This window comes from Sphingomonas sp. J315 (genome assembly GCF_024666595.1).
In the GTDB taxonomy this organism is placed as follows: domain Bacteria; phylum Pseudomonadota; class Alphaproteobacteria; order Sphingomonadales; family Sphingomonadaceae; genus Sphingomonas.
This window is the reverse complement of sequence record NZ_CP088296.1, coordinates 225,140-448,455: the sequence shown is the minus strand read 5'-3', so window position 1 is coordinate 448,455 and position 223,316 is coordinate 225,140. Positions and strand designations below refer to the sequence as shown.

The window sequence follows — 223,316 nt, the reverse complement described above, 5'->3', positions numbered from 1 at the left end:
GCCGGGATGCAGCCGGGGGACGACACGGATTTCCTGCTCCACGACCGTTAATCACAAAGGATCTGCGCCTTTCGGAAATGCTGTGTTAATGTCTGCGGTCAGGGGGAAATACTGTAATGCGAGCCGACCCGCAGCGTGTGTCGAGCATTGAAGGGGAGGTGGCCGTCCCGGCGGCCATGCCCGTGCTCGTCCCTGAGCCAGACGAAACGCGCTATTGGGGCACCGTCAAATGGTTCGACGTGACTCGCGGCTTTGGCTTCATCGTCGCGGACGACACCGAGGCAGGCGACATCCTGATCCATTTTTCCGTGCTCCAGCCGCATGGACGCCGCAGCCTGCCGGAAGGCGCGCGGGTCGAATGTTTGGTGGTGCAGCGCGAGCGCGGCCTGCAGGCGCGCGAAATCCTGTCGATTGACCTGACCGATGTGGTCGAGCCGGTGCGGTTGCGCCCCGGCGGGGGCGACCGGATCGACCGGATCAAGCTGATCGAGGAGGCTGGCCCGTTCGAGCCGGTGACGGTGAAATGGTTCAACCGTCTCAAAGGCTATGGGTTTCTGGTGCGCGACGGCGAATCGTCGGATATATTCGTTCATATGGAAACCCTGCGCCGCGCGGAGATTTATGACGTTGAACCCGATCAGCCGCTTCGTGCCCGCATCGTCGATGGCGACAAGGGGCCGCTCGCGGTCGTTGTGGAGCCGGCCTGAAATCGGATTGAACCGGGCGCTGATGCTCGCGCTGGGCGCGGCGCTGTTGTTGCCTGCCTGCACCGCGAGCGAGAGTGAAAAGGCCGGTCAGGCCGAGGCTGCCCGCGCCATCGTCACGATCGAATCGGGCGAGGCAAAGCATGTCTTCAAGGTCGATGTCGCCCGCACGTCGGAGCAGCAGAAACAGGGGCTGATGTTCCGGACGAATATTCCTGCCGATGGCGGGATGCTGTTCGCGCCCTATCCACCCGAAGGCGGCGGTCCGCGAGAAGCGAGCTTCTGGATGAAGGATACGCCGAGTCCGCTCGATATCATCTTCATCCGCGCCGACGGCACGATTGCGACCATCGCGGAGAATACCGTGCCCTTCTCCGAAGACCCGGTGCGGTCGGGCGAGCCGGTCGCGGCGGTGCTGGAGATCAATGGCGGGCGCGCGGCCGAACTGGGGATTTCGCCGGGGGACAAGGTGAAGTGGTAGGCGCGCGCTGCGCATCCCCCGTTGCCCCCGCCGCGCGTGCCGCGTAAAGCGCGGGCCATGGGTATCTTCGCGAACATCTTCACCTGGTGGAACGGCTCCACCTTTGGCACCTGGGTCGGGCTGCGCGGCAAGGATCAGGTTGGCGAGGACGCGCTCGGCAACCTGTATTACCAGGGCGGGGCCGACATGCATGGCCGCCCGCGCCGCTGGGTGATCTACAAGGGGGCCAACGATTCGAGCCGTGTGCCGCCGGAATGGTTCAGCTGGCTCCACCACCAGATCGACGATGTGCCCGATCGGGCGCTGCCCCCGGTGCGCCAGTGGGAGCAGCCCGCTGTGCCGAACATGACCGGCAGCGCGCTCGCCTATCGCCCGCCCGGTGCGATGGAGAAGGGCGGCCAGCGGATCGGTGCGACCGGCGACTACGAAGCCTGGAACCCCGGCGCCTGATGGGCCGGACCCGGACCGTCGCGCTGCTCCTGGTCCCGCTCGCGATTGCCGCGTGCGGCGGAAAGCCGACGGAGAATGCGAGCGACGCGGCGGACATGGTTGAGGTTCAGCCGAAGGCGGGCGGGACTACGGCGGCTGGTGCCGAGGTTGTCGCGGTCGACGCGGCCCCGACTGCGTCGGTCGTCGGCGTGACGCCGATGGGTGAGCGGGTGGCGGTGCTGGGGCTGCTCAACAAGCGCAACGGCGTCGCGCGCGACCTGACGATCAAGCCTGGCCAGGCGGTGCGCGCGGGCGATGTCATCGTGCGGCTGCGCGCGTGCGAAAAGACCGCGCCGTGGGAGACCGACCAGCTGACCGGGGCGTTCGCGCAGGTCGATATCCGCGGGACGGACGGCAAGTTCACCCGCGCCTTTTCAGGCTGGCTGTACAAGGAGCGACCCGCGCTCAACGTGGTGCAGCACCCGATCTATGACGTCTGGGTCAAGAGCTGTGCGATGACCTTCCCCGATACCGGGGGCGAGGTGGTCGGTGGCGGATCGGCGGACGCGCCCAAACGGTCGAGCGCGCCGAAATCGGCGGAGACGGAGGCCGCACCTGCGCCCGCAGCCAGCCCGGCCGAACCTTCGCCCAGCGAATCGGACAAGAGCGACAGGTAACGGTCGCGCGGTATCTCCACCGCACCGAGCGAGGCCAGGTGGTCGGTCATGAACTGGCAGTCGAGCAGGGTGAAGCCGCCGACGCGCAGCCGGGCGACCAGGGCCGCGATCGCGACCTTCGACGCATCGCGCGCGCGGCTGACCATGCTCTCCCCGAAAAAGGCGCGGCCAAGCGCGAGGCCGTAGAGCCCGCCGACGAGGCGGTCGCCGTCCCAGCATTCGACCGAATGCGCAAAGCCGCGGCGGTGAAGCGCAACGAACACCCGTTCGATCGCGGGGTTGATCCAGGTATCGGGCCGGTCAGGTGCGCTCTCGGCGCAGAGCGCGATGACCTGATCGAACGCGGTGTCGGCAGTGATGCGGAAGCGGTCGGCGGAGAGCGTCTTGCGCAGCGAGCGCGTGAGGTGAAAGCCGTCGAGCGGCAGGATCGCGCGCTGGCGCGGTTCGACCCAGAAGACGCTGGGGTCGTCGCGATGCTCGGACATCGGGAACACACCCATCGCATAGGCGCGCAGCACCAGATCGGGGTCGAGGTCGCTGGCACGGGGGGTGGGCCGCGTCACTTGCTGGCCTTGCGCGGCTTGGCGAGGCGCTTTTCGATCGCCTGCCACAGGGTATCGACGGCAATCGCGCCGGGGCTGCGCGGAGCGAAGGCACCGAGTGGGGCGCGGCGTACCGCCATCGCCTCGACCAGGCTGGCCATCGGAATGACCGGCCAGTCGATGTTGCGCTCCAGTGCCTCGGCATGAAGCTTACGGCGACGATCGACCATCGAATGGACCGGCATCAGCGGCACTTTTGCCTTTCCGCCCAGATGCCGCTCGACTTCCTCCAGCGCGCGTTCCGACAGCGGGGAGGGGATGACCGGCACGACGATCAGGTCGGCGGCGCGCATCACCTGTTCGCTGGTCTCGGTCAGGCCGGGCGGGCAGTCGAGGATGACGCGGTCGTAATCGCCGGCGAGCTGGGCGAGCAATTTCGCCAGCCGCTTCTTCTTGTCGAGTTCATGGAACAACAAGTCGAGACCGCGCAACGACGCGTCGGCGCCGAGAAGGTCGAGGCGGTCGATCGCGGTCAGGTGGATCAGCTTTGCCGGCTCGACATCCTTGCTGAACACCGACTGCGCGACCGCCTTGCCGCGCCCGCCACCGAGCAGGAAGGTCGATGCTGCCTGCGGATCGAGGTCCCAGAGCAGGGTGCGGCGTGCCGAGCGGGTCGCGGCGCACCAGGCGAGGTTGACCGCAAGCGATGTTTTGCCGACGCCGCCCTTCAGACTGTACACCGCGATGGTCGCCACGCCCGCTTCCTCCCGCCAAAATCCGCGCCATCTTCCTTGTTCCCGACAGAGATAACAAGATGACGACAGGCGCGATCAATGCAGGTGACGCAATTTATCGGGATTGCGGGTGATGTAGATCGCGACGATCCGGTCGCCCTCGATCTCCAGCGCGGTGGTCTGGATCTCGCCGTCTGCTTCCATCGTGATGAAGCCGGGAAGGCCGTTGACGAAGCCAGCGCGAATGAGCTGTGAGCCATATTTGCGGAACAGCACCGCGAGCGATTTGTGCAGCTTCATCACATGTTTGATGCCCTGCACCAGCCGGATCGCCGCCGCACGCTTGCCGCCGCCGTCGGAATGGATGCTGACATCGTCGGCGAGCATCGCGCCGAGCGCGGTGAGGTCACCGGTGCGGCTTGCGGTGAAGAAGGCGTTGGCGATCTCCAGCCCGCGCTGCTGCTCCACCTTGAACCGGGGACGCGCGGCGCGGACATGGTCGCGGGCGCGCCCCGCGAGCTGGCGACAGGCGGCGGCGTCGCGGTCGAGCGTTCCCGCCACCTCATCGAACGACGCGCCGAACACGTCGTGCAGGAGAAAGGCGGCGCGTTCGAGCGGGGAGAGGCGTTCGAGCGCGAGCATCAGCGGGAGGGTCACATCCTCGTCGGGTGCTTCCTCGACCACCGGATCGGGCAGCCAGGGGCCGATATAGGTTTCGCGCTGGTGGCGCGCCGATTTGAGCCGGTCGAGGCACAATCGGGTGACGGTGCGGCGCAGAAACGCCTCGGGTTCACGTACTGCCGTGCGGTCGGTGCCCATCCAGCGGATGAAGGCGTCCTGCACCGCATCCTCGGCATCGGCGACCGAGCCGAGCATGCGATAGGCGACGCGGATGAGTTTGGGGCGCAGCGGATCGAATGACTCCGCTGCGCCCTGATGCTCGTGCGGCGTCACGCCGCGGCCTTGGCAGCGGCGGGTTCGATCCACAGGTCGAAGCCGACCGCGAGGCGATTCCAGCCGGTGATGATGTTGATCATCAGCGTCAGCTTCACCTGTTCCTCCTCGCTGAACTCCGCGGACAGCGCCTCATAGGCTTCGCGATGGGTGTGGCCTTCGGACAGGCGCGTCAAGGCGTCGGTCCAGCCCAGCGCGGCGCGCTCGCGCGGAGTGTAGCAGGGGGCTTCCTGCCAGGCGGAGAGGAGGTAGATGCGCTGCTCGCTCTCGCCCTTGGCGCGGGCTTCGGCGGTGTGCATGTTGAGGCAGTTGGCGCAGCGGTTGATCTGCGAGGCGCGGATCTTGACCAGTTCGATCAGTGCGGGCTCGAGGCTGGCGGCGATCGCGGTGGAGGCGGCGAACCACGGTTTCATCACGGCGGGCGCTGCGGCGAAGGGGTCGAGTTTGGCGGTCATGGTCATGCTCCTTGTTGGGTTGCATGAGCATGACGAGGCAGCAGCGCCGGGTGTGACATCGACTACAAAAAAGAGCCGGATTTCTCCGGCTCTTTCGTTGAATTCGGAGATGTCGCGATCAGCCCTTGCAGCTGAGCGTGCCCTTGCCCGGGATTTCGACCGTGGCCGATGCCGAGCTGCCGGTCAGCTTCCAGCCGCCGTCGGCGACGAAGGGCTGGCCGGCTTCGGGTGCCTTGAGGTCGGTCGGCGTGCCGCCCTTTTCGGTGCGGAGGCGGACCAGCTTGTCGCCCTGGAAGAACTCGGCGAAGACCAATGCGTTACCGGGCTGGCAGCGCATCGACACGCTCGCCTTGATCGCCGGCGGCAGTTCGACGGGCGCAGCATTGGCGAGCTGCGATTCCATCGGATCGGGCGCACGTTCGCTGATCACTTCGGGTTCGGGATTACAAGCGGACAACGCGAGCAGCGCGACCGCAGCGGCGGGGAGGAGACGCATGTTCATAGCGAGTGATCCCTTTGCGCACGCAACATCGGCGGTCAAGATATAACGGATAACAGTGCCCCAACGCATATTGCGTCGCATCGTTACAATATCATGTTTCATGCGGATTTCACTCGTGAAACTCGTCCAGATCCGGGATTCGACCAAAGGCGATCTTGGTGCCGACGCGATCGGTGCGGCTGCCGTCCATTGGCCCCACCGACACTGCGTGCCGCCCGAATTTCTCGTTGATTCGGTCCATCGCCTTGCTGAGCGACAGCGTCCGGGTTTCGCGCGCCAGCGGGTCGTTGGGGTCGAGCGCGCCGAACAGCGATTCCTGCGCCGCGCCCAGTGGTGCGATTTCCGCCAGGGTCACACCGATCAAGCGGATCGCGAAGCCGCCGGGACGGGTGCGCCCCGCCTCGGCCAGCCGGGGGAAGATCGCGTCGAGCGCGGCGAGGACGGTGAAGCTGTCCTGCGTCGCGGGCAGTTTGATCGAGGTGCGCCAGGTGGATTTGTCGTCTTCGAATTTCGCATGGAGCACCAGCAGGCGGCTGACATATTCCTTGCGCCGCAAGCGGCTGGCGGATTTGAGCGCGAGGCGGCGCGCGGTGAGGCGGACGGGTTCGAGGCCGCGCTTTCGCGGCGACAGAACGTGGCTGTGACCGATGGTCCGGTTCTGGGTCGGCTTTTCGGGCAGGTCGAAGCCGTGGAGGAGATACCAGAGCCGGTCGCCATTGACCCCGCCCCACGCCGACCCGGCGTCGCGCGGGCGGCGTTCGCAGAGCTGGCCGATGTCGAGAATGCCCTGCTGCGCTAGCCGCTTTTCCATCTTCGCGCCGATCCCCGCGATGTCGCGCAGCTTGAGGTCAAACAGGCGGTGGGGGAGCATGTCCTGGGTCAGCACGGTCAGGCCGTCGGGCTTTTGCATGTCGCTGGCGAGCTTGGCGAGCAGCCGGTTGGGCGCGATGCCGACCGAGCTGGTCAGGCATTCGCCGACATTCGCCCTGATCCCCGCCTTGATCCGCCGGGCGAGCGCCATCGCGGTTTCGGCGTCGTTTTCGTTGTCGAGGAGACGGCACGCGACCTCGTCGATCGAGCAGACGGCGGTGACGGGGATGTGCTTCCAGATCTCGGCGACGATCGCCTCGTGAAACTCGACGTACTTCTCGTGCTGGCCGGGGGTGACGATCAGGTCGCGGCACAGCCGCTTCGCCTCCCACACCGGGGTGCCGGTGCGGATGCCGTATTTCTTGGCCTGAACCGATGCGGCGATGGCGACGGTGGTGTCGCTGGCGACCGGGGCGACGATGATCGGCTTCCCGCGCAGATCGGGGTTCAGCTGCTGCTCGACCGCCGCGAAATAGCTGTTGAGATCGAGATAGAGCCAGCGCAGCGGGCGGGGCGGAAGATCGAGGAACGCCGGGTCGGGCATGGCGGAACAATAGCGGAACGCGGGGGCGAAGTCACGCGGTTGCGGGCGGACAGTGCCTGACAGTGTTTGGTGGGGAACCTGACGAAAAGAGGCATGTGTCATGCGCGGGTGAAAGGTGCGCGTGGGGGTGCCGACGAGGCTGCGGGCGAGGGGATGGGAGAGCGGCATGGGGCGTCCCGGCGGTGCGACAAGGGACGGACGAGATATGCCGGATCGGGGATTGTAGGAAAGGGGGGCGAAGCGGGAATGCGGCCGGTTGCCGGACGGCGGCTGTCAGCTGCACCGACCCGCAATTGGTCATCCATCTCCCCTTCCGAGCGATCAGCACCAGCGCTGCGTTGGATCGCGGGTATTTGGGGCGTATAGTGTGAACGATCGGCGCCGCCGATCGCTCAGGAGGCTTCAAAAGCCGTGCTCGTCACCATATTTGCTCCGCTCAATGCGCATTTGCTGGAGATCGCCGGCGTTCAGGACGCGTTGTTCGAGGCGAACTGCAAGCTGCAATCCCGGCCGCCCTACATTGTTCGCCTGGTCACCGAACACGGCACTCCGCTGAAATGCGCGTCCGGCTCCACGGTGCTTCCCGATGCAGGGGTCGAACAGGCGACGGAGCCTAGCGATACTTTGATCGTGATTGGTCCCTTTGGGGTTCCGCGCGCGCCGAACGCCGCGGTCGCGGACTGGTTGCGCAGGCAGGCGCGCACGGCACGGCGTTACGGCTCGACCTGCACCGGGGCGTTCCTGCTCGCCGATGCGGGCCTGCTGTCCGGGCGGCGTGTCACCACGCACTGGCAATATGCCGACCACCTCGCGCTTGCTTACCCCGATATCCATGTCGAACCCGACCGTATCTTCGTCCGCGATGGGCCAGTGTTCAGTTCGGCCGGAGTGACCGCAGCGATCGACCTGGCCTTCTCGCTAATCGAGGAGGATCACGGCCGCGCGCTCGCGCTCTATGCAGCACGCCGACTGGTCGTCTTTCTGAAGCGCCCCGGCGGCCAGTCGCAATTCAGCGACGCGCTGACCGCGCAGAGCGCCGGCACCCGTCCGCTTGACAAGGTGCGATTGCATATTCTCGAAAACCCCCCGCGCGCCGCTGGATCTCGCCGCGCTGGCGACCGTCGCCGGGACCAGCCCGCGGCATCTGTCGCGGCTGTGTCGCGAACAGCTCGGAACGAGTGCCGCCGCCTATGTCGAACTCACCCGGATCGATATCGCGCGGCGGTTGCTCGAGGAGAGCGACGCGCCAATCAAGGCAATCGCCCACGCCGCGGGCTTCGGATCGACGACCACGCTTCGCCGAGCCTTTCTGCGCCGGATCGGCGTCGCGCCGCTCCAATATCGCCTGCGGTTCCAGACCACAGGGCAAGGCGACAAAAGCGCCGCCATTATGTCCTGAACCGCCGCCCCCTCGCCGTTGAAGCGCCAGCCCCATGGCCGCAACTTCGGGGCCGGAGGTCATGCCATGCACGTTCAACGCGCCGAGCAAATTGCAACCCGTCCCACCCCGAAAACGTCGAGGCGAGCCGCATCGGCTGGCCGCAGCGCGAATGCGGCCTATGCGCTGCTCGTCGCGCAATGCCGCGCCCGGGTCGAAAATCTTGCCCCCCGCCAGCGCGACGTGCTCACCGGGCTCGCCGCCGGTCGCAGCAACAAGCAGATCGCGCATACGCTGGGCCTCAGCCCCCGGACGGTCGAACTCTATCGCGCCGGAATGATGACCCGGCTCAATGTACGCACCCTGGCGCAGGCGATGCAGATCGCGTTCGTGGCCGGGCTCGTGCCGCTCGACATGCTGTTGTCTTGAACCGGGTCGGGCGCTTCGCAACGCAGGGAACGCGGCGATGAAATTCTGGAACAGCCGGCGCGCAGCGGTGCCCGTGACGGTGCCGGAGGTGGTGTCGCCACCCCCGGCGTCCGCCGCCGCACTCGCGGTGGCGCAGTGCACGGACGGCGTGATGGTCGCCGACATGCGCATGCGCGGCCAGCCGATCGTGGCGGTGAACTCCGCCTTCACGGCGATCACCGGCTATTCCGCCGAGGAGGCGATCGGCAAGAATTGTCGCTATCTTCAGGGCAGCGACCGGCTTCAGCCCGAGATCGCCGAAATCCGCGACGCGCTGGCCGATGGCCGTCCGTGCGCGGTGACGATCCGCAACTACCGCCGCGACGGTACGATGTTCCGCAGTGCACTGCGCCTGCTTCCGCTGCGCGACGATAGCGGGCAGGTCACCCATTTCGTCGGCCTGATCCGCGACGTGACGCATGAAGCGGGCATCGACCGCCTCACCGGCCTGTTCGACCGCTATGGGCTGCTCGACCGGATCGCCGGGCTGACCGCGTCGGCGACCGGCGCCGTGCTGGTGGTCAAGACCGACATCGTCCGGTTCCACGACGTCAATAACGGCTTCGGCTACGACGTCGGCGATGCGCTCATTCGCTCGGCCGCCGCGCGGCTGGCGACGCTCCCGGCGGCGGCCGTGGCGCGGATCGGCAGCAACAGTTTCGCGCTCGCGTTCGAACTGGACGATCCGCGCCGCGCCGCCGGCGTGGTCGACGACATCGTCGAACTGCTCAAGCCGCGCTTCGTCCTGCCTGGCGCATCGCTCGCGGTCCAGTTCGCCGCCGGTTATACGCTGGGCTCGGCCGGCGCGGAGCCGCGCGCGCTCGTGCGACAGGCCGGTGCGGCGCTCCAGCGGTCAAAGACCACCCCCGGCTACCCGCCCCATGCCTTTGTCGATGCGGACGAGCGCGATGCGCGCAACCGCATCCGGCTGGCCAGCGAATTGCGCATGGCTGCCGCCAATCAGGAGCTGCTGTTTCACTACCAGCCCCAGGTCGATCTCGCCACCGGCGAGCTGGTCGGGGCCGAGGCGCTGCTGCGCTGGAACCACGGCGCCTTCGGACTGCAGCCGCCGGCCCGCTTCATCGGAATCGCGGAGGAAACCGGGGCGATCCTCGACATTGGCGCCTGGGGTCTTCAGATGCTCGCCGCCCATGCCGTGCAGGTCAATCAGTGCCGCCACACCCCGATCCGCTTCTCGCTCAACGTATCGGTGATGGAGTTCATGCAGCGCGACATGGTCGCCGTGGTGCGGCAGGTGCTCGACGCGACCGGGTGTCGCGCGGAGTGGCTCACGCTCGAACTCACCGAGAATCTGATGATCCCCGAACCGGCGAACATCCGCCGCGCGTTCGAAGATCTGCGGCACATGGGAGTCGGCATCTCGATCGACGATTTCGGCACCGGCTACTCCAACCTGCGCTATCTGGAGAGCTTCCCGCTCAGCGAGATCAAGGTCGATCGCAGCTTCGTGCACGACCTCGCGCACAGCGTGGCCAAGCGGGTCATCGTCGAAGGCATCATCAAGCTCGGTGCCGCGCTCGACATCCGCGTCGTCGCCGAGGGGATCGAGACGGAGGCCGAGCGTGCGATCATGCTGGCGCTGGGCTGCTCGGTCGGCCAGGGCTATCTCTTCGCCGCCCCGCTCGACGAACCGGGCTTTCAGCGGCTGCTCGACGAAGGCCTGCTCCTGCGCGAGGCCTGGGATGCGCGGCGACTGCTGACGATGTTGGACAGGGGGTAGGTTCTGCGGGGTTGCCGGTCGTTCAGGCTGCAACCAGGGAATGCAAGCTGATCTCGCCAGACGCAGCGCCGGTCCGGCACAGGCCGCGCGGCAGGTTTCGGGAGTCATTGCGAACCCCGCGAGTGGCCGGATCAGGGGGCACAGCAGACCCGCCCGTTCAACTCCCCAAAACCTCCCGCAATCCCAGCCATGCCGGCAGCTTCGCCGCCAGGCCGGCCGTGTGGAGCGGGCTGGACGAGGGAAGGGCAAGGATCATCCACTTCCCCGCCGCCGTGCCGAGCGCGCGCAGGCCGAGGCGGTGGGCGGTGGTGCCGTTGAAGGCGATGGCGCGCAGATCGGGCAGGGTGGCGGCGAGGGTGGGGAGGTCGTTGGGCTCTGCCGCGGCGATTGCCGCGTCGGTGCTGCCCGGGCGGGTGGCGCTGGCGACCGCGTCCCACAAGCCGATGCGCGCGTCGCGGAGCGCGGCGAGGCGGGCTTCGTAGGACAGGGCGGGGAGGTCTGTGCGGTCGATGACGGCGGCGATCAGGCGCCAGAACTGGTTCTGGGGGTGGGCGTAATATTGCTGGGCGGCAAGGCTGCGGTCGCCGGGGAGGCTGCCGCAGATGAGGACGCGGGTGCGGGAGTCGGCGACGGGCGGGAAGCTTGCCTTGCGGGGTGGAGTTGATTGCGACACGCCGTCGTCCTAGCATTCCCGCATGGCCCGCGCGATTACCCGCTATGCCGACTTCTGGCCCTATTATCTGCGCGAGCATGCCAGGCCGCAGACGCGGGCGTTGCATTATGCCGGGACGGCGCTGACCTTCGTGGCGCTGGCGGCGGGGGTGGCGTGGAGCGCGTGGTGGCTGCTGGCGATCCCGTTGGCGGGGGTACGGCTTTGCGTGGGGCGCGCATTTCGGGGTGGAGAAGAACCGGCCGGCGACCTTTACCTACCCGCTCTGGTCGCTGGGCAGCGATTACCGCATGTTCTTTCTGTGGCTGACCGGGCGACTGGGGCCGCATCTGAAGCAGGCCGGCGTCGCGGCATAGTTTCGCTTGCTTGCCCGGGGCGGGCAGGCGCGGCTAACGAGGGTCTATGGTAGCCAAAGATACGATCGCGCTGATCGGAAACACGCCGCTGGTCCGGCTCAAGGGGCCGAGTGAAGCGGCTGGATGCGACATTTTCGGGAAGTGCGAATTCGCCAATCCCGGTGCGAGCGTGAAGGATCGCGCGGCGCTGTTCATCGTCGAGGATGCCGAAGCGCGCGGGCTGATCGCGCCGGGCGGAACGATTGTCGAGGGGACGGCGGGCAATACCGGGATCGGGCTGGCGCTGGTCGCCAATGCCAAAGGCTACAAGACGATCATCGTCATGCCCGAGACGCAGAGCCGCGAGAAGATGGACACGCTGCGCGCGCTGGGTGCCGAGCTGGTACTGGTGCCGGCCGCGCCTTACTCCAACCCCGGCCATTTCGTGCACACCTCGCGCCGCATCGCCGAGGAGACGCCGAACGCGATATGGGCGAACCAGTTTGACAATATCGCCAATCGCCGCGCGCATATCGTGGGAACTGCAGAAGAGATCTGGACCCAGATGGAGGGTCGGATCGACGGGTTTACCTGCTCGGCGGGGACCGGTGGAACGATCGCGGGCGTCGGGCTGGGCCTCAAGGAAAAGGACGAGAAGGTGCGGATCGCCTTGTCCGACCCGCATGGCGCGGCGCTGTACAGCTATTATGCGACCGGTGAGCTGAAGGCCGAGGGGTCGTCGGTCGCGGAGGGCATCGGTCAGGGGCGGATCACCGCAAACCTGGAGGGCGCGCCGATCGACACGCAGTTCCGCATCTCCGACGAAGAGGGGATGGAGTGGGTCCGCCGACTGCTGGCCGAGGAAGGGCTGTGCCTCGGGCTGTCGTCGGGGATCAACGTCGCGGGCGCGGTGCGGCTGGGGCGCGAGCTGGGGCCGGGCGCGCGGGTCGCGACGATCCTGTGCGATACGGGATTCCGTTACCTTTCAACGCTGTACAACCCGGAATGGCTGCGTGAGAAGGGGTTGGGCGGGGCCTAGGGTCGCGAGCCACTGCACATCCCATTCGACAATAGGCTGTGAAGGCGTTACATTTATGCCACAGCTTATGAAGTCATTACCTTCAGATCCCCAGTCGAGCATGCAGCGGGTCCGCGTCGGACTGACCGGCCTCGCCACCGTGCTGCTGCTGATCGGGGTGGCGAGCGCGATCTTCTCCTCCGCCAAGGAAGAGGCACCCGTCCTGGCCGAAGGGGCACCCAAGCCCGAGGTGGTCGCGAACATGACCGAGGGCATGGTGACCAACAGCGCCACCGCGCCGAAGGACGAGCCGATCGCCGAACTGGGCATTGCTCCGCGTACCGCCGAAAGCCCCGCACCCGATATCGACCCCGCGCGCCCCGAGGGCGAATGAGCGCCCGCCGCCCGGGACTCGCCGCCATCGCGCGGGAAACGACGGGAATCGCCGCCACTGACCGCCATTCATGCCCGATTCCCGGCGCACACCCCGATGTCCCCCCCAAAAACTGCGCGGAACATAAGGTGCTCACTTAACGAATGAAGTGAAAACGACGGTAAGCCGAGGCACGAAGTGGGGCAAATTACCGCGAAATCCCGAGTTCAGGCATTGAAAACCCAAGTCGCTTGCGATAGGCCGGTGACTAACAGGGTAACCTTTATCGTCGGCCATCATGGGTCCGGGGTGCGCGATGGCGTGCACCCGGAGGCGGAAAAGGCATGCCCGGGGAGCAAGGGGCAGAGTGGCACGCAGCGGCTACAGAGGGGTTGGCTTACAGCTGGTGGACGACAAGGGTCGTGTCGCCATCCCCGCCGGGCTGCGTGCGACGCTGGAGAAGAACAGCGGCCACCCGACCGACAGCAAGGACGCCCGCGTCGCGATCCTGTCGACATCCGAAACCGACAAGTGCCTGGTCGCCTATGACGAGCCCTATTTCGACTCGCTGATGGAGCGGCTCGACGCGCGCGCGACCGAGTTTGCGGGCGATCGCGGTCAGGCCGATGCCAATATCTGGCGCGACGGCGTGGGGACGAGCGAGAATATCGCATTCGACCCCTCCGGCCGCTTCGTGCTGCCGGGGATGCTGGGGCACCTCGCGGGGATCCCGAAGGGCAGCTACGCCTTTTTCATGGGGGTCGGCGCGACGATCGAGGTGTGGAACCCGCGCACCCTGCTCGACCATCCGACTATCTCCGAACAGATCAAGGCGGCGTGCCGCTACTGTCTGGAAGAAAAGGGGGTGACGCTGTGACCGCGCCCCTGACCCACGACGCCGTTAACCCTGATCGTCCACATATTCCGGTGATGCTGGCCGAGGTGCTCGACGCCCTCGCCATCCAGCCCGGCGAGCGCCACGTCGATGGGACGTTCGGCGCCGGCGGCTATACGCGCGCGTTCCTCGAGCGGGGCGCCGAGGTGGCCGCCTTCGACCGCGACCCAAGCGCGATCGAAGGCGGTCAAGCCCTTGTGGACGCGAGCGAAAATCGCCTGATCCTGATCCAGTCGCCGTTCTCTGCGATGGACCGCGAGCTGGACGCGCGCGGGCTGTCGCCCGTCGATGGCGTGACGCTGGATATCGGCGTGTCGTCGATGCAGCTCGACCAGGCGGATCGGGGATTCAGCTTTCAATCGGACGGTCCGCTCGACATGCGGATGAGCCAGTCGGGCATGACCGCGGCCGAATTGGTTAACGAAATCAGTGAGTCTGATTTAACCACGATATTGCGGAATTACGGGGAAGAAAAGCAGGCCCGACGTGTGGCACAAGCGATTGTGAAGGCACGGCCCCTTACGCGCACGGGGGACCTGGCAAATGTGGTGCGGCGGGCCCTTGGGTACCGTCCGCATGAGAAGAAGGACCCGGCCACCCGGACCTTCCAGGCGATCCGGATTCACCTCAACCGCGAGCTCGACGAGCTTGAGGAAGGGCTGGCTGCGGCCGAACGGGCATTGAAGCCCGGCGGGCGGCTGGCGGTGGTGACATTCCACAGCCTGGAGGACCGGATGGTCAAGAAATTCCTGCGCGAACGCAGCGGGAGCGAGCCGACCGGATCGCGGCATCGCCCGATGGTCGCGGCGGAACAGGCGCCGAGTTTCGAACCGCCCGCAAAGGCGGTTCGGGCCGGCGAGGACGAGATAGCGGTGAACCCGCGTGCCCGGTCGGCGACGTTGCGCGTCGCGCGACGCACCGCGGCACCGGCATGGAGTTGAGGAGGCGGTTATGGCGATCAAGGCGTTGAGCGGCTTCGGATGGTTCCTGACCGGTGTCGTCGTGGCACCGGCCTGTTATCTGGTGTCGTCGCAGGTCGCGGCCGAACGGTCGAAGGTCGAGGCTGTCGAGCGCGCGATCCTGAAGGCGCACAAGGATATCCGCGGTCTGGAGACAGAGTTCGACACGCGCGCGAACCTGGCCCAGCTCGAGCGCTGGAACGGGGAGGTGATGCGTTACACCGCACCGACCCCCGCCAGTTCCTGGCGAGCGATACCGAACTGGCCGGCCTCCGCCCGATGGAAGGTGACGGCACCGCCGAGCGCTATGCCGCGATGGTCGTGCCGCAGGGTCTGCCCGAAGTCGTTGCGGGTGCGAAGGTGGCGAACGACGCGGTGGCTCCGGTCAAGGCGGTAGTGGCCGAGCGGGCTGCGCCGGCACCCGTCGCAGTCGCCGCCGTCGCCAAACCCAAGCGTGCAGCCGCCCCGGCCCCGGTGGTAGCAAAGGATGCGGCGGTCGCGTCGCTGGACAGCAAATTGCTCAAGGATTCGAGCTTTGGCGACCTGATGCAGGGCGTCCGTGCCGAGGCGCGCAAGTTGCGGTGACGGTCCTCGTCGCCCCTGCACAGCGGATCCGCACGCGCGACGGCAGAGGCGCGTCGCCGATTGCGGTCGCGCATGTGCGGCTGATGATCCTGACCCTCTTGTTCGCCGCGGCGTTTGCGGTGATCGTCGGGCGACTGGCGCTGCTGGCGGTTTTCGCCGAGCCGCAACGCGCGCCGAGCGTCAATGCGATGCTGGTGCCGCTGCGCGGCGACCTGGTCGATCGCAACGGCGCGCCGCTCGCGCGGACGATCGACGCCTGGTCGATCGGCGTGCGCCCGGATCGGGTGATCGGCGACAAGGCGGCGCTGGCGCAGATGCTGGCTGCAACGCTGCCCGGGAAGAGCGCCGGCGAATATGCCAAGCTGCTCAACAGCGGCGCGAAATTCACCTATCTTCAGCGCCGCGCGGTGCCGGAGCTGGTCGCCGCCGTTCACGCGCTGGGTGAGCCGGGGATCGAGTTCGCGCGCGAGCCGCAGCGCCTTTACCCGCAGGCGACGCTGGCTGCGCACGCGCTGGGCTTTGTCGATTTCGACGGCAAGGGCGTGAGCGGAATGGAGCATATCCTGGACCGCCAGCTGACCGATCCGGCGCAACGCGGGCGACCGGTGGCCCTGTCGATCGATCTGCGCGCGCAGGCCGCGCTGGAGAGCGAGCTGGGCGCGGCGATGACGAGTTTCCAGGCGCAGGGCGCGGCTGGGGTGATCCTTGATGTCGCGTCGGGCGAGGTGGTGGCGATGACGTCGCTTCCCACCTTCAACCCGAACAACGTCAAGGGTGCGAACCCGGAGCATTTCCGGAACAATGTGACGCAGAGTGTCTATGAGCTGGGGTCGACCTTCAAGCCGCTGGCGATGGCGTTCGCGATCGAGACCGGCGTCGCGCCGTCGATGTCGAAGCGCTATGATGCCACCGAACCGCTGCAGGTCGGCGGGTTCCGGATCCGCGACGATCACGCGCAGAAGCGCTGGCTCAACATCCCCGAGACGCTGATCCATTCGTCGAACATCGTGACGGCGCGGATCGCCGACGAACTGGGCAAGGACCGGATGGCAGAGATGTTCAGCCGCCTTGGCTTCGACACCAAGGCGCCGATCGAGCTGGGTGGGGTGGCCGGGCCGATCTGGCCGAAATACTGGGCGCGCACGACGGTGATGACCACTGCCTATGGTCATGGCATCGCGGTTACGCCGCTGCATCTGGCCAGCGCCTATGCCGCGATGGTGAATGGTGGGGTATGGCGTCCCGCGACGCTCAAGAAGGTCGAGCCGGGCAAGGCACCGGTGGGTCGCCGGGTGATTTCGGAGGCGACCAGCGCGCGGATGCGCCAGCTGATGCGGCTGATCGTCACCCATGGCACGGGCAGCAAGGCGGATGCGCCCGGCTATCGCGTCGGGGGCAAGACCGGCACCGCCGAAGTGCCGGGACGCGGCGGATATCAGCGCAACAAGAACGTCTCGACGTTCGCGGCGGCTTTCCCGATGGACGCACCGCGCTATGTGGTGCTGGTGATGCTTGATTCGCCGATCGGTAATGCCGAGTCCGCAGGCCAGTCCACTGCAGGGTGGACTGCGGCCCCCGTCGTCAACCGCGTCGTGATGCGCACCGGCGCGATGCTGGGCGTGGTGCCCGACGAGCGCCGCGACGTCGATGTCGCCGATCTCACCCCGCTGCTGTGGAAGGCGGAGGCGAAGAACAAGACCGCGCCCGCCGCGCTCGGCGCGGGGGCGGACGAGTGAAGCTCGCAGACCTGACCGGCGGCGACGAGCAGGACATCGTCACCGGCTTTGCCATCGACCATCGCAAGATCGCCCCTGGCACGGTGTTCGGCGCGTTCCGCGGCACCCGCTTCAACGGCGAGGATTTCATAGCGGAGGCGGTGGCGCGGGGCGCGGTCGCCATCGTCGCCCGGCCCGAGGTGAAGGTGGAAGGCGCGGCGCATATCGCGAGCGACCATCCGCGCACCGAATTCGCGCGGATCGCGGCGCGCTTTTACGCCCCGTTCCCGGAAACATCCGTCGCCGTCACCGGGACCAACGGCAAGACGTCGACCGTCGAGATGGTGCGGCAATTGTGGCGGATGGCGGGGCATCATGCCGCGTCGATCGGGACTTTGGGGGTCACCACGGCGGGGGAGATGGTGTCGACCGGATTGACCACGCCGGATGTCGTCACCTTCCTGTCGAATGTCGCGGGACTTGCCCGCGAAGGCGTGACGCATCTGGCGTTCGAGGCGTCGAGCCACGGCCTGTCGCAATATCGCACCGAAGGACTGCCGGTGCGCGCGGCGGCGTTCACCAATCTGAGCCGCGATCACCTCGACTATCACAAGGACATGGCGGACTATTTTACCGCCAAGCTGCGGCTGTTCGCCGATGTGCTCGATCCCAATGGGACGGCAGTCGTGTGGGCCGACGATCCGCATAGCGAACGGGTGATCGACATCGCCCGGATGCGCGGCAACCGCATCATCACGGTCGGCGAACATGGCGACACGATCCGGCTGGTGTCGCGGGCGCCGACGTTGCTCGACCAGAAGCTGGTGATCGCGTTCGGGGGCGTCGAGCATCGCGTCGGGCTGCCCCTGATCGGCGGATATCAGGCTGCCAATGCGCTGATTGCGGCGGGGCTGGTGATCGCCACCGGGGGCGATCCGGCGCAGACCTTTGCGAACCTGGCGCGGTTGCAGCCGGTGCGGGGGCGACTGGAGCGGGCGGCGATCAGCCGGACCGGGGCTCCGGTCTATGTCGATTATGCGCACACCCCCGACGCGATCGAAGCGGCGATTTCCGCGTTGAAGCCGCATGCGGCGGGACGATTGATCCTCGTCTTCGGCGCAGGCGGCGACCGCGATCCGGGCAAACGCGAACCGATGGGACAGGCGGCGGCTGCGGGCGCGGATCTGGTGATCGTCACCGACGACAACCCGCGCGGCGAGGATGCCGCGTCGATCCGGCATGCGGTGCGAAAGGGCTGTCCGCAGGCGACCGAGATCGGCGACCGGCGTGCAGCCATCGAGGCTGCGATCGCGGCGGCGGGGCCGGAGGATATCGTGCTGATCGCCGGCAAGGGACATGAACAGGGCCAGATCGTGGGCGACATGGTGCTGCCGTTCGACGATGTCAGCGTCGCGCGCGAGGCGGCAGCGTGAGTGCGCCACTCTGGACCTCGGTCGAGATCGCGGCGGCGACGGGCGGGGCGGCGTCTGCCGAGTTCGAGGTCGAGGCGGTCGCGTTCGACAGCCGGGAGGTAGGGCCGGGCGCACTGTTCTTTGCGCTGACGGGGGAAACCACCGACGGGCACAAGTTTCTGGAGCAGGCCTTCGCCAGCGGGGCGGCGGGGGGCCGTCGTGTCGCACGACACGCCGCACCCGCATGTCCTGACCGGCGACACGACCGTCGCGCTCGAAAACCTCGCCCGCGCCAGCCGCAAGCGAATGACTGGCGTTGTGATCGGCGTCACCGGTTCGGTCGGCAAGACCGGGACCAAGGAGGCTCTGTTCGCGTGCCTCGACCGGCCCGATCCGGGGCAGGCGCATCGTTCGGTCAAGAGCTACAACAACCATACCGGCGTGCCGCTGAGCCTTTCGCGGATGCCGCGCGATACGCGGTTCGGCGTGTTCGAGATGGGGATGAACCATGCTGGCGAGCTGCTGGCGCTGACCCATATGGTGCGGCCGCACATCGCGATCGTCACCACAATCGCGCCCGCGCACACCGAATTCTTCGACAGCGAAGAAGCGATTGCCGACGCCAAGGGCGAGATTTTCCAGGGGCTGGTGCCGGGCGGGACGGCGATCGTGCCGTTCGACAGCCCGCATCGCGACCGGCTGATCGCCGCGGCGACGGGCCATGCCGCGCGGATCGTGACCTTTGGCCTGGGCAATGGCGCGGACGTGCGCGCGGTCGAGGTGATGCACGGGCAGCCGGGCGGCACCTTCGTGACCGCGAAGATCGGGACTGAGAAAACGCTGAGCTTTACCCTGTCGCAGCCGGGCGACCATTGGGTCGCCAATGCGATGGCGGTGCTGGCGGCGGTCGATGCGGCGGGTGGCGACCTGGAGCAGGCGGGCCTTGCGCTGGGCGAGATGGGTGGGCTGGCCGGACGCGGCGCGCGGTTCGCGGCCAAGGTCGCAGGCGGCGAGGCGCTGGTGATCGACGAGAGCTACAATGCAAACCCGGCGTCGATGCGCGCGACGCTGGCGGTGCTGGCGGCAACCCCGGCGGCGCGGCGCGTGGCGGTGCTGGGCGAGATGCGCGAACTGGGCGACCAGTCGGACGATTTCCATGCCGATCTTGCAGTGCCGGTGACCGAGGCTGGCGTCGAAGCGGTGCTTCTTGTCGGTGAAGGGATGACGCCGCTCGCACGGGCGCTTGAGGGTCGGGTCGAATTGGTCCATGTGCCCGACGCCGCCACCGCGCGCGCGTCGCTAGAAGCGATGCTGCGGGCCGGGGACGCGGTGCTCATCAAGGGGTCGAACGGGGTCGGGCTGTCGCGGGTCGTCGCGGCGCTGGCCCAAAGGATTTAGGCAGGGGGCCGATGCTGTACGAGATCGCCGAATGGCTGGGTTTTCCGGGACTGCTGAACCTGTTCCGGTACCTGTCGTTCCGCACCGGCGCGTCGGTCGCCACCGCGCTGCTGATCGGCCTGATCATCGGGCCGCGCTTCATCGGTTGGCTGCGTGTCCGTCAGGGCAAGGGACAGCCGATCCGCGCCGACGGGCCGCAGAGCCACCTGGCCAAGCGCGGCACGCCGACGATGGGCGGGCTGATGATCCTGACCAGCCTGACGCTGTCGCTGTTCCTGTGGATGGACCTCAGCAATCCGTACATCTGGGCGTGCATCTTCGTGACGCTCGGGTTCGGGATGATCGGGTTCCTCGACGACTATGACAAGGTGCGCAAAGCAAGCACCGCGGGCGTGTCGGGACGCGTCCGGTTGCTGGGCGAATTCGCGATTGCGGGCGTCGCGGCCTGGGTCATCACGCTGCAGAACGGGACGATGCTGTACGTGCCGTTCTTCAGCCAGTTCAGCGTCGATCTGGGCTATTTCTACATCGTATTCGCCGCGTTCACGATCGTGGCGTTCGGCAATGCCGTCAATCTGACCGATGGGCTGGACGGGCTGGCGACGATGCCGGTGATCATTGCGAGCAGCGCGTTCCTGCTGATCGCATATCTTGTCGGCAACAAGATCTATGCGACCTATCTGGGCATTCCGCATGTGCCGGGGGCCGGCGACCTTGCCATCTTCTGCGGCGCGATCATCGGGGCGGGGCTTGCCTTCCTGTGGTTCAACGCGCCGCCGGCAGCGGTGTTCATGGGTGACACTGGGTCGCTGGCGCTGGGTGGTGCGCTGGGCGCGATTGCGGTGACCACGCATCACGAGCTGGTGCTGGGGATCATCGGCGGGCTGTTCGTGGTCGAGGCGCTGAGCGTCATCATCCAGGTCTTCTGGTACAAGCGCACCGGGCGCCGCGTGTTCAAGATGGCGCCGATCCACCATCATTTCGAGCAGCTCGGCTGGAGCGAGCCGACGGTCGTGATCCGTTTCTGGATCATCGCCTTCGTGCTGGCGCTCGCGGGGCTGGCGACGCTGAAGCTGCGGTGATCGTTTCCGCGGCCTGGCGCGGGAAACGCTTTGCGGTACTCGGGCTGGCGCGGTCGGGGGCGGCGAGCGTGCGCGCGCTGGTCGCGGGCGGGGCGAGCGTACTCGGTTGGGATGACAATGAAGCTGCGCAACAGAGCGTTTGGGAGCAGCTCAAGGTCGACCGGGAGGAGCTGGGCACCGAGCCGGGTTTCACGACGAAGGATTGGGTCAGTTTCCCTGTCGATCTGAAGGGCTTCGAAGCTGTCGTAGTTTCGCCCGGCGTGCCGTTGAATCGACATCCCGTGGCCGCCAAGGCGCGCGAGTCCGGCGTTCCGATCATCGGCGATATCGAACTGTTCGCACAGGCGCGGGGCGAGCTCCCGGCGCACAAGGTGGTCGGGATTACCGGGACCAATGGCAAGTCGACCACCACCGCGCTGATCCACCATATTATCGAGAGCGCGGGCGTTCCGGCGCGGCTGGGCGGGAATATCGGGCTGCCCATTCTCGGGCAGGAGCCGTTGCCGGAGGGGGGCGTCTATGTGCTCGAGCTGTCGAGCTATCAGATCGACCTGACCCAGAGCCTTGATTGCGACGTGGCGGTGTTGCTCAACATCACGCCGGATCATCTCGATCGTTATGACGGGTTCGATGCCTATGCCGCGTCGAAGGCGCGGTTGTTCGAGATGCAGTCCAAGGGCCATGCCGCGATCATCGGGATTGGCGATGAGGCGTCGCAGGCGGTGGCCAAGCAGGTCGCGCGCTCGGGCCGGGCCGAGGACCTGACCAGGATCGCGCCGGGCGTGTGTATGGATCAGTCGCGCTGGCCGTCGCTCCAGGGACCGCACAACGCCCAGAACGCGCTGTGCGCGATCGCGGTATGCCAGGCGCTGGGCGTCGCGCAGGCGCAGATCGATATGGCGCTGGAGACCTTTACCGGCCTGCCGCACCGGATGCAGCGGGTGGGGGTGCGCAACGGCGTGCTGTTCGTCAACGACAGCAAGGCGACCAACGCGGAATCGGCCGCGCCCGCGCTCGCGGCCTATCCGCGCATCCACTGGATAGTGGGCGGCAGGGCCAAGAGCGCCGATCTCGATGCTTGCCGACCGGGTTTCCCCCATATTGTCCGCGCCTATGCTATCGGCGAAGCGACGGAGATGTTTGCGCAAATCCTGAAGGACGTCATGCCGGTCGAGCGATCGGGCACGCTGGCGGAGGCGGTACGCGCTGCGGCGGCGAATGCGGTGGAGGGTGAGGTGGTGTTGCTGTCGCCTGCCTGTGCGTCGTTCGACCAGTTTCGCGACTATGAGGATCGCGGCGACCAGTTCCGCGCCGCGGTGAGGGCATTGGCATGAGCGACGTCATCCGCGCGACGACCAAGCGCAAGCCGCTGCGCGAACGGTTCGAGGATCAGTTGAGCCGGGGGAGCAAGACCCCGCTGGGCCTGTGGTTCTGGGAAATCGACCGCATCCTGTTGCTGCTCGCCTTCCTGCTGATCGGCATCGGGCTGGTCGCGGTGGCGGCGGCGTCGCCGGCGTCGGCGGAGCGCTATTCGGACGCGAGCAAGCAGTTCGCGGCGATGCACTATTTCTGGCGGCAGACGGTGTGGATCTGTCTGTCGATCCCTGTGCTGTTGATCGTGTCGATGTTGCCGGTCGGATTTGCGCGGCGCGGGGCTATTCTGGGCACCGCGATATGCGTGGTGCTGGTCGGCATTGCCGCATTTTTCGGTTCGGAGATCAACGGCGCGCGGCGCTGGATCGGGTTCGGCTTTGCTTCGTTTCAGCCGTCGGAATTCCTGAAGCCGCTCTACATCGTCACCACTGCCTGGCTGTTGTCGATGCGCGCCAAAGACCCGAGCCTGCCGGTGATCCCGGTGACGGGGGTGCTAACCGCAGTGATCGCGGCGTTGCTGATGAAGCAGCCCGATTTCGGCCAGACGGTGATTTTCGGCGCGGTGTGGGTGATTCTGCTGATGCTGTCGGGCATTTCGACCCGCGCGATCGGCGTGCTGGGCGGGGGCGTCGTGGCGGGGGTGGTCGCGGCCTATCTGTTCTACGACACCGCACGCACGCGCATCGACAGCTTCCTGTTCCCCGATCCCGAAAAGGCGGCGGCGGAGCATTACCAGACCGACATGGCGCACGCGGTGCTGACCGGGGGCGGGGCGACCGGCACCGGGCCGGGCGGCGGGACGGTCAAATTCAAGCTGCCCGAGGCGCATACCGATTACATCTTCTCCGTCGTGGGCGAGGAGTTCGGATTGATCGCGTGCATCATCATCGCGCTGATCTACCTCGCCATCGTCGTTCGGGTGCTGATCAAGCTGCTGGACGAGGAGGATGGGTTCCGCCTGCTCGCCTCCGCCGGGCTCGCGGCCCAATTCGGGATTCAGGCGGTGATCAACATGGCCGTGAACACCGGCCTTGCGCCCTCCAAGGGAATGACCTTGCCCTTCATTTCCTATGGCGGATCGTCGATGGTGGCGCTGTCGATCGGGATGGGACTGTTGCTCGCTTTCACGCGACGAAACCCCTATCTCAAGCGCTCAAACTACACGGTGCGGGGTAACAGCAAATGACATCGGGACGGCATTACGTCCTCGCCGCCGGGGGCACCGGTGGACATATGGTTCCCGCCGCTGCACTTGCGGCGGAATTGATGCGGCGTGGTCACAAGGTCGCGCTGCTTTCCGACGAGCGGGGCGTGCGATTCCCGGACCTGTTCGAGGGGATCGAGACGCAGATCGTCCCGGCGTCGCGCTTTGCCGGCGGGCCGCTGGGGTGGTTGCGCGCATTGCGCACCATGGCGAAGGGCCGGGCGCAGGCGCGCAAGCTGTATCGCCAGTTCCGTCCGGCGGCGGTGGTCGCGTTCGGTGGCTATGCGTCGATGCCCGCGCTGTCGGCGGCGTTCGCGATGAAGGTGCCGACCGTCATTCACGAGCAGAATGCCGTGCTGGGCCGGGTCAATCGGCTGGTCGCGGGCAAGGTGGGGGCGATCGCCACCAGCTATGCCGAGGTCGCGCGGCTGAAGCCGGCCTATGCCAAAAGGTCCATCTGACCGGCAATCCGGTGCGCGAGACGGTTCTGGAGCTGCGGTTGCGGCCCTATCCGCCGCTGGAGGAGGATGGCATTTTCCGCGTGCTGGTCACCGGGGGAAGCCAGGGCGCGTCGGTGCTGAGCCAGGTGGTGCCCGACGGCCTTGCGCTGCTGCCGGTCCACTTCCGCCGCCGGATGCAGGTGACGCATCAGGCGCGGGTCGAGGATATCGACGAGGTGCGCCGCAAATATGCCGAGCATGGCATTCCGGCAGAGATCGCGACCTATCTGCCCGACCTGCCCGAGCGGCTCGCCTGGGCGCATATCGTGATCGCGCGTGCGGGGGCGTCGACGATATCGGAGCTGACCGCAGCGGGGCGTCCGGCGATCCTCGTGCCGCTGCCGACCGCGACCGACGATCACCAGACCGCGAACGCGCGCGAGATCAGCGCCGCAGGTGGCGCGCGGACAATTCCGCAGCGGGCGTTCACCGCGCAGGAGCTGGCGAAGCAGATCCAGAAACTGGGGCTGGACCCCGAGGGGCTGGCGCACGCCGCGGCGTGCGCACGCAGCGTCGGTCGCCCCGATGCAGTCCGCGACCTGGCGGACCTTGTGGAATCGATCGACGCCGACTGGGCGTCGGCAGGAATGGGACATGCCGAGCCGGTGAAGATCGCGCAGGGCGGGGAGGCGTTTGCGTGAAGGGTGTCGCCAAGGATATCGGCACGATCCATTTCGTCGGCATCGGCGGGATCGGCATGTCGGGCATTGCCGAGGTGATGCACAATCTGGGCTATAAGGTGCAGGGCAGCGACAGTGCCGAGGGCTATGTCGTCGAGGGGCTGCGCAAGCGTGGCATTGCGATCACCATCGGGCAGAGCGCCGACAATCTGGGCGATGCGGCGGTGGTGGTGACCTCGACCGCGATCAAGCGCGACAATCCGGAAGTGCAGGCCGCCTATGCCGCGCGCATCCCGGTGGTGCGGCGCGCGGAGATGCTGGCCGAGCTGATGCGATTGAAGTCCACCGTCGCGGTGGCGGGGACGCATGGCAAGACGACGACGACGAGCATGATCGCGGCGCTGCTGGATGCGGGCGGGATCGACCCGACCGTGATCAATGGGGGCATCATCAACCAGTACGGCTCCAACGCGCGGCTGGGCGACAGCGAGTGGATGGTGGTCGAGGCCGACGAGAGCGACGGCAGCTTCCTGCGGCTCGACGGCACGATCGCGGTCGTGACCAATATCGATCCCGAGCATCTCGACCACTATGGCAGCTTCGAGCGGGCCAAGGATGCCTATGTCGAGTTCGTCGAGAATGTGCCCTTCTACGGCGCGGCGTTGCTGTGCCTCGACCATCCCGAGGTGCAGGCGATCATTCCGCGTGTGCGCGACCGGCGGATCGTGACCTATGGCTTTGCGGCGTCGGCGGATGTGCGCGGGGTCAATGTGACGCCGCATGCCGGGGGCAACAAGTTCGAGGCGATCATTCGCAGCCGCGACGGCACGACGCGGTCGATCGAGGGGATCGACCTGCCGATGCCGGGCCGCCACAACGTCCAGAACGCGCTCGCCGCGATAGGCGTGGCGCTGGAAATGGGCATCGACGACGCGACGATCCAGAACGGCTTTGCCAAGTTCGGCGGGGTGAAGCGGCGCTTCACCAAGGTCGGCGAGATCGGGTTCGAGGGCAAGCTGCCGGCGATCGTGATCGACGATTATGGCCACCACCCGGTCGAAATCCGCGCGGTGCTGTCGGCGGCGCGGGAGAGCGCGCAGGGGCGGGTGATCGCGGTGGTGCAGCCGCATCGTTACTCGCGGCTCGGCAACCTGATGGATGACTTTGCGCAGGCGTTCAACGACGCCGACATGGTGCTGGTGACCCCGGTCTATGCCGCGGGCGAGGCGCCGGTCGAGGGGGTGAGCGGCGCGGCGCTGGTCGAGCGGACGCTGGCGCGCGGGCACCGGCTGGCGGAAAGCGTGGCCGATGCCGATGCGCTCGCGGCGCGGATCGCCGAGGTCGCGCAGCCGGGCGATCTGATCGTGTGCCTGGGCGCTGGCGACATCACCAAATGGGCCGCGGGCCTCGCCGAAGCGGTCGACGCCAAGCGGAGCGTGGCGGCATGAGCGACTGGTTCACCCTCGCGACCGATATGCAGCGCGAAATCCTGCGCGCGCAGAAGGCGCAGATGGACGCGGCGCAGACGATGCTCGACGCGGGCAAGAAGGTGGCCGCGTTGCAGGAGACCGGGGCGAAGGCGGCCGAGGCGAATATGAAGTTCTGGAAGCAATGGGCCGGGCTGTGGGGGGTGAAGTGAGCGCAGCGCTTCTCCCCAAAGTGCGGGGGAAGCTGACCCCCGAAGCGCCGCTGGCCCCTCTGGTCTGGTTCAAGAGCGGCGGGACGGCGGAGTGGCTGTTCGAGCCGGCGGGTGTCGCGGATTTGTGCGACTTCCTGCGCGATCTCGATCCGGCGGTGCCTGTGATGGCGCTGGGGCTGGGGTCGAACCTGATCGTGCGCGATGGCGGGGTGCCGGGCGTGGTGGTGCGGCTGGGCAAGGCGTTTGCCAAGGTTCAGGCCGAGGGTCAGACGCTGACCTGTGGTGGCGGGGCGAGCGGGATTCTGGTGTCCTCAACCGCGCGCGATGCGGGGATTGCGGGCGTCGAGTTTCTGCGGTCTATCCCCGGCACCGTCGGCGGCTTCGTGCGGATGAATGGCGGCGCTTACGGGCGCGAGACCAAGGACGTGCTGGTCGATTGCGAAGTCGTGCTGCGGTCGGGCGAGCGAGTGACGCTGCCGGTCGCGGCGTTGGGTTACACCTATCGTCACTCCGAACTGCCCGAGGGGGCGATCGTGGTGAGCGCGACCTTTCGTGGTGAGCCGGGCGAGCCGGCGGCGATCCAGGCCGAGATGGACCGCATCGCCGCCGCGCGTGAGGCGTCGCAGCCGCTGCGGAGCAAGACAGGTGGGTCGACCTTCAAGAATCCCGAGGGCGACAAGGCGTGGCGGTTGGTCGATGCGGCGGGCTGTCGTGGCCTCACGCGCGGTGGGGCGCAGGTGAGTGAGAAGCATACCAATTTCCTGATCAACACCGGTGATGCGACCAGCGCGGATATCGAAGGGCTGGGGGATGACGTCCGCGCGCGGGTGAAGGCGGCGAGCGGGGTTGACCTTGAGTGGGAGATTCAGCGTGTCGGCGTGGCGGCCCGGAGAGGGGTGCCCCAATGAAGGCGCAATTTCACGGGACCATGAACGCGTTCGAGCAGCAGATTGTTGAGAACGTTGATCGCCATGGTTGTCACATCAACTGGGTGTTCGATGCCGAAGTGCCTGAGCCGCCCTTCGCCTATTCGATCGGCTTCACTAAGACGCTCGGTGTCCCGGAAGTCATTCTTTTTGGACTCCCGCAGGAAACGTGCGGACCGGCGATCAATGCGCTGCTGCAGATGTGCGCGGCGGGCATGAAATTGGAAGAGGGGCAGATCATTCCCGAATTCTTCGGTGAATATGATTGCACCGTCCGCATGGTCCACGAAAGCTGGCTGACCGAGGAGTATTTCGCCTCGGCGCTCTGGTATCATCGGACTCAGATGGGCCAAGCTCTGAGGCATGTTGCGATGATCGTGTGGCCCGACGAGCATCACCGCTTTCCATGGGATGGTGGTTGCGCCGATTGGGTCCGCACAGACCAACCCGCTTTATACAAATCAAAGGTTTCGTTGTGACCATTACCCCCCTCCACGTCGCAGTCCTGATGGGCGGCTGGTCGGCCGAGCGGCCGGTGTCGCTGATGTCGGGTGCGGGGATTGCTGAGGCGCTGGAGTCGCTTGGCCATCGCGTCACGCGGATCGATATGGATCGCGACGTTGCTGCCAAGCTCGCCGAAGCGAAGCCCGATGTCGTGTTCAACGCGCTGCACGGGACGCCGGGCGAGGACGGGACGGTGCAGGGGATGCTCGACCTGATGGGGCTGCGCTATACCCACTCCGGCATGGTCACGTCGGTGATTGCGATCGACAAGGTGCTGACCAAGCAGGCTTTGGTGCCGCATGGCATTCCGATGCCGGGCGGGCAGATCGTGTCGACCGCGTCGCTCTATGAAGCCGATCCGATGCCGCGGCCTTATGTGCTCAAACCCGTCAATGAGGGGTCGTCGGTCGGCGTGGCGATCGTCACCGCCGAGGGGAATTACGGCAACCCGATCAGCGCCGAGGCCAAGGGGCCGTGGCAGGAGTTTGACGAACTACTCGCCGAGCCGTTCATTCGTGGGCGCGAGCTGACCACGGCGGTGCTGGGCGACAAGGCTTTGCTGGTGACCGAGCTGAAGCCCAAGAGCGGCTTTTACGACTTCGACGCGAAGTACACCGACGGGATGACCGACCATGTCTGTCCGGCGGAAATCCCCGAGGAGATTGCCGAGGCGTGCAAGCAGATCGCGCTCGACGCGCATCGCCTGCTCGGCTGCAAGGGCGCGTCGCGGTCGGACTTCCGCTGGGACGACGAACAGGGGCTGGGCGGGCTGTATCTGCTGGAGGTCAACACCCAGCCGGGGATGACCCCGCTGAGCCTGGTGCCCGAACAGGCCAAGGCGATGGGGATGAGCTATCCGCAGCTGGTGCAGGCGATCGTAGACGAAGCGCTTCGCGAGGAGGCGGGATGAGCCGCAAGCCGACGCCCAAGCGCCCCACGGTCAAGCCCAAGCGCCGCGCGCAAGCGAAGCGCAAGCAGCCGCATCTGCTCGACCGGATGGTCGCGGCGCTGCCGGTGAGCGAGGCGACGCTGCACCGGATCATCGCGTGGAGCATCACCGGCATCGCGGTCGCGTCGCTGATCGGCGTGGCGACGCTGTTCGGCGTGCCCGGCGCGGTCGGCACCGCGCTTGCCGAAGGCGTGGGACAGGCGGGGTTTCGCGTACAGCAGGTCGAGGTGACCGGGATCAAGCGCGCCGACAAGATGACGGTGTACAATTACGCGCTGGACGAGAAGAGCCGCGCGATGCCGCTGGTCGATCTGGACGAGGTACGCGGGCGGCTGATGACGATCGGCTGGGTCGCCGATGCGCGCGTGTCGCGCCGGCTGCCCGATACGCTGGTGGTCGATATCGTCGAGCGCAAGGCGGCGGCGGTGTGGCAGCATCAGGGGCAGTTGATGCTGATCGATGCCGAGGGCGTATTGCTGGAGCCGGTATCGGCAGACGCGATGCCGGATCTGCCGCTGGTCATTGGCGACGGGGCCTATGCGCAGCAGCCGGCGTATCAAAAGCTGCTTGCTGCCGCGCCGGCGCTCAAGCCGCTGGTCAAGGCGGCGACCTGGATTGGCAATCGCCGCTGGGATCTGTCGTTCAACACCGGCGAGCGGCTCGCGTTGCCCGAGGGCGAGGAGGAAGCGGCGAAGGCTTTGGTCAAGTTCGCCGAGCTGGACGGGGCGGATCGACTGCTGGGACGCGGATACCTCCGCTTCGACCTGCGCGATCCGACGCGGCTGGTAGTGCGGATGCCGGGGCAGGTGGTCCGCAAAGAGATTGAATCGGCGGCAGAAACTGCCAGTGTGAATGTGCAGGGGGAATAAGACATGGCCAAGACCGCGCCCGAGGGACTGATTACCGCACTCGATATCGGGTCGTCCAAGGTGTCCGCGCTGATCGCGCAAAAGGGCGATGGCGGCGAGCTCGTCGTGCTCGGCACCGGCCAGCGCGAGAGCCGCGGCGTGCAGCGCGGCTATATCGCCGACATGGCGGCCACCGAGGTCGCGGTGCGCGAGGCAGTCGAACAGGCCGAGCGGATCGCCGGCACCAATATCGAGGATGTCTGGGTCAGCTTCTCCGCCGGGGGGCTGGAGTCCAGCATCCTGCGGCTCGAAGTCGATCTGGGCGGGCATCGCGTCGAACAGTCGGACATTGACGACCTGCTGCGCGCGGGGCGTGAGGCGATCAACCCGGGCGGGCGGATGGTGCTGCACGCGCAGCCGACGCGCTACACGCTGGACGGGCTGGCGGGCGTCAAGCAGCCGCGCGGTCTGCATGCCGAGCGGCTGGGGGTCGATATCCATGTCGTGTCGACCGAGGGGGCACCTGTCCGCAACCTCGACCTGTGCGTCCGCTCGGCGCATCTGGAAGTGCGATCGATCATCGCCGCGCCGGTCGCGACGGGACTTGCCTGTCTGTCCGAGGAGGAGCGCGAGCTGGGCGTGGCGCTGGTCGAGATCGGTGCGGGGGTGACCAATGTCTCGGTCTACAAGGACGGTGTGCTGACCGGCCTGTCGTCGATCCAGCAGGGATCGGCGGACATCACCGACGACATCGCCAGCGCGTTCGGGACGCGGCGCGGACAGGCCGAACGGATGAAATGCTTCTATGGCAGCGCGAACATGACGCCGCGCGACAATCACGACATGATCGACATCGCACCCGCCAGCCTTGAGGAAGAGGGCGAGGGCGCGCGCATCACGCGGGCGCAGCTGATCGCGGTGATCCGCCTGCGGCTCGACCGTCTGATGGCCGAGATTACCAAGGAGCTCGTGCGCCTCAATTTCGAGGAACCGGTGGGGCGGCAGATCGTGCTGACCGGCGGCGGTGCCGAGTTGAAGGGCGTGGCCGATTATGCGCAGCAGGCGCTGGGCCGGTCGGTCCGGGTTGGACGCCCGCGCGGCCTGACCGCTCTGCCCGAGGCACATGCCGGGCCGGCCTTTGCGACGCTGGCAGGGCTGGCGTCGTTCGCTGCCGCCGACCCGGTGGATCTGCGCACGTTGGAGCCGTCGCGCGGCCAATTGGTCGTGCGGAGCAATCCAAAGGCGATGTTGTCGCGGATGATGGCAGCGTTTCGAGCCAATTATTGACATTTCCTGTGGGCGAGCGGCGGATATCGCTGGAACGGCCCACATTCATGGTGCAGAAACAGGGTTACAAACAGGTGTCGCTTCTGGGGTGCGCACCTGAGGAGATACAAAGAAGATGAGCATCGATTTCCTTCCGCCCGACCTGGATGAGCTGACGCCGCGCATCACGGTGATCGGCGTAGGCGGCGCGGGCGGCAACGCCATCGCGAACATGATCCGCGCCGAAGTGCAGGGGGTCGAGTTCCTCGTCGCCAACACCGACGCACAGGCGCTGAAGCAGTCGAGCGCGACGCATCGCATCCAGCTGGGCGCGAAGATCACCCAGGGCCTGGGCGCGGGCAGTCGGCCCGAGATCGGTCGTGCCGCGGCGGAAGAGACGATCGAGCATGTGCAGGAGGCGCTGAAGGGCGCGCATATGTGCTTCATCGCGGCCGGCATGGGCGGCGGCACCGGCACCGGTGCCGCCCCGGTGATCGCCAAGGCTGCGCGCGACATGGGCATCCTGACCGTCGGCGTGGTGACCAAGCCGTTCGCGTTCGAGGGCAAGAAGCGCGCGAATTCGGCGGAAGCGGGCATCGAGGAACTGCAGAAGTTCGTCGATACGCTGATCGTCATTCCAAACCAGAACCTGTTCCTGGTCGCCAATGCCAACACGACGTTCAAGGAAGCGTTCGAGATGGCGGACGAGGTGCTGCAGCAGGGCGTGCGCGGCATCACCGACCTGATGGTCATGCCGGGCCTGATCAACCTCGACTTTGCCGACGTTCGCGCGGTGATGAGCGAGATGGGCAAGGCGATGATGGGCACCGGCGAGGCGAGCGGCGACAGCCGCGCGATCGAGGCGGCGCAGCAGGCGATTGCCAACCCGCTGCTCGACGGCGTGTCGCTCGACGGCGCGAAGGGCGTGATCGTGTCGATCACCGGTGGCGAGGACATGCGCCTGCTCGAGGTCGACGAGGCCGCGAACCATATCCGCGAGCTGGTCGACGACAATGCCAACATCATATGGGGTTCGGCGTTCAACCCCGAGCTGGAGGGCAAGATCCGCGTGTCGGTCGTCGCCACCGGCATAGAGGCGGACGCATCGGCCAAGCCGGCGGCCCCGGCAGCGCCGGAGACCAGCCGCAGCTTCTCGTTCGGCACGGTGCGTCGCCCGATGGGCGCGGCCGCCCCCGCTGTCGAAGAGCCTGTCGCCGCTGCACCGGAGCCGGAGCCCGAGCCCGTTGCCGAAGCGCCTGTGCCGGTGTCATTCGACGATACCGCGCCAGTCGCAGCGGATGAGGACGAACTGACGCTGGAAGCGCCCGATGCGCTGCCCGTGGAGGAATCGGACGAACTGGTGCTCGACTCCGACGCGGTGGTGCCCGAGGAGCCCGTCGAAGCGGCGCCGCGCGAGCCGACGATCCGTCGGCGCTGGCTGACCGGCGGCGACGAGGAAGAGGCCGCAGCGCCTGCGCCGGCCCCGGCCGAAGCGCCCAAGAAGGGCGGCGGCACGCTGTTCGAGCGGATGGCCGCGGCGCGCAACGGTTCGAAGGATGATGACGACAAGGATCCGCTGGACATCCCGCGCTTCCTAAACCGTCAGAACAACCAGTAGTCCGGCCGGGCTCCGCATGGTCGCCATGCGGAGCCCCCGGCATTCTGTCGCGGTTGCGCGTCGGCCCGTCGCCACCCGCCCATGACGACAGCAAGCATTCAGCCCCGGATGGTGTAGGCGGTCGGACCAGCATGACACGCGAAGCCAAACCTTTCCGAATCCCGCTGCTCCTGAGCGCCGCGCTCGCCGCGCTGGCACCTGTGACGGTGCCACACGCGACCGCGCAGGAAGTCGTGCCGCCGCCGACGCCCAATGCCGATCGGCTGGCCGAGCAGATGCGCATCCTTGCCACCGATCCGCGCAACATTCCCGCCCTGCTCGCGGCGGGCGAGCTGAGCGCGCGGCTCAATGATCCGTCGGCGGCGGCCGGCTTTTTCGCCCGCGCGCAGGCGCTGGCTCCCGGTAATCCGCGCGTCGCGGCGGGGCAGGCGATGGTGATGGTGCGATCCGAGCGGCCCGGCGAGGCGCTGCGGCTGTTTGCGCTGGCCGAGCGCGGCGGGGTCGCGATGGAGCCCTATGCCTCCGATCGCGGCCTGGCCTATGACTTGATCGGCGCGCAGGCGCATGCCCAGCGCGAGCATCGGATTGCGATGGCACGCGACGGCGATGACGAGACCGCGCGCCGCTTCGCCTATTCGCTGGGGATCAGCGGGCGGACCGATGAGGCGATGAAGATCCTCGACCCGCTGCTCCGCCGCAGCGACCGCGCGGCGTGGCGCGCGCGCGCCTTCATCCTGGCGATGAACGGCGATGCAGCGGGTGCGGACAGGATTGCTGCGACGATGATGGGCGGGGTGGGCACTGCGCTCGCCCCATTCTTCCGCCGCTTGCCGACGCTGGCTGCGGCGGACAAGGCGTTCGCGGTGCATTTCGGCGAGCTGCGGCGGACCCCGTCGCGGGTTGCCGACGCGGCGAATGCACCGCCCTTGCCATTCATTGCACCCGAACGTGTGGCGTCCGCGCCGCCTCCGCCTGCGGTACCTGCAGCGACTCCGGCTGCACGGCCCGAGCGGCGGCTGAGCGCTCGCGAGCGGCGGGCACAAGAAGCGGCTGCGGCGAAGCAGGCAGCGGCAGATGCCGAAGCGAAGCGGCTGGCCGATGCGCGGGCTGCGCAGGAGGCGGAGACGCGGCGACAGGCCGAGGCAGCCAGGCTGGCCGAGCAGCAGCGGCTGGAGATGGAGCGCGTTGCGGCGGCACAGCGTCAGGCGGAGGCCGCGCGCCTCGCGGAGGCCGAGCGCGCCGCGCAGGCACAGCGCGAGGCCGACGCCCGCGTCGCGCAGGAACGCGCCGCGCGTGAGGCCGAGGCGCGCCGCGCTGCGGAAGCGGCGACGGCGTCGGCTGCGCAGCCCGCTGCCCCGCCCCCCATTGCAGTAGCGCGTGCGCCTGAGGTTGCGCCTGAGCCCGAACCCGCCCCGACGACTCCATCCGAACCCGCCTCGCGTCCCGCCGCGCCGCGTGTCGGAGCCGAGGACAATGTGATCGCGCGGATCATGGCCGGGATCGTCATTCCTGCGTCCGAGCTGGAAGTCGCGCCCTTGCCCGGTCGCGAGCCGACCCCCGCGCCAGCACCCGCACCTGCCCCGGAAGTGGCGCAGCTCAAATCTGAATCGGTCGCCAAGCCGCCCGCCAAGCCAGCCGCGAAGCCTGCGACCGCCAAAACGGACCCCAAGGCAAAACCCAAGCCCAAGGTCGATCCCGCCAAGGCCGAGCCTGTGCGCCATTGGGTGCAGGTCGCAGGCGGGGCGGATGTCAAGGCGCTCCCAAAGGCGTGGAAGGCGGCGGTGGCCGATGCGCCTGCTGAATTCCGGGGCAAGCAGGCATGGACTACGCCGCTGCGCTTCACCAACCGGTTGCTGGCAGGGCCGTTCAAGACACCGGCAGCGGCGCAGGACTTCGTTAACGCGATCCGCAAAAAGGGTGTCGAGGCCTTTGCCTGGACCAGCGAGGCGGGTCAGAAGATCGAGAAGCTTCCGGTAAATTGATCTATGCGAGCGGCATGTCGATTCGCCTGACGTTCGCCGCATGACCCTCGCCCGCTATGCCAGCGACCCGGCCCACAGCCGGGGACGGCTGCACGATGAGGGGCAGGGGACCGCGCGCGGGCCGCGCGATGCGTTTCAGCGTGACCGCGACCGCATCGTCCATTCGATCAGCTTTCGCCGCCTGCGCCACAAGACTCAGGTGTTCATGGCCCCGGATGGCGACCATTTCCGCGTGCGGCTGACGCACAGCCTGGAGGTGGCGCAGATCGGGCGGACGGTGGCGCGGACGCTGGGGCTGAACGAGGATCTGACCGAGGCGCTGTGCCTGGCGCACGATATCGGCCATCCGCCGTTCGGCCATGCCGGGGAGCGGGCGCTGGAAGAGGCGCTGAACGGACAGGGCGGGTTCGACCATAATGGCAATACGCTGCGCGCGTTGATGGTGGTCGATTGCCCCTATCCGGGGTGGGACGGGCTGAACCTGAGCTGGGAGACGCTGGAGGGGCTGGCCAAACACAACGGGCCGGTGGCGGAGCCGGGCTGGGCACTGGCGGCGGCGGATGCGGCGTTTCCGCTGGAACTGGGTCAGCATAGCTCGCTGGAGGCGCAGGTTGCGGCGATCGCCGACGACATCGCCTATGACAATCACGATATCGACGACGGGTTGCGCGCGGGGCTGCTGACGCTCGATCAGCTGCTGGCGGTGCCGCTGGTCGCACGCGGATGGGACGCAGTGCGCGCGCGTTTTCCCGATGCGTCGGAGAAGCGGCTGCTGCGCGAGCTTGTGCGTGCGCAGATCGGGACGATGGTCAATGACCTGCTCGACGAGACGCGGCGGCGGGTCGCAGAGGCGCGGGTCGGGACGGCGCAGGATGTGCGCGATGCCGGGCGGGCGCTGTGTGGCTTTTCCGACGCGATGCGCGAGGAGGAGCGGGCGCTCAAGCGCTTCCTGTACGCCAACCTCTATCACCATCCGCACCAGCTGGCGGCGGCGGAGATGGCGCATGGCGTGATCGCGGGGCTGTATGCGGCCTATGCGGCGGACCCGGCGCTGATGCCCGAGGCGTGGCGCGCGACTTTGCCCGAAGGCGAGCCGTGGCGGAGCCGGCATATCGCCGATTTCATCGCAGGGATGACCGATCGGTACGCGATTTCGCGGTACCGCGAGGTGGTCGGGCCGATCGAACTGCCCGAGGGCTTCTAATTCATCGTCACCCCGGCCTCCGAGCCGGGGTGACGAAGTAGGCTTAGCGCGACGCGGTCTGGACGGTCGGCGCGAGCGGCTTGGCGATGCGGAACGACACCGGGGTGCCGCCGACGCGGCCGGTGACCTGCTTGCCGCGGACGGTCAGCGTGTAGCTCGATCCGCCGGGGAATGCCTTGCCCTCAAGCACGGTGACGTCGCCGTCGCGCTTGCTGGTATAGGTGTAGGTGACGCCGTCACGCTTGAAGGTGCGCTCGCCCGCGAAGGCGGCGACCGGCAGGCTGAGGAGGACGGCGGCGCTGATGAAGGTCTTGATCACGATCTTTCTCCCTTGAGACACAGAAGGGCCAGATCGGCATCCAATATTGTTCTGTTCTTGCCCCCGAAGATATGCTGCGACGCAACAATGCCAAGCGCGAAGGATGCAAGCGCGATTGCGCGGGACGCATCGGGGACGAAATGAGCGACTTGTGCGATAAATTGCGTGGCTGGCACAGATTTGCGACAATGCGGGCGTAGCGATCGATGGTCGCTTTTCGGGATGTTGCCCATGTCGGACACGAGCATTGCCCTTAACCGGTTCGGACTAGGCGGGAGGGCGGATGCGTCCGTACCCGCCGATCCGCGCCGCGGTCTGATCGACCAGATGGCGCGGTACGATGCGCGGCCCGGCGCGGTTGCGGCACTGCCCGCGACGGCGCACGTCGCCGCGCAGCTCGCCGATTACATGGAGCAGCAGCAAGCGGCGCGGCGTGAGATGCGCAAAGGCGACGAGCCGGAAGGCGCTCCCGGCGACGATGCCGTTCAGCGCGCACGCCAATTTGCCCGACAACAGGCCCGAGAGAATTATGTCGCTTTCGCGGGGGCGAGGGCTCAGGTCGCGGTGGCGAGCGACACCCCGCTTGTAGAGCGGCTGGTGCATTTCTGGTCGAACCATTTTGCAGTGTCGGCGGATAAGGTGACGATGATCGGCCTGGCCGGGGCGTTCGAGTTCGACGCGATCCGCCCGCATGTGCTGGGCAAGTTCCGCGACATGCTGCACGCGGTCGAGCGGCATCCGGCGATGTTGCTCTATCTCGATCAGGCGCAATCGGTCGGGCCGGGGAGCATCGCGGGGCAGCTGGCCGCGCGGCGCGGCGGGCCACAGCGGGTGGGCCTCAACGAAAATCTCGCGCGCGAGATATTGGAGCTGCACACGCTGGGCGTGCGGACGGGCTATAGCCAGGTCGATGTAATCGAGTTCGCCCGCGCGATGACCGGGTGGAGCGTCGCGGGAATTACGCGCGGGCCGGCGGCGCGCTTTGCGGGGCTGGAGGGGAAGTCGGGCAGTTTCGTGTTCGCCGAGCGCATCCATGAGCCCGGGACGCGGACGATATTGGGCAAACGTTACGACCAGCAGGGCGAGCGCCAGGCATCGGCGGTGCTCGATGATCTGGCGGTGCATCCGGCGACGGCGAAGCATATCGCGGCCAAATTGGCGCGGCATTTTGCGGGGGACGAGCCGCCGGCTTCGCTGGTCGGCAAGCTGGAAACGGCGTTCCTGAAAACCGGCGGCGATCTGCCAAGCGTTTATCGCGTGCTGATCGAATCGCCAGAGGCGTGGGTCGCGCAACCGGTCAAGTTCCGCACGCCCTGGGAATGGTCGATCGCCGCGATGCGGGCGCTGGGTACACGCGAAATCCCGGGCGAGGCGGTGCTGGGGCTGATGAACCAGCTCGGCCAGCCGGTATGGCGACCGGGTTCGCCCGCCGGGTTCGACGATATCGCGGCGAGCTGGGCCGGGCCGGACGCGGTGATGCGCCGGGTGGAGGCAGCGGAGCGGATGGCGGCGCGGACGCGCGACACGATCGACGCGCGGGCGCGGATGGCGACGCTGTTCCCCGGCGCGCTGAGTGCGACCACGCAGCAGGCTATCGCGCGCGCCGAAAGCGCCTCACAAGGCGTCGCGCTGATGCTCGTCGCCCCCGAATTCATGCGGAGATAAGGCCATGATCAACCGCCGCAATCTTGTCCTCACCGGCGCAGCGGGCGCGCTGTCGCTCGGCTTCGCGCCACGCCTTGCCTTCGCACAGGCGGCGAGCGACCGCCGGTTCGTGTTCATCATCCAGCGGGGCGCGGCGGACGGGCTCGGCACGCTCGCCCCGGTCGGCGACCCGGCCTTTGCCACGCAGCGCGGGGCGTTGGCGCAAGATTTCGCCGATGCGGCAAAGCTGGATGCGATGTTCGCGCTGCACCCGAACCTGAAAAACGTTGCGGAGATGTACGCCGCGAAGGAGGCGCTGTTCGTCCATGCGGTCGCGTCGCCCTATCGCGACCGGTCGCATTTCGATGCGCAGAACGTGCTCGAGACCGGCGGCGCGGCGGCGTATCAGCTCAAGGACGGGTGGATGAACCGGCTGCTCGGCGTGCTGCCCGCCGACGAGCGCAAAGGTATCGCCATCGCCGCGACGATCCCCGTGGCGCTGCGCGGCAGGGTAGAGGTCGCGTCCTATGCGCCGTCGGTGCTGCCCGATGCGTCGGATGACCTGCTGAATCGTGTCGCGATGCTCTATGCCGAGGATCCGCAGTTGCATGCGATCTGGAAACAGGCGACCGCGACCCGCGCGCTGACCGGCGATCTGGCGGCCAATAACGGGCGCAACGCGGCGGCGACCGGCGCGCTCGCGGCGCGGCTGCTGGCGGCGGACAATGGCGCGCGGATCGCGATGATCGAGACGGGCGGGTGGGACACGCATGCGCAACAGCGTGGGCGACTGGGCGTGCAGCTGAACGGGCTGGATCAGATGATCGCCGCGCTCAAGACGGGCCTCGGGCCGCACTGGGCCAAGACGATGGTGCTGGTGGCGACCGAGTTCGGACGGACGGTCAAGGTCAACGGAACGCAGGGGACCGACCACGGCACCGCGTCGGTCGCCTGGCTGCTGGGCGGTGCGGTGCAGGGCGGGCGCGTGGTCGCCGACTGGCCGGGGCTGGGCGACTCGGCGCTGTATGAGGGCCGCGATCTGCGTCCGACCATGGGACTGGACGCGGTGATCGGCAGCGCGGCGGCGTCGCATTTCGGCGTCGATCCGGCGCGCGCGATGCCGGCGCTGTTCCCGGGGCAGAAGAGCGCGCGGGCGATGGACGGGCTGGTGCGGGTCTGACCGCTCAGCCCGGCTTTCGCGCGATGCCGATCAGCGCGGTGGAGTAGATGCCCTCCGGCGGGAGATCGGCGGCGAGGCTGGCTGCTTCCTCGGCGAAGGCGGTGCGCTGATTTTCGTTGAGCATCCGCCACACCGGCGACCAGCCATAAGCGAGCTTGGCGTTGTCGCGGAACCAGTCGACCGGTGGGGCGGGCCAGGCGAACTCGATGCCCTGGACGCGCTGCGGTGACAGCCCAGCCTCGATGAAGGCGCCTTCGAGCAATTCGGGTGAATTGAACAGCCGGTCCATCGGCAGCGGGACCGGCTGGTCCGGAAACATCCGCTGCGCAGCCCTGGCAAAAAGCTGTGCGGGGCCTGCGCCGCCGGCATTCTCCCATACTGCGACGACCGCCGCGCCGCCCGGGCGCAGCACGCGCGCCATTTCGGCAAAACCGGCAACGGGATCGGGGAACATGAACACGCCGAAGATCGAGAAGGCGGCGTCGAAGCTGTCGGAGGGGAAGGCGAGATTCTGGCCGTCCATCACCAGTGCGCGCTCGCCCGGTGCGATCGCGGCGGCGCGCTGGCTGGCAATCTCGACCATGCCCGGCGAGAAGTCGATGCCCACCGCATCCGCACCGTCGCGCAATGCCGAGACCAGCAGCGCGCCCGCACCGGTGGCGACATCGAGCACGCGTGCGCCGCTCGGAAGCGCGGCGAGGTCCCATGCCGCTTGCGCATAGCGACCGGTCATCCGGTCGGCTTCAGCAGCATAGTTGGCGGAAATCGAATCCCAATGTCCGGGATCGTGAATGGCCGGGGGCTTTGAAGACATGCCTCCTTTAATGATACATTATCTCATTAGTCAACGCACTTGCATGCCGGTCGATTTCCCCGCACCCCGGTGGCGATGGGCTATATCTCGCTGTTCCTGCTGGCGTTCGGGGTCAATCTGCTCCCCGCATTCGGGCCGCCGACCTGGTCGATCATCGTGTTGTACGGGATCAATGGCGACCAGCCGCTCTGGGCGCTGGTGCTGATCGGGGCAGCGGGAGCGGCGCTTGGGCGGCTGACGTTGGCGATCGGGGCGCGGCATTTCGGGAAATGGCTGCCGCAGCGGATGCGGGACAATATCGCGGCGGCGCGCACGGCGGTCGAGCGGCGCAAGCATAATGTTGTGCTCGCACTGGCACTGTTCGTGATCTCGCCCCTGCCATCTGCGCAATTGTTCATCGCGGTCGGGCTGGCGCGGGTGCCGCTGCTGGGCTTTACCGCCGCCTTTTTCACCGGGCGGCTGTTCACCTATGCCTTTTATGGCTGGACCGCGCGCAAGGTGCGGCAGACCGACTTTGGCGAGGCGATGTTCGCGCACCTCACCAGCCCGGGCGGCATCGCGTTGCAGGTAGCGATGCTGGGGCTGTTGGTCGCACTGGTGAGCATCGATTGGGGCAAGTGGCTGAAGGTCGATCGCGACGAAATGCGCAAGGACTGAAGCAAGGGCGTCGCGGTCTAAACCAAATCTTTCCCGCCGCGCCTCTTTCCGCAGCGCAGCATCGCCCCCATCTCCGCGCGCATGGCCCGGTCCGATCCGTCCCCTGCAGCGCCTGAGCGCATCGACCGCGCCGGGTTGATCCAGGGGTTGGGAGCCTATGGCATCTGGGGCGTGCTGCCGATCTTCTTCTGGTTCCTGAAGGGGGTTGGTGCGGGCGAAGTGGTCGCGGGCCGCGTATTGTGGTCACTCGGGCTGCTCGCGATCGTGATCCTTGCGCTGGGCCGCACCCCCGCGATCGTCGCGGCGCTGCGCAACCGGCGCGCGATGCTGTTGCTGTCGGCCAGCGCCGCGCTGATCTCGGTCAACTGGCTGGTCTATATCTGGGCGGTGCAGAACGGGCATGTGCTGGAAGGGAGCCTTGGCTATTTCCTCAACCCGTTGATCAATGTGCTGCTGGGCGTGGTGCTGTTGCGCGAGAAGCTCGGTCGGGCGCAGATCGTCGCGGTGGTGCTCGCCGGGATCGGCGTCGCGGTGCTGGCGGTGGGTGCGGGGCAGGGAATCTGGATCAGCCTGACGCTTGCCTTCTCGTTCGGCTTCTACGGGCTGGTGCGGAAGGTCGCGCCGGTCGAGGCGCTCGAGGGGCTGACGCTGGAGACCGCGATCCTCGCGCCGTTTGGCCTCGCCTATCTGTTCTGGCTGTCGACGCATGGTGGGTTGGAGTTCGGAAACGAGGCAGTGGCGACGACGTTGCTGGTGCTGTCGGGCGTGGTGACGGCGGTGCCATTGCTCCTGTTCGCCGGAGCGGCGCGGCGCTTGCCTTATTCTACGCTGGGGCTGCTGCAATATCTCGCGCCGACGATGCAGTTCGTGCTGGCGATCACCTATTTCGGGGAGCGGGTGACGACCGCGCACCTGATCTGTTTCGCGCTGATCTGGACCGGGTTGGCGATCTATGCCGCCGACGGACTGCTGGCTGCGCGGAGACGCCGCGTCATCGCGTGACGAACCGCGTGACCTGCGCTAGAGGGTCCGCCTCCTGAAACCATCGGACCCGCACATGACGCTCTATCCCCGTTTCGCCGCCCATCTCGACGCCGCGCTGGATGCCCTGGTCGCATCCGGCGATCTGCCGGCGGGGCTGGAGCGACGCGCGGTGACGGTGGAGCCGCCGCGCGACGTGACGCATGGTGACCTGGCGACCAACGCCGCGATGGTGCTGGCCAAGCCGGCGGGCACCAATCCGCGAGCGTTGGCGGAGAAGATCGCGGGCGAGTTGAAGAAGCTCGACGACGTGTCCACCGTGTCGGTCGCCGGGCCGGGCTTCATCAACATGAGCCTGACCGACGCGACCTGGCGCGGCGAGCTGGCGGCGATCACGGACGCCGGCGACAGCTATGGCCGGTCGCAGTCGGGCGTGGGCGTGACCGTCAACGTCGAATATGTCTCCGCCAACCCGACCGGGCCGATGCACATGGGCCATTGCCGTGGCGCGGTGGTGGGCGACGCGCTCGCCAGCCTGCTCGAAGCGGTCGGGCACAAGGTGATCCGTGAGTATTATGTCAACGACGCGGGCGGGCAGGTCGATGTCCTCGCGCGCTCGGCGCACCTGCGGTATCGCGAGGCGCTGGGCGAGACGATCGAGATCCCCGAGGGCCTGTATCCGGGCGAGTATCTGAAGCCCGTCGGCGAACGGCTGGCGCGCGAGCATGGCGATGCGTTTGTCGGCAAGGACGAGAGCGCGTGGCTGGCGCTGTTCCGCAAGGAAGCGGTCGCCGACATGCTCGTCATGATCCGCAACGATCTGGCGCTGCTGGGCATCCATCATGACCTGTTCTCCTCCGAGGCGGAGTTGCAGGCGGCGGGGAAGCCCGAAGAGGCCGAGGCATGGCTGCGCGCGCGCGACCTGATCTATGATGGCGTGCTAGAAGCGCCGAAGGGCGAGTTGCCCGACGATTGGGAGCCGGTCGAGCTGCCGCTGTTCCGTTCGACGCAATTCGGTGACGATCAGGATCGCCCGATCAGGAAGTCGAACGGGCAATGGACCTATTTCGGCGCGGACATGGCGTATCACTTCCAGAAGGCGCAGTCGGCCGACCAGCTGATCGACATCTGGGGCGCGGACCATGCCGGCACGGTCAAGCGGATCGTCGCCGCCGTGACCGCGCTGACCGAGGGCAAAACGCGGTTCGACGTCAAGCTGGTGCAGATGGTCCGGCTGATGCGCAACGGTGAAGCGGTCAAGATGGGCAAGCGCACCGGGAATTTCGTGACTTTGGCCGACACGGTGCAGGAAGTGGGCAAGGACGTGGTCCGCTTCACCATGCTGACCCGCAAGGCCGATGCGCAGATGGATTTCGACTTCGCCAAGGTGGTCGAGGCGTCGAAGGACAATCCGGTTTTCTATGTCCAATATGCCCATGCGCGGGTCGCATCGCTGCATCGCCGGGCGGTCGAGGCTGGGCTGGACGTATCAGGTGCGGCCGACCTGTCCCTGCTTGATACACGCGAACTGGGGCTGGTGAAGCTGGCGGCGCAGTATCCGCGGGTCGTGGAGGGCGCTGCGGCGGCGCGTGAACCGCATCGAATCGCCTTCTATCTCTACGACTTGGCGGCGGAGCTGCATTCGCTGTGGAATCTCGGCAACGACGATCCGTCGCGGCGCTTCCTGTTGACCGACCAGCCCGAGCTGACCCGCGCGCGGCTTTTCCTAGCCGACGCAATCGGGCAGGTTATTCGTAACGGCCTCGATATCATGGGGGTCGAGGCGGTTCAGGAGCTGAGCTGAATGAACGCGGGTGAGGACTATAACGACGATCGTCTCCCCTGGCTGGAGACGGCCGATGACGATTATCGCGAGGGACCGTCGTTCCTGCGCATCGTCCTGCTGGTGCTGGTCGGGCTGGCGATCATCGCCGCCGCGATCTTTGGCTGGTGGTGGTATCAGCGCACCGTGACCGGTGAGGGCACCGGCGCGCTGATCAACGCGCAGGAAGGCGATTACAAGATCAGGCCCGACGAGCCGGGCGGGATGAAGGTCGAGGGCGAGGGCGACACCGTCTTCGCGGCCAGCGAGGGCGCGACCACCAACGGATCGGTCGATGTTTCGGCGATGCCCGAGGCACCAGTCGACGGCAAGGCGGCGCCAAAGGCGAGCCCGACGCCGGTCAAGGGCGCGAGCCGCGTGGTGGCACCGGTTCCGAGCGGGTCGGTGCCCAAGGCCGCCGCGCCGACCCAGGCGGCACCCGGGCCGTCAGCGGGTAGCGCGACGATCCAGTTGGGGTCGTTCCCGACCGAGGCGGAGGCCAATGTCGCCTGGGCGCGGCTGTCGAAGCGGTTTTCCTACCTTGCGCCGCTGGGCAAGGGGATCGCTAGGGCGGATGTGAACGGCAAGACCTTCTACCGGCTGCGCGTCAATGCGGGCAGCAACGGGCAGGCGCGCGAACTGTGCGGCAAGCTGAAGGCTGCGGGCGAGGCGTGTTTCCTGGCGGCGGGGTGACCAAATCCCTCCCCTGCGGGGCAGGGGAGGAATTGGGCTGGAAAATCCTGTTCGCCCCTGTTCTAACCGCGCCATGAAGCCCGTGATCTTCGGCCTGTCCGGCCCTGTCCTTACCCCTGACGAAGCCGCGTTTTTCCGCGATGCAGACCCGCTCGGTTACATATTGTTCGGGCGCAATTGCATCGATCGGGCGCAGATGCGCGCGCTGACCGACAGTTTGCGTGAGCTGTCCGGGCGCGACGATGTTCCGATCCTGATTGACCAGGAGGGCGGGCGCGTGGCGCGGATGCAGCCGCCCGAGTGGCCCGCCTTTCCCGCCGGCCCGGCGTTCGATGCGCTGTACGAGGTCGCGCCGTCTTCGGCGATCGAGGCGGCGCGGGCGAATGGGCAGGCACTGGCACTGATGCTGGCCGAAGTCGGGGTGAATGTGAACTGCGCGCCGCTGCTGGACGTGCGCCAGCCGGAGACGACCCCGGCAGTGGGGGGCGGACGTTCGGCAGCGATCCGATGCGCGTCGCGGCGCTGGGACGCGCGATGCTCGACGGGATGGCCAAGGGTGGCGTCGTCGGCGTGGTCAAGCATATGCCCGGCCATGGCCGCGGGGTGGTCGACAGCCATTATGAGCTGCCGGTGGTCGATGCGGACGAGACGGCGCTGGAGAAGGATATCGAACCGTTCCGGACTCTGAATACCGCACCGATGGGCATGACTTGTCACGTCGTGTTCAAGGCATGGGACGCGGACAATCCCGCGACACTCTCGCCGACGGTCATCCGCGAGGTCATCCGGGGGCGGATCGGGTTCGATGGGCTGTTGATGACCGACGATATCGATATGAAAGCGCTGAGCGGCACTGCGGGCGAAAAGGCGGCGCAGGCGATCGCGGCGGGGGTGCGACGTCGCGCTCGATTGCTGGGCGCGGATGGGCGAGATGGAGGAGATTGCCGGACGACTGGGCGACGCGCCGCCAGCGACGCTGGCGCGGCTGGAGCGGGCGATGGCGAGCGTGCGGCCTGAAGCGGCTGAGATCGATGCGTTGATTGCCAAGCGGGAGGCGTTGCTCGCGCTGGCATGACCGATCCCGCGCCCCTCACCATCGACATCGACGGCTGGGAAGGGCCGCTCGACCTGTTGCTGGCGCTCGCGCGGAGCCAGAAGGTAGATCTGCGCCAGCTGTCCATCCTTCAGCTGGTCGATCAGTACCTCACCTATGTGAATGAGGCGCGAGAGCTTCGCCTTGAGCTGGCGGCGGATTATCTCGTGATGGCGGCGTGGCTCGCCTATCTCAAATCGGCATTGCTGCTGCCGCGTGACCCCGAGGTCGAACCGAGTCCGGAAGATATGGCGCTGCGGCTGCAATTGCGGCTGGAACGGCTCAGCGCGATGCGCGAGGCCGGGGCGCGGCTGGTGGCGCGTGACCGAATGGGACGCGACGTGTTCACCCGCGGCGCGCCCGAGGGGCTGCGGACGGTGCGCAAGTCGCGCTGGCAGGCCGAAATCTATGACCTGATTTCCGCTTATGGCCAGATCAGCGCGCGGACGCGACCGGTGATGCACATCGTGGCGGTGCGCCCGGTAATGACGCTGGAGGATGCAATCCATCGCCTGTCCGAATTGATCGGGCAGCGCATCGAGTGGAGCACAATCGAGAGCTTTTTACCCGAGGATGCCAGCGGGAGTTACCGCAAGTCGGCACTCGCCAGTTCGTTCGTCGCGGCGCTGGAACTGGCCAAGCAGGGACGGGTCGAAATTCGCCAGAAATCGGCCTTCGCGCCACTCTATCTGAAGGGCATCGAGGCATGACGCCGCCGGATGAAACGATGCGCGCGGTCGAAGCCGTGCTGTTCGCGTCCGAGCAGCCGTTGACGCTCACCGATTTGCGCGCCCATGTCGGTGAGGAGGCGGATATCGCGGCGGCCCTTTCGGCGCTCGCCGAGACCTATTCCGGGCGCGGGGTCGAACTGGTCGAGCGCGGCGGGCGCTGGCATTTTCAGACCGCGCCGGACCTGGCCAATTTCCTGCGCCGTGACCGGGAGGACAGCCGCAAGCTTTCCCGCGCGGGGATCGAGACACTGGCGATCATTGCCTATCACGAACCAGTCACGCGCGCCGAGATCGAGGCGATCCGCGGCGTCCAGATCAGCAAGGGCACGCTCGACGTGCTGATGGAGGCTGGCTGGATACGTCCGGCTGGACGCCGCGAGGTGCCCGGTCGACCGCTGACCTATGCGACGACTCCCGAGTTCCTCAGTCATTTCGGGCTGGCGAGCCGCCGCGACCTTCCCGGAATTGACGATTTGCGCGCTGCCGGACTGCTCGATCCGGTCGATCTGGCCTTTGAAGCGGCACATTCGGAGGCCGGCGAAGGGGAAGCGGTGGAAACCCGGGATGAAGACGACTAGATAGACCGGGAATCAACGGAGAGTTCCGATGGGTAGCATGAGTCTGATGCACTGGCTGATCGTCGGTGTTCTCGTAATCCTTCTGTTCGGAGGCAGCCGCTTCTCGAACATGATGGGTGACGTCGCCAAGGGCATCAAGCAGTTCAAGAAGGGCATGGCCGACGACGACGAGGCTGCCGCCAAGCCCGCCGAGATCGAGGCGAAGCGTGTCGTCGACCCGCAGCCCCAGACGCAGACCGACGCGCGCCCTGCGCAGGAAGAGCGCTGAGTTTTTCGCCGCGGCCCCGTGCCGCGGCCTTGCGGACCGGCTGATCGATGCTCGATTTCAACGCACCCGAATTTCTGGTGGTGGGCATCGTCGCCCTGCTGGTGATCGGGCCGAAGGACTTGCCAAAAGCGATGCGCTTCGTCGGTCAATGGGTCGGCAAGGCGCGCCGCGTCGCGAGCCAGTTCCGCAGCGGGCTGGACACGATGGTGCGCGAGTCCGAACTGGCCGAGATGGAAAAGAAATGGGCCGAGGAAAATGCGCGGATCATGCGCGAATACCCGCCCGAAAAGATGCTCGCCGGGCCGATGCACAATCCTGACGAGGCCGGCGCGGAGTCGGCCCGATTGGCTGAGGATATGGGCGACGCTGCGCCGGTGTTGACCCCTGCACCCGAGTTCAAGGGGGATCCAGTGGAACCTGTCCCTGATGCCCCGGTGGCCACGCCCGCCCGCAAACCCCGCACGCCGCGCAAGAAGAAGGCGGAGTCGTGAGCGACAGCGACGAACTGGCCAACACCGAAGCGCCCTTGCTCGACCATCTGATCGAGCTGCGTCGCCGATTGCTCTATTGCGTGATGGCGTTGGTCGCGACCTTCATCCTGTGCTTCTATTTTGCCAAGCCGATCTTCGGTTTCCTGGTCCATCCGCTGGCGGCGGCGGGACAGGACAAGCTGATCTTTACCCAGATTTTCGAAGCGTTCATGGTGCAGATCAAGGTCGGATTTTTCGGCGCGCTGATGCTGTCCTTCCCGATCATCGCAAACCAGCTGTGGCAGTTCGTCGCGCCGGGGCTGTACCGCAAGGAAAAGCGCGCGCTGCTGCCGTTCCTGCTGGCGACGCCGGTGCTGTTCGGGTCGGGCGCGGCGCTGGCCTATTATTTCGCAATCCCGGTGGCGCTCAACTTCTTGCTCGGTCTGGAAGGCGATCTGGGCGGCGGGGTGACGCAGGAAGCGCTGCCAGCCGTCGGCAATTATCTCGACTTCGTGATGCAGTTCATCTTCGCGTTCGGCATCTCGTTCCTGCTGCCGGTGCTGCTGATGCTGCTCGAGCGGGCGGGTATCGTCACCTATGAACAGCTCAAATCGGCCTGGCGCTACGCTGTTGTTGCCGCCTTTGCGATCGCCGCTGTGCTGACTCCGCCGGATATCGGATCACAATTGTTGCTCGCGGGGCCGCTGTGCGGGCTCTATTTCCTGTCACTGGTGGCGATCTGGTTCACCCGCAGGCGGCGTGAAAGGAAGCGGCGGCCGAAGCCGCCGCAGGTGAGGGATAGGGTAAGCTTCGGCTTATTTGGCGCCGTCGGCGGTTTTCGCGACCGTTTCGCCTGCGGAGGATACGTCGCGGCCAACGCCTTCGATCGTGTTGCATGCCGACAGGGCGAGGCCGCTCGCGAGCATCGCCAGGGTCAAAATCTTGCGCATCACTCTTCTCCAAATCGCGCTGTTGCGCAGGACTAATGCACGGCGCGCGGGTTCGTTCCGCGTGTGATTCGAACGGGTTGGGTGATGTCGCCGAGACGAATAAGGCCCGAAAGCGTCACCGGGGGGGAGGGGTTGACGCTTCCGGGCCTGTGTCGTGGATAGCGAGAGCGGGGGGCAAAAGGTCACTATCCGAAGTGTAAAACGGCGAACCCGATCCGGGGTTCCGCGCGCTGCACGATTTTTCGAATATTTTTTCAGGTGCGCCCGGTGATGGCTACGGCGAGTTCGAACGCGCCGATCATCGGGTCGTGATGCAGATGTGAGCGGAGCTGCCGCACCAGCCCGCCGATGACGCGACCGTAGCGGTGCTCGTATAGTGCAGCGAATTCGGAGGAGTCGGCGAGCGCAGCCGAACTGATGCGCAGCGTCGCGCTTTCCGGCGTCGCGGGGTCGGTCTGGGTCGAGATGTTGATCTGCGGGCCGGGCGACGCCTGCATCGCCAGCTCGACGATCTCGGTAATCAGGAACGAGATCGCGACTGCCGCGTCCTGTGACACAAGCAGCGGTTCGATATTGAGCAGGATGCCGACGGCATTGCCCTGAGGCGCGGTGGCGCGGATGTTGGACGCAAGCTCGCCGATTACGGCCCGGATCTCGATCCCGCGCGTATCCTCGAACCCGGCATAATGGTGGCGGTGGACGACGGCGAGGGCGTCGACCCGGCGCTGGATCGACGCATATGCCTCCAGCGCGCCCGGTTCGGCGGCGACGCGGGCGTGGAAATTGATGAGGCTGGCGATCACCTGAAGGTTGTTCTTGACCCGGTGATGCACCTCGCGAGTCAGCTTGGTCTGGCGGGAAAGACCTTCCGCCAGGTCGCGCTCGTGCAGTTGCACGGTGCGACTCAGTTCCCGGAACGTGTCGCCCAGCGCGCGGATTTCCTGCGCGGGAATGTCGCTGCCCGCTACGGGGTCGATCACTTCGCCCGGTTGATAGGCGCCGACGGTGGTGCGCAGCCGCCGCAGCGGGCGGATCAGCAGTCGATCGACCACGAACCAGGCGATCGCGGCGGCGAGGAACCACATCAGGAAGGGCGACAGTGCGGCGATGATCGCGGAAGAGGTGACCGGCGCGCTGGGGACCGTCATTTGCAATCCCAGATTCTCGATATCCAGATCGACGACCTGGGTCTCGGTCCGCGCGAGCAGGGTGGGGGCATTGAGTTCGCGCAGGACCAGCGAACGATCCGCGCTGAGCAGTTCCATGCCGAACTCCCCCGTCATACCGGTCGGTGCGGCAGACTTTGCGAGGAAATCGGTGGGGAAAAAGGCACGCGCAACGTGACCCGCAGCGCCCGTCACCTCGATCTGCGCCCCGGTGCCGGGGATCAGGCGAATCGGAACCGTGTCAGAAGCACCACCTGCTGAGGCGACCGAGGGCAGGGGCTGCCCGCAGATCAGTCGTTTCGACGGGTCGAGCACCGCATAACGAATACCCTCCGGCGCTAGAGGTTCGAACAGGCCGGCGAGGCGACCGCAATTGGGTGCTTCGCTGGGTGTTGCCGGGAGCGCGCTGCGCACTTCGCGCAATTCCCACGCAAGCTCGCCGCGAAGCGAGCGTGCGGACTCGCCGATCGCGATGCGCAGACGCGCGCGAACTTCCTGATCGGCGATGCGGGTGGTTTGCAGCGAGGCGAGAAAGGCGATCAGCGCGAGCGGCAACAGCGCACCGCTTAAAATCAGGAAAACCTTGGCACCGGTCGGCATCCGCGCAACCGCCGCCAAGGGGCTGGCGCTGGTGCGGCGCGTAAGCTCATCCCCCTCCATCGGGCCCAAGATTAATCGAGCTTGCGGAGCAGGTCGAGCAGGTCGTCGGGAACATCCTCGCTGGCGGCATCCTGATAGACGCGACGCAATGCATCGCCAATGTTGCGGTCAGCCTGAGGCGCCGCGCCGCTCTTGCGCGACGGCTGGTCTCCGCCTGTCCGCTGCGGTGTTTTACTTTTATCGTCGGCCGAAAACACCTCGTCCCCCTGATTGCCCGGGTCGTGGGCGGATGCACAAAAACTGACGCGGCTGCAAGTCGCGGACTGAACGACGTCATGGTCGTGCAGCGGGGATGAAACCAATCCCAAGCTCGTTTGTTCCACAGGCGATGCGAAATCCGGGGAGGGGCTTCCTTTGGACCAGCAGCCGACTTGTAATGCACCGATACCGCAGCCAAACAGCCGGTATCGCCGAAGGAGAATATGTTCCCATGTCGCTTGGACAGCAGCTCGCGCCTCATCTTCCCTTTTTGCGCCGCTATGGCCGCGCGCTCACCGGCAGCCAGACCGAGGGCGACCGTTATGTCCGCGCGACGCTTGAAGCGATCGTCGCGGCACCGGACGAATTTCCGCGCAGCGTGGACCCGCGGCTCGGCCTGTACCGCACCTTCCAGGCAATCTGGGGTTCGACGCATCCCGACGCCGATCGCGATCCAGGCGATGTCGGCAATCCCACCGAGAATGAGGCGATTGCCCGCGCCCGGCTCGCCCGGCTCGCGCCGCGTTCGCGCCAGGCGCTGCTGCTGACCGCGATGGAGGGATTCACCAGCGAGGACGCTGCCTATCTGCTCGACGAATCCGCCGATTCGGTCGAGGACCTCGTCTCGCAGGCGTTGTCGGAGATCGAGCGCCAGACCCGCGCGCGCGTGCTGATCATCGAGGATGAGCCGCTGATCGCGATGGACCTTGAGACGATCGTCCGCGATCAGGGCCATGACGTCACCGGGGTCGCGGTTACCCGCGACGAGGCGGTCGCGCTGGCGCTGGAGGATCGCCCCGGCCTTGTCCTTGCCGACATTCAGCTGGCCGACGACAGTTCGGGCATCGATGCGGTCAAGGACATCCTCGCACAGTTCAACGTGCCCGTGATCTTCATCACCGCGTTCCCTGAGCGTTTGCTGACCGGGGAGCGCCCCGAGCCGACCTTCCTGATTACCAAGCCGTTCCAGCGTTCGACGGTGAAGGCGGCGATCAGTCAGGCGCTGTTTTTCGACCAGGCGACCGTGCCCGCGAACTGAAAGTTCCATTTCTTACGGACCTAAAACGGTTCTGGGGGGTTGAGAGGGTCATGGCTGACCCAAACGACCCCCCCCATTACGAGACGGATCGTGTCCGCGCCGGGGCGACCCCGCACATGACCCGTTACATCCTCGCCATCTCACTGACGCTGATCGTGGTGATCTATGCAGTGTATCTGCTGATCTGACCCGTGCGGGATGGCAGATGCGGCCGGCACACCTATCTTCAGCGGGCGGTAGAACGCCGCGCCAGATGAACGGACTCCAATGAGCGATACCGAAGATTACACGCAAGTGGAGCATGTTGCGCTCTCCGATCCGGAGTTCAAGAAACAGCTTGCGCTCGTGATCCCGCATTTGCGCGCGTTCGGACGTTCGCTTTCGGGCAGCCGCGACCTTGCCGACGATCTGGTTCAGGAGACGCTGATGAAGGCGTGGGCCGCGCGTCAGCGGTTTCAGGCCGGGACCAATATGCGCGCCTGGACCTTCATCATCCTGCGCAACCTGTATCTCAGCCAGATGCGCCGCGCCCGGTTCAAGGGCGAATGGGACGATCTGGTCGCCGATCGCATCCTGGCGGCGCCGGCCAGCCAGGACCGCCATGTCGAACTGGCCGATATGCAGCGCGCGCTGCTGCACCTGCCTCAGCCGCAGCGCGAGGCGCTGATTCTGGTTGGTGCGGGCGGTTTTGCCTATGAGGAGGCGGCCGAGATCTGCGGCGTCGCGGTCGGCACGATCAAGAGCCGGGTGGCGCGCGGTCGCGTCGCGCTGGAAGCGTTGATGAGCGGCGGCGACCTGCCCTCACGCGCTGACCATGTCAGCGACGGGCGCAGCGCTCTGGACACGATCATGGATGAAGTGGACGAACTGAGCCGGGACTGATCGAACGTTCGCGGCAGTTCGATCACCCGTGACTGTCGCGTCCGCCGGTCTCGCTGCGCATTTCGCACAGCTGGCTCAACAAATCCTGCATCTCATCGGGCAGCCCGTGGTCGCCGACATAGGCGTCGCGCAGCACGAAGCCGATCGCGTCGGTCGTGCGTGGCGCTTCGACCCAGTAGCCGCTATCGCTGCGCCGTTCAGGCGATCGAGGTGCGTGAGAACCCATGCAGTACAGAACGTTTCTTTTTGAAATTTGTTGCTTGACAGATCAGAAATCGTCTGATCGCAAACCGAAACAAAACGGATGAGCGGATCCGATCTCGCGCTCGACAGTGCCATCGCGCGGGCCGCGCGCCACTCGCCCTTCCTCTCCAATCTGATCGAGCGGGAGGCGGAGCTGATGGCCAATATCGCCGTCGCATCCCGCGATCCGCTGGGCTCGGCGCGGGTCAACGATCCCGATATGCCGCTGCCCCGCAGACTGCGGATCGAACGGCGGCGGCTGGCGCTGGCGGCGGCGATCGGCGACATGTCGGGACAACTCGACTTCGTTTCGATCACGCGCAACCTGTCCGATTTCGCCGATTACGCGCTCGACGCAGCGATCGGGGCAGCGATTGTCGAGCGGGTGCCCGGGGGCGAGCCGCGCGGGCTGGCCGGCATCGCGCTGGGCAAACAGGGGAGCCATGAACTCAATTATTCATCCGACATCGACCCCATTCTGATTTTTGACCCCGCCACACTGCCGCACCGCGAGCGCGACGCAGTCGAGGAGGCGGCGGTGCGGATCGGCCGGCGCGTGGTCGAAATCCTGCAGGCGCGCGACGCCGATGGCTATGTGCTGCGGATCGACCTGCGGCTGCGGCCATCGCCCGAGGTCACCCCCATCGTGCTGCCCGCCGAGGCGGCGATCAGCTATTACGAGTCACAGGCACTGCCCTGGGAGCGCGCTGCATTCATCCGTTCGCGTGCGGCTGCGGGCGACTGCGCGCTGGGGCAGGGGTTCCTCGACACGATCCGCCCGTTCGTGTGGCGCCGTGCGGTGGACTTCGGGACGATCCGCGAGATCCGCGGCATCTCGCGCCGCATCCGCGACCATCATGCGCAGGGTCAGGCGTTCGGGCCAGGGTTCGACCTGAAGCGCGGGCGCGGCGGCATCCGTGAGGTGGAGTTCTTCGCGCAGATCCACCAGCTGATCCATGGCGGGCGCGACCCCGCCTTGCGCGCACCGGCGACGCTCGACGCGCTTGCCGCACTGGCGGCGGCGGGGCGGATCGATGCCGAAGAGGCGCGGCAGCTGCGGGAGGCGTATATCCTGTTCCGCACGATCGAGCATCGCGTGCAGATGGTCGATGACCGTCAAACCCACAGTCTGCCGCATGGCGAGGCGCTGGACGGCGTGGCGCGGCTGCACGGGCTCGACGACGGCGGCGACCTGCTCGACCTGCTGCGTCCGCATGTCGAGGCGGTCGGGCGAATCTACGATGCACTCGACAGCGAGGATGGCGGGGCCGGTGCAACGGGGGCTGCGGTGGGCGAGGCGGGGTTGGCCGAGGCGGGGTTCGCCGATCCAGCCGGGGCGACGCGGCTGATCGAGGGGTGGCGCAGCGGGCGTTATGCCGCGCTGCGCAGTCCGCCCGCGCGGGCGGCGATGGAGGCGGCGTTGCCCCCGCTGATCGCGGCAATTGGCCAGTCGCCCGATCCGGGTGCCGCGCTGGCGCGGCTCGATACGATCCTGTCGCGGCTGCCGACCGCGCTCAACCTGTTCCATTTGCTCGAAGCGCGGCCCACGCTGGCGCGGCTGCTCGGGACGATTCTGAGCCATGCGCCGACCTTGGCCGATGCGCTGGCACGGCGGGTGGATCTGCTCGACGGACTGATCGACGCGAGCGCATTGGCCCCGGTCGGACCGGTCGCGGAGTTGGCCAAAGCGATGACACAGCGCGAGGCCGGGGACGATTATCAGCGATTACTCGACCATGTCCGCCAGATTGTCGGCGAGAAAAGATTTGCGCTGGGCGCGCAGATCGTCGCGGGTGCAGGCGACCCGCTTGAGGTCTCCGCAGGCTATGCGCGGGTGGCCGAAGCGGCGCTGGCGGTGCTGGCGCAGGCAACGGTGGAGGAATTCGCGGTTCGCCACGGCCGTGTTCCCGGCAGCGAACTGGTGATCCTCGCGCTCGGCAGATTTGGGGGCGGGGCGCTGACCCATGCCAGCGACCTCGACCTCGTCTTCGTCTTTACCGGCGATCACCTAGGCGAATCCGATGGCGAGAAGCCGCTTGGTGCAGTCACCTATTACAACCGCCTTGCCCAGCGCGTGATCGCGGCGCTGTCGGTCGCGACCGCCGCCGGGGCGCTGTACGAGGTGGATACGCGGCTGCGGCCGTCCGGCGCGCAGGGGCCGCTGGTGGTCTCGCTCGAAGGCTTCGCCCGCTACCAGCGCGAGGAGGCATGGACCTGGGAGCATATGGCCCTCACGCGCGCCCGTGCGGTGTTTGGCTCTCCGACGGGGCGCGGGGCGGTGGTGCAGGTCATCGACCAGGTGCTCCACGGCGATCGTCCAGCTCGCGACATCGCGGCAGAAGCGGCGAAGATGCGCGCCGACATGGCCGCCCACAAGCCGCCAAAGGGGCCGCTTGATGCCAAGCTGCTCCCGGGCGGGCTGGTCGATCTGGAATTCGCGGTTCACACGCTCCAGCTGGTTCGACGCACCGGATTTGCGCCGGGATTGCGCGATGCGGTGGATGCGCTGGTGGCCGATGGATTGCTCCCGGCGACGATTGGTCCGGCGCATGATTTCCTGACCCGCCTGCTGGTGACGATGCGGCTGGTGGCACCCGACGCGCAGCCGCCAGGCGAGGCGACCCGCGCGATGGTAGCGCATGCCGTCGGAGCAGCGGAGTGGAACGAGGTGGTTGCGTCGCTCGACCGGCACCGGCAGGAGGTCGCGACGGCCTGGGCAGGCGTGGCACGGGCGCAAGGGAGCTGACGATGCGTATCGAGGAAGGCGACAAGATTCCCCCCGTCGAGCTGATCGACATCGATGGCAATGGATTTCGTCTGGACGGGATGATCGGGGCACCGCTGGTGCTTTATTTCTACCCCAAGGACGACACGGCGGGCTGTACCCGTGAGGCGCAGGATTTCAGCGCGTTCAAGAACCAGTTCGATGCGCTGGGCGTGCGGCTGCTCGGCGTGTCGCGCGACAACACGATCAAGCACCAGAAGTTCGTCAACAAATACGACCTGACCATCCCGCTGGCGACCGACCCTGACGGCAAGGCGCTGGAGGTGTTCGGTTCGTGGGTCGAAAAGTCGATGTACGGCAAGAAATATATGGGCATCGACCGATCGACCTTCCTGTTCGACGCCGATGGCGCGCTGGTTCGCGCGTGGCGCAAGGTGCGCGTGCCGGGCCATGTGATCGAGGTGCTGGAAGCCGCGAAGGAGCTGAAGGCGGCGTAATGGCGAGCGTGGCAGAGGCGGCGCGCGCGGTCCTGCTGGCCGGTGAGCCGATGGCGAAGGTGGCTGCCGCCCGGCGTGCCGCGCGCGACTGGCGATTGGGGCGGCTGGCATTCGATTTCGACGTCGCGATGCCGGTCGAACCGGCGCGGCCCGCCACGCCTGAATTGCTGCCGCCGAACCGGATGCCAAAGCGCGGCAAGGGGTCGGAGCATGGCCGGATCGCGTTGATCCATGCGCTGGCGCATATCGAGTTCTTCGCGATCGACCTGGCCTTCGACCTGGTCGGGCGGTTTGGCGCGCAGTTCCCGCGCGCATTCACCGACGACTGGATGAGGGTCGGGGCGGATGAGGCGATGCACTTCGCGTTGCTCAGCCGGCGGCTGAAGCAACTGGGCAGCCATTATGGCGCGATGCCCGCGCATGCCGGGCTGTGGGAGGCGGCGACCGATACCGCGGACGATGCTGCGGCACGTCTCGCGGTAGTGCCGATGGTATTGGAGGCGCGGGGACTGGATGTAACTCCCGCGACGATCGAGCGGTTCGAGGCCGCCGGAGACATGCCGACTGCGGCGGTATTGGGCCGGATTTTCCGCGACGAAATCGTCCATGTCGCCGCCGGGACGCGGTGGTTCGAATCGCTTTGCGCAGATCGACGAATCGATTCTGCGGAGGGAATGGCGGGCGCTGATCGATCGTTACTTCCGGGGAACGGTTAAGCCTCCGTTCAACGACTCGGCGCGCGAGTCAGCCGGTTTGACGCGCGACTATTACGAAAGCCTTGCCGTGGAGTGAGCCTTCGGGTTCAACCCAATCCGTCGGATGCGGAGGGGCTGCTTCCAGACGCGATTGTTTAACGAAGGCGTGTGCCGCTCTATTGGCGCGTGTCTGTGGTTGCCGGGGACTCATGGTCAGCACTGCACTCAACGCGAATTTCGTAGCGCGGTTCCGCGATCTCTTCACGACCCGTGATTTCATCTTCCACGATGGCCGCGACCTCAAGCGGTTCAGCGTCGCCGGACGGACCCAGGCGATCCTCGCCGGCGTCGCCGCGATTACCGTTACCTTCTCTGCCTATGGCGTGTCGCAGGCCGCATTCGGCGCGATCATGGCCACTGGTGTTGCGGGAACCCAGGCAACTCCCGAAGCCCGCATGGAAAAGATGCGCGCCGAAATGACCCGGCTCGAGGCCGATGTCGCGGCGATCAAGGAAGCCGCCAAGGTTCACGCGGCGCGCGTCGAGCAGCGCCAGAAAATCATCGCCGGGGTGCTGAGCGGCACGGGTTCGCCCGCCGATGTCGGTGCGCCGATCGCCAATGTGTCGTTCGACGCGGACAGCGACATGGCCAATGAGGTGCTCGCTCCGCTCCGCCAGGTCGAGGCGCGCCAGGCACAGCTCGCCGCCAGGGCCCAGCGCACCGCGCAGATCCGCCTGCACCTGACCCAGCAGCAGCTGCGCAGCATGGGCATTCAGCCCGAACGCTTCGTCGGCGGCGGCATGGGGGGCCCGTTCGAGGCGGCACCCGAGGGCGCTGCAGCCGGTGGCGAAGCCAGCGCCGATGCGCAGTTCCGCTCGCTCTTCCAGACGTGGCAGAAGCTCGACGTGCTCGAACAGTCGGTAATCGCGATCCCGTCGCTCCAGCCGGTTGAGAACATGCGGTTGACCAGTAGCTTCGGTGTCCGGTCAGATCCGTTCCACGGCGCCGCCGCGATGCATGCCGGCATCGACATTCCCGGCCCGGTCGGCACGCCGATCTATGCCACGGCGGATGGCGTGGTCGGCCGCACCGGTCGCTTTGGCGGCTATGGCAATCTGATCACCGTCAATCACGGCAAGGGCATCGAAACCCGTTACGGCCATCTGTCGAAGATCCTTGTCGCGCCGAACACCCGCGTGCGGCGTGGCCAGTTGATCGGCCTGATGGGGTCGACCGGTCGGTCGACCGGCAGCCACCTTCATTACGAAGTGCGCGTCGATGGCAAGGCGCTCAACCCGATGCCGTTCATGCAGAATGCCAGCGTGATCGAGCAGGTCGAGCAGCGCGCGGCGAAGCTTCAGGCGACCGCCGTCGGCGGCAACTGAGCTACACGAGATAACAGGAGAGGGATGGGGCCGCACCGGCACAGCCGGGCGGCCCTTTTCCGTTTAGGTTGCGGCCATCGCCGCGGGCGCCTATCTGCCCTGCATGGCAACTGCGCTTTCCGAAGAAATCAGTCTCACGCCCGCCGCCGCCGCGCGTGTCGCGGCGATTGCAGCGAAGCAGGGCAAGCCCGCAACGCTGCGCTTGTCGGTCGAGGGTGGCGGATGTTCGGGGTTTCAGTACAAGTTCGAGCTCGCCGATGCGCCGGCCGAAGACGATGCGATCGCGCAGACCGATGGCGTAACTCTGCTGGTTGATTCAATCAGTCTGGACCTGGTCCGGGGCGCAAGCGTCGATTACGTCGAATCGCTTGGCGGTGCGGCATTTCGCGTGACCAATCCAGTTGCCGCATCGGGTTGCGGCTGCGGCACCAGCTTCGCCGTCTGATCGCGCTGTGAAGATCGTCAGCTACAATGTGAACGGGATCAAGGCGCGGCTGCCGCGCCTGATCGAATATCTCGGCGAACAGCAGCCGGACGTGGTCTGCCTTCAGGAGTTGAAGTCCGCAGATGAGGGCTTTCCGGAGGCGGATATCCGCGCCGCCGGCTATGGCGCAGTGTGGCACGGGCAAAAGGGCTTCAACGGCGTCGCGATCCTGGCGAAGGGCATCGATCCGGTCGAGCGCAAACGCGGTCTGGCAGGCGAACCCGAGGACGAGCATAGCCGCTATATCGAGGCGGAGGTGAACGGCGTGATCATCGCGTCGATCTACCTGCCCAACGGTAATCCGGTGCCGGGGCCGAAATTCGATTACAAGCTGCGCTGGATCGAACGATTGTCCGGCCATGCGCGCGACCTGCTCGCGGAGGAGCGAGCGGTGGTGCTGGCGGGCGACTATAATGTCATCCCGAACGACGATGATGTCTATTCGGTCAAGGCGATGGCGGACGACGCGCTGATGCAGCCGGAATCTCGCCAGGGCTATCGCGCGCTATTGGCGCAGGGATGGACCGACGCACTGCGCACGCGCTGTCCCGCCGGGCGGGTGTGGACCTTCTGGGATTATCAGGCAGGCGCTTGGCAGCGCGATGCGGGATCCGGATCGATCATTTGCTCCTCAGCCCGATTGCCGCCGATCGCTTTGCCGATGCCGGCGTCGACAAGGAGTATCGCGGCCGCGAAAAGGCCAGCGACCACGCGCCGACCTGGGTACGGTTGCGCGCCTGAAACGATTGCGCATTGTTGGCGCAATTTACCACCCTTCGGTGAGAAATCTCCTGCTCGTTTCATTCGGAACGACCTAAGTGACTGATATTGCTTAGCTCCAGTGTTTGGCATGACTAATGCACTAACACAGCTGCGACACAAGAGCCCAGGCCGGGTCGCAGCCCCAACAGTACCCAGGAGCAATTTCATGTCCATCGCCCTGATCGCCAGTGCCACCGCTTTGTTCGCGGCCGCATCGGCCACCCCCAATTCGACCGCCGCGACGCCGAACGCGCCGGCACCCGCACCCGCCACAGCCCCGGTCGCTGATGAGGATGCGCGCTATTGCGTGCGCTTCCAGATGACCGGCATCAGCCCGCCGCGCCGGGCCTGCAAGACGCGCGAAATGTGGATCGGCACCCAAGGTTACGATCCGCTCGCCCCCAGCAAGTAAGCGTCTCGTCAGACGAATATCTCACTGAAGTTCAAGGGAGATTTGTTATGCGTACCACGATGTTCGCCCTCGCTGCGGGTCTGGTCACCGCCAGCCTGTCCGAACCTGCGCTCGCCGCGCCAACGCCACGGGACACCCCCGCAGCAGCGCCATCGCCCTCCGGCACCGAGGCCGCCGCCGACACCAAGCGCTACTGCGTCAAGTACACGGTCGCCGGTTCGCGGCTGGAGAAGAAGATGTGCAAGACCCGCGCGGAATGGATCCTCGAAGACGAATTCGATCCCCTCGCCCCCCGACGGTAGCGAGGGTGCGGCCCGCAGTGCCCCTAACGCTGCGGGCCGCCTATCCTGGGGCTTTAGCCCAGATTCTTCGCGTAGATTTGGTACACGCGATTGACCTTGCTCTCGATCGTGTCGGCGATGGCATTCATCCCCTGATTATCGTCGAGCACCCAGCCGATCTCCCCTCGGGTCGCGCCGAAATCGACGATCGCGTCGCGACGGATATATTCGATCATCATGAAGGCGAGCTGGCTCGCCATGCGCGATCCCTGCAGCTTCTTGAGGACGCCCATCAGCGGGACGCGCATGCCCCTCGCCTTGCCGCGATGCAGCCACCACAGCAGCTTTGCCCAGCCGAACGGGAAGAGGTTGCCGTTGAGTGGCCCGAGCACCTCGTTGAGGTCGGGGAGGGTGATCATGAACGCCACCGGTTCGCCATCCAGCTCGGCAATTCGGATCAGCTTTTCGAAGACGATCGGCTTCAGCTTTTTTCCGACATCGTCGATTTCCGGCTGGGTGAGGGGGACAAAGCCCCAATTGTCCGACCATGCGTCGTTGAGAATGCTCAGGATCAGCGCGGCTTCCTCAGCGAAGCGCGATTTGTCGACTGTGCGGATGCGGATGCGGTCGCTCTTTTCGCCCATCGCAACGATCCGCTGGACTAAAGGGGGAAAGTCTCCGGTGATATTCAGGTCATAGGTCTTGAGCTGCTTCACAGGTACGAAGCCCGCATCCTCGATATAGTTGCGATAGGCGGGCTTGTGGTGCCCCATCATCACCATCGGGGCGTGGTCATGACCCTGGATCAACAGGCCGGGCTCCTCCCAGATCGACAGCGAGATCGGGCCGACGACGCGGGTCATGCCTTTCTTGCGCAGCCACTCCTGCGCGGTGTTGATCAGCGCGCGCGCGACATTGTCGTCCTCCGACTCGAACAGGCCGAAAAAGCCGGTGCCGGGGCCGAAACCCTGCTCGACGGGCATTTCCAGCGCCAGCCGGTCGATATGCGCGGCGATCCGCCCAACGGGTCGCCCGTCGCGTTCGGCCAGGAATAATTGTGCCTCGGCATGGCTGAACCAGCCATTCTTCTTCGGGTCGATCGCGGCGGCGACTTCGCTGCGCAGCGGCGGTATCCAGTTCGGATCGCCACGGTTGAGGCGGTACGCAAGTTCGATGAAGTCGCGCTTGTCCGCCTTGGTGGTGACCGGGCGGATGGCGAGCGGGGCAATGGCCACGAAATGGCACCTTTCGTTGATTTGCGCCAATTCAGTCACGCCTTGTCGCGCCCAAGTCAACTGGGGGACCGAGTCCCACCGGGGCGGTGTTGAAATGCCACGCAATGGCCACGATCTGATGCCAATGCCGGACGCTATGAATAGTCTCGCCCTTGATGCGGCCGCGCGGGAGCGTGTTGCCGATGCGCCGGTCGCGGCGTCGAAGATCCGCTTGTCCGGCATGGCCGACGACAAGGCGATGCTGCGCGCCGCGTCGGAGCTGACCCGCGATTTGCAGACGCCGAGCGCGCGCATCTATTGGAGCGATTTCCTCGTTTCGGCAGGAGTCGGCTATGCCGCGCTGGCGGGCGCGATCCTTGCCCCGTCGATCGGCTGGGCGCTGGCAAGCGGCGTGCTTGCCGTGCTCGCGCTCTATCGCGCCAGCCTGTTCATTCACGAGATCACGCACCTTAAGCACTCGTTGCTGCCCGGCTTCCGGGTGGGGTGGAACCTGCTGCTCGGCATCCCGATGATGCTGCCGAGCTTCATGTATGAGGGCATTCATACGATCCACCACACGCGCACCCGTTATGGCACGGTGGAGGACCCCGAATATCTGCCGCTCGCGCTGATGAAGCCGTGGACGCTGCCGGTGTTCCTGCTGGTGTCGACGCTGATGCCGGTCGGGCTGCTGCTGCGCTTCGGCGTGCTGGGGCCGCTGTCGCTGCTGTCGTCAAAGCTGCGCCGCGTTGTCGTGGGCCGCTATTCGGGCCTCCAGATCAACCCCAAGTTCGAGCGCAAGGCGCCCGAGGGCGAGTTCGCCCGCCAGTGGCGCTGGCAGGAAATCGGCGCGAGCGTGGTCGCGGTGACGCTGATCGCCACGGTTTCGACCGGCGTGCTGCCGCTCAAGGCGTTCCTCACCTGTATGGTGGTGATCTCGGGCGTCGCGGTGCTCAACCAGGTGCGCACTCTGGTCGCGCATCTGTGGGAGAATGAAGGCGAGCCGCTGACGGTGACCGCGCAATATCTCGACAGCGTCAACGTGCCGGGCGGGTTCCTGCCCTATCTGTGGGCACCGGTTGGGCTGCGCTTCCATGCGCTTCACCATCTGCTGCCGAGCCTGCCCTATCATTCGCTGGGCGAGGCGCACCGGCGGCTGTCGGAGGCGCTGGGGGCCGACTCGACCTACAGGCAAGCGAACTACCCGACGCTGCGCGGCTTGATGGCGCGGCTCGCGGCGAGCACGATGAAGGTACGGGCGCAATAATCGCGTCGTCTGCCCGGGCTTGACCCGGGCCGGGGCATCTTCCCTCAGGCGCGCAAGGCAGCCCGGCCCCGGGTCTAGCCCCGGGGCGACGTTGGGAGGGCTATTCCTCGCTCTTGAGCAGCACCGCCTCGCCGATCATCGCGAACAGCAGGAACGGCGCCCAGGCAGCGAGGAAGGGCGGGTAGGCGCCGAGATTGCCCATCGCCAGCGCGAAATTGTCGGCGACGAAGTAGAGGAAGCCGAGGCCCATCCCCATCACCGCGCGGACGAACAATTTGCCCGATCGCGCGATGCCGAACGCGGCGACGGCGGCGAGCAGCGGCATCAGCACCGCCGAGAGCGGGCCGGACAGTTTGTGCCACAATGACCCTTCGAGCGCCTTGGTCGGGCGGCCGGCGGTCTTGAGGTCGTCGATCGCCTCGCTCAGCGCACCGAACGACATGCTTTCGGCATCGACATTGGCGAGGGTGAACTGGTCGGGGCGCACGCCCTGCCCGACGATCACATCGCCCAGCGGGGTGAGCTTGCCCGTCGCCACATCGAACCGCTCCGCGCCCTGAACCCGCCAGCCATTGCCCTCACGCCGCCCGGCCTTGGCACGGACGAGCGACTTCAGCACGGCCCCGTCGCGCTCATAGACCGTAACGCCGCCCAGGATCGCTGCGTCGCCCCGGCCCTTGATCTGTTGGGCGTGGATCAAATGACTGCCGTTGCGGACCCAGACGTTCGAGCGGTCGCCCCGGTCGATCGGCAGCGGGCCGTATTCGACCTTCTTCCAGGCGGCGAGCGTGGAACTGGCCCGCGCGACGACCCGGTCGTTGAAGCTGAAGGAAATGATCGCGACGCCCAGCCCGGCGATCATCAGCGGCGCAAGCACCTGATGCGCCGACAGGCCCGATGCCTTGAGCGCAATGATCTCGCTATTCTGGTTCATCGTGCTGAACGTGACGATGGTGCCGAGCAGCACCGAAAAGGGCAGGAAGGTCGCGATGATCTGCGGCGCGCGCAGACTGACATAGGTCCAGACCTGGGCATCGCCATTGCCCGGGAAAGCGAGGATGCGGCCGGATTCTGCTGAGCAGATCGAGCGTTTGCAGGATCAGCACCAGCCCGAACAGAAAGGCGAAGGTGTTGATGAGGAACGAGCGCGCCATGTAGAATGACACGGTTTTCGACGGGAAGAAGTCGGTGAGCGCGTGAATCATGCCGTCACCTTCCGCTTGCGGCGCCCGGGCAGGTATTTCGCCACGGCTTTCCAGGTCTTGGCGAAGAATTTCTCAAGCGCGCCGATCGGCTGTCCGCCCGGCACATAGGCGATGGTGTAGTACATCCACAGCACCAGGCCCGCGAAGATCAGGAACGGCCCCCACAAGGCGAGCAGCGGATCGACCAGTCCGAGACTGCCCACTCCCTGCGCATATTCGTTGATCTTGTGATATGTGACGATCATCACGATCGACAGAAAGACCCCCAGCGCCGAGGTCGATCGCTTGGGCGGCACGCCAAGTGCCAGCGCCAGCAGCGGCAGCAGGAACATCGTCGCGACCTCAACCACGCGGAAGTGGAAGGCGGAGCGGCTGGTATCGCGTTCCTCCTCCGACTTGCTGCGGTCGCCGCCGATCTTGGCGAGTTCGGGCAGGGTCAACTCAAGGTTACGCTCGCCGCGTTGCCGGAATTGCTCGAATTTCGGCAGATCGATCGGCAAATCGTGCGCGTCGAAGGTGAGAACGCGCGGAACGTCGAACTTGGGCGACTGGTGGACCAGCGTGCCCTTGGTTAGGCGAAAGATGATGACATCGGGATCATCGGTGCGCAGAAACTGTCCCTTTTCCGCGGTCGCGGAGACGATGTCGCCGCCCGGCGCGCGCGCACTGACGAAGATGCCCGACAGGTCGCGGCCCTCGTTGCGGCTCTCCTCGATCCGCAGCGTCATCCGGTCGCCCATATTGGTGAACTCGCCGACCTTGATCGACGCGCCGAGCGCACCGGTGCGCAACTCGAACCGCAGCCCTTCGTAATTGTAGCGGGCATAGGGCTGGATATAGCCGACGATCGCGAGATTGAGCGCGGCGAGCGCGAAGGCGTACATGAAGGGGACGCGCAGCATCCGCCCATAGCTCATGCCGACAGCGCGCAGCACGTCGAGTTCGGAAGTGGTGGCGAGGCGGCGGAAGGCGAGCAGGATACCGAGCATCAACCCGATCGGAATGCCCAGGCCGAGATATTCGGGCAGCAGATTGGCGAGCATCTGCCACACCACACTGACCGGTCCGCCCTCGCTCGCGACGAAGTCGAACAGCCGCAGCATCCGGTCGAGCACCAGCAGCATCGCAGAGATCAACAGCGTAGAGATCAGCGGAACCGCGATCAGGCGCGCCATGTACCGGTCGAGTGCGGTCATCGAGTGTGGTTCGCGCCTTCAAAACTGACTGACTGCCGGCCGGCCCGGCATGAACACTCCCGCTATATCGAAGGTTGCAGCTAAATCTAGCCTGTGGGCGCGTCGGCAGGTGCCTGCGCGGCTATCGCATCCGCCAGCGCCTGTTCGAGCGCGGCCAGCGTAAACGGCTTGCGCAGTACCGGTCGCCCGGCGAAACGATCCTGGTCCGCTTCGCCGGCATAGCCGGTCACGAACAGCACGCCGACCCCGTCGAGCTGGGGCTGGAGCCCTGCGATCATTTCGGGGCCGGTCTGTCCGGGCATCAGGACATCGGACATGATCAGGTCGAGCGAACGCAGTCCGGCGACGATCTGCGGCGCAGTGAGCGGGTCGGAGCAGGCAATCGGACGATGGCCGAGCTCCTCCAGTGCGGCGAGCGTGGCGGACAGGACGCGCGGGTCATCCTCGACCACCAGAATGTCGAGCGCACGGTGCGGTCCGGCGCGCGGGCCGATCCGCTCCGGCGCGACCTTTTCCTTGGGGGTTGCGGCGTGGCAGGGGAGGAGCATCGTCACCGTCGTCCCTTCGCCGACGACCGACTCGATCCGCACTTCCCCGCCCGACTGGCGCGCGAAACCGAAAATCTGGCTGAGGCCGAGCCCGGTTCCCTTGCCCACCGGTTTGGTGGTGAAAAAGGGTTCAAACACGCGGTCCATGACTTCCCTGGTCATCCCGGTACCCGTGTCGCTCACGGCGATGCTGACATAGTCACCCGGCGCGCATTCTCCGGCAGCATCGCCCTCGAGCGCGACATGGCCCGATGCGATCACCAGCGTCCCGCGCCCGTCCATTGCGTCGCGGGCGTTGACGGCCAGGTTCAACAGCGCATTTTCGAGCTGCACGCGGTCGGCCCAGACGTGCCACTGCGTTCCCGCGCTGCGTGTCTCGATCGTGATGCCGTCGCCCAGGGTGCGATCGAGCAGCACCGACATGCCCTCGATCAACTCGGTCGGCTCGATCGCTTCGGGGGCGAGCGCCTCCGACCGTGCGAAACCGAGCAACTGGCGGGTCAGGGCGGCAGCGCGGCTGGCACCTTCTCCGGCGTTTTCGATATGACGCAGCGCTTCGGTTGCGTCGTCGGGCAAGTTACGTTTGGCGAGCTCGATCCCGCCCAACACGACCGCGAGCATATTATTGAAATCATGCGCGATTCCGCCGGTCAGCTGGCCTACCGCCTCCATCTTCTGCACCTGGCGGAGCTTCTCCTCGGCGGCGGCGCGTTCGCGCGCTTCGGCCTGAAGCCCGGCGGTGGCGGCGGCGACGGCGGCTTCCAGCTCCTCGGATCGGGCGCGCTGCGCTTCGATCTCGGCGGCGGCGGCGGCGCGGTCGCGGATCGCGCGCACGCTGAGCCAGCCAAGGATGATCGCGCCGACCGTCAGCAGCACGCCGAAGATCGCGAGGTTGCGGGTATCCGCCGCCGCGCCCGCAGCGGTCAGCCGCGCTTCTTCCGCGCGGGCGCTGAGCAGCAGCCGTTCGGCGTCGAAGATCGCCCCCGTCTCGCGCGACAGGGCGGCGAGATGGGGCGAGCGCCGCGCTTCGTTGAAATAGGCATAGGCCGCTTCGTTCCGGCCGAAATTGGTGTTCTGGGCGACTTCGGCCAGCTCCGCGCCCCGCGCGGTGAAGGCGTTGCGCAACCGCGTGGCGCGGGCAGTCTGTGCGGCATTGCCGCGGACGCGACGTTCGAGCAGGCCGAGCTGGCCGTCGGCGCGGCGCCATTGGTCGACAAAGTCGCGCCCAACCCGGCGCTCGCCTGCCACGACATAGCGGCCCAAAGTCGCCTCGGCCTGTGCCACGGTCGCGGCGAATCCCTGGGCGAGGACCATTACCTCATAGCTGTCAGACTGTCGCGCGAGCGCCGCCTGGCGCTGGGCGTCGGCGTTGCGCTGGCTGACCACCAGCAGGCCGAGCACGGCGATGCCGAGCAGCGCGATCAGGATCATGAGGCCCGCGCGCCAGTCCAGACTTGTCAGGCGGCGCATAAGCCCGGTGATGCGGCTATCGCTCATGGTCTCACGTCTAGGCGGTGGTCGTGACCAGCGCCAGCGTTCAGGCGATCACCCCGACTGCCTGTCCCGCCGCCTTGAACATGCCCAGCACGCGGTGAATCTGCTCGGGCGTATGTTCGGCGCAGAGCGAGCAGCGCAGCAGGAAGGTGCCGGCCGGCGTCGCGGGAGGACGCGCGAGATTTACGTACAGCCCGTTCTCCAGCAACGTCTGCCACATCGCCGCGCCCTGCACCTGATCGGTCAGGATCACCGCGATGATCGCGCTGTCGGCCTGTTCGGTGCCGAGCTTGAAGCCCATTTCCTTGAGCCCCGCGTGCAGCGTGCGGGCATTGTCCCACAATTGCTCGCGCTTCTTCGTCGCGGTCATCAGCTTGCGGATCGAGGTCGCGGCGGTGGCGACGACACTCGGCGGAAGCGACGCGGTGAAGATGTAGGGGCGGCAGGTGAGGCGAATCGCCTCGAACTTCGGGTGGTTCGACACACAGAAGCCGCCGACGGTGCCGACCGACTTGCTGAAGGTGCCGACGATGAAGTCGACATCGTCCTCGCACCCCAGCGCTTCGTACACGCCGCGGCCATTGGGACCGTAAAAGCCCATCGAATGCGCCTCGTCGGACAGGACCATCGCGCCATGCTTCTTGGCGACGGCGACCATTTCCTTGAGCGGTGCGATGTCGCCGAGCATCGAGTAGACGCCCTCGAGCACCACCAGCTTGCCGGCTTCGACGGGGAGGCGGCCAAGTCGCTTGTCGAGATCCTCGACGCTGTTGTGGCGGAAGCGCACGATTTCGGCGACGCCCTGCTTGCACCCGTCATAGATCGACGCGTGGCTGTCGGCGTCGAGGATGATGTAATCGCCCTTGCCCGCCAGCGTCGAAATCATGCCGAGATTGGCCATGTACCCGGTCGAGAACACGATCGCGCCGGTCGTGCCGTAAAACTCACGCAGCGCCTGTTCGACCTCCATATGGTCGCGGAAGGTGCCGTTGAGCATGCGGCTGCCATTGGTGCCGCTGCCAAACTTTTCGAGCGCTTCCTTGCCCGCCGCGATCACGTCGGGGTCGAAGGTCATGCCCATATAGTTGTAGGTGCCGAGCAGGATCGTGTCCTTGCCCTTGATCACCGCCTCGGTCGGCGACTTCACCTGCTCCATCACCACCGCATAGGGATCGGTGAAGCCGGCATCGAGCAGCGCCTGACGCTCCGCGATGATGGCGTCGAACTTGCTCATCAGGTCGGGCTTGGCACCCGTCATGGGAGCGGGGGCGTCGGAGGTGGCGATTGCGTCGGTCACGTGGGTCAGCCCTTCAGCTTCTGGACCGCGTCGACCAGCTGGCCGACGGTTTCGATCTCCGCCTGCATGTTCATGGTGATGATGATGTCGAACTCGTCCTCGATCGCGGCGACGAAATCCATCACCGTCAGGCTGTCCCATTCGAGATCGCCCGCAAAGGTGGTGGAATCGGTCAGTTCGACGCCCTTCTTGTTGAAGGGTTCGATCTGTGCGGAGACGGTTGCGAAGATGTCGTTACGGTCGCTCATGCGCGGTCCTTAATGATGTGGGCTGGCACTGCCAAGCGATTGCGGCGGAATTGGGGGGAGAGCGGGGCGGTGCCTGACACCCCTTGGAGGGAAAGCTGACGATTTTGATGGGGTGTCATGCGCGGTATCAGGCCGACTGTGCGACGCGATGCGGCAAGGGGGAGGGCCGGGACCATCGGCCGACCCAAGCAGCGAAAATCCAACATTTCAAGGCTGTCCGACTGCCTAGAGCAAACCCTGCGACCGGTACCAGTCGGCGGTCTGCACCAGCCCGTCGAGCGTCTCTATCTGCGGTGCCCATAGCTGCGCCGGGGGGCGGTGGTGCGGGGTTGCGGTCCAGTCGGGGTGGCTGAGATAGGCGGCGCGGTCGGGGGTCAGCTTGGCGTTGGCTTCACGCAGGAAGCGGTCGGCATGGCCGACAAGGTGGAGCAATGCGCGCGGGACGTGGATCGGGATCGGGCGGCTGCCGACCGCGCCGCCGACCAGCCGGGCGAACTCGGCATGGGTGTAGCCTCCGTCCACGCCGTCGTCGCATTCATAAATGTGGCGACCTGTATCGCTTTCCGCCATCGCGACCAGCAGCCGAGCGAGATCGTGGACATGGACCAGTGAGATGCGGCCCGCCGGGGGCAGCACGACGAACCCGAATTTCGCCATGCGGAAGATGTCGCGCATCTCCATGTCGCCCGGGCCATATACGCCGGGCGGGCGGATCATCGTCCAGTCGAGCCCGGACTTGCGCACCTCTTCCTCGGCGCGTTCCTTGGACCGGCCATATTCCGATAGCTGCGGCTCGCGTGCGGAGAGCGAGGATACGTGGACGAAGCGGCGCACGCCCATGGATGCTGCGGCGGCGGCCATGCGCGCGGTGCCGTGGACATTGCCGTTGATGAAGCCGGCGGGGTTGGGGGCGTTGACCACCCCGGCGATGTGGACGACCGCGTCCGCGCCGCTGGCGAGCCGGGCGAGCGCATCCTCGCTGTCGAGATTGCCCGCGATCCAAGTGACGCCTTCCCGCGCCGGTTGCTCGCGGCGGGTGAGCGCGCGGACGCGGTGGCCGCGAGTGAGGGCGTGGTCGACGGTGGCCTTGCCGACGAAACCGGTGGCTCCGGTGAGCGCGAGGACTGCCATCTCTAAAGCCCCTCCCTTTCAAGAGTGGCGGGTTGGGTTGCCCCCGGCAATCCAAGCCCAGTCCGGGGGACTGGGCGACCCGCCACTGGGTTGGGGGTGGGTGCGAGACGCGCAGCGGCTCGCCCGGCGCGAAGCGACGGCCGGGGCATCGAGCCCCGTCCGCCGCTGGACCCACCCTCAGCCCCTCCCTTGAAAGGGAGGGGAAGAAGAACCGGCAGGGTGAGGGTCAGCGTCACAGCAGCACCATATGGTTGCGGTGGACCAAAGCCGAACGCGGGGCGTAGCCGAGGATCTCGCCCTGATCCTCGCTGCGGGTGCCGAGGATCGCCTGCGCTTCGCCCGCATCATATTCGGCGAGGCCGCGCGCGATCGGGCCGTTCGGACCTTCGATCGTGACGAGGTCGCCGCGGAAGAACATGCCGCGCACGCCGGTCACGCCGATCGCGAGCAGGCTGCGCCCCTCCGCCAGCGCGGCGGCGGCGCCCGCGTCGATCGCGATGCTGCCCTTGGCGGTGAGGCGACCCGCCAGCCAGGCTTTCCGGGCGCGGGTGCGTTTTTCGGGGAGGAAGATGGTGTGGCGCGCGTCGGCGGACAGCGGGCGGTCGATCCGGCCGCTGGCGATGGCGAGGCTGACCCCGGCGCTGGCGGCGATCCGCGCCGCCTCGATCTTCGACACCATCCCGCCCGATCCCATGCCGGAGGCGGAGCCGCGATCGGCCATCCCCTCGATCCGCGCGTCGATCTGCGTGACCTGCGCGATATGCTGCGCGCCGGGGAGGGCGGGGTTGCGGTCGTACAGGCCGTCGATGTCGCTGAGCAGGACGACGCCATTGGCATCCGCCGCCTGCGCGACACGCGCTGCCAGCCGGTCATTGTCGCCGAAGCGGATCTCGGCCGTGGCGACGCTGTCATTTTCGTTGATGATCGGCACCACGCCGAGGCTGAGCAACCGCCCGAGCGTCGCGGCGGCGTTGAGGTAGCGGCGGCGATCCTCAAGATCGTCGAGCGTCACCAGCATCTGTGCGGCGGTGAGGCCGTTTGTCGCCAGCATTTCGGCCCAGACCTGGCTGAGCGCGATCTGGCCGGTCGCGGCGGCGGCCTGCGCATCCTCAAGGCTGGCGCGGCCGCCCTTGGGGAGGTTGAGGCGGCGCGCACCGAGCGCGATGGCGCCGGAGGAGACGACCGCGACCTGCTGTCCCGCCCGCACCCGTTCGGCGATGTCGGTAGCGATCCCCGCCAGCCAGTCGCGCCGCACGCCGCCATCGGGATCGACGAGCAGCGCCGATCCGATCTTGACGACGAGACGCGGGCAGCAGGCGGGCGGAAAGAGATGCATCGAGGGCCGCATACAGGCGCGGCGGGTGATGTGGGAAGTGCAGAAGCGATTGTGCCGAATCAATCACGCCTTGCGCCTCTTTGTTATCCCGGGCTTGATCCGGGACCCCGCTTCTTCGACCGGCCAAGGCAGCTGGGCCCCGGGTCAAACCCGGGGTGACGAGAGGGTCAGGGTTGGAAACGCGTTTTCAGCCAGGCGTCGACCACCGGCGTCGCAGGATAGCCGGCCTGCCCCAGCTTCCGGTTGATTTCCATATGGCCGATCAGGCCGCGCCCGGCCATCCGCGTGACCTGGGCCGGGGTACCGGCCTTGCGCAGCGCGGCACCGAGTGCTTCGGACTGGCGCTTGCCGTCTTCGCGATCGACATGGAGGATCAGGAATGCGGGGGCGTTGGGGCCGTCGGCGTGCGCGGTGGGGGACAGCGATTTTTGCCGCGCGGGATCGCTGCCGAAGGCCTGGGCATAGGTGTCCTGCATGATTCCCGGGCCATCGGCCATCTGGGCGGCGACGTCATAGGCCGCGCCGTCGAGCGGGATCACGCCCTTGATGTCGGACAGCGCGAAGCCCGCTGCGCGGGCATAGGCCGGGTCGGTGCCGACCAACGCGACCAGATGCGCGCCGGCGCTGTGGCCCATCAGCACCATGCGCTTCGGGTCGATGCCCAGTTTCGCGGCGTTGGTGCGCAGCCAGGCGAAGGCGGCGGCGACATCGGCGGCCTGATCCTCGACCTTTGCCGCGGGGACGAGGCGATAGTTGACCGAGGCGACGGCATAGCCCTGTCCGAGATAGTGCGTCACCTTGTCCGCGCCGGTCGCATTGCGCTTGTCGCCGCGCTTCCACCCGCCGCCATGGACGAAGATCACGATCGGCGCGGGTCTGGCGCTGTCCTTTGCTGCCCAGAAATCGAGCTTTTGCAGGGCGTCGCGGCCATAGGCATGCTCGACCATGCCGGTTGCGGGAGCCGTGGCACCGCCCGCGGCCATGCGCTCCGCGATCCGCTCACGGAGGCGCTGCGCGTCGGCGGCCTGTGCAGTCAGCAACGCCGCCCCGCCGAGCAATGCGATCAGTCTCAACATCCGCGCCTCCCGTCGATGTTGCGCCGTCATGCCCGGTTGTTGCTGAACTGTAACTGTCCCGGCGTGGTTACTCGCCGCCGAACGTATAGCTGAGCGCCAGCCCGACCGAGGGCTGGCTGCGCGATCCGGCGGCGCGGACATAGGGGGAGCGACCCGCGTCGCCGACCAGATGGTCGTAGCGGGCATAGGCGCTGATCCCGACCCGCTTGCCGAGCTGGCGCAGATAGCCGGCGGCGATGCCCAGCCCCTCGACCCCGCCATCGGGGCGGAACTGCGCCAGACCGGAGGCTGCGCTGTCCGCCGGGGTGATCCCATACCAGGCGCGGTGATAGGTCGCGTCGGCGAGCGTCACGCGCGGACCGATCGAGAACAGCCAGTTGTCGCCATCGCGGGCGATAATGTCGGCGCTCAACTCGCCCACCAAGCCGTCGTGGCCGCTCACCGCCTTGCGCGCCTCGGCACGGACGCGCAGGTTGGGGGCAGGGTAGGTCTGCGCGAAGCCGCCGATCTCGAAGCTGAACCCGACTTCGTGGAGCGGCACGCCGATGTCCGCAGCCTTGCGCTTGCCCTTGAAGCCGAGCGCGGGGCCGAATTCGATTCCGCCCGCGTCGGCGACGACGAACCCGAAACTTTCATCGGGTGCCTCGAAATCGAACGGATCGTCGCCGCGCGCGCGCGAAACGTCGAAAAAGGGGCCGAACGAGAGATCCTTGGCACCGGGCGTCGCGGGCGACACTTGCGGCCCGACATAGATTCGGGTGCGCAGCGGTTCACGCGACGGGGCCTCTTCCTGTGCGAGAACAGGGGACGCGAACAGCAAAGCGGGCAAGGTGACGCGGATCAACATGCCCTCGAAACTATCATTTTGGGTTACCCGCGCCAGCCCCTAGATCGGCGACCACTCCACCACTTCCTCGCCCTCATCGTCGTCGCTGACCCGCGCGTGATCGGGGCCGATCGCCTCAAGCAGCTTGTCGAGCGCCCAGTCGACGCCGATGCCCGCCGCGCCGGAGATCGCGATGACTTCCGCACCGCTGGCTTCTTCGAGCTCGGCGGAGAGGGCGGCAATCAGCTCGTCGTCGAGCATGTCGATCTTGTTCAGCGCGACGATGATCTTCTTGTCGAGCAGCCCCGCGCCGTAGGCGTCCAGCTCGTCGCGGACGATACGGTAGCTGGTGGCGACGTCCTCGTCATTGGCGTCAACGAGGTGGAGCAGCACCTTGCACCGTTCGATATGGCCGAGGAAGCGGTCGCCGATCCCCGCGCCTTCCGCCGCGCCCTCGATCAGCCCGGGGATGTCGGCGATGACGAACTCATTGCCCTTGTGCCGCACCACGCCAAGCTGGGGGGCGGGTGGTGGTGAAGGCATAGGCGCCGACCTTTGCCTGGGCGTTGGTGACGGCGTTGATGAAGGTGGACTTGCCGGCATTGGGCAGGCCGACCAGACCCGCATCGGCGAGCAATTTGAGCCGCAGCCAGACGAACATTTCCTCGCCCGGCCAGCCGGTGCCGTGCTGACGCGGGGTGCGGTTGGTGCTGGTCTTGTAGCTGGCGTTGCCGCGCCCGCCATCGCCGCCCTTCAGGAAGACGATGCGCTGCCCTTCCTCGGTCAGGTCGGCGAGCAGGGTGCGCTCCTCGTCATCGGCGAGGATTTGCGTGCCGATCGGTACCTTGATGACGAGATCGTCGCCACCCGCGCCGGTCTTGTTGCTGCCCGACCCGCCATGGCCGCGCTGGGCGCGGAAATGCTGAGTGTAGCGGAAGTCGATCAGCGTGTTGAGGCCGGGCACTGCTTCGAAGATGATGTCGCCGCCCTTGCCGCCGTCGCCGCCGTCGGGACCGCCATATTCGATATACTTCTCACGCCGGAAGCCGACGGCACCGCCGCCGCCCCAGCCGGATTTGATGTAGATTTTTGCCTGGTCGAGAAAATGCATGACTAGATGTCCTGGCCCCACATCTTGAGAAAGCGGGGGAGCCGATGAGCTGACGCAGCGCGATTTCGCGCGCGGCGCCACGGGGAAGGTCGAGCGATCGGGCGAGCTGTTCGCCGAGCAGCGCGTCGCCCATCGCCATCAGGACGAGGGCGAGCGTGTCCTCACGCAGCGCGGTACCGGTGTCTTCGCCCTCGACCGCAGCGATCTGATCGACAAGACCGTGAATGACTTCGAGGATCGGGTCGAGCGCGTCCTCGTTCCCCGAAAGGATCATCCAGCTTGCCAGCGCGCCTGCGCCGGATTTGTCGAAGGCGTCAAAGGCGAGGTCGACGACCTGCCGGGGCTTGTCCTCCGTCGGTGCCTGTCCGTCGGCGCGCGCTTCCTGAATCAGGCAGACGATGCGCGTGCAGACTGTCTCGGCGAGGCTGCGGGCGAGCGCGCGCTGCAACCCCGCCGCCGACCCGAAATGGTGGAGGAGGTTGGCATGGGTGCGGCCGATGCGCGCGGCAACGGCCTTGAGCGTCACCGCTTGCGGCCCCGCCTCAATCAACAGGGCGCGTGCGGCCTCCAATGCGGCGTCGCGCGATTCCTCAGGGCTGAGGCGTTTGCGTTCGGGGATCGGTGTTATTGACATTTGTGTAAGTAAGAGGTAGCTGTCATCGCAGATGCCTTGGAGCAAAACCATGTCGAACGCAAAGACTCCCGCTGACCTGACCATCACGCCGCGCGACCGCCGTTTCGGGCGCGGGCAGCGGCAGGACCGCTGGTGGCTGGGCGGCGATGTCACCGCGACCGCCTTTTACAACGCGCTGTCGGTCACGTTTCCGAAGGGCGAAGCCTATTTCATCGAGAGCGTGAAGGCGTTCCGCGAGGGAGTGGACGAGAAGCTGGCGCGTGAGATCAAGGCGTTCACCGTGCAGGAAGTTGTGCACAGCCGTGAGCATGTTGCGTTCAACAAGCGCGTGCTGGACCATGGTTATGACATCAGCCGGCTGGAATCGCGGATCGACCAGGTGCTGGAGATCGCGCGGGCGCGGCCCAAGATCGTCCAGCTCGCCGCGACGATGGCGCTGGAGCATTACACCGCGATCCTCGCCTCGGAGCTGATCAGGAACCCGAAGCATCTCGACGGTGCCGATCAGGAGAATGGCGATCTGTGGCGCTGGCATGCACTGGAGGAGATCGAGCACAAGGGTGTCGCATACGACACCTATCTCCACGCGACCAAGGGCATGAGCCGGTGGAAGCGCTGGAAGATCAAATCGCTGACGATGCTGCTCATCACCGGGACCTTCTGGAAGCACCGGATCGAGGGAACGCTGGACCTGATGGCGCAGGACGGCGTCACCGGCTGGCGCGCCAAGGCGATGGTGGCGAAATATCTGCTGGTCTCCCCGGGCATCGTCACGCGGATGATCCCGGCCTGGATCAGCTACTTCCTGCCCGGCTTCCATCCGTGGAATCATGACGATCGCGCGCTGATTCAGAAGGTGGAAAGCGACTATGAGGCCGCGATTCTGCCCAACGGAACCGTGGCCGCATAGCCGCGTATTTAATTACTGAACGGAAAATATCAGAAATTATCCGTTGCGGGGTTGAAACCGCTTTTCCGCCTCCCCAATTGCTGCACCGCAATAAGGGGAAATACGATTATGCGTGTCCTGGCAGGCTTTGTGGCGCTGGCGGCTTTGAGTGCTTGTGGTGGCGGCCAGCCGCCCGCCGCGCCGCCACCGCCCGAAGTGATGGTCGCAACCCCGCTCCAGCGTGAAGTGGTCGACTGGGACGATTACACCGGGCGCTTTGTGGCACCCGAGGATGTCGAGCTGCGCGCGCGGGTCAACGGTGTCATCACCGCAGTGCATTTCCGCGACGGTCAGGATGTTCGCAAGGGCCAGGCGCTCTTCACGATCGACCCGCGCCCCTATCGCGCCCAGCTGATGCAGGCGCAGGCGCAGATCGCCCGCGCCCAGGCCGCGCTCAACAATGCCCGTCAGGTCACGGCGCGCAGCCGCGCGCTCGCACAGGCGCAGGCGGTGAGCGCCGAGGAGCTGGAGGCGAATGTTGCGGCGGAGCGCAGTGCCGCTGCCGATCTGGCCGCTGGCCGCGCGTCGGCGTCGCAGGCGATGCTCAATCTGGGCTTCACCACCGTCCGCGCGCCGTTCAGCGGGCGCATTTCGGATCGCAAGGTGAGCATCGGCGATTTCGTGGCCGAGGGGCAGACGGTGCTGACCCGTGTCGTCTCGCTCAACCCGATCTGGTTCGAATTTGAGGGCGCCGAGGCCTTCTACCTCAAGAATCTGCGTCAGGATCAGCGCGGTGAGCGCGGGTCATCGCGCAACACCGCCAACCCGGTGCAGATCCAGCTCGCCGACGAAAACGAGTACCGCTGGAACGGCCGCATGGCGTTCCTCGACAATGCGGTCGATCCCAATTCGGGGACGATCCGCGCGCATGCCGTGGTGCCCAACCCCACCGGCTTCCTCACACCGGGCATGTTCGGTCGCGCGCGCCTGCTGGGTTCGGGCAGCTATCGTGCGATGCTGGTCCCGGACGAGGCGATCGTGACCGATCAGACCCGTCGCCTGGTCTATGTGCTGAGCAAGGACAACAAGGCGACCCCGCGCGTCGTCGAGGTCGGGGCGAAGGCCGAGGGGCTGCGCATCGTGCGCGACGGGCTTGCGCCCACGGATCGCGTGATCCTGACCGGCGTCGGTCGGCTTCAGCCCGGTGCTCCGGTTACGCCCAAGGTAGGCAAGATCACCCCCGACGCGAGCAAACAAGCTGCGCCGACGCGCCCCATCGATCCGCCGGCTTCGGGCCAGGCGACCGTCCAGTAAGGGGCGCAAGCCATGAAATTCCCGCATTTCTTCATCGAGCGGCCGATCTTTGCGGCGGTGCTGTCGATCCTGATCGTGATCGTCGGCGCCATCGCCTATCCCTCGCTCCCGATCGCGCAATATCCCAATATCGCGCCACCGACGGTGGTCGTCACCGCCGCCTATCCGGGGGCGAGCGCCGAAACCGTCGCGGAAACGGTCGCCGCGCCGATCGAACAGGCGATCAACGGCGTCGATAACATGCTCTACATGACGTCGTCGTCGATCGGAAACGGCCAGACCCAGATCACCGTGGCGTTCAAGCAGGGCACGGATGTCGATAAGGCGCAGGTGCTGGTCCAGAACAAGGTCGCGACCGCCGAGCCGCGCCTGCCCGAGGATGTGCGCCGCATCGGCGTGACGGTGAACAAGAGCTCGCCCGACTTCCTGATGGTCGCGTTCTTCACCTCGCCCGACAACAGCCTCGATATCCAGTATATCTCGAACTACGTCACGCTGCAGGTCCAGGATCGCATCGCGCGTATTCCGGGAGTGGGGCAGGCGCAGGCGTTTGGCGGGCGCGACTACAACATGCGCGTGTGGATCGACCCCGGCCTTGCCGCCGCCCGCGACATGACCGTGGACGAGGTGGTCAATGCGATCCGTGGACAGAACGTCCAGGTCGCCGCCGGCACTGTCGGCGCGCCACCCTATGGCAACGCCAGCCCGGCGTTCGAACTGGGCGTCCAGACCAAGGGCCGACTGACCACGCCGGACGAGTTCGGCGCGATCGTGGTCAAGCGCGACACGATGGGTCGCCTGACGCATCTGCGCGATGTCGCGCGGATCGAGCTTGGCGCACAGGATTACAACTTCAACGGCTATCTCAACGACAAGCGCGCGGTCGGCGTCGGCATCTTCCAGCTGCCCGGCTCGAACGCGCTTGCGACCGCCGATGCGGTGAAGGCCGAGCTGGCGTCGCTGGCGAAGGACTTTCCCCGGGGATGACCTATTCGATCGATTACAACCCGACCGAATATATTGCCGAGTCGATCACCGCGGTCGAGCACACGCTGATCGAGGCACTGGTGCTCGTGGTGCTCGTCGTCATCGTGTTCCTGCAGAGCTGGCGCGCGGCGATCATCCCGATCGTGGCGATCCCGATCTCACTGGTCGGCGCGTTCGCGGTGCTGCTGGCGTTCGGCTATTCGCTCAACACGCTGTCGCTGTTCGGACTGGTCCTCGCGATCGGCATCGTCGTCGACGACGCGATCGTGGTGGTCGAGAATGTCGAGCGATTGATGGAAGAGGAGGGGCTGTCCCCCAAGGAAGCCGCGCACAAGACGATGGACGAGGTGTCGGGCGCGATCATCGCGATCAGCCTGGTGCTGACCGGGGTGTTCATCCCGACCATGTTCATCCCGGGAATCTCCGGCGCTTTCTACCAGCAGTTCGCGATCACCATCGCCTCGGCGACGGTCATCTCGGCCTTCGTCTCGCTGACGCTGTCGCCCGCGCTCTGTGCGCTGGTGCTGAAGCACAAGGGGCATGACACCATCCCCGCACCCGGCTGGCGCGGCTATCCCGCGCGGGCAGGGGCGGCGTTCAACCGTGGGTTCAACCGGCTGTCGGAGAATTACGGCAAGCTGACTGCGCGACTTGTGCGGATGCTGATGGTCGTCGGTGTCGTCTACATGGCGCTGATCCTCGTCGCTGGCTGGCGCTTCACCTCGACCCCGTCGGGCTTCATTCCGCCGCAGGATCAGGGCTATCTGATCGGCGCGGTGATGCTGCCGCCCGGCGCATCGCTCCAGCGCACCGATGCGGTGGTGCAGCAGGCGATCACCGAGGCGCGCAAGCTGCCGGGCGTCAAATATGTCGTCGGCTTTGCCGGTCTCGATGGCGCGAGCTTTTCGACCGCGCCGAACACCGGCGTGCTTTTCTTCGGCCTGGCCCCCCATGCCGAGCGTGAGGCAACCGCAGATCAAATCCAGGGCGCGCTGTATGGCGCGCTGGCCCCGATCAAGGGCGGCGACATCCTCGTCATCGCTCCGCCCCCGGTTCCGGGGATCGGCACCGGCGGCGGGTTCAAGATGATGATCCAGGACCGCGAGGGGCTGGGTTACAACGCGCTCGCGCAGTCCGCCTTCGGCATGATGATGGGCGCGAACCAGCAGGAAAGCGTCACGAATGCCTTCACTTTGTTCAACACCGGCACGCCGCGGCTGACCGCAGATGTCGATCGTGAGCGGGCGGAGCGGATGGGCGTGCCGGTGTCCAACGTCTTCTCGACGCTGGGGGCCTATCTGGGATCGTCCTATGTCAACGATTTCAACTATCTGGGCCGCACCTTCCGCGTGACGGCGCAGGCCGATGCACCCTATCGCGACGATGCCACCGACATTCAGGGTCTCAAGACCCGGTCGGCGTCGGGCGAGATGGTGCCGATGAGTTCGGTGATGACGCTGCGCAACGACAGCGGCCCGTATCGCGTGGTGCGCCACAACCTCTATCCGGCAGCGGAACTGCAGGGCGATTCCAAGCCCGGCTATTCGACCGGCCAGACGCTGGATGCGATGGAGGCACTTGCGGCGCAGACCCTGCCACAGGGGATGAGCTTCGAATGGACCGAGCTGGCGCTGGAACAGAAGTCCGCCGGCAATACCGGCACGATCGCCTTTGGCCTGGCGGTGGTTTTCGTCTTCCTGTTGCTCGCCGCGCTCTATGAGAGCCTGGTGCTGCCGCTGGCGGTGATCCTGATCGTGCCGATGTGTCTGCTCGCCGCGATCCTGGGCGTCAATTTGATGGGGATGGACAATAATATCCTCACGCAAATCGGGCTGGTCGTGCTGATCGGCCTGGCGGCGAAGAATGCGATCCTGATCGTCGAATTCGCCCGTCAGAACGAGGATCAGGGCATGGACATGTTCGAGGCGGCGAAGCACGCGGCGCATCAGCGCATGCGTCCGATCGTGATGACCTCGATCGCCTTCATCCTCGGCGTGCTGCCGCTCGTGATCGCGAGCGGGGCGGCGGCGGAGCTGCGCCAGGCGCTGGGTGTCGCGGTGTTCTTTGGCATGATCGGCGTGACGATCTTTGGCCTGATCTTCACCCCGGCCTTTTACGTCATCAGCCGCAAGTTCGGCATCTGGGCGAGCGCGCAATCGGCACGCTTCCGCTCCAAACCCCATGATCCCGTGACGGAGCCCGCAGCATGAAGCGCCTTTTCATCATAAGCGCGAGCGCGGCGTTGCTGGCGGGCTGCGCGGTCGGCCCGACCTATCAGCGGCCCGAAACGCCACCCACGGCGGCGGCGGCCTTTGTCGATCCCGGCATGACCAAGGTGTCGCCAAGCGCGGTCGAGGGCGAATGGTGGCGGCTGTTCAAGGATCCGGTGCTCGACCGGCTGGTGGTGGAGGCGCTGACCTACAACACCGATATCCGTCAGGCGTCGGCGAACCTGAAGCGGGCGCGCGCGATCCTGTCGGAATCGCGCGGGCAGCGGCTGCCGTCGACCAATGTCGGTGCGGGCTATACCCGGTCACGCACCGGGGCAGAGAGTGCCCAGGGCGCGTTGCCGCCGGGCGTGGACGGGGTCGAGGGCGACTTCTTCCAGGTCGGTCTGGACGCGTCCTATGAGATCGACCTGTTCGGCCGGGTGAGCCGTTCGATCGAGGCGGCGCGGGCGGATGTCGATGCGGCGCAGGCGGCGCTCGACGGTGCGCGCGTGGCGATCGCGGCGGAGACGGCGCGGACCTATGCTGCGGCGTGCGGCTTTGCCGCGCAGGCGGCGGTGGCGCGCGAGACGGTGCAGCTGCAGACTCGCACGCTCGACCTGACCCAGCGGCTGTTCGACGCCGGGCGCGGGACGATCCGCGACGTGGATCAGGCGCGCGTGCTGGCCGAGAATGCCCGCGCACAGGTGCCGGCGTTCGAGGCGGAGCGGCGCGCGGCGCTCTATGCGCTGGCGACGCTGACCGGCAAGCCGCCGGCGGAGCTGGACGGGCAGGCCGATGCCTGCGCCACGCCGCCGGGCGTATCGGCGCTGATCCCGGTCGGTGACGGCCAGGCCTTGCTCGCCCGCCGCCCCGATGTGCGTCAGGCCGAGCGTCAGCTGGCGGCGGATACCGCGCGGGTGGGGGTGGCGACCGCCGCGCTCTATCCGTCGATCACGCTGGGCGGTTCGGTGTCGCTGGGCGCGCAGAATATCGAGGATCTGGGCAAGAGTTCGTCGTTCAACTTCTCGCTCGGGCCGCTGCTCAGCTGGAACTTCCCGAACCTGACCGCCGCGCGTGCGCGCGTGCGTCAGGCTGAGGCGGGGGCGGAGGGTTCGCTCGCCGCGTTTGACGGCACGGTGCTGACCGCATTGCGCGAGGTCGAACAGGCGCTGGCGCGCTATTCGGGCGAGATCGAGCGCAACGTCGCACTCCGCCGCGCCGATGCCTCGGCGACCAACGCCGCGCGGATCGCGATCCTGCGGTTCGAGGCGGGGCGCGACAGCCTGCTCCAGCGGATCGACGCCGAACGCGAACGGGCAGGCGCGCGCGCCGCGCTCGCCCAGTCGAATGCGGCATTGGCCGAGGCGCAGGTTGCGCTGTTCAAGGCGCTCGGCGGGGGCTGGGAAATCGCGCCGAAACCGGTTCGGCGCGAGGCTGCCGCCGTCGATTGAGGTTCAGGGTTTCGGGCGGAGCCGTGTTGCGTAACTGGCTCCGTCCGATCATTTGAGGCAAGGTTCGCTCTCAGGCCCTCCCCTTCAGGGGAGGGGTTGGGCGGCTTACGATCCCATTGCGGTCATTCGGTCGATCACGACGCTACTTAAGGGGGGTGATTGCCGCCCGGATGGCGCTGGGTTCGACGTCGTTACTCCTATCAAAACAGACAGGTTTTCCTTCGGCACGACATTCGTTCGTCACCCTGCCGGTAATCACGACATAGCTGTTTGCGTAAAAAGTAGCCTGCATCTCGAAGAATGCGAACCGCGCCCCTTGGCCAAGCCCAAGGGCAGGATAATTCGGAAACCCGAAACCTGATACGTCAGTAGCCCCGGCCGCCAGCGCCGCTCGCATCGCGTCCATGGAGCGGTCTACGTCGTCGGCCTCCGCCTTGTTGCGGTATAGACGGCAACTGTTCACTTCACACCTCGATAGATAGCCAACAACGCTGACCGTTTGACCGTTTAGTCGATCTATCTGGGGTATCAGTTCCGCAACGGTCATAGTCGTCTTCGACGGCGCACTGCCACAAGCCGCCACAGCGAGTGCCGCAAGTAGTCCAATAACCGGTCGGAAGACTGATGTGATCCGCATTGTCTTAGACTACCATTGTCGATGGCAGCTAACCACCCAATGCCGGACGTTTGTACCTCGTTCGGGCGGATGTGTGGGTGAGGCAAGGGCCGTCGTCCGTGCGTAGTCTCGGTGAGACGCGACGGCCCCACCCCAACCCAGTGGCGGGTCGCCCAGTCTTCCGGACTGGGCTTGGACTGCCGGGGGCAGTCCAAGCCGCCACTCCTGAAGGGGAGGGGCTTTTAGTGCTTCACGCCGCCATTCGGTCGCAGGGATCGGTACAGTCTGAGTCCGACAGGCGCTGCTCGAACTCCACCGTCACATCCTCACCGCCGCGACCGAGCGAGTGGCGGGAGATGGTGCGCCCCGTCGGGCGGAAGCCGAGCTTGCGCAGGACACGGCCCGATGCCGGATTGTCGGCGAAGTGGCTGGCGGTGAGCGTGGGCACGCGCAGCGTGCGGGCGATGTCGATCACCGCGCGGCCGGCCTCGGTCGCATAGCCGCGACCCCAGGCGTCGGGAGCGATCCAATAGCCGAGTTCGACAGTGCCGCGCTCCATCCGGTCGAGCCCGATGCAACCGACGATGCGGCTGGTGGCCTCGTCCAGCGCGCAGATCAGGAACACCGGCAGGTCGCTCGCCTTGCGCTCGATCATCAGAAATTCTTCGGCGTCGCTCACCGCATAGGGCCACGGAGCGCGGCTGAGGTTGCGGACAACCTCATGATGGCCGATCGCGCGCGCCAGTTCGGGCGCATCCTCGATCCAGCCGGGCCGCAGCATCAGTCTTTGCGTTCTTGCGAACATGTCCGCTTACTCCTCTTGCCCGCCATTCCCGCCAAGCATGACGCGGGAAAGACGATCGGGTTTCGAGGGAGCAAAGAAAAAGGGAGACCGGGGTGACCCGTCTCCCTTTTGCGGTCTCCTGATGCGGAGACCCGGGTCACCCTGGCGGGCAACCCGGATGGTTGCCCAGCTTATTCGGCCGCAGCCGCAATCATTTCTACCGAGCAGAATTTGCGACCGAGCTTGCCGTCGTGGAATCGCACGCGGCCGTCGGTAAGCGCAAAGAGGGTATGGTCCTTGCCGATGCCGACATTGACGCCCGGATAATATTTGGTCCCGCGCTGACGCACGAGAATGTTGCCCGCAATGGCGACTTCGCCACCGAACTTCTTCACGCCGAGACGCTTGGACTGCGAGTCGCGACCGTTGCGCGAAGAGCCGCCTGCCTTCTTATGTGCCATTTCGGATTACTCCTTACGCTTCCGCGGCCGCCGGGGCATCGCCCTCGGTCGCCTTGGCCTTCGCGGCCTTCTTCTTGGTCTCCTGCGCACCGATCGCGGTGATCTTCAGGATGGTGTGGTTCTGGCGATGGCCGTTCTTGCGGCGATAGTTGTGCCGACGGCGCTTCTTGAAGACGATGATCTTCTCGCCCTTCTGCTGGGCGACGATCTCGGCCGAAACGGTCAGGCCGTCGGTCGACTTCAGATCCGAACCTTCGCCAGCGAGCAGCACGTCACCCAGGGTGATCGTCGAACCGGCTTCGCCGTCGAGCTTCTCGACGACGATCTTGTCTCCTGCGGCAACGCGATACTGCTTGCCGCCCGTGCGCACGATAGCGAACATGGGCCTCATCTCAATTTCAAAAGCATGTGCCCGCGCAGGACAAGCCCGGCGGGAGGAACGGCGCGGTTATGGGATTCGGGTTAGGAAGTCAACCGTTATGCGGGGCTGTCGCCCCATAGTTTCGGCACCGGCCCGCTCCCCCACCCGGCCACCCGTTCCCGAATATCCTGCCGATGGGCGGCCGGGTGGGGGAGCGGGCCGGTGCCGCAGAACGCGCCAGTGTTCTCAAACAAACCTAATGCCGATGCTCGCGCTTCAACTGATACCGCCCGTCGCTCAACTCGTCGAACAACCCGCTGATCGCGGGATGCTCGACCGGCTCGTCGCTGTCGTCCGCGACCAGGTTCTGCTGGCTGACATAGGCGACGTAGCTCGACTCCGCATTCTCGGCGAGCAGGTGGTAGAAAGGCTGGTCCTTGCGCGGGCGCACATCCTCCGGGATCGCGTCATACCATTCGTCGGTATTGGCAAAGACCGGATCGATGTCGAAAATCACCCCGCGAAAATCGAACAGCCGGTGTCGCACCACATCGCCCAGGTTGAAGCGCGCATGCGCGACCGGAGGGACGGGGACACCGGCAATCGCCAGATCGAGCGGGTCGGAGGCGCGAGTCATGGGTTCAATCTAATGCGCTTTGCGGTCCATACAAGAAGCGTGCGCAAGGCGCTTGCAAGCCCGCGAGCCTTGGTCTAGAGGCCCGCGCTCGACCGGACGGAGCGGCATGTACATGCCCTGCGGACCCCTCGCGGAGAGGTGGCAGAGTGGTCGATCGCGCCGCACTCGAAATGCGGTTTACGGGGAACCGTAACGTGGGTTCGAATCCCACCCTCTCCGCCAGTTACTTCTTGCAGATCAGATGGTTCGCCGAAGGGCGGGCCATCATGCGCGCACAAGAAAAAGGGCCGCGCCATCCCCCGGATGGCGCGGCCCCCTTTGCCCCACGCAACGAACTGGTGTCAGGCGACCGCGCTGACCGCGCCGGCCGCTTCCTCGGGCTCGCGCAGCACATAGCCGCGGCCCCAGACGGTCTCGATGTAATTCTCGCCCTCGCACGCCATGCTGAGCTTCTTGCGCAGCTTGCAGATGAAGACGTCGATGATCTTGAGCTCGGGCTCGTCCATCCCGCCATAAAGGTGGTTGAGGAACATTTCCTTGGTGAGCGTCGTGCCCTTGCGGAGCGAGAGCAGCTCCAGCATCGCATATTCCTTGCCGGTCAGGTGGACGCGGGCACCATCGACCTCGACGGTCTTGGCGTCCAGGTTCACCGCCAGCTTGCCGGTGCGGATGACCGACTGGCTGTGACCCTTGCTGCGGCGCACCACGGCGTGGATGCGGGCGATCAGCTCTTCGCGATGGAAGGGCTTGGTCACGTAATCGTCGGCGCCGAAGCCGAACGAGCGGACCTTGCTGTCCATTTCGTTGATGCCCGAGAGGATCAGGACCGGGGTCTGAACCCGCGCAACGCGCAGCTTCTTCAGCACGTCATAGCCGTGCATGTCGGGAAGGTTCAGGTCGAGCAGGATGATATCGTAATCATACAGCTTGCCCAGATCGAGGCCTTCCTCGCCCAGATCGGTGGTGTAGACGTTGAACCCCTCGGTCGCGAGCATCAGCTCGATGGCCTTGGCGGTCGTCGGTTCGTCTTCGATCAGCAGCACGCGCATCGGCTGATTTCCCCTGTGCCGGTTGGACGCCCCCTGTGACGAACAACGCGACTGATTCATTAACCTAAGCTGGAATGAAGGCAAAAGGTTAATTTTTGGCTAACCGGCCTGAATCCACGAGTCGCGGGGGGGTGGGGCAGGAGTGGTGAACCGTCAGTGTCCAGCCGGACTTGCGGCGAACCCTGTCAAGTCTTGACGCGAATCATATAAACTCAGGTTATAGGCTTCGCCGTTATTTTGCATTTGCACACATAGAATATGCATGATTAATTTCCCGGTTTCTGGCGAAGCCGACACAAAAAATGCGCGCCGGGTCAAAAGGGGGTTGGGTATGAAGTTCAAGACCGCATTGTTCGTGACCGCGTGCAGCCTGGCGGTTCCGGCGTTCGCGCAGGATGCGCCTGCACCCGCGACCGGGGAGGAATCTGGCGAGCGTGAGGTGACGATCACCGGATCGCGCATCGTTCGCGACGGATTTCAGTCGCCGACCCCGCTGACGGTGCTGACCAGCGAAGATATCGACAATACGTCGCCAACCAACAATATCGCCGACTTCGTCAACCAGCAGCCGCAGCTTGCCGGATCGACCAAGCCGGCCAACTCGCGTCTCAACCTGTCCAACGGCTCGGCGGGCATCAACGCGCTCAACCTGCGCAACCTGGGCGAGGGGCGGACGCTGATCCTGTTGAACGGTCGCCGATCGGTCGGTTCGACGATCTTCGGCTGGGTCGATGTCAACAACATCCCGCAGGGACTGGTCGATCGTGTCGAGATCGCAACCGGCGGCGCGTCGGCGGCCTATGGCTCGGACGCGGTCGGCGGCGTGGTCAACTTCGTGCTCAACAAGGAGCTTGATGGGCTGCGCATCAGCGGAGAGACCGGCGTCACCACCTATGGCGACGGGTTCAACTATCAGGGTACCGTCACGGGCGGCACGTCATTCGCCGGCGGCCGTGGGCACGTCATGTTCAACGCGGAAATTTCGCATCAGGACGGCATCTTCGAGATCGATCCGATCGACCGCAAGTGGAACCACACCGGTTATGTGCGGGTCGAAAACCCGGCGTGGAGCGCCAATGCGACCGTGCCGCGCTATATCACTACGCTGCGCAATGTCGGTGCGTCGAACTCGACGCCGGGCGGCCTGATTACCAGCAGCACCGCGCTGCGCGGGCTGTATTTTGGTCAGGGCGGTTCTGTGAACGTGTTTGACTATGGTACCTTCCAATTCCCGGCGCTTGGCGGTGCCTCTGCACCGTCGGTCGTCCAGAACGGATCGTGGCAGGTCAATGATTCTGGTCGCCGTATCGGCCTGATGCCCGAGGATGATCGCTGGGGCGTGTTCGGTCGACTGACCTATGAGGTTACGGACAATGTCGAGGCGTTCTTCGAAGCTTCGTACAATCACCAGAAGGTCTTGTTCAACGCGGGTCCGAACCTGGCGACCGGCATCACCTACAACACCACGGGCTGCACCGTGGTGCCGACGCCCATCACCTGTAACGCATTTGCGCTCCAGACACTGGGCACGGCGCGCCTGACCGGCGTCAACAGCTTTACGCTGGCGACGACTGCGGCTGACCTGCCGTTCCGCGCGATCAATAACGAGCGTGAGGTGATGCGCTTCGTCGGCGGGTTCGAAGGGACGTTCGAGGCGTTCGGCAAGACCGCGCGCTGGGACGTCTATGCGCAATATGGCCGTTCGGACGTGCGTGAGCAGCTGCGCAACATCATGCACAATGCGCGCATGGCCGCCGCCACCGCAGCCGCGTTCGCGCCCGCTGGCAACGCGCGCGGCTATGCGGTCGGGTCGATCCAGTGCCTCATCAACGTCGATGCCAGCACGACCAACGACGATCCCAACTGCGTGCCGCTCAACCGGCTCGGCATTGGCGTCGCGAACCCTGCGGCGATCGCCTATGTGCTCGGCGATCCCTATCGCGACCAGACGCTCGAACAGTTTGTCGCGGGCACGAACTGGTCGTTCACCCCGTTCGCGACCTGGGCTGGCGATGTCAGCATCGCATTCGGTGGTGAATATCGCGAAGAGAAGATCCGCGGCAGTGTGCCGACCGAGTTCCAGCCGGTGATCAGCCCGACGGGCACCACCAGCAACGCCTGGTCGGTCGGAAACTATCTGCCCTTCACCGGTGCCTACAATGTGAAGGAAGCCTATCTCGAGACCGTGGTGCCGCTGGGCTTCGGGCTTGAGTTCAACGGTGCGGTGCGCGGCACCGACTATTCGAACTCGGGCTATGTCACGACGTGGAAGCTGGGCGCGACCTGGCAGCCGATCGAGGACATTCTGTTCCGCGTGACGCGTTCGCGCGACATCCGGGCACCGAACCTCAACGAACTCTATCAGGCGGGTACCGCGAACAGCGATTCGGTTGCCAACCCGGTCTATACGCAGGACGGACTCAACGGTCCGCAGCGCTACAGCTATTCGGGACTGGTGACGGGCAATATCAATCTGCGCCCTGAAGTCGCCAATTCGTGGAACATCGGCGGCGTGCTGTCGCCGCGCTTCCTGCCGGGCTTCAAATTCTCGGTCGATTATTTCCGCATCGACCTGGAAGGCGCGATCGACTCGATCTCGGCTCAGGAAGTCGTCAACCGCTGCTATGCCGACGGCAATCAGGATTTCTGCGCCGCGATCACGACCGATCCGGTGCGGTCGACGCCGACCGCACCCTATCTGCTGATCCGGACTCAGCCGTTCAACTATGTGCGCCGCCTGGTGCGTGGCGTCGATTTCGACGCGGCCTATCGCATCCCGATGGGCGAAAGCGCGATCACCCTGCGCGGTATCGCGACCCGCTACATCGAAAATCTGGCGGTCACCGGCATCGCCGGATCGGCTCCGGTCAACACGGTGGGCGCGAATGGCGGTCAGGCGAGCACGCCGACGTGGATCTTCCGCGGCAGCGTCGCCTACACCACGCCGACCTTCTCCGCGACCTTGACCGGCCGTGGGGTCAGTTCGGGCAGATACGCCGCGAGCGGCATCGAGTGCACTTCGGGCTGCCCGCTCTCGACCACCAATTTCCCTACCTATAACAACAACCGCGTGTCGGGCCTGTTCTATGCCGACCTCAACCTGACCCAGAAGGTCCAGGTGGGCAGCTCCGAGGCGGAGTTCTTCTTCAACGTCACGAACCTGTTCAACCGCTGGCCGTTGCTGGTGCCGGAAACGGGCAATGCGTCGAACACGACCTATTCGGACATGTTGGGCCGCCAGTTCCGCGTCGGCTTCCGCTACAAGCTCTGACGTCACCTGACCCAAGCAAGGGGCCGGTCCGCAGCGATGCGGGCCGGCCCTTTGCATTGGGGCGCGATCAAACCCGTGTGCAGAGGTTACGGAAGCGCTGCGATAGAAACTCAATCACCAGCTCGACCCGCGCCGGGCGCAGGGAACTGGGCGGGGTGAGCAGATGAAGCGCAATGTTCATCGGCGACCAGTCGCCGAGGATCTCGACCAGCCGCCCGTCCGCCAGTTCGCGGTCGATGATGAAGTCGGGCAGCCGAGCGATGCCCAGCCCGGCGAGCAGTGCGGGGGTCATCGCGTCGCCATTGTCGGTGATCAGTGGCCCGGTCGGGCGTACCGCCGCTTCCTCGCCATCCGCCTTGCGGAAATGCCACGCGCCGATCGCGTTCGCGTAGAGGAAGCAGGCGTGATGCGCGAGGTCGGCCGGATGCTGCGGCGTGCCATGCTGCGCGAGATAGGCGGGGGCGGCGACCACGCGTGCCTTGACCGGTGACAGGCGGCGTGCGCGCAGCGAGCTGTCGGGCAGGTCGGCGATGCGTAGCGCGATGTCGAATCCGTCGGCGACGATGTCGACCCGCGCGTCGGACAGGCGCAGGTCGATCTGGATACCGGGATGTGCGACCAGCAGGTCGGCGATGGCGTCGGCGACGAAGCGGATGCCGAAGGTGATCGGCGCTGCGATGCGGACCATGCCCGACGGCGCGCGCGCGGCGTCGAGCGCGGCCTCCTCCGCCGCTTGTGCTTCGGCCAGGATGCGTCCGGCGCGTTCGGCGAGCGCGGTGCCGCTGTCGGTCAGCGTCAGGCGGCGCGAGGTGCGGTGGAACAGCGCGGTGCCGAGATGCGCCTCCAGCCGGGCAATCGCCTTGGACACGGTGGCTTTGCTCACCCCGATCGCGGTCGCCGCGCCGCTGAACGAGCGATGCTCGACCACGCAGGCGAAGATCGCCCAGGCTTCGAAATCGGGCAGGCGCATTGGCAACTCCTGTGCGCGTTGTTCCTCTGCTTTCGCAGGGGACTGAATGCATAAAATACAAAACGATCCGTTTCAAACGTTTCCATTTACGACTCTCTCGTCATGCCTATCTTGGCCCTCAAGCAAGGAGGTTCTCATGATCGAGAAGCGTTCGTTCGACAGTTTGGGCCATGCCGATCACGGGTGGCTCAACGCGCGGCATCATTTCAGCTTCGCCAATTACTATGACCCCGCCCGCATGGGATGGGGTGCGATCCGGGTCTGGAATGACGACGAGATCGGCCCGAATAGTGGCTTTCCGCCACACCCCCACAAGGACATGGAAATCATCACCTATGTCCGCACCGGCGCGATCACCCATCAGGATTCGATGGGCAACCAGGGCAAGACCGGCGCGGGCGACGTTCAGGTGATGAGCGCGGGAACCGGCGTGCGTCACGCGGAATATAATCTGGAGCCGGTCACGACGACGCTGTTCCAGATCTGGATCATGCCGCGCGAAGCGGGCGGTGCGCCGAGCTGGGGCGCGAAGCCGTTCCCCAAGGGCGAGCGGTCCGGCAAGTTCGTGACTCTGGCGAGCGGCTATGCGGAGGACACTGACGCGCTGCCGATCCGCGCCGATGCCCGCGTCCTGGGTGCGACGATCAAGGCCGGTGAGAGCGTGACGCATATCGTGGGTGAGGGGCGGCACGCCTATCTCGTCCCGGCGGTCGGCAAGATCGAGATCGACCCCGGCCCGGAGGCCGGGGCAGGCGCGCAGACGTTCAACGCCCGCGACGGCGCCGCGCTGAGTGGTGGGCAAACCGTCACGATTATCGCGATCGAGGACGCCGAAATCGTCCTGGTCGATTCCGACTAGACAGACCCCCGGAGCGGTCCGCAACCTCCCCCTCCCAAGGCGGGCCGCTCCACCCCTTTTCATCGCTATCCAAGGAGACACGCCGTGACCAAGGTTCTGGTGCTCTATTACTCGTCCTACGGCCATATCGAGGCAATGGCCGAAGCCGTTGCCGAAGGCGCGCGTTCGACCGGCGCGACCGTCGATATCCGCCGTGTCCCCGAAACCGCGCCGGAAGCCGTGGTCGCTGCCGCCGGGTTCAAGACCGACAGCGCGCATCCACTGATCGACGGCCCCGACGCGCTCAAGGAGTATGACGCGATCATCGTCGGGTCGCCGACCCGCTTTGGCCGCATGGCGAGCCAGATGGCGAGCTTCTGGGACACCGCCGGCGGCGTGTGGTATCAGGGCGCGCTGCATGGCAAGGTGGGCGGTGCCTTCACCTCCTCGGCCACCCAGCATGGCGGCAACGAGACGACCTTGTTCAGCATCATCACCAATCTGCTGCACTTCGGCCTGACCATCGTCGGCCTCGATTATGGCCATGCCGACCAGATGAAGATCGACGAAGTGCTGGGCGGCGCGCCCTATGGCGCGACCACCGTGGCGGGCGGCGACGGCAGCCGCATGCCGAGCGAGATCGATCTGGCGGGCGCACGCTATCAGGGCAAGCGCATCGCCGAAGTCGCGGCAAAGCTGGCCGCCTGACATGACGCGCGCCGTACAACCCGCCCTGTTCGTGTCGCACGGCTCGCCGATGATCATGTTCGAACCCAGTCCGGCGCGAGATTTCCTTGCCGGGCTGGCATCGCAGGTCGCACGGCCCGACGCGATCCTGATGATCTCCGCGCATCACGATATGGCGGAGGCGGTGGTGACGTCGGGCGGCGACCTGCCGACGATCCACGATTTCGGCGGCTTTCCGCAGAAATTATTCGACCTGCGCTACCCGGCAAAGGGCGATCCGGCGCTGGCCGAAGCGGTCGCGCAGATGGTTGCCGATGCCGGGCATCCTGTGTTCCTCGACCCCGCGCGCGGGCTGGACCATGGAGCTTGGGTGCCGCTGATGTTGGCCTGGCCCGACGCCGACATCCCAGTCGTGCAACTGTCGATCAGCAGCGCGCATCCGCCCGAATGGCACCACCGCATTGGTCAGGCGATCGCGCCGCTGCGCGAACGCAATGTGCTGATCATCGGGTCCGGCAGCCTCACCCATAATCTTCGTGCGATTTTCATCGAAGGGCGCAACCATGACGCACCGATCCCCGAATGGACATCCGACTTTGCCGACTGGGTGAAGGACCGGTTCGACGCCGGGGACACCGATGCGGTGCTCAACGCGGTCGAGCGCGGGCCGCACGGCCGTCAGAACCATCCGACGATGGACCATATCCTCCCCCTGTTCACCGCGATGGGGGCGGGCGGGGCGCAGGCCGAGCGGCTGCACCACAGCTACACCTATGGCGTATTGGCGATGGACGCTTACCGCTTTGGGTAAGCCATTCACCAGTTCGAAACGGCTTCAGCACTAGGCATGGTCCCGAGCGCGCAACGCGCCGGACGATGGAGCCGAATACGGACGTGCTGGGGGGCAGGACTTCGCGAACAGCGCAAGATGCGCGTGGATGCTGCTCAGCCCGGGCCCCGGACCAATGCACCCGACATATTGGGGTCGGTCGAGACGCTGCGCACCAACTGGTTCTGGTCCACCGACGCCGATGGTCGCATCGCGTATCTCAGCGAGTGGCTGGCGGGAGAACTGACGACCCCCGCCGAGGGGCTGGTCGGTCGCGACCTGACCGACATGTTCCGTGCCGAGGGTCTGTCGACCGATGCCGGCGGCTCGATCGGCTATGCAGTCGCGCGGCGCAAGCCGTTCCGCGCGGTCAATGTCCGATGCCCGGTCGATCCCGACGAGCGGATCTGGACGATTTCGGGCAGCCCGCAGCTCGACGCACAGGGCAACTTCATCGGGTTTCGCGGGGTAGGCGCTGATGTGACCGCGATCGAGCAGTCGGCGGGGGAAATCGCGCGGCTCGCCAGCTATGACACGGTGACGGGGCTGCGCAACCGACGCGGCATGGCGACATTGGTCGAGCAGGCGATTGCGGTGGCCGCGACCGCGCGCGAGGCGACGCCTTTTTCGGTCCTGCTGATCGATCTCGATCGGTTCAAGCAGGTCAACGACACGCTGGGTCATCCGGCGGGCGACCAGTTGCTGATCCAGGTCGCAGATCGGCTGAAACGGGAGATTGCCAATATCGATTGCATCGGGCGGATTGGCGGTGACGAGTTCCTGATCGTCTTCCCGACCTGTCCGGGGCGCGAGGCGCTCGAACAGACGGCGGCGTCGATGATCGAAGGGCTGTCCAAGCCCTATTTTCTGGGCGACAGCCGGTGCGTGATCGGCGCGTCGATCGGCATCGTGCGGTGCGATCAGGGTGACGAAACGCCCGAGGGAATCGCGCGCAACGCCGATCTGGCGCTCTACGCCGCGAAGCGGGCGGGGCGCGGTTGTGCGCGCTTCTTCACCCAGGACATGGCCGAGGCCGCCGAGGACCGGCGCTCGGTCGAGCAGGACCTGCTCGACGCGCTCGATCGCGGCCAGTTGGAGGTCAATTACCAGCCTTTGGTCGCCGCAAATTCCAACCGGGTGGCGGGGTTCGAGGCGCTGTTGCGCTGGAATCACCCGACGCGCGGGCGCATTTCGCCGGCGCTGTTCATCCCGATCGCCGAGGAAACCAACCTGATCGTCCGGCTGGGCGAATGGACTCTGCGTCAGGCGTGCATGGATGCGGCGGGCTGGCCCGGCGACCTGCGGGTCGCGGTCAATGTCTCGCCGATCCAGTTTGCCAACCCCAATCTGCCGCAGATTGTGGTCAGCGCGCTTGCAGCATCGGGGCTGCGTCCCGACCGGTTGGAGCTGGAGATCACCGAGAGCGTCTTCCTCGACAGCGGCGAGCAGGCCGACAAGATGTTCGAGACGCTGAAGAAGATCGGCGTGCGGCTGGCGCTCGACGATTTCGGCACCGGCTATTCCTCGCTCGGCTATCTGAAGAGCGCGCCGTTCGACAAGATAAAGATCGATCAGAGCTTTGTCCGCGACGCATCCGACCCCAAGTCGCGCAACAGCGCGATCATCACCGCGATCGTCGCGCTCGCCAACGCGCTGGGCATGGATACCACCGCCGAGGGGGTCGAGACGGTCGACCAGCTCGAGACGATGCGCGCATTGGGCGTGGGGCTGATCCAGGGCTATCTCTACAGCCTGCCCGTCTGCGCCCAGACCGTGTCCAACGCCGTGATCGGTGGCGCATGGGAAATCCAGCCGATCGGCCCGGCCAAGCAGCGCGAGCATCGCCTTGCCACTTTCCGCCGGATCGGGGCGGTGCATGACGACCATTATTACCCGGTGATCCTGCGCAACCTGTCGAGCACCGGGGCGCTGATCCAGGGGATTGTGGGGGTGCCGGTGGGGACGCGCTTCGTCGTCGATTTCGGCGATCGGCGCTGGATGCTGGCGACGGTACGGCGGTCGCACCACGATCATCAGGGCGTCGAGTTCGACGAAGCGCTGGCGAGCGACGGGCAGGGCGGATATCGCCCGCGTTATCAGGTGTCGGCGACGATGCTGAGCCAGACCGGACTGGTGCTGCAGCGCCCGGTCGAGGGCGGTGCGATGCAGCCGACGCATCGCGATGTCCGGCTGGGGCTGCCGGCCTTCGCCACCTCGGGCGCCTGACCCTTCCGCATTGCGGTTCGCCGCCACTTCCCGCAAGGGGGCGGTATGATCCAGGATCACGTACTATTCATCGATGGCGAGGCGATCGTCCTCGACAAGCCCGCCGGGCTTCCAGTCGATCCGCCGCGCGACGGGTCGATCAGCCTTGAAAATCATCTCGGCAACCTGACCTTCGGGTTTCAGCGCTGGCCGACGCCGGTCCACCGGCTCGATCGCGATACCAGCGGCTGCTTGCTCCTCGCGCGCAATCCCAAGGCGCATGCCCGGTTCCAGCAGGCGTTCGAGGCCGGGCAGGTGACCAAGCGCTACCTCGCGGTGATCGACGGCATCCCCGACGCGCCGTCGGGGCTGATCGACCTGCCGCTGATCAAGGTGTCGAGCGCCGAGCGCGGCTGGCGGATGACCGGCGGCGCAAACGGCAAGGCGGCGCGGACCCGCTGGCGGATGCTGGCGAGCAAGGATGGGCGCGCGTTCATCGCCTTTTACCCGGAAACCGGGCGCACCCATCAGATCCGCGTCCATGCCGCCGAGGGGCTGGGCTTCCCGATCACCGGCGACCCGGTTTACGGCGTCGCCAACGGGCGCAAGATGATGCTGCACGCCGCGCAACTGACCGTGCCGCGTCCGGGCAAGCCCGACATCCATGCCGAGGCGCCGACGCCGGATGCGTTCCGCGCGCTGGGCTTTGCCGGCGGGCAGACTGACGATGCCGATTGAGCTGCCCGAGGCCGCGATCGTCGAGGAAAAGTTCCTCGCCGCGTCGGGGCCGGGCGGGCAGAATGTCAACAAGGTGTCGACCGCGGTGCAGCTGCGCGTCAATGTGTTCGCGCTGGGCTTGCCACCCTATGCCTATGCCAAGCTCAAGGAGCTTGCCGGGAGCAAGATGACGTCAGGCGGCGAGCTGGTCGTCACTGCGCGCAAGTTTCGCACGCAGGACGCAAATCGCGAGGACGCACGTGCGCGCGTGCTGGAGCTGATCGAGAAAGCCCATGAGCGTCAGGCGCGGCGGATCAAGACCAAGCCGGGCAAGGCCGCCAAGGCGCGGCGGGTGGACGAGAAGAAGGGGCGGTCGGCGATCAAGGCGGGGCGGGGCAGAGTTCAGCTCGATTGATCCTGACGCGCAACGATCGCGCCGTGCCGTGCGTTGGCGCGCGATGATCCGACTGACCCTGATGCTTCCGCTCGCCCTTGTCGCCGCCTGCTCGCAGGAGCCGGTGCTCGACGATGTCACTCAGAACAATATGCAGGAGGCGGAGCCGCTGAGCCTGCCCGACCCGGTCGAGCCGAGTCCGGTCCCCGTCAGTGGCACCGACACCATTCCCGCGCCATTTCAGGGCGACTGGAGCGCAAAGGCGTCAGACTGCGGAAAAGGAAACGACGTGACGCGGCTGACCATCGCCCCCGGCGAATTGCGCTTTTACGAAAGCAGCGCCAGCGTCACCGGGGTCACCGGCACGCGCGGCGAGATCAAGGTGAGCGCCCGCTATACCGGCGAGGGCGAGACCTGGGATGCGACACGGACCTTCATGCTGTCGGCAGACGGCAACAGCGTGACATCGGACGGAATGACGCGGGTGCGCTGTCCCTAGACCCTTGCATCGTGGCGCGGCGCGCGCCACCTGCGGCGCATGTACAGTTTCGACATCGCCGCCGGGTCCAAGGCCGAACTCTATCGCGATCTTCATGCCGCGCTCGATGCGCTGACGGCGGGAGAGAGCGACGCCATCGCCAATATGGCCAACGCCGCGTCCTTGATCGCTCAATATCTGCCCGACCTCAACTGGGCGGGCTTCTATCGCAATGTCGGCGGCGAGTTGGTGCTCGGCCCGTTTCAGGGCAAGGCGGCATGCATCCGCATTGCGTTCGGCAAAGGCGTGTGCGGCGCGGCGGCGGCGACGCGCGAGACGCAGCTGGTCGAGGACGTGCACGCCTTTCCCGGCCATATCGCGTGCGATGCGGCGAGCAATGCCGAGCTGGTCATCCCGATCGTACATGATGGCGTGCTGATCGGCGTGCTCGACCTCGATAGCCCGGTGACAGGTCGGTTCGACGCCGAGGATGCCGCGGGTTGCGAGGCGTTGATGGCCCTGCTCGGTCCCCGGATCGCAGGTTAATCCCTGCCCCGGATCGGGACTTCCTTAACCACGACGCGCGGTGGGAACGCCGCGCAAACACTGTTAAGAATCTGTAAAGAGGCGCGGCCTTTCTACCCTGCTTGAATGGCCGCGTCTCGCCCGAACAGCGAGTAGTGCCCATGCGTGTTCTGACCTTAGCCACTCTGTCGATCGCCACCATCGCGGTTGCGACCCCTGCGGATGCGCAGCGCGTGTGGCGCGACGGGCAATGGGTGCAGCGCGAGCGCGAGCCAGTGCGTTATCCTGCGCGCTCGGTCCCCGCGACGCGGATCGATCCGCCGCGCGCGACGCAGAGCGGTAGCCGCTGGGGGCCGATGATCGGTGGGCGCTGGCACGCCGGAACGCGCGCGCCCGGTGGGTGGAGCGCCTATCGCCGCCCGGTGCGCGGCTGGACGCTGCCAAGCTATTGGATCGGCGGCGGTTTCTGGATCAGCGACTGGTCGGGCTGGGGGCTGAGCCGCCCGCCGCATGGCTATGGCTGGCTGCGCTACTATGACGACGCGGTGCTCGCCGATGGCAATGGCCGGGTGTGGGATTCGGTCAGCGGTATCGACTGGAATGGCGGCGGTGGTGGCGGCGCAGCGGTGGCGACTGCGGGCGGCGGCTATGCCGCAGCGGCGGCTGCCGGAGGCGGCGGTGGCGGCGGCGGCGGTTATGGCGCGCGCTACGACGCACCCGAGTACGACGATGAAGATTATGAGGACGACCGTCATGTCCGGCGGCCGATCCCCGCACACCCATACCCGGGGGGTATGCGCCGCCGTCCTGCGCCAACCCGTGCGGCGCGCAGGGCGGCGGCTACGCCCGCGGCTATCATGGCAGTGGCTATTACATGGTCGGGCCGACCGTGACGACGATCGTCATCCAGTCGGGCGCGACCACGACCACCACCGTCACCGAAGAGGTGATCGAGGAGGTCGAGGAGGTCCGCACCTATCGCACGCCGGTGAAGACGGTGCGCCGCTATCCGAGCAAGACGGTCGTGCGGCGTTCGACCAAGGATTGCTGTCGGTAAAGCCTAGTTCCGCGGCGGCCGCGTCCCGAACGTCACGATGCTCTCGCTGCCATCCGCCGCGACCGCCGACACGCCGATGAAGTGGTCGTCGACGACGACGTCCTTCAGCACCGTCTCGGTCCGCCCGGCAACGCCGCGCACTTCGGCCCAATTCTGGGTGTCGTTGCGCCGCCAATACACCTTGTAGCTGCGCGCGCCGGGGACGGCGTTCCACTTCACCTTGGTATCCGCGCTCACCGCGCCGTCGAGGACTACGCCGGACGGAGCCGATGGTGCATTGGCGAGGCGGCGGATCGTCGCGACGTTGAGCGCGGTGACCTTCGCCAGATAGGGAAGTCCATCTTGTCGACCGTGTCGCCATAGACCTGGCCATTTTCGGTGCGCAGCGTCTGGTGCTGCTGGTCGTAATTCTCCGCCGCGACCGAAAAGCGGACGGCGGGATAGCCGAGGCGCAGGAACGGTTCGTGATCCCCGCCGCGCCCGAACCGGTCGGGGCGCCGCACGACGAACACGTCGAGCGCGTCCTTGTCCTTCTCGCGCATCCCGTCGGCAACCTTGTCGATCGCCTTGGCGAGCGCGCGGCTGGGGCCGTCATCCTCGCCGCCATCGCCGCGCCGGCCGAGCTGGCCGGGAATGTCCTCCGATGCGCGGATGCCTTCGGAGAACACGCGCACGCGGTCGGCGACGCGCACACCGTTCTGGCCGACGGTATTGCCGACGATGTCGTTGTTGAGGACCGCGATCACCTCCCATCCGCGCTCCTTAGCGGTTTCGGCGAGCAAGGTGCCGCCCCACAGCCCCTGTTCCTCGCCCGACAGCAGGGCATAGACGATCGTCGCCTTGAGCTTCTGCTTCGACAGGATGCGTGCCGCCTCGATCACCAGAGCAGTGCCGGACGCGTCGTCGTTCGCACCCGGCGCATCACTGGTGAAGTCCATCACGTCGCTGACGCGCGAATCGATATGGCCCTGGACGATGATAACGCGCTTGGGGTCCTCGCCCTCCTGAAAGCCGAGGACGTTGACCACCTCCACCCCGTTCGGCGCGCGCGGGCCGGTGAAGGTGCGGCCGATCCGGGCGACCTTGATGCAATTGCCGCACGCCGCGCCGATCCGGTCGAGTTCCTCCGCCCCCCATTTGCGCGCCGCGCCGATGCCGCGCACCGGATCGTCGGGGGAAGACAACGTATGGCGTGTGCCGAAGCTCACCAGCTTTTCGACGTCGGCCTTGAGCCGTTCAGGGCTCGGCGCGTCGGCGGGCCTTTGCTGGGCGACGGCAGGGGCTGCGATCAGCAGCGCAGGGAGAAGAAGGGTTCGCATAGGGCCTCAGCTTAGCCGGTCGATCGCCTCGCGGTCGAGGCTTCCTGGGATGATCATCAGCGGGACCGGCAGGACCGCCATGTCGCCGCTGGTGAAGTGCGTGACGATCGGGCCGGGCTTGCCACCGACCGCAGCGCCGAGCACCAGCGCGGCGATCTCCGGATTCGCCTCGATCATCTCGCGGATCACCTTCGGACCATCGCCCTCGACCACGGTGATGCTTGGCTTCAGCCCCGATTCCTGGATCAGCGTGCCCGCCGCGCCCGCGACCAAAGCCTCGGCCCGCTGGCGTGCCTCTTCCTCGATCGTCGCCATCACGCCGCCCCACTGGACGAAGTCGGGCTTGGGAATCAGCGCGAGAATCTCGACCCCGCCGCCGGTCTTGACCGCGCGGCGTGCGGCAAAGCGGAGCGCGATCTGCGCCTCGGGGCTTTCGTCGATCACGACCAGATAGGTACGCATGAAACTAGTTCCCCCTCCGTTGGTGACAGGTGGTGACGCCTCACGCACCCGAGCGCAAGGGGCGGGGTTGACCCGCGCCGTTCATCGCGCAAGGAGGGCGCGTTCATAACACCACGGCAGGATCCTCCCCACCCATGTCGATCGAAATCAAGATGCCCGCGCTTTCTCCGACGATGGAGGAGGGCACGCTCGCCAAATGGCTGGTCAAGGAAGGCGATACCGTCAAGGCCGGCGACCTGATGGCCGAGATCGAAACCGACAAGGCGACGATGGAGTTCGAGGCGGTCGACGAGGGCGTGATCGCCAAGATCGTCGTGGCCGAGGGCACCGACGGGGTGAAGGTCGGCACGGTCATCGCGGTGCTGGCCGGCGAGGGCGAGGATGCGTCATCGGTGTCCGCGCCGAAGGCTGAGGCTCCCAAGGCGGAAGCTCCCAAGGCCGAGGCCGCTCCGACACCTGCAGCAGCGCCCGCATCGGCCCCGGCCGCCGCACCGGCAAACAGCGGCGACCGCGTCAAGGCGAGCCCGCTGGCGCGCCGGATCGCCGCCGAAAAGGGCGTCGACCTGTCGGGCGTGAGCGGCTCGGGCCCGAACGGCCGTATCGTCAAGGCGGATATCGAGGGCGCGAAGCCCGGTGCGGCTCCGGCAGCAGCACCCGCCGCCGCGCCGGCAGCTGCGGCCCCCGCCGCTGCTGCTGCTCCCGCTACCGCCCCGGCATCGGTCTGGTATGACGAAAGCATCCCGCACGAGGTCGAAAAGCTTAGCAACATCCGCAAGACGATCGCGCGCCGCCTGACCGAGGCGAAGCAGACGATCCCGCACATCTACCTGACCGTCGATATCCAGCTCGACGCGCTGCTCAAGCTGCGCGGCCAGCTCAACAAGAGCCTGGAAGGGCGCGGGGGTGAAGCTGTCGGTCAACGACATGCTGATCAAGGCGCTGGCCGTCGCACTGACGCAGGTGCCCAAGTGCAATGTGACCTATGCGGGCGACAAGCTGGTCAAGTACAGCCGCGCCGACATCTCGGTCGCGGTGTCCACCCCGACGGGGCTGATCACCCCGATCATCCGCGACGCGGCGAATATCGGCCTCGCGTCGATCTCGACCCAGATGAAGGCGCTGGCCGACCGCGCGAAGGAGGGCAAGCTCCAGCCGCACGAATATCAGGGCGGTACCGCCAGCATCTCGAACATGGGCATGTTCGGGATCAAGCAGTTCGATGCGGTGATCAACCCGCCCCAGGCGATGATCCTGGCGGTCGGCGCGGGCGAGAAGCGTCCATATATCGTCGACGACGCATTGGGCGTCGCGACGGTGATGTCGGCGACCGGCAGCTTCGATCACCGCGCGGTGGACGGGGCCGATGGCGCCGAGCTGATGAAGATCCTCAAGGCGCTGATCGAATCGCCCATGGGCCTGCTGGCCTGAGATTGCGGCCATGCGGTCCTCCGAACACTTTACGTCCAGTCTTCGGGGCGCGGGCATGTTTGGGGTGATGGCTGGCGCGGCGGCGCTGCCATGGGCCTCGATGTCTGACAATGAAGGTTTGCTGGGCGGATCCTTGGTTGAGCTGTTTGTGATTTGGGTAGTATCGACGGCTCTCGTTGCCGCTTTCCTGGCATGCCTCCTCATCCTTCCGGTGTTCATGGTGCGAGTGTTTGGCCAACTGGCCTCTGCGCGTGTGCCGCAACCCCTCGCAGAGTTCGGGCTGGCGACAATTTGCGGCCTAGTCGTCGCTGAGCTTGGCTCGCTCGTGTTCGCGAGCGGATCGCTCGCCCACGACCTGTGGTATTTTCTCTTGCTTGCCCCGGCCGCTACCGCGCTGATCGCGCGTGGCTTGGACAGAATGAAGCGCGATAACCCATGCGAGTCCTGATCGAAGCATTGCATATCGCCGCAGGGATCGCGGTCGCGTTGCTGATCGGGGCGTTGGCGAGCTGGGCCTATCCGCTCGCTCGGGCCGATGTGTGGCTGGTCACGGGCATCGCGATCCTGTGCATCATCCTGATGGGTATCGGGCCGATGCGCCGCGCGATGTGGCTGCAGCGCAACCCGCAGGGCGGTGAGGGCGGCGACGATGCCTGATCGGGAGCCCCCGGCGATCGAACCCGCGATCCGCGTCAGCACCATGCCCGCCGACGCCAATGCCTATGGCGACATTTTCGGCGGCTGGCTGGTGGGACAGATGGACCTTGCCGCCGGCCTGGTCGCGGCGCGCCGCGCCAAGGGTCGCGCGGTCACCGTCGCGATGGACGGGATGCAGTTTCATGCGCCCGTCGCGGTCGGTGATGAAGTGTCGGTCTATGCCCAGATCGCCAAGATCGGGCGGAGTTCGATGCTGATCGAGGTCGAGGCCTGGCGCCGCTGTCGTCATGGCGAGGAGCGCGAGCTGGTCACCCAGGCGAACTTCACCTTTGTCGCAGTCGGCGAGGACCGCAAGCCGCGACCGGTGGACGGATAGTCCGCGCGACCCCATTTCTCCTTTCAACCCTTTTTCCCCAGGGGCAAAAATATGGCTGAATCCTATGACGTGATCGTGCTTGGCTCCGGACCCGGCGGCTATGTCGCGGCGATCCGCGCGAGCCAGCTCGGTCTCAAGGCCGCGATCGTCGAGCGCGAACTGCTCGGCGGCATCTGCCTCAACTGGGGGTGCATCCCGACCAAGGCGCTGCTGCGCTCGGCGGAGATCTTCCACTTCATGCAGCATGCCAAGGATTATGGCCTCACCGCCGAAAAGATCAGCGCCGACCTCGACGCGGTGGTCAAGCGCTCGCGCGGGGTCGCCAAGCAGTTGAATGCGGGCGTCACGCATCTGATGAAGAAGAACAAGATTGCCGTGCACATGGGCACCGGCAAGCTGACCGGTAAGGGCAAGCTGTCGGTCACCGGCGCGGACGGCAAGGTGACCGAGCTGGCCGCGAAGAACATCATCCTTGCGACGGGCGCGCGCGCCCGCGACCTGCCGAACCTGCCCGCCGACGGGAACAAGGTGTGGACCTATCGCCACGCGATGACGCCGAAGGAGATGCCGAGCAAGCTGCTGGTCATCGGATCGGGCGCGATCGGGATCGAGTTTGCGAGCTTTTACAACGACATGGGCTCGGATGTGACCGTCGTCGAAATGCTCGACCGCATCGTGCCGGTCGAGGACAAGGACATCTCCGCGCATCTGGAGAAGGCGCTCAAGAAGCAGGGCATGACGATCATGACCAGCGCCAGGATCGATTCTGATCAGCGCGGATGCGAAGGGCGTGAAGGCGACGATCACCGGCAAGGATGGCAAGCCGGTTGTGGGCGACTTTAGCCACGTTATCGTCGCGATCGGCATCGTGCCGAACACCGCGGACATCGGCCTCAAGGAACTGGGCGTCGATGTCGACGATCGCGGCTTCCTGAAGACGGGGCCGGACTGCAAGACCAATATCGACGGCCTCTATGCGATCGGCGACATCACCGCGCCGCCCTGGCTGGCGCACAAGGCGAGCCATGAGGGTGTGATCGCGGCCGAGGCGATTGCGGGCAAGCATCCGCACGCGATGGACCCGCGCAACATCCCCGGCTGCACCTATTGCCACCCGCAGATCGCCAGCGTCGGCCTGACCGAGGCGAAGGCGAAGGAGGCTGGTTACGAGGTGAAGGTCGGCAACTTCCCCTTCATCGGCAACGGCAAGGCGATCGCGCTGGGCGAGCCGGAAGGGTTCGTGAAGACGGTGTTCGACGCCAAGACCGGCGAACTGCTCGGCGCACACATGATCGGCGCGGAAGTGACCGAGATGATCCAGGGCTATACCATCGGCAAGACGCTGGAGACGACCGAGGCGGAGCTGATGGAAACCGTCTTCCCGCATCCGACGATCAGCGAGTCGATGCATGAGAGCGTGCTGGCGGCTTACGGGCGGGTGATCCACATCTGATTTGTCCGAACGTGATTGACCTTGATCCGGTTCGCGGCGAGCGTGTCGCGGACGGATCAAGGGAGTATCGCATGAAACTGGGCATGATCGGGCTTGCGCTGGCTCTGGCCGCCGCCACCCCCGCCGCCGCGCAAACCGTCGTTGTCACCGCCGACATGATGATCGACGTGGTCAGCGGCAAGGTGGTCGAGCATCCGGCGATCTTCATCACCGATGGCCGCATCACCAGCATTGCCGACGCGCGCACAGTGCGCTGGGGCGCGGATGTCCGGCATATCGACCTGAGCGGCAAGACGGTGCTGCCCGGGCTGATCGACATGCACGTCCATCTCGACAGCAATCCGCTCTATGGCGGCTATACGGGCCTGCAATTCACCGACAGCTTCTGGGCGATCCAGGGGACGGCGAATGCCCGCGCCATGCTCAAGGCGGGCTTCACGACGATCCGCAATGTCGGATCGGACAATTACAGCGACGTGGGCTACAAGCAGGCGATCCAGGAAGGATTGATCGCCGGGCCGCGCATCGTTCCCGGCGCGCATTCGCTGGGCGCGACCGGCGGGCATTGCGACAGCACTTACATGCCTCCTTCGTTCAAGCAAAAGGGCGTCGCGGTCGGTGACGGCGCGCAGGAGCTGCGCCGGATCGTGCGCGAGCAGCGCAAATATGGCGCGGAGGTCATCAAGATCTGCGCGACCGGCGGCGTCTTCTCACGCAACACCGAGCCGGGGCAGCAGCAGCTGTCCGAGGAAGAGATGCGCGCCATCGCGGACGAGGCGCATCAATGGGGGCTGAAGGTCGCCGCGCACGCGCATGGCGCGGCAGGGATCAAGGCCGCGATCCGCGCCGGGATCGACACGATCGAACACGCCAGCCTGGTCGATGACGAGGGGATCAAGCTCGCCGCCACGCGCAAGCAGCCGGTTTGGTTCGCGATGGATATCTACAACACCGAATATACCCAGGCCGAGGGCAAGAAGAACGGCGTGCTGGAGGATAACCTGCGCAAGGACCGCGAGATCGCGCAGATCCAGCGTGACAATTTCCGCAAGGCACACGCCGCCGGGGTCAAGATGGTGTTCGGAAGCGACGCGGGCGTGATGCCGCACGGCACAGCGGCGGGGCAGTTCAAGTATATGGTCGAATACGGCATGACCCCGATCGAGGCGATCCGCGCCGCGACGGTCAACGCCGCCGAAGCGCTGGGGCGGACCAAGGATGTCGGCGCGATCGAGGTGGGCCGCTATGGCGACCTGATCGCGGTCGAGGGCGATCCGTTGAAGGACGTGACGGTGCTGACCAAGGTGACCGACGTCATCAAGGGCGGCGCGCGCGTCGCCGACTGAGGCAGCACAAGAAAAAAGGGCGCGTTCACACCGGAACGCGCCCTTTTCAATTTCGGAAGATTCGAGCTCAGTTCGATCCCATCACCGATGCGACGGTGACCGGCTGACCCGCCACCGGCCCCTGCTGGACCGGTTCGGCGCGCAGCGGGGCGGCGGTAATCGCGCTCATATGCTTCAGGCGCCCGTCGATATGTCCGCCATTTTCGATCGTGATATTCTCATACTCGACGTCACCGGTGATGCGCGCGGTGCGCTCGACGGTGAGCAGTTTGGCGCGGACGGTGCCCTCGATCGCGCCGGCGAGGCGCGCGGTTTCGGCGGTGACGCTGCCGAAGATCTGGCTTTCGGCGCCCTGTGCCAGCGTGCCGCAATCGACATCGCCCTCGACCCGGCCCTCGATATGCAGTTCACTGCTCGCCTTGATGCTGCCGGTAATCACGATATCCGGCCCGATGACCGAGAACATGCCGCGCTTCGACGAACCGCTGCTCTGCGCAGGCGGCGCGGGCGGCATTGCCGGACGGTCGTCACGCGAACGATTATTGTTGAACATTGCTACTCCCCACTTCCCCGGAAACTGAGTCGCTGTTCAATATCATAGCGGAAACCGGGCCGCAGCACGGCTGGTCGCGGATTTCGTCCCGTTGGGGGATTATCGTTTGCATTCGGGACCGCTAGCGGTCTGGCAGCGATCCACGTCGCCGCGATCATACACAGCGCGCCGATTGCGACCATCGGTGCACCCAGTCCCAGATAGCCGGAGATCGCCGCGAACGACCCGATCTGGACCAGCCCCGCCAGCGCGAAGGCAGGACGCGTGCCCCGGGCGACGGCGAAGGCGAAGATCAGCATGTCGGCGAGCAGGAAGTAACGCTCGTGCATCCGCGGAAGCAGCCCTGCGGTGAGCAGGGCGGCGAGCGCGGCCATGCCGACGAGCCCGACATTGTCTAACCGGACGATCTGCATCTTGGCGATGAACCATGCGGCTGCGCCCAAGGCAGAGGCGAGCGCGAGGCCGAACAGGCGCGGCGCGAACTCGGGCGCGATCATCCCGGCGAGCGACCAGATATTGGGTGCATTGCGCGCGATGTCGTTGCCGAATGTCCCCGCCTGACGGAAATAGACCGTCGCAAGGTCGGCGGGTGGCCAGCCGGCGAGCAGGGCGGGCGCCATCAGCGCCAGCAATGCCGCGGGCGCTGCAAACCACTCGACCAGCGGCACGCGGCGCTGGATTGCGATGGCGAGGAAGAAGGGGGCGACCAGTATCGCCTGCGCCTTGAACGCGACGGCGACTCCGCACCATATGAACATCGCAATATGCCGCCGCTCGACCGCCATCGCGACGGCCATCACGCAGGCCGCGACGTAGATGGCATCGCACTGGCCCAGCAACAGCGCGTTGAACGCGACCGAGGGCAGGGCGACGACCAGCGCCGCCCAATGCGCGCGCCGGGCTACGCCAAGCGCCCCCAGCAGCCGGTGCATCGCCAGCGCCAGCGCGATGGTTCCGGCGACCGAGAGGAGTTTGATCACGCTCATCGGGTCGAACCAGGCGGTGAGCGGGCTGACCAGAGCGAGCAGATAGAGATAGCTCGGCATGTAGTTGGAGAAGGGGCGCTCGAACGCCTCCGTCACGCCGCGTTCGCGGATCGTCTCAAGCCACGGAATGAGATAGGCCGTCATGTCGGGGGTGAAGAACGGCCACAATAGCCATGCCAGCGCCGCCGCGAAAAGCGCGACCAACCAGGGTGCAGAGGCACGCAGGATAGAGCACTGAGCGAGCGGCATGATCGACCCATGCCCATGCCGGATTGAAATCGCGTTAAGCATCGTTCCGGTTGCGAGACAATCATGCTATAGTGCGCGCCGTGCATCGGGAGAGGCGGCATGGCCGCGTTTTCGTTCCGGTTCGTTGCAGGGATGGCGTGCGCGGCGCTGCTGGCGATCTTGCCGGTGGGTGCGGTTGCCGTGTCTGCGGAAGAGATCGATACCAAGCTGCTCGCCGTGCGCGATGGCTGGCCGGTTCGACCGTGGAAGATGCCGACGCCCCCAGCGCCCCCTGGTTTCTTCTGCACCGAAGAACATCGGGCGCGTGCGCTCGTCGAAGGGGCCGCACTGGAGAAGGCGGCGAATCTGAATGCCGACCAGGCACGGGCCTATTTTGTGACGATGCGCCGGATGATCGCGGCAGAGCGCCAGCGCGGCGCAAAGGCAGAGGCGATCAATCAGCGCGTGCGCGAAGTCGCTGCATTCGAGGCGGAAGACCTGCCCGATATGACGATCGTCCACCCGCAGATGGTCGAAGCGCATCTGGACGGGGTCAAATCCGCGCCGGTGATCGACTGTTCCAAGCAACTCGATGTGCAGCAGCCCAAGGTTCAGCTGGATGCCATTCCGGAGCTGTCTACCCGCTATTGCAGCCAGACCCAGATCGACGCCGACTTGCGCGATCGCCGCGCCCGACTTGAACGCGCACTGCGTGACATCCAGAATCTGACCAACTTCAAGAACGACCTTCAGCGGTCGCTGAGATTCTTCGTTGACCAGGGGAAGGAGCTGCAGCCGCTTCGGGACAAGATTCTCTTTGCGCGTCGAATGGCGGACGACCACATCGAACGGCTCGAACGAAATGCGACGACGTTGCGGGAGCAGATTTCCCGGCTGGAGAGCGAAAAGCCGGTCGATTGCAGCGATGACGCCGAAAAGGCCCGGATCGGCGGCGATCCGCCCCCGCCGGTGCCGCCGACCGAGACCGGATTCGTGCCGCCTCCACGCCCCGACCTTGCGCCGGTTACCGCGCCAGCGGCCGGGGCGATCTGCACCGTCGAACAGAAGAATGCCCGACTGGAACAGCTCGATGCGCTGACCGCCGAAGCCGACCGGCGGCTGGTGGCGGCGAACAATCATCTGAAGGGGCTGGCCAAGCTGTCCGGGGAAATGTCCGGGGCGCGTGCGCCGATTGACCATATCGCTGCGGTCACCAAGGAGACACGGGACTATCAGGCTGTCGTCAACGCCATGCGTGACGCCGCTGCCGCGATCCGCGCCGAGCGCGCGGCGACGCTGAATCGCCCGCTCGACCCCTGTCCGGCCGAGGGGCCGGTTGATCCACCCGCTCCCGCGACGGAGATGCAGCTCCAGCCGGACTCGCCGCGCAAGGACATGGAGAAAGACGCAAAGGCCGAGCCGCCATTGCCGAGCACCGAGCGCAAGAAGCGCAGGACCGACCTGCGCAAGCCGATTATGGTCGGTTCGAACGGCAAAGTCGGATCGGGTGCCCGTGCGACCAAGAAACTGCTCGGCACGCTCGGCGGTCTGGCTGGCGGCCTGTTGGGCGGCGGAGGAGGGGGTGGTGGCGGTGGCGACGGCGGACCACGCGTCGCGGACTGCAAGATCAAGGATTCGGAAAAGACACTTTTTACCGATCCAGTCACTGGCACGACGTTGAAGGTCGGTGCGAAGCGCAGTGGCGACACGGTGGTGGTGTTTGCCGATATCGGCAAGTCCGCTGACAAGGGCACGTTCCAGGGCGGCTGGGTCGAGACGCCCGAGGGGGATGTGTTCGGGCCGCATAGGGCGGACATTTGCGAATTGTGGGGCGAATGGAAGCTGACGGTCAGCTGGACCCGTTCGACTTATGTCGATGGGCAACTCGTCTCACGCGAGTCGGGCGGATTTTCGAAGGGTGGGTTGTTCAGCCTGCCCGGCATCGTGTCGACCGACGCCGCCCCGTCCGGACTGTGGCAGCAACTCGGCTTTTCCAATGCCCAGGCCGGCGCACGGGGTGTAGCCATGCAGTATCGCATCCCGGCGGCCGAACTGGCGCAGGGCCCGATGAATATCGTCATCCACGTCACGCGCCCGTCGCAAAAGATGGTCGACACCGTCCCATTTGACCTCGTGCTGAGCGAGGGTGCAGGAGGCTTTTCGATAACCAGCGCACCAAAGACCGTTGAGGATGATTCCGCGCCCTCGCCACCGGCCCCGGTGTCCGAACCTGTCCGCGATCCCCCGGCGCGACCGTCCGCCATGACTGAAAGCTGGCCGCTCGAATTCGATTCCCCCGCGCCATCTGCCGGGGTGAGATCCGACCAAGCGGCAGCTGCGCCGAGCGTGCCGACGCGGCGGGGCAGCTTTCTGCTGGGGCACCTGCTCGAGCCCAAGGGGACCATCACACAGCCGGGGATTTCGGAGCAGCCGCTCAGCATATGCGGCAGCGGCTTGCCCGGGGGCGCGCGCGCGAGCGGGATCGACGTCTATCTGTTCTGTGTGCCGAAAGAGAGCGCGGACGGCGCTGCCCTTGAGGGCAGCATGGTCCGCGAGGACGGTCGCCGCTGCACCTTGCGCGGGCGCCCGGAGCGATCCGATACGCACCTGTTCATTCTGTGCGATCCACTCTCCCAGACCGCAGCTGAAGCCGCCGATCCTGCGATTTCGCTGTGCCCGCCGGAGCCGCTGGAGGGAGCAACACCGGTCGAGGGGTGCCCCGGCGGTGCGATCGAGATCGAGGAATGCCCGCTCGGCCTGCCATCGGGAGAGACTGCGCTTTGCCTTCCTGGCGATTCGAACCCTTTTGGTAGCCATGCGGTCCTGCGCATTCGACCGGCAACCGATGGCGGAGCCGGGCCGATCTCTCCGGAGCTGTCGGCAACCGACGACGTCGACCGGACGGACCCGAGTGGGCCGCGCCGACCGGATGACTTCTGGGCGATCGAATTTGAGGGAGCGGATGGGGCGGAAGTTACCGAGTCCGCGCCAGCTCCGCCATCCCCCTGATGGCGGCGAGAGTGGACAGGCGGCGGAGGTCGCGGCAGTAGTCGTTCGCGAATGCCCCCATCACCGTCCTCCGCCACGCTCGTTCGGATTGCCGCGCTCCTGCTGGCCGTGCTGGCGCTTGGGCTGATCGCGCTGGGCGGGCGCTGCATGTTGCCGACGATGGTGAGCTGTTCGGCGACAACTCTCTTTGGCGGCCCGGCGCTCGACGTGCCGTACAAGACCACGCGGCGCGATGTGGTCGCGCTGATGCTTGAGATGGGGGAGGTGAAGGCCGGCGATACGGTGATCGACCTTGGCACGGGCGACGGGCGCATCCTGATCGCGGCGGCGAAGGAGCGCGGCGCGAAGGGGCTGGGCGTCGACCTCGATCATGTGCTGATCGCCAAGGCGCGAGATGCGGCCGCGGATGCAGGAGTCGCCGACCGGGTGCGATTCGAGGCAGCGGATTTGTTCAAGACCGACCTCAGCTCCGCCGACGTCGTCACCATGTACCTTTTGCCCGAGGTCAATCTGCGGCTGCGTCCGCAACTGTTCGCGCAGCTTAAGCCCGGCACGCGAGTGGTCAGCCACGCCTTCGACATGGGCGACTGGAAGCCGGAGGCGAAACGACGGGCGGGGGATCGACGGTCTATATGTGGCGGATACCGCAAACCCCTCCCGCGACCGCCCAAACACCCCGTTGACCGTCGGGGGGTCCGCGTATATAGGCCGCGCGCTCGCAGGGATTCCGTCCCGCGAGCTTTATTGAGCTGAACGTTGTTGGAGACGCCAGGGCCCGGAGGCCGCGCTAAGGGCCGCCAGGGTCCTTTCGTATTTTCCGGTCACACGGCTCCAGCAAAGTAACCATTGGAAGGTGAAGGGCTTCATGCCGACGATTAACCAGCTGGTCCGCAAGGGCCGCGAACCGCAGAAGGCCAAGAGCAAGGTCCCTGCGATGGAACAGAACCCGCAAAAGCGTGGCGTCTGTACCCGCGTTTATACCACGACCCCGAAAAAGCCGAACTCGGCGCTGCGCAAGGTTGCGAAGGTCCGCCTGACCAACCAGCGCGAAGTGATTTCGTATATTCCGGGCGAAGGTCACAATCTTCAGGAGCACTCGGTGGTCCTGATCCGCGGCGGTCGCGTTCGCGATCTTCCCGGTGTGCGCTACCACGTTCTGCGCGGCGTTCTCGATACCCAGGGTGTCAAGGATCGCAAGCAGAGCCGTTCGAAGTACGGCGCGAAGCGTCCGAAGTAAGCCCCAGAGGCTCCCTTAGTAAGCCCCGGACAGGTTCCGGAACCGGCTGAAGTTCTAGAAGGAATTCAAGATGGCTCGTCGTCGTCGTCCCGAAAAGCGGGAAATCCTGCCCGATCCCGTGTACGGAGATCAGGTTCTGTCGAAGTTCATGAACAGCGTGATGCTGGACGGCAAGAAGGCCGTCGCCGAAGGCATCGTCTATTCGGCGCTTCAGGTTGTCGAACAGCGTGCGAAGAAGGACCCGATCGGCGTCTTTCATGAGGCGCTCAACAACATCAAGCCGGGCATCGAGGTCCGCAGCCGCCGCGTCGGCGGTGCGACCTATCAGGTCCCGGTCGAAGTGCGCCCCGAGCGCGCCCAGGCGCTGGCGATCCGCTGGCTGATCAGCTCGGCCCGCAACCGCAGCGAGAACACCATGTCGGCGCGCCTGTCGGGCGAACTGCTGGATGCTTCAAACAACCGCGGCAACGCGGTGAAGAAGCGCGAGGACACGCACCGCATGGCGGAAGCGAACCGCGCGTTCAGCCACTACCGCTGGTAACAACACTCACTATATCCTGGGGAGCCGCCGCAAGCGGCTCCCCACATTCCTAAGGAACCCCGATCATGGCCCGCAGCCATCCGCTCGAGCGTTATCGCAATATCGGCATCATGGCGCACATCGACGCCGGCAAGACGACGACGACCGAGCGCATCCTTTATTACACCGGCAAGTCCTACAAGATCGGCGAAGTGCATGAAGGCACGGCGACGATGGACTGGATGGAGCAGGAGCAGGAGCGCGGGATCACGATCACGTCGGCGGCCACCACGTGCAAGTGGAAGGCCGAGGACGGCAACGGCCCCGAGCATCTGATCAACATCATCGATACCCCGGGCCACGTCGACTTCACCATCGAGGTCGAGCGTTCGCTGCGCGTGCTCGACGGCGCGGTTGCGTGCTTCGACGGCGTTGCCGGCGTTGAGCCGCAGTCGGAAACCGTGTGGCGTCAGGCGGACAAGTACAAGGTTCCGCGGATGTGCTTCGTCAACAAGCTCGACCGCACCGGTGCAGACTTCTATTTCTGCGTGGACACGATCGTCGAGCGTCTCGGCGCGCGTCCGGCCGTGCTGTATCTGCCGATCGGCATGGAAGGCGGCTTCAAGGGCCTGGTCGACCTGGTCAACAACCGCGCGATCATCTGGCTCGAAGAGTCGCTGGGTGCCAAGTTCGAATATCAGGACATCCCCGATGACCTGAAGGAAAAGGCTGCCAAGTATCGCAGCGACCTGATCGAAATGGCCGTCGAGCAGGACGACGACGCCATGGAAGCGTACCTGGAGGGCAATGAGCCCGACGTCGCGACGCTCAAGAAGCTGATCCGCAAGGGTACGCTGGAAATGGCGTTCGTTCCGATCCTGTGCGGCTCGGCGTTCAAGAACAAGGGCGTTCAGCCCTTGCTCGACGCGGTCGTCGACTACCTGCCGTCGCCGCTCGACATTCCGGACGTTCAGGGCGTGAAGCTCGACGGCGAGACCCCGGATTCGCGTCCGGCGGACGACAAGGCGCCGTTCTCGGGCCTGGCGTTCAAGATCATGAACGACCCGTTCGTCGGCTCGCTGACCTTCACCCGCATCTATTCGGGTACGCTGACCAAGGGCAGCTACCTGAACTCGGTGAAGGACAAGAAGGAAAAGATCGGCCGTATGCTCCTCATGCACGCGAACTCGCGTGAGGACATCGATGAGGCGCGTGCGGGCGACATCGTCGCGATCGCGGGCCTGAAGGAAACCACGACCGGCGACACGCTGTGCGACGCGGCCAACCCGATCATCCTCGAGCGGATGGAATTCCCCGAGCCGGTGATCGAGCTGTCGGTGGAGCCGAAGACCAAGGCCGACCAGGAGAAGATGGGCCTCGCCCTCAACCGCCTGGCCGCCGAGGATCCCTCGTTCCGCGTTTCGACCGACCATGAGTCGGGCCAGACTATCATCAAGGGCATGGGCGAGCTCCATCTCGAGATTCTGGTCGACCGCATGAAGCGCGAGTTCAAGGTCGAGGCGAATGTCGGCGCGCCGCAGGTGGCGTATCGCGAGTATCTCGCGAAGCCGGTCGACATCGACTACACCCACAAGAAGCAGTCGGGCGGCACCGGCCAGTTCGGTCGCGTCAAGGTCAAGCTGACCCCGGGTGAGCGCGGTTCGGGCTTCGTCTTCAAGGACGAGATCAAGGGCGGTAACATTCCGAAGGAATATATCCCTGCGATCGAAAAGGGCTTCCGCGAGACCGCGCTGACGGGTTCGCTGGTCGGCTTCCCGATCATCGACTTCGAAGTGCTGCTGTATGACGGCGCGTACCACGACGTCGACTCGTCGGCGCTGGCGTTCGAAATCACCGCCCGCGCAGCCATGCGCGAAGCGGCGCAGAAGTCGGGCATCAAGCTGCTTGAGCCGATCATGAAGGTTGAGGTCGTGACCCCCGAGGATTATCTCGGCGACGTCATCGGCGACATCAACAGCCGTCGTGGCCAGATCCAGGGCACCGACACCCGTGGCAACGCGCAGACCGTCGATGCGATGGTCCCGCTGGCCAACATGTTCGGTTACGTGAACCAGCTTCGTTCGTTCACGCAGGGACGCGCGCAGTACAGCATGCAGTTCTCGCACTACGACGAAGTGCCGCCGAACGTGGCCGAGGAAGTTAAGGCAAAGCTGGCCTAAGGCTGGCGTAGTTTGAAATTGATCGCTATGGGGCCGCGTTCTCGCGAGTCCCATGCGGTCCGGGAAAAATTGAACCAGAAGGTAGGAAACAATGGCGAAGGCAAAGTTCGAGCGGACCAAACCGCACCTCAACATCGGCACCATCGGTCACGTCGACCACGGCAAGACCTCGCTGACCGCCGCGATCACGAAGATTCTGGCTGAGAACGTCGCGGGCAACGCTGCGGTCGACTTCGCCAACATCGACAAGGCTCCCGAAGAGCGCGAGCGCGGCATCACCATCTCGACCGCGCACGTCGAGTATGAGACCGATTCGCGTCACTATGCGCACGTCGATTGCCCCGGCCACGCCGACTATGTGAAGAACATGATCACCGGTGCGGCGCAGATGGACGGCGCGATCCTGGTCGTGTCGGCCACCGACGGCCCGATGCCGCAGACCAAGGAGCACATCCTGCTCGCCAAGCAGGTCGGCGTTCCGACCATGGTCGTCTTCCTCAACAAGGTCGACCTGGTCGACGACGAGGAAATCCTCGAGCTGGTCGAGATGGAAATCCGCGAGGAACTGTCGCGTCGTGAGTTCGACGGCGACAATATTCCGATCATCCGTGGTTCGGCGACCGCCGCTCTGTCGGGTTCGGACGACAAGCTGGGCAAGGACGCGATCCTCGCGCTCATGGCCGCTGTCGACGAGTCGATCCCGCAGCCGGAGCGTCCGCTGGACAAGCCGTTCATGATGCCGATCGAAGACGTGTTCTCGATCTCGGGCCGCGGCACCGTGGTGACCGGCCGCGTCGAGACCGGCGTTGTGAAGGTTGGCGAGGAAGTCGAGATCGTCGGCATCCAGCCGACCGTCCGCAAGACCACCGTGACCGGCGTCGAAATGTTCCGCAAGCTGCTCGACCAGGGCCAGGCTGGCGACAACATCGGCGCGCTGATCCGCGGCGTTGCACGTGACGAAGTCGAGCGCGGCCAGGTTCTGGCGAAGCCCGGTTCGATCACCCCGCACACCGACTTCCAGTCGTCGGTGTACGTCCTGTCGAAGGACGAGGGTGGCCGTCATACGCCGTTCTTCGCGAACTATCGTCCGCAGTTCTACTTCCGCACCACCGACGTCACCGGCACCATCGAGCTGCCGGCTGGCACCGAGATGGTCATGCCGGGCGACGAAGTCGCGCTGGGCGTGAAGCTGATCGCGCCGATCGCGATGGACATCGGCCAGCGCTTCACGATCCGCGAAGGCGGCCGCACCGTCGGTGCAGGCGTCGTCGCTTCGATCGACAAGTAATCGACGCCCTTCGGGGCTGAGAATGAAGAGCCCGGCTTCCCCCAGGGGAGGCCGGGCTTTTTTGTTTGTGTGCGCTTCTTCTTAGCCCTCTCCCGCTTTCGCGGGAGAGGGTTGGGTGAGGGTCTTCTTTCTTCTATTCTGGGTCGATGTATCCCGTCCGCCGTCAGATCAGTCGCCATGCCGCCAGTTTGGGTGAGAAGCGGACGGATGCTGAAAACTGCTTTTGGCAGGCGGTCCGCAATCGGAGACTGGATGGCTTCAAGTTTCGGTTCCAGCATTCGCTCGGACCCTATGTCGTCGATTTCGCGTGCGTGGAGATGACGCTGATCGTCGAGATCGACGGGGCACAGCACAATGACGCCGCTGATGCAGCTCGGACCACGTTTCTGGAAAGCCAAGGTTTTAGGGTTATCCGGTTTTGGAACAACGAGGTGCTTCAGAATCTCGACGGGGTGATTGAGATGACCCGTGCGGCGCTGCTGGCGCGGCAGTCGTAGGCAGGTGTGTGCCAGTAAAGAAGAAGACCCTCCCCAACCCCTCCCGCGAAGGGGGGAGGGGCTTAAATCGGTAGGCGTTGAAAAATACGCCCCGCTCCCCCTTGCCATTCCCCCGCTTCCGCTGTAGTGGCGCGCCTTCGTTTTAGCGTATGAACCAGCAAGAGGCGTGTTTCACGCGCCCCGCTCTTTCGCATTGGTAGGGACATGGACAACAATATCCGCATCCGCCTGAAGGCGTTCGACCACCGCGTGCTCGATCAGGCCGCAAGCGATATCGCCGACACCGCGCGCCGCACCGGCGCGATGATCCGTGGCCCGATCCCGCTCCCGACCCATATCGACAAGTTCACGGTCAACCGTGGTCCGCACATCGACAAGAAGTCGCGCGAGCAGTTCGAGACGCGCACCTACAAGCGCCTGCTCGACATCGTTCAGCCCACCGCCCAGACCGTTGACGCGCTGATGAAGCTCGACCTCGCCGCTGGCGTTGACGTGGAGATCAAGCTGGCCTAAAGGCCGCGCTCTCCCAACGAGATTCGCGATTCCACTGGAGTCGCGCAGGGCTGGCCGGATCGATCCCGATCCGATGATTCAACCCAGAGCCAAGGCTCAAAAACGACATAGGGATACCGCCGGACTTCGGTCCGGGCTGCGTCCCCCGTCTTTCCTGCCTTCGGGCGGGAATTCAGCCCGGACGGGGGCTCGCATCATATTACGGGCTGAGGCACGCACCCTTCGGAATGGTCCGTGGGGTGCCTCTGTTATGGAGTGAACTGATCATGCGCACTGGCGTGATCGCGAAGAAGCTGGGGATGACCCGCCTGTTCAAGGACGATGGCCGCCACGTGCCGGTCACCGTCCTGAGCCTCGAAGGGCTGCAGGTCGTCTCGGTTCGCGAAAAAGATCGTGACGGCTACACCGCCGTCCAGCTTGGCGCTGGCAGCGCCAAGGCGAAGAATGTCGCCAAGCCGCAGCGCGGCCAGTTCGGCAAGGCCGAAGTGGAGCCCAAGGCGATTCTCGCGGAGTTCCGCGTGGACGAAGACGGTCTGCTTGACGTGGGCGCCGAGATTTCGGCCGACCATTATGTCGCGGGCCAGTTCGTCGACATCCAGGGTCGCACGCAGGGCAAGGGCTTTGCGGGCGGCATGAAGCGCTGGGGCTTCGGCGGCATGCGCGCCACCCACGGCGTCTCGATCAGCCACCGTGCGCTGGGTTCGACGGGTAACCGTCAGGATCCGGGCCGCGTCTTCAAGAACAAGAAGATGGCCGGTCACATGGGTGACAAGAACCGCACGCAGCAGAATCTCGAGATCGTCGGCACCGACGTCGAGCGCGGCCTGATCTTCGTCAAGGGTTCGGTCCCTGGCTCGAAGGGTGGCTGGCTGTTCGTCAAGGACGCCGTCAAGCTTCCTGCTCACAAGGATGCGCCGTTCCCGGCCGGCATCAAGCAGGCTGCCAACAGCAACAACGACACCGCCGCAGCGGACACCCCGGCCGACACGGTCGAGGCGCCTGAGGCGACCGAAGGCCAGGAGGGCTGAACGTGAAGGTCAAGGTTCAAACCCTCGACGCCAAGGCGTCGGGCGACATCGAGCTGAAGGACGACGTGTTCGGCCTTGAGCCGCGCGCCGACATCCTGCACCGCGTCGTCACCTGGCAGCTGTGGAATCGTCGCGGCACCGCCCGCCCGACCCGCGAGCGTTCGGAAGTGTCGCGCACCGGCAAGAAGTTCGGTCGCCAGAAGGGTGGCGGCACCGCCCGTCACGGCGATCGCGCTGCTCCGATCTTCATCGGCGGCGGTAAGGCTCACGGTGCGCGTCTGCGTGACTTCAACATCTCGCTGAACAAGAAGGTTCGCGCGCTGGGTCTGAAGATGGCGCTGTCGAGCCATGCCAAGGCGGGTTCGCTGATCGTTCTCGACGGGTTCGAGGCGAGCAAGACTTCGGCGCTCAAGGACCAGTTCGCTGGCCTGAAGGTCGGCAAGAAGACGCTGGTGATCGACGCAGAGGCCGGCAACGGCTTCCTCGCCGCGCGCAACCTGGCGGACGTCAACGTCCTGCCGGCTGCTGGTGCCAACGTCTATGACATCCTGAAGCACGACACGCTGGTCCTGACCCGCGCTGCCGTCGAGAAGCTGGAGGCGCGCTTCAATGGCTAAGAAGCAGGAGCAGATCGACATCCGTCATTATGACGTGATCGTCGCGCCGCATATCACCGAGAAGTCGACCCTGGTCTCCGAGCACAACGCGGTGGTCTTCAAGGTCGCCGGTGAAGCGACCAAGCCGCAGATCAAGGCGGCGGTCGAGGCGATCTTCGGCGTCGGTGTCACCGCGGTGAACACCATCGTCCAGAAGGGCAAGACGAAGCGCTGGAAGGGCAAGCCCTACACGCGCAGCGACATCAAGAAGGCGATCGTCACCCTCAAGGATGGTGACTCGATCGACGTGACGCAGGGGGTCAACTGACCATGGCGCTCAAGAATTACAACCCGACCTCGCCGGCGCGGCGTGGCCTGATCCTGGTGGACCGTTCGGGTCTGCACAAGGGTGGCCCCGTCAAGGCGCTGACCGAAGGCAAGCGCAAGACCGGCGGCCGCAACAACAAGGGTCATGTGACCTCGCGCGGCATCGCGGGGGGCCACAAGCAGCGCTATCGCATCATCGACTTCAAGCGTCGCCTGTGGGACGTCGATGGCGTCGTGGAGCGGATCGAGTACGATCCCAACCGCACCGCCTTCATCGCGCTCATCAACTATGGTGCCGACGAAGCGGGCAAGGATCGTCTGGCCTACATCATCGCTCCCCAGCGCCTCGGCGTTGGCGACAAGGTGATTGCGGGCAAGAAGACCGACGTGAAGCCGGGCAACGCCATGGAGCTGGGCCAGATGCCGGTCGGCACCATCGTCCACAATGTGGAGATGAAGCCGGGCAAGGGCGGTCAGATCGCACGGTCGGCCGGCACCTATGTGCAGGTCGTCGGTCGCGACCGCGGCATGGTGATCGTTCGCCTGAACTCGGGCGAGCAGCGCTACATCCGCTCGGACTGCATGGGCACCGTTGGCGCCGTGTCGAACCCGGACAATGGCAACACCAACCTCGCCAAGGCTGGCCGCAACCGCTGGAAGGGCATCCGCCCGCTGACCCGCGGTGTCGCCAAGAACCCGGTCGACCATCCGCACGGCGGTGGTGAAGGCCGGACCTCGGGCGGCCGTCATCCGGTCACCCCGTGGGGCAAGCCGACCAAGGGTGCGCGCACCCGTCACAACAAGGCAACGGACAAGTTCATCATCCGTAGCCGCCACGCGAAGAAGAAGGGCTAACCTATGGCTCGCTCCGTATGGAAGGGTCCGTTCGTGGACCTCCACCTCCTGAAGAAGGCGGAAGTCGCTCAGGAGAATTCGGGCCGCAGTGGTCCGATCAAGACCTGGTCGCGTCGTTCGACCATCCTGCCGCAGTTCGTCGGCCTGACCTTCAACGTCTACAACGGCCGCAAGTTCGTGCCAGTGTCGGTGAACGAGGACATGGTCGGCATGAAGCTCGGCGAGTTCGCCCCGACCCGGTTCTTCCCGGGCCACGCGGCCGACAAGAAGGGTAAGCGCTAACATGTCGAAGCCCAAGGCTCCCCGTCGCGTCGGCGACAATGAGGCGCTGTCGGTTGGCACGCAGATCCGTGGTTCGGCGCAGAAGCTGAACCTGGTCGCTGGCCTGATCCGCGGCAAGAAGGCCGGTGACGCCCTCAACATCCTCTCCTTCAGCACGAAGGCGATGGCGGTTGATGCGCGCAAGGTGCTGGCTTCGGCCATCGCCAATGCCGAGAACAACCACAACCTCGACGTCGACGCGCTCGTCGTCGCCGAGGCGTCGGTCGGCAAGTCGATCACCATGAAGCGGTTCCACACCCGTGGTCGCGGCAAGTCGACCCGCATCCTGAAGCCGTTCAGCCGTCTGCGCATCGTGGTGCGCGAAGTGCAGGAAGAAGCATAATGGGTCACAAGAGCAACCCGATCGGTCTGCGTCTGCAGATCAACCGCACCTGGGACAGCCGCTGGTTCGCAGAAGGCGCCGATTATGGCCGCCTGCTGCTTGAAGACCTCAAGATGCGCCAGTTCATCATGAAGACGCTGCCGCAGGCGGCGATCTCCAAGGTGGTGATCGAGCGTCCGGCCAAGCTGTGCCGCGTCAGCATCTTCGCTGCGCGCCCCGGCGTGATCATCGGCAAGAAGGGCACTGACATCGAGAAGCTTCGCAAGAAGCTCGCGTCGATGACCAGCTCGGACGTGTCGCTGAACATCGTCGAGATCCGCAAGCCCGAAGTCGACGCCAAGCTCGTCGCGCAGGGCATTGCCGATCAGCTTGAGCGCCGCATCGCGTTCCGCCGCGCCATGAAGCGCGCCGTTCAGTCGGCGATGCGTCTGGGCGCGGAAGGCATCCGGATCAACTGTGGCGGTCGTCTGGGCGGCGCGGAAATCGCGCGTTCGGAATGGTATCGCGAAGGCCGTGTTCCGCTGCACACGCTGCGCGCGAACGTCGATCACGCGACCGCCGAAGCGCACACCGCCTATGGCGTGTGCGGCGTCAAGGTCTGGATCTTCAAGGGCGAGATCCTGGGCCATGATCCGATGGCGACCGATCGCCTGAACATGGAATCGCAGACGTCGGGCGTTCGCCCGGCCCGCGATGACCGTCGCTAAGGGTTAGAGACAATGTTGCAACCGAAGCGCACCAAGTTCCGCAAGGCCTTCAAGGGCCGGATCAAGGGTGAGACCAAGGGCGGCGCGACGCTGAACTTCGGGTCGTACGGCCTGAAGGCGCTGGAGCCGGAGCGGATCACCGCACGCCAGATCGAGGCGGCGCGCCGCGCGATCACGCGTCACATCAAGCGTCAGGGCCGTTTGTGGATCCGCATCTTCCCGGATCTGCCGGTTTCGAGCAAGCCTGCCGAAGTCCGCATGGGCTCGGGCAAGGGTGCCCCTGAATATTGGGCAGCGCGCGTTGCGCCCGGTCGCATCCTGTTCGAGCTGGACGGCGTTCCCGGCCCGCTCGCGGCGGAAGCGTTCGAGCGTGCGGCGATGAAGCTGCCGATCAAGACCAAGGTCGTGGCCCGCCTCGGCGACACGTCGCACCTGGAGGGTTAAGAGATGACCAAGGCAACCGATCTGCGCGCGAAGAGCGACGATCAGCTGGGCGAGGAGCTGGGCAACCTGAAGCGCGAGGCATTCAACCTGCGCTTCCAGGCGGCGACCAGCCAGCTCGAGAAGCCGAGTCGCGTGAAGGAGGTCCGCAAGGACATCGCCCGCATCAAGACGCTGCAGAACGAGCGTTCGCGCTCGGCTGCGAAGTAAGAGGACACAGGAACCATGCCGAAGCGCGTGCTGACCGGGCAGATCGTGTCCGACAAGGGCGACAAGACGGTGGTCGTGAACGTTGAGCGCAAGGTCAAGCACCCGCTCTACGGCAAGATCATCCGCCGCTCGAAGAAGTATCACGCCCATGACGAGGCGAACGAGTACAAGGCTGGCGAGACCGTGCGGATCGAAGAGACCGCGCCGATCAGCAAGCTGAAGACCTGGAAGGTGATCGAGCGGGTGAACACCCACGCGACCCCCGAGCGGGCCGACATCGCTTAAGACCTTCGGGTCTCAAGAGTTCAACTGGAACCCCCGGGACGTGTCCCGGTAGGCCAAGAGAGAAGGAACCGGATCAATGATCCAGATGCAGTCCAATCTCGACGTCGCAGACAACAGCGGCGCGAAGCGGGTGCAGTGCATCAAGGTGCTGGGCGGGTCGAAGCGTCGCTTCGCCGGCGTCGGCGACGTCATCGTCGTCAGCATCAAGGAAGCACAGCCCCGCGGCAAGGTGAAGAAGGGTGACGTGCACCGTGCCGTCATCGTCCGCACCGCCAAGGACGTTCGCCGCGCCGATGGCTCGGTCATTCGCTTCGACGGCAATGCCGCCGTCCTGGTCAACAAGAACGAGGAGCCGATCGGCACCCGTATCTTTGGCCCGGTGGTCCGCGAGCTCCGCTCGAAGGGCTTCATGAAGATCATTTCGCTCGCCCCCGAGGTGCTGTGATGGCTGCTGCGAAGATCAAGAAGGGCGACCAGGTCATCGTCCTGTCCGGCAAGGACAAGGGCAAGACCGGTGAAGTCGTCAAGTCGATGCCGAAGGCCGACAAGGTCGTCGTGTCGGGCGTCAACATCGCCGTGCGTCACACCAAGCCGAGCCAGGGCGACCCGCAGGGTGGCCTGAAGCGCGCCGAGGCCCCGATGCATGTCTCGAAGGTCGCGCATGTGACCAAGGACGGCAAGGCGACCCGCGTCCGTTTCGAAGAGCGCGACGGCAAGAAGGTCCGCGTTGCGGTCAAGACCGGGGAGGTCATCTGATGGCTGACACCTATATCCCGCGCATGAAGTCGAAGTACGATTCGGAAATCGCCAAGGCGATGACCGCGAAGTTCGGCTACAAGAATGCGATGGAAGTGCCGAAGATCGAGAAGATCGTGCTCAACATGGGCGTCGGCGAAGCGACCCAGGACAAGAAGAAGGTCGAGCAGGCGGCTTCCGAAATGGAGCTGATCGCGGGCCAGAAGCCTGTCGTGACCAAGGCCAAGAAGTCGATCGCGCAGTTCAAGCTGCGTGAAGGCATGGCGATCGGTTGCAAGGTGACGCTGCGTCGTGAGCGCATGTACGAGTTCCTCGACCGCTTCATCACCATCGCGCTGCCGCGCGTGCGCGATTTCCGCGGCCTGAACGACAAGTCGTTCGACGGCCGTGGCAACTACGCCTGCGGCATCAAGGAACAGATCGTGTTCCCCGAGATCAACTATGACCGCATCGACAAGGTGCGCGGCATGGACGTGATCGTGACCACCACCGCCAAGACCGACGAGGAAGCCCGCGAGCTTCTCCGTCTCTTCGGTTTCCCGTTCCCCATCGAGGCGGACGGCGAAGCGAAGCAGGCAGCGTAAGGGAAAGAGAACTTAAGTCATGGCGAAACTGAGTTCCGTGCTCAAGAACGAGCGTCGCAAGCAGCTGGTGAAGAAGTACGCCGGCCGCTACGCGAAGCTGAAGGCGATTGCGAACGACAAGTCGCTCGATGAGACCGAGCGTCTGATCGCGCGTCTCAAGATGGCCGAGATTCCCCGCAACGGGAACCCGACCCGCATCCGCAACCGGTGCGAGCTGACCGGTCGTCCGCGCGGTTACTACCGCAAGTTCCGTCTCGCACGTGTCATGCTGCGCGATCTGGCCAACAAGGGCCTGATCCCGGGTGTCACGAAGTCGAGCTGGTAAGGATCACGAAGATGGCATTGACCGATCCTCTGGGTGATATGCTCACCCGCATCCGCAACGGCCAGCGCGCCCGCAAGGACTCCGTCCTGACGCCGGCAAGCAAGCTGCGTGCGCGTGTCCTCGACGTTCTTCAGCGCGAGGGGTATATCCGTGGCTACAGCGAAGAGCAGATGGGCCCCGCGGCCGGCATCCGCATCGAGCTGAAGTATTTCGAGGGCCAGCCCGCGATCAAGTCGATCGCGCGCGTCTCGAAGCCGGGTCGCCGCGTCTATTCGGGCTCGAAGGAGCTTCCGAAGGTGCGCAACGGCCTGGGCATCACCATCGTTTCGACGCCTCGCGGCGTTCTGTCGGACGCCGAGGCGCGCGACCAGAATGTCGGCGGCGAAGTGCTCGCGGAGGTGTTCTGATGAGCCGCACCGGTAAAAAGCCGATCACCGTTCCGGCTGGCGTTTCCGCCAGCGTCGAGGGCGGCACGATCAGCGTCAAGGGCCCCAAGGGTACCCTGACCATGCCGACCGCCGACGACATCTCGTATGAGGTGGGCGATGGCACGATCACGGTGAAGCCTGCGAACGACACCAAGCGCGCCAAGGCGTTCTGGGGCATGCAGCGTACGCTGGTCCAGAATCTGGTGACCGGCGTGAGCGAGGGCTTCTCGAAGAAGCTGCTCATCACCGGCGTCGGCTATCGCGCCAACGCGCAGGGTCGCAAGCTGAAGCTTCAGCTCGGCTACTCGCACGATGTCGATCTGGACGTGCCGGAAGGTGTGGAGGTGAAGACCCCCGACCAGACGACCGTCGAGATCTCGGGCAACGACAAGCAGGCCGTCGGCCAGTTTGCCGCGGAAATTCGTCGCTGGCGTAAGCCTGAGCCCTACAAGGGCAAGGGCATCAAGTACGAGGGCGAGTTCATCTTCCGCAAGGAAGGGAAGAAGAAGTAATGAGCAAGGGTCTCTCTCTCTTCGAGAAGCGGCGTCGCCGCAACCGCACCGCACTCCGCGCGCGTGCCGGCAGCCGTCCGCGGCTCTCGGTGCACCGTTCGGGCAAGCACATCTATGTGCAGGTGATCGACGACGCCCAGGGCAAGACCCTGGCCGCCGCTTCGACGCTGGACAAGGACGTGCGCGGCCAGAATGGCGGCAACGTCGATGCGGCCAAGGCCGTCGGCACCCGTATCGCGGAAGCGGCCAAGAAGGCCGGCGTGACGCAGGTGGTGTTCGACCGTGGCGGTTTCCTGTTCCACGGGCGCGTCAAGGCGCTGGCGGATGCCGCGCGTGAAGGCGGATTGGAGTTCTAAGATGGCTGACGAACAGAATCAGGCGCCCGTCGAGGGCGTAGCAGCCGAGGCTGGCGCAGCCGATGCTCCCCGTCGTGGCCGTGGTGGCCGTGGCGGCGGCGACAATCGTGGTGGTGGCGGCCGTGGTCGCGACGGCAATCGTGGTCGCGACAATCGCGGTCGTGGTGGTCCCGGTGCCGACGATGGCGGTGAAGAGCTGATCGAAAAGCTCGTCCACATCAACCGCGTCAGCAAGACGGTGAAGGGCGGCAAGCGCTTCGGCTTTGCGGCGTTGGTCGTCGTGGGCGACGGCAAGGGCCGTGTCGGTTTCGGTCATGGCAAGGCACGCGAAGTGCCGGAAGCCATTTCGAAGGCGACCGCAGCTGCCAAGAAGAAGATGGTCCGCGTGCCGCTGCGCGAGGGCCGGACGCTGCACCATGACGGCAAGGGCCATTTCGGCGCTGGCCAGGTGACCGTCCGCTCGGCGCCTGCAGGTACCGGCATCATCGCCGGTGGTCCGATGCGCGCCGTGTTCGAGAGCCTGGGCGTTGCGGACGTGGTGACCAAGTCGGTCGGCACTTCCAACCCCTACAACATGATCCGCGCGACTTTCGAGGCACTGGGCGACCAGTATTCCCCGAAGGCGGTGGCCCAGCGTCGCGGCAAGAAGATTGCCGACCTGCTCGGCCGTGGCGGTTCGCAGACCGCCGAGGCTGATGCCGCGGCGATCGTGGAGTAATCGACATGGCGAAGATCAAGGTGAAGCAGATCGGTTCGCCGATCCGTCGGACCAAGGACCAGCGCGCGACGCTGATCGGTCTGGGCCTCAACAAGATGCACCGGGTCAGCGAACTGGAGGACACTCCCGAGGTCCGCGGCATGATCCGCAAGCTGCCCCACATGGTCGAGATCGTCGAGGGCTGAACCCCCGGCATCTTTTCCAGGTGACAATATAAGGGGAGGGGGCTATCGGCCCCCCTTTCCGATTTTCCCGGCCCGCCGGGGAATTTCATCAGCGCGACAAAAGCGAAAGCGAGTGCACGACATGAATCTCAACGATCTCAGCGACAATGAAGGCGCCCGCAAGGGCCGGATGCGCGTCGGACGCGGCATCGGTTCGGGCAAGGGCAAGACCGCAGGCCGCGGCCAGAAGGGCGCCAAGGCGCGCTCGGGCGTCGCGATCAACGGCTTCGAGGGCGGTCAGATGCCGCTCCACATGCGCATTCCGAAGCGCGGCTTCAATGTTCCCAATCCCAAGGACTATGCCGAGGTCAATCTGGGCATGATCCAGAAGCTGATCGACGCCGGCAAGCTGACCGCGACCGAAATCGACCACGAAGCGCTCAAGGCCGTCGGCCTGGCGCGTGGCGGCAAGAACGGCGTCCGCCTGCTCGGCAAGGGCGAGCTGAAGGCGAAGCTGAGCTTCACCGTCGCCGGCGCGTCGAAGGGCGCGATCGAGGCGGTCGAGAAGGCTGGTGGCACCGTCACCATTCCGACGATCGTTCCGGCCGCCGAGAAGCATGCCGCCAAGCATCGCTCGGTCCAGAAGGTCATCGCCGCCAAGAAGGCCGGTAAGGCCTGACTTTAGCTGTGGATGGGGTTGCCAAGCGCATTGCCCTGATCCGACAGTAACCTATATGGGCGGCGGGGGAGCGGCGAACGCTTCTCCGCCGCTTTGGTTTCCGGGATAGTATTTCAATGGCATCCGCAGCCGATTCAATGGCATCCGGCCTCAACCTGTCCAAGTTCGGACAGGCCACCGAACTCAAGAAGCGCCTGTGGTTCACTCTGGGCGCGTTGATCATCTTCCGGATGCTCAGTTTCGTGCCGCTGCCCGGCGTCGATCCGACGCAGCTGGGGCTGCTGGCCGAGCGCACCCAGGGCGGTGTGCTCGATTTCTTCAACACCTTCTCGGGCGGCGCGCTGGAGCGCATGTCGGTGATCGCACTCGGCGTGATGCCCTACATCACGGCATCGATCGTCGTGCAGCTTGCGACCTCGCTGTCGCCGACGCTGGCTTCGATCAAGAAGGAGGGCGAAAGCGGGCGCAAGAAGCTCAACCAGTACACCCGCTATGGCACCGTCGCGCTGACCGCGATCCAGGGCTATTTCATCGCGGTTGGCCTTGAGACGCTTGGCGCCACCCAGGGGCTGGCACCGGTCGTCGAACCGGGAATGCTGTTCCGCATCGCTGCGGTCATCAGCCTGATCGGCGGCACGATGTTCCTGATGTGGCTGGGTGAGCAGATCACCAGCCGCGGCGTCGGCAACGGCATCTCCCTCATCATCATGGCGGGCATCGTCGCGCACCTGCCGACCACGCTGGTACAGCTGTTCGAGGGCGGCCGTTCGGGGTCGATGAACCCTGTGACGCTGGTCGCGATCCTTGCGGCGGTTGCGGGCCTGATCCTGTTCATCTGCTTTATGGAGCGCGCCCAGCGCCGGATCCTGATCCAGTATCCCAAGCGCCAGACGCAGCGGGGCGTGCAGAGCGAGCGCAGCCACCTGCCGCTCAAGATCAACACCGCGGGCGTGATCCCGCCGATCTTCGCCAGCTCGCTGTTGCTGATGCCGCTGACGGTGAGCCAGTTCGCCGGCCAGTCGCAGGCGGGCGAGAGCTGGGGCGGTGACCTGATCATCACGCTCAACCAGTATCTGCAGCACGGTTCGCTCGTGTACATGCTGCTCTACGGCGCGGGCATCATCTTCTTCTCGTTCTTCTACACGGCGGTTGTGTTCAACCCCGAGGAGACGGCCGAGAATCTCAAGAAGCATGGCGGGTTCATCCCCGGCATCCGACCGGGCAAGAACACCGAAGCCTATTTCGATTACGTGCTGACGCGGATCACCGTGATCGGTGCGGCGTACCTGACCTTCATCTGCCTTGTGCCGGAATATCTTGTGTCGGCGCTCGCAATTCCCTTCTATCTCGGCGGGACCAGCCTGCTCATCGTCGTCAACGTGACGATGGACACGGTCACGCAGATCCAGTCGCACTTGCTGGCGCACCAATATGGTGACCTGATCAAGAAGGCGAAGCTGAAGGGTGGTCGACTGCGCTGACAAGGCGCAGCGACGGAAAAGGGGAAGCCAGTTGAATATCATCCTGTTGGGGCCTCCGGGCGCGGGCAAGGGGACCCAAGCGTCGCGGCTCGAAAGCGAGCGCGGCATGGTCCAGCTCTCGACCGGCGACATGCTGCGCGCCGCAGTCAAGGCGGGAACGCCGGTGGGTCTGCAGGCGAAGGCGGTGATGGAGGCGGGCGAGCTCGTTTCCGACGCAATCGTCAGCGGGATCATTGGTGAGAGCCTGGATGCACTGGGCGACAAGGGCGCCATCTTCGACGGTTATCCCCGGACCGCCGCGCAGGCTGAATCGCTCGACACCCTCCTGGCGGAGCGCGGCCGCAGCCTCGATCATGTAATCGAACTGGTTGTGGACGAAGACGCCTTGGTCGCGCGGATCACGGGGCGCTTCAGCTGTGGCAGCTGCGGTGCCAATTATCACGACAGCTACAACCAGCCCAAGGTCGACGGCGTTTGCGATGTGTGCAGCGGCACCGAATTCAAGCGTCGCCCCGACGATAACGAACAGACCGTGCGCACCCGCATGGCCGAATATCGCGCCAAGACCGCGCCGATCCTGCCGATCTATGAAGCGCGCGGGCTCGTCCAGCGAGTCGATGGAATGGCCGACATCGCCGAGGTCACCGAGGCGATCGAGGCGATTCTGGACGGGCGGAGCTGAACGGCGTAGTGCAGTAGCCCGGCCTGCGGGTCGCTCAATTGTCGGAAGCACATCGCCTGGCGGTGCATGCGCGGCGAGCCGCCTTATTTTTTCTCGCGGTCCCGTGTGGACTGCGGCTCATCGGTCGATAGCTCTGCGCTGGCCGAACTCATTGGAACAATGCATGCCTTCATATCGGGAACCGTCATTTCAGGATCGCACTGCCGCCGCCGCCAAGGCGAAGCAGAAGGCGCTGGAACTGTTGCGCGCAAAGCCGTCTGCGGATCCGGCCGTGCTGGAGGAGCGCCGGAAGGCCAGGGAAGAGCGCGAGAGGGCTCTGGCCGAGGAACGCGCGGCAAAGGCCGAGGCGCTGGCCGCAGCCAAGGCCGAGAAGCTGGCAAAGAAGCAGGCCGAGGCCGAGCGGAAGGCCGAGGAACGCGCCGAAGCCGAGGCTGCTGCGGCGCTCAAGGAGGCGCGGCTGACGCCGCCGAGCGCGGCGGAGATGAAGGCAGCGCGGGATGCGCGCTACGCGGCACGAAAGGCCCGGAAGTAGTCCCACGAAAATGGGCCGCCATCCATTCGGACGGCGGCCCTTTTTCTGTCCGTTCAGCGGCGCGCGCGGCGCTTGAACTGGTCGAGGCTGACGACGTTGGTCGGGCGTTCGATCGCGATGCCCGAATAAAGCGTCGCCATCGGTTCGTCGGTGACGGTGTGGACGGTGTCCACGCCAAAGCCGTTGAACGCGGTGCGCATCGCGCAGCCATAGGCGCCGAGCATCCCGACCTCGATATAATCGCCGGCCTGGATGTCCGACGGCAGCTCGAACGGGCCGGCCATGTGATCGAGATCGTCGCAGGTCGGGCCGTAGAAGCTGTATTCGGTCATCTCCGCCGCGTCGCCGGCATCGTCGCGCAACACGCGCACCGGGAAGCGCCAGCCGACATGCGCCGCGTCGAACAGCGCACCATAGGCACCGTCGTTGATGTACAGCTCGTCCCCGCGGCGCTTTTCGACGCGGACGATCAGGCTGCTATACTCCGCGCACAGCGCCCGGCCCGGCTCGCACCACAATTCGGCGCTGTACGAGATCGGCAGATTCTCGAACGCGTTGTGGATCACGCCGAAATAGGTTTCGAGCGGGGGCGGTTCCATGCCCGGATAGGTCGACGGGAAGCCGCCGCCGACATCGACGATGTCGACCGTGACCGACGAGGCGACGATCGCCGCGCGGACGCGCTCCATCGCCTCACTATAAGCCGCCGGGGTCATCGCCTGGCTGCCGACATGGAAGCAGATGCCCAGCGCGTCGGCGGCCTGACGGGTCGCGACGAGCAACTCGGCGACATCCTCCGGCTCGGCACCGAACTTCGCCGCGAGGCTCAGCTTCGAATGGTCCGACGACACGCGGATGCGGACGCACAGGTTGAGGTCGGTCGCACCACGGGTGGCGCGAACGATCTTTTCCAGCTCGTCCATCGTGTCGAGGCTGAAGGTGCGGACGCCGTGGACGAAATAGGCTTCCTCGATCGCTTCCTCGGCCTTGACCGGGTGCATGAAGCACAAGGTCGCCTTGGGCAGGGCGCGGCGCGCCATGCGCACCTCGCCGATCGACGCGACGTCATAATGCGTCACGCCGCTGTCCCAGAGGATCTGGAGCAATTCGGGAGAGGGGTTCGCCTTGACGGCATAGAGCACCGTTCCCGGAAACTTCTCGACAAAGAAGCGGGCGGCGCGCTTTGCAGCGTGCGGACGAACGAGCGTTACCGGCTCGACGGGACGAAGGGCTTTCGCTAGCCCCAGCGCGCTATGATGCTTGTGCAACTCAAGGGACCTCCAATTGCCTTGCGGCAGACGAAAAAACACTGCCTTGCGGTGGAAGTCCCATGGGGCAGCGGAGGGGTCATTTAGGGTCGACACCCCCCCTTGTAAAGTGATTATGGAGGGGTTCGAGCGATGTGGGGTGGGAAGTGACGATATTGCGACAGCCGACACGGGCGGGGGTGCGGGACGCGGCGGCAAAGGTGGCGGCGATATTGCCGCCAACCCCCTTGTTTGTAGGCGAAATTCGCGGCGTGCCGGTGATGTTCAAGGCCGAAAGCTTGCAGCCGATCGGCGCGTTCAAGATTCGCGGCGCATGGCACCGGCTGACCGCACTCGACGCCGAAGCGCGGGCCAAGGGCGTGGTCGGCTTCTCCTCCGGCAACCATGCGCAGGGCGTCGCATGGGCGGCAAAGCGACTCGGTATCCCGGCGGTGATCGTGATGCCGGCCGACGCCCCGGCACTGAAGCGCGAGGCGACGCTGGCGCTGGGGGCCGAGGTGGTCAGCTATGACCGGATGACCGAGAATCGCGACAAGATCGCTGCGCACCTCGCCCATGCCCGCGGCGCCACGTTGGTGCCGCCGTTCGACGACCCCTGGGTGATCGAGGGGCAGGGGAGTCTGGGGATCGAGGTGCTGACGCAAGCGGCCGAGATGAAGCTGCCCGATCCGGCGCATGTCGTGGTGCCGTGCGGCGGCGGCGGGCTTGCTGCGGGCGTCGCGCTGGCGCTGCCCGATGCGCAGGTGACGGTGGTCGAGCCTGAGGGCTGGGACGATATGTGCCGCAGCCTGGAGGCGGGATGGATAGAGCCGATCGGCGACAACCCGCCGCCGACGGCATGCGATTCGCTCCAGACGCTGCGCGTATCCCCGCTGACCTTCGACGTGCTGTCGCGGCGCGGGGCGACCGGGGTGACGGTGACCGAGGCCGAAGTCCGGGCGGCACAGCGCTGGGCGGCGGCGAAGCTGAGGCTGGTGGTCGAACCGGGCGGGTCCGTGGCGCTGGCCGCGCTGCTGGCGGGGAAGGTCGAGGCGCGCCCCGACATGCTGGTGGTGCTGAGCGGCGGCAATGCCGATCCGGCGGCCTATGCCCGGGTGCTGAGCGGGGCCGACTGACGGCATCCTACGAAGCTGACGAAAAATGCGGGGTTTCGGGCTGTCGGGACGGGTTTGCGACTGGCTGACACCTGCGACGCGACTGTGACGCGACACCTGTGCGACGGCGACGCGACAGGTGCGCGACTGTGTCGAGACACCCGCGCGACTGGAGTCAGGCGCGGGGCTTTTTGGAGGGGAATGAGGCGGGTCGGGGTTCACCGATCAGTTTAGATCAGGGAATTTCCAACATTGGAAGGGGGCTGCTTGGCGCGGAAAAGCCGCGGGCGGAACTTGGCCGCAAAGTGGCTCTGAACTTGTCTGAGGCGCAACGGCGAGGTCTCTGCTAATTCAGCCGCTGTCATGATCTGGCTGGCCGGACTCCTCGCTGTTGCCACTGCGCCCCCGCAAACGCCGGGCCGAGCCGAACTGCCGCCCGAATTCTTCCCCGCCTATGAGCGCAAGGACCTGACTACCGCAGTCGGCATTCTGGAAAAGGCGGCGGCGGTGTGCGTAGCGAACCGACCGGCGAACGATCATTGCCTCGACCTGATGCTTGGGGGTGCGAATATCGCGTGGCGCATCGGCGACATCGAGCGTAGCGAGAAATTCGCGCGCGCGGCGGTAGAGATCGCCAATCGCACCTTGCCTGTGTCCCATAAGGATCGCGGGGTCGCGGCCGACTATTTCCTCCGGGCGCTGATCGCCGGGAACAAGGATGCCGAAGCCGTCCCGTTGTTGCGCGCTGTGATCGCCACCCGCCCGCCGGAGCATCCATCGCTGGCGACGCTCAACGCGCAACTTGGCCAGTCGCTGTTCGCTCTTTCGCAATATGCCGAGGCGGAGGCCGCGTTGCGCCGTGCGGCGGCGCTGTTCGAAAAGGGCGCGGACGCGGGCAAGTTTGACCATGCGCTGGTTCTCACCGACCTTGCCGTCGCGCTTCGCGAACAGGATCGCGATCATGAAGCCGAACCGTTCGCCCGCCGGGCGCTTGCGCTCTACGAAGCGCTCGTGCCACTCGGCGACCCGCGGCTGGTTCCCCGCTATCGCGTGCTTGGCCTGATCCTCAACGAACTCGGTCGCTATGCCGAGGCTGAACAGGTTCTGGTCAAGGCCGTCATGCTGGTTGAAGCCGATCCCAACGCCGACAAAATGGGGCAATCGACGCTCTACACCAGCCTGGCGTTTTCGGTCGATCAACAGGGGCAGGTCGATAAAGGCGAAGCATTGATCCGCAAGGCGCTGGCCATCCAGGAAGCGGTGCTTCCGCCCGGCCACCGCCTGATTGCAGAGAATTACAGTAACCTTGGCTGGAACCTGCAATCCCAGGGCAATTATGCCGGGGCAGAAGCAGCGATCCGCACATCGCTGCGGCTGCGCGAGGCGCATATGAAGCCGGGCGATCCAGGAATCGCGGCCGGATATGAGGCGTTGGCCTCGATCCTTTCCAGCCAGGGGCGGCGCGAAGAGGCGGACCCGATCTATCGCCGCGTTCTGGCATTGCGCGAGACCGCAAACCGGCCTGTTTTGCGCGACATCGCCTTTGCCTTTTCCAATCTCGCGACGAACCTGAATGAAATGAACCGGTATGAAGAAGCGGAGCCGCTGCTGCGCAAGGCGCTGGCGATCGCCGAACGGACCTTTGGGCCTGATCACCCGGAAATTTCGATCATCTACGAAAATCTCGCCGATAATCTGAGCTGGCAGCAGCGTTTCACCGAATCCGAACCTTTGCACCGCAAGGCGCTGGCGGTGCGGCAAAAGACCTTGCCTCCCACGCACCCGCTCGTCGCCGCCGCGATGGTCACGCTGGCCCGAAACCTCGAATCGCAGGGCCGCACCGCTGATGCGGAAGCACTCATGCGACAGGCACGGGCCATCGTGGAGGGGCTGCCGCCATCGCACCCCAACCGCATCGCGGGAAGCTGGACGCTGGCGGCGCTGCTGCGCAAGCACGCAAGGTCACCCGCCGAAGCGCGAAGCCTGTATCGCCGGGCCGAAGCCGGTGCGATGGAGCGGATGCGCAGCTTCGCCGCGTTCGATGCGACTGCTCAGGCGGAACTGCGCAAATATGCGCCGATCTTTGCCGGACAGGTTTCGGTGGCGTGGCAGCTGTCTAATCCGGCCGCACCAAAGCGCTGATCCGCGCTCGATACACTCATATTCGGTCGCGTGGCGACAGCCTCACCCCCGCATCCGCCCATCCGGGAACAGCTTCACCGTCCGCCCATCCCGCGCCGACGCATAGATCGCCTCCATCAGCCGTGCGTCGCGCAGGCCCATTTCGCCGCCGGTCAGGATCGGGGTGCCGTCGCGGATGGCGCTGGTGAAATGGTTGAGTTGGCCGGCGAACTGGGTGGTGGGGTCGCCAGGGGTTAGCTCGCGGGCATCCTGGCCTTCGATCCGCATCTTCTGCCCGGCATAGCTGGTGGCGGGGTCCATGATCAGAGCGCCGTTTGTGCCGCGGACATGGGCGAAATTGGCTCCGGCGCTGTCGTAGGAGGTGGCGAGGTGGGCGACGGCGCCCGAGGGGAAGCGCCATTGCGAGGAGACGTGCGCGAAGATTTCGGTGAAGCGCGGGTCGCCCCTGGGCTGGAAAGTGGTGGCGCTGATGCTCTCCGGCATTTCGCCGGTGAGGTAGAGCGCGGATTGCAGGCCGTAGATGCCGAAATCCTCGAGCGGGCCGCCGCCGGCCAGTGCGCGGTTCATCCGCCAGTTCTGGGCCGGGGTGGTGGGGCCGGCGCGATAGGATTGCTCGCTGCGGATCAGGCGGATGTCGCCGACCGCTTTCTCGCGCATCAGGCGCATCGCCTCGACATTGTAGGGTTCGAAGTGCGAGCGATAGGCGATCATCAGCTTGCGGTTCGCGCGGCGGCCGGCGGCGATCATCGCTTCGCATTGCGCGCTGGAGAGCGCCATCGGCTTTTCGCACAGGACATGCTTGCGCGCGGCGAAGGCGCGGATCGCGAAGTCGGCGTGGAAGGCGGTGGGGAGGATGATGTACACCGCGTGGATGCGGTCGTCGGCGGCGATCTTGTCGAAGTCTTCATAGGAATAACGGGCGTCGACAGGGACGCCGTATGCGTCGCCGACCTGGGCGAGCTTTTGCGGATTGCCCGAGACCAGCGCGGCGATGTGCGCGCGATCGGCCTGGTCGAAGCGCGGCATGATCTGGTGAAGCGCATAGCCGCCGAGCCCGATGATCGCGAAGCCGACACTGTCGTCGCGTTTCTTGCGCGGCGGGGTGGCGGGGAGGCGGGTACCCGGGGGAGGGGGAGGCCCTTGAGCCGGGCGGCGGGGGACTGGAGCAGGGGCGTTGCGGCGCTGGCGCTGGTGGTCAGCGTGGCGGCGAGGGCCCCGCCGACTTCGATGAAGCTGCGTCGTGAGATGGGGGTGTGGGGCATCGCCGTCCTCTCCGAATGTTGGTTCGGAGGGATGATAGCGTTACCATTGTGGCGGGGGCAATCGGGGAATGGGGGCGATAGCCAGTTCCCCTCCCTTTCAGGGAGGGGGGCTTTAGCCGACGAAAGCGCGCTCGATGACGTAATGGCCGGGCTTGCTGTTCGAGCCTTCCTCGAAGCCCATTCCGTCCAGCATCGCGGAGAGATCCTTGATCATCTCCATGCTGCCGCACAGCATGATGCGGTCGGTTTCGGGGTCGAGGCGCTTTTCGCCCGCCATGTTCGGGCCGGTGAACAGCGCGCCATTCTCGATCAGCGTGCCGATGCGCTGATTGGTCGGGAAGGGCTCGCGGGTGACGGTGGGCAGGTAGCTGAACTGCACCAGCGCCTGATCCTGAACCAGCGGGTCGCCGGCGAGCAGGCCCTCCAGCTCTTCGCGGAAGGCGAGGTCGCTGACGCGGCGGACCGAGTGGACCAGCTGGATCTGGTCGAACATCTCATAGACGTCCGGATCGCGCGCGAGGCTGAGGAACGGGGCGAGGCCTGTGCCGGTCGACAGAAAGAACAGGCGCTTGCCGGGCAGCAGCGCGTCGGTGACGAGCGTGCCGGTCGGCTTGCGGCCGAGGAACAGCTGGTCGCCGGGCTGGATCAGCTGAAGCTTCGAGGTCAGCGGGCCATCGGGCACCTTGATCGAGAGGAATTCGAGCTCCTCGGCCCAGGCGGGGCTGGCGATCGAATAGGCGCGCAGCAGCGGGCGGCCTTCGCCGGGCAGGCCGAGCATCACGAACTCGCCCGAGCGGAAGCGGAAGCTTTGCGGGCGCGTGATCGTGAAGCTGAACAGATGCTCGTTCCAGTGGCGCACACTGAGAACGGTCTCCACGGTGAGCGCGGCGGACGGGGCGAGGGGGATGGCGTTACGGTCGGACATTTGCGGGCTCCGCTAGATGGCGGGGCGATGGCGCGCAACCCTTTGTCGGCTAATGCGGCCAAAGCTTTATCTATCAGCGCCGTTAGGGGATTATCTATTGCGAGGCAATCGCAATAGTCGGGGGGTCTCTCGACGGGGGCGGATGGGCGGTGCAAGAAGGCGCGATGCGACCCGAACTCTCTACCGCCGCGTCGATGACGCTCACCTTGCTGACCATCGCCGCGATCATATTGGTGTGGGGCGGGGTGACGATGATCCGCAAGGGCGACCGGACCAAGGGCGTGCTGATGATCGTGTGCGCGCTGGTGCTGGTCGGGAATGTGCTGATCTGGACGGTCTGAACCCTGTTCCCGCGCGATTCTGTTTTCGATTTCAGCGGGCTGCGCGCTAGGCTGACCGGGTATCAAAGGGGGATTTCATGAAACGATGGGTGGCTGGCGCGATTGCGGGGGCGATTGCAATGGGAAGCATGCCAGCCATGGCTGCAGACGATGACCGGGTGCGCGCGCGATTGGCGAAGGGGTTGGAAGCGTTCGACCGCGGCGATTGCCCGGCGGCGCTGAAGGCACTGCGCCCGCAACTCAAGCCCGGATCGATGGCGGCATTTCCGGGGGAGGTCGTAGCGGCAGTCTATCAGATTGCGGTGCTATGCGAAGCGCAGGCAAATCGGCTGGTCGAGGCGCGCGCGCTTGCGGTCGCGGGGACCGCGATCGACGCGGCGTCGGACGATCTGTGGCAATTGCGCTTTGCCCTCGATCTGGAGATGAAGGACCTGGCGGCAGCCGTCACGACGGTCGAGGCGATGAGCGCAGGGCGGGGCGCGGCGCTCAACGGCGTGGAAATCCGCTGGCTGTATCGCCTCGACACGCTCCTTCGCGACGCGAAGCAGGAGGGGGAGCGCGAGCGGCTGCTGAAGGTGGTGACCGCGAGCGGCTATGCCCCCGATGAGCCGATGGCGTCGAAGGACGGGTTTCGCATCAGCCTGATCAAGATCCTGCACGCGCGCGGCGATGAGGCAGGTGCCGCCGCGCTGGTTGCCGAGATCGAGACCGCGCGCACGCTGCTCGAACTGAGCATGAACGCGCGCCTCACTCCGCTCATGCCGGCGGGATTCGACCCGCGCAAGGCAGTCGAGCGCGAGCTGGCGGATGTTCGCACCGCGATGGGGCGTCATCCGCGCCATCTTGGCCCCTATATCCAGGCGGCCCGGCTGCTGCGGGCGCTCGGAAAGCCCCGGGAAGCGCTGGACATGCTCGATCGGCGCGGTCGGGCGGGCGGGCGCTCGCCGATCATGTCGATGCGAAGGATAAGCTGGCCTGGTGGTGGGACGCCCGGGGGCGGACGCATCTTGCGCTGGGCGAAGCCGACGCCGCGCTCGTCGCGTATCGCGAGGGCGGTCGGGTGGAGGAAGACGGCAGTCCCAATGTCAGCCAGATCATCAACCTGGCCGGGGTGCAGATGCGGATGGGGCGGCATGCCGACGCGCTCAAGACGCTGCCCGCCGAGGGCGCAGACTTTCCGGTCAGTCCGTTCGGCGCCATGCAGATGCGGCTGGTCCGCGTCTGCGCCAATGTCGGACTGGGCAACGCAGCGGCGGTCGCCATCGACCGCGCGGAGATCGAGGCCAAGAGCAAGGACGCCCCGGAGGCATTGCGCCGCCTGTACCTGTGTCTCGGCGATATGGACGCTGCGGCCCGCGCGGTGATCGCCGAACTCGACAACCCCGAGCAGCGGATCGAAACGCTGATCGACTTCAGCGATTTTGACCCCTCGCCCACGCCCACGCCGGAAACGGCATATTCCAAGGGGATCGAGGCGCTGAAGCTGCGCGAAGATGTTCAGGCTGCGCTCAAAAAGGCGGGCGGGACCCGTCGGATCGCGCTTCAGAGCGGCGACCTGTAGCGGGCTGATCCCCGTCGGGGGCCTGACGGCTGCTCGCCGCGATGGCGGCGGCCCATGCCGGGTCCTGTGCTTCGGTCGCGCCTTCATCGTGCAGGGCGGGGAGGTCGGCGAACCAGGGCATGCGCGATTCGCTGCCCATCTGCGTGCGCGGCGGGAAGGCGGTGGGGTCGTCGAGCGAGCCGATGGTGAGGTTGGTGCGCCCGCTGTCGCCGCGATAGAAAAGGGGGGTGCCGCAGTCGGCGCAGAAGCCGCGATCGACATGCTCGGAACTGCGGAAGGTCGCCGGGGTGCCGCGGGTCCAGCTCAGCGCGTCGTTGGGCGCGGCGACGAGCGCGGCGAACAGGCCGCCGGTCGCCTTCTGGCACATGCGGCAATGGCAGAGGTGGGAATTGTCGAGCATCGCGGTGGCGCGGTAGCGGATTGCGCCGCACTGGCATCCGCCGGTGACCGTGACGTCGATGCGGTCCATCCTAGTCGTGCTGCGTGATGCGCAGCGCCCAGCGATCGTAGCCGAGCTCCTCGACCCGCGTCAGCAGCGCCTGGAGCAGAGCGGGGTCGGGGCGGGGGTCGCGGGCGAGCAGCCAGAGATAGCGGCCCGATGGCTCGCCGACGATCGACCAGTCGTAATCGTCGCCATGGTCGAGCACCCAATAGTCGCCGGTGTAGAGCGGGCCGAAGAACGAGACCTTGAGCTTGGCGTTGGTGTCCTCGTCCGCGACGATCGCGGTCCCTTCGCTGACGTCGCGTTCGACTTCGCCGGTGCGGATGCCGCTGTTGACGATGCTGACCTTGCCGTCCCTTTCCAGCGCATAGTCGGCGGTGACCGAGTCCATGCCCTTCTGGAAGCGATTCTCGTGCCGCGCGAGTTCGTACCAAATGCCGGCGTAGCGGGTGAGGTCGACCGGCTTGGCCGGCTGCGGCACGTTGGGGTTGATCACCGGCGGGCGGGTCGCGCGGGAGTAGAGGAACAGGCCGCCGATGGTGGCAGCGGCGACGCCGGCGGCGATCTTGATCGCGGTGGATTGCTTCATGGCGCGATCATGCTTCGGGGCGTGCGGAAAGCATAGCCAAAATCCTCCCCGGAACGGGGAGGTGGCAGCGCGCAGCGCTGACGGAGGGGGCCCTGCTCGAAGCAATTCGCTTGCCTCGGGCCCCCTCCACCACCGCCTTCGGCGGCGGTCCCCCTCCCCGCTCCGGGGAGGATCTGAATGTCACCGGATCGGCGAATTGGGGTCGAGGCGCATGTCGAGATAATTGTCCACGCTGCGCATCAGCTGGTCCATTTCGTGTTCGAAGAAATGGTTGGCGTGCGGAATCGTGTCGTGGTGGATCGTGATGTGCTTTTGCGTGCGCAGCTTGTCGACCAGCTTCTGCACCGCGCCCGGCGTCACGACCTCATCGCCCTCACCCTGGATGATGATGCCCGAGCTGGGGCAGGGGGCGAGGAAGGTGAAGTCGTACATGTTCGCCGGCGGCGCGACCGAGATGAAGCCGCGGATTTCGGGGCGGCGCATCAGCAGCTGCATGCCGATCCATGCGCCGAAGCTGACGCCCGCGATCCAGGTGGTCGAGGCTTCGGGGTGGAAGCTCTGCACCCAGTCGAGCGCCGATGCCGCGTCGCTCAGCTCGCCGATGCCGTTGTCGAACGTGCCCTGGCTCTTGCCGACGCCGCGGAAGTTGAAGCGCAACGTCGCGAAGCCGCGGCGCTGGAAGGTCTTGTACAGTTCCTGCACGATGCGGTTGTTCATCGTGCCGCCGGCATTGGGATGCGGATGCAGGATCATCGCGACCGGTGCGCGGGGGCGGGGGCGGGGGCGAAACGCCCTTCGAGGCGGCCTTCGGGACCGGGGATGATGACTTCGGGCAAAATGCACCTGCTCTGTGATGGGCGCGCGGTAGCGCGGAAACGGGTGCAGGCTATATAGTCCGCACGCCCCGACAAGCAATTGGAACGGTTCCCCTGACTGACCGCATCTATCTCGACCATGCCGCGACCACCCCGATGCTGCCGGAGGCGATTGCCGCGGTGGAGGAAGGGATGCGTCGCTGGGCCAATCCATCCTCGCCGCATGCCGAAGGGCGCGCGGCGCGTGCGGCGCTGGAGGATGCGCGGGCGCGGATCGCGGCGGCCTATGGCTGGGCGCATGAGGTGGTGCTGACCAGCGGAGCGAGCGAATCGCTGTATCTGGCGCTGCGCCGGTCGATGGCGGAGCGGCGGTTGATCACTGCGGTCGAGCATGATGCGGTGCTGCGCCATTCGGAGGGCGCGAAGGTGCTGCCGGTCCTGAGCGACGGGACGCTGAACCTCGATGCGCTGCGCGACGCGATCGGGCCGGGGGTGCTGCTGTGCGTGCAGCGGACCAATAGCGAGACCGGGGTGATTCAGCCGATCGAGGCGATCGGGCAGATCGTGAAGGCGGCGGGCGGCATCCTGTTGGTCGATGCGGCGCAGATGCCGGCGCGGGCGTCGGCGGCGGTGCTGCGCCATGCCGATCTGGTCGCGGTCTCGGCGCACAAGCGCGGCGGACCGCCGGGGATCGGCGCGTTGTTCGTGCGCGACTTTGCCAAGCTGTTGCCGATGGGCGGGCAGGAAAAGGGCTATCGCGCGGGGACCGAGAATCTGCCCGGAGCGCTGGGTTTTGCCGCGGCGGTGGAGGTGCCGGAGGAGATGGACCGGCTCTACACGCTGCGCGCGCGGCTGGAGGCGGCGTTGCCGGGCGTCGAGGTGGTGGGCGCGGCGAATTCGCGCAGCCCGCTGATCGGCGCGTATCGCATGCCGGGCGTGTCGTCGGCGGCGCAGCTGATCCGGTTCGACATGGCGGGGATTTCGGTGTCGGCGGGGAGTGCCTGCGCCTCGGGAAGCCTGCGCCCGAGCCATGTGATGAGCGCGATGGGCTGGGATGAGCCGGCGCTGCGTGAGGTGGTGCGGGTGAGTTTCGGGCGCGGCACGACCGAGGCGGAGGTCGATGCCTTCGCCGCAGCTTGGTGCGACATCGCCGACGAAGCGCGGGCGCGGGCGGCATGATCTATCTCGATTATCAGGCGACCACGCCGCTGGCGCCCGAGGCGCGCGACGCGATGCTGCCCTGGCTGGGCGACGATTTCGCCAATCCGCACTCGGCGCATGCCGCGGGGCGCAAGGCCAAGGCGGCGGTCGAGGTGGCGCGCGCGGCGGTCGCGGGGCTGATGCCGGATGGCGGCACGGTGAGCTTCACCAGTGGCGCGACCGAGGCGCTGAACTGGGCGATCAAGGGCAGCAGCGGCGGGATCGTGACGATCGCCACCGAACATGCCGCCGTGCTCGACACGGTGGCGGCGGAGGCGCGGCGCGGGCGCGAGGTGACGGTGTTGCCGGTCGGGCCAGAGGGGCTGATCGACCTCAACGCCGCGCGCGCGGCGATCGGGCCGGGTACGGGACTCGTCGCGGCGATGCTGGTCAATAACGAGATCGGGGTGATCCAGCCGGTCGAGGAGATTGCCGAACTGGCCAAGGCGGCGGGCGCGTTGATGCTGGTCGATGCGGTGCAGGGCTTCGGGCGGGTCGCGATCCCAGATGGCGTCGATCTGGTCGCGGTGTCGGCGCACAAGATCCACGGGCCGAAGGGCGTGGGGGCCTTGTGGGTGCGCGACGGCGTCGAAATTGAGCCGCTGCTGCATGGCGGCGGGCAGGAGCCGGGCGGTCGGTCGGGGACGTTGTCGCCTGCACTTTGCGCGGGGTTCGGGGCGGCGGCGGCGCTGGCCAAGCAGCGGTTCGGCGCGGATCGCGCGCATGTCGCGCAGCTGTTTCGGGCGGGGTTTCAGGCATTGGGCAGTGCGGGGTGGACGCTCAACGGGTCGAAGGATGAGCGCTATCCGGGCAATCTCAACCTGCGCTATCCGGGGCTGGACGTCGCGCGGTTGATGTCGGAGCTGCGCGACATCGCGTTTTCGGCGGGATCGGCCTGCGCCAGCGGATCGGGACGGCCGAGCCATGTGTTGAAGGCGCTGGGCCTGAGCGATGCCGAGGCGCGGTCGAGCATCCGGCTTGGGTTCGGCCGGTACACGAGTGAGGAGCAATTGTTGGACGCCATCCAGCGCATCGATGCCGCAGCGCGCGCCCAAAGGATCGCGGCATGATCCGGGTGCGGTTCCTGACCCCCGAGGGCGATCTGGCGGTCGAGGCAGAGGCCGCAGCGGGCGACCGGCTGCTCGAGATCGGCCAGGCGCGGGGCATGCCGCTGGAGGGGACGTGCGAGGGACAGATGGCCTGCTCCACCTGTCACGTCATCGTCGCGGCGGAGGATTTCGTCCGGTTGCCGCGCGCGAGCGAGGAGGAGGAGGATATGCTCGACCTTGCCGTGGGTGCAAGCCGGACCAGCCGATTGTCGTGCCAGATCGTGCTGACCCACGAGCTGGACGGGCTTACAGTCAGCCTGCCTTCAGAACATCGCGATATGCAGGGACGATGATGATGACGACTCGCCGTACCGTGATTGCGGGCGCCGCCGCGCTCGCCGCCGCTCCCGCCTTTGCGCAGAAGATCGGGCCGTTCGACCGCATCCGTGCCGAGACCGGCGGGCGGCTGGGGCTGGCTGTCTATGACAGCGGTACCGGGCGACGCTATTCGGACGGGGCCGAGGCGCGGTTCGCGATGTGCTCGACCTTCAAGGTGCCGCTGGTTGCTGCGGTGCTGGCGCGGGTGGATCGCGGCGAACTCGACTTGTCGCGTGAGATCCGTTTCGGCGAGGCCGACCTGCTCGACTATGCGCCAGTGGTGCGCGCGAACCTGGCCAAGGGGGCGCTGTCGATCGAGGTGCTGTGCGAAGCTGCGGTGGTGATGAGCGACAACAGCGCCGCGAACCTGTTGTTCGGGCAGATTTCAGGACCGCGCGGGCTGACCAAGTTCGTCCGTGACGCGGGCGATCAGCTCACCCGGTCGGACCGCGACGAGCCGTCGCTCAACAATGTCCGTAATGGCGAGGTGCGCGATACGACGACGCCCGAGGCAATGCTGTGGCTGATGAACCGGCTGCTGCTCGGCGATGTCCTGTCGCCCGCGTCGCGCGCGAAGCTGATCGGCTGGATGGAAGCATCGCCGACCGGCAAGGACCGGCTGCGCGCCGGGCTGCCCAAGAGCTGGCGGGTCGGGGACAAGACCGGGACGAGTGGCGAGGGTTATTTCAACGACATCGCGATCGCGACCCCGCCGGGGCGCAAGCCGATTCTGATCGCCTGCTACCTCGATGCGCCCGGGCTGGATTCGGCCAAGGCGAATGCGGCGCACGCGAAGGTCGGGGAGTTGATCGGGGCGCTGTTCGCCTGAGATTGCAATCCGCGTCAGCTTCCCCCATATGCGCCGCGGGAGTCGGGCGGACGATGCCGTCGCCAACCCGGTCAGATCCGGAAGGAAGCAGCCGTAACGATTTTCGTGTCGGGTCGTCCCGGCTCCCACCTTCCCCACATGACGTGACCGCCCGGAGCCGCTAGGGTCTTCCGCAATGTCCGATTCACTTCTTGGCCTCGACGAACCGCCCCAGCCGCGGGACAGCGTGTATCGCGTGCTCGCGCGCAAATACCGGCCGCAGACCTTTGCCGAGCTGATCGGCCAGGATGCGATGGTGCAGACGCTGGGGAATGCGATCAAACGCGACCGGCTGGCGCATGCATTCCTGCTGACCGGGGTGCGCGGGGTGGGCAAGACGTCGACCGCGCGGTTGATCGCCAAGGCGCTGAACTGCATCGGCCCGGACGGGCAGGGCGGGCCGACAATCGACCCGTGCGGGGTGTGCGAGCCATGCCGCGCCATCGCCGAGGGGCGGCATATCGACGTGATCGAGATGGACGCCGCCAGCCATACCGGCGTCGACGATGTGCGCGAGATCATCGACGCATCGCGCTATTCGTCGGTGTCGGCGCGGTACAAGATCTACATCATCGACGAAGTGCACATGCTGTCGAAGAACGCGTTCAACGCGTTGCTCAAGACGCTGGAAGAGCCGCCGGGGCATGTGAAGTTCCTGTTCGCGACGACCGAGGTGCAGAAGGTGCCGGTGACGGTGCTGTCGCGCTGCCAGCGGTTCGACCTGCGGCGGATTCCCGCCGAGAAGCTTGCCGCGCATTTCGGCGAGGTGGTCGAGAAGGAAGGCGCGCAGGCCGAGCCCGAGGCGCTGGCGATGATCGCGCGCGCGGCGGAAGGGTCGGCGCGCGACGGGCTGTCGATCCTGGATCAGGCGATTGCGCATGCCGGCATGGAGGGCGGGGCGGTCACGGCGGATGCGGTGCGCGACATGCTGGGCCTGTCGGATCGCAATGCGATCCGCGAGCTGTTTACCCAAGTGATCGCGGGCGACGCGGCGGGCGCGCTGGCGGCGCTGCGCGGACAATATGATCTGGGCGTCGATCCGCAGGCGGTGCTGAAATCGCTGTTGGAGACCGTGCATCGCGTGACACTGGCGAAGCTCGGCAATGACGTGATTCCGGGGCAGGCGGCGGAGGAGCGGGCGGCGCTCGCCGAATGGGCGGGGAAGCTCGGCTTTCCGGCGCTGCACCGGCTGTGGCAGCTGCTGCTCAAGGGGCATGACGAGGTGATCCGCGCCGCGCTGCCGATCGAGGCGTGCGAAATGGCGCTGTTGCGCGTGATCCATGCATCGACCCTGCCCGATCCGGGCGAGCTGGCGCGCAAGATCGCCGAGGGTGCGCCGATGGGCGGGCCTGGCCCCGCCGCAACCCCGAGCGCGCCGGCCGAGGCGCCCGCTCCGCGTACCATGGCCGAGCTGGTCGAGCGGCTGGCGGCGGCGCATGAGGTGCATCTTGCGGCGCGGGTGCGGAACCTTGTCCGCCCGATCCGGTTGGAGGAGCCGGTGATCGAGGTCAGCAGCCAGGGACTCCCCGCCGATCTCGTCCATGATTTCGAGAGCGCGTTGCGGCGCGTGCTCGGCAAGCGCTGGTCGCTGCGCGTCACCGATGCGCCTGGCCAGCCGACATTGAATGAAGAACGCGCGGCGCTCGAGGCGGCGGAGCGCGATGCCGTGCTGGCATCGCCCGTGGTCGCCGCCGCGCTCGAAGCATTTCCGGACGCCGAGCTGATCGGCTGGACCCGCGACAACAGGAGGTTTGGGTGAAAAGTATCGAAGACATCATGGCGATGGCGCAGAACGTCCAGAACGAGCTGACCAAGGCGCAGGCGAACCTCGACGGGATCGAGGTCGAGGGTGCATCGGGCGGCGGACTGGTCAAGGTCAAGGCGAGCGCCAAGGGCCGGATCATCGGCGTCGATATCGACGAATCGCTGCTCGCGCCGTCGGAAAAGCAGATGCTGGAAGACCTGGTCGCGGCCGCGCTCAACGATGCGCGAGCCAAGGCGGATGCGGCGGCGTCAGCGGAAATGTCGAAGCTTTCCAGCGGCATCCCGCTGCCGCCGGGGTTCAAGCTGCCGTTCTGAACATCCTGAACATTTCACAACGGGAACAATGATTTGGTCCACTGCGTTGGGCCGCCAATGTTCCTTTGGGAGATGAGACATGGCTGAAGAACGGATTGTCGAGCGCACCGATGGCGTGACTGCGGAACGCGTGACCGAGCGTGGCGGTGGCACGACGGTGATCGAGCGGCGCGGCGGTGGCGGCGGGTTGATCCTCGGCATCATCGCGCTGGTGATCGTCGTGGTCGGTGCCTTCTACTTCCTCAGCAACAATTCGGAGACCCGCAAGGACGCGGCGATCACCGAGGCGGCGCAGGCGGTCGGCGACACGGCGGAAAAGGCCGGCGACGCGATCGACAAGGCAGTTCCGACCGAAAAGAAATAAGACTCGTTCGCCCCCGATGTGTAGGGGTGTCCGTAGGGAGGGTGTGCCGGTGGACTGACGTTTGCCACTTCGGCGATCCGTCATGCCCTCTCCCTACCGCAAACAGGCGTCCAGCCCGTCGCGCTGGACAACGCCGATGCGGGCGGTGATCGAATTGCCGTAGCGGCGGGTGAAGCCCTTTGGCGCGACACCCGCGCGTTTCTTGGGCAGCGGCAGGACGGCGGCGATGCGTGCGGCTTCGGCGCGGGTCAAATTGCCCGCACCCTTCTTGAAATAGCGCCGCGCGCCGGCCTCGGCGCCATAGGTGCCGATCCCGGTCTCCGCGACGTTGAGATAGACTTCCATGATCCGGCGCTTGCCCCAGATCGTTTCGATCAGAACCGTGAACCACGCCTCCAGCGCCTTGCGGAAATAGCCGCCGCCCTGCCACAGAAACACGTTCTTCGCGGTCTGCTGGCTGATCGTCGATCCGCCGCGCAGCACTTTCCCGCCCTTGGCATTGCGCAGCATCGCGGCGGCCATCGAATCATAGTCGAAACCGGAATGGGTACAGAAGCTGCTGTCCTCCGCCGCGATCGCGGCGCGCGCCATGTCGGCGTCGATGCGCGACAGGGGCACCCATTTCTTGGTCACGCCATGGCCGGAAAAGACATCGCCCATCATCGTCAGGGTGAAGGGCGGGGGCACGAAGCGGTAGAGCGTGACCATCGCCACCGACGCGACGACGAAGGCGAGCGCGCCCTTGAACAGCCAGCCGATGATGCGGCGGGCGATCGGCTTGCGGGGTTTTGCGGGCTTCACGGGCTGAATGCCGATTCCGTCGAGATGATCGAGGTCGGGGAGCGGACGCGCGCCGAGCGGTTCCGGGCGCGGTGCGCCCGTTGCGTCGTTGCGATCGTCCATCCGCCCCCCGCCCGAGCTTACATCGCGGGAAGCAAGCGGCGGTCGCCCGCCAGGCGCATCATCGCCTTTTGCAGCTTTTCGAACGCGCGCACCTCGATCTGGCGGACGCGCTCGCGGCTGACGCCATAGACCTGGCTCAGCTCTTCGAGCGTCTTGGGATCGTCGGTCAGGCGGCGTTCGGTCAGGATGTGCTGCTCACGCTCATTGAGCTCGTCCATCGCCTCGACCAGCATCGAGTGGCGGACATCGGCCTCCTGCGCTTCGGCCACGACCTCGTCCTGCAGGGCGCTGTCGTCCTGCAGCCAGTCCTGCCACTGGCTCTCGCCATCCTCGCGCATCGGCACGTTGAGCGACGTGTCGCCGCCCATCGCCATGCGGCGGTTCATCGACGTGACCTCTTCCTCGGTCACGCCCAGATCGTGCGCGATCTTGGCGAGATGCTCGGGCTTGAGATCGCCGTCCTCGAACGCGTCGAGCTTCGCCTTCATCCGGCGCAGGTTGAAGAACAGCTTCTTCTGCGCGGCGGTGGTGCCCATCTTCACGAGCGACCAACTGCGCAGGATGAATTCCTGGATCGAGGCGCGGATCCACCACATCGCATAGGTGGCGAGGCGGAAGCCGCGATCGGGCTCGAACTTCTTCACGCCCTGCATCAGGCCGATATTGCCTTCGGAAATCAGTTCGCTGACCGGCAGGCCATAGCCGCGATAGCCCATCGCGATCTTCGCCACGAGGCGCAGATGCGAGGTGACCAGCTGCGCGGCCGCTTCGGGGTCGCCATGCTCCTGAAAGCGCTTCGCGAGCATATATTCCTGCTCGGGCGCGAGGATCGGGAACTTCTTGATCTCCGCGAGGTAGCGGTTGAGGCTCGCCTCACCACCGAGAGCGGGGATCGTCGCCGGGACGTTGCTTCCGCTGGCCATGGTCACTTTACTCCCTTTCTTGTGGCTTCCCCCTGTAGCGGCAGGGATGCCGGTCGACCCTCCATCCGGACGGGTCAGATACTTATACGATAAGGTTATCCATCAGTTCCTGCATGTCCGCAGGCATTTCGCTATCGAACGCCAAAGCGTGGCTATTGATAGGATGGATGAACCCCAACCGGGCCGCGTGCAAGGCCTGGCGCCGGAAACCCATGGTTTCCAATACCCCCCGGTGTTCTTTTTTCGTTCTACCATAAACCGGGTCGCCAATCAACGGATGACCGATCGACGCCATGTGCACGCGCACCTGATGCGTTCGGCCGGTTTCGAGCCGGCATTCGACCAGAGCGGCCTCGTACAGCGGCTTCACCAGCGTCCAGTGAGTGACCGCGCGCTTGCCGCCCGGCTGGATGGCGATCTTCTTGCGGTTTTGCGGCGAACGCGCAAGCGGCGCGTCGACGGTTCCGCCTGACGCTTTCGGTCGGCCCGCGACGATCGCCTGGTAGCGGCGGTCGATCGAATGGTCCTTGAACTGGCGGGCGAGGCCGACATGTGCACGATCGGTCTTGGCCGCGACCATCAGGCCCGACGTGTCCTTGTCGATCCGATGCACGATGCCCGGCCGCGCGACCCCGCCGATCCCCGACAGACTGCCCTGGCAGTGATGCAGCAGCGCGTTGACGAGCGTGCCGTCGAAATTGCCCGCCGCCGGGTGGACGACGAGGCCGGCCTGCTTGTCGATCACGATCAGATGTTCGTCCTCATAGACCACGTTGAGGTCGATCGCCTGCGCCTCGTTATGCGCGGGTTCGGGTTCGGGGACGACGAGCGTGAACAGCGCCCCGCCGGGCGCCTTTTTCTTGGGATCGCGGATCAGGCCGTCGGGGCCGGTGACGTTGCCGGTGGAGATCAGCGCCTTGATCCGCTCACGCGAAAGCGTGGGGAGCGCATCCGCCAAAGCCCGGTCGAGCCGCCAGCCATCTGCCGCATCCGCGATCCGCGCTTCGAGTGTGGAAACCCCCCGGTTCATTGCGCTACGCAGATGGGCATGGGTTTGCGGATTTCAAGCTGTGTTATTGCACTAATTCAGCGCGCAGCGGCGGAGGCCGCGCCGCTGGAGGCGTGCGGGCTGTTGTTCGGGTCCGACGGGGTCGAGCGGGCGAGTGTCGCGGCCAATGTGGCGGACGACCCGGCGCGGCGGTTCGAGATCGACCCGGCGGCGCTGATCGCGGCGTTGAAGGCTGAGCGGGCGGGCGGGGAGCGCGTGATCGGATACTGGCATTCGCACCCCTCGGGCGATGCGACGCCGTCCGCTACGGACGCGGCGATGGCGGCGGCGGATGGGAAGATCTGGGTGATCGTCGCCGGCGAAGCGCTGACCGCGTGGCGCGCGGGGGCGAGTGGGCTGCATGGGCGGTTTGAACGGGTTGAACTCACGTGAGTCTTCAATCCCCCTTCGGCCCGAGATAGTCCGCGCCGTACACCGCCTTGCGAATATCGGTGTGCAGCGTCGTGTCGAACGGGAAAGTCTGGACGAAGAACACCACCGCCATGTTGTTGGCGGGATCGACCCAGAACAATGTCGTCGCCGCGCCGTCCCAGAAGAATTCGCCGACCGCGCCGCGGTTGCGATCCGGCGTGGCGGGGCGGGCGGTGCGGACGGCGAAGTTGACGCCGAAGCCGCCGTCGATCTTGCCCATCAGCCATTCGCGTTCCTTGATCGCCGGGTCGAGCATGTCGGTCGCCATCAGCCGGATCGTCGCGGGCTTCAGGATACGCGCGCCGTCGAGCTCGCCGCCGTTCAGCAGCATCCGGGCAAAGCGCATATAATCGTCGATCGGGGCGACGATGCCCGCGCCGCCCATCGTCAGCGGGACACCGGGGAAGTTGCGCTCGCGCATCTGGGTGTCGGGCTGGCGGACGAGCCCGCCGCCCTGCTTGATATAGGTCGCGGCAAAGCGCGGGAGGCGGTCCATCGGCTGGTGCCAGGCGGCTTCGCGCATCTTGAGCGGGTCGAAGACATGCTTCTGGACATAGTCGGTGAACTTCATGCCGCTGAGGCGCTCGACCAGCAGCGCCTGAACATCGACCCCGGCGCTGTAGTGCCATTCGGTGCCGGGTTCGGACAGCAGCGGCACCTTCGCCAGACGGCGGCCGAATTCGGCCAGCGTATTCTGTGCATTGAGCGGGTCGGCGGCGACGAACGCCTTGTGCGCCTCGGTCGGGCCGGGACCATAGGCAAAGCCGGCGGTATGGCGCAGCACGTCGCGAATCGTGATCGGGCGGCTCGCGGCGCGCCACAGCGGCTTGCCATCGGGGCCGGTGCCGTCCTGCACCTGCATGTTCGCGAAGTCAGGGAGGTAGCGGGCGAGCGGATCGTCGAGCCGGAACTTGCCCTGTTCCCATAGCTGCATGAGGGCAACGCCGGTGACCGGCTTGGTCATCGAATAGATCTGGACCAAAGTATCGCGCGCGAACGGGCGGCTCGCCTCCCGGTCGGCCACCCCGCGCGTGGCGAAATGCACCTCGCGCCCGTCCTTCCACACCAGCACCGACCCGCCTACCGCGCGGCCGTCCGCGACCATCTGCGTGAGCATCGCGTCGATGCGCTTGGTGTCGAGCTTGACCGCATCGGCCGGCGCGGCGCGGGTCTGGGCGAGCGCGGGGGCCGCCGGGATCGCAAGGGTCAGTGCCGTCAACGCTGTCAGCATATGCCGCATTCAGTCTCTCCCACGTCTGTTTGCGGCGGACGCTAGCCGCGATTGGTCCAGTTGCGAAGAGGGTGTGCTTGCAGCGGCGGCGCGGGTGCGCCAAAGGGGGCGAGGAGCAATGGGAGCATCCATGAACATCTCGCCGACCGACTTTGCCAGCCTGCTCTGCTCGCGCCTGTGCCATGACCTGCTGAGCCCGGTGGGCGCGCTCAACAACGGGCTGGAATTGCTGGCGGACGAGCATGACCCGGAGATGCGCGCGCGCTGCCTGGAGCTGCTCGCGGAGAGCGCGAAGGCGAGCGCGAACAAGCTGAAGTTCTTCCGTCTGGCGTTCGGCGCGGCAGGCGGGTTCGGCGACACCGTCGACACGCGTGAGGCGCAGGCGGCGATCGACGGGCTGTTCGGCGACAACCACCGCGTGTCGATCGGCTGGATGGTCGAGGATCCGGTGCTGCCCAAGCAAGTAATCAAGGTGCTGCTCAATCTCGCGCTGATCGGCGGCGATGCGCTGGTGCGCGGCGGGCAGTTGGATATCGGTGCCGAGGCGCGCGACGACATGGTCGAGATCGTGGTGCGGGCCGAGGGGCCGCGCATCGTGCTGGACGGCGAGCTGCGCGGCGCGCTGAGTGGCGATACCGGCGATTCGCCGGTGACCCCGCGCGCGGCGGCGGCGTATCTCGTGCATCAGCTGGTGACGCAGGGCGGGGGCGAGCTGCAGGTATCGCCGCCCGACGCCGATGTGCTGCTGTTTGGGGCAGCGTTCAAGGTCAGCTGATGAGCGAAGTCCGCGTCGCGGCGCTGTATCAATTCACCCGGTTCGACGATCCGGCGGCCATTCGTGGTCCGCTGCTGGAGCTGTGCGTCGCGCAGGGGGGTGAAGGGCACGTTGCTGCTGGCGCGCGAGGGAATCAACGGGACGATCGCGGGCAGCGATGCGGCGATCGACGCGGTGCTGGCGCATATCCGGGCGCTGCCCGGTTGCGCGGATATCGACGTCAAATTCTCGCACGCTGCCGTGATGCCGTTCCACCGGATGAAGGTGCGGCTGAAGCGCGAGATCGTGACGATGGGGCAGCCGGACATCGATCCGCTGGCCGGCGTCGGCCATTATGTCGCGCCGACCGAGTGGAACGACCTGATCGCCGATCCCGACACGGTGCTGATCGACACGCGCAACGATTATGAGGTCGCGATCGGCACCTTTCGCGGGGCGATCGACCCGCAGACGCGCAGCTTCAGCGAGTTTCCCGACTGGTTCCGCGCCAAGCGCGCGGAGATCGAGGCGGAGGGGCGCACGCCCAAGATCGCAATGTTCTGCACCGGCGGTATCCGCTGCGAGAAATCGACCGCGTTCGCGCTGAGCGAGGGGGTCGAGCAGGTGTTTCACCTCAAGGGCGGCATCCTCGCCTATCTCGAACAGGTGCCGCAGGACGCCAGCTTGTGGGACGGCGAGTGCTTCGTGTTCGACGAACGGGTAGCGGTGAAGCACGGGCTTGAGCTCGGCGACCATGTCCTGTGCCGGGCGTGCCGCATGCCGGTGAGCCCGGACGCGCGGGCGTCCGCGGACTATGTCGAGGGCGTAAGCTGCCCGGCCTGTGTCGGCACCCGCACGCCGGAACAGCGCGCCAGCTATGCCGAGCGGCATCGTCAGGCGCTGCTGGCGCAGGGGCGGGGCGAGGCGCATATCGGCGCGGTCTTCCCGGAGCGTGACGCTGACTGACCCGATCCTCTACAGCTTCCGCCGCTGCCCCTATGCGATCCGGGCGCGGCTGGCGCTGGCGGTGAGCGGGATCGCGGTCGAGCATCGCGAGGTGCGCTTGCGCGACAAGCCGGCGGAAATGCTGGCGGCATCGCCCAAGGGGACGGTGCCGGTGCTGGTGCTGCCCGACGGCCGCGTGATCGACGAGAGCCTAGACATCATGCACTGGGCACTGGCGCGGAACGATCCCGAGAACTGGCTGACGGGCGATGATGTTGAGCTGATCGCGGCGAATGATGGGCCGTTCAAGCATCACCTCGACCGGTACAAATATCCTGAACGGTTCGCGGCAGATGACGTGGATCACCGCGCGGCGGGGCTGGCGATTTTAGGGGATCTGGAAGCGCGGCTGGTCGAGCGGGCGTATCTGGGCGGGGAGCGGTTCGGACTGGCCGACGCGGCGATCCTCCCGTTCGTGCGGCAATTCGCCGCGGTGGACCGGGTGTGGCTCGTGGCGCAGGAGCTGCCGCGCGTGCAGGCATGGCTGGCGGCGTTTGTCGGGTCGGGGCTGTTAGAGGGAGTGATGGTGGTGCGGGAGGTTTGGGACAATGCAAAACGCTGACTAGGCCCCACCAATGTAGACAGCGTTCGACGGTGGCGGTGGCCGGAACTCCCAGCCCAACGCCGCTACGGTCGCTTTTGCGGTGTCGCGAATTTGCTCCCAAATGGGGTGCGCGATTAATGCGTCTTCGGTCCAGAAGTCGGCGTTGCTCTCGCCACTGTTCGCCAAAAGAAGATCGCCAAGTGCCTGAAGTGTCACACGGCCTTCAGCGGGCAGTTCGGCTTCGTACCCGGCAATGCCGTACAAGGCATCTTCGAGGTCGAGAGCTAGCTCGTCTGCCTTGCATACGAAATCGGGAAACAGCGCAAGTTGCACCTGCGCGGGATGCGCAAGTGCCAGAACAGCGCGCTCTAGTCTTTCCCATCGCCAGCTTTCCATGAGGCCAATCTAAGCCATCAGTTCCGGCCGGACAATTGGGTGGCGCATCCCGTCTAGCCCTCTCCCGCTTGCGGGAGAGGGTTGGGTGAGGGTCTTCTTTCTTCCTTTCCGGCTTTGGGTGACAAAGAAGAACAGGAAGAAGACCCTCCCCCAACCCCTCCCGCAAGCGGGAGGGGCTAAGAAGAAGGAAGGCGAGGGGCAGGGCTGGTGAAACTCACCCCTTCACATTCACCACCTGCCGCAGTCGGTGGCGGATGCGCACCAGATCCTGTTGCGCGTCCATCACCGCGCCGATGTCCTTGTAGGCGGCCGGGCTTTCGTCCAGCACGCCTTCGTCCACCCGCGCCTCGATGCCCTGCATCGCGGCCTTGTGGTCCTCCAGGCTGATCAGCTTCTTGGCCTGTCCGCGCGACATCACCCGACCGGCGCCGTGCGAGCAGGAGCAGAAGGACTCGGCGTTGCCCAGCCCCTCGACGATGAAGCTGCCCGTGCCCATCGATCCGGGGATGATCCCCAGCTCGCCCTCGCGCGCGCTCACCGCGCCCTTGCGGGTCACCCACACCTGCTCGCCGAAATGGACTTCCCGGGTCGCGTAATTGTGGTGGCAGTTGATCGCGGCCTTGTCGGTCTTGAAGCCGGGGGCGTGCTTGCGCAGCGCCTCCAGCACCCGGACCATCATCAGCTCGCGGTTGGCCATCGCGTAATCCTGCGCGAAGTGCATCGCTTCGATATAGTCATCGAACAGCTGCGACCCCTCGGTCAGGAAGGCGAGATCCTTGTCGGCGAGATGGAAGTCGAGCGTCTCCTTCACGATCGCCTCTTTGGCGGCGTTGATGAAGTAGGTCCCGATCCGGTTCCCCGTGCCGCGCGATCCCGAGTGGAGCATCACCCACACGCGTTGCTCTTCATCGAGGCATATCTCGATAAAGTGGTTCCCCCCGCCCATCGACGCGAGCTGGTCGCTGGTCTTGCCGTCCACCTTGGGATGCCTGGCGACGATCTTGCGCCAGCGGTCCTCGAACCGGTCGTACCAGGCGCGCGAAACGCTGTTCGGCGTGCTCGCCCAGCCACCCTTGGCGTGGTTGGCCGACTGGTTCGACTCCATCCCCTTGGGCACGGCCCGCTCGATCTCGGCACGCAGCGCGGCGAGATTGTCGGGCAGCTGGCTGGCGGTGAGCGAGGTGCGCACCGCCATCATCCCGCAGCCGATGTCCACGCCCACCGCAGCGGGCACGATCGCCCGCTGGGTCGCGATCACCGAACCGACCGTCGCGCCCATGCCCCAATGGACATCGGGCATCCCCGCCACATGGCGGAAGATGAACGGCAGCGAGGCGACGTTGCGCAGCTGCTGCATCGCGCCGGCCTCGAACGGACCGGCGCTGTCCCACAGCTTGAGCGGCGCGTGATGCGTCTGGTGAACGGAAAACTGGGTCATCGGTAGGTTCCTTCTAGGGGAAGGGACGCCGATTCAGGGGACCAATTGAGCGATGGTGCCGATGAAGCTGCGCCCCGGCGGGCACAGCTTGCCCGCGGGTCAGGTCGTCAGGTTGACGACGCCTCGGTTAAGGATTGCGGGCTTGCTCATGGTGCGAGGCTTTAACCGATTTGGGTGCGATCCGAAAGGGTCGAAATCTGACGCCAGGGGCGGGGGCGTCCAAGGACATGGTCGAGCGCGGTACAACCAAGGCCGCAGCGATGCCGCTCAACGCGGGAAAAGAGCGTGGCGGTGCGGCCAGCAACCAGCTCCAGTGCCTCGATATAGGCGGGGCTGGTCAGGAACTTGTCCGACCCGCGTACCCCGGTGCCGCGCCGCTCGAACAGCTCTGCATGCGCCGTATCGCTGACGATGCGATAGACGGTAGAGCGCGACACGCCGAGCATGCGGGCAAGGTCGGGCAGGGGGATGAAGGCCCGTTCGCAATCGGCGGGCATCGTGTCGGCGCGCGCAAAGGGGGCGCTGCCCTCGGGCCGGCTGTTCAGATGAACCACGCTGGTCGTGCAGACGAAGTGGATCAGCAGCAGTTCGGCAAAGCGCAGGTCGAAATGTTTCGACGTCCCGGCCATGATGAGGAACAGGTCGAGCGCGGCGAGGATGCAACTATTGTCGCAGGTGCCCGCCCCGAGCGATCCGGGGTCGGTCGCGCCCAGCGCCTCCATCGTCGCGGCGGCGCGGCGCAGGCGGCGGCCCAGTTCCACGCACCAGATCGCGAGTTCGGCGCGCATCGGCACGGACAGCGATACGCCCCCGCTTGCGCCAATCTCCATCCAGTCGAGTTCGGCCATTTTCTGCACGTTGCGCCGGACGGTTTCGAACGGGAGGTCGAGGGAATTGGCGATCGCGTTGATCGACGGCCCGCGCGTCACCGGCAGACCGCGCATCTCGCGGTCGATCAGGTCGCGGGTGACGGAGATCAGTACCGGAACGCAGACCATGCGTGCCCGGGACAGCTCGGGAGGCAGCCTGGCCCCAAGGTCGAGCGTCGCGGCAAAGACTTCCTCCCCGACGACACGGGTGACGAGTCTGCAATTGAGACGCATTGCGTCAAGTCTGGTTGGCATCCGGTCCCCCCGAAGAACCAATAGGCCGGGCCGGGCGGGACGCGAAACCTGTTGATTGCATTTTGGGTAGGGCAATTGAACGTGCGTCGATATTCCGGGATTCTACGCATTAACTTTGCACGGGATTCGAAAATTTCGTTTCGTTTCCGTTTTATACTTGGCGTGGCGTTTGCGCATTTTTGAGGGGTGGCACGGGGTGCATCCTAACCACCTGTTAACCGTCCCGATGCCATCACCGCAGGAACGTGTGGGGGCGCCCGTGGACGATCTGTTACAAGAATTCATTGCCGAGACGCGGGAAACGCTGGAGGCGCTGTCAGGTGAGATCGTCGCCTGGGAGGCACAGCCGCACGACCGCGAACGTCTCGACGCAATTTTTCGGTTCGTCCACACGGTCAAGGGAAGCTGCGGATTCCTGGATCTTCCGCGGCTCGCGCGGCTGAGTCATGCGGCTGAAGACGTGCTGGCGGATGTCCGCGCGGGCGAACGCGCTCCTGACCGGGCATTGGTCAATGCAGTGCTGGGCGTGGTCGACCGGATCGGCGAGATCGTCGAGGCGATCGACGCCGGCGCGGCACTGGACGATACCGGCGAAGATCTGCTGATCGCAGCGCTGGCCGGCGGGACTGCCGAAGTCGCGCAGCCCAGCGCTCCGGTGGCACAGCGCGCGCAGAGCCGCAGCGTGCGGCTGAACGTCGATCTGCTCGATCGGATGATGAGCGGCATGTCCGACATGGTGCTCGCGCGCAACGAGCTGTCGCGCCGCCTGCGCAGTGCCGAGGTCGATCCCCAGGTCGAGGCGGCGCTGGAGCGGATGTCGGCGACCGTCGCCGATCTGCGCGACACGGTGACGCGGACGCGGATGCAGAAGATCGACGCGCTGTTCTCCGCATTGCCCCGGATGGTGCGGGACACCGCGGCGGGGCTGGGCAAGTCGGTGCTGCTCCATGTCGAGGGCGCCGAAGTCGAGCTGGACCGCGAGATGATCGAGGTGCTGCGCGATCCGCTGGTCCATATCATCCGCAATTCGATCGACCATGGCATCGAACATCCGGTCGAGCGTCGTGCTGCCGGCAAGCGCGAGAATGGACGGCTGACCGTGTCCGCGCGGCAGTCGGGCAACCAGATCGTCGTCGAAGTGTCCGACGACGGGCGCGGCATCGATGTCGAGCGGTTGATCCGCAAGCTGGCCGATAACGGCCGCGACGAACGCGAGCTGCGGTCGCTGGGCGAACGCGCCAAGCTGGCGCTGATCTTTGAGCCGGGTCTATCGACCAAGGACGAAGTGACCGAGATTTCCGGGCGCGGCGTCGGCATGGACGTGGTCCGCGCCGCGATCGAGCAGATTGGCGGGCGGGTCGAACTGCACAACGATCCGGGCCGGGGTCTGCGCATCCTGATCCATGTCCCGCTGACCCTGTCGATCATCCCCACCATCGTGGTCGGTGCGGGTGGCCAGTCCTTTGCGATCCCGCGCCAGGCGATCGAAGAGATCGTCAGCGAGCGCAGCGACGCGATCCGCGTCGATCGCATCGGCAGCGCATGGGTGGTGACGCTGCGCGACCGTCGGCTGCCGATGATCGTGCTCGCCGACCAGTTGGGGCTGCAGCCGGTGCCTACGGGCACGCATCCGATGGTCGCGGTGGTGAGCATGGGCGAGGGCAGCTACGCGCTGCGCGTCGACGATGTGCTCGACAATGAGGAACTGGTGATCAAACCCGCGGCGCCTGCGATCATGGCTACCGGGATTTATGCCGGGCAGACACTGCCCGACAGTGGGTGTCCGATGCTGCTGCTCGATTGCGCCGGACTGGCGCGCGACGCCGGACTGCAGTTCGAGCGCGCGCGCGAGGTCGAGATCGAGGAAGAGGCCGAATTGCTCGATGACGGCGCGCTTGCCTTGGTGTTCACCGACCTTGACGGTGCGCGCCGCGCGGTGCCGCTGGAAGTCGTCGACCGGATCGAAAAGGTCGGGGCGGGGGCGATTCACCGCAGCGCGGGCCGCCTGCGCCTGACCATCGACGACCGCATCGTGCCGGTCGCGGCGGTCGAGGGTGCGGATCCCAAGCGTACCGGATCGATCCTGCGGCTGCGCGACGGGACGACCGAGATCGCCTACGCCATCGCCGAACCCGCCGATATCGTCGCGATGCCGGCCGAGATTTCACCCGCCAGCGTCCCCGGCCCGATTGCCGGCGTGGCGCTGATCGACGGCGACCCGGTCGAGATGCTCGATCCGATGTGGCTGTTCGGCGAGCATGGCGAGGAGGACGCCGACGAAGCCGCTGCACCCGTCTGTCTGCTGGGCGGTGGCGACACCGGCTGGCTGGGTACCTTTGTCCAACCGCTGCTGGAGAGTGCCGGCTATCGCGTCGTCACCGCGCTGGAACCGGGCGAGGCGGCGCAGGTCGTGCTGACGCTCGACGCCGAGCCCGAGCGCGCCGACGCAGCACCTGTTGTGCGGCTGCGCAGCCGCAAGCGCGGCGGGAATGACGGCAGCATTTATCGCTATGATCGCGAGGCGCTGCTCGGCGCGCTGGCCGATGTCGCGCGGGGAGGCGGACGATGAGCGAGCAACTCTATCTGATCGCGCATATCGCCGGGCAATCGGTGGCGATCGATGCCAACCAGGTCGAATCGGTGGTCGATATCGGCCATGTCGTCGCGGTGCCGCGCGCCGACAGCCATGTCCGCGGGCTCGCCGCGCTGCGCAGCCGGGTGGTGACGGTGATCGACACCCGCGCCGCGCTGGGCCTGGAGCCGGGCGAGAGTGTCGGTCGCGCGGTGATCACGCCTGTGGACGGCCATCATTATGCGATGCTGGTCGACGCGCTGGACGATGTCGCTCCGTTCGAACTTCAGCCGCTGGCGTCCGGCGTGCCGCTGTCCGGCATGTGGCAGCATGCGGGACGCGGGCTGATCGAGCGTGACGGCGAGCCGATCCTGACCATCGACCTGGCGGCACTGGTGCCGGGGCTGACTGCGCCGACCACGTGAGCAGGCATTAACGTCCTACTTACGTATTTCTTCCATAGTCGAGACAAGTTCCGCAGAACCGGGAAGCGTCACGTATGAAAACCTGCCTCGTCGTCGATGATTCCAAGGTGATCCGCAAGGTCGCGCGGCACATCCTCGAGACGCTGAACTTCGAAGTGCGCGAGGCCGGGGACGGTCGCGAGGCGCTTGAGGCGTGCCTGGAGGCATCGCCCGACGTGGTTCTGCTCGACTGGAACATGCCGGTGATGAGCGGAATGGATTTCCTGCGCGCGCTCAAGGACAGCGGCATCGCCGAGAAGCCGAAGGTGGTGTTCTGCACGACCGAGAACGGCATGGCCTATATCCGCGCCGCGATCGACGCGGGTGCCGACGAATATGTGATGAAGCCGTTTGACCGCGAGACGCTGGAGAGCAAGCTCCAGATCGTCGGCGTCGTCGCCTGAGGTAATCCATTCCATGTCTGGCAGCACCCTGGCGGCCGGCATCCAGCCGGATCCGCGCGACGATGTCGTTCGCATCCTGATCGTCGATGATTCAGCCGTCGCCCGTGCGGTGCTGGCCCGGATGATCGAGGGGATGCGCGGCTTTGCCGTGGTCGGGTCGGTCAGCAATGTCGCGGGCGCGCTCGCCTTTCTGGCGTCCAGCCGCGCGGACGTCATCCTGCTCGACCTGGAAATGCCCGGGGTACACGGCCTGACCGGCCTGCCCGACCTGTTGGTGGCGGGGCAGGGGGCGAAGGTGCTGGTCGTCTCATCCGCCGCCGAACGCGGTGCCGCTGCTGCCGTGCAGGCGCTGGCGCTGGGTGCCGCCGACACGCTGGTCAAGCCGGGCGTCGGCAGCTTTGCCGGCAAGTTCGCGAATACACTTGAAGAGCGGTTGACGCGCCTTACCGATCGCGGTGGCGAGCATATGGCTCCGAATGTCGCCCAGTCGATGGTGCCGCAGGAATTCGACATCGTCGCAGTCGGCGCATCGACCGGTGGCATCCATGCGCTGAGCCAGATGCTGCGCGCGATCCCGCCGAGCTTCGAGGTGCCGATCCTGGTGACCCAGCATTTGCCGGCGTCGTTCATGACCTATTTCGCCGCGCAGCTTGCGGTACTCGCCGGGCGTCCGTGCGAGGTCGCCGAGGATCATATGCGCGTTCGCCCCGGCCGGATGTTCGTTGCGCCCGGCCACGCTCATATCCGCTGCGTCCGCACCAGCGAGGGCGTCGGCATCCGCCTGAGCGACGAGCGTTCGGTCAGCGGGTGCATGCCGTCGGTCGATCCGATGCTGGAGTCGGTGGCAGAGGTCTATGGTCCGCGCGGACTGGGCGTCATGCTGTCGGGGATGGGGCGAGACGGTGCCATCGGCGCGCGCGGCCTGATCAATGCGGGGGAGCGCTGCTGGCGCAGGATCGCGCCAGCTCAGTCGTGTGGGGCATGCCCGGTGCGATTGCGGCGAGCGCGAGCGCAGTGTTGCCCCCCGACGAAATCGGGCGAATCGTCGCCAGCCACCGGCGTCCGCGCTGATGTCGGCGACTCAACCCTTTGCCTCTTCGGGCGCGATCAACGTGATCGGCGCGCTGTTGGAACAGCGCACTGGCCAGCAGATCGCGGCAAACCGCGCCTGGCGCATCGAGACCGCGCTGAAGGTCGTGCTGCGCGAACATGGGCTGGACAGCGTCGACCAGTTGATCGGTCGGCTGACCAGTTCGCGCACCGGGCCGCTGGCCGACGCGGTGGTCGATGCGCTGCTCAACAACGAAACCTCATTCTTTCGCGATGCCGGCGTCCTGGAGCTGATGGTCGAGGCTGCCGCTGCGATGGTCGCCGAGCAGCCGGGCCGCCGGTTGCGCATCTGGTCGGCGGGCTGTTCAACCGGGCAGGAGCCCTATTCGCTCGCGATGCTGTTCGAGGAGGCCTATGTCGCCCGCGGGCTTCCGATCCCCGAGATCGTTGCGACCGACGTGTCCGCCGCAACGGTCGAACGGGCGCGGTCCGGGCGTTTCTCGCAGTTCGAGATCCAGCGCGGGTTGCCGATCCGACGGATGATGACCTGGTTCGAGCAGGAGGGGCGCGAATGGGTTGTCCGCCCGGAACTGGCCCGCCGCATCCATTTCCGTCGCCACAATCTGGCGCAAGACCCCGCACCTCCGGGCAAGTTCGATCTCGTGCTCTGCCGCAACGTCCTGTTCTACTTCCCGCCGGCGATGCGCAGTCGCGCCTACCAGACGCTGCGTGGGGCGATCCGCGACGGCGGTGCCCTGTTGCTGGGGGCGGGCGAAACGGTGATCGGACAGACCGATGCATTCGTTCCGTGCAGCCTGATTCGCGGACTGTATCGCGCGGATTCTGCGCGTGAGATGCCGCTGGCCGCACGGGTCGGCTGACACCGGGGCTCAACCGGCTTGCGTTTCGGCGCGCATCGCCGCATCCCTCCGCATATGCAGGACCGGGCCGAGCTCAATATCATCGAGGCGCCTTCGCCCAATTTCAGCGACCGGCTCCTGCCGGTCAGCATGATCGTGCTGCACTATACCGGGATGCGCAGCGCCGAGGAGGCGATCGAGCGATTGCGCGATCCGGCCTTTGGCGTCTCCAGCCATTATCTGGTGGCCGAGGATGGGCAGATCGTCCGCCTGGTGCCTGAGGACAAGCGGGCCTGGCATGCCGGCGGTTCGCACTGGCGCGGCGTCACCGACGTGAATTCGGCTTCGGTGGGGATCGAGATCGTCAATCCCGGCCATGAATATGGCTATCGCCCTTATCCGGACGAACAGATCGAAGCGGTGATCCGGCTGGTCGCCGATATCAAGGATCGGTACGGCATCACGCGCGGCAATGTCGTCGGCCATTCCGACATCGCGCCGACCCGCAAGCAGGATCCCGGTGAGCTGTTCCCCTGGGGCAAGCTCGCGCGCCTGCGGCTGGCGCTGCCGCGCCCGACCAAGAATCTGATGGACCCCGGCTGGAGCGATGCGGGCTTCCTGCTCGCGCTCGAACGCTTCGGCTATGACGTGCGCGATCCGCTGGCGGCGACGGTGGCGTTCCAGCGGCGCTTTCGGCCCGAACTGATCGACGGCACGATCGATGCCGAATGCCGGATGCTGTTGCTCGCGCTGTTGCTGCCAAGACCGCAAGGCGAGGACTGATGTTTGGCAGTGTGCCCGCAGGGGCGCCGGTTCTGACCGCCGCTGCGATGCGCGTGGCGGAGGAATGCGCGATCGCCAAAGGGTCGAGCGTCACCGAATTGATGGAGCGCGCGGGGACGGGGGTCGCCGATTGGGTCCACCGACTGGCGGCGGGCAGCGAGGTGCTGATCCTGTGCGGGCCGGGCAATAATGGCGGCGATGGCTATGTCGCCGCGCGAGTGCTGGCGCAGCGGGGCGTGGCCGTGCGCGTGGTGGCGCTGGGGGAGCCGAAGACTGAGGCTGCGGGTGGGGCGCGGGCGGCCTGGAGCGGGCCGGTCGAATCGTTGTCGGGGGGCACGGCGGCTGCGCCCGTGCTGGTCGATGCGCTGTTCGGGACCGGTCTTGCGCGCGGGCTGGACCCCGCCTTGGCTGAGCTTGTGCAGCGACTGGTCGATCAGGCGCGGCTGTCGATCGCGGTCGATCTGCCGAGCGGAGTCGACACCGATGATGGCGCCGATTTCGGCCTGGCACTGCCGAACTTCGATGTGACGCTGGCGCTGGGAGCGCTCAAACCCGCGCATATGCTGCATCCGGGGGCGCAGCATAGCGGTGTGGTGCGGCTGGTCGAGATCGGGCTGGGTGTGGTCGAGGCACCGGTGCGGACGCTTGCCCGACCGGCGCTCGCAGCGCCTGGTGCACAGGCGCACAAATACAGCCGCGGGATGGTCGCGGTGGTTTCCGGCCCGATGCACGGCGCGTCGGAGCTGGCGGCGCGCGCGGCGTATCGCGCGGGGGCTGGCTATGTGCTGCTGCTGACCGGGGGACTTCCCAGCACGCCGCACGCCATCGTCCGCCAGCGGTGGAGCGCGGAGGCACTCGACGACACACGCATCGGCGCGGTGGTGATCGGGCCGGGGCTGGGCCGCGACGACCGGGCGCGGGAAAAGCTGGATGCTGCTTTGGCGAGCGATCGACCTCTGGTGATCGATGGCGATGCACTGCATCTGCTCGACCTCGCCGCGCTCAGGGATCGCGCTGCGCCGGTGGTGCTGACGCCGCACACGGGTGAGTTCGAAGCGCTGTTCGGCGCTGGGCCGGGGAGCAAGATCGACCGCGCGCAGGATGCCGCGCGGCGGGCCAACGCGGTTGTCGTGTTCAAGGGCGCGGACACGGTCATTGCTGCGCCCGATGGCCGTGCCAATGTTGCAGCAATCGGCAGCTCTTGGCTGTCGGTCGCCGGGACCGGCGATGTGCTCGCGGGGGCGATTGCCGCGCAACTGGCGAAGGGTAGCTGGGACCTGTTCGGCGCTGTCGGTGCGGGCGTGTGGCTGCATGGCGAGGCAGCGCGCATCCTCGACCGTTGTTTCCTCGCCGACGAACTGGCGGATGCGCTCCCGCACGCCTATGAGCGTGCGCGATGAATGATGACGAGATGATCGTGCGCGTCGCCGCGCGCGGGGACGGGGTGACAGCGGACGGCCGCCATGCCGCGCTGGCGGCACCCGGGGACCGGCTGCGCACGGATGGCAGCATCGAGCGCGGGCCACGCCATGCGGAGCCGCCGTGCCGTCATTTCCCCGAATGTGGCGGGTGCCAGCTCCAGCACCTCGACGACGCGGCCTATGCCGAATTCCTGACCATGCGGATTTCGGGCGCGTTGGCACAGCATGGCCTGACCGCCGAAATTCGCGCGCCGCTGCTGTCGCCGCCGCGCACCCGGCGGCGCGCGACGCTCCACGCCGAACGGCGCGGGCGGCAGGTGCATCTGGGCTTTACCGAACAGGCGAGCCACCGGCTGATCGACATCCAGCAATGCGAGATTCTCGATCCGTGGCTGTTCGCGCTGCTCCAGCCGCTGCGCGGGCTGCTCGCGTCGCATCTGCCCGCGAGCCGCCGGGTCAATGTCCATATGGCGCTGACCGATCAGGGGCCGGACATCCTGGTCGAGGGGCTGGTGACCGACAGTTTGAAGGCGGTCGAGGCAGTGACCGGTTTCGCGATGCGCCACGCGCTCGGCCGGCTCAGCGTCGATGACGGGCTGGGGCCGGAGGCGCGCTGGGAACCCGATCCGGCAACGGTGACGTTCGGCGGGGTCGCGGTCCCGTTCCCGCCCGCCAGCTTCCTCCAGGCGACGCCCGAGGGCGAGTCGGCGTTGGTCGGCGCGGTGCGCGAGGCAGTCGGTGGAGCGAAGTCGATCGCCGACCTGTTTGCGGGCCTCGGCACTTTCACCTTCGCGATGGACCCCAAGGCCAAGGTCTATGCGGGCGAGGGCGCGCGCGACGCGATCCTGTCATTGAAGGCCGCCGCCGGGCGGGCGCAGCGCCAGGTCTTCGCCGAGCATCGCGACCTGTTCCGCCGCCCGCTGACCGCGAAGGAACTCGACCTGTTCGACGCGGTGATCCTCGATCCGCCACGCGCGGGGGCAAAGGAACAGGCGGTCGAGCTGGCGGTGAGCAAGGCACCGGTGATCGCCTATGTCTCGTGCAATCCCGCGACCTTCGCGCGCGATGCCGAAGCGCTGGTCAAGGGCGGCTATCGGCTCGACTGGGTGCAGCCGGTGGGGCAGTTCCGCTGGTCGACCCATGCGGAGCTGGCGGCGCGGTTCAGCCGCTAAGGATAATCCGCCTTCACGAAATACAGCCCGTCCGACGGCGCGTTGAGGCCGAGCCGGGCGCGGTCCTTTGCCTCCAGCGCGGCGCGCAGGTCGTCGGCGCTCCACTGCCCGCGGCCGACCATCGACAGGCACCCGACCATCGACCGCACCTGATGATGCAGGAAGGATCGCGCCGAAGCGTGGATCGCGATCTCCTCGCCCGTCCGCATCACGTCGAGCCGGTCGAGCGACTTGAGCGGGCTGGCCGACTGGCAATGGACCGATCGGAAGGTGGTGAAATCATGCGTCCCCACCAGGATCTGCGCGGCATCGTGCATCGCGTCGGCGTCGAGCGGGTGGGGGGACGCGCCATTTCAGCCCCTTGTCGAAGGTCAGCGGCGCGCGGCGGGTGACGATGCGATAGACATAATGGCGCGCGATGCAGGAAAAGCGCGCATGCCAGTCGTCCGGCACCACCTCGCACGCCAGGATCGCGACCGGCACGGCGCGCAGATGCGCATTGAGCGCCTCCATCAGCCGGAACGGGGCGATGTCCTTTTCGATTTCGGTATGCGCGCGCATGCCGAGCGCATGGACCCCGGCATCGGTGCGCCCGGCGGCATGGACCAGCGCGTCCTCCCCGGTAATGCCGTGCAGCGCATCCTCGATCGCGCCCTGAACGCTGGGGCCGTGATCCTGATACTGCCAGCCCATGAAGGGGCGGCCGTCATATTCGATGGTCAGCGCAAAGCGGGTCACAGCCGGGTTCCGGGGGGAATCGGGAAGCCGTTGAGCAACTCGCGCGTGGTGACCACGCCGCGCCCGGCGCGCTGGACGAGGGTGGGGCGGATGGCTCCCGCTGGCGCAGGCGATGGTGAGGTCTCCGTCCATTACCATACCGTCACCCTGGCTTTCGCTGAGGTGGCGGACAGTAGCAGCCAGCACGCGGATGCGCTCGCCGGCAAACTCGAACCATGCACCGGGCGGATTGAACGCGAGGATCTGCCGCAGCACCGCGTCGGCGGGCTGGTCGAAGTCCAGCCGCGTCTCGGCCTTGTCGATCTTAGAGGCGTAGGTGACGCCATCCTCGGCCTGAGCCACCGCCGGATGTCCGTCAAAATCGGCCAGCACCTCCACCATCAGCCGCGCGCCCATCTCCGCCAGTTCGGCAGTCAGCTCGCCGGCAGTCTTGCCCGCAACCGGCGTGCGCCCCTCCAGCCGCACCGGGCCGGTGTCGAGCCCGGCCTCCATCTGCATGATCCCGACGCCGGTTTCCGCATCGCCTGCCAGAATCGCCCGCTGAATCGGCGCCGCACCGCGCCAGCGGGGAGGAGCGAGGCGTGGACGTTGAGGCAGCCCAGGCGCGGGGCCTCCAGCACGCTCACCGGCAGGATCAGTCCATAGGCGGCGACCACCGCGACATCGGCGTTCAGCGCGGCGAAGGCGGCGACGGCCTCCGCGTCCTTCTTGAACGACAGCGGCGTGCGGACTTCGATCCCCAGTTCCTCCGCGCGGGCGTGGACGGGGGAGGGAGTCAGCGCCTTGCCGCGCCGCCCGCCGGGGCGTAGCGGCTGACTGTACGCCGCGACGATAATATGGCCCGCCCCGACCAGCGCATTGAGGGTCGGCACCGCGAAATCGGGGGTGCCCATGAAGATGATCCGCATGGGGTGGCCCTGTAGCGCCATTGCAGCGGGTTGCGCCAGTCACCCTCACCCTCCCTCCCTCTCCCAATGGGAGAGGGAGGGAGGCACGAAGCGCCGGAAGGGTGAGGGTGACTGGCGTTCGTGATATGTCTCGACTACATCCCGCCCATGGCATCGCCCGAGATCGAAACCCTCACCCAAGCCCTGTCGCGGCTCCCCGGCCTTGGCCCGCGATCGGCGCGGCGGGCGGTGCTGCATCTGCTCAAGAAGCGCGAGACCGCTCTCGACCCGCTGCTGCGCGCGCTTGAGGCGGTGAGCGAACGGCTCGCGACCTGTTCGATCTGCGGCAATGTCGACACGTCGGACCCGTGCGCGATCTGCGCCGATCCGCGCCGGGACACGCGGCAGCTGTGCGTGGTCGAGGAAGTGGCGGATCTGTGGGCGCTGGAACGCTCGCGCCTGTTTCCCGGCAAATTCCATGTGCTGGGCGGCAAGCTCTCGGCGCTCGACGGGGTGCGGCCCGAAGACCTCGCCATCGACAGCCTCGTCACCCGCGTCGCAGGGGGTGGAGTGGACGAGGTGGTGCTCGCGATGAACGCCACGCTGGAGGGGCAGACGACCGCGCATTACATCGCCGAGCGGCTCGAGGGCTATCCGGTCCGGCTGACCCAGCTGGCGCACGGCCTGCCGGTCGGCGGCGAGCTGGATTATCTCGACGAGGGCACGCTGGCCCAGGCGCTGCGCGCGCGGCGGCCGGTTGCCTGATCACACTGATCGGAAATCTGCGGGTCGCGCGTAATTGACCCCGCCCGGGCCAACACCTAAATTGGCGCGATGGCTATTCTCCCTATCGTCGAAGTTCCCGATCCGCGTCTCAAGACCGTCTCCACCCCCGTCGAGAAGGTCGATGACGAGTTGCGCGCGTTGATCGCCGACATGTTCGACACCATGTACGATGCGCCCGGCATCGGGCTCGCCGCGATTCAGGTCGGCGTGCCGAAGCGCGTGATCGTGATGGACTTGCAGGAGGAGGAAGACGAAGAAGGCAAGCCGATCAAGGCCCCGCGCGTCTTCATCAACCCCGAAATTCTCGACCCCGCGGACGAGATGAACACCTATACCGAGGGGTGTCTGTCGGTCCCCGACCAGTTCGCCGATGTCGACCGTCCCGCCACCTGCCGGGTCAAGTGGCTGGACGAACAGGGCGCGGCGCATGACGAGGTGTTCACCGGCCTGCTCGCGACCTGCATCCAGCATGAGATGGATCACCTCGAGGGGATCGTGTTCCTCGACCACCTCTCGCGGCTCAAGCGCCAGATGCTGATGAAAAAGCTGGAAAAAGCACGCCGTCTGGCGGCTTGAACGTTAAGCTGGGCCAATTCTTTCGTCACCCCGGGTCAAGCCCGGGGTGACGAAATGGTCAGGCGCTCCACCCGCCGTTCGACAGCGCCGCGATCCGCGCCCGCGCCGCGCGATATTCCGCGTCCAGCCGGTCGACGAACTCCGCCACCGGCTGCACCGCGTGCACCGCGCCGATGCCCTGGCCCGAACCCCAGATGTCGCGCCACGCCTTCGCCTTCGAATTTCCGCCCGATCCGAAATTCATCTTGCTCGGATCGCTTTCGGGCAGATTGTCGGGGTCGAGCCCCGCCGCCTCGATCGAACGGCGCAGATAGTTGCCGTGCACCCCGGTGAACAGATTGGTATAGACAATATCGGACGCGCCGCTGTCGACGATGCCCTGCTTGTAGCTCGCTTCGGCATTCGCTTCCGCCGTCGCGATGAACGGCGATCCGATATAGGCGAGGTCGGCGCCCATCGCCTGTGCGGCCAGGATTGCGCCACCATTGGCGATCGATCCCGACAGGATGACCGGGCCGTCGAACCAGGCGCGCGTTTCCTGAACGAACGCGAAGGGGCTGAGCTGCCCGGCATGGCCGCCCGCGCCGGTGCAGACCAGGATCAGGCCGTCCGCGCCCTTTTCCACCGCCTTGTGCGCGAACCGGTCGTTGATGACGTCGTGCAGCGTGATGCCGCCCCAGCTGTGCACCGCCTGATTCAGCTGCTCCTGAGCGCCGAGCGAAGTGATGACGATCGGCACCTGCCACTTGCCACAGGTGGCGAGATCGGCCTCGAGCCGGTCGTTCGAGCGGTGGACGATCTGATTGACCGCGAACGGGGCGGCGGGGCGACCGGGATTGTCGCGGTTCCACGCGGCCAGTTCCTCGGTGATCTGGTGAAGCCACTCGTCGAGCTGGCTCTGCGGCCGCGCGTTGAGCGCGGGAAAGGAGCCGACGATGCCGGCCTTGCACTGGGCAATGACCAGTTCGGGACCGGAGACGATGAACAGCGGCGACCCGATCACGGGCAGCCGCAGGCGATCGAAGAGAGCGGGCAGGGCCATACCCGTTTCATAGACGAACCGAATGGGGTGTCCAGATGCTTTACGTAAACGGCAAGGGTGGGCGTACCGGAAATTCGATTCTAGCCGATTTGTCGCAGCCCCGCCCGAAACCGCCCCTGCCGCTCGGCATAATTCTGTGCCGAGAACAGCAATCCCGCGCGCGTCGTCGCGTCCACCTCTCGGATCGCGCGGGCGGGGCTGCCGACGATCAGGCTGCCGGGCGGAAATTCCTTGCCCTCGGTCACCAGCGCGCCGGCGCCGATCAGGCAATCGTCGCCGATCACCGCGCGATTTAGGATGATTGCCCCCATGCCGACCAGCACACGGTTGCCGATCGTGCAGCCGTGCAGGATGGCGTGATGGCCGATCGTGCAATCCTCGCCCACGGTCAGCGGCACGCCGGGGTCGGAGTGGAGCATCGCCCCCTCCTGAACATTGCTGCGCGCGCCGAGAATGATCGGGGTGTTGTCGGCGCGGATCACCGCACCGAACCACACGCTTGATTCCGCCGCCAGCCGCGCATCGCCGATCACATCGGCACTCGGTGCGACCCAGGCATCCGGGTCGATCTGCGGCGCGACGTCTTCAAAGGCATAGATCGGCATATGGCTCTCCCGGTCGGCGGCAAAATCGTTCCGATGCGGAACGTCCGGCGGTTTCAACCGTAGTGCCTTTAACTCGGCAATGCCGAGACGGATATGGGAGACACAAGATGATCAACCTGATCGTATTGCTGATCGTCGGTGGCGTGCTGGGCTGGCTGGCCAGCATCGTGATGCGCACCGATGCCCAGCAGGGCATTTTCCTCAACATCGTGGTCGGAATCGTGGGCGCGCTGCTCGCGGGCTTGCTGATTGCGCCGATGATCGGTGGCGGCACCATCACCCAAGGGTCGTTCAGTGCGACCTCGCTGCTGATCTCGTTCCTGGGCGCGGTCGTGCTGCTCGGGATCGTCAATCTGGTTCGCCGCGGTTCGGTCCGCTAACGGACACGTCCCTCCAACCTTCCCAAGCCCTTGCGGGGTGGCCTATGGTCGCCCCGCGATTTTTTAAAGTGCCGGAAGGCCCGGGACCGCGACGCCAAAGGCGAGGGCGATGCCCACTGCACCGCACAAGATTGCAAGCGTCGACGACATCGAGAACAGACCCCAGCCGACGGCGGTGACCATCGCGGGGTTGGGCCGGGCGGCGCGGCGGTTCTGCTCCGCGGAAATCAGCACAAATGCCGACAAAAGCCCGTAGATGAACACCGAAAATTCAAGCATGCTATTCTGATCCCGCCCCCGGAAGCCGATCGGAGCTTATCGCCCATTGGTTAATGCTTCAACGGCTCGGGCACTGCATTTGCCGCAATGCAGCGTGAATTCGTCGCATTGCAACGTCCGCCCATCGCCATGAAAAAGGGGCCGTGCAACGCATGTCGCACGACCCCTGTTCCCGACCTAGCCGATCAGAAGCGGAAGCCGACGCCGATCAGGCCCTGATGGCGGCTCACATCCTGCTCATAGTCCGAATAGCGATATTCGACCTTCACGGTGACGCCCGACGCCAGGCGATGTTCGGCACCAGCGCCGACGCGGAAGCCGTCAAGATTCTCGTGATCCGAAAAATCGGCACCCGGAGCAGCGGCACCGCCGACATAATCGACATCAACGCGCGCGTTGGTGTAGCCACCCTTCACATAGGCGAGCGAGGATCCGCCGACCTTGATGCCCGCGCGCGCGCCCGCATACAGGTCGCGACTTGCCTTGGTGCACAGCGAGTCCGAAGCGACGAGGACCGCGGTTTCGCAATAATCGGTGTTGCTCTCGGCTGCTTCCAGCTCGATGCCGACAACGGCCTTGCCCAGATCGACGTCATAGCCTGCGGTGACGCCATAGATGATGCCGGTTTCGTCCGGGCCATCGGTGTTGACCTGTTCCATGCCGGTGAAGACCGAGATGCTGGGGCCGGTGAAGCTGTCGGCGTCCTGCGCGAAAGCGGGGGTCGCACAGGTGGCAGCGGCGAGCGCCGCGATGGTGAGGATACGCATGTTACATCCCTTATTATGTTATGTTGCGCCTGCGAATGAGCAGGCGCGGCGGATGTAGGAGCGCGAATCTGAACGGCAATGATATACAGAGCGGACTGGTAACAATTTTCCGATAGTGTTGCGCTAATGTAACACACTAACACGCAACAAAGTTGAAAGTCGGTTCAGGTTCGCTTGACCACGCTTACCGCCCGCGACTATCGCGCCCCTATTGGGCTTAGGAGAGACTCGCGGCGATGAAGAAGCTGTACCCGAATGCCGAGGCGGCGCTGGAAGGGCTGTTGTACGACGGCATGACGATTTGCGCTGGTGGCTTCGGCCTTTCCGGCATTCCCGAGCGGCTGATCGACGCGATCCAGGCCGCCGGAACCCGCGATCTGACCATTGCCAGCAACAATGCAGGGATCGACAATGAGGGCCTGGGCAAGCTGCTGCGCAGCCGTCAGGTCCGCAAGATGATCTCGTCCTATGTCGGCGAGAACAAGGAGTTCGAGCGGCAATATCTGAGCGGCGAGCTGGAAGTCGAATTCTGTCCCCAGGGCACGCTGGCCGAGCGCTGCCGCGCGGGCGGGGCCGGCATCCCCGGCTTTTACACCAAGACGGGCGTTGGCACGAAGGTGGCCGAGGGCAAGGAGGTCAAGGTGTTCGACGGGCAGGAATACATCCTGGAGCGCGGCATCCGCGCCGACCTGGCGATCATCAAGGGGTGGAAGGCGGACGAGGCGGGCAACCTGATCTTCCGCAAGACCGCGCGCAACTTCAACCAGCCGATGGCGACCGCGGCCAACATCTGCGTCGCCGAGGTCGAGGAAGTGGTGCCGGTCGGCAGCCTCGACCCCGACCAGATCCACCTGCCCGGCATCTATGTGAAGCGGATGATTGTCGGCGCGCCCTACGACAAGAAGATCGAGTTCCGCACCGTCCGCCAGCGCGCGGACAGCGACGCGGCGTGAGCCGCTTGCGCGCCTTGCTGACGCTTGGCGCGGCGGGGCTGCTGTGCAGTGGATGCGTCGCGGCGGCGATTCCGGTGGTAGCCGGAGCGGCGATCGGCGGCAACGCGCTGGCCAAGCGCGAGGCAGCGTTAGAGAAGGAGCGTGAGGCGGGTGTCTCCGCACCGTCAGCCGCGCGCGACGAAGCGCCGCCGCCGCTGGCGACCCAGCAGGCGCGCGACCTCATGCGCGAGTTGGAGGGCGCGAAGGCGGTTCCGCAGGGTACGCCATTGCCGGCCGCGTTGCCGAGTCCGGGCGGGCCGCCTGTCGCGGGCGGGCTGCCGGCGCCGACCACGCGGCCCGGTCCCGCTCGATCGGGCGAGACGGCCGCGCGCAGCCTCCAGGCGTATCAGGCGCTTTGGACCTATGTGGACGGCCAGGTCGCGGCCCGGCGCGGCGGCGTGACGCCCAAGTCGGTGGTCCTTGTTCCGGGGGCAGACCTCGAAGCGCCGCGCTACGAGCCTTGCGGGTCAAAGCCGCTCGCCATCCTCTTCGACCTCGACGAGAATGACGAAGGGGGCGATCGCGATGCGCGGTGGCGGCGGTGGAGGGGAGATGGCAGCGACCAGCTGGTCGCGGTTCCCGGCGCGGTTGAGGGGATCGAGGCAGCGCGCCGCGAGGGCGTGGAGGCGATCTTCATGAGCGCGCGGGAGCAGGCGGGTGCGCCGGACGCAGCCCGTTTGCTCGACCAACTCGGCCTGGGCCCGGTTGTTCCGGGAACGACGCTGTTCCTGCGGGGTGGCGTACCGGAGATGACCGGCGATCAGGTACGGCACAGCGTCGCCAAGCGGTATTGCGTCATCGCGATCGTCGGCGACTCTTTGAGTGAGTTCAGCGACCAGTTCGACCGGCGCGATGCCATGCAACGCCCGATTGCGGCCACCGAGACGATGATCGCCCCCCTTTGGGGCGCAGGATGGTTCCTGCTGCCCAACCCGGTGCGCAGCACCGCGACCCCGACAACCGAATTGCCCAAGGAGTAGGATTATGCCCTGGACCCGCGATGAAATGGCCGCGCGCGCCGCGAAGGAACTGAAGGACGGATATTACGTCAATCTGGGCATCGGCATTCCGACCCTGGTCGCGAACCACATCCCCGAGGGGGTCGAGGTGACGTTACAGTCGGAGAACGGGATGCTCGGCATCGGCCCGTTCCCCTATGAAGGCGAGGAAGACCCCGACCTGATCAACGCGGGCAAACAGACGATCAGCGAACTCCCGCAATCCGTCTATTTCGGGTCGGAGCAGAGCTTCGCGATGATCCGCGGCGGGCATATCGACCTGACCGTGCTGGGTGCGATGGAAATCAGCGAGACCGGCGACATCGCCAACTGGATGATCCCGGGCAAGATGATCAAGGGCATGGGCGGCGCGATGGACCTGGTCGCCGGGGTCAAGAAGATCATCGTGGTGATGGAGCACAACGCCAAGGACGGCAGCCCCAAGTTCATCCCCGAATGCACGCTGCCGCTGACCGGAAAGAATGTCGTCGACATGATCATCACCGATCTGGCGGTGTTCCAGCGTCCCGACCATGACTCGCCGTTCCGCCTGATCGAGCTGGCCCCCGGCGTGACCGAGGACGACCTCGCGGCGAAGACGACGGCGCATTATGAGGTCGCATTGGCGGCGGCATAACCTCCAATTCCTTCCCCAGCTCGCTGGGGGAGGGGGACCGCCGCAAAGTGGTGGTGGAGGGGCCGCCCCGCAGAGGGCGGAATTTCGCCGAGCTGCCCACGGCCCGCTGTGCGGCCGCCCCTCCGTCGGCACTTCTTGCTGCCATCTCCTCTGCGGGGCAGGGGAGGGATGCGGCTACCCCCGCCGCGCCGCCTGTCGAAACAGCGCCGCCGAGACCAGCCAGAGTGTCCCGAAAAAGACGGTGACCCCGATCGGAAATCCCTGACCCGTCAGCCAGATATAGAGCATCACGCCCAGCTGGGCCGCCGCGGCGAGCGCCGCTGCAATCGCCATGAAGCGCGCGCGAAACCCGCCCAGCAAGCTGCCCGCTACCGCGACCAGCGGGACCAGGAAGAACAGCGCGTTGACCGGGTTGTCCTCATTCCCGACGATCCCGACCGCCAGGTTGATCCAGATCGTCAGGAACGACGCGGCGAGCGCGATGCCGACCCCTGCGCGATAGGATGACGACGGATTGGCGCGCACCGTCAGTTCGACCGCCAGCCCGACGCTGCCGAATATCAGCGCCGCGAAGACAAAGTCGCCGACCGTCCAGTTGACCTCATCGGTAAACCGCATCGCGATCGCCGGGGTCAGCATCAGCGCGGCGATCCCGCCCCATCCGATCAGCCGCCACGGGTTGCGCCACATCCCGCCACTCTTCGCTTGTTCAACCACTTGCTTGTCTCCATGAATTGCTGATGCCACTCCATCGCCCGAAACGGGGGTGAGCGGCATGAGCAGGATCTGAGGCTTCGCTGAAATCGACATGGACCCCGTCATCTATCGTTTCGCGGGCTTCGAGCTCGACAGCGCCGAGCGCCAGCTGCGCCGCGACGGGGCGGAGGTCGCGCTCAATGCGCGCTATCTTGACGCGCTGATCCTGCTGGTGCGCGAGCGTGGGCAGTTGGTTACGAAGGACCGGTTCATGGACGCGGTGTGGCGCGGCATCCCGGTGACCGACGAGGCGCTGACCCAGTGCATCCGCACGCTGCGGCGGACGCTGGGCGACGAGGCCGGCGATCCGCGCTTCATCGCTACGGTGCCGAAATTCGGCTATCGCTTCGTCGGCACGGTCGAGGGGGAAGATGCGCCGTCGCCGCTCCCGCCAACGCCAGCGGTGCTCGACGCGGCGCTCGTGCAGTCGCTGATCTGGCGCATGGGCGCGACCGGCACCGCAGGCGCGGTCGCGGCGGGTGTCATCGGCGGGCTGGCCTATGGCGTGCTCGGCGCGACGCTGGCGGTGCCGGTGCAGAGCGGCGTGCTGTCGATCGTGCTGGTGCTGGCGTGCATCACCATCGCCGTCGCCGCGATCGGCGGCGGCGCGGTGGCGTTTGGCATCGCAGCGGGGGTGCACCGTGGCGGGACCCCGCTGGCGATTCTTGGCGGCGCGCTGGCGGGACTGGTCGTCGGGGCGGTGGCAAAGTTGCTCGGCATCGACGCATTCGCCCTGCTGCTCGGGCGTGCGCCGGCAGGGATTACGGGCGCGCCCGAGGGGCTGGCGCTGGGCGGCGCGGTGGGGCTCGCCTACTGGATCGCCGCGCGGCGTCGCGGATCGGATGCGCGCTTCGCCGGGCTGACCGGCGCGGGTTGCGGTGCACTTGCAGGGCTCGTCATCGCGCTGCTCGGCGGACGGCTGCTCGCGGGCAGCATCGACGTGCTGACCCAGACGATGGACGGAGCACGGCTCGACCTAGGCCGGATCGGCGCGTTGCTCGGCGAAAGCGGCTTCGGACTGCGCAGCCGCGTGCTGACCGGCGTGCTGGAGGGCGCGCTGTTCGGCGGACTGACCGTCGCGGGGCTGTGGCGCGGGAGCACGCGATAGTGAATGTCCTGCTCACCGGTTCGTCGGGCTGGCTCGGCCGCTTCCTCGCGCCGATGTTGCGCGCGGAGGGACATGAAGTCACCGGCCTCGACGTCGCGCCGGGAGACGATACCGATGTGATCGCGAGCGTCGCCGACCGGAGCGCGATCGACCGGGTCTTTGCCGAACGCGGGATCGAAGCGGTGATTCATGGCGGCGCGCTGCACAAGCCCGACATTGCACGCTATTCCAAACGGGCATTCGTCGACGTCAATGTGACCGGCACGCTCAACCTGCTCGAGGCAGCGGTCGCGGCGGGGCATGACCGGTTCGTGTTCACCTCGACCACATCGCTGATGATCAGCCAGTCGATCCGCGACGAGGCGGGCGACGCGGCGGTGTGGCTCGACGAGGCCAGCGGCCCGATCGAACCGCGCAACATCTATGGCGCCACCAAGTTCGCGGCGGAGCAATTGTGCCGCCTGTTCCATGCCGAGCATCGTCTGAACTGCATCGTGCTGCGCACTGGGCGCTTCTTCCCTGAGGATGACGATACGCACAGGCATCCGCCGGGCGAGAATCTCAAGGCGAATGAGCTGCTCAACCGTCGCCTGACCGTCGAGGATGCGGCGCGCGCGCATGTCGCTGCGCTGGTCAAAGCACCCGAAATCGGGTTCGGCACCTACATCGTCTCCTCTCCCACTCCATTCACGCGCGACGAAGCCGCTGCGCTGAAGCACGATGCCCGCGCCGTGATTGCGCGTCACTTTCCTGATGCCGAGGCGCTCTATGCTGCGCGCGGCTGGGCGCTGCCGCAGCAGATCGGTCGGGTCTATGACAGCGGACGCATCCAGCGCGACCTGGGTTTCGCGTTCGATACCGGGTTTGCGCAGGTACTCGACGCCTTGCGCGCTGGTGCCCCGTTGCCCTTCGCACATGACGCTGATTATGTGTCGCCGCAGGAGAGTGCCCGGCAGCGCGCATGAAGCCGCGCTTCGCCTCAGAAAATGTCGCCTGCGCTTGCCCCGGCGCAACAAAGGCGTAAGGGGGCGGCATCATGGCCAGCAAACCGCTTACGCTTTACGAGAAGATCTGGGCCGCGCACGTCGTCGAACGGCGTGAGGACGGCACCTGCCTCATCTATATCGACCGCCACCTCGTCCATGAGGTGACCAGCCCGCAGGCGTTCGAGGGGCTTCGCGCCAATGGCCGTCGCGTGCGCCGTCCCGACCTGACGCTCGCCGTGCCCGATCATAACCTCCCCACCACCGCGCGGATCGATGCGGCGGGCAACCGGCTGCCGATCGCCGACCATGAGAGCGCGCAGCAGCTCGCCGCGCTCGAGCGCAACGTCGCCGAATTCGGCATCGACTATTTCGGCGCGACTGCGCCGGAACAGGGGATCGTCCATGTCGTCGGGCCGGAACAGGGCTTTACCCTGCCGGGCACGACCCTGGTGTGCGGCGACAGTCATACCTCGGCGCATGGCGCGCTGGGCGCGCTCGCCTTCGGCATCGGGACGAGCGAGGTCGAGCATGTGCTCGCGACCCAGACCCTGCTGCTCAGCCAGTCCAAAACGATGGAAATCCGCGTCGATGGCACGCTCGGCTATGGTGTCAGTGCCAAGGACGTGATTCTGGCGATCATCGGCAAGACGGGAGCTGCGGGCGGCACCGGCTACGTCGTCGAATATACCGGCGATGTGATCCGCAGCCTGTCGATCGAGGGGCGGCTGACGGTCAGCAACATGTCGATCGAGGGCGGTGCGCGCTCCGGCCTGATCGCGCCGGACGAGACGACCTATGCCTATCTGAAGGGCCGCCCGATGGCGCCCAAGGGCGAGCATTGGGATAAAGCCTTGGCATGGTGGCGGTCGCTGCCGACCGATCCGGGCGCGATCTATGATCGCGTGGTGACGTTGCAAGGCAGCGATATTGCCCCTTCGCTGACCTGGGGAACGAGCCCCGAGGATGTCGTGCCGATCACCGGCGTCGTCCCCGATCCGGAGAGCTTCGCCGACCCGTCGAAACGCGTCGCGGCGCAGAAGTCGCTCGACTATATGGGCCTGACCCCCGGCACGCGGATGCAGGATATCGCGGTCGAGAATATCTTCATCGGCAGCTGCACCAACAGCCGGATCGAGGATCTGCGCGCCGCCGCCGCCGTGGTGAACGGACGCAAGGTCGCCGACGGCGTGCGCCAGGCGCTGATCGTCCCCGGCTCGGGCCTGGTCAAGCGCCAGGCCGAGGCCGAGGGGCTCGACCGCATCTTCACCGCCGCCGGTTTCGAGTGGCGTGAACCGGGCTGTTCGATGTGTCTCGCGATGAACCCGGACAAGGTGCCGCCGGGCGAGAGATGTGCTTCCACTTCCAACAGAAATTTCGTAGGACGGCAGGGTCCGGGAGCGCGTACCCACCTCGTCTCGCCCGCAATGGCGGCGGCGGCGGCGGTGACTGGCAGACTGACGGACGTGCGGGACCTGATGGGGGTCTCAACCGGGGGATGACCTGTGAAGCGCGTTTTGGTGGCATTGATCGCAGGCACGATCTTGAGCGGCGCGGCGGCGGTCTATGCGACCACCAACTTCACCGTCGGCGAAGCGCGGGCCAGCGCACAGGTGACTGCGCCGGTGCGCTGAGCGCGCCGGACAGGCCTTTCATTTTTCGCGGGCGGACAGCCGGGCGGCGTGGTGACGCTGGCCGCGATGTCATGCGCCCGCTAGACAGCTGGAGCTGAACCATGGACCCTGTCCGCAAGGTCGAAGGACGCGCCTACCCCTGGGGCGCCAAGAATATCGACACCGACATCATCATCCCCGCGCATTGGCTCAAGACGATCAGCCGCGAGGGGCTGGGCAAGGGCGCGTTCGAGAGCGTCCGCGCGCAGCCGGGCAACATCTTCGACGACCCCGCTTATGCCGGGTCGCCGATCCTGATCGCGGGCGACAATTTCGGATGTGGGTCGAGCCGCGAGCATGCCGCATGGGCATTGAAGGACATGGGCATCACCGCGGTGATCGCGCCGAGCTACTCCGACATCTTCTCCGGCAATGCGTTCAAGAACGGTATCGTCGCGGTGGTGCTGCCACAGGACGCGATCGACCGGCTGATCGAGGTGGCGAAGACCGATCCCGTCACCATCGATCTTGAAACGATGACCGTCACGACGCCCTATCAGGACCGCTTCGCGTTCGAGATGGACCCGTTCCGCCGCGATTGCCTGATGCAGGGGCTGGACGAGGTCGGGCTGACGCTGGCAAAGGATACCGTGATTTCGAAATTCGAATCGATGGTCGCCGCAGAGCGACCGTGGATCGGTAAGGAGAGCGGTGATGCGGGCCTTGTTGTCGAAGGAAGTGGGCGGACCTGAAACTCTAACCATGGGCGAGCTGCCGGACCCGGTGGCCAAGCCCGGTGAGGTGGTGGTCGCGGTCAAGGCGTGCGCGATCAACTATCCCGACGTCATCATCATCGAGGACAAGTACCAGTTCAAACCCCCGCGCCCCTTCGCGCCGGGCGGCGAGATTGCGGGCGTGGTCGAGGCGGTGGGCGAGGGGGTCGAAGACCTCAAGCCCGGCGACCGCGTACTGGGATCGACCGGCTGGAACGGCCTGGCGGAAAAGGTCGCGGTCGAGCGCCGCCGCCTCTACCGCCTGCCCGAGGGCAAGAGCTTCGAACAGGGCGCGTCGCTGCTGATGACCTATGGCACCAGCATCCACGCGCTGCTCGATCGCGGGCATTTAAAGGCCGGCGACACGCTGCTAGTGCTCGGCGCGGCGGGCGGGATCGGCCTGTCGGTGGTCGAGCTGGGCAAGGCGTTCGGCGCGCGCGTCGTCGCGGCGGTGTCGAGCGCGGAAAAGGCGGCGGCCGCCAAGGCGGCGGGCGCGGACGAAACCGTGATCTATGGTCGCGCACCGTTCGACAAGGATGCGTCCAAGGCGCTGGCGGAGCAGTTCAAGGCCGCGGTCGGCCCCGACGGCGCGAACGTGATCTACGACCCCGTCGGCGGCGACTATGCCGAACCTGCGCTGCGCTCAATCGCATGGGAAGGGCGCTACCTCGTCGTCGGTTTCCCCGCCGGCATCCCCAAGCTGGCGCTCAACCTGACCCTGCTCAAGAGCTGCGACGTGTGCGGCGTGTTCTGGGGGGCCTTTGCCGCGCGCGATCCCAAGGCCAACGCCGCGCATGTCGACCACCTCTTCCGCTTGTGGGAGGAAGGCAAGATCAACCCGCACGTCAGCGAGGTGTTCGCGTTCGAGGATGGCGGCAAGGCGATCGCCAAGCTCGCCGACCGTGGCGCGATCGGCAAGCTCGTGGTGCGCGTCGCCGCCTGATTGCCGCACACCGCGCGGTGCCTATAGTGGCGCGATGACGATCACGACGCAGCAGGCGGCAGCGCTCCACCAACAGGCCGCAGAGGCGCTGCGGCGCGGCGACGGACGCGGCGCGCTGGCGGCGTTGGCCCCGCTGTCCGGGCGCGCGGACGAGCCGCATCTGCTGGTGGTTCAGGCGCATGTCCTGCTCGGCGACTGGGCGTCGGCCGAGCCGGCGGTCGATCGTGTGCTGGCGATCGACCCGCGCCATGTCGGTGCGATGATCTTCAAGGCCGATTGCCGCCGCGAGCTCGGCGACAGCAAGGCGGCGACGGCCTTCTATGCGACCGCGATCCAGACGGCAGCACAGGTGCCGCAGGTTTCCCCGGCGCTCAACGCGATGCTGCACCGGGCCAAGGCGGCGCTCGACGCGATTTCGGCGGAGCATGCGGCGAGCATCTGGAGCCGCCTCGACGAGGCCGGGCTGACTGACGCGCAACGCAGCCCGCGCGTGACAGAGGCGCTGGAGATCCTGACCGGCAAGCGGCAAATCTATGTCCAGCAGCCGCAGAGCTTCTACTTCCCTGGCTTGCCCCAGAAGCAATTCTACGACCGCGCCACGTTCGACTGGGTACCCGCGATGGAAGCGCGCACCGATGCGATCCGCGACGAACTGACCGCAATCCTGGCGGACGAGGGGGCGTTTTCGCCCTATGTCGAGTCGGACCCCAACCGCCCGGCCAAGCGCAACGCGATGGTCGGCGATCCGCGCTGGGGCGCCTATTATCTGTGGCAGGGGGGCGCGCGCGTCGCCGACCATGCCGATCGTTGTCCCGCGACGATGGCCGCGCTGGAACTGGCTCCGATCCCGGAGATCGCGAAACGCTCACCGATGGCGCTGTTCTCGATGCTGAAGCCGGGCATGCACATTCCGGCGCACACCGGCTTCCTCAACACGCGCCTGATCTGTCATTTGCCACTGATCGTCCCCCCGGGCTGCCGCTTCCGCGTCGGCAACGAGACGCGGCAGTGGGAAGAGGGGCAGATGCTGATATTCGACGATTCGATCGAGCATGAGGCGTGGAATGACGGGCAGGATACCCGCGTGGTGCTGTTGTTCGAAATCTGGCGCCCGGAGATAGACGAAGCGGACCGCGCGGCGCTGACGCTGATCTTCGAACATGTCGCGGGATATGGGGAGTAGGGCCGCAGCGCCCGTTTACTTGCCCTGCTGCCGCCGCGCCATGAAGGCGAGCCGTTCGAACAGCATCACATCCTGCTCATTCTTGAGCAGCGCGCCATGGAGCGGGGGGATCGCCTTGGTCGGATCGCGGTTCTGCAGGACGTCGAGCGGCATATCCTCGTGCAGCAGCAGCTTGAGCCAGTCGAGAAGTTCGCTGGTGCTCGGCTTTTTCTTGAGGCCCGGCACTTCGCGGATGTCGTAGAAGATATCCATCGCCTTGCTCACCAGGATCTTCTGGATGCCGGGGAAATGGACGTCGATGATCGCCTGCATCGTGCCGCGATCGGGGAATTTGATGTAGTGGAAGAAGCAGCGGCGCAGGAAGGCGTCGGGCAGTTCCTTCTCGTTGTTCGACGTGATGACCACGATCGGGCGCTCGGCGGCGCGGACGGTCTCGCCGGTCTCATAGACATGGAATTCCATGCGATCGAGCTCGTGGAGCAGGTCGTTGGGGAATTCGATGTCGGCCTTGTCGATCTCGTCGATCAGCAGGACGGGGAGCTGGGGCGAGGTGAAGGCATCCCACAACTTGCCCTTGCGGATGTAATTCGAAATCTCGTGGACGCGCGGATCGCCGAGCTGGCCGTCGCGCAACCGTGCGACCGCGTCATATTCATACAGGCCCTGATGCGCCTTGGTCGTCGATTTGACGTTCCATTCGATCAGCGGCGCGCCGACCGCCTTGGCGATCTCATAGGCGAGGACGGTCTTGCCGGTACCCGGCTCGCCCTTGACCAGCAACGGACGGCGCAGCGTGACGGCGGCGTTGACTGCAACCTTGAGATCGTCGGTCGCGACATAATCCTGCGTGCCTTCGAAGCGCATTCCGGTCCCCGGTCAAATTGGAAGATCGGGTATGGACTAGCGGGGGAAGGGGCGTGCGCGCAAGCGGGTTAGTGCGCTCCGCGCGCCGAAGCGCGCGCTTCGAGCAGGTCGATCAGCCCGCGATGCTGCGCCAGCATCTGTTGCGCGCCGAACGCCATCGCGCGCTCGACCGACAGCGATCCTGCCAGAACGTCGATGACGGTCGCGGTCTCGAACGCCGGGGGCAGCTGGCATTCGGGCGGTTCGATCCCCAGCCGTTCGGCCAGCACGTCCAGCACGGTGCGGATTGCCGGCCAGTCGAGCGCGAGCGCGATCGCCGTGCCGTCGGCACAGCCGTTGCGGTCGGACTGGGCGAGCATGTCGAGCGCGTGGCGCTGCGCGGTGACGGCGGCTTCGGACGCGGCTTGACCTGGCGTGCTGGGCATCGGCCCGGCGGCGGCGACGACGCGGACGAGATAGGCGCGCTCGGCGGCAAAGGCTGATACCGCCTGCGCCAGCCATTCGGCATTGGCGGGCTGGCGCGACTGGGCGGCTGCCTGTTCGAACAGGTCGGGGTGGCGCGCGTGGAGCAGACAAATCTGGTGGGCAAGATCGCCCAGGTCTCGCAGCGGCATAATGCCGCGGGTGAGGCGCGCCAGATATGGATGTGCCGCGCTCCCATCAGCGGCGACGAGCGTGACGAGCGTGCCGGAGGCACCCCTAATCCTGCTGTCCGTGCCGTTTCAGGTCCCATGGTCCCCCGCGAAGCAACTATGCCGGCCTATCCGGCATCCCTGGGGATCGCTTTGCCCCACAGGTCTATACCGAAGCGCGTAAAGACGTGGTTGATTGCGCGTTAAGTGATCCTTCGGATGTCGATGGACGCGAAAAGGGGGCGGAATGGGTGATTCCGCCCCCCGATCTCAACGATTTCGCGCGCGCGATCAGCGCCGAGCGGGCGGGGCCGCTGCCGCTGCATCGTCGGGCAGGCCGCCCAGTTCATAGACGAGCTTGGTATAGGCATCGAGATAGGCGAGTACGATCACCTGGCCGATATCGGTATTCTGGTAGCCGGCACCGCCCGCTGCGGCGAATCCACCCCACCAGCCCGATCCGCCACCTGCGCCAAAGCCGACATCGGTCTTGCGCGCATAGCCCTCGGTCAGCGCCTTTTCCTCGGTGGTGCGGGCATCGACCATCGAAAGGGTGACGCTGGCCTCCTTCTTCTTGACGCTGATGCCGCCCGCGATCGCGCCGACCCCGCCCAAAATGCCGCCGCGCCGACCGAGCAGTCCGCCCACCGCCGCGCCGACGCCGCCGCCGCCCGAATCCCTGTTCGACGAGACGATGTCAGGCTGAAGGAAATAGTCGGCGGTGCGGACCTGGCCCTTGCCGACATTCTGTCCCGCCTGCATCTCGCCCTGTTCCTGCAGCGCGCGCTCCATCGCGCGGCTCTGCATCGCGCGCCCGCGATTGACGATGGTGAAGCAGCCCGATTGCTGAATGAATACCTTCAGCACCGCTTCCGGGCTGCCGAGGTTCAGCTCGCGCCACCATTGGTTGTCGGGTTCGACGATCGCGACGGTGCCGAGATTCCTGGTACAGCGCGGGATGTCGCGCACGCCGCGTTCCTGCGCGCGGCGCCCCGACGACGCGCCCTTGGTCGTTCCGTCCTTGTAGGTCTTGCCGGACGAGCTGGTGGCGGTCTGCGCCGAAGCGGCGATGGGCCCCGCAGCCATCGAAGCGAGCGCCGTGGCGGCGATCAGATTGCGAACGACACGCATGGACTATTCCTCCCTAGCAGGGGCATTCTACCCCAAATGCAATGAGACGTGCTCGCCGACCCCGAACTTCGCAACTGACAGTAACTGACGCGGCTGCCCCTCTCCATCACGTCATACCGCAAGCGTTATGACGATGAACAGGCAAAAGCGGTGCGAGCGCGACGAAAGGGAACGCAATTTGCCCGATCGCCATGCTGTCGCTGGCGCGAAAGATGATCAGGGCAGCTTGGCAACCGCCAGGCCGTCGCCATTCTTGCCGACGGCGATCCGGCGCAGCACCTTGCCCGACGCGGCGTCGATCTCGGCCACCTGGTTGCGGGCGGTTTCGGCAGCGTAGAGGCGTTTGCCGTCGGCGGACCAGATCAGCGTGACCTGACCCGAGGCCGCTTCGCCCGAGATCGGGAAGCTGCGCGATACCGCATGGCTGGCCGTGTCGATCAGCGTCACGCTGCCGGTACTGATATTGCTGGTCGCGACGGTCCTGCCATCGGGGCTGGCGATGACGCGGATTGCTGCGCCTCCAACGGTGAGTTCGCCGAGCTTCTGGTGGGTGGCGGCATCGAATACGCTGACGCGCGGCGCGGTCAAGTCGCCGACAAACACCTTGCCGGCGGCGACGGCAATGCCCTCCGGCTTGCCGCCGACGACGATGTCGGCGAGTTTGCGGTTGGCCTTGAGGTCCAGCACGCTGACCGTGCCCGATCCGATATTGGCGACGAATGCCCGATCCTCGCCCAGCAGTGCGACCATGTGAGATCCCTGCTGCCCGGTCGCAATCGTGGTCAGCGTCCCGTCGGGCTCGACGATGGCGACCGATGCGCTGCCCTCGGTTGTGGCGATCAGCCGCTCGCTCTTCGGCATCCACAACAATCCGTGCGGGCGTTTGTTGGGTGACAGCTCGATCGTCGCGATCTTGCCGGGCGCGGCGAGGTCGATCACATCGATCGAGGTGCCCCCCATAGGACACCACTGCAGCCTGGCTGCCATCGCCCATCACGACGATCTCGTGCGGCTGGTTACCGGTCGGAATCGCCGCGATCGGCTTGCCATCGGCCAGATCATAGATGCCCAGCGTATCTTCGCCCTTGTTGCCGACCAGCAGCACATCGCGCGCGGCGGCGGGGAGGGCGGCGGTCAGCAGGGCGAAGCTGGCGAGCAGCAACGGGGAGAGTTTAGCGCGCATCGGGTTCGAAGTCCTCCATTGCCATGCAGATTGTCAGGGCGCGACCTTCGCGTGCGCGGTCTTGCCGTCCGTGACCGTCCACACATCGCCGAAATCCTCATGGACCAGATCGCCAGGGCGGGTGCCGCCCAGTTTTTCGACGATGTCCGGGACGGTATTGCTGTGCCCGACGATCAGCACCGGGCACGCCGACGATTTGGCCCGCGCGACCGCGCCGGCCGTGTCGGCGGCGTCATAGCTCTGGATCGCGATGCTGCGCCCGGCGGCGGTCGGCGCGGCGGTCTGGCGGGTGCGCTTATATTGCGTCACCAGCACCGCGCAGAGTCGTTTGCCGCGGAACCAGCGTGCCAGCGCCTCTGCCCGCACGGTGCCCTGGGGCAGCAGGTCGGGGTCCTTCTCGCCCTTGGGCGTGTCGAAATGGCGGACCACGTAAACGGGGACATCCTTCGCCAGCGCAGGGGCGGCGAGGGTGCAGGCAAGGGCGAGGGCCAGGGTGCGCATCGCGGTACAGTGATCCTACAGACCATCTTCCGCAAGGGCGCTGCTGCTGCTAGGCGCGCGGGATCATGGCAACCGACATTTCCCGCATCCGTAACTTCTCGATCATCGCGCATATCGACCATGGCAAGTCGACTTTGGCCGATCGCCTCATCCAGCGCACCGGTGGCCTCACCGCGCGCGAGATGTCCGAGCAGGTGCTCGACAATATGGATATCGAGAAGGAACGCGGCATCACCATCAAGGCGCAGACCGTGCGCCTCGACTGGAAGGGGCCGGATGGCAAGGATTACGTCCTCAACCTGATGGACACGCCGGGGCATGTCGACTTCGCCTATGAGGTGAGCCGCTCGCTCGCCGCGTGCGAAGGCGCGCTGCTCGTCGTCGACGCGGCGCAGGGGGTCGAGGCGCAGACGCTCGCCAACGTCTATCAGTCGATCGAGCACGACCATGAAATCGTGCCGGTGATCAACAAGATCGACCTGCCCAGCGCGGAGCCCGAAAAGGTTCGGCACGAGATCGAGGAAGTGATCGGCATCGACGCATCGCAGGCGGTGCTGGCGTCGGCCAAATCGGGCATCGGCATCGAAGAGATATTGAACGCCGTGGTCGAACGCATCCCGGCGCCGAAGGGCGATCCCGATGCGCCGCTCAAGGCGATGCTGGTCGACAGCTGGTACGACCCGTATCTCGGCGTCGTCATCCTGATCCGCGTGATCGACGGCACGATCAAGAAGGGCCAGCAGATCAAGTTCATGGCCGCCGGGACGACCCATCTGGTCGACCGCGTCGGCGCGTTCCGGCCCAAGATCGAGCAGCTGCCCGACCTCGGCCCGGGCGAGATCGGCTTCATCACCGCGCAGATCAAGGAAGTGGCGCAGGCGCGCGTCGGCGACACGCTGACCGACGCCAAGCGTCCGGCCGCCGAGGCGCTTCCGGGCTTCAAGGAAGTCCAGTCGGTGGTGTTCTGCGGCCTGTTCCCGGTCGACGCCAACGACTTCGAGAAATTGCGCGAGAGCATTTCGAAGCTGCGGCTGAACGACGCGAGCTTCTCGTTCGAAATGGAGACGTCGGCGGCGCTTGGCTTCGGCTTCCGCTGCGGGTTCCTCGGCCTCTTGCACCTGGAGATCATCCAGGAACGGCTGATGCGCGAATATGACCTCGACCTCATCACCACCGCGCCGTCGGTGGTGTATCAGATCGAACTGACCCATGGCGGCGGCCATATCGAGCTGCACAACCCCGCCGACATGCCCGATCCCAACAAGATTGAGAGCATCGCCGAACCGTGGATTCAGGCGGTAATCTATGTCCCAGACGAATATCTCGGATCGATCCTGAAACTCTGTCAGGACCGCCGCGGCATCCAGAAGAACCTGACCTATGTCGGCGGGCGCGCGCAGGTGACCTACGAACTGCCGCTCAACGAAGTGGTGTTCGACTTTTACGATCGCCTGAAGTCGCTGTCGAAGGGCTATGCCAGCTTCGATTACGAGCAGATCGGCTATCGCGAGGGCGACCTCGTCAAGATGGGCATCCTGGTCAACGAGGAGCCGGTCGACGCGCTCAGCATGATCGTCCACCGCTCGACCGCCGAAGCGCGCGGCCGCGGCATGTGCGAGCGGCTCAAGGAACTGATCCCGCGCCACCTGTTCAAGATCCCGATCCAGGCGGCAATCGGCGGCAAGGTGATCGCGCGCGAAACGATCAGCGCGATGCGCAAGGACGTCACCGCCAAATGCTATGGCGGCGACGCCACCCGCAAGCGCAAGCTGCTGGACAAGCAGAAAAAGGGCAAGGCGAAGATGCGCGAGTACGGCTCGGTCAGCATCCCGCAGGAAGCCTTCATCGCCGCGCTGCGGATGGGCGAGGAGTAGAGCCTTTCTCCTCCCTGAAAGGGAGGGGCGAGGGGGGGTTTAGCGGCCAGCGAGGCTCGATGCCTCGCTGGCCGCTTTCTTGCCGGGCGGTCGTCGGTTTGAGTCTTTGCGGCGCGCAGACGCGCGCACACACCCCCGACTCTTCAGGGAGGGGAGTTGCGCCTACTTCCCCGCCGGCTTCTCCAGCCAGCCGCCCTTGAAGCCGATCCGCGTCAGGCCGCGGCGGATATGCGGGTTCTTGCGCATCGTCTTCCACACCAGCCCGCTGCGGTGGTTCTCCAGCATCGCCAGGATCGGGCCCTGATCGATGCCCAGATAGTCGTTGGCGAACCATCCATCCTTCGCGTCGACCACGCCGGTGCGGCTGCCGACATCGGTAAAGGTATAGCTGGGGTTGAAGGCGTCCTTGAAGCCATAGCGCTGGTAAAGCTTGTCGCCGTACTTGGCGCGCATCGCCATCAGCGCGGGGATCGTGACTTCGGGGGCAAATGGGATCGATCCGCCCGCCGCGGTCGGGACGATGGTGCCGTCGTCGACGACGCGATTGCTGCTGACCCCGCGCGCGGAATAGCCCTGGAACTCGCGCGCGACGCCGTTGACGCTGCGCCCGCTGCCCGCTGCGGTCGGGCCGTCCGATGCGGTCCAGCCCCAGATGTCGCCCGAATAGCCGACCCATTTGTTCGGATTGTCGATGCCATAGGCGCGGTGGCTCAGTGTCGCACGGCGGCTATTCTCGAAATAATCGATGCCCTTGCGCGCCATGAACGCGTCCTGGATGCCCCGGAAATCGACCCAGACATGACTGTACTGATGCCCGAACAGCGGCTCGAACTCGAGATGCTCCTGGCCGTAATAGGTGCCCCAATCCTTTTCGAGATTGCTGGCCCAGCCGGCATCCCACGCATCCTTGCCGACCGGATGCGTCGGCGAACCGAGCGCGAGGATATAGACCAGCATCCCCTCATTATACCCGACCCAGTCATGCGTTCCGAAATCGCCGCCATTGCCGCGCTCGGGGTACCAGCCCATCGCAATCGCCTTCTTCCCGCCGCCATTGGCCGACGGAATGGTGCTGCGCTCGCGCTGGACAAAGGTCCAGTCGACCCGGGCGTAGATCTTGTCGGCGAGATCGCGGATCGCGGCTTCGGTCGGATTGTCGCGGTCGAAATAGCTCTGCGCGAACAACACGCCGCCCAGCAACAGGGTGGTGTCGACGGTCGACAGCTCGGTCTTGCCGCGCCGCGTGCCGTCCTCATTGTTGAGGAAGTGGTAGAAGAAGCCCTTGTGGCCGCTCATGCCGCTGACGGCGGGCCCCTGCGGGGCGTTCCAGTAGAATTCCATGCACTTGCGCGTGCGTTCCGCCGCCTGAGCGCGCGTCACATAGCCGCGTTCGGCACCAATGCCGTAAGCGGTGAGAGCGTAGCCCGTCGCCGCGATGCTGGAAAAGGGGTTGGACGGCCAGCGGTCCGGCGCAAGGCAGGTGTCGACGCTCGTCGTTTCCCAGAAATAGTTGAAGGTGCGGCGCGAGAGATCCTCGACGAACGCGGCCTGACCTGCCGCGGGGGCAGGGGCGGGCGCGGTGACAGCTGCGGGCGTGGTCGAACAGGCGGCGGCCAGCGGCAGCGCGACGATCCCGAGTGCGGAACGGCGAAAGCCCATGCGGATACTCCTTACACAAAAAAGGCGCGCGGACGGGGGAATCCGTCCGCGCGCCATGGAGGGGGTTACTTAGAAATTGAACCCGGTCGACAACTTGATGGTACGCGGCGGGCCATCGATGTTGAAGTTGTTCGGATCGCGCATGCCGGTCACCGCACTGAACCCGTTATAGTTGCGATCGTTCATCACGTTGATGATGTCGACGCGCACCCAGACGCGAGTGTTGTCGTTGATGAAGCCCAGCTTGAACTCCTTGGTTGCCGACAGGTCGAGCTGGCGGAAGCCCCACTTGTCGCCATTGCCCGCTGCTTCGATTGCGACGATGTCCTTGGTTCCCGGCTGGCCGACGCCCGGGGTGGTCACGAAGCGCTTGAGCCAGACCGGCGAGGCGATCTGGAACTTGGTCGCGAACGTGATGCCGAACGGTGCATCCACGGTACCCGCCATCACGAAGCGATGGCTGCGCACGCCCGCCGACGGACGGACGGGATATTCGTCGATGCTGGAATAATCGAGCGAGAACACCTCGCCGAACTGCCGGTTTTCGGTCGCCTTGGTGTAGGTGTAGGTGGCGTCGATGCTCCACGGCGAGGCCCTGGTGTACCGCTTGATCAGCTTCGCGAACACGGTGTCGGCGTTGGTCTCAAGCCCGTTGTCCCCGATGATGATCGACCCGAACGGTGACGGCGGGAAGCCGAACGGCGAGTCCGGAGCGCCGGTCGCCGGGAAGAACAGGCCGCCCGGACGGCGGTTGCCCAGCAGGTAGACGAACCCGTCGCGGCTTTCGACATGCGAATAGCCGATTTCAGTTTCGAGCAGCCCGAAATTGCCGCGCAGACCGATGCTGTACTGATCCGAATAAGGCGTCTTCAGGTCGTTCTTGATGAAGCGCAGCTCGCGTCCTGCACCCGCCGGAAGCCCGGCGATCAGCGCCGCGCGCCCCGCTTCGGTCTGATAGGCCGGGTTGTACGGGATACAGGTTGCGCTCGGCGTACAGACGTTCACCGTATCGCCCGGGACGATGAAGTTGAACGTGCGGCCCGCGGCGGAGCCCTGAGCCAGTTCCTGCTGGATGAAGTCGAACTGCGTGCGGTCATACGACCGGCCGAAGCCGCCAAAGAGGGTGAATCGGCCCGCTTCGTCGATCTTGTAGCTGAACCCGATACGCGGCTGGAACGCGCCGGTGAACGCCTTACGCTCGCTGCCGGTCGAGATGTAGTCGTTGATGTTGTAGTTGGCACCGACCAGGTTCGGATAGTTGGCCGGGCTGACCGCTGCGACCTGTGCCGCCTGATGGACATAGTTGAGGAACGCTGGCGTTTCCTCATAATCCCAGCGCAGGCCAAGGTTCACGGTCAGGCGATCGGTCACGTCCCAGTCGTCCTGCGCATAGATGCCCAGCTGGAAATTGTCCGACGTCATCTGCGCGGTCGTGAAACCACTCGACAGCGCCTGGAAGCTCATCTGATACGGCGTGGTCGTGTTCAGCGTCGTCGCGCCCAGTGGCGTGAAGTAGCGGAATACGGGGTTGAAGCCGTTGAGCTGAAGCGAGTTGAGCGTCACCCACTTGGTCTTCACACCCACCTTGATGGTGTGCCCCTCAAGTCCGGTGTAGGTGAAGTCGTTGGAGATCTGCCAACCCTTCTGGCCCTTGTTCTGGAAGTTGGTGCCGCCACCCGTTTCCAGGATGTTGCCGTCCAGGAACTGCGCTGGGTTGGCCGGGTTCGGGATGCGGACGCGATAGACGTTGCGGTTCGCCTGCTGCGCGGGGCTCGGATTCCACTTCACGTCTTCATAGGCGACCTTGAAGTCGTTGATCCAGCTGTCGGCGGTGTGCTGCCAGCGGCCCAGCGCGCGGATTTCTTCGACGCGGGCAATCGTGCGGGTTTCATAGGCGGCGATGCCGCTGTTGAACGTCTCGCCCGATTCATCGCGATACTTGCCCGAGAATTCGAACAGGTCGCTGTCGGTCGGGGTGAAGTTGATCTTCCCGAAGTACAAATTCTCGTCGAACGTCTCGTTGTACGACCCGTAGTTCCCAGCCAGGTTCGCCGGGACGAGCGGGAGCGCGGTGCTCAGCGTCGCGGGAATGTTGACGTCGCGCGGATTGGTACGGCGCTTGCCTTCATAGGCGAGGAAGAAGTGCAGCGTGTCCTTGATGATCGGACCGCCCAGCGTGCCGCCGAACTGCAGATCCTTGGTCCGGACCTTGCCGGCCGCATTGGCGGGGAAGATCTCGATCGGACGCGCATCACGGAAGCGCTGGTCGGTGAAGTCGACGAAGCCCGATCCTTCGAACTGGTTCGTGCCCGACTTGGTCACTGCGGTGATCGCGACCGAGCTGACCTGGTCGAACTCGGCCTTATAGTTCGAGCTGATGACCCGGTATTCGCCGATCGCCGACTGCGGGAACGGGTTGCCCTGGGTCGAATCCTGCCCGGTGATGCCGTTCTTGAGGACGTAATCCTTCTGGCCGACGCCATCGATGAAGATGTTGACCGTGTTGGAATTCTGCGCACCGCCCTGAAGGCGCGACTGGTCGCTGCCGTTGGTGATGAACTGAACGCCGGGCGCGAGGTCCGCAAAAGCAAGGAAGTTGCGGTTGTTCTGCGGCAATTGTTCGATCAAGCGCTGCGTGATCGTCGTGCCGACTTCACCGCCCTGCATCGAACGAATGCGGCCACCGGTGATGATGACCTCTTCGCCGCCATCGGCGGTCGCGACTTGCGGGGTCGACAGGTCGAAATCGAACACGGCGTTCTGCGCGACCGCAAGATTGAATTCGTCGGTGCGGCGCACGCCGCTGGGGGGTCGTCACCTCAAGCCGGTAGTCGCCGGGCGGAAGGGACGCGAACTGGTAGCTGCCGTCGGCGCTTGGCGTGACGGTGCGGGTGAAGCCGGTATCGACATTGACGATCGTGACCTGGCTGACACCGCCCTCGGCCGTGACCTTGCCGCGCAGCGACGAGGAGACCTGAGCCTGCGCGGGAACCGCGAGGCCGATGGCGAGTACCGCACCGGCGCTGGACCATGCGAGCGCAGCGGCAGCGGCGCGCAGGCGCGAACCGCGAATAAATCCGTTAGTTGCGGAATGTGATGACTTCACAGCATCCCCCCTGGAGGTTTGACAACGTTTACCCTGAACTGCCGTGAGCCCTGACTGGGCGACTCGGCGGCCCGCCTATTATGTTCTTGGCGCGGAAACTGTAACCGGTTTCATGCGGAGTGTATAGAAAAAGTTCTGGCAGCCACCGGGAGGGCAGGGAAGGCGCTGGAACCGGTTCCACGCGCCGTCAGAGTCTGACCGTGGTTGGCCGTGCGTTGCCGATGCACAAGGCGGGTGTGCGGAGACGCATTCAATCCCCTCCTGACCTCGAACGGGGTGCCCGGCCAGTCCGCGGCACCCCATTTTTTCCGGGCTGTCCCGGAGGCGCGCGGGAACGCGCCGTTAACCCTTTTACCTCGCCTTAACTCTGTGCGCCTACGCGGGTTACCAAGGCGAATAGAGGGGACAGGTCTTGCGCATTCTGATCGTGGACGACGAAGCGGGGATGCATGAATCCTATCGTCAGTGCTTCAAGGGCAATGGCGTAGGCGCGGCACAGGGCGCGGCGCTCGACGCGATGGCCGCCGAGCTGTTCGGCGACGACGAGGTTGATGCTGCGCCAGCGCAGGATCGCCCGGCGTTCGAGACGGTCCATTGCATGCAGGGGTTGGACGGCGTCGAAGCCGTCGCGCGCGCCAGGGAGAATGGCGAGCCCTTCCCGGTCGCGTTCATCGACATCCGCATGCCACCCGGCATCGACGGCAAGGAAACCGCCAAGCGCATCCGCGCGATCGATCCCGACATCAACATCGTGATCGTCACCGGCTATTCGGACTTCTCCCCGCTCGAAATCAGCCGCGCCGCCGGTCCCGCCGACAAGATCTTCTACATCGCCAAGCCGTTCCAGGTGGAGGAGGTCGTCCAGACCGCGACCGCATTGGGCAAGCGCTGGGAAGTCGATCAGCAGCTCGCCGCCGCGATGGCGCTGCTCGAGGAGCAGAAGGCGGAGCTCGCCGCGAACGAGAGCAAGGCCAGCCATCTCGCCAATCACGACAGCCTGACCGACGCGCCCAACCGGCTGGCCTTCATGCGTGCGCTGACCGATCATGTGCGCGGTCCTGATACCTTCGCGATGGCGATGATGGACCTCGACCGGTTCAAGCTGGTCAACGACACGTTCGGCCATCTCGCGGGCGACGAGCTGATCCGCATGGTGTGCACGACGATCGAGGGCGCGGTCCCGCCGGGCGGCTTTGTCGCACGGCTGGGCGGCGACGAATTCGCGGTGCTGATGAAGGTGGCGGGCGAGGGTGAGGCGGTCGAGGCGGTCGAGCGCCTGCTGCTGGCGTGCGCCAAGACCTTCACCGTGTTCGGCCATTCGGTGCAGGGATCGGCCTCGGCTGGCCTGGTCATCGTCGAGCCGGGTATGAAGCACGACCCGATCGACGTGATGCGCCGCGCCGACCTGTCGCTCAATGAATCGAAGAAAGCCGGCCGCGGCGTGGTGCGCGTGTTCGACGAGAGCATGGACGGATCGATCCGCTTCCGCCGCCAGATCGAAGGCGGCCTCAGCCAGGCGATCGCCAATGGCGAGCTGCGCCTCGTCTATCAGCCGATCGTCGCGCGCGACCGGCTGGAGATTGTCGCATTCGAAGCATTGCTGCGCTGGAACAGCCCCGAATATGGTCCGATCTCGCCCGGCATGTTCATCCCGATCGCCGAGGAATCGAACCTGATCCACGAATTGGGCGACTGGGTGCTGGACGAAGCGCTGACGATGCTCGCCAAATGGCCGGGGCAATATGTCTCGGTCAATTTCTCGCCGCGCCAGTTCCGCCGACAGAATTTCGTCGGCCATGTCGTCGAGCGGGTGCAGCGCGCGGGAATCGAACCCAATCGCGTGCAGATCGAGATCACCGAAACCGCGATCTTCGACAATGCCGAGCGCGCCGCGGAGACGCTGTACCGCCTGCGCCAGATGGGCTTCCGCATCGCGCTCGACGATTTCGGCACCGGCTATTCCTCGCTCTACAATATCCGCAAATTCGCGCTCGATTGCCTGAAGATCGACCGCAGCTTCATCGACGGCATGGGCCGCGAGCGTGAGAGCGCCGCGATCGTCCACTCGATCATCCATCTCGGTCGCGCGCTGGGGCTGGAGGTCGTGGCGGAGGGCGTCGAGACCGAGGGGCATCTCGCCGCGTTGCGCGTCGCCGGGTGCAGCCATGTTCAGGGCTATTTCCTCGCCCGCCCGCTCGAGGCCGATGTCGCGATCCGCGCGGCGCACGAACGATTCATGGGCGATGAGGAAACGCCAACGGCACCGGCTACCGGCACCCACGGGTGACCGCGCCGCACACCATGTTCCACCGCATCCGATCCCGTATTCCGCGCTCGCTGGGTGCCAAGCTCGTCGCGATCCTCACCGGGGTCGCGCTGCTCGGCGCCGCCAGCATCACCCTGCTGCTCGCCCTCGTCATCACCCCCAGCTTCGACAAGCTGGAGGCGCAGGCGATCGACGGCCATGTCGAACGGACGCGCGCTGCGCTCACCGAATATGCCTCGAAGGTCGAGGCGTCGGTGCGCGACTATGGCGACTGGAACGAGAGCTACGACTATATGGGCGCGCCCAACCGCGCGTTCGAAGAAGACAGCTTCGCCACCTCCGCGATGGTCAATCTGGGCGTCAACGGCATGGCCTATGTTCGCCCCGGCGGCGAAGTGGTGATCGCGCGCTGGCTCGATCTGGATACGGCGAAGGATTCGCCGCAGATGCGCGCGCAATTGCTCGCCGAAATCCGCCGCATCGACTTCGCCCGCGCGCTGGCGAAGGATAACAGCGCCAGCTTCTACGCGCGCCTCGGCAACCGTATCGCCGCGATCGGCGTGGCGCAGGTGCGCCGCACCGACGGCAGCGGCGAACCGCGCGGCCATGTCGTGATGGCGCGCATGATTACCTCGCAGCAGCTCGGCAATCTTCTGCAGCTCCGCGCGGGGATCGCGCTCGACGCGCCCGTCGCGGCACCGCGCATCGAAGCAGCTGAGCGAGACATCGCGGTGGCGGTGCCGGTTCCGGGGGAGGGCGGCGAAAGCGTCGCAAGCGCTACCTTCAACGTCCAGCGCGACCTGTCCGCGCTGGGCCGCAACATGCTCCAGCTCGCCGTGGTCGGTACTACCGCGCTGATGCTGTTGGTGATGGCGGTGCTCAGCGTGATGATCGGGCGGCTGGTGCTGCGCCCGCTGAACCGGGTCGAACAGCATATGGGGGTGGTGCGCGGATCGGGGAATCTCGTGCCCCTGACCGAAGCCCCGCGCCGCGACGAGATCGGCAGCCTGGTCGACAGTTTCAATGCGATGCTCAGCCAGCTCAAGGATCTGCGCGAACAGGTCGAGGCGCAGTCGTTCAAGCTCGGCCAGTCGGAAAGCGCGGTCGCGGTGATGCACAATGTGCGCAACGCGCTCAATCCGATCAGCACCGTGCTGAGCCAGGGACTGGGCGAAGCACCGGCGACCGACCGCGCTTTGCTCGACCGTGCGCTGAGCGAACTCGCCGACGACTCGATCCCGCTCGCCCGCCGGCAAAAGCTCGTCGCGTTCGTCGCTGCCGCGCTGGCGAGCGAGGCGCAGGCCCGCGACACCCGCAAGGAACAGCTCGGCATCGGTCGCGACGCGCTGCACAATGTCCTCGAAATCATCGGGCGTCAGCAGGAACAGGCGCATGAACGCCCGCCGCTCGACACCTGCGATGTCACCGATGTGGTCGCGCGCAATGCCACGATCGCCCGCTATTCAGGCGCCAGCTCGATCGCCTTCCACTTCCCGTCGAAGCCGCACTGGGTGCTGGCGAACCGCGTGCTGCTCAGCCAGGTGATCGGCAACCTCTTCTCCAACGCCGCCGAGGCGATCGCCGCGACCGGGCGGGAAGGGGGCAGCATCGGCGTGTCGATCCGCGAGCATGACGACCGCGTGGAAATCCGCATCACCGACGATGGCGAAGGCTTCGACCCCGCCGCCGCTCCGCAGCTGTTCCAGCGCGGCTTCTCGACCCGCCCGCACAAGTCAGGCGGGCTCGGGCTCCACTGGTGCGCCAATTCGATGGTCGCGATGGGCGGCAGCCTGAGGCTGGAGAGCGAAGGCAAGGGCAGGGGGGCAAGCGCGGTGCTGGAGCTGGCGCATTCGGAATTGATGCGGGACGACGTCGCGGCCTGAAATCTGCCCGACTGGTTTCGTCACTCGCCGTAATTGCAGCGCCGGAGCAGAGTTGGCCCATGCGCACCCTCGTCCTTGCCCTCGCCCTTCTCGCCTCAGCGCCCGTCGCCGGAGCATGTAGCGTCGCACCCGGCTACCGCGTCCCGACAACGCTGCAACTGGTCGATGAGGCCGACGCTATTGTCGTTGCGCAGGTCGGGCAGCCGGGGATCAGCGCTGACGGCGAGCCAGAGCTATGGTTCAGGGCAGTCACGACGTTGAAGGGGCCAACCAGCTCGAAGGAACATTCCGATCAAATCACCGCCCGAGCGCCGGGAATGCTGGGCACGAGGGTGCGACCCGCCACGCCCGGCGACCCTGCCGAACTCGTCCGCGCCAACCCCGAAGCCCACGCCGGTGGCTGCACCCGCTTCACCTTTCACCCCAAAAAATGGGTCGTGCTGTTCCTGAAGCGCGAGGGGGAGGGGTATCGCGTCATGTCTTATCCCTTCGCCCGCACGGCGGAGGATACGGCACTGCCCGACTCCCGCTGGCTCAAGGCGGTCCGCGAATATGTCGCCATCGCGGCATTACCCACCGCAATGCGCCGGGCGCGGATGGAGGCGCGACGCGACCTGCTCAGGGCGCGCCGCGATGCGGACTCGCGCGCCATCGCTGCGGATCTTGAGCGCGAATTGAACGGCCCACGCAAGCCGCTGCGCGAACCGCTGCCAGCGGCGCCGTCCGAGCGCTGAGTCAGTCCGCCGCTGCCGGCACCGGTGCCGGTCGCAACCGCCCCGCCTCCAGGATCGGCAATCCGCCCTCCGTCGGGACATAGATGATCTGCCCCTTCGACTGTTCCAGATTCTGGATATAGAGGTAGCGCAGATAGCCTTCCGGCCCGCCAAGGCTGTTGGCGACGATCCGGTTCGCTTCGGCCAGACCCTTGGCGCGGGCGATCTCGGCATTTGCCTCCAGCGCCGCGGAATCCATCCGGGCTTGGGCTTCGAGCACCTTGATCTTGCGGTTCTGCGTCGCCTGCGCCAGCTCGGCTTCGCCTGCCGTCTCGGCGTTCCACACACGGACGGAATTATAGGCGGCACATGACCCCAGCCCGCCGCCCACGATGACCAGCAACAGGATAGCCAGCGAGGCCGCCAGTTTCAGGATGGTGCCGCTTGTTCCGTTCATGGTCGCTCCTTCGTGAAGATCGGGATCAGCTCGCCCGCCGCACCGGCGTCACCGCGTCCTTCCGCCGCAGATACGGGGCGACGAGGTTGCGGGCGCGGAAGAATTCCTGCCGGTCGGGATCGATCGTGTCGAAATTGCCGATCACGCGGCGGCACCCCGGCGCGCGGCACTGGCAGATCATGTGCCAGTTCGATTGCGCCAGCGTGGTCGAATAGTCCCAGCTGATCTCCTCGCCCGCGACGATATCGCGCAGCGCCACCAGGATCACGCCGTCATCGGTGAAGCGCAGCCCGGCATTGGGGTCACAGCTATGGTTGACCAGATCGTCGAGCTGCCCCGACGGCCCCATATAGTGATCGGGCGTCACCTGCACGAAACGGTCGTCGCTGCCGCGCATGAGGCTGGGGATGTCGTCGACATGGAAACGGCGGCCGGTAAACCGCATCAGCTCCGCCCCCTCGGCAAAGCGACAGGTGGCATAGACCGCCTTGCCCAGATGGTTTTCGCCGACCTCGAACAGATTGCGCGGATGGCGATAGCGGTCGAGCACCACAAGGCCGCCGCGCGCCCAGCCGAACGAGCGCAGCGGGTTGATCGTGGTCAGGCCGATCATGAACCAGATGCTGGCATGGCACGCCAGCTCGACGAAGATGTACGCGAACTCGTCCGGCCCCGAGCCGCCCGCGCGCGCCGCGACCAGCAGGGTAGCGAGGTCGCCGACAGTCCACAGCCCCCATGCGGGCGAGCGTTCGGAGCTGCGATCCTTCCACACGCTGACCCAGGTCGGCCAGAAGCTGACCGGCACGGCGGCGACCACCAGCATATGCGCCCAATAGGCTTCGCGGAACGCGACCCAGATCAGCAGCGCGGTGAGGCACGCTGCCATGCAGAATGCCTCGATGGTGGTCGGGGGCGCCCAGTTGGACCCGCGCCACAGGCATGCGGTGACCACCAGGCAGCAGACGGCGGACAGGATGAACACCCAGCCTTGCGGCGATCCGGGGTTCACCGCGGCATAGGTCAAGGCCTCGGCAGCGGCGGATGCGCTCCAGATCAGCCAGGATGCGCGGTTGGGGCGAACGGTCGCGCGGCGAAGGCCCAGCAGATAGACGCCATAGGCGGCAAAGCTGAACGTCATCGCGATCAGAAACCACACATCGCCCGCCATAAAACCCCCTTGCGAAGGGATTCATTTACCTTGTTCCGACTCGCGCGTCAAAGCGCGACTCGTGGAGTCACCACGAGTCGCGGCGATTCGGCGGAGAAGCAGAGCTTGCCCGGTCGCGCGCGAGTCAACGGTCAGGAGTGGCAAATCCGAGATCGACATCATCGCCGCGCGGTCGCGCGTGCCAGGTTTCGTGTCCGAAATGGATCAGGTAAAATAAAAGCCGCAATCCCAATAGGATGGCGGCGATTCTTAGGGGAGATCAGCCCGGGCAAGTCGAGGGTGACGGACCATCCGTCACGCCGCCGGCCCGGGCCGTAAAAGGGTTACCAGGGACGAATGTCGTCGCCGCCGGTTTCCCGGAAAAAGAGTGCAAACATCTATTTTCTCCCATCGTGCACACGAATGCGCACCCCATTATGGTTATCTGAAAATTCATACTGAATCAATTGTTAGCGATCCCTTGTAAAACTACCTAGGTCACAGAGGCGCCGGGCGCGGCGTCCTTAAAGGTTCCTTCAGCACTCGGTGTTACGCCCGACGGCATGTCTGACCGTTTCGACCCCGCCGGACTTCGCGGATCGCCTTTCGGGGCGGGGCGGATCGCCATGAACGACGGCGCTGAGCTTGCAGGCGGCCCGTTCGTCGATGACACTGCAATCGCCCCGGCGCGCGGGGCCGGTGGTCCCTGGCTGCACCCGCTGGCGCGTGCTCGCATTGTGCGAAGTCGCCAATTTTCAGTCGCTGCGGCGCCATCTCGGACGGCCGCGTTCGGACACGCTGATCCTCGATCTTGCCGACCGGATGGGTGAACTGGAGCCTGGCGTGCGCGGAGTCACCGCCGGCCGATCGCTGATCGAACTGGGATTTGAAGCGGAAAGCCCGACGCACGCCCGCGCGCTCGTCGAGCGGCTGGCGCAATGCTTTGCACGTTCGGTCGATCTCGATGGCGAACGTCATCTTATCCAGCTGGTCTGGGGCATCGCCGTCGCGCCCTTTGGCGATGATGATGAAGTCCGTCTGACCGAAGGCGCCGAAGCGGCGCTGGAACAGGCGCGCACCGATACGGCCATCGTGTCGATCGATCTGTCGCAAAGCCATGCCGCGTTCGACGGCGCGGCGCTGGTGCGCGAACTGCCCCGCGCGATCGCTGCGGGCCAGTTGTTCCTGCAATATCAGCCCAAGGTGAATGTCCGTCGCGAAGCGGTGACGGGTGCCGAGGCGCTGGTCCGCTGGCATCATCCGGTACGCGGCCTGATCCTTCCCGGTGAGTTCATCAACGCGGCGGAAGATGGCGGCGAGATCGTCGGGCTCACGCTCTGGACGCTGCGCCAGGTGATCGCCGACCAGCAGGTCATGGCCGCACATGGCCATGACATGCCGGTGTTCATCAACATTTCGGGCGTGCTGCTCGCCGATGACGGCTTCGTTGCCGAGGCGTGCCGGATCATCAGCGAATCCGGCGCGAAGATCGGCTTCGAGATTACCGAGACCGCCGTGATCCGCGATCCCGACAGTGCGATCCGCCACCTTCAGACCTTCGCCGCGATCGGCATCCCGCTCGCGATCGACGATTATGGCGCGGGGCTGTCCTCGCTCGCCTATCTCAAGCAGCTGCCGGCGACCGAGCTCAAGATCGACAAGATGTTCGTGATGCAGCTGACCAGCAGCAATCGCGATCCGCTGATCGTCCGCTCGACCATTGACCTCGCGCATGCGCTGGAAATGGAAGTCACGGCTGAGGGCGTCGAAACCCCGGCCGCGCTCGCGCTGCTCAGCGTCATGGGCTGCGACATGGTCCAGGGCTATCTGATCAGCCGACCGATCGCGCTCGATGCCTTTGTCCGCTACCTCGACGAAGAAGGCTTCAAATCGGTCGCGACAATGCGCCCGAGCTTTGGCCGCACCGAGAATTTCTGGCGCAAGAGCGGTTGATGCGGAGGGGTCTCGCCCTCCTTCTCTGCTGGCTTGCACTGGGGTTTGCGGCCCCTGCGGCCGCGCAGCAACGCGCGGCGGATACACTGATTGACAATGCCAAGACCGCGATGGTCAGCGATCCGCAGGCGGCGTTGGGTTTTGCGCAACAGGCGCGGCAACGCGCGGCGGCAATTCCCGATACGGAGCCGCGCGTGCGGGCCGAGGCTACCGCATTGTGGCTTGAGGCAGAGGCATTGATCCGGACACGGCGCGCGTCGGACGCTTCGGCCCGCATCACCCAGGCGCTCAAGCTGATCAGCCGCGATCAGGTGCCGACGAAACTGCGCGGAGACCTGTTGCTGGCGCGAGCGGGGGTGCAGGAAGCTGATATGCACTTTGCCGAGGCGCTCGCATCGCTTCAGGAAGCGCATCAGATTTTCGCCACGGTCGGCGAAAAGCGCAGCCAGTCGATCGCGTTGCAGATGATCGCGATGCTCTACACCAAGGCCAAGGATTTCAAGAGCGCCGACAAATATCTCAAGCAGGCGGTCGACGTCTATTCGGGCGATCCGCGGCTCCAGATGTCGTTGCTCAACATTCATGGCAACGTCCTGCTCGAACTCGAACAGCCGCGCGCGGCCGAGGCCGAGTACCGCAAGGCGCTGGCGCTCGCGCGCGAGGCGAAATCCGCCAGCCTGACCCAGATATTGGCGAACGTCGCGCGCGCGCTGCTCGATCAACGCCGATTTGCGGACGCCGATGCGATAATCGCGGAAGCAATGCGTGTCGTCCGCGAAGACCCATCGCGCAGTGGTGAGGCGAACATCCTGTCGATCGCAGCGCAGTCGGCCTATGCGCAAGGCAAGCCCGACCGGGCAGCGGACCTGATCGCGAAGAGCTTTGTCGGCATGTCGCTGAGCGATACCGGATTTGCCCAGCGCGACGCGCACTTCACCGCCTATTCGATCTTTCGGGCGAAGGGGCAGAATGCAAGTGCGCTCGCGCATCTCGAAAGGGTGCTCGCGCTCGGCAACGAAGCGACCCAACTGGCGACCTCGGCCAGCACCGCACTGATGGCGGCGCGGTTCGACTATGCGAACCAGGAATTGCGCATCGCCAATCTGAAGGCAGAGGAATTGCGGCGCGAGGCGGAGTTCCAGCGCACCTTGTTCATCGGCCTTGGCGGCGCATCGTTCGCCATCGTAACCCTGCTCAGCATCGGCCTGTACACGATCCGCCGCAGCCGCAATCAGGTGCGCGACGCCAACGCCGTGCTTGCCACCACCAATGTCGCGCTCGAAAAGGCGCTGAAGGCAAAGACCGAATTCCTCGCGACCACCAGCCACGAGATCCGCACACCGCTCAACGGCATCCTCGGCATGACCCAGATCATGCTGCGCGATTCGACCGTGCCCGAGGCGACGCGCGACCGCATCAACATCGTTCACGGCGCGGGCATGACGATGCGCGCGCTGGTCGACGACATCCTCGACGTCGCCAAGATGGAGACGGGTAATCTGACTGTCGAACTGGCCGCCACCGACCTCCACACCACGCTGCGCGACGTGACGCGGATGTGGGAAGAACAGGCGCGCGCCAAGGGACTCGACTTCACCCTGAGCCATGAGGGCACCCCGCGCTGGATCGAAACCGATCCGGGACGGCTGCGCCAGATCGTGTTCAACCTGCTGTCCAACGCCGTCAAGTTCACCGAAAAGGGCGTGCTGACGGTCGCGGTCGAGGCAGTAGGCGACCGGCTGCGCCTGGCGATCAGCGACACCGGGATCGGCATTCCGGCGGAAAAATTCGACGAAGTGTTCGAATCCTTCAAGCAGGTCGATGCCGGAACAACGCGCCAGTTCGGCGGCACCGGACTGGGTCTCGCGATTGTCCGCAATCTCGTGCACGCCCTCGACGGCACGGTGTCGGTGGCGAGCCGGGTGGGAGAAGGATCGACCTTCACCGTCGAGCTGCCGCTGCGCGCCGTGGAGGCACCGGATTCGGCGGTCGAGGCGGCGGGCGACGGCGAGACGATCGTCGTGCTCGACCGCAACCCGATTGTCCGCGGCATGCTGCGCACGCTGTTCACCCCCCATTTCGCTGCGGTCCAGTTCGCCGCGTCGATCGACGAAGCCGTCGCGTTGGCGAAGGATGCGGGGACAGCGCTGATCCTTGCGGACCAGGCGACGCTCGCCGCCGACGACGCCGATCCCATTGAAAAGCTGTGTGAACTTGCCGCCGCAGCACCGGAAGGCACGCGCACGGCGGCGTTGTGGGGCAGGCCGGACGAAGGAGCGGAAGCACGGCTTCGCGCCACCGGTGTCGGCGTCGTGGTCGTTAAGCCGGTGAAAGGACCAGCGCTGGTTGCGGCGCTCACGGCAGCGCGCAGTGAAATATGTGCGACATCTGGTCGCACAACGCTTGTATCCGAAGCGGCTTAGGGTGATAGCACGCCTATGAATTCTCCGATCCGGACAGCCGCCGCTTTCGAGATGGTCGCTCGATGAATATTCTTTTCATCGAGGATGATCCGATGAACCGCCGCGTGGTGCGCGACATGCTGAATGTCGCCGGTGCCACGATGGCGGAAGCCGAGCACGCCGAAGCTGGTCTCAACATGATCGAGGCCGGCGATTACGACGTGATTCTGGTCGACCTGCGCATGCCGGGCATGGACGGGATCGAGGCGATCGAGCGCATCCGCGCGCGCGGCGATGCCAAGGCCGAACTGCCCATCATCGTGGTCACGGCAGACACCGCTGTCGACCTGCGCGAACGCTGCCTTGCGGCGGGGGCCGATGAAGTGCTGTTCAAGCCGGTGGCGATGGACGCCTTGTTCGACACGATCGGCCGGGTGCTGGCGCTGCGCAGCGGCGACGACATGATTCTGTGACCTTTGTTCCCCTCCCCGAAAGGGAGGGGAGATCACCCGATCAATATGTCTTGATCGGCATGTTGATCCAGGCGTGCTCGCGAAACCATTTGGTGATGATGTATTTGACGCCCTTCACCACCGGCGTCCCCTCGTGCAGCGTGCCAGTGTTCGGCGATCCGTCGGGCTTCATATTGTTCCAAGCGAGCAACAGGCCACGCTTGGGCGCGACGCGCACGCCGGCCTGCGGGAACCAGGTCGCGCCGCCCTCCTCGACATCGTTAAGGTAGATCATCGCCGTCCAGGTCCGCTGGCCGCCCGACGCCTTCATCGCCGGCCAGTAATCCTGCTGTTCGTTGAACCAGTCATAATGCGCGCGAAACTGCTGGCCGGGGGCATAGCGCTGGCCCTGCATCGTCTCGCCATTTTCGGGCGGAAGGCCCAGCAGAGCCGCCATGCGCTCGTCGATCGGCCGGACGTCGGGCGACCAGCGGTCCATGTCGCAGCTCTCGCTGGTACGGAAATTGGGGTCGTCCGACTGCGACAGCAAGGTCGAAGGACGGCGATTGGCGTCGATCATTCGGATCAGCGCATCGCACTCGGCGTCGCTCAGGAACCCGGGATGGTAATAGATCTGCGCGGCGTCGACCTTGGCGCGGCGCATGCCGGGATTGGCCTCGATCCGCGCGGTGACCGCCTGGCTGGCGCGCGCGCGACTGATCGATCCGGCGGGACTCTTGGAACGCGAAAAGATGCTCATGGCGCGCAATTTGCCGCCAGCGTGGCGAAACGCAAGAGGCCCGACCGTTGCCGGCCGGGCCTCCCTGCGTGACCTGCGTCTCGCTTACCAGAAGATGTCGTAGATCACATCGACGACATAGCCGGACCGGACATCGACGAGCAGCGCGTCATTGTAATAGCGCACCCAGCGATACGGGCCATAGGCCGGCGGCAGGCGGTAGTAAAACGGATCGTTGATCCAGTAATCCGGCGCGAAAAGCATCGAACCGATGGTCAGGCCGATCGAGAAGCGGCGATAGCCATAATGGTAGCCACGCGGCGCGTAATAGCGCGGCAGGCGATAGACGTGCCGGTTGCGCGCGCGATAGTCGCTCCAGTCATAGCGGCGGTCGCCCCGCCAGCTGCGGTTCCAGTTGCGATTATCGTCCCACCTGCGGCGATCCTGCCGCGTGTCGCGCCAGTCGCCATAGCGGCGCTGATCCTGACGATAGTCGCGCCGGTCGTCACGCCGGTCACCCCGATAGTCCTGCCGGTCGTCGCGGCGGTCCTGACGGTATTGCTGCGGGCTCACCTGACCCTGGCGGAAGTCGCGGCGATCCTCACGGCGTTCCTGACGGAAGTCGCGCTGGTCGTCGCGGCGCTCCTGACGGAACTCGCGGCGCGGTTCACGAACCTGCGGGGCAGGGGCGGCCTGCTGCTGCGGCTGCTGGGCCTGCGGACGTTGCTGGGGCTGATATTGCGGACGCTCCTGACGCTGGAACTGCGGGCGCTCCTGGCGCTGCTCCTGACGCTGCTGGCGCTGCTCCTGGCGCTGCTGCCGCCATTCGCCGCGCTGTTCGCGCGCCTGGCCGCCACCGCGTCCCTCGCGTCCGCCCCGGTCTTGTGCGATTGCCGCAGCGGGGGTCAAAATGGTCGCGCCGATCAGCGCAGCCAGAATAAACTTCTTCATGCTTTCCTCCGCTCCCCGACAACACGCCGGCGTTCAGACTAACGCGCTTTTACGTCGAGTCGGCTGACGAGCGTCTGAATTGGCCTGTCAGCCAATTGAAAGCTTTCGCTGACCTATTCTTCGCCGGTCTCGACCGGGATGCCGCGATCGATGGTAATCTCTTCCTCGCCGCGCGCCACCCGCGCCGCGCGCCCGATCGCCTCGATCAACCGGGGATAGACGCCGCAACGACAAAGGTTGGTGATCGCGCCCATGATCTCCTCGTCGGACGGGTTGCGGTTCTTGCGGAGCAACGCCGCCGCGCTCATCACGATCCCGGGGATGCAATAGCCGCACTGGACGACATTCTCGGCGAGCAGTGCCTGTTGCACCGGGTGACTTCCCTCGGCCACCAGCCCCTCGATCGTGGTGACGAACGTCCCCTCGACCGCGCCGATCGTCACCTGGCACGACCGCACCGCCGCCCCGTCGATGTCCACCGTGCACGCCCCGCAATCGCCGGTGCCACAGCCATATTTGGTCCCCGTCAGGTTCGACGCATCGCGCAGCGCCCATAGCAAGGGCGTGCGCGCGTCGAGCTTGTATGCGACCGGCTGATTATTGACGGTGAACTTGGTCATGCCACCGGCTTAGCATGCAACAACGCGCTGCGCAGGCAGGTGCACACCGTCTCGTCGCGCTGGTTGAGCATCACATGGCGAAAGGTGACGACCCCCTGACCCGGCCGCGACTTGGACGGGCGCAGCGCCACCACCTCGGTCTCGGCGCGCAGCGTGTCGCCGATAAACACCGGGCTCGGCATCCGCACCTCGTCATAGCCGAGATTGGCGACGAGCGTGCCCAGCGTCGTATCCCCCCACCGAAATCCCGACCATCAGCGCAAAGGTGAAAGTGCCATTGACCAGGATCCGCCCGAACTCGCTCGCCCCGGCGGCTTCGGCGTCGAGATGCAGCGGCTGCGGATTATGGGTGAGGGTGGAGATCAGCAGATTATCCGTCTCGGTCACCGTGCGGCGCAGATCATGCACGATCCGGTCGCCCACCTGCCACTCGTCGAAAGTGCGTCCCGCCATGACCGTCTCCTCTGCCGCCCCACTTAACGCGCGAACCGGGTTTGTCAGTCCCAAATCAAATCATTCCTCCCCTGAGCTTGCTCAGGGGAGGGGGACCGCCCGCGAAGCGGGTGGTGGAGGGGCGGCCGCGAAGACGGCCGAGAACAGCTCGGCAAAATTCCGCCGTCCGACGACGGCGGCCCCTCCGTCGCCTTCGGCGCCACCTCCCCCTGCGAGGCAGGGGAGGAATCAGACTGGGCCGGAGACCCACAAAAGGTGATGGTCGGCACACGACCCCTTAGCGGACGTTAGGCACTGCTTCGCATGGCCGCGAAATCAGGCATCTCGCCGACTGTCACAACAGGAAGATCGGCTGCGCTTGCTAAGACGGCTGGGTCATCTTCGATCCAATGGGCAAAGCCGTCACTGGTCCACAAATACGCGTTGTCGCTCTGAGCAAACAATGACGACACGAACTGCTCTGCGATAGTCCGGCCCCACTGCATCGCCTCTGCGGCGGATACACTCGCTATCCAAATCCCGGTGCTGTCCTCGTCGTCCCAGCCGTGCGTCGCGTTCCGTTCGGCTTGGCCCGGAGTTTCATAGCCAAACCGGAAAAGGCGTTTCGTCAGCATTTCACTATGCTATCTCTGACGAGCGTGAGGTCAATGGCCGCTAACCACCCATAAGCGACATCCGCCCTGCCCTGACACCCGCAATCACCCGCCCTCAACACAACTCGCCCCAAACACCCCCCGCACCGCCTCCACAACCGCCGCCATCCCCTCGCGCGCATCCTCCCCCCGCACCAGCACCAGCGTCCGCCGCAGGTCGAACCCAATCAGCGCCGGATTGGCCACTCCCGGATGCCGGTGCGAAGCCGGCACCACCGTCGCGCCCAGCCCCGCCGCGACCATCGCCAGCGCGCGGTCGTCGTTCGGCGTGCGCAGCGCAAAGCTGGGGCGGATGCCGCGCCGGGTGAAGTAGCGGCTCGTCTCCGGCAGCGCCTCGCAACTGCGCCGCACGATCATCGTCTCCCCCGCCAGCGCCTCGCCCGGCAGCGCTGTCTCGGCCGCAAGCGCATGGGTGACGGGTAGTGCGAGCAGATAGGGTTCGCTGCGCAGCGCTTCGACCTCGCTGCCCGCATCGCCCTGCACAGCGGTCAGCGCCAGTTCGATCCGCCCGCGCGCCAGATGCTGCGCCAGCGCCCCGGCATTCCCCTCGACCAGCTCGATCGCCAGTCCCGGCGCCTCGGCGCGCAGCCGCGCCACCAGCCGTGCGACCTCGGCGCTGGCGATCGTCGTCAGCACCCCCAGCCGCAGCGTCGCGGGCTGCGCGATCCCGCTGATCGCCGCCTGCGCCAGGTTGAATTCGCGCTCGATCCGCCGCGCATGCACCGCGAACTGCGCGCCCGCCTCGGTCAGCTCGACCCGCTGGCTGCTCCGCCGGAACAGCTTCGCCCCCGCCTCCCGCTCCAGCTTGGCGATCCCCGCCGACAGGGTCGGCTGCGAGACATTCGCCTGCGCGGCGGCGGCGGTGAAGGTGCCGCTATCGACGACGGCAAGGAAATAGCGCAGCAAATAGCGTTCGATCATAGACACCGTCTATGCTGTTCCCCGTCGCCTTTCAATTTCTCACCACGCCTCCCAGCGGCTAGAGTGGCCGCAAAAGACCCGAGGAGAGCGTATGAGCCTGCCCCAGATGGATTTCGCGCTGGGCGAAACCGCCGACATGATCCGCGAGACCACCGAGCGGTTCGCGCGCGAGCAGATCGCCCCGCTCGCCGCGCGCATCGACGCCGATGACTGGTTCCCGCGCGACGAACTCTGGTCCGCCATGGGCGAACTCGGCCTGCACGGCATCACCATCGCGGAGGAGGATGGCGGCCTCGGCCTCGGCTATCTCGAACATGTCATCGCGTGTGAGGAAGTCAGCCGCGCCTCGGCCTCGATCGGCCTGTCCTACGGCGCGCACTCCAACCTGTGCGTCAACCAGATCGGCCGCTGGGCCAACGCCGAGCAGAAGGCGAAATACCTGCCCAAGCTGATCAGCGGCGAACATGTCGGCAGCCTCGCCATGTCCGAAGCCGGCGCGGGCTCGGACGTCGTCAGCATGAAGCTGCGCGCGGAGCACAAGGGCGACCGCTATATCCTCAACGGCACCAAATTCTGGATCACCAACGCGGCCTATGCCGATGTCCTGGTCGTCTATGCCAAGACCGGCGAGGGGTCGCGCGGCATCACCACCTTCATCATCGAAAAGGGGATGAAGGGCTTCGAGATCGGGCAGAAGATCGACAAGATGGGGATGCGCGGATCGCCCACCGCCGAACTCGTCTTCACCGATTGCGAAGTGCCGGAAGAGAATGTCATGGGCCCGCTCAACGGCGGCGTCGGCGTGCTGATGTCGGGCCTCGACTACGAGCGCACCGTGCTGTCGGGCATTCAGCTCGGCATCATGCAGGCATGCCTCGACGTCGTGCTGCCCTATCTGCGCGAGCGCAAGCAGTTCGGCCAGGCGATCGGCAGCTTCCAGCTGATGCAGGCCAAGGTCGCCGACATGTATGTCGCGCTCAATTCCGCCCGCGCCTATGTCTATGCCGTTGCCCGGGCGTGCGACGCGGGCAAGACCACACGCTTCGATGCCGCCGGCGCGATCCTGCTCGCCTCCGAAAACGCCTTCAAGGTCGCGGGCGAGGCGGTGCAGGCGCTGGGCGGCGCGGGCTATACCAAGGACTGGCCGGTCGAGCGCTTCCTGCGCGACGCCAAGCTGCTGGACATCGGCGCGGGGACGAATGAAATTCGCCGCATGCTGATCGGACGGGAGCTTGTGGGAGCCGTATGACTGAAATCGCCGCACCAACGGATGAGGTAAGCCGCCGCCAGCGCGGTTTCCTGGGCTTTGTCGAACGCGCGGGCAACATGCTGCCCGAACCGACGATGATCTTCGTCTATCTCATCGTCGCGCTGATGTTCGTCAGCGCGATCGGCGACTGGGCCGGATGGTCGGCATCGCTCAACTATACCGGTGAGGAAGCGCCGACCGGCGCGACGCTGGAAAACGGCGTCCTCACCTACACCGCGACCAGCCTGTTCTCCGAAGCCAATATCGGTCGGCTGCTGGTCGATATGCCGCGCACGATGAGCGGCTTCGCGCCATTGGGCCTGATCCTCGTCATCATGCTCGGCGCGGCGGTGGCGGAGCGGTCGGGCATGTTCTCCGCCCTGATCCGCGCCAGCCTCGCCAATGCGCCGCGTTCGATCCTGACCCCGATCGTGGCGATCATCGGCATGGTGTCGCACCACGCCTCCGACGCCGCCTATGTCGTGTTCATCCCGCTCGCCGCGATCGTCTTCGCCGCCGCCGGGCGCCACCCCGTCGCGGGCCTCGCTGCTGCATTCGGCGCAGTGTCGGGTGGCTATGCCGGCAATATCACGCCGGGGCAGATCGACGTGCTGCTGTTCGGCTTCACGCAAGAGGCGGCGCGGATCGTCGAGCCGGGCTGGACGATGAACCCGGTCGGCAACTGGTGGTTCATCCTGTCGATCGTCATCGTTTTCACCCCCGCGGTGTGGTTCATCACCGACAAGGTGGTGGAACCGCGCCTGGGCAAATGGGGCGGTGGCGCGGATGCGGAGATCGAGGCCGAACTCGAACGCTCCGAAGTCACCGCCGACGAACGCCGCGGCCTGCGCCGCGCGGGCCTCGCCGCGTTGGCGATCGTCGCGCTCTATCTCGTGCTCACGCTCGCCCCGGGCTATACTCCGCTGATCAACGAAAAGGCCGAGGGGACGGCGCAGCTTCAGCCCTTTTACGGCGCGCTGATCGCCGGTTTCTTCCTGATGTTCGTCAGCTGCGGCATCGCGTTCGGCAGCGCCACCGGATCGATCAAGTCCGCCGACGACGTCACCCGGATGATGCGCGAAGGCATCGCCAGCCTCGCCCCCCTATATCGTCTTCGTGTTCTTCGCCGCGCATTTCGTGGCGATGTTCAACTGGTCCAATGTCGGCCCGATCATCGCGATCAACGGGGCAGAGGCGCTGCAGACCTTCGCGCTCCCCGCGCCGATCCTGCTCGTCAGCGTGCTGCTGCTCTCGTCCTTCCTCGACCTGTTCATCGGTTCGGCCAGCGCCAAATGGAGCGCGCTCGCGCCGGTCGTCGTCCCGATGTTCATGCTGCTCGGCATCAGCCCGGAAATGACCACCGCCGCCTATCGCATGGGCGACAGCTACACCAACATCATGACCCCGTTGATGAGCTATTTTCCGCTGATCCTCGCCTTTGCGCGCCGCTGGGACGGGTCGTTCGGGGTGGGATCGCTGCTCGCGCTGATGCTGCCCTATGCGCTGACCTTCATGGCGCTCGGCATTTCGATGGTGGTCGCCTGGGTCGCGCTCGATCTGCCGCTCGGGCCGGGGGCAGGGGTGTTCTACACGCCGCCGACGGGCGTTTGATGACCTATTTCCCGACGAACAGGAACGCGACCCCCGCCATGATGCACGCGAACGCCGCGAAATGGCGCCAGTGCAGCGCCTCGCCCAGCACCGCGACCATGAACACGCCGAACACGGTGAGCGCGATCGCCTCCTGCGCGATCTTGAGCTGGCCCGGCGTCCATCCGGCCAGGAAACCGACCCGGTTCGCCGGCACCGCAAAGCAATATTCGACCCCGGCGACCAGCCATGAGATCAGGATCACGGTCAGCAACGGCTTCTCCAGCCCGCCTTTGCCGAGATGCCAGTACCAGGCGATCGTCATGAACACATTCGACGCGATCAGCAGCAGGATAGTCGCCATGAAAACTCCCTTCGCCCCGCTCTGCGCGACCGGACGGGCACGCGCAAGATGAGCGGCCCGGTCCTCAAGTCGATCCTCTCGCCCGAGGACGAAGGCTTCCGCACCAACGCCGCGCACAATCGCGCGCTGGCCGAAAAGCTCCGCGCCGATGTCGCGCAGGCGGCACTGGGCGGCAACGAAAAGTCCCGCGAACGCCACACGGCACGCGGCAAGCTGCTCCCCCGCGACCGCGTCGAACGCCTGCTCGACCCCGGCGCGCCCTTCCTCGAGATCGGCCAGCTCGCCGCGTGCGACATGTATGAGGGCGAGGTTCCGGGCGCCGGCATGATCGCCGGCATCGGCCGCGTCTCGGGTCGCACCTGCATGATCGTCTGCAACGATGCGACGGTGAAGGGCGGCACCTACTACCCGATGACGGTCAAGAAGCATCTGCGCGCGCAGGAGATTGCGGAGGCCAATCGGCTGCCCTGCATCTACCTCGTCGACAGCGGCGGCGCGAACCTGCCGCATCAGGCCGAAGTCTTCCCCCGACCGCGACCATTTCGGCCGCATCTTCTTCAATCAGGCAAACATGTCCGCCAAGGGCATCCCCCAGATCGCCTGCGTCATGGGCAGCTGCACCGCCGGCGGCGCCTATGTCCCCGCAATGTCGGACGAGAGCATCATCGTGCGCGAACAGGGCACGATCTTCCTCGCCGGCCCGCCACTGGTGAAGGCCGCGACGGGCGAGGAGATCAGCGCCGAGGATCTGGGCGGCGGCGACCTGCACGGCCGCAAATCGGGCGTGGTCGATCATGTCGCCGACAATGACGAGCACGCGCTGACCATCGTCCGCGACATCGTCAGCCACCTCCCGGCCGACCGCAAACCCGACATCGAACTCCGCGACCCGCGCCCGCCCAAATTCGACGCGCAGGAGCTCTACGGCATCGTCCCAACCGACGTCCGCGCGCCCTATGACGTCCATGAAGTCATCGCCCGGCTGGTCGACGGCAGCGAGTTTCACGAGTTCAAATCGCTCTACGGCACCACCCTCGTCTGCGGCTTTGCGCATATCTGGGGCATCCCGGTCGCGATCCTCGCCAATAACGGCGTGCTGTTCAGCGAAAGCGCGGTCAAGGGCGCGCACTTCATCGAACTCGCCTGCCAGCGCCGCATCCCGCTGCTGTTCCTCCAGAATATCAGCGGCTTCATGGTCGGCGGAAAGTACGAGGCGGAGGGCATCGCCAAGCACGGCGCCAAGCTGGTGACGGCAGTGGCGACCGCGAGCGTGCCCAAGATCACCGTCCTGATCGGCGGGTCTTTCGGCGCCGGCAACTACGGCATGTGCGGGAGAGCCTACAGCCCCCGCTTCCTGTTCAGCTGGCCCAACAGCCGCATCAGCGTGATGGGCGGAGAACAGGCCGCCAGCGTGCTGGCGACGGTCCACCGCGACGCCGCCAACTGGACGCCCGAACAGGCCGAAGCTTTCAAGCAACCGATCCGCGACGATTACGAAGCGCAAGGCAACCCGTGGCACGCGACGGCGCGCTTGTGGGACGACGGCATCATCGACCCTGCGCAGACCCGCGACGTGCTCGGCCTGGCGTTCGCAGCGACGCTGAATGCGCCGGTAGAGGAGGGGACACGCTTCGGCGTGTTCCGGATGTGACGATGACCGACGACCTCTCGACGTTGACCGAGCGCGAGCGCCACATGTTGTTCGCGCTCGCGTTGATGGCGGGCCAGTATCTCGAGAACTTCGACACAGGCGTTCTGGATAATCAGTGCATGGGGGCGGGCGAAGAAGCGTTCAAAGTCCTGGCCGCCTTCGGCTTGATCGACGGCCACGCGCGCTCCGCAACTTGGACCGAAGCAGGCCAGCGATTGCTGGACATGCCGCTAAATCAAAAGGCTTTTCCGGGATGATCCAATCCCTCCTAACCGCCAAATACGGCGAGAACGGGTGCCATCCTCGCACCCCGCAAATCCTCCCCGGACCAGGGAGGGGGACCATGCGCAGCATGGTGGAGGGGACACGCGTTGGCGTGTTTCGGATGTGATGGGATGGCTCCCGCTTGGACAGCGGGTGCATATCCGTTCGCCGCTTCAGGTCGATGTGGCGCGCGTTGCGCTCCGCAATGCGATGAAGAAAGGCGTGCGTAACCCCGACGCATTGGTCGGGTTCACGATTGGGCCAATTCTCTATGCCCAAAGTGGTTGGTTTGGCTCACCCCCTGCGGTCCTTGCGCTTCTCAAGCGCAACAACACTGGCGTTGAGATCATCGGAAACGCCGGTTTGAACATCGTGGCGCTTCTCGTCTTAGGTAGCGTGGCCACGATTGCGACGCTGATCGGTGCCATTGATCTCGCCGTAAGCGGCGGGGCGGGGCTGTTCGCGCTCAGCCTCGTCGCCTTGGTGACGATGTACGGACTGGGCTGGCTCAACCATATTTTCCGAAAGGATGCCGATCCGCTGGTGCATGTGCTCCGGCGGGCAGTGCGAGCGAGCGAGCTTGAGCGCGAGGACCGGAGTTTTGATCGTACCCCCATGCCGGGCGCGACGCTGATCGTTGATGGAGAAGATCGAGCCGTCTCGCCTTCACAATATGACGTGCGCGAGGCCCTTCTGGAGCTGTCGGAATATCAGTTCGTGATCGTCGCATTCGGCGATGAAATTTACATGCAGAGTTTGAAGGAAGGTGGCGCTTATCTGTTGGAGGAGCGCCGTGGATCGAGCCAGCAGCACTATCGCGCCGAGCCCAATGTCGATGTCGACACTGTCGTCCGCGTGATGACCGCCTACCTCAAAGATCGAAAATCCTCACACGATGTCGTGTGGAAGCAGGTGCACCCATGATCCAATCCCTCCTCATCGCCAACCGTGGCGAGATCGCGTGCCGCATCATCCGCACCGCGCGGCAACTCGGCATCCGCACCGTCGCGGTCTATTCCGACGCCGACGCCAACGCGCTCCACGTCCGCAGCGCGGACGAGGCGGTGCACATCGGCGCGTCCCCCGCCCGCGACTCCTACCTGATCGGCGAGCGCATCATCGCGGCGGCCAAACAGACCGGCGCCGAAGCCATCCACCCCGGCTACGGCTTCCTCTCCGAAAATGCGGAGTTCGCCGAGGCCGTCCAGGCCGCCGGCCTCATCTGGGTCGGCCCCAACCCCGACAGCATCCGCGCCATGGGCCTCAAGGACGCGGCCAAGAAGCTGATGCAGGACGCCCGCGTCCCCGTCACGCCGGGCTATCTCGGCGAAGACCAGTCGCCCGATCGCCTGCAAGCCGAAGCCGACCGCATCGGCTACCCCGTGCTCATCAAGGCGGTCGCGGGCGGCGGGGGCAAGGGGATGCGCCGCGTCGACGCCGCCGCCGACTTCGCCGACGCGCTCGCCAGTTGCCAGCGTGAGGCGGCGTCCTCGTTCGGCAACACCCAGGTGCTGATCGAAAAATACATCCTCGCCCCGCGCCATATCGAGGTGCAGGTGTTCGGCGACAGCCATGGCAACATCGTCCACCTGTTCGAACGCGACTGTTCGATGCAGCGCCGCCACCAGAAAGTGATCGAGGAAGCCCCCGCGCCCGGCATGGACAACGCCACCCGCTTCGCCGTGTGCGACGCCGCGGTAAAGGCCGCCCGCGCGGTCAACTATGTCGGCGCCGGCACGATCGAGTTCATCGCCGACGCGTCGCAGGGCCTGCACGCCGACCGCATCTGGTTCATGGAAATGAACACGCGGCTTCAGGTCGAACATCCGGTGACCGAGGCGATCACCGGGGTCGATCTGGTCGAGTGGCAATTGCGCGTCGCGAGCGGAGAGCCGCTCCCGCTGCGGCAGGAGGAACTCGCGATCAACGGCCACGCGATTGAAGCGCGGCTCTATGCCGAGGACCCGGCCAAGGGGTTCCTGCCGAGCACGGGGAAGCTCGAAGTCCTCGATTTCCACGGCGACGCGCGCGTCGATACCGGGGTGGAGGCGGGATCGACCATCTCGCCATTCTACGACCCGATGATCGCCAAGCTGATCAGTCATGACGACACGCGCGAGCATGCGATCGCGCGGCTGCGCACCGAATTGAACTACCTGACCGTGTGGCCGGTCCGGACCAATGCCGGCTTCCTCCACCGCCTCCTCGACGACATGGATTTCCGTGCGGCACAGCTCGATACCGGTCTGATCGAACGGCGCGGCGAAGCGCTGCTGATCGACCCGCTCCCGGGCGCGGCGGACCTGACCCGCGCGCTGTCCTGGCTCGACAGCGACCCGTCCTCCGACACCTATCTCATCGCGCGCGGATTGGAGGGCTTCCGCCTCAATCGCACCGCCGAGACCCGGCGCGCGGTCAGCGTCAACGGGGCGCGGGTGGCGTTCGACATCGATGGTGGCGAGTCCTTCGCGCACTTCCACCTCCACCCCAATGACGGCGCGGCGCTGCTGGTGTTCGAAGGCGCAACCTTCCGCGTCACCGCCGACCGCACCGAAGGCGGAGCAGGGGGTGCCGCCGGCGACGGCGCGATCCTCGCCCCGATGCCCGGCCGCATCGTCTCGGTCGAGGTGACCGAGGGCCAGACCGTCACTGCGGGCCAGAAGCTGCTGGTGCTGGAGGCGATGAAGATGGAACAGGCGCTGCTCGCCCCGTTCGACGGCGTGGTAGAGACGCTGAGTGCAACTCCCGGCGCGCAGGTGCAGGTCGATGCGCTGCTGGCGAAGGTGGTGAAGGTCTAGAAAATCCTCCCCGGAACGGGGAGGGGGACCATCCGAAGGATGGTGGAGGGGGGCCCGAGGCAATGGAATCCGGTGCCTCGGGGCCCCTCCGTCAGCGCTACGCGCTGCCACCTCCCCGTTCCGGGGAGGATTGATCAAAGCTCATGCCTTCTGGGACATTCCCCTCCGGCAAACGCCACACCGCGCGCAAGACCCACGGCGCGCTAACCCGCGACATGTTCTCATCGCGATCCCGCTCGCCCCGCGCCGACTCGGCTGGCAAAGCCCCGGAAGCGTCGCACGCGCCACGCCCACATTCCCCTAAAACCCGCAGAAAACTGCGCGTTACAGCCCTGCATGTTTCCCACAGGAACCTATTTGGCTAAAATGAATCCGTGCAAACGAACCGGAAAAGCCAATGTTCACACACGTCGCCTATTCGCGCCAGCTGGTATCCACCCGATCCACCAGCCGCACCATCGCCGCAAAGTCCGCCGCGCCCGGCCCGCCCGGAACCTGCGCCAGATGCAGGTCGCGCTGGTGCACCGCGACCACCTCCGGCGGCACGGTCAGCGGCTTGCCCATGGACAAAGTTGCCAGCTGGATCTCGCACGCGCGTTGCAGCGACCAATGCTTGATGAAAGCCTCGGGCAGCGTCCGCCCCATAGCGACGATGCCGTGGTTGCGCAGCAGCAGCATGCGCTTGTCGCCCAGATTGGCGACCAGCCGTTCGCCCTCCTCGTCGCGCACCGTCACGCCCTCGAAATCATGATAGGCGATCTGCCCGGCGAAGTTGCACGCGTAGAAATTGATCGGCTGCAACCCGCCCTCCAGGCTGCTCACCGCCATCCCCGCCGTCGTGTGGGTGTGCATGATGCAATGCACATCGGGCAGGTTGCGATGGAACACCGCATGCTGGACGAACCCCGCGCGATTGACCGGATAGGGGCTGTCGTCGAGCTTGTTGCCGTCGATGTCGATCTTGACCAGGTTCGACGCCTTCACCTCGCTGAAATGCAGCCCGAACGGGTTGATCAGGAACGCGTGATCCTCGCCCGGCACCTTCAGCGTGATATGGTTGTAGATCATCTCGGACCAACCGAGCATGTCGAACACGCGATAAGCGGCGGCGAGCTGCTGGCGCGCCTCCCATTCGACATCGGAAACGACGCGGGGGCGGTCGGCAGTGGCGGTGGCCATGATCCTCTCCATGTTTTCGTGGTTGCGGTATGTATGCCATGACACGGCCGGGCGACGCAACTTGCGCTGCGGCGCAGCATGCGCTACGGCCCGCCGCAGTCATCTGGGGAGTAGCCAGCCGTCTTCGGACGGGCCTCCGCGTCAACATACTTGGTCGAGAGACCATGGCGCGAAGGGAGCTGCCGCATCACGCGGCGTTCGGGCGAGACCAATGGCGCCATGCTTTCCGTCCGGGCTGGGCGGAGGGGCGTGGTGTCGTTGGAATTCGCATCCGCCCGGCCCGGAGACTTGTCGTGGAACCCTTCCTCACCTCCACCGCCGTGGTCGCGCTCGCCGAAATCGGCGACAAGACGCAGTTGCTCGCGATCTTGCTCGCGACGCGGTTCAAGCGGCCATTGCCGATCGTCGCCGGCATCCTCGTCGCGACGCTCGCCAACCATTTCCTCGCGGCGCTTGTGGGGCAACAGGCCGCGGCGCTGCTGGAGGGGGCATGGTTCCGCTACCTGATCGCCGCGTCCTTCATCGCGATGGCGGCGTGGACCCTGGTCCCCGACAAGATCGACGATCTCGAGGACAAGCCCGCGCGCTTCGGCGCGTTCCTCACCACCACCATCGCCTTCTTCATCGTCGAGATGGGCGACAAGACCCAGATCGCGACCGTCGCGCTCGGCGCGCGCTTTGCCGAGGTCGGCTGGGTCACGGCGGGAACGACGCTGGGCATGATGCTGGCGAACGTCCCCGCGGTCTATCTCGGCAACGAACTGGTGAAGCGCGTTCCGATGCGCACCGTCCGGATCATCGCGGCTTCGCTGTTCCTCGCGATCGGCGTGTGGGTGCTGGTCCAGACGCTGCGGGGTTAGTCGAGAAAGCGGATCGCCGCGCCATCGGCATCGCGGACGATCCGCACGCGGACATCGTACAGCTCGGCCAGCATCGCCTCGGTCATCACCGCTTCGGCGGGCCCGGCGGCGAGGATGCGCCCGTCGCGCACCGCGACGACATCGTCGGCGATGCGCAGCGCGAGGTCGATATCGTGGATCGCCATCACCACCGTCCGCCCCGCATCGGCCCGCGCGCGCAGTCGCCGCGCGGCGTCGATCGCGTGACGCGGGTCGAGATCGGCGGTCGGTTCGTCGACGATCAGCACTTCGGGATCGCCGACGATCGCGCGGGCGAGCAGCACGCGGGCCAGCTCGCCGCCCGACAGGTCGGTGGCGGGTCGGTCGCGCAGGGCGAGCAGGTCGCATTCGGCCAGCGCACGCTCGATCGCCGGGAGCAGCGCGACGGGCAGCCCGCCGAATGCGGGCAACTGCGGGAGCAGGCCAAGCGCGACCACCCGCTCGACGCTGATCGGCCAATCCACGCCGACGCGCTGGGGAAGGTAGGCCCGCCGTCGCGCCAGATCCTGCCGCCGCAACGCGGGCAGGGGGGTGTCGCCCAGCCGAACACTGCCGCTTTCGGGCGCGAGCAATCCCGCCGCCACCTCGAGCAGGCTGGACTTGCCCGCGCCATTGGGGCCAATCACGGCGGTCAGACGCCCCGCCGCGAAGCGGGCCTCGATCCTGTCGAGCACCAGCCGCCCGCCGCGCCTCAATGTGATCGCCTCAAGGGTCAGCGCGGTCATGGCGTCCGGCTCCGCATGCGCAGCACCAGCCACAGGAAGAAGGGTGCCCCGACCAGTGCGGTGAACACGCCCAGATGGATCGGGCTGTCGAGCCGGATCAGCCGCGTGGCGATATCGGCGGCGGTCAGCAACGCCGCCCCTGCCAGCGCCGCCGGAACCAGTGTCGCGCCGGGTCGATGCCCGACGAACGGGCGTACCAGATGCGGCGCGACCAGCCCGATGAACCCGATCGTGCCGACGACTGCTGTCGCTGCGCCGACGCCAAGCCCGGTCCCGGCGAGCGCCAGCAACCGGGTGCGGCGCACATCGACGCCCAGGCTCTCCGCCTGCACCTCGCCCAGCGCGAGCGCGTCGAGCGACCGCGCGGTAGCGAGCAGAGCGCCCGCGCCGAGCAGGATCAACGGCGCGGCGAGCGTGATCTCCTCCCACCCGCGATTGGCGAGCGAACCCATCAGCCAGGTCATGATTTCATAGGCGGCATAGGGATTGGGCGCGAGGTTGAGCGCGAGGCTGATCCCCGCACCGGCAAGGCTGGAAATCGCAGCTCCCGCAAGGATCAGCGCCAGCGTTCCGCCGCCACGCGCGAGCAGCAGCGCCGCAAACCCCGCCGCCATCGCTCCGGCCAGCCCCGCCAGCGGCGCGGCGAGCGGCGCGACCGCAGCCAGCCCGTAATAGATCGCAATCACCGCACCGAGCGACGCGCCGCCCGAAATGCCGAGCAGCCCCGGTTCGGCCAGCGGATTTCGCAGCAACCCCTGCAACACCGCGCCCGACAGGCCGAGGATCGCCCCGGTCAGCACGCCGAGCAGCATGCGCGGCAGCCGGATTTCGGTGATGACCACCCCGGTCAGCCGCGCGGTCCCGCTGGCCTCGCCCCCCAGCCATCCGGCATAATCCAGCCCCAGCGTGCCGATGCCGAGCGAGGTCAGGCCAAGTGCGAGCGTCACCAGCGCCAGAACAGGGATCAGCAACCGCCCGCTCATCGGGTCGCCCTCTGCCGGTTTGCCGTTTCAAGCTGACCGCGCAGCTCCGCCGCCGCCTCGGCGATCAGCGGCGTGCCGCAGATATAGGCGCGCGGGCTGACCCCGACCTGTCGCCCGGCCCATTGCTTGCGGACCAGCGGATGCCGCGCAACGCGGTCGCGCAGGCTCTGGCCGACCACGCCGCCGACCGGCGCGACGAGGATATCGGGGTTGAGCGCCAGCAACGCCTCGACATCGGTGCCCGCGACACCCTCCTTCGCCGCGTTGCGCGCACCCGCCGCGTCGAGCACCGCGTCGTACAGCGCGCCCTCCCCGCGCGAGAGGCCGTCGCCGCTCCACGACGCGACGCGCAGGTTAAGCGCGGGACGGCGCGACAGCTCGGCCAGCCGCGCATCCATGCCCGCGATCAGCGCCTCGCCCCGCGCAACCGTCCCCAGCCGCGCGGCCAGCGCGCGCACCGTGGCGCGGATCTCGTCCAGGCTCTGCGGTTGTGCCACCTCGATCATCGGAAAGCCGAAGCGGCGCAGTGCAGCGCGGGTCGCCGCCGACCCAAAGCTGTCGGCGACAATCAGATCGGGCTGTTGCCGTACCACATCCTCGATCTCGCCGCGATTGACCGCGATGCCGCGCGCGCGCGCCGACATCAGCGACAGTAGCGGATCGCGCGACAGCCAGGTGACCGACGCGATCCGCTCGGGCGGGAGCAGCATCAGCACCAGCTGGTCGGTGCACTGGTTGATCGACATGACGCGCATTGGCAGTGCGGGCTTCGCACCGGCCACGGGTGGAGGCGCGCTGCCGGCCGAAACCGGCAGCGTCATCCCCGCGATCGCCAGCGCGATGCCGGCGCGCCGCATCACAGCTTGACCCGCACCCCGGCGAACGCGCCGACGCCCGGCGTCGCGAAGCTGAACACCTCTTCGTAATCGACGTCGAACAGGTTCTCGACCCGCCCGAACAGCTGGACCTTCTCTACCACCTCGAACGCGACGTTGAAATTCACCAGCGTGAACGGCTTCAGCGATACGCGCACCGGGGTATAGCTGGGGTCGGTGAAGGCGATATCGGTCATCCGCCCGTTATGCCGTACCGTCAGCGTGGTCGAAAGCCGCTCGTCGCTGCTGGTGTAGGTCGCGTTGAAGCTGGCGATGTCGCCCGGCCGCCGCACTTCCTCGACGCCACTCTCTTCCGCATTGAGATGCGTGTAGCTCGCGTCGAACCGCAGCTGCGGGATCGGGCGTGCGCTGAGGAACAGCTCGACGCCATGCTGCTTGGACAGGGTCGTGCGGTTGGCTGGCGTCGCGACGAAGGTCGGGGCGGGGTAGGTGGTGTAGATCTCGTCCTCGAGCGTCGAGTCGAAATAGGTCGCGCCGAACGTCACCGTATCGTCCGCGAGCGTTTGCTCGATGCCCGCTTCCCAGCCTTCCGACTTTTCCGGCTTCAGGTTCGGGTTGCCGATATAGACACCGTCAGAGAAGCCATAGAGCTCGTAATAGCCGGGATTCTTGACCCCGGTGCCATAAGCGACGCGCACGCGCGTGTCGGTGGGCAGGCGATAGCTGCCCTGTACACGCCAGGTTGTCGCGTCGTCGAAGCGGTTATTGTCGTCGTGACGGATCGAGCCACTTGCTGCGAAATCGCCCGCAGTCAGTTCATATTGCGCGACCAGTCCGAGATTATCGGTGGTCCGCTTGCCGGTGAAGGCATCCCACGGCGATCCGGTGCCGGGAGTGGTATTGCGGAACTCCTCACGCTCCAGATCGACCGCGCCGGTCAGCCGGTGGGTGACCGCGTCGCTGCCGAAGCGCAGGCTCGACACCAGCGAGCCCTTGTAGCGCTGGCCGGTATTGCCGAAATCGACGACGTCATTGGCGCGAAACATCGTCCGCTCGGTATCTGCGAACTGGCCGGAGAGCGTCGTGGTCCAGCGCCCGTCTAGTGCGCTGAACTGTGCGCTGAGCAGACCGTAAAGGCCACGGTTGCGGTAATGCACGCCGGGGCTGTCGATCGTATAGCCAAAGGTCGGGCTGGCGGGGTTCCCGTCGCTGTTGTTGGCATCCGCGTCGGTCACGCTGTAGCGCAGCACTCCGGTCAGCGTGAAGCTGTCCGACGGAGTCCAGTTGAACTTCCCGCTCAGCGCTGCGCTTTTCGACCCGATGTTGCGGGTGCCGGCGCGCGCCGTCGGGGTGCCGTCGGTGATGAAGCCCGTTGCCGACAGCGCATAGTCGAAACTGCCCGAAGCACCCGCGGCGCGTGCCGCCGCGCTGACGGTGCCGAACGACCCGCCCTCGATCCGCGCGCTGAACCCCGGTGCCTCGCGACCCGACAGCGTCAGATAATGGATCACGCCGCCGATCGCGTCGGACCCATAGAGCGAGGATTGCTGACCGCGCAGCACCTCGACCCGCGCGGCGCTGTCGGCCAGTACGCCGCTATAGTCGAACTCGCCCTGGAACGGGTCGGATACCTCGATCCCGTCGATCAGGGTCAGGACATGATTGCCCTCGGTCCCGCGAATGCGGATCTGCGTCAGCCCGCCGATCTGGCGGCTGACCGCCACGCCCGGTACGTCCCGCAGCACATCGGACAGGTTGCGTGTCTGACGCTGTTCCAGCGCTTGCGCGTCGATGACGGTGGCCGATCCGCCGATCTGCTCGATGGGAACGGCCTCGCCGGAGCGCGAGGCAGTGACGACGACGGTCTCGCTCGAGACTTCGGCGACGGCGGTTTCGCCCGCAATGGCGGGCGACGCCGCAGCGATGGCGAGCGTGGAAACGGACAGCAACTTCAACATGGGACATCCCCCGGCGCCGAGCAACGAGGGCAGGGGCCTGGCCATCCGCAGGCGGATGACGGGCGTCAATGCATCAAACGGGCGCATGATCGCCTGACGCACGACACCGCAGCGGCCCCCGCCGCTAGGTTCGTCGCTCAGACGGAGGACCGTGCCGTGGCCATTCCCTGGACCAAGGCAAGAGCGACCATGCGCCGGCAGGTCTCCTGGCTCGCGGGTCAGGGCAGGATGCACGGCCTTCCCGGACGATTGTCCAGTGGCTGTTCCCTCGAAGGGGAACCAGTGCATCGCGCTCGCCGCTTACAGTTGCAGGGACAGCCACGGAATTGGGCGAAAAACCGCCCGCACCGCATTCCCGTTTAAGCCCCTTGCGGGGCACCGGCGCGATCATGAAGCGCGGGGTCGCCCCCATGCTTCGAGCGGGTCTTTAGGACCGGTTCGAGGCGCCCGCAAGCATTATATAAAGAATTCTTTATATCGTTTCCGGGCGCAGGAAGCGGAACATGTGTGCGACATAATCGACCTTGCCCAACTCTACTCCCTGCGCGCGCAGGATCGCATAAGCGGTCATCAGGTGGAAATAGAATTGCGGCAGCGCCCAGTCGCGGACGAACTGCTCGGCGGTCAGGTCGAACACCATCCCCTGGGGCAGCGCATGGGCGATGGGGGCGCCGGGGTCGATATCGGGCATATCGCTGCCGACTTGCTCCAGCAGCGCCAGCGTCTCACCAATCCGCGCCCGCGCATCGGCAATGGTGCCGGGATGTTCGCCCCCGTTGCGGCCTTCATCGAGCAGTTCGGAGAGCGACGCGGGAAATGCCTCGCCGCGCAGACGGTACACGCCTTCCTGTGCCTGGACACAGGCAAAGCGGATCTGCGTCGCCAGCGGAAACATGTCCGGTGCCAGCCGTGCCGCCATCAGCGCTTCAGTGACGCAGCCCTGCTCCTCGGCCTTGGCGAGCCACGCCGAAAGTGCGCGCAGCATCTGGCCATAGGTTGGGACGATCAAAGCGGATGGGGTCATTCGCGGCTCCGTTTCAGATGGTTGGGCGGGCGACCTAAGACAAGAGAGCGATGCGCGCCAGCGGGCTTCGATATGCACTTGTCCAAGGGCCGGGGTCAGAGCGGCTCCAGCGAAGTCCATTTCTGCGCACCGCGATGATTCTCGATCATCGCGTCGACGAACCACGGTACGCAGCCCGTCCGCGTCTCGCGGAGGCGTGGCGATGCCTGGTCTCGTACCGATCGGGCGAGATTGCGGTACAGATTGGCGAAATCTGTGGAAATGTGGTCCCCAAAGCTTTCTCCCCCATAGATTTCGGTGAACCGTGCGCGTCAGGCTTGCGCTCGGCACCGGCAACCGCTTAGATACTGTCAACGATGTCAGCCGACTGGTTGTCACACTCGGAGGGGATAGTGAAATCTCTCATCGCACTGCCCCTCGTGGCGGTAATATGTGGCGTGGTAGCGCTAACGGCCGGTTCTCCGAGCGTGCGTGCGCGTCCAGTCCAGGATGGCGCTCAGGCATTTGCCGCGTGCCGCGCCTGCCATACGCTTGCCCCAGGCGGGAAGAGCGTGATGGGTCCCAATCTCAACAAGCTGTTCGGGCGGAAGGCGGGATCGGCTCCCGGGTTTAATTACAGCCCCGCGCTCAAGCAATCCGGCATTGTCTGGGATGCGAAGACCCTCGACCAATATCTCGCCGCCCCCACCACGAAGGTGCCCGGGTCGCGGATGGTGATGAAGGTGGCCGATCCCGCGCGTCGGGCCGCGCTGATCGCCTATCTGAAGGCCGAAACAAAATAGCTGTGCCTGTGGGGGAGATGTCATGAGGGGTCCGGCGGTTTTCCTCGCACAGTTTATGGGCGATGCTGCGCCGTTCGACACCTTGCCCTCCGCCGCGCGCTGGATGGCGGAGGCCGGTTGTGTCGGTCGCTTGGCGACGGACAGGTCGATTTCGGCGGAATCTTTTCGGAACTCACGCAATGTGGCTATGCCTGCTGGGCGGCGCTCGAACGGGAAAGCTGCCTCAAGCATCCCGAGGACGGCGCGCGAAGGCGCACCGTTCATCGCCGCGCACATGATCCGCAAGGCGGACAAGGCATTCGACGATTTCGCCGGTGGCAGCGATCCGGGGCTCAACCGGGCGATGCTGGGGCTGGCATAAATACAAAAGGGGGGGATGCAGCGATGGCCGAGAGATATCATAAGGGGCGGCTGTTCTGGCTGGGCATATTGGCGCTTTTTACCGCGGCGGCGGGGCTCGCCATTCGCGGCGCCATCGCCAGCGGGCTCAAGGCGGAGTGGATCGATCCGGTCGCGCCGTTGCAAGCGGGTGAGCTGATCGCCGCCGCCCTGGGCGCGGCATTCCTGAGCTTTGCAATCACCCTGTTCGTCGCGAGCGCATTTCTCGACCAGATCGGCATGAAGCGCTGCCTGGTCGCTGCCGGGCTGTGCTTCTTCGCCGGGCCGCTGCTGATCGTCACCGCGGGCCATCTGGCGACCGGCATGACGATCTACACGATCGTGTGGGTCGGGATGCTGCTCAGCGGGATCGGCTGGGGACTGACAGAGGCGGCGATCAACCCGCTGACGACGCAACTCTATCCCGATGACGCGACCCACCGGCTCAATGTGCTCCACGCCTGGTTCCCCGGCGGCATCATCATCGGTGGCCTGGCCGGTTTCTTCCTGTCGGCTACCCTGTCCTGGCAGGGGATCATGGCGCTGGTGATGATTCCGGCGGCCGCGACGATCCTGATGGCGGCAACCACAAATTTCCCGCCGCCGCTGCGCAGCGAAAGCGGCGTGACCTTCGGCCAGATGATCGGCGAGGTGTTTCGCCGCCCGAGCTTCTTCATCTGGTTCGGCGCGATGTTCCTGACCGCCGCGTCCGAACTCGCGCCCGGCCAGTGGATCGACGTCGCCCTGTCCAACCGCGTCGGCATGCGCGGCATCCTGCTGCTGGTGTACGTCAACGCGCTGATGTTCGTGTTCCGCCATTTCGCGGGGCGGCTGGCGAACAGGATCTCCAACCCCGGCCTGCTGTGGGTGTCGAGCTTGCTCGCCGGCATCGGGCTGTTCATGCTGTCGCAGGCGCAGTCGCCGGTTGCCGCGATCATCGCCTCTACCGTCTGGGGCCTGGGCGTATGCGTGATGTGGCCGACGATGCTCGCCTCGGTCGCGGAACGCTATCCGCGCGGCGGGGCGTGGGCGATGGGGCTGGTCGGATCGGCCGGCGCGCTCGCCAGCTTCTTCGTGCTGCCGCAGCTGGGCGCGATGTTCGACCAGGCGAAGATCGAGTTCGCGGGCGGGCCGGAGGCATTCGCCGCGCTGACGGGTGCAGCCAAGCTGGCGGTCGAAGATGCGGCGGCTTCGGTGTCGTTCCAGAAGCTCGCGATCCTACCCGCGATCCTGCTCGTTGTGTTCGGCTTCATCTGGCTGCGCGAACGCGGCAAGTCGCGCGCACAGCTAGCGGGTGAAGCGGCGTGAAGTTGACGCGGCGCTCCGTCCTCGCCGCCGGTGCCGCCACGGCGGGTGCGGCGGCGATGGCGCACGCCGCGACGCAATCGAATGCGCCGCGCTTCTCGCTCGGCTATGCGCCGCATGAGGGTAGCTTCAGGAGTCGGGGCAGTCGGCTGGAGCAGATCGCCTTTGCCGCCGATCAGGGCTTTACCGCCTGGGAGGATAACGAGGCCGCCGCTCGCCCCGTCGAAGAGCAAACCGCGATGGCCAGGGTGCTGCACCAGCGCGGCATGACGATGGGCGTGTTCGTCGCGTCGATGCCCAAATGGGCGCAGTCGCGACCGGTGCTCGGGGCGAATGACGATGGCGATCGCACGGCGTTTCTCGCTGATATCCGCGCGTCGATCGACGTCGCCAAGCGCCTCAATGCGAAGTGGATGACGGTCGTCCCAGGCTTTCTCGACCGCCGCGTGCCGATCGACATCCAGACGGGCCGGGTGATCGACACGATGCGCCGTGCCGCCGACATTGTCGCCCCGCACGGGTTGGTGATGGTGATGGAACCGCTCAATACCCTCGTCGACCATCCCGGCGTGTTCCTGCAGACGGTGCCCCAGGGCTATGCCATCGCGCGCGGGGTCGACAGCCCGGCGGTGAAGATCCTCGCCGACCTCTATCATGAGCAGATCCAGGCCGGACATCTCATCCGCACCATGGACAGTTGCTGGAGCGAGATCGCCTATCTCCAGTTCGGCGACAATCCTGGCCGCAAGGAGCCGGGCACCGGCGAAATCAACTATCGCAACATCGTTCGCTGGCTGCGCGCAAAGAAGTTCGCGGGCGTCATCGGCATGGAGCACGGCAATTCGGTTGAAGGCCGCGCTGGCGAAGATCGGCTGATCGCCGCCTATCGCGAGATCGACGCGGCATGAAGGGGAAGGGCGTGAAACTCAGTCTGTCCATCGCGGC

Annotated in this window: 219 protein-coding genes, 1 tRNA gene, 1 other RNA gene, 25 pseudogenes and 2 riboswitches (2 of these 248 running past the window's edge); of the genes and pseudogenes, 166 read left to right on the top strand and 80 right to left on the bottom strand. The window is 66.1% G+C overall.

Features of this window, described 5'->3' with window-relative positions:
* The 5 genes and pseudogenes from LRS08_RS02455 to LRS08_RS19980 all read left to right on the top strand — a co-directional run.
* Window positions 1-51, top strand: partial view of a regulatory protein RecX gene (locus LRS08_RS02455; protein WP_257845056.1) — the final stretch only. The gene continues 483 nt to the left of window position 1, outside the view; the window shows 51 of its 534 coding nt (coding positions 484-534); its start codon lies beyond the left edge, outside the window; its stop codon occupies window positions 49-51.
* 125 nt (window positions 52-176) lie between these two features.
* Window positions 177-707, top strand: a complete 531-nt coding sequence (locus LRS08_RS02450) for a cold-shock protein (protein WP_257845057.1) — start codon at window positions 177-179, stop codon at window positions 705-707.
* A gap of 22 nt (window positions 708-729) precedes the next feature.
* Entirely contained in the window at window positions 730-1,185 is a 456-nt protein-coding gene (locus LRS08_RS02445; RefSeq protein ID WP_257845058.1) for a DUF192 domain-containing protein, read from the top strand.
* Between the two features lie 57 nt (window positions 1,186-1,242).
* The gene (locus LRS08_RS02440; protein WP_257845059.1) at window positions 1,243-1,635 is read left to right on the top strand and encodes an NADH:ubiquinone oxidoreductase subunit NDUFA12; all 393 of its coding nucleotides are present in this window, start codon (window positions 1,243-1,245) and stop codon (window positions 1,633-1,635) included.
* A pseudogene (locus tag LRS08_RS19980) lies at window positions 1,635-2,066 on the top strand (DUF2155 domain-containing protein); the annotation flags it as partial. The gene LRS08_RS02440 and the pseudogene LRS08_RS19980, both read left to right, overlap by 1 nt.
* Before the next feature lie 35 nt (window positions 2,067-2,101).
* Here LRS08_RS19980 and aat read toward each other — a convergent pair.
* From aat to LRS08_RS02405, 6 genes are all read right to left on the bottom strand, one after another.
* Window positions 2,102-2,854, bottom strand: coding sequence for a leucyl/phenylalanyl-tRNA--protein transferase (aat, locus tag LRS08_RS02430; RefSeq protein WP_260481285.1), 753 nt, complete (start codon window positions 2,852-2,854; stop codon window positions 2,102-2,104).
* Window positions 2,851-3,588 (bottom strand): ParA family protein, encoded by a 738-nt coding sequence (locus LRS08_RS02425; protein WP_257845060.1) that lies wholly within the window; start codon window positions 3,586-3,588, stop codon window positions 2,851-2,853. The genes aat and LRS08_RS02425 overlap by 4 nt, the downstream gene beginning before the upstream one ends.
* Before the next feature lie 75 nt (window positions 3,589-3,663).
* A complete protein-coding gene (locus LRS08_RS02420) occupies window positions 3,664-4,521 on the bottom strand; it encodes a sigma-70 family RNA polymerase sigma factor (RefSeq protein WP_257845061.1) in 858 nt (285 codons plus the stop codon).
* A complete protein-coding gene (locus tag LRS08_RS02415; RefSeq protein WP_257845062.1) occupies window positions 4,518-4,976 on the bottom strand; it encodes a carboxymuconolactone decarboxylase family protein in 459 nt (152 codons plus the stop codon). Before LRS08_RS02415 ends, LRS08_RS02420 begins: the two co-directional genes overlap by 4 nt.
* 118 nt (window positions 4,977-5,094) lie before the next feature.
* Window positions 5,095-5,478, bottom strand: coding sequence for a hypothetical protein (locus LRS08_RS02410; protein WP_374581034.1), 384 nt, complete (start codon window positions 5,476-5,478; stop codon window positions 5,095-5,097).
* Between the two features lie 109 nt (window positions 5,479-5,587).
* Entirely contained in the window at window positions 5,588-6,892 is a 1,305-nt protein-coding gene (locus LRS08_RS02405; protein WP_257845063.1) for a type VI secretion protein ImpB, read from the bottom strand.
* Window positions 6,893-7,303: 411 nt separating this feature from the next.
* On the opposite strand from LRS08_RS02405, the pseudogene LRS08_RS20170 reads away from it, so the two are divergent.
* From LRS08_RS20170 to LRS08_RS02385, 4 genes and pseudogenes are all read left to right on the top strand, one after another.
* Window positions 7,304-7,762, top strand: a pseudogene (locus tag LRS08_RS20170) (GlxA family transcriptional regulator); the annotation flags it as partial.
* Window positions 7,763-7,943: 181 nt separating this feature from the next.
* Window positions 7,944-8,291: a helix-turn-helix domain-containing protein gene (locus tag LRS08_RS02395; RefSeq protein WP_260481283.1), complete on the top strand. Its 348-nt coding sequence runs from the start codon at window positions 7,944-7,946 to the stop codon at window positions 8,289-8,291.
* 66 nt (window positions 8,292-8,357) lie between these two features.
* Complete coding sequence (locus LRS08_RS02390) at window positions 8,358-8,699, top strand: response regulator transcription factor (RefSeq protein ID WP_257845065.1); 342 nt, start codon at window positions 8,358-8,360, stop codon at window positions 8,697-8,699.
* 37 nt (window positions 8,700-8,736) lie between these two features.
* Window positions 8,737-10,479, top strand: coding sequence for a putative bifunctional diguanylate cyclase/phosphodiesterase (locus LRS08_RS02385; RefSeq protein WP_257845066.1), 1,743 nt, complete (start codon window positions 8,737-8,739; stop codon window positions 10,477-10,479).
* A gap of 157 nt (window positions 10,480-10,636) precedes the next feature.
* Here LRS08_RS02385 and LRS08_RS02380 read toward each other — a convergent pair whose 3' ends face one another.
* Window positions 10,637-11,152, bottom strand: a complete 516-nt coding sequence (locus LRS08_RS02380) for a DNA-deoxyinosine glycosylase (RefSeq protein WP_257845067.1) — start codon at window positions 11,150-11,152, stop codon at window positions 10,637-10,639.
* Between the two features lie 22 nt (window positions 11,153-11,174).
* On the opposite strand from LRS08_RS02380, the pseudogene LRS08_RS02375 reads away from it, so the two are divergent.
* The 23 genes and pseudogenes from LRS08_RS02375 to LRS08_RS02265 all read left to right on the top strand — a co-directional run bounded on the left by LRS08_RS02375 (window position 11,175) and on the right by LRS08_RS02265 (window position 35,555).
* Window positions 11,175-11,505 (top strand): annotated as a pseudogene (locus tag LRS08_RS02375) (Mpo1-like protein).
* A gap of 46 nt (window positions 11,506-11,551) precedes the next feature.
* Window positions 11,552-12,523 (top strand): cysteine synthase A, encoded by a 972-nt coding sequence (locus LRS08_RS02370; protein ID WP_257845069.1) that lies wholly within the window; start codon window positions 11,552-11,554, stop codon window positions 12,521-12,523.
* A gap of 100 nt (window positions 12,524-12,623) precedes the next feature.
* The gene (locus LRS08_RS02365; RefSeq protein ID WP_260481282.1) at window positions 12,624-12,896 is read left to right on the top strand and encodes a hypothetical protein; all 273 of its coding nucleotides are present in this window, start codon (window positions 12,624-12,626) and stop codon (window positions 12,894-12,896) included.
* A 385-nt stretch (window positions 12,897-13,281) separates the two neighbouring features.
* Window positions 13,282-13,752 (top strand): division/cell wall cluster transcriptional repressor MraZ, encoded by a 471-nt coding sequence (locus tag LRS08_RS02360; protein ID WP_257845071.1) that lies wholly within the window; start codon window positions 13,282-13,284, stop codon window positions 13,750-13,752.
* Complete coding sequence (gene rsmH / locus LRS08_RS02355) at window positions 13,749-14,711, top strand: 16S rRNA (cytosine(1402)-N(4))-methyltransferase RsmH (RefSeq protein WP_257845072.1); 963 nt, start codon at window positions 13,749-13,751, stop codon at window positions 14,709-14,711. The genes LRS08_RS02360 and rsmH overlap by 4 nt, the downstream gene beginning before the upstream one ends.
* Before the next feature lie 297 nt (window positions 14,712-15,008).
* Window positions 15,009-15,314: a hypothetical protein gene (locus LRS08_RS02350; RefSeq protein ID WP_257845073.1), complete on the top strand. Its 306-nt coding sequence runs from the start codon at window positions 15,009-15,011 to the stop codon at window positions 15,312-15,314.
* A complete protein-coding gene (locus LRS08_RS02345) occupies window positions 15,311-17,050 on the top strand; it encodes a penicillin-binding protein 2 (RefSeq protein ID WP_257845074.1) in 1,740 nt (579 codons plus the stop codon). The genes LRS08_RS02350 and LRS08_RS02345 overlap by 4 nt, the downstream gene beginning before the upstream one ends.
* Window positions 17,047-18,462 (top strand): UDP-N-acetylmuramoyl-L-alanyl-D-glutamate--2,6-diaminopimelate ligase, encoded by a 1,416-nt coding sequence (locus tag LRS08_RS02340; RefSeq protein WP_260481281.1) that lies wholly within the window; start codon window positions 17,047-17,049, stop codon window positions 18,460-18,462. Before LRS08_RS02345 ends, LRS08_RS02340 begins: the two co-directional genes overlap by 4 nt.
* Window positions 18,459-19,839 (top strand): annotated as a pseudogene (gene murF / locus LRS08_RS02335) (UDP-N-acetylmuramoyl-tripeptide--D-alanyl-D-alanine ligase). Before LRS08_RS02340 ends, murF begins: the two are co-directional and overlap by 4 nt.
* 11 nt (window positions 19,840-19,850) lie before the next feature.
* Window positions 19,851-20,921, top strand: coding sequence for a phospho-N-acetylmuramoyl-pentapeptide-transferase (mraY, locus tag LRS08_RS02330; protein ID WP_257845075.1), 1,071 nt, complete (start codon window positions 19,851-19,853; stop codon window positions 20,919-20,921).
* Complete coding sequence (gene murD, locus LRS08_RS02325; protein WP_257845076.1) at window positions 20,918-22,255, top strand: UDP-N-acetylmuramoyl-L-alanine--D-glutamate ligase; 1,338 nt, start codon at window positions 20,918-20,920, stop codon at window positions 22,253-22,255. The genes mraY and murD overlap by 4 nt, the downstream gene beginning before the upstream one ends.
* A complete protein-coding gene (locus LRS08_RS02320) occupies window positions 22,252-23,481 on the top strand; it encodes an FtsW/RodA/SpoVE family cell cycle protein (RefSeq protein ID WP_260481280.1) in 1,230 nt (409 codons plus the stop codon). Before murD ends, LRS08_RS02320 begins: the two co-directional genes overlap by 4 nt.
* A pseudogene (gene murG / locus LRS08_RS02315) lies at window positions 23,478-24,640 on the top strand (undecaprenyldiphospho-muramoylpentapeptide beta-N-acetylglucosaminyltransferase). Before LRS08_RS02320 ends, murG begins: the two are co-directional and overlap by 4 nt.
* Complete coding sequence (gene murC, locus LRS08_RS02310) at window positions 24,637-26,067, top strand: UDP-N-acetylmuramate--L-alanine ligase (protein WP_257845077.1); 1,431 nt, start codon at window positions 24,637-24,639, stop codon at window positions 26,065-26,067. The pseudogene murG and the gene murC overlap by 4 nt, the downstream one beginning before the upstream one ends.
* Entirely contained in the window at window positions 26,064-26,258 is a 195-nt protein-coding gene (locus LRS08_RS02305) for a hypothetical protein (RefSeq protein WP_257845078.1), read from the top strand. The genes murC and LRS08_RS02305 overlap by 4 nt, the downstream gene beginning before the upstream one ends.
* Window positions 26,255-27,166 carry a UDP-N-acetylmuramate dehydrogenase gene (murB, locus tag LRS08_RS02300; protein WP_257845079.1) on the top strand — a complete coding sequence of 304 codons (912 nt, stop codon included), beginning with the start codon at window positions 26,255-26,257 and terminating at the stop codon, window positions 27,164-27,166. The genes LRS08_RS02305 and murB overlap by 4 nt, the downstream gene beginning before the upstream one ends.
* Window positions 27,163-27,663: a DUF4262 domain-containing protein gene (locus tag LRS08_RS02295; RefSeq protein WP_257845080.1), complete on the top strand. Its 501-nt coding sequence runs from the start codon at window positions 27,163-27,165 to the stop codon at window positions 27,661-27,663. Before murB ends, LRS08_RS02295 begins: the two co-directional genes overlap by 4 nt.
* On the top strand, window positions 27,660-28,598 hold the full coding sequence (locus LRS08_RS02290) for a D-alanine--D-alanine ligase (RefSeq protein WP_260481279.1): 939 nt from the start codon (window positions 27,660-27,662) through the stop codon (window positions 28,596-28,598). Before LRS08_RS02295 ends, LRS08_RS02290 begins: the two co-directional genes overlap by 4 nt.
* Window positions 28,595-29,506, top strand: coding sequence for a cell division protein FtsQ/DivIB (locus LRS08_RS02285; RefSeq protein ID WP_257845081.1), 912 nt, complete (start codon window positions 28,595-28,597; stop codon window positions 29,504-29,506). Before LRS08_RS02290 ends, LRS08_RS02285 begins: the two co-directional genes overlap by 4 nt.
* Before the next feature lie 3 nt (window positions 29,507-29,509).
* Complete coding sequence (gene ftsA, locus LRS08_RS02280; protein WP_257845082.1) at window positions 29,510-30,772, top strand: cell division protein FtsA; 1,263 nt, start codon at window positions 29,510-29,512, stop codon at window positions 30,770-30,772.
* A gap of 115 nt (window positions 30,773-30,887) precedes the next feature.
* Window positions 30,888-32,369 (top strand): cell division protein FtsZ, encoded by a 1,482-nt coding sequence (ftsZ, locus tag LRS08_RS02275; protein WP_257845083.1) that lies wholly within the window; start codon window positions 30,888-30,890, stop codon window positions 32,367-32,369.
* A gap of 131 nt (window positions 32,370-32,500) precedes the next feature.
* Window positions 32,501-34,351, top strand: a complete 1,851-nt coding sequence (locus tag LRS08_RS02270) for an SPOR domain-containing protein (RefSeq protein WP_260481278.1) — start codon at window positions 32,501-32,503, stop codon at window positions 34,349-34,351.
* A gap of 40 nt (window positions 34,352-34,391) precedes the next feature.
* Window positions 34,392-35,555, top strand: a complete 1,164-nt coding sequence (locus tag LRS08_RS02265; RefSeq protein WP_257845086.1) for a deoxyguanosinetriphosphate triphosphohydrolase — start codon at window positions 34,392-34,394, stop codon at window positions 35,553-35,555.
* Between the two features lie 43 nt (window positions 35,556-35,598).
* Here LRS08_RS02265 and LRS08_RS02260 read toward each other — a convergent pair whose 3' ends face one another.
* Window positions 35,599-35,874, bottom strand: coding sequence for a hypothetical protein (locus tag LRS08_RS02260; protein ID WP_257845087.1), 276 nt, complete (start codon window positions 35,872-35,874; stop codon window positions 35,599-35,601).
* 231 nt (window positions 35,875-36,105) lie between these two features.
* Between LRS08_RS02260 and LRS08_RS02255 the strand changes: the two genes are divergently transcribed.
* Entirely contained in the window at window positions 36,106-37,539 is a 1,434-nt protein-coding gene (locus LRS08_RS02255; RefSeq protein ID WP_257845088.1) for a DUF1800 family protein, read from the top strand.
* 4 nt (window positions 37,540-37,543) lie between these two features.
* Window positions 37,544-38,698 (top strand): DUF1501 domain-containing protein, encoded by a 1,155-nt coding sequence (locus tag LRS08_RS02250; RefSeq protein WP_257845089.1) that lies wholly within the window; start codon window positions 37,544-37,546, stop codon window positions 38,696-38,698.
* Window positions 38,699-38,702: 4 nt separating this feature from the next.
* Here LRS08_RS02250 and LRS08_RS02245 read toward each other — a convergent pair whose 3' ends face one another.
* Window positions 38,703-39,512 (bottom strand): class I SAM-dependent methyltransferase, encoded by an 810-nt coding sequence (locus tag LRS08_RS02245; protein ID WP_257845090.1) that lies wholly within the window; start codon window positions 39,510-39,512, stop codon window positions 38,703-38,705.
* A gap of 75 nt (window positions 39,513-39,587) precedes the next feature.
* Between LRS08_RS02245 and LRS08_RS02240 the strand changes: the two genes are divergently transcribed.
* The 10 genes and pseudogenes from LRS08_RS02240 to tatC form a co-directional block, all read left to right on the top strand.
* Window positions 39,588-40,169 (top strand): hypothetical protein, encoded by a 582-nt coding sequence (locus tag LRS08_RS02240; protein WP_257845519.1) that lies wholly within the window; start codon window positions 39,588-39,590, stop codon window positions 40,167-40,169.
* A gap of 81 nt (window positions 40,170-40,250) precedes the next feature.
* Complete coding sequence (gene rarD, locus LRS08_RS02235) at window positions 40,251-41,171, top strand: EamA family transporter RarD (protein WP_257845091.1); 921 nt, start codon at window positions 40,251-40,253, stop codon at window positions 41,169-41,171.
* A 55-nt stretch (window positions 41,172-41,226) separates the two neighbouring features.
* Window positions 41,227-42,954, top strand: coding sequence for an arginine--tRNA ligase (gene argS / locus LRS08_RS02230; protein ID WP_257845092.1), 1,728 nt, complete (start codon window positions 41,227-41,229; stop codon window positions 42,952-42,954).
* Window positions 42,955-43,665 (top strand): SPOR domain-containing protein, encoded by a 711-nt coding sequence (locus LRS08_RS02225; protein ID WP_257845093.1) that lies wholly within the window; start codon window positions 42,955-42,957, stop codon window positions 43,663-43,665.
* A 73-nt stretch (window positions 43,666-43,738) separates the two neighbouring features.
* Window positions 43,739-44,740 (top strand): annotated as a pseudogene (nagZ, locus tag LRS08_RS02220) (beta-N-acetylhexosaminidase).
* Window positions 44,737-45,468 carry a segregation and condensation protein A gene (locus LRS08_RS02215; RefSeq protein WP_257845094.1) on the top strand — a complete coding sequence of 244 codons (732 nt, stop codon included), beginning with the start codon at window positions 44,737-44,739 and terminating at the stop codon, window positions 45,466-45,468. The pseudogene nagZ and the gene LRS08_RS02215 overlap by 4 nt, the downstream one beginning before the upstream one ends.
* Complete coding sequence (gene scpB / locus LRS08_RS02210) at window positions 45,465-46,067, top strand: SMC-Scp complex subunit ScpB (protein ID WP_257845095.1); 603 nt, start codon at window positions 45,465-45,467, stop codon at window positions 46,065-46,067. The genes LRS08_RS02215 and scpB overlap by 4 nt, the downstream gene beginning before the upstream one ends.
* 28 nt (window positions 46,068-46,095) lie before the next feature.
* Window positions 46,096-46,335 (top strand): twin-arginine translocase TatA/TatE family subunit, encoded by a 240-nt coding sequence (locus tag LRS08_RS02205; RefSeq protein WP_257845096.1) that lies wholly within the window; start codon window positions 46,096-46,098, stop codon window positions 46,333-46,335.
* Between the two features lie 47 nt (window positions 46,336-46,382).
* Window positions 46,383-46,826, top strand: coding sequence for a Sec-independent protein translocase protein TatB (tatB, locus tag LRS08_RS02200; RefSeq protein ID WP_257845097.1), 444 nt, complete (start codon window positions 46,383-46,385; stop codon window positions 46,824-46,826).
* Window positions 46,823-47,575 (top strand): annotated as a pseudogene (gene tatC / locus LRS08_RS02195) (twin-arginine translocase subunit TatC); the annotation flags it as partial. The gene tatB and the pseudogene tatC, both read left to right, overlap by 4 nt.
* 45 nt (window positions 47,576-47,620) lie before the next feature.
* Here the strand turns inward: tatC and LRS08_RS02190 are convergent.
* From LRS08_RS02190 to LRS08_RS02180, 3 genes are all read right to left on the bottom strand, one after another.
* A complete protein-coding gene (locus LRS08_RS02190) occupies window positions 47,621-47,755 on the bottom strand; it encodes an entericidin A/B family lipoprotein (RefSeq protein WP_257845520.1) in 135 nt (44 codons plus the stop codon).
* Window positions 47,756-48,009: 254 nt separating this feature from the next.
* Entirely contained in the window at window positions 48,010-49,581 is a 1,572-nt protein-coding gene (locus tag LRS08_RS02185; RefSeq protein ID WP_260481277.1) for a sensor histidine kinase, read from the bottom strand.
* A gap of 11 nt (window positions 49,582-49,592) precedes the next feature.
* Window positions 49,593-49,904: a NepR family anti-sigma factor gene (locus LRS08_RS02180; RefSeq protein ID WP_257845099.1), complete on the bottom strand. Its 312-nt coding sequence runs from the start codon at window positions 49,902-49,904 to the stop codon at window positions 49,593-49,595.
* Between the two features lie 107 nt (window positions 49,905-50,011).
* On the opposite strand from LRS08_RS02180, the gene LRS08_RS02175 reads away from it, so the two are divergent.
* The 3 genes from LRS08_RS02175 to LRS08_RS02165 all read left to right on the top strand — a co-directional run bounded on the left by LRS08_RS02175 (window position 50,012) and on the right by LRS08_RS02165 (window position 51,700).
* Window positions 50,012-50,818: a response regulator gene (locus LRS08_RS02175; protein WP_257845100.1), complete on the top strand. Its 807-nt coding sequence runs from the start codon at window positions 50,012-50,014 to the stop codon at window positions 50,816-50,818.
* A gap of 50 nt (window positions 50,819-50,868) precedes the next feature.
* Complete coding sequence (locus LRS08_RS02170; RefSeq protein WP_257845101.1) at window positions 50,869-51,006, top strand: hypothetical protein; 138 nt, start codon at window positions 50,869-50,871, stop codon at window positions 51,004-51,006.
* 79 nt (window positions 51,007-51,085) lie between these two features.
* Window positions 51,086-51,700 (top strand): sigma-70 family RNA polymerase sigma factor, encoded by a 615-nt coding sequence (locus LRS08_RS02165; RefSeq protein ID WP_257845102.1) that lies wholly within the window; start codon window positions 51,086-51,088, stop codon window positions 51,698-51,700.
* Window positions 51,701-51,722: 22 nt separating this feature from the next.
* Here the strand turns inward: LRS08_RS02165 and LRS08_RS02160 are convergent, their stop codons facing one another.
* Entirely contained in the window at window positions 51,723-51,926 is a 204-nt protein-coding gene (locus tag LRS08_RS02160; RefSeq protein WP_257845103.1) for a hypothetical protein, read from the bottom strand.
* Window positions 51,927-52,004: 78 nt separating this feature from the next.
* On the opposite strand from LRS08_RS02160, the gene glnE reads away from it, so the two are divergent.
* From glnE to LRS08_RS02120, 8 genes and pseudogenes are all read left to right on the top strand, one after another.
* Complete coding sequence (glnE, locus tag LRS08_RS02155; RefSeq protein WP_257845104.1) at window positions 52,005-54,689, top strand: bifunctional [glutamate--ammonia ligase]-adenylyl-L-tyrosine phosphorylase/[glutamate--ammonia-ligase] adenylyltransferase; 2,685 nt, start codon at window positions 52,005-52,007, stop codon at window positions 54,687-54,689.
* Window positions 54,690-54,691: 2 nt separating this feature from the next.
* Window positions 54,692-55,165 carry a peroxiredoxin gene (locus LRS08_RS02150; protein WP_257845105.1) on the top strand — a complete coding sequence of 158 codons (474 nt, stop codon included), beginning with the start codon at window positions 54,692-54,694 and terminating at the stop codon, window positions 55,163-55,165.
* Window positions 55,165-55,957: pseudogene (locus LRS08_RS02145) on the top strand (ferritin-like domain-containing protein). Before LRS08_RS02150 ends, LRS08_RS02145 begins: the two are co-directional and overlap by 1 nt.
* Before the next feature lie 112 nt (window positions 55,958-56,069).
* Entirely contained in the window at window positions 56,070-57,245 is a 1,176-nt protein-coding gene (locus tag LRS08_RS02140) for a M23 family metallopeptidase (RefSeq protein ID WP_257845107.1), read from the top strand.
* A gap of 103 nt (window positions 57,246-57,348) precedes the next feature.
* Window positions 57,349-57,690 (top strand): iron-sulfur cluster insertion protein ErpA, encoded by a 342-nt coding sequence (gene erpA / locus LRS08_RS02135; protein ID WP_257845108.1) that lies wholly within the window; start codon window positions 57,349-57,351, stop codon window positions 57,688-57,690.
* Window positions 57,691-57,697: 7 nt separating this feature from the next.
* Window positions 57,698-58,470, top strand: a pseudogene (gene xth / locus LRS08_RS02130) (exodeoxyribonuclease III).
* A 187-nt stretch (window positions 58,471-58,657) separates the two neighbouring features.
* Window positions 58,658-58,903, top strand: a complete 246-nt coding sequence (locus LRS08_RS02125) for a hypothetical protein (protein ID WP_257845110.1) — start codon at window positions 58,658-58,660, stop codon at window positions 58,901-58,903.
* 47 nt (window positions 58,904-58,950) lie between these two features.
* Window positions 58,951-59,205: a hypothetical protein gene (locus tag LRS08_RS02120; RefSeq protein WP_257845111.1), complete on the top strand. Its 255-nt coding sequence runs from the start codon at window positions 58,951-58,953 to the stop codon at window positions 59,203-59,205.
* Between the two features lie 53 nt (window positions 59,206-59,258).
* Here LRS08_RS02120 and LRS08_RS02115 read toward each other — a convergent pair whose 3' ends face one another.
* Window positions 59,259-60,419 carry an N-acetyltransferase gene (locus tag LRS08_RS02115; protein ID WP_260481276.1) on the bottom strand — a complete coding sequence of 387 codons (1,161 nt, stop codon included), beginning with the start codon at window positions 60,417-60,419 and terminating at the stop codon, window positions 59,259-59,261.
* A 136-nt stretch (window positions 60,420-60,555) separates the two neighbouring features.
* On the opposite strand from LRS08_RS02115, the gene LRS08_RS02110 reads away from it, so the two are divergent.
* A complete protein-coding gene (locus tag LRS08_RS02110) occupies window positions 60,556-61,665 on the top strand; it encodes a fatty acid desaturase family protein (RefSeq protein ID WP_257845112.1) in 1,110 nt (369 codons plus the stop codon).
* A 100-nt stretch (window positions 61,666-61,765) separates the two neighbouring features.
* Here LRS08_RS02110 and lptG read toward each other — a convergent pair.
* The 11 genes and pseudogenes from lptG to LRS08_RS02055 form a co-directional block, all read right to left on the bottom strand.
* Window positions 61,766-62,870, bottom strand: a pseudogene (gene lptG, locus LRS08_RS02105) (LPS export ABC transporter permease LptG).
* Complete coding sequence (gene lptF, locus LRS08_RS02100; RefSeq protein WP_260481275.1) at window positions 62,867-64,066, bottom strand: LPS export ABC transporter permease LptF; 1,200 nt, start codon at window positions 64,064-64,066, stop codon at window positions 62,867-62,869. The pseudogene lptG and the gene lptF overlap by 4 nt, the downstream one beginning before the upstream one ends.
* Window positions 64,067-64,152: 86 nt before the next feature.
* Window positions 64,153-66,111: an ATP-binding protein gene (locus LRS08_RS02095; protein ID WP_257845114.1), complete on the bottom strand. Its 1,959-nt coding sequence runs from the start codon at window positions 66,109-66,111 to the stop codon at window positions 64,153-64,155.
* Window positions 66,112-66,151: 40 nt separating this feature from the next.
* On the bottom strand, window positions 66,152-67,366 hold the full coding sequence (gene spt, locus LRS08_RS02090; RefSeq protein ID WP_257845521.1) for a serine palmitoyltransferase: 1,215 nt from the start codon (window positions 67,364-67,366) through the stop codon (window positions 66,152-66,154).
* Between the two features lie 44 nt (window positions 67,367-67,410).
* Window positions 67,411-67,653 (bottom strand): acyl carrier protein, encoded by a 243-nt coding sequence (locus LRS08_RS02085; RefSeq protein WP_257845115.1) that lies wholly within the window; start codon window positions 67,651-67,653, stop codon window positions 67,411-67,413.
* Window positions 67,654-67,878: 225 nt separating this feature from the next.
* A complete protein-coding gene (locus LRS08_RS02080) occupies window positions 67,879-68,784 on the bottom strand; it encodes an NAD-dependent epimerase/dehydratase family protein (protein WP_260481274.1) in 906 nt (301 codons plus the stop codon).
* Window positions 68,785-69,016: 232 nt separating this feature from the next.
* Window positions 69,017-70,120, bottom strand: a complete 1,104-nt coding sequence (gene proB / locus LRS08_RS02075; protein WP_257845116.1) for a glutamate 5-kinase — start codon at window positions 70,118-70,120, stop codon at window positions 69,017-69,019.
* Window positions 70,121-70,287: 167 nt separating this feature from the next.
* Window positions 70,288-71,196 (bottom strand): alpha/beta hydrolase, encoded by a 909-nt coding sequence (locus tag LRS08_RS02070; protein WP_409456271.1) that lies wholly within the window; start codon window positions 71,194-71,196, stop codon window positions 70,288-70,290.
* A 67-nt stretch (window positions 71,197-71,263) separates the two neighbouring features.
* Window positions 71,264-72,043, bottom strand: a complete 780-nt coding sequence (locus LRS08_RS02065; RefSeq protein ID WP_260481273.1) for a MipA/OmpV family protein — start codon at window positions 72,041-72,043, stop codon at window positions 71,264-71,266.
* Window positions 72,044-72,082: 39 nt separating this feature from the next.
* Window positions 72,083-73,133 (bottom strand): annotated as a pseudogene (gene obgE, locus LRS08_RS02060) (GTPase ObgE).
* The gene (locus LRS08_RS02055; protein ID WP_260481272.1) at window positions 73,057-73,767 is read right to left on the bottom strand and encodes a TetR/AcrR family transcriptional regulator; all 711 of its coding nucleotides are present in this window, start codon (window positions 73,765-73,767) and stop codon (window positions 73,057-73,059) included. The pseudogene obgE and the gene LRS08_RS02055 overlap by 77 nt, the downstream one beginning before the upstream one ends.
* A gap of 49 nt (window positions 73,768-73,816) precedes the next feature.
* Between LRS08_RS02055 and LRS08_RS02050 the strand changes: the two genes are divergently transcribed.
* The 4 genes and pseudogenes from LRS08_RS02050 to LRS08_RS02035 all read left to right on the top strand — a co-directional run bounded on the left by LRS08_RS02050 (window position 73,817) and on the right by LRS08_RS02035 (window position 80,618).
* Window positions 73,817-74,677, top strand: a complete 861-nt coding sequence (locus LRS08_RS02050) for a metal-dependent hydrolase (protein ID WP_257845119.1) — start codon at window positions 73,817-73,819, stop codon at window positions 74,675-74,677.
* Between the two features lie 108 nt (window positions 74,678-74,785).
* Window positions 74,786-75,970: an efflux RND transporter periplasmic adaptor subunit gene (locus tag LRS08_RS02045; protein WP_257845120.1), complete on the top strand. Its 1,185-nt coding sequence runs from the start codon at window positions 74,786-74,788 to the stop codon at window positions 75,968-75,970.
* 12 nt (window positions 75,971-75,982) lie between these two features.
* Window positions 75,983-79,167 (top strand): annotated as a pseudogene (locus LRS08_RS02040) (efflux RND transporter permease subunit).
* On the top strand, window positions 79,164-80,618 hold the full coding sequence (locus LRS08_RS02035; RefSeq protein WP_260481270.1) for an efflux transporter outer membrane subunit: 1,455 nt from the start codon (window positions 79,164-79,166) through the stop codon (window positions 80,616-80,618). The pseudogene LRS08_RS02040 and the gene LRS08_RS02035 overlap by 4 nt, the downstream one beginning before the upstream one ends.
* A 142-nt stretch (window positions 80,619-80,760) precedes the next feature.
* On the opposite strand, the gene LRS08_RS02030 is transcribed toward LRS08_RS02035, so the two are convergent.
* The 5 genes from LRS08_RS02030 to hspQ all read right to left on the bottom strand — a co-directional run bounded on the left by LRS08_RS02030 (window position 80,761) and on the right by hspQ (window position 83,477).
* Complete coding sequence (locus LRS08_RS02030) at window positions 80,761-81,165, bottom strand: hypothetical protein (RefSeq protein WP_257845121.1); 405 nt, start codon at window positions 81,163-81,165, stop codon at window positions 80,761-80,763.
* Between the two features lie 319 nt (window positions 81,166-81,484).
* Entirely contained in the window at window positions 81,485-82,039 is a 555-nt protein-coding gene (locus LRS08_RS02025) for a GNAT family N-acetyltransferase (RefSeq protein ID WP_257845122.1), read from the bottom strand.
* A gap of 170 nt (window positions 82,040-82,209) precedes the next feature.
* A complete protein-coding gene (gene rpmA / locus LRS08_RS02020) occupies window positions 82,210-82,479 on the bottom strand; it encodes a 50S ribosomal protein L27 (protein WP_257845123.1) in 270 nt (89 codons plus the stop codon).
* 13 nt (window positions 82,480-82,492) lie between these two features.
* Complete coding sequence (gene rplU, locus LRS08_RS02015; RefSeq protein ID WP_257845124.1) at window positions 82,493-82,861, bottom strand: 50S ribosomal protein L21; 369 nt, start codon at window positions 82,859-82,861, stop codon at window positions 82,493-82,495.
* A gap of 235 nt (window positions 82,862-83,096) precedes the next feature.
* Window positions 83,097-83,477 (bottom strand): heat shock protein HspQ, encoded by a 381-nt coding sequence (gene hspQ, locus LRS08_RS02010; RefSeq protein WP_257845125.1) that lies wholly within the window; start codon window positions 83,475-83,477, stop codon window positions 83,097-83,099.
* 132 nt (window positions 83,478-83,609) lie between these two features.
* On the opposite strand from hspQ, the gene LRS08_RS02005 reads away from it, so the two are divergent.
* A tRNA-Ser gene (locus LRS08_RS02005) sits at window positions 83,610-83,699 on the top strand.
* 119 nt (window positions 83,700-83,818) lie between these two features.
* Here LRS08_RS02005 and ctrA read toward each other — a convergent pair.
* Complete coding sequence (gene ctrA / locus LRS08_RS02000; protein ID WP_066656563.1) at window positions 83,819-84,526, bottom strand: response regulator transcription factor CtrA; 708 nt, start codon at window positions 84,524-84,526, stop codon at window positions 83,819-83,821.
* Window positions 84,527-84,857: 331 nt separating this feature from the next.
* Here ctrA and LRS08_RS01995 point away from each other — a divergent pair, with 331 nt between their 5' ends.
* The gene (locus tag LRS08_RS01995) at window positions 84,858-87,797 is read left to right on the top strand and encodes a TonB-dependent receptor plug domain-containing protein (protein WP_260481269.1); all 2,940 of its coding nucleotides are present in this window, start codon (window positions 84,858-84,860) and stop codon (window positions 87,795-87,797) included.
* Between the two features lie 67 nt (window positions 87,798-87,864).
* Here LRS08_RS01995 and LRS08_RS01990 read toward each other — a convergent pair whose 3' ends face one another.
* The gene (locus tag LRS08_RS01990; RefSeq protein ID WP_260481268.1) at window positions 87,865-88,767 is read right to left on the bottom strand and encodes a LysR family transcriptional regulator; all 903 of its coding nucleotides are present in this window, start codon (window positions 88,765-88,767) and stop codon (window positions 87,865-87,867) included.
* A 136-nt stretch (window positions 88,768-88,903) separates the two neighbouring features.
* Between LRS08_RS01990 and LRS08_RS01985 the strand changes: the two genes are divergently transcribed.
* The 10 genes from LRS08_RS01985 to LRS08_RS01940 all read left to right on the top strand — a co-directional run bounded on the left by LRS08_RS01985 (window position 88,904) and on the right by LRS08_RS01940 (window position 96,497).
* Window positions 88,904-89,626 (top strand): pirin family protein, encoded by a 723-nt coding sequence (locus LRS08_RS01985; RefSeq protein WP_260481267.1) that lies wholly within the window; start codon window positions 88,904-88,906, stop codon window positions 89,624-89,626.
* 84 nt (window positions 89,627-89,710) lie between these two features.
* A complete protein-coding gene (gene wrbA, locus LRS08_RS01980; protein ID WP_257845128.1) occupies window positions 89,711-90,313 on the top strand; it encodes an NAD(P)H:quinone oxidoreductase in 603 nt (200 codons plus the stop codon).
* A 1-nt stretch (window position 90,314) separates the two neighbouring features.
* Entirely contained in the window at window positions 90,315-91,103 is a 789-nt protein-coding gene (locus tag LRS08_RS01975; protein ID WP_257845129.1) for a dioxygenase, read from the top strand.
* A 117-nt stretch (window positions 91,104-91,220) separates the two neighbouring features.
* A complete protein-coding gene (locus LRS08_RS01970; protein WP_260481266.1) occupies window positions 91,221-93,347 on the top strand; it encodes a putative bifunctional diguanylate cyclase/phosphodiesterase in 2,127 nt (708 codons plus the stop codon).
* Window positions 93,348-93,392: 45 nt separating this feature from the next.
* Window positions 93,393-94,064: an RluA family pseudouridine synthase gene (locus tag LRS08_RS01965; protein WP_257845132.1), complete on the top strand. Its 672-nt coding sequence runs from the start codon at window positions 93,393-93,395 to the stop codon at window positions 94,062-94,064.
* Window positions 94,054-94,458 (top strand): alternative ribosome rescue aminoacyl-tRNA hydrolase ArfB, encoded by a 405-nt coding sequence (gene arfB / locus LRS08_RS01960; protein ID WP_257845133.1) that lies wholly within the window; start codon window positions 94,054-94,056, stop codon window positions 94,456-94,458. Before LRS08_RS01965 ends, arfB begins: the two co-directional genes overlap by 11 nt.
* A 43-nt stretch (window positions 94,459-94,501) precedes the next feature.
* Window positions 94,502-94,936, top strand: a complete 435-nt coding sequence (locus tag LRS08_RS01955; RefSeq protein ID WP_257845134.1) for a hypothetical protein — start codon at window positions 94,502-94,504, stop codon at window positions 94,934-94,936.
* Window positions 94,937-94,975: 39 nt separating this feature from the next.
* Window positions 94,976-95,461 carry a GAF domain-containing protein gene (locus LRS08_RS01950; RefSeq protein WP_257845135.1) on the top strand — a complete coding sequence of 162 codons (486 nt, stop codon included), beginning with the start codon at window positions 94,976-94,978 and terminating at the stop codon, window positions 95,459-95,461.
* Between the two features lie 140 nt (window positions 95,462-95,601).
* Entirely contained in the window at window positions 95,602-96,333 is a 732-nt protein-coding gene (locus tag LRS08_RS01945; RefSeq protein ID WP_260481265.1) for an RcnB family protein, read from the top strand.
* A complete protein-coding gene (locus tag LRS08_RS01940) occupies window positions 96,315-96,497 on the top strand; it encodes a hypothetical protein (protein ID WP_260481264.1) in 183 nt (60 codons plus the stop codon). Before LRS08_RS01945 ends, LRS08_RS01940 begins: the two co-directional genes overlap by 19 nt.
* Before the next feature lie 3 nt (window positions 96,498-96,500).
* Here the strand turns inward: LRS08_RS01940 and LRS08_RS01935 are convergent.
* Window positions 96,501-97,816, bottom strand: a pseudogene (locus tag LRS08_RS01935) (M28 family peptidase).
* A 6-nt stretch (window positions 97,817-97,822) separates the two neighbouring features.
* Window positions 97,823-98,278, bottom strand: a complete 456-nt coding sequence (locus LRS08_RS01930; protein WP_257845137.1) for a universal stress protein — start codon at window positions 98,276-98,278, stop codon at window positions 97,823-97,825.
* A 134-nt stretch (window positions 98,279-98,412) separates the two neighbouring features.
* Between LRS08_RS01930 and LRS08_RS01925 the strand changes: the two are divergent.
* The 6 genes and pseudogenes from LRS08_RS01925 to LRS08_RS01900 all read left to right on the top strand — a co-directional run bounded on the left by LRS08_RS01925 (window position 98,413) and on the right by LRS08_RS01900 (window position 103,538).
* Window positions 98,413-99,706 (top strand): annotated as a pseudogene (locus LRS08_RS01925) (pyruvate dehydrogenase complex dihydrolipoamide acetyltransferase).
* 55 nt (window positions 99,707-99,761) lie between these two features.
* On the top strand, window positions 99,762-100,154 hold the full coding sequence (locus LRS08_RS01920; RefSeq protein WP_260481263.1) for a hypothetical protein: 393 nt from the start codon (window positions 99,762-99,764) through the stop codon (window positions 100,152-100,154).
* A complete protein-coding gene (locus LRS08_RS01915) occupies window positions 100,142-100,363 on the top strand; it encodes a hypothetical protein (RefSeq protein ID WP_257845138.1) in 222 nt (73 codons plus the stop codon). Before LRS08_RS01920 ends, LRS08_RS01915 begins: the two co-directional genes overlap by 13 nt.
* Window positions 100,356-100,739: an acyl-CoA thioesterase gene (locus tag LRS08_RS01910; RefSeq protein ID WP_257845139.1), complete on the top strand. Its 384-nt coding sequence runs from the start codon at window positions 100,356-100,358 to the stop codon at window positions 100,737-100,739. The genes LRS08_RS01915 and LRS08_RS01910 overlap by 8 nt, the downstream gene beginning before the upstream one ends.
* A gap of 51 nt (window positions 100,740-100,790) precedes the next feature.
* A pseudogene (gene lpdA, locus LRS08_RS01905) lies at window positions 100,791-102,192 on the top strand (dihydrolipoyl dehydrogenase).
* Window positions 102,193-102,263: 71 nt separating this feature from the next.
* Window positions 102,264-103,538 (top strand): metal-dependent hydrolase family protein, encoded by a 1,275-nt coding sequence (locus tag LRS08_RS01900; RefSeq protein ID WP_257845141.1) that lies wholly within the window; start codon window positions 102,264-102,266, stop codon window positions 103,536-103,538.
* A 67-nt stretch (window positions 103,539-103,605) separates the two neighbouring features.
* On the opposite strand, the gene LRS08_RS01895 is transcribed toward LRS08_RS01900, so the two are convergent.
* On the bottom strand, window positions 103,606-104,091 hold the full coding sequence (locus LRS08_RS01895; protein ID WP_257845142.1) for a polymer-forming cytoskeletal protein: 486 nt from the start codon (window positions 104,089-104,091) through the stop codon (window positions 103,606-103,608).
* 2 nt (window positions 104,092-104,093) lie between these two features.
* Window positions 104,094-105,281: a hypothetical protein gene (locus LRS08_RS01890; protein WP_260481262.1), complete on the bottom strand. Its 1,188-nt coding sequence runs from the start codon at window positions 105,279-105,281 to the stop codon at window positions 104,094-104,096.
* Between the two features lie 144 nt (window positions 105,282-105,425).
* Between LRS08_RS01890 and LRS08_RS01885 the strand changes: the two genes are divergently transcribed.
* The 31 genes from LRS08_RS01885 to LRS08_RS01735 all read left to right on the top strand — a co-directional run bounded on the left by LRS08_RS01885 (window position 105,426) and on the right by LRS08_RS01735 (window position 126,879).
* Entirely contained in the window at window positions 105,426-108,314 is a 2,889-nt protein-coding gene (locus tag LRS08_RS01885; protein ID WP_260481261.1) for a hypothetical protein, read from the top strand.
* Between the two features lie 108 nt (window positions 108,315-108,422).
* Window positions 108,423-109,067 carry a cyclopropane-fatty-acyl-phospholipid synthase family protein gene (locus LRS08_RS01880; protein WP_260481260.1) on the top strand — a complete coding sequence of 215 codons (645 nt, stop codon included), beginning with the start codon at window positions 108,423-108,425 and terminating at the stop codon, window positions 109,065-109,067.
* A 112-nt stretch (window positions 109,068-109,179) separates the two neighbouring features.
* Window positions 109,180-109,551 carry a 30S ribosomal protein S12 gene (gene rpsL / locus LRS08_RS01875; protein WP_019831557.1) on the top strand — a complete coding sequence of 124 codons (372 nt, stop codon included), beginning with the start codon at window positions 109,180-109,182 and terminating at the stop codon, window positions 109,549-109,551.
* 70 nt (window positions 109,552-109,621) lie between these two features.
* Complete coding sequence (rpsG, locus tag LRS08_RS01870; RefSeq protein WP_257845146.1) at window positions 109,622-110,092, top strand: 30S ribosomal protein S7; 471 nt, start codon at window positions 109,622-109,624, stop codon at window positions 110,090-110,092.
* A gap of 65 nt (window positions 110,093-110,157) precedes the next feature.
* Window positions 110,158-112,251 (top strand): elongation factor G, encoded by a 2,094-nt coding sequence (gene fusA / locus LRS08_RS01865; protein ID WP_257845147.1) that lies wholly within the window; start codon window positions 110,158-110,160, stop codon window positions 112,249-112,251.
* Between the two features lie 91 nt (window positions 112,252-112,342).
* Window positions 112,343-113,539, top strand: a complete 1,197-nt coding sequence (gene tuf / locus LRS08_RS01860; RefSeq protein ID WP_257845148.1) for an elongation factor Tu — start codon at window positions 112,343-112,345, stop codon at window positions 113,537-113,539.
* A 146-nt stretch (window positions 113,540-113,685) separates the two neighbouring features.
* Window positions 113,686-114,036: an endonuclease domain-containing protein gene (locus LRS08_RS01855; protein ID WP_257845149.1), complete on the top strand. Its 351-nt coding sequence runs from the start codon at window positions 113,686-113,688 to the stop codon at window positions 114,034-114,036.
* Window positions 114,037-114,240: 204 nt separating this feature from the next.
* The gene (gene rpsJ, locus LRS08_RS01850) at window positions 114,241-114,549 is read left to right on the top strand and encodes a 30S ribosomal protein S10 (RefSeq protein ID WP_066664400.1); all 309 of its coding nucleotides are present in this window, start codon (window positions 114,241-114,243) and stop codon (window positions 114,547-114,549) included.
* A 266-nt stretch (window positions 114,550-114,815) separates the two neighbouring features.
* Window positions 114,816-115,577 carry a 50S ribosomal protein L3 gene (rplC, locus tag LRS08_RS01845; RefSeq protein WP_257845150.1) on the top strand — a complete coding sequence of 254 codons (762 nt, stop codon included), beginning with the start codon at window positions 114,816-114,818 and terminating at the stop codon, window positions 115,575-115,577.
* A gap of 2 nt (window positions 115,578-115,579) precedes the next feature.
* Entirely contained in the window at window positions 115,580-116,194 is a 615-nt protein-coding gene (rplD, locus tag LRS08_RS01840) for a 50S ribosomal protein L4 (protein WP_257845151.1), read from the top strand.
* Window positions 116,187-116,501 (top strand): 50S ribosomal protein L23, encoded by a 315-nt coding sequence (locus tag LRS08_RS01835; protein ID WP_224920540.1) that lies wholly within the window; start codon window positions 116,187-116,189, stop codon window positions 116,499-116,501. The genes rplD and LRS08_RS01835 overlap by 8 nt, the downstream gene beginning before the upstream one ends.
* Before the next feature lie 2 nt (window positions 116,502-116,503).
* Window positions 116,504-117,355 carry a 50S ribosomal protein L2 gene (gene rplB / locus LRS08_RS01830; protein WP_257845152.1) on the top strand — a complete coding sequence of 284 codons (852 nt, stop codon included), beginning with the start codon at window positions 116,504-116,506 and terminating at the stop codon, window positions 117,353-117,355.
* Between the two features lie 3 nt (window positions 117,356-117,358).
* Window positions 117,359-117,637, top strand: a complete 279-nt coding sequence (rpsS, locus tag LRS08_RS01825) for a 30S ribosomal protein S19 (protein WP_257845153.1) — start codon at window positions 117,359-117,361, stop codon at window positions 117,635-117,637.
* A gap of 1 nt (window position 117,638) precedes the next feature.
* Entirely contained in the window at window positions 117,639-118,019 is a 381-nt protein-coding gene (gene rplV / locus LRS08_RS01820) for a 50S ribosomal protein L22 (RefSeq protein WP_066664412.1), read from the top strand.
* Window positions 118,019-118,726: a 30S ribosomal protein S3 gene (gene rpsC, locus LRS08_RS01815; protein WP_224920544.1), complete on the top strand. Its 708-nt coding sequence runs from the start codon at window positions 118,019-118,021 to the stop codon at window positions 118,724-118,726. Before rplV ends, rpsC begins: the two co-directional genes overlap by 1 nt.
* Before the next feature lie 12 nt (window positions 118,727-118,738).
* Complete coding sequence (gene rplP, locus LRS08_RS01810; RefSeq protein ID WP_257845154.1) at window positions 118,739-119,170, top strand: 50S ribosomal protein L16; 432 nt, start codon at window positions 118,739-118,741, stop codon at window positions 119,168-119,170.
* A gap of 3 nt (window positions 119,171-119,173) precedes the next feature.
* Window positions 119,174-119,377, top strand: a complete 204-nt coding sequence (rpmC, locus tag LRS08_RS01805; RefSeq protein ID WP_257845155.1) for a 50S ribosomal protein L29 — start codon at window positions 119,174-119,176, stop codon at window positions 119,375-119,377.
* 15 nt (window positions 119,378-119,392) lie between these two features.
* The gene (gene rpsQ / locus LRS08_RS01800) at window positions 119,393-119,662 is read left to right on the top strand and encodes a 30S ribosomal protein S17 (protein WP_066574429.1); all 270 of its coding nucleotides are present in this window, start codon (window positions 119,393-119,395) and stop codon (window positions 119,660-119,662) included.
* Between the two features lie 76 nt (window positions 119,663-119,738).
* Window positions 119,739-120,107, top strand: coding sequence for a 50S ribosomal protein L14 (rplN, locus tag LRS08_RS01795; protein ID WP_066574426.1), 369 nt, complete (start codon window positions 119,739-119,741; stop codon window positions 120,105-120,107).
* Window positions 120,107-120,418: a 50S ribosomal protein L24 gene (gene rplX / locus LRS08_RS01790; protein WP_257845156.1), complete on the top strand. Its 312-nt coding sequence runs from the start codon at window positions 120,107-120,109 to the stop codon at window positions 120,416-120,418. The genes rplN and rplX overlap by 1 nt, the downstream gene beginning before the upstream one ends.
* Window positions 120,418-121,002: a 50S ribosomal protein L5 gene (gene rplE, locus LRS08_RS01785; RefSeq protein ID WP_257845157.1), complete on the top strand. Its 585-nt coding sequence runs from the start codon at window positions 120,418-120,420 to the stop codon at window positions 121,000-121,002. Before rplX ends, rplE begins: the two co-directional genes overlap by 1 nt.
* Window positions 121,003-121,021: 19 nt before the next feature.
* On the top strand, window positions 121,022-121,327 hold the full coding sequence (rpsN, locus tag LRS08_RS01780; protein WP_224920549.1) for a 30S ribosomal protein S14: 306 nt from the start codon (window positions 121,022-121,024) through the stop codon (window positions 121,325-121,327).
* An 11-nt stretch (window positions 121,328-121,338) separates the two neighbouring features.
* A complete protein-coding gene (rpsH, locus tag LRS08_RS01775) occupies window positions 121,339-121,734 on the top strand; it encodes a 30S ribosomal protein S8 (protein ID WP_224920550.1) in 396 nt (131 codons plus the stop codon).
* A complete protein-coding gene (gene rplF / locus LRS08_RS01770) occupies window positions 121,734-122,267 on the top strand; it encodes a 50S ribosomal protein L6 (RefSeq protein ID WP_257845158.1) in 534 nt (177 codons plus the stop codon). Before rpsH ends, rplF begins: the two co-directional genes overlap by 1 nt.
* Window positions 122,267-122,623, top strand: a complete 357-nt coding sequence (rplR, locus tag LRS08_RS01765) for a 50S ribosomal protein L18 (RefSeq protein ID WP_257845159.1) — start codon at window positions 122,267-122,269, stop codon at window positions 122,621-122,623. The genes rplF and rplR overlap by 1 nt, the downstream gene beginning before the upstream one ends.
* 1 nt (window position 122,624) lies before the next feature.
* Complete coding sequence (gene rpsE, locus LRS08_RS01760) at window positions 122,625-123,341, top strand: 30S ribosomal protein S5 (protein ID WP_257845160.1); 717 nt, start codon at window positions 122,625-122,627, stop codon at window positions 123,339-123,341.
* A gap of 5 nt (window positions 123,342-123,346) precedes the next feature.
* Window positions 123,347-123,526, top strand: coding sequence for a 50S ribosomal protein L30 (gene rpmD / locus LRS08_RS01755; protein WP_257845161.1), 180 nt, complete (start codon window positions 123,347-123,349; stop codon window positions 123,524-123,526).
* Between the two features lie 121 nt (window positions 123,527-123,647).
* Window positions 123,648-124,184: a 50S ribosomal protein L15 gene (gene rplO, locus LRS08_RS01750; protein WP_257845162.1), complete on the top strand. Its 537-nt coding sequence runs from the start codon at window positions 123,648-123,650 to the stop codon at window positions 124,182-124,184.
* Window positions 124,185-124,300: 116 nt separating this feature from the next.
* Entirely contained in the window at window positions 124,301-125,665 is a 1,365-nt protein-coding gene (gene secY / locus LRS08_RS01745; protein ID WP_257845163.1) for a preprotein translocase subunit SecY, read from the top strand.
* Between the two features lie 31 nt (window positions 125,666-125,696).
* Window positions 125,697-126,347, top strand: coding sequence for an adenylate kinase (locus tag LRS08_RS01740; RefSeq protein ID WP_257845164.1), 651 nt, complete (start codon window positions 125,697-125,699; stop codon window positions 126,345-126,347).
* A gap of 163 nt (window positions 126,348-126,510) precedes the next feature.
* Entirely contained in the window at window positions 126,511-126,879 is a 369-nt protein-coding gene (locus LRS08_RS01735; protein ID WP_257845165.1) for a DUF6481 family protein, read from the top strand.
* A gap of 53 nt (window positions 126,880-126,932) precedes the next feature.
* Here the strand turns inward: LRS08_RS01735 and LRS08_RS01730 are convergent, their stop codons facing one another.
* Complete coding sequence (locus LRS08_RS01730) at window positions 126,933-128,147, bottom strand: type III PLP-dependent enzyme (RefSeq protein ID WP_257845166.1); 1,215 nt, start codon at window positions 128,145-128,147, stop codon at window positions 126,933-126,935.
* A 146-nt stretch (window positions 128,148-128,293) separates the two neighbouring features.
* Here LRS08_RS01730 and LRS08_RS01725 point away from each other — a divergent pair, with 146 nt between their 5' ends.
* Entirely contained in the window at window positions 128,294-129,262 is a 969-nt protein-coding gene (locus LRS08_RS01725; RefSeq protein WP_257845167.1) for a threonine/serine dehydratase, read from the top strand.
* A gap of 342 nt (window positions 129,263-129,604) precedes the next feature.
* Window positions 129,605-131,383, top strand: coding sequence for a tetratricopeptide repeat protein (locus LRS08_RS01720; RefSeq protein ID WP_260481259.1), 1,779 nt, complete (start codon window positions 129,605-129,607; stop codon window positions 131,381-131,383).
* A gap of 42 nt (window positions 131,384-131,425) precedes the next feature.
* On the opposite strand, the gene LRS08_RS01715 is transcribed toward LRS08_RS01720, so the two are convergent.
* Window positions 131,426-132,409, bottom strand: a complete 984-nt coding sequence (locus LRS08_RS01715) for a Gfo/Idh/MocA family protein (protein WP_260481258.1) — start codon at window positions 132,407-132,409, stop codon at window positions 131,426-131,428.
* A 348-nt stretch (window positions 132,410-132,757) separates the two neighbouring features.
* The gene (locus LRS08_RS01710) at window positions 132,758-133,570 is read right to left on the bottom strand and encodes a ferredoxin--NADP reductase (RefSeq protein WP_257845171.1); all 813 of its coding nucleotides are present in this window, start codon (window positions 133,568-133,570) and stop codon (window positions 132,758-132,760) included.
* A 164-nt stretch (window positions 133,571-133,734) separates the two neighbouring features.
* On the opposite strand from LRS08_RS01710, the gene LRS08_RS01705 reads away from it, so the two are divergent.
* On the top strand, window positions 133,735-133,911 hold the full coding sequence (locus tag LRS08_RS01705; protein ID WP_257845172.1) for a hypothetical protein: 177 nt from the start codon (window positions 133,735-133,737) through the stop codon (window positions 133,909-133,911).
* A gap of 305 nt (window positions 133,912-134,216) precedes the next feature.
* Here LRS08_RS01705 and LRS08_RS01700 read toward each other — a convergent pair whose 3' ends face one another.
* Window positions 134,217-134,753: a hypothetical protein gene (locus LRS08_RS01700; protein ID WP_260481257.1), complete on the bottom strand. Its 537-nt coding sequence runs from the start codon at window positions 134,751-134,753 to the stop codon at window positions 134,217-134,219.
* A 218-nt stretch (window positions 134,754-134,971) separates the two neighbouring features.
* On the opposite strand from LRS08_RS01700, the gene LRS08_RS01695 reads away from it, so the two are divergent.
* Window positions 134,972-135,472 (top strand): hypothetical protein, encoded by a 501-nt coding sequence (locus LRS08_RS01695; protein WP_260481256.1) that lies wholly within the window; start codon window positions 134,972-134,974, stop codon window positions 135,470-135,472.
* Here the strand turns inward: LRS08_RS01695 and LRS08_RS01690 are convergent.
* The 3 genes and pseudogenes from LRS08_RS01690 to LRS08_RS01680 form a co-directional block, all read right to left on the bottom strand.
* Entirely contained in the window at window positions 135,420-135,941 is a 522-nt protein-coding gene (locus LRS08_RS01690) for a GFA family protein (RefSeq protein WP_260481255.1), read from the bottom strand. The two genes, LRS08_RS01695 and LRS08_RS01690, sit on opposite strands and share 53 nt — an antisense overlap.
* 1 nt (window position 135,942) lies before the next feature.
* Complete coding sequence (locus tag LRS08_RS01685) at window positions 135,943-136,503, bottom strand: lipocalin family protein (protein WP_257845174.1); 561 nt, start codon at window positions 136,501-136,503, stop codon at window positions 135,943-135,945.
* A gap of 180 nt (window positions 136,504-136,683) precedes the next feature.
* Window positions 136,684-137,339 (bottom strand): annotated as a pseudogene (locus tag LRS08_RS01680) (alpha/beta hydrolase).
* A gap of 93 nt (window positions 137,340-137,432) precedes the next feature.
* On the opposite strand from LRS08_RS01680, the gene LRS08_RS01675 reads away from it, so the two are divergent.
* The 8 genes from LRS08_RS01675 to LRS08_RS01640 all read left to right on the top strand — a co-directional run bounded on the left by LRS08_RS01675 (window position 137,433) and on the right by LRS08_RS01640 (window position 143,256).
* Entirely contained in the window at window positions 137,433-138,497 is a 1,065-nt protein-coding gene (locus tag LRS08_RS01675; protein ID WP_260481634.1) for a cysteine desulfurase family protein, read from the top strand.
* On the top strand, window positions 138,494-139,588 hold the full coding sequence (locus tag LRS08_RS01670; protein ID WP_260481254.1) for a cysteine desulfurase family protein: 1,095 nt from the start codon (window positions 138,494-138,496) through the stop codon (window positions 139,586-139,588). The genes LRS08_RS01675 and LRS08_RS01670 overlap by 4 nt, the downstream gene beginning before the upstream one ends.
* Window positions 139,585-139,920 carry a 2Fe-2S iron-sulfur cluster-binding protein gene (locus tag LRS08_RS01665; protein WP_257845175.1) on the top strand — a complete coding sequence of 112 codons (336 nt, stop codon included), beginning with the start codon at window positions 139,585-139,587 and terminating at the stop codon, window positions 139,918-139,920. Before LRS08_RS01670 ends, LRS08_RS01665 begins: the two co-directional genes overlap by 4 nt.
* Window positions 139,917-140,774: a class A beta-lactamase gene (bla, locus tag LRS08_RS01660; RefSeq protein WP_260481253.1), complete on the top strand. Its 858-nt coding sequence runs from the start codon at window positions 139,917-139,919 to the stop codon at window positions 140,772-140,774. Before LRS08_RS01665 ends, bla begins: the two co-directional genes overlap by 4 nt.
* A 34-nt stretch (window positions 140,775-140,808) precedes the next feature.
* An RNA gene (ffs, locus tag LRS08_RS01655) (signal recognition particle sRNA small type) lies at window positions 140,809-140,907 on the top strand.
* Window positions 140,908-140,949: 42 nt separating this feature from the next.
* Complete coding sequence (locus LRS08_RS01650; RefSeq protein ID WP_257845177.1) at window positions 140,950-142,572, top strand: DNA polymerase III subunit gamma/tau; 1,623 nt, start codon at window positions 140,950-140,952, stop codon at window positions 142,570-142,572.
* On the top strand, window positions 142,569-142,892 hold the full coding sequence (locus LRS08_RS01645; protein WP_224920576.1) for a YbaB/EbfC family nucleoid-associated protein: 324 nt from the start codon (window positions 142,569-142,571) through the stop codon (window positions 142,890-142,892). The genes LRS08_RS01650 and LRS08_RS01645 overlap by 4 nt, the downstream gene beginning before the upstream one ends.
* A gap of 79 nt (window positions 142,893-142,971) precedes the next feature.
* Window positions 142,972-143,256 (top strand): hypothetical protein, encoded by a 285-nt coding sequence (locus LRS08_RS01640; protein WP_257845179.1) that lies wholly within the window; start codon window positions 142,972-142,974, stop codon window positions 143,254-143,256.
* Between the two features lie 93 nt (window positions 143,257-143,349).
* Here the strand turns inward: LRS08_RS01640 and mtgA are convergent, their stop codons facing one another.
* The 3 genes from mtgA to LRS08_RS01625 all read right to left on the bottom strand — a co-directional run bounded on the left by mtgA (window position 143,350) and on the right by LRS08_RS01625 (window position 146,112).
* Window positions 143,350-144,159 carry a monofunctional biosynthetic peptidoglycan transglycosylase gene (gene mtgA / locus LRS08_RS01635; protein WP_257845180.1) on the bottom strand — a complete coding sequence of 270 codons (810 nt, stop codon included), beginning with the start codon at window positions 144,157-144,159 and terminating at the stop codon, window positions 143,350-143,352.
* Between the two features lie 17 nt (window positions 144,160-144,176).
* Complete coding sequence (rpoH, locus tag LRS08_RS01630; protein WP_257845181.1) at window positions 144,177-145,082, bottom strand: RNA polymerase sigma factor RpoH; 906 nt, start codon at window positions 145,080-145,082, stop codon at window positions 144,177-144,179.
* Window positions 145,083-145,164: 82 nt separating this feature from the next.
* Window positions 145,165-146,112, bottom strand: coding sequence for an RluA family pseudouridine synthase (locus tag LRS08_RS01625; RefSeq protein WP_260481252.1), 948 nt, complete (start codon window positions 146,110-146,112; stop codon window positions 145,165-145,167).
* 18 nt (window positions 146,113-146,130) lie between these two features.
* Here LRS08_RS01625 and LRS08_RS01620 point away from each other — a divergent pair, with 18 nt between their 5' ends.
* A complete protein-coding gene (locus LRS08_RS01620; protein WP_260481251.1) occupies window positions 146,131-146,523 on the top strand; it encodes a M67 family metallopeptidase in 393 nt (130 codons plus the stop codon).
* 4 nt (window positions 146,524-146,527) lie between these two features.
* Here LRS08_RS01620 and LRS08_RS01615 read toward each other — a convergent pair whose 3' ends face one another.
* Window positions 146,528-147,802, bottom strand: a complete 1,275-nt coding sequence (locus tag LRS08_RS01615) for a serine hydrolase domain-containing protein (RefSeq protein WP_257845183.1) — start codon at window positions 147,800-147,802, stop codon at window positions 146,528-146,530.
* 121 nt (window positions 147,803-147,923) lie between these two features.
* Between LRS08_RS01615 and LRS08_RS01610 the strand changes: the two genes are divergently transcribed.
* The 3 genes and pseudogenes from LRS08_RS01610 to LRS08_RS01600 all read left to right on the top strand — a co-directional run bounded on the left by LRS08_RS01610 (window position 147,924) and on the right by LRS08_RS01600 (window position 150,114).
* A complete protein-coding gene (locus tag LRS08_RS01610) occupies window positions 147,924-148,568 on the top strand; it encodes a histidine phosphotransferase family protein (RefSeq protein WP_257845184.1) in 645 nt (214 codons plus the stop codon).
* Window positions 148,568-149,513, top strand: a pseudogene (locus tag LRS08_RS01605) (rhodanese-related sulfurtransferase). Before LRS08_RS01610 ends, LRS08_RS01605 begins: the two are co-directional and overlap by 1 nt.
* On the top strand, window positions 149,506-150,114 hold the full coding sequence (locus LRS08_RS01600) for a glutathione S-transferase (RefSeq protein ID WP_257845523.1): 609 nt from the start codon (window positions 149,506-149,508) through the stop codon (window positions 150,112-150,114). The pseudogene LRS08_RS01605 and the gene LRS08_RS01600 overlap by 8 nt, the downstream one beginning before the upstream one ends.
* Here the strand turns inward: LRS08_RS01600 and LRS08_RS01595 are convergent, their stop codons facing one another.
* From LRS08_RS01595 to LRS08_RS01585, 3 genes are all read right to left on the bottom strand, one after another.
* A complete protein-coding gene (locus tag LRS08_RS01595) occupies window positions 150,115-150,492 on the bottom strand; it encodes a hypothetical protein (RefSeq protein WP_257845186.1) in 378 nt (125 codons plus the stop codon).
* A 214-nt stretch (window positions 150,493-150,706) separates the two neighbouring features.
* Entirely contained in the window at window positions 150,707-151,930 is a 1,224-nt protein-coding gene (locus tag LRS08_RS01590) for an RtcB family protein (RefSeq protein WP_257845187.1), read from the bottom strand.
* 161 nt (window positions 151,931-152,091) lie between these two features.
* Window positions 152,092-153,054, bottom strand: coding sequence for an AlpA family transcriptional regulator (locus LRS08_RS01585; RefSeq protein WP_260481250.1), 963 nt, complete (start codon window positions 153,052-153,054; stop codon window positions 152,092-152,094).
* A gap of 259 nt (window positions 153,055-153,313) precedes the next feature.
* Here LRS08_RS01585 and LRS08_RS01580 point away from each other — a divergent pair, with 259 nt between their 5' ends.
* The 8 genes and pseudogenes from LRS08_RS01580 (at window position 153,314) to LRS08_RS01545 (ending at window position 161,780) form a co-directional block, all read left to right on the top strand.
* Window positions 153,314-155,623: a chemotaxis protein CheA gene (locus tag LRS08_RS01580; protein WP_257845189.1), complete on the top strand. Its 2,310-nt coding sequence runs from the start codon at window positions 153,314-153,316 to the stop codon at window positions 155,621-155,623.
* Window positions 155,620-156,051: a chemotaxis protein CheW gene (locus tag LRS08_RS01575; protein WP_257845190.1), complete on the top strand. Its 432-nt coding sequence runs from the start codon at window positions 155,620-155,622 to the stop codon at window positions 156,049-156,051. Before LRS08_RS01580 ends, LRS08_RS01575 begins: the two co-directional genes overlap by 4 nt.
* 74 nt (window positions 156,052-156,125) lie before the next feature.
* Entirely contained in the window at window positions 156,126-156,494 is a 369-nt protein-coding gene (locus LRS08_RS01570) for a response regulator (RefSeq protein WP_257845191.1), read from the top strand.
* Between the two features lie 13 nt (window positions 156,495-156,507).
* Window positions 156,508-157,565, top strand: a pseudogene (locus LRS08_RS01565) (chemotaxis protein CheB).
* Complete coding sequence (locus LRS08_RS01560) at window positions 157,565-158,425, top strand: protein-glutamate O-methyltransferase CheR (protein ID WP_257845192.1); 861 nt, start codon at window positions 157,565-157,567, stop codon at window positions 158,423-158,425. Before LRS08_RS01565 ends, LRS08_RS01560 begins: the two are co-directional and overlap by 1 nt.
* A gap of 54 nt (window positions 158,426-158,479) precedes the next feature.
* Entirely contained in the window at window positions 158,480-159,187 is a 708-nt protein-coding gene (locus LRS08_RS01555) for an N-acetylmuramoyl-L-alanine amidase (protein WP_257845193.1), read from the top strand.
* Window positions 159,187-160,587, top strand: coding sequence for an NAD(P)H-hydrate dehydratase (locus tag LRS08_RS01550; protein ID WP_260481249.1), 1,401 nt, complete (start codon window positions 159,187-159,189; stop codon window positions 160,585-160,587). The genes LRS08_RS01555 and LRS08_RS01550 overlap by 1 nt, the downstream gene beginning before the upstream one ends.
* A complete protein-coding gene (locus LRS08_RS01545; RefSeq protein ID WP_257845194.1) occupies window positions 160,584-161,780 on the top strand; it encodes a class I SAM-dependent RNA methyltransferase in 1,197 nt (398 codons plus the stop codon). The genes LRS08_RS01550 and LRS08_RS01545 overlap by 4 nt, the downstream gene beginning before the upstream one ends.
* Here the strand turns inward: LRS08_RS01545 and truA are convergent.
* Window positions 161,777-162,518: pseudogene (truA, locus tag LRS08_RS01540) on the bottom strand (tRNA pseudouridine(38-40) synthase TruA). The gene LRS08_RS01545 and the pseudogene truA sit on opposite strands and share 4 nt — an antisense overlap.
* Window positions 162,515-163,426: pseudogene (gene fmt, locus LRS08_RS01535) on the bottom strand (methionyl-tRNA formyltransferase). Before fmt ends, truA begins: the two co-directional pseudogenes overlap by 4 nt.
* A 147-nt stretch (window positions 163,427-163,573) precedes the next feature.
* Here fmt and recR point away from each other — a divergent pair.
* Together recR and def are read left to right on the top strand one after the other, a co-directional pair.
* The gene (recR, locus tag LRS08_RS01530) at window positions 163,574-164,170 is read left to right on the top strand and encodes a recombination mediator RecR (RefSeq protein ID WP_257845195.1); all 597 of its coding nucleotides are present in this window, start codon (window positions 163,574-163,576) and stop codon (window positions 164,168-164,170) included.
* A 69-nt stretch (window positions 164,171-164,239) separates the two neighbouring features.
* Entirely contained in the window at window positions 164,240-164,767 is a 528-nt protein-coding gene (gene def / locus LRS08_RS01525; protein WP_260481248.1) for a peptide deformylase, read from the top strand.
* A gap of 58 nt (window positions 164,768-164,825) precedes the next feature.
* Here def and LRS08_RS01520 read toward each other — a convergent pair whose 3' ends face one another.
* Both LRS08_RS01520 and LRS08_RS01515 read right to left on the bottom strand, forming a co-directional pair.
* Window positions 164,826-165,809: a nitronate monooxygenase family protein gene (locus LRS08_RS01520; protein WP_257845197.1), complete on the bottom strand. Its 984-nt coding sequence runs from the start codon at window positions 165,807-165,809 to the stop codon at window positions 164,826-164,828.
* 80 nt (window positions 165,810-165,889) lie between these two features.
* The gene (locus LRS08_RS01515; RefSeq protein ID WP_257845198.1) at window positions 165,890-166,414 is read right to left on the bottom strand and encodes a gamma carbonic anhydrase family protein; all 525 of its coding nucleotides are present in this window, start codon (window positions 166,412-166,414) and stop codon (window positions 165,890-165,892) included.
* 110 nt (window positions 166,415-166,524) lie between these two features.
* Here LRS08_RS01515 and LRS08_RS01510 point away from each other — a divergent pair, with 110 nt between their 5' ends.
* Window positions 166,525-166,794 (top strand): GlsB/YeaQ/YmgE family stress response membrane protein, encoded by a 270-nt coding sequence (locus LRS08_RS01510; protein ID WP_257845525.1) that lies wholly within the window; start codon window positions 166,525-166,527, stop codon window positions 166,792-166,794.
* A gap of 63 nt (window positions 166,795-166,857) precedes the next feature.
* Here the strand turns inward: LRS08_RS01510 and LRS08_RS01505 are convergent, their stop codons facing one another.
* Both LRS08_RS01505 and LRS08_RS01500 read right to left on the bottom strand, forming a co-directional pair.
* Window positions 166,858-167,073, bottom strand: coding sequence for a hypothetical protein (locus tag LRS08_RS01505; protein ID WP_257845199.1), 216 nt, complete (start codon window positions 167,071-167,073; stop codon window positions 166,858-166,860).
* 185 nt (window positions 167,074-167,258) lie between these two features.
* Window positions 167,259-167,840: an outer membrane protein gene (locus LRS08_RS01500; protein ID WP_257845200.1), complete on the bottom strand. Its 582-nt coding sequence runs from the start codon at window positions 167,838-167,840 to the stop codon at window positions 167,259-167,261.
* 236 nt (window positions 167,841-168,076) lie between these two features.
* Here LRS08_RS01500 and LRS08_RS01495 point away from each other — a divergent pair, with 236 nt between their 5' ends.
* The 3 genes from LRS08_RS01495 to LRS08_RS01485 are packed head-to-tail and all read left to right on the top strand — an operon-like array spanning window position 168,077 to window position 170,467.
* Window positions 168,077-168,793, top strand: coding sequence for a CoA transferase subunit A (locus LRS08_RS01495; protein WP_257845201.1), 717 nt, complete (start codon window positions 168,077-168,079; stop codon window positions 168,791-168,793).
* The gene (locus LRS08_RS01490; protein ID WP_257845202.1) at window positions 168,790-169,812 is read left to right on the top strand and encodes an HAD family acid phosphatase; all 1,023 of its coding nucleotides are present in this window, start codon (window positions 168,790-168,792) and stop codon (window positions 169,810-169,812) included. Before LRS08_RS01495 ends, LRS08_RS01490 begins: the two co-directional genes overlap by 4 nt.
* A gap of 4 nt (window positions 169,813-169,816) precedes the next feature.
* The gene (locus LRS08_RS01485; protein ID WP_257845203.1) at window positions 169,817-170,467 is read left to right on the top strand and encodes a CoA transferase subunit B; all 651 of its coding nucleotides are present in this window, start codon (window positions 169,817-169,819) and stop codon (window positions 170,465-170,467) included.
* 174 nt (window positions 170,468-170,641) lie between these two features.
* On the opposite strand, the gene LRS08_RS01480 is transcribed toward LRS08_RS01485, so the two are convergent.
* A complete protein-coding gene (locus LRS08_RS01480; RefSeq protein WP_257845204.1) occupies window positions 170,642-171,184 on the bottom strand; it encodes a hypothetical protein in 543 nt (180 codons plus the stop codon).
* 91 nt (window positions 171,185-171,275) lie between these two features.
* On the opposite strand from LRS08_RS01480, the gene LRS08_RS01475 reads away from it, so the two are divergent.
* The 7 genes from LRS08_RS01475 (at window position 171,276) to LRS08_RS01445 (ending at window position 177,826) form a co-directional block, all read left to right on the top strand.
* Window positions 171,276-172,331, top strand: coding sequence for a transcriptional regulator (locus LRS08_RS01475; protein WP_257845205.1), 1,056 nt, complete (start codon window positions 171,276-171,278; stop codon window positions 172,329-172,331).
* The gene (locus LRS08_RS01470; RefSeq protein ID WP_257845207.1) at window positions 172,331-173,296 is read left to right on the top strand and encodes an NAD-dependent epimerase/dehydratase family protein; all 966 of its coding nucleotides are present in this window, start codon (window positions 172,331-172,333) and stop codon (window positions 173,294-173,296) included. The genes LRS08_RS01475 and LRS08_RS01470 overlap by 1 nt, the downstream gene beginning before the upstream one ends.
* Before the next feature lie 71 nt (window positions 173,297-173,367).
* Window positions 173,368-174,816: a 3-isopropylmalate dehydratase large subunit gene (gene leuC / locus LRS08_RS01465; protein ID WP_257845208.1), complete on the top strand. Its 1,449-nt coding sequence runs from the start codon at window positions 173,368-173,370 to the stop codon at window positions 174,814-174,816.
* A gap of 3 nt (window positions 174,817-174,819) precedes the next feature.
* Window positions 174,820-174,948 (top strand): hypothetical protein, encoded by a 129-nt coding sequence (locus tag LRS08_RS01460; RefSeq protein ID WP_257845209.1) that lies wholly within the window; start codon window positions 174,820-174,822, stop codon window positions 174,946-174,948.
* Window positions 174,949-175,049: 101 nt separating this feature from the next.
* Window positions 175,050-175,679 carry a 3-isopropylmalate dehydratase small subunit gene (leuD, locus tag LRS08_RS01455; protein WP_260481247.1) on the top strand — a complete coding sequence of 210 codons (630 nt, stop codon included), beginning with the start codon at window positions 175,050-175,052 and terminating at the stop codon, window positions 175,677-175,679.
* Entirely contained in the window at window positions 175,642-176,643 is a 1,002-nt protein-coding gene (locus LRS08_RS01450) for an NADPH:quinone oxidoreductase family protein (RefSeq protein ID WP_257845211.1), read from the top strand. Before leuD ends, LRS08_RS01450 begins: the two co-directional genes overlap by 38 nt.
* A gap of 34 nt (window positions 176,644-176,677) precedes the next feature.
* On the top strand, window positions 176,678-177,826 hold the full coding sequence (locus LRS08_RS01445) for an aspartyl/asparaginyl beta-hydroxylase domain-containing protein (RefSeq protein ID WP_257845212.1): 1,149 nt from the start codon (window positions 176,678-176,680) through the stop codon (window positions 177,824-177,826).
* Window positions 177,827-177,841: 15 nt separating this feature from the next.
* On the opposite strand, the gene LRS08_RS01440 is transcribed toward LRS08_RS01445, so the two are convergent.
* The 5 genes from LRS08_RS01440 to LRS08_RS01420 all read right to left on the bottom strand — a co-directional run bounded on the left by LRS08_RS01440 (window position 177,842) and on the right by LRS08_RS01420 (window position 182,137).
* Window positions 177,842-178,690, bottom strand: coding sequence for a MoxR family ATPase (locus LRS08_RS01440; protein ID WP_257845213.1), 849 nt, complete (start codon window positions 178,688-178,690; stop codon window positions 177,842-177,844).
* Window positions 178,691-178,758: 68 nt separating this feature from the next.
* Window positions 178,759-179,394 (bottom strand): DUF6975 family protein, encoded by a 636-nt coding sequence (locus tag LRS08_RS01435; RefSeq protein ID WP_409456289.1) that lies wholly within the window; start codon window positions 179,392-179,394, stop codon window positions 178,759-178,761.
* Between the two features lie 219 nt (window positions 179,395-179,613).
* Complete coding sequence (locus LRS08_RS01430; protein ID WP_257845215.1) at window positions 179,614-180,453, bottom strand: penicillin-binding protein activator LpoB; 840 nt, start codon at window positions 180,451-180,453, stop codon at window positions 179,614-179,616.
* A 216-nt stretch (window positions 180,454-180,669) separates the two neighbouring features.
* Window positions 180,670-181,413, bottom strand: coding sequence for a YncE family protein (locus tag LRS08_RS01425; RefSeq protein ID WP_260481245.1), 744 nt, complete (start codon window positions 181,411-181,413; stop codon window positions 180,670-180,672).
* Between the two features lie 256 nt (window positions 181,414-181,669).
* Window positions 181,670-182,137 carry a histidine phosphatase family protein gene (locus LRS08_RS01420; RefSeq protein ID WP_257845217.1) on the bottom strand — a complete coding sequence of 156 codons (468 nt, stop codon included), beginning with the start codon at window positions 182,135-182,137 and terminating at the stop codon, window positions 181,670-181,672.
* Window positions 182,138-182,202: 65 nt separating this feature from the next.
* On the opposite strand from LRS08_RS01420, the gene lepA reads away from it, so the two are divergent.
* Window positions 182,203-184,011: a translation elongation factor 4 gene (gene lepA, locus LRS08_RS01415; protein ID WP_257845219.1), complete on the top strand. Its 1,809-nt coding sequence runs from the start codon at window positions 182,203-182,205 to the stop codon at window positions 184,009-184,011.
* A gap of 162 nt (window positions 184,012-184,173) precedes the next feature.
* Here the strand turns inward: lepA and LRS08_RS01410 are convergent, their stop codons facing one another.
* From LRS08_RS01410 to LRS08_RS01400, 3 genes and pseudogenes are all read right to left on the bottom strand, one after another.
* Window positions 184,174-185,670 (bottom strand): glucoamylase family protein, encoded by a 1,497-nt coding sequence (locus LRS08_RS01410; RefSeq protein WP_257845220.1) that lies wholly within the window; start codon window positions 185,668-185,670, stop codon window positions 184,174-184,176.
* 69 nt (window positions 185,671-185,739) lie between these two features.
* Complete coding sequence (locus LRS08_RS01405; protein ID WP_260481244.1) at window positions 185,740-188,469, bottom strand: TonB-dependent receptor domain-containing protein; 2,730 nt, start codon at window positions 188,467-188,469, stop codon at window positions 185,740-185,742.
* A 52-nt stretch (window positions 188,470-188,521) separates the two neighbouring features.
* Window positions 188,522-188,776 (bottom strand): annotated as a pseudogene (locus LRS08_RS01400) (hypothetical protein); the annotation flags it as partial.
* A 412-nt stretch (window positions 188,777-189,188) separates the two neighbouring features.
* On the opposite strand from LRS08_RS01400, the gene LRS08_RS01395 reads away from it, so the two are divergent.
* From LRS08_RS01395 to LRS08_RS01385, 3 genes are read left to right on the top strand one after another with little or no spacing between them, the layout of a single operon-like run.
* Complete coding sequence (locus tag LRS08_RS01395) at window positions 189,189-191,063, top strand: EAL domain-containing protein (RefSeq protein WP_260481243.1); 1,875 nt, start codon at window positions 189,189-189,191, stop codon at window positions 191,061-191,063.
* On the top strand, window positions 191,060-192,925 hold the full coding sequence (locus tag LRS08_RS01390) for a CHASE4 domain-containing protein (RefSeq protein ID WP_260481242.1): 1,866 nt from the start codon (window positions 191,060-191,062) through the stop codon (window positions 192,923-192,925). Before LRS08_RS01395 ends, LRS08_RS01390 begins: the two co-directional genes overlap by 4 nt.
* Window positions 192,926-192,984: 59 nt before the next feature.
* Window positions 192,985-193,659, top strand: coding sequence for a hypothetical protein (locus LRS08_RS01385; protein WP_257845224.1), 675 nt, complete (start codon window positions 192,985-192,987; stop codon window positions 193,657-193,659).
* 1 nt (window position 193,660) lies between these two features.
* On the opposite strand, the gene LRS08_RS01380 is transcribed toward LRS08_RS01385, so the two are convergent.
* Window positions 193,661-194,095, bottom strand: a complete 435-nt coding sequence (locus LRS08_RS01380) for a membrane protease subunit (protein ID WP_257845225.1) — start codon at window positions 194,093-194,095, stop codon at window positions 193,661-193,663.
* 25 nt (window positions 194,096-194,120) lie between these two features.
* Window positions 194,121-195,263 carry an SET domain-containing protein gene (locus tag LRS08_RS01375; RefSeq protein ID WP_257845226.1) on the bottom strand — a complete coding sequence of 381 codons (1,143 nt, stop codon included), beginning with the start codon at window positions 195,261-195,263 and terminating at the stop codon, window positions 194,121-194,123.
* A gap of 645 nt (window positions 195,264-195,908) precedes the next feature.
* Between LRS08_RS01375 and LRS08_RS01370 the strand changes: the two genes are divergently transcribed.
* The 3 genes from LRS08_RS01370 (at window position 195,909) to LRS08_RS01360 (ending at window position 200,070) form a co-directional block, all read left to right on the top strand.
* Complete coding sequence (locus tag LRS08_RS01370) at window positions 195,909-197,195, top strand: GGDEF domain-containing phosphodiesterase (RefSeq protein WP_260481241.1); 1,287 nt, start codon at window positions 195,909-195,911, stop codon at window positions 197,193-197,195.
* Window positions 197,195-199,618 (top strand): ATP-binding protein, encoded by a 2,424-nt coding sequence (locus tag LRS08_RS01365; RefSeq protein ID WP_260481240.1) that lies wholly within the window; start codon window positions 197,195-197,197, stop codon window positions 199,616-199,618. Before LRS08_RS01370 ends, LRS08_RS01365 begins: the two co-directional genes overlap by 1 nt.
* Window positions 199,619-199,680: 62 nt before the next feature.
* Entirely contained in the window at window positions 199,681-200,070 is a 390-nt protein-coding gene (locus tag LRS08_RS01360) for a response regulator (RefSeq protein WP_260481239.1), read from the top strand.
* Window positions 200,071-200,110: 40 nt separating this feature from the next.
* Here LRS08_RS01360 and LRS08_RS01355 read toward each other — a convergent pair whose 3' ends face one another.
* The 6 genes and pseudogenes from LRS08_RS01355 to LRS08_RS01330 form a co-directional block, all read right to left on the bottom strand.
* On the bottom strand, window positions 200,111-200,809 hold the full coding sequence (locus LRS08_RS01355; RefSeq protein ID WP_257845230.1) for a 2OG-Fe(II) oxygenase: 699 nt from the start codon (window positions 200,807-200,809) through the stop codon (window positions 200,111-200,113).
* Window positions 200,810-200,893: 84 nt separating this feature from the next.
* A complete protein-coding gene (locus tag LRS08_RS01350; protein ID WP_257845231.1) occupies window positions 200,894-201,739 on the bottom strand; it encodes an RcnB family protein in 846 nt (281 codons plus the stop codon).
* Between the two features lie 113 nt (window positions 201,740-201,852).
* Complete coding sequence (locus LRS08_RS01345; RefSeq protein ID WP_257845232.1) at window positions 201,853-202,359, bottom strand: (2Fe-2S)-binding protein; 507 nt, start codon at window positions 202,357-202,359, stop codon at window positions 201,853-201,855.
* A pseudogene (locus LRS08_RS01340) lies at window positions 202,356-202,812 on the bottom strand (MaoC family dehydratase). The gene LRS08_RS01345 and the pseudogene LRS08_RS01340 overlap by 4 nt, the downstream one beginning before the upstream one ends.
* A gap of 287 nt (window positions 202,813-203,099) precedes the next feature.
* A complete protein-coding gene (locus LRS08_RS01335; RefSeq protein WP_257845233.1) occupies window positions 203,100-203,426 on the bottom strand; it encodes a hypothetical protein in 327 nt (108 codons plus the stop codon).
* An 84-nt stretch (window positions 203,427-203,510) separates the two neighbouring features.
* Complete coding sequence (locus LRS08_RS01330; RefSeq protein ID WP_260481238.1) at window positions 203,511-204,386, bottom strand: LysR family transcriptional regulator; 876 nt, start codon at window positions 204,384-204,386, stop codon at window positions 203,511-203,513.
* Between the two features lie 97 nt (window positions 204,387-204,483).
* Here LRS08_RS01330 and LRS08_RS01325 point away from each other — a divergent pair, with 97 nt between their 5' ends.
* From LRS08_RS01325 to LRS08_RS01315, 3 genes and pseudogenes are all read left to right on the top strand, one after another.
* On the top strand, window positions 204,484-205,635 hold the full coding sequence (locus tag LRS08_RS01325; protein WP_308223044.1) for an isovaleryl-CoA dehydrogenase: 1,152 nt from the start codon (window positions 204,484-204,486) through the stop codon (window positions 205,633-205,635).
* Window positions 205,632-206,678: pseudogene (locus tag LRS08_RS01320) on the top strand (AbgT family transporter); the annotation flags it as partial. The gene LRS08_RS01325 and the pseudogene LRS08_RS01320, both read left to right, overlap by 4 nt.
* Before the next feature lie 100 nt (window positions 206,679-206,778).
* Window positions 206,779-207,246 (top strand): AbgT family transporter, encoded by a 468-nt coding sequence (locus LRS08_RS01315; RefSeq protein WP_260481633.1) that lies wholly within the window; start codon window positions 206,779-206,781, stop codon window positions 207,244-207,246.
* A gap of 4 nt (window positions 207,247-207,250) precedes the next feature.
* Here the strand turns inward: LRS08_RS01315 and LRS08_RS01310 are convergent, their stop codons facing one another.
* Window positions 207,251-207,589 carry a DMT family protein gene (locus LRS08_RS01310; protein WP_257845239.1) on the bottom strand — a complete coding sequence of 113 codons (339 nt, stop codon included), beginning with the start codon at window positions 207,587-207,589 and terminating at the stop codon, window positions 207,251-207,253.
* 48 nt (window positions 207,590-207,637) lie between these two features.
* Here LRS08_RS01310 and LRS08_RS01305 point away from each other — a divergent pair.
* The 4 genes and pseudogenes from LRS08_RS01305 (at window position 207,638) to LRS08_RS01290 (ending at window position 212,302) form a co-directional block, all read left to right on the top strand.
* Window positions 207,638-209,240 (top strand): annotated as a pseudogene (locus LRS08_RS01305) (carboxyl transferase domain-containing protein).
* Between the two features lie 2 nt (window positions 209,241-209,242).
* Window positions 209,243-209,497, top strand: a complete 255-nt coding sequence (locus tag LRS08_RS01300) for a hypothetical protein (protein ID WP_260481237.1) — start codon at window positions 209,243-209,245, stop codon at window positions 209,495-209,497.
* 160 nt (window positions 209,498-209,657) lie between these two features.
* A complete protein-coding gene (locus LRS08_RS01295; RefSeq protein WP_257845241.1) occupies window positions 209,658-210,428 on the top strand; it encodes a hypothetical protein in 771 nt (256 codons plus the stop codon).
* Window positions 210,425-212,302: an acetyl/propionyl/methylcrotonyl-CoA carboxylase subunit alpha gene (locus LRS08_RS01290; protein ID WP_260481236.1), complete on the top strand. Its 1,878-nt coding sequence runs from the start codon at window positions 210,425-210,427 to the stop codon at window positions 212,300-212,302. Before LRS08_RS01295 ends, LRS08_RS01290 begins: the two co-directional genes overlap by 4 nt.
* A gap of 414 nt (window positions 212,303-212,716) precedes the next feature.
* On the opposite strand, the gene LRS08_RS01285 is transcribed toward LRS08_RS01290, so the two are convergent.
* Window positions 212,717-213,481, bottom strand: coding sequence for a class II aldolase/adducin family protein (locus LRS08_RS01285; RefSeq protein ID WP_257845242.1), 765 nt, complete (start codon window positions 213,479-213,481; stop codon window positions 212,717-212,719).
* A gap of 92 nt (window positions 213,482-213,573) precedes the next feature.
* Window positions 213,574-213,707, top strand: a riboswitch (yybP-ykoY riboswitch).
* Window positions 213,708-213,774: 67 nt separating this feature from the next.
* Between LRS08_RS01285 and LRS08_RS01280 the strand changes: the two genes are divergently transcribed.
* The gene (locus tag LRS08_RS01280; protein WP_257845243.1) at window positions 213,775-214,341 is read left to right on the top strand and encodes a TMEM165/GDT1 family protein; all 567 of its coding nucleotides are present in this window, start codon (window positions 213,775-213,777) and stop codon (window positions 214,339-214,341) included.
* Here LRS08_RS01280 and LRS08_RS01275 read toward each other — a convergent pair.
* The 5 genes from LRS08_RS01275 to LRS08_RS01255 form a co-directional block, all read right to left on the bottom strand.
* A complete protein-coding gene (locus LRS08_RS01275; RefSeq protein WP_257845244.1) occupies window positions 214,338-215,105 on the bottom strand; it encodes an ABC transporter ATP-binding protein in 768 nt (255 codons plus the stop codon). The two genes, LRS08_RS01280 and LRS08_RS01275, sit on opposite strands and share 4 nt — an antisense overlap.
* Window positions 215,102-216,088 carry an iron ABC transporter permease gene (locus tag LRS08_RS01270; RefSeq protein ID WP_257845245.1) on the bottom strand — a complete coding sequence of 329 codons (987 nt, stop codon included), beginning with the start codon at window positions 216,086-216,088 and terminating at the stop codon, window positions 215,102-215,104. Before LRS08_RS01270 ends, LRS08_RS01275 begins: the two co-directional genes overlap by 4 nt.
* Window positions 216,085-216,945 (bottom strand): ABC transporter substrate-binding protein, encoded by an 861-nt coding sequence (locus tag LRS08_RS01265; protein ID WP_257845246.1) that lies wholly within the window; start codon window positions 216,943-216,945, stop codon window positions 216,085-216,087. Before LRS08_RS01265 ends, LRS08_RS01270 begins: the two co-directional genes overlap by 4 nt.
* Window positions 216,945-218,882, bottom strand: coding sequence for a TonB-dependent receptor plug domain-containing protein (locus LRS08_RS01260; protein ID WP_260481235.1), 1,938 nt, complete (start codon window positions 218,880-218,882; stop codon window positions 216,945-216,947). The genes LRS08_RS01265 and LRS08_RS01260 overlap by 1 nt, the downstream gene beginning before the upstream one ends.
* A gap of 178 nt (window positions 218,883-219,060) precedes the next feature.
* A riboswitch (cobalamin riboswitch) is annotated at window positions 219,061-219,280 on the bottom strand.
* Window positions 219,281-219,354: 74 nt separating this feature from the next.
* Window positions 219,355-219,906 (bottom strand): DUF1993 family protein, encoded by a 552-nt coding sequence (locus LRS08_RS01255; RefSeq protein ID WP_260481234.1) that lies wholly within the window; start codon window positions 219,904-219,906, stop codon window positions 219,355-219,357.
* 356 nt (window positions 219,907-220,262) lie between these two features.
* On the opposite strand from LRS08_RS01255, the gene LRS08_RS01250 reads away from it, so the two are divergent.
* The 5 genes and pseudogenes from LRS08_RS01250 to LRS08_RS01230 form a co-directional block, all read left to right on the top strand.
* A complete protein-coding gene (locus LRS08_RS01250; protein WP_257845247.1) occupies window positions 220,263-220,688 on the top strand; it encodes a c-type cytochrome in 426 nt (141 codons plus the stop codon).
* A gap of 99 nt (window positions 220,689-220,787) precedes the next feature.
* Window positions 220,788-221,049 (top strand): annotated as a pseudogene (locus LRS08_RS01245) (sugar phosphate isomerase/epimerase); the annotation flags it as partial.
* A gap of 23 nt (window positions 221,050-221,072) precedes the next feature.
* Window positions 221,073-222,374: an MFS transporter gene (locus tag LRS08_RS01240; RefSeq protein ID WP_257845249.1), complete on the top strand. Its 1,302-nt coding sequence runs from the start codon at window positions 221,073-221,075 to the stop codon at window positions 222,372-222,374.
* On the top strand, window positions 222,371-223,279 hold the full coding sequence (locus tag LRS08_RS01235; RefSeq protein ID WP_257845250.1) for a hydroxypyruvate isomerase family protein: 909 nt from the start codon (window positions 222,371-222,373) through the stop codon (window positions 223,277-223,279). Before LRS08_RS01240 ends, LRS08_RS01235 begins: the two co-directional genes overlap by 4 nt.
* 11 nt (window positions 223,280-223,290) lie before the next feature.
* Window positions 223,291-223,316 carry the 5' portion of a DUF1080 domain-containing protein gene (locus LRS08_RS01230; protein WP_257845251.1) on the top strand. The gene runs 799 nt beyond the window's last position, so 26 of the gene's 825 nt are visible here — the first part of the coding sequence; it begins with the start codon at window positions 223,291-223,293; its stop codon lies beyond the right edge, outside the window.

Excerpts from the sequence above, each read along its gene's own strand:
- LRS08_RS02450 (WP_257845057.1), top strand. The coding sequence starts at position 177 with ATGCCCGTGCTCGTCCCTGAGCCAGACGAAACGCGCTATTGGGGCACC.
- LRS08_RS02445 (WP_257845058.1), top strand. The coding sequence starts at position 730 with ATGCTCGCGCTGGGCGCGGCGCTGTTGTTGCCTGCCTGCACCGCGAGC.
- LRS08_RS02440 (WP_257845059.1), top strand. The coding sequence starts at position 1,243 with ATGGGTATCTTCGCGAACATCTTCACCTGGTGGAACGGCTCCACCTTT.
- LRS08_RS02415 (WP_257845062.1), bottom strand. The coding sequence starts at position 4,976 with ATGACCGCCAAACTCGACCCCTTCGCCGCAGCGCCCGCCGTGATGAAA.
- LRS08_RS02410 (WP_374581034.1), bottom strand. The coding sequence starts at position 5,478 with ATGAACATGCGTCTCCTCCCCGCCGCTGCGGTCGCGCTGCTCGCGTTG.
- LRS08_RS02405 (WP_257845063.1), bottom strand. The coding sequence starts at position 6,892 with ATGCCCGACCCGGCGTTCCTCGATCTTCCGCCCCGCCCGCTGCGCTGG.
- LRS08_RS02390 (WP_257845065.1), top strand. The coding sequence starts at position 8,358 with ATGCACGTTCAACGCGCCGAGCAAATTGCAACCCGTCCCACCCCGAAA.
- LRS08_RS02385 (WP_257845066.1), top strand. The coding sequence starts at position 8,737 with ATGAAATTCTGGAACAGCCGGCGCGCAGCGGTGCCCGTGACGGTGCCG.
- LRS08_RS02370 (WP_257845069.1), top strand. The coding sequence starts at position 11,552 with ATGGTAGCCAAAGATACGATCGCGCTGATCGGAAACACGCCGCTGGTC.
- LRS08_RS02365 (WP_260481282.1), top strand. The coding sequence starts at position 12,624 with ATGCAGCGGGTCCGCGTCGGACTGACCGGCCTCGCCACCGTGCTGCTG.
- LRS08_RS02350 (WP_257845073.1), top strand. The coding sequence starts at position 15,009 with ATGGAAGGTGACGGCACCGCCGAGCGCTATGCCGCGATGGTCGTGCCG.
- mraY (WP_257845075.1), top strand. The coding sequence starts at position 19,851 with ATGCTGTACGAGATCGCCGAATGGCTGGGTTTTCCGGGACTGCTGAAC.
- LRS08_RS02320 (WP_260481280.1), top strand. The coding sequence starts at position 22,252 with ATGAGCGACGTCATCCGCGCGACGACCAAGCGCAAGCCGCTGCGCGAA.
- LRS08_RS02305 (WP_257845078.1), top strand. The coding sequence starts at position 26,064 with ATGAGCGACTGGTTCACCCTCGCGACCGATATGCAGCGCGAAATCCTG.
- LRS08_RS02295 (WP_257845080.1), top strand. The coding sequence starts at position 27,163 with ATGAAGGCGCAATTTCACGGGACCATGAACGCGTTCGAGCAGCAGATT.
- LRS08_RS02285 (WP_257845081.1), top strand. The coding sequence starts at position 28,595 with ATGAGCCGCAAGCCGACGCCCAAGCGCCCCACGGTCAAGCCCAAGCGC.
- ftsA (WP_257845082.1), top strand. The coding sequence starts at position 29,510 with ATGGCCAAGACCGCGCCCGAGGGACTGATTACCGCACTCGATATCGGG.
- ftsZ (WP_257845083.1), top strand. The coding sequence starts at position 30,888 with ATGAGCATCGATTTCCTTCCGCCCGACCTGGATGAGCTGACGCCGCGC.
- LRS08_RS02270 (WP_260481278.1), top strand. The coding sequence starts at position 32,501 with ATGACACGCGAAGCCAAACCTTTCCGAATCCCGCTGCTCCTGAGCGCC.
- LRS08_RS02265 (WP_257845086.1), top strand. The coding sequence starts at position 34,392 with ATGACCCTCGCCCGCTATGCCAGCGACCCGGCCCACAGCCGGGGACGG.
- LRS08_RS02255 (WP_257845088.1), top strand. The coding sequence starts at position 36,106 with ATGTCGGACACGAGCATTGCCCTTAACCGGTTCGGACTAGGCGGGAGG.
- LRS08_RS02250 (WP_257845089.1), top strand. The coding sequence starts at position 37,544 with ATGATCAACCGCCGCAATCTTGTCCTCACCGGCGCAGCGGGCGCGCTG.
- LRS08_RS02245 (WP_257845090.1), bottom strand. The coding sequence starts at position 39,512 with ATGTCTTCAAAGCCCCCGGCCATTCACGATCCCGGACATTGGGATTCG.
- LRS08_RS02240 (WP_257845519.1), top strand. The coding sequence starts at position 39,588 with ATGGGCTATATCTCGCTGTTCCTGCTGGCGTTCGGGGTCAATCTGCTC.
- rarD (WP_257845091.1), top strand. The coding sequence starts at position 40,251 with ATGGCCCGGTCCGATCCGTCCCCTGCAGCGCCTGAGCGCATCGACCGC.
- argS (WP_257845092.1), top strand. The coding sequence starts at position 41,227 with ATGACGCTCTATCCCCGTTTCGCCGCCCATCTCGACGCCGCGCTGGAT.
- LRS08_RS02225 (WP_257845093.1), top strand. The coding sequence starts at position 42,955 with ATGAACGCGGGTGAGGACTATAACGACGATCGTCTCCCCTGGCTGGAG.
- LRS08_RS02215 (WP_257845094.1), top strand. The coding sequence starts at position 44,737 with ATGACCGATCCCGCGCCCCTCACCATCGACATCGACGGCTGGGAAGGG.
- scpB (WP_257845095.1), top strand. The coding sequence starts at position 45,465 with ATGACGCCGCCGGATGAAACGATGCGCGCGGTCGAAGCCGTGCTGTTC.
- LRS08_RS02205 (WP_257845096.1), top strand. The coding sequence starts at position 46,096 with ATGGGTAGCATGAGTCTGATGCACTGGCTGATCGTCGGTGTTCTCGTA.
- tatB (WP_257845097.1), top strand. The coding sequence starts at position 46,383 with ATGCTCGATTTCAACGCACCCGAATTTCTGGTGGTGGGCATCGTCGCC.
- LRS08_RS02190 (WP_257845520.1), bottom strand. The coding sequence starts at position 47,755 with ATGCGCAAGATTTTGACCCTGGCGATGCTCGCGAGCGGCCTCGCCCTG.
- LRS08_RS02185 (WP_260481277.1), bottom strand. The coding sequence starts at position 49,581 with ATGGAGGGGGATGAGCTTACGCGCCGCACCAGCGCCAGCCCCTTGGCG.
- LRS08_RS02175 (WP_257845100.1), top strand. The coding sequence starts at position 50,012 with ATGTCGCTTGGACAGCAGCTCGCGCCTCATCTTCCCTTTTTGCGCCGC.
- LRS08_RS02170 (WP_257845101.1), top strand. The coding sequence starts at position 50,869 with ATGGCTGACCCAAACGACCCCCCCCATTACGAGACGGATCGTGTCCGC.
- LRS08_RS02165 (WP_257845102.1), top strand. The coding sequence starts at position 51,086 with ATGAGCGATACCGAAGATTACACGCAAGTGGAGCATGTTGCGCTCTCC.
- LRS08_RS02160 (WP_257845103.1), bottom strand. The coding sequence starts at position 51,926 with ATGGGTTCTCACGCACCTCGATCGCCTGAACGGCGCAGCGATAGCGGC.
- glnE (WP_257845104.1), top strand. The coding sequence starts at position 52,005 with ATGAGCGGATCCGATCTCGCGCTCGACAGTGCCATCGCGCGGGCCGCG.
- LRS08_RS02150 (WP_257845105.1), top strand. The coding sequence starts at position 54,692 with ATGCGTATCGAGGAAGGCGACAAGATTCCCCCCGTCGAGCTGATCGAC.
- LRS08_RS02140 (WP_257845107.1), top strand. The coding sequence starts at position 56,070 with ATGGTCAGCACTGCACTCAACGCGAATTTCGTAGCGCGGTTCCGCGAT.
- erpA (WP_257845108.1), top strand. The coding sequence starts at position 57,349 with ATGGCAACTGCGCTTTCCGAAGAAATCAGTCTCACGCCCGCCGCCGCC.
- LRS08_RS02125 (WP_257845110.1), top strand. The coding sequence starts at position 58,658 with ATGTCCATCGCCCTGATCGCCAGTGCCACCGCTTTGTTCGCGGCCGCA.
- LRS08_RS02120 (WP_257845111.1), top strand. The coding sequence starts at position 58,951 with ATGCGTACCACGATGTTCGCCCTCGCTGCGGGTCTGGTCACCGCCAGC.
- LRS08_RS02110 (WP_257845112.1), top strand. The coding sequence starts at position 60,556 with ATGAATAGTCTCGCCCTTGATGCGGCCGCGCGGGAGCGTGTTGCCGAT.
- lptF (WP_260481275.1), bottom strand. The coding sequence starts at position 64,066 with ATGACCGCACTCGACCGGTACATGGCGCGCCTGATCGCGGTTCCGCTG.
- LRS08_RS02095 (WP_257845114.1), bottom strand. The coding sequence starts at position 66,111 with ATGAGCGATAGCCGCATCACCGGGCTTATGCGCCGCCTGACAAGTCTG.
- spt (WP_257845521.1), bottom strand. The coding sequence starts at position 67,366 with ATGACGGGTGCCAAGCCCGACCTGATGAGCAAGTTCGACGCCATCATC.
- LRS08_RS02085 (WP_257845115.1), bottom strand. The coding sequence starts at position 67,653 with ATGAGCGACCGTAACGACATCTTCGCAACCGTCTCCGCACAGATCGAA.
- LRS08_RS02080 (WP_260481274.1), bottom strand. The coding sequence starts at position 68,784 with ATGGCAGTCCTCGCGCTCACCGGAGCCACCGGTTTCGTCGGCAAGGCC.
- proB (WP_257845116.1), bottom strand. The coding sequence starts at position 70,120 with ATGCATCTCTTTCCGCCCGCCTGCTGCCCGCGTCTCGTCGTCAAGATC.
- LRS08_RS02070 (WP_409456271.1), bottom strand. The coding sequence starts at position 71,196 with ATGTTGAGACTGATCGCATTGCTCGGCGGGGCGGCGTTGCTGACTGCA.
- LRS08_RS02065 (WP_260481273.1), bottom strand. The coding sequence starts at position 72,043 with ATGTTGATCCGCGTCACCTTGCCCGCTTTGCTGTTCGCGTCCCCTGTT.
- LRS08_RS02055 (WP_260481272.1), bottom strand. The coding sequence starts at position 73,767 with ATGTCAATAACACCGATCCCCGAACGCAAACGCCTCAGCCCTGAGGAA.
- LRS08_RS02050 (WP_257845119.1), top strand. The coding sequence starts at position 73,817 with ATGTCGAACGCAAAGACTCCCGCTGACCTGACCATCACGCCGCGCGAC.
- LRS08_RS02045 (WP_257845120.1), top strand. The coding sequence starts at position 74,786 with ATGCGTGTCCTGGCAGGCTTTGTGGCGCTGGCGGCTTTGAGTGCTTGT.
- LRS08_RS02035 (WP_260481270.1), top strand. The coding sequence starts at position 79,164 with ATGAAGCGCCTTTTCATCATAAGCGCGAGCGCGGCGTTGCTGGCGGGC.
- LRS08_RS02030 (WP_257845121.1), bottom strand. The coding sequence starts at position 81,165 with ATGACCGTTGCGGAACTGATACCCCAGATAGATCGACTAAACGGTCAA.
- LRS08_RS02025 (WP_257845122.1), bottom strand. The coding sequence starts at position 82,039 with ATGTTCGCAAGAACGCAAAGACTGATGCTGCGGCCCGGCTGGATCGAG.
- rpmA (WP_257845123.1), bottom strand. The coding sequence starts at position 82,479 with ATGGCACATAAGAAGGCAGGCGGCTCTTCGCGCAACGGTCGCGACTCG.
- rplU (WP_257845124.1), bottom strand. The coding sequence starts at position 82,861 with ATGTTCGCTATCGTGCGCACGGGCGGCAAGCAGTATCGCGTTGCCGCA.
- hspQ (WP_257845125.1), bottom strand. The coding sequence starts at position 83,477 with ATGACTCGCGCCTCCGACCCGCTCGATCTGGCGATTGCCGGTGTCCCC.
- ctrA (WP_066656563.1), bottom strand. The coding sequence starts at position 84,526 with ATGCGCGTGCTGCTGATCGAAGACGAACCGACGACCGCCAAGGCCATC.
- LRS08_RS01995 (WP_260481269.1), top strand. The coding sequence starts at position 84,858 with ATGAAGTTCAAGACCGCATTGTTCGTGACCGCGTGCAGCCTGGCGGTT.
- LRS08_RS01990 (WP_260481268.1), bottom strand. The coding sequence starts at position 88,767 with ATGCGCCTGCCCGATTTCGAAGCCTGGGCGATCTTCGCCTGCGTGGTC.
- LRS08_RS01985 (WP_260481267.1), top strand. The coding sequence starts at position 88,904 with ATGATCGAGAAGCGTTCGTTCGACAGTTTGGGCCATGCCGATCACGGG.
- LRS08_RS01975 (WP_257845129.1), top strand. The coding sequence starts at position 90,315 with ATGACGCGCGCCGTACAACCCGCCCTGTTCGTGTCGCACGGCTCGCCG.
- LRS08_RS01970 (WP_260481266.1), top strand. The coding sequence starts at position 91,221 with ATGCGCGTGGATGCTGCTCAGCCCGGGCCCCGGACCAATGCACCCGAC.
- LRS08_RS01965 (WP_257845132.1), top strand. The coding sequence starts at position 93,393 with ATGATCCAGGATCACGTACTATTCATCGATGGCGAGGCGATCGTCCTC.
- arfB (WP_257845133.1), top strand. The coding sequence starts at position 94,054 with ATGCCGATTGAGCTGCCCGAGGCCGCGATCGTCGAGGAAAAGTTCCTC.
- LRS08_RS01955 (WP_257845134.1), top strand. The coding sequence starts at position 94,502 with ATGATCCGACTGACCCTGATGCTTCCGCTCGCCCTTGTCGCCGCCTGC.
- LRS08_RS01950 (WP_257845135.1), top strand. The coding sequence starts at position 94,976 with ATGTACAGTTTCGACATCGCCGCCGGGTCCAAGGCCGAACTCTATCGC.
- LRS08_RS01945 (WP_260481265.1), top strand. The coding sequence starts at position 95,602 with ATGCGTGTTCTGACCTTAGCCACTCTGTCGATCGCCACCATCGCGGTT.
- LRS08_RS01940 (WP_260481264.1), top strand. The coding sequence starts at position 96,315 with ATGGTCGGGCCGACCGTGACGACGATCGTCATCCAGTCGGGCGCGACC.
- LRS08_RS01930 (WP_257845137.1), bottom strand. The coding sequence starts at position 98,278 with ATGCGTACCTATCTGGTCGTGATCGACGAAAGCCCCGAGGCGCAGATC.
- LRS08_RS01920 (WP_260481263.1), top strand. The coding sequence starts at position 99,762 with ATGTTTGGGGTGATGGCTGGCGCGGCGGCGCTGCCATGGGCCTCGATG.
- LRS08_RS01915 (WP_257845138.1), top strand. The coding sequence starts at position 100,142 with ATGCGAGTCCTGATCGAAGCATTGCATATCGCCGCAGGGATCGCGGTC.
- LRS08_RS01910 (WP_257845139.1), top strand. The coding sequence starts at position 100,356 with ATGCCTGATCGGGAGCCCCCGGCGATCGAACCCGCGATCCGCGTCAGC.
- LRS08_RS01900 (WP_257845141.1), top strand. The coding sequence starts at position 102,264 with ATGAAACTGGGCATGATCGGGCTTGCGCTGGCTCTGGCCGCCGCCACC.
- LRS08_RS01895 (WP_257845142.1), bottom strand. The coding sequence starts at position 104,091 with ATGTTCAACAATAATCGTTCGCGTGACGACCGTCCGGCAATGCCGCCC.
- LRS08_RS01885 (WP_260481261.1), top strand. The coding sequence starts at position 105,426 with ATGGCCGCGTTTTCGTTCCGGTTCGTTGCAGGGATGGCGTGCGCGGCG.
- rpsL (WP_019831557.1), top strand. The coding sequence starts at position 109,180 with ATGCCGACGATTAACCAGCTGGTCCGCAAGGGCCGCGAACCGCAGAAG.
- rpsG (WP_257845146.1), top strand. The coding sequence starts at position 109,622 with ATGGCTCGTCGTCGTCGTCCCGAAAAGCGGGAAATCCTGCCCGATCCC.
- fusA (WP_257845147.1), top strand. The coding sequence starts at position 110,158 with ATGGCCCGCAGCCATCCGCTCGAGCGTTATCGCAATATCGGCATCATG.
- tuf (WP_257845148.1), top strand. The coding sequence starts at position 112,343 with ATGGCGAAGGCAAAGTTCGAGCGGACCAAACCGCACCTCAACATCGGC.
- LRS08_RS01855 (WP_257845149.1), top strand. The coding sequence starts at position 113,686 with ATGTATCCCGTCCGCCGTCAGATCAGTCGCCATGCCGCCAGTTTGGGT.
- rpsJ (WP_066664400.1), top strand. The coding sequence starts at position 114,241 with ATGGACAACAATATCCGCATCCGCCTGAAGGCGTTCGACCACCGCGTG.
- rplC (WP_257845150.1), top strand. The coding sequence starts at position 114,816 with ATGCGCACTGGCGTGATCGCGAAGAAGCTGGGGATGACCCGCCTGTTC.
- LRS08_RS01835 (WP_224920540.1), top strand. The coding sequence starts at position 116,187 with ATGGCTAAGAAGCAGGAGCAGATCGACATCCGTCATTATGACGTGATC.
- rplB (WP_257845152.1), top strand. The coding sequence starts at position 116,504 with ATGGCGCTCAAGAATTACAACCCGACCTCGCCGGCGCGGCGTGGCCTG.
- rpsS (WP_257845153.1), top strand. The coding sequence starts at position 117,359 with ATGGCTCGCTCCGTATGGAAGGGTCCGTTCGTGGACCTCCACCTCCTG.
- rplV (WP_066664412.1), top strand. The coding sequence starts at position 117,639 with ATGTCGAAGCCCAAGGCTCCCCGTCGCGTCGGCGACAATGAGGCGCTG.
- rpsC (WP_224920544.1), top strand. The coding sequence starts at position 118,019 with ATGGGTCACAAGAGCAACCCGATCGGTCTGCGTCTGCAGATCAACCGC.
- rplP (WP_257845154.1), top strand. The coding sequence starts at position 118,739 with ATGTTGCAACCGAAGCGCACCAAGTTCCGCAAGGCCTTCAAGGGCCGG.
- rpmC (WP_257845155.1), top strand. The coding sequence starts at position 119,174 with ATGACCAAGGCAACCGATCTGCGCGCGAAGAGCGACGATCAGCTGGGC.
- rpsQ (WP_066574429.1), top strand. The coding sequence starts at position 119,393 with ATGCCGAAGCGCGTGCTGACCGGGCAGATCGTGTCCGACAAGGGCGAC.
- rplN (WP_066574426.1), top strand. The coding sequence starts at position 119,739 with ATGATCCAGATGCAGTCCAATCTCGACGTCGCAGACAACAGCGGCGCG.
- rplX (WP_257845156.1), top strand. The coding sequence starts at position 120,107 with ATGGCTGCTGCGAAGATCAAGAAGGGCGACCAGGTCATCGTCCTGTCC.
- rplE (WP_257845157.1), top strand. The coding sequence starts at position 120,418 with ATGGCTGACACCTATATCCCGCGCATGAAGTCGAAGTACGATTCGGAA.
- rpsN (WP_224920549.1), top strand. The coding sequence starts at position 121,022 with ATGGCGAAACTGAGTTCCGTGCTCAAGAACGAGCGTCGCAAGCAGCTG.
- rpsH (WP_224920550.1), top strand. The coding sequence starts at position 121,339 with ATGGCATTGACCGATCCTCTGGGTGATATGCTCACCCGCATCCGCAAC.
- rplF (WP_257845158.1), top strand. The coding sequence starts at position 121,734 with ATGAGCCGCACCGGTAAAAAGCCGATCACCGTTCCGGCTGGCGTTTCC.
- rplR (WP_257845159.1), top strand. The coding sequence starts at position 122,267 with ATGAGCAAGGGTCTCTCTCTCTTCGAGAAGCGGCGTCGCCGCAACCGC.
- rpsE (WP_257845160.1), top strand. The coding sequence starts at position 122,625 with ATGGCTGACGAACAGAATCAGGCGCCCGTCGAGGGCGTAGCAGCCGAG.
- rpmD (WP_257845161.1), top strand. The coding sequence starts at position 123,347 with ATGGCGAAGATCAAGGTGAAGCAGATCGGTTCGCCGATCCGTCGGACC.
- rplO (WP_257845162.1), top strand. The coding sequence starts at position 123,648 with ATGAATCTCAACGATCTCAGCGACAATGAAGGCGCCCGCAAGGGCCGG.
- secY (WP_257845163.1), top strand. The coding sequence starts at position 124,301 with ATGGCATCCGCAGCCGATTCAATGGCATCCGGCCTCAACCTGTCCAAG.
- LRS08_RS01735 (WP_257845165.1), top strand. The coding sequence starts at position 126,511 with ATGCCTTCATATCGGGAACCGTCATTTCAGGATCGCACTGCCGCCGCC.
- LRS08_RS01720 (WP_260481259.1), top strand. The coding sequence starts at position 129,605 with ATGATCTGGCTGGCCGGACTCCTCGCTGTTGCCACTGCGCCCCCGCAA.
- LRS08_RS01715 (WP_260481258.1), bottom strand. The coding sequence starts at position 132,409 with ATGCCGCGCTTCGACCAGGCCGATCGCGCGCACATCGCCGCGCTGGTC.
- LRS08_RS01710 (WP_257845171.1), bottom strand. The coding sequence starts at position 133,570 with ATGTCCGACCGTAACGCCATCCCCCTCGCCCCGTCCGCCGCGCTCACC.
- LRS08_RS01705 (WP_257845172.1), top strand. The coding sequence starts at position 133,735 with ATGCGACCCGAACTCTCTACCGCCGCGTCGATGACGCTCACCTTGCTG.
- LRS08_RS01700 (WP_260481257.1), bottom strand. The coding sequence starts at position 134,753 with ATGGCGCGGATGACGCCCCATCGCGGTGCGAACATCCGCCAGCTCGCG.
- LRS08_RS01690 (WP_260481255.1), bottom strand. The coding sequence starts at position 135,941 with ATGGACCGCATCGACGTCACGGTCACCGGCGGATGCCAGTGCGGCGCA.
- LRS08_RS01685 (WP_257845174.1), bottom strand. The coding sequence starts at position 136,503 with ATGAAGCAATCCACCGCGATCAAGATCGCCGCCGGCGTCGCCGCTGCC.
- LRS08_RS01670 (WP_260481254.1), top strand. The coding sequence starts at position 138,494 with ATGATCTATCTCGATTATCAGGCGACCACGCCGCTGGCGCCCGAGGCG.
- LRS08_RS01665 (WP_257845175.1), top strand. The coding sequence starts at position 139,585 with ATGATCCGGGTGCGGTTCCTGACCCCCGAGGGCGATCTGGCGGTCGAG.
- bla (WP_260481253.1), top strand. The coding sequence starts at position 139,917 with ATGATGATGACGACTCGCCGTACCGTGATTGCGGGCGCCGCCGCGCTC.
- LRS08_RS01650 (WP_257845177.1), top strand. The coding sequence starts at position 140,950 with ATGTCCGATTCACTTCTTGGCCTCGACGAACCGCCCCAGCCGCGGGAC.
- LRS08_RS01640 (WP_257845179.1), top strand. The coding sequence starts at position 142,972 with ATGGCTGAAGAACGGATTGTCGAGCGCACCGATGGCGTGACTGCGGAA.
- mtgA (WP_257845180.1), bottom strand. The coding sequence starts at position 144,159 with ATGGACGATCGCAACGACGCAACGGGCGCACCGCGCCCGGAACCGCTC.
- rpoH (WP_257845181.1), bottom strand. The coding sequence starts at position 145,082 with ATGGCCAGCGGAAGCAACGTCCCGGCGACGATCCCCGCTCTCGGTGGT.
- LRS08_RS01625 (WP_260481252.1), bottom strand. The coding sequence starts at position 146,112 with ATGAACCGGGGGGTTTCCACACTCGAAGCGCGGATCGCGGATGCGGCA.
- LRS08_RS01620 (WP_260481251.1), top strand. The coding sequence starts at position 146,131 with ATGGGTTTGCGGATTTCAAGCTGTGTTATTGCACTAATTCAGCGCGCA.
- LRS08_RS01615 (WP_257845183.1), bottom strand. The coding sequence starts at position 147,802 with ATGCGGCATATGCTGACAGCGTTGACGGCACTGACCCTTGCGATCCCG.
- LRS08_RS01610 (WP_257845184.1), top strand. The coding sequence starts at position 147,924 with ATGAACATCTCGCCGACCGACTTTGCCAGCCTGCTCTGCTCGCGCCTG.
- LRS08_RS01595 (WP_257845186.1), bottom strand. The coding sequence starts at position 150,492 with ATGGAAAGCTGGCGATGGGAAAGACTAGAGCGCGCTGTTCTGGCACTT.
- LRS08_RS01590 (WP_257845187.1), bottom strand. The coding sequence starts at position 151,930 with ATGACCCAGTTTTCCGTTCACCAGACGCATCACGCGCCGCTCAAGCTG.
- LRS08_RS01585 (WP_260481250.1), bottom strand. The coding sequence starts at position 153,054 with ATGCCAACCAGACTTGACGCAATGCGTCTCAATTGCAGACTCGTCACC.
- LRS08_RS01575 (WP_257845190.1), top strand. The coding sequence starts at position 155,620 with ATGAGCGAGCAACTCTATCTGATCGCGCATATCGCCGGGCAATCGGTG.
- LRS08_RS01570 (WP_257845191.1), top strand. The coding sequence starts at position 156,126 with ATGAAAACCTGCCTCGTCGTCGATGATTCCAAGGTGATCCGCAAGGTC.
- LRS08_RS01560 (WP_257845192.1), top strand. The coding sequence starts at position 157,565 with ATGTCGGCGACTCAACCCTTTGCCTCTTCGGGCGCGATCAACGTGATC.
- LRS08_RS01555 (WP_257845193.1), top strand. The coding sequence starts at position 158,480 with ATGCAGGACCGGGCCGAGCTCAATATCATCGAGGCGCCTTCGCCCAAT.
- LRS08_RS01550 (WP_260481249.1), top strand. The coding sequence starts at position 159,187 with ATGTTTGGCAGTGTGCCCGCAGGGGCGCCGGTTCTGACCGCCGCTGCG.
- LRS08_RS01545 (WP_257845194.1), top strand. The coding sequence starts at position 160,584 with ATGAATGATGACGAGATGATCGTGCGCGTCGCCGCGCGCGGGGACGGG.
- recR (WP_257845195.1), top strand. The coding sequence starts at position 163,574 with ATGGCATCGCCCGAGATCGAAACCCTCACCCAAGCCCTGTCGCGGCTC.
- def (WP_260481248.1), top strand. The coding sequence starts at position 164,240 with ATGGCTATTCTCCCTATCGTCGAAGTTCCCGATCCGCGTCTCAAGACC.
- LRS08_RS01520 (WP_257845197.1), bottom strand. The coding sequence starts at position 165,809 with ATGGCCCTGCCCGCTCTCTTCGATCGCCTGCGGCTGCCCGTGATCGGG.
- LRS08_RS01515 (WP_257845198.1), bottom strand. The coding sequence starts at position 166,414 with ATGCCGATCTATGCCTTTGAAGACGTCGCGCCGCAGATCGACCCGGAT.
- LRS08_RS01505 (WP_257845199.1), bottom strand. The coding sequence starts at position 167,073 with ATGCTTGAATTTTCGGTGTTCATCTACGGGCTTTTGTCGGCATTTGTG.
- LRS08_RS01500 (WP_257845200.1), bottom strand. The coding sequence starts at position 167,840 with ATGCGTATCCTCACCATCGCGGCGCTCGCCGCTGCCACCTGTGCGACC.
- LRS08_RS01495 (WP_257845201.1), top strand. The coding sequence starts at position 168,077 with ATGAAGAAGCTGTACCCGAATGCCGAGGCGGCGCTGGAAGGGCTGTTG.
- LRS08_RS01485 (WP_257845203.1), top strand. The coding sequence starts at position 169,817 with ATGCCCTGGACCCGCGATGAAATGGCCGCGCGCGCCGCGAAGGAACTG.
- LRS08_RS01475 (WP_257845205.1), top strand. The coding sequence starts at position 171,276 with ATGGACCCCGTCATCTATCGTTTCGCGGGCTTCGAGCTCGACAGCGCC.
- leuC (WP_257845208.1), top strand. The coding sequence starts at position 173,368 with ATGGCCAGCAAACCGCTTACGCTTTACGAGAAGATCTGGGCCGCGCAC.
- leuD (WP_260481247.1), top strand. The coding sequence starts at position 175,050 with ATGGACCCTGTCCGCAAGGTCGAAGGACGCGCCTACCCCTGGGGCGCC.
- LRS08_RS01450 (WP_257845211.1), top strand. The coding sequence starts at position 175,642 with ATGCGGGCCTTGTTGTCGAAGGAAGTGGGCGGACCTGAAACTCTAACC.
- LRS08_RS01445 (WP_257845212.1), top strand. The coding sequence starts at position 176,678 with ATGACGATCACGACGCAGCAGGCGGCAGCGCTCCACCAACAGGCCGCA.
- LRS08_RS01440 (WP_257845213.1), bottom strand. The coding sequence starts at position 178,690 with ATGCGCTTCGAAGGCACGCAGGATTATGTCGCGACCGACGATCTCAAG.
- LRS08_RS01430 (WP_257845215.1), bottom strand. The coding sequence starts at position 180,453 with ATGCGTGTCGTTCGCAATCTGATCGCCGCCACGGCGCTCGCTTCGATG.
- LRS08_RS01425 (WP_260481245.1), bottom strand. The coding sequence starts at position 181,413 with ATGGGGGGCACCTCGATCGATGTGATCGACCTCGCCGCGCCCGGCAAG.
- LRS08_RS01420 (WP_257845217.1), bottom strand. The coding sequence starts at position 182,137 with ATGCGCACCCTGGCCCTCGCCCTTGCCTGCACCCTCGCCGCCCCTGCG.
- lepA (WP_257845219.1), top strand. The coding sequence starts at position 182,203 with ATGGCAACCGACATTTCCCGCATCCGTAACTTCTCGATCATCGCGCAT.
- LRS08_RS01410 (WP_257845220.1), bottom strand. The coding sequence starts at position 185,670 with ATGGGCTTTCGCCGTTCCGCACTCGGGATCGTCGCGCTGCCGCTGGCC.
- LRS08_RS01385 (WP_257845224.1), top strand. The coding sequence starts at position 192,985 with ATGCGCACCCTCGTCCTTGCCCTCGCCCTTCTCGCCTCAGCGCCCGTC.
- LRS08_RS01380 (WP_257845225.1), bottom strand. The coding sequence starts at position 194,095 with ATGAACGGAACAAGCGGCACCATCCTGAAACTGGCGGCCTCGCTGGCT.
- LRS08_RS01375 (WP_257845226.1), bottom strand. The coding sequence starts at position 195,263 with ATGGCGGGCGATGTGTGGTTTCTGATCGCGATGACGTTCAGCTTTGCC.
- LRS08_RS01370 (WP_260481241.1), top strand. The coding sequence starts at position 195,909 with ATGACACTGCAATCGCCCCGGCGCGCGGGGCCGGTGGTCCCTGGCTGC.
- LRS08_RS01365 (WP_260481240.1), top strand. The coding sequence starts at position 197,195 with ATGCGGAGGGGTCTCGCCCTCCTTCTCTGCTGGCTTGCACTGGGGTTT.
- LRS08_RS01360 (WP_260481239.1), top strand. The coding sequence starts at position 199,681 with ATGAATATTCTTTTCATCGAGGATGATCCGATGAACCGCCGCGTGGTG.
- LRS08_RS01355 (WP_257845230.1), bottom strand. The coding sequence starts at position 200,809 with ATGAGCATCTTTTCGCGTTCCAAGAGTCCCGCCGGATCGATCAGTCGC.
- LRS08_RS01350 (WP_257845231.1), bottom strand. The coding sequence starts at position 201,739 with ATGAAGAAGTTTATTCTGGCTGCGCTGATCGGCGCGACCATTTTGACC.
- LRS08_RS01345 (WP_257845232.1), bottom strand. The coding sequence starts at position 202,359 with ATGACCAAGTTCACCGTCAATAATCAGCCGGTCGCATACAAGCTCGAC.
- LRS08_RS01335 (WP_257845233.1), bottom strand. The coding sequence starts at position 203,426 with ATGCTGACGAAACGCCTTTTCCGGTTTGGCTATGAAACTCCGGGCCAA.
- LRS08_RS01330 (WP_260481238.1), bottom strand. The coding sequence starts at position 204,386 with ATGATCGAACGCTATTTGCTGCGCTATTTCCTTGCCGTCGTCGATAGC.
- LRS08_RS01315 (WP_260481633.1), top strand. The coding sequence starts at position 206,779 with ATGTTCAACTGGTCCAATGTCGGCCCGATCATCGCGATCAACGGGGCA.
- LRS08_RS01310 (WP_257845239.1), bottom strand. The coding sequence starts at position 207,589 with ATGGCGACTATCCTGCTGCTGATCGCGTCGAATGTGTTCATGACGATC.
- LRS08_RS01300 (WP_260481237.1), top strand. The coding sequence starts at position 209,243 with ATGACCGACGACCTCTCGACGTTGACCGAGCGCGAGCGCCACATGTTG.
- LRS08_RS01290 (WP_260481236.1), top strand. The coding sequence starts at position 210,425 with ATGATCCAATCCCTCCTCATCGCCAACCGTGGCGAGATCGCGTGCCGC.
- LRS08_RS01285 (WP_257845242.1), bottom strand. The coding sequence starts at position 213,481 with ATGGCCACCGCCACTGCCGACCGCCCCCGCGTCGTTTCCGATGTCGAA.
- LRS08_RS01275 (WP_257845244.1), bottom strand. The coding sequence starts at position 215,105 with ATGACCGCGCTGACCCTTGAGGCGATCACATTGAGGCGCGGCGGGCGG.
- LRS08_RS01270 (WP_257845245.1), bottom strand. The coding sequence starts at position 216,088 with ATGAGCGGGCGGTTGCTGATCCCTGTTCTGGCGCTGGTGACGCTCGCA.
- LRS08_RS01265 (WP_257845246.1), bottom strand. The coding sequence starts at position 216,945 with ATGCGGCGCGCCGGCATCGCGCTGGCGATCGCGGGGATGACGCTGCCG.
- LRS08_RS01260 (WP_260481235.1), bottom strand. The coding sequence starts at position 218,882 with ATGTTGAAGTTGCTGTCCGTTTCCACGCTCGCCATCGCTGCGGCGTCG.
- LRS08_RS01255 (WP_260481234.1), bottom strand. The coding sequence starts at position 219,906 with ATGACCCCATCCGCTTTGATCGTCCCAACCTATGGCCAGATGCTGCGC.
- LRS08_RS01250 (WP_257845247.1), top strand. The coding sequence starts at position 220,263 with ATGTCAGCCGACTGGTTGTCACACTCGGAGGGGATAGTGAAATCTCTC.
- LRS08_RS01240 (WP_257845249.1), top strand. The coding sequence starts at position 221,073 with ATGGCCGAGAGATATCATAAGGGGCGGCTGTTCTGGCTGGGCATATTG.